231 protein-coding genes, 4 tRNA genes and 4 pseudogenes (1 of these 239 only partly in view) are annotated in these 223,332 nt (G+C 60.5%); 91 read left to right on the top strand and 148 right to left on the bottom strand.

The features are described from left to right. The 3 genes and pseudogenes from C6558_RS20945 to C6558_RS20955 all read right to left on the bottom strand — a co-directional run. Positions 1–252: pseudogene (locus tag C6558_RS20945) on the bottom strand (hypothetical protein); the annotation flags it as partial. Beyond that, positions 249–620 (bottom strand): DUF1064 domain-containing protein, encoded by a 372-nt coding sequence (locus tag C6558_RS20950; RefSeq protein ID WP_107027657.1) that lies wholly within the window; start codon positions 618–620, stop codon positions 249–251. The gene C6558_RS20950 and the pseudogene C6558_RS20945, both read right to left, overlap by 4 nt. A gap of 20 nt (positions 621–640) precedes the next feature. Further along, positions 641–793 (bottom strand): annotated as a pseudogene (locus C6558_RS20955) (site-specific DNA-methyltransferase); the annotation flags it as partial. Positions 794–861: 68 nt separating this feature from the next. Here C6558_RS20955 and C6558_RS20960 point away from each other — a divergent pair. Then, the gene (locus tag C6558_RS20960) at positions 862–1,116 is read left to right on the top strand and encodes a hypothetical protein (RefSeq protein ID WP_245449190.1); all 255 of its coding nucleotides are present in this window, start codon (positions 862–864) and stop codon (positions 1,114–1,116) included. 87 nt (positions 1,117–1,203) lie between these two features. Continuing rightward, positions 1,204–1,437, top strand: coding sequence for a DUF982 domain-containing protein (locus C6558_RS20965; RefSeq protein WP_107027658.1), 234 nt, complete (start codon positions 1,204–1,206; stop codon positions 1,435–1,437). Between the two features lie 38 nt (positions 1,438–1,475). Here C6558_RS20965 and C6558_RS20970 read toward each other — a convergent pair whose 3' ends face one another. From C6558_RS20970 to C6558_RS20980, 3 genes are read right to left on the bottom strand one after another with little or no spacing between them, the layout of a single operon-like run. Further along, entirely contained in the window at positions 1,476–1,820 is a 345-nt protein-coding gene (locus C6558_RS20970; RefSeq protein WP_107027659.1) for a hypothetical protein, read from the bottom strand. Further along, entirely contained in the window at positions 1,817–2,596 is a 780-nt protein-coding gene (locus tag C6558_RS20975) for a hypothetical protein (protein ID WP_107027660.1), read from the bottom strand. Before C6558_RS20975 ends, C6558_RS20970 begins: the two co-directional genes overlap by 4 nt. After that, a complete protein-coding gene (locus C6558_RS20980; RefSeq protein WP_107027661.1) occupies positions 2,593–2,781 on the bottom strand; it encodes a hypothetical protein in 189 nt (62 codons plus the stop codon). Before C6558_RS20980 ends, C6558_RS20975 begins: the two co-directional genes overlap by 4 nt. A 77-nt stretch (positions 2,782–2,858) precedes the next feature. Here C6558_RS20980 and C6558_RS20985 point away from each other — a divergent pair, with 77 nt between their 5' ends. Further along, positions 2,859–3,659 carry an HNH endonuclease gene (locus tag C6558_RS20985; RefSeq protein WP_107027662.1) on the top strand — a complete coding sequence of 267 codons (801 nt, stop codon included), beginning with the start codon at positions 2,859–2,861 and terminating at the stop codon, positions 3,657–3,659. A 15-nt stretch (positions 3,660–3,674) separates the two neighbouring features. Here C6558_RS20985 and C6558_RS20990 read toward each other — a convergent pair whose 3' ends face one another. The 4 genes from C6558_RS20990 to C6558_RS21010 all read right to left on the bottom strand — a co-directional run bounded on the left by C6558_RS20990 (position 3,675) and on the right by C6558_RS21010 (position 5,951). Beyond that, entirely contained in the window at positions 3,675–4,028 is a 354-nt protein-coding gene (locus tag C6558_RS20990) for a hypothetical protein (protein WP_245449191.1), read from the bottom strand. Positions 4,029–4,531: 503 nt separating this feature from the next. Next, complete coding sequence (locus C6558_RS21000; protein WP_107027664.1) at positions 4,532–4,882, bottom strand: hypothetical protein; 351 nt, start codon at positions 4,880–4,882, stop codon at positions 4,532–4,534. Further along, a complete protein-coding gene (locus C6558_RS21005) occupies positions 4,882–5,751 on the bottom strand; it encodes a DUF2312 domain-containing protein (RefSeq protein ID WP_107027665.1) in 870 nt (289 codons plus the stop codon). The genes C6558_RS21000 and C6558_RS21005 overlap by 1 nt, the downstream gene beginning before the upstream one ends. Further along, complete coding sequence (locus C6558_RS21010) at positions 5,748–5,951, bottom strand: Cro/CI family transcriptional regulator (protein WP_057204932.1); 204 nt, start codon at positions 5,949–5,951, stop codon at positions 5,748–5,750. The genes C6558_RS21005 and C6558_RS21010 overlap by 4 nt, the downstream gene beginning before the upstream one ends. A gap of 83 nt (positions 5,952–6,034) precedes the next feature. On the opposite strand from C6558_RS21010, the pseudogene C6558_RS40900 reads away from it, so the two are divergent. From C6558_RS40900 to C6558_RS21115, 22 genes and pseudogenes are all read left to right on the top strand, one after another. Next, positions 6,035–6,229: pseudogene (locus C6558_RS40900) on the top strand (helix-turn-helix domain-containing protein); the annotation flags it as partial. 39 nt (positions 6,230–6,268) lie between these two features. Next, positions 6,269–6,769 (top strand): S24 family peptidase, encoded by a 501-nt coding sequence (locus tag C6558_RS21015; protein WP_245449193.1) that lies wholly within the window; start codon positions 6,269–6,271, stop codon positions 6,767–6,769. A gap of 572 nt (positions 6,770–7,341) precedes the next feature. Continuing rightward, a complete protein-coding gene (locus tag C6558_RS21025) occupies positions 7,342–7,623 on the top strand; it encodes a hypothetical protein (protein WP_158268943.1) in 282 nt (93 codons plus the stop codon). Between the two features lie 17 nt (positions 7,624–7,640). Continuing rightward, positions 7,641–8,378, top strand: a complete 738-nt coding sequence (locus C6558_RS21030; protein ID WP_107027668.1) for an N-6 DNA methylase — start codon at positions 7,641–7,643, stop codon at positions 8,376–8,378. Positions 8,379–8,440: 62 nt separating this feature from the next. Beyond that, the gene (locus C6558_RS21035) at positions 8,441–8,692 is read left to right on the top strand and encodes a hypothetical protein (RefSeq protein WP_107027669.1); all 252 of its coding nucleotides are present in this window, start codon (positions 8,441–8,443) and stop codon (positions 8,690–8,692) included. Next, positions 8,692–8,928 carry a hypothetical protein gene (locus C6558_RS21040; protein WP_107027670.1) on the top strand — a complete coding sequence of 79 codons (237 nt, stop codon included), beginning with the start codon at positions 8,692–8,694 and terminating at the stop codon, positions 8,926–8,928. Before C6558_RS21035 ends, C6558_RS21040 begins: the two co-directional genes overlap by 1 nt. Position 8,929: 1 nt before the next feature. Continuing rightward, a complete protein-coding gene (locus C6558_RS21045; RefSeq protein WP_107027671.1) occupies positions 8,930–9,907 on the top strand; it encodes a hypothetical protein in 978 nt (325 codons plus the stop codon). Continuing rightward, positions 9,907–10,236 (top strand): hypothetical protein, encoded by a 330-nt coding sequence (locus C6558_RS21050; RefSeq protein ID WP_107027672.1) that lies wholly within the window; start codon positions 9,907–9,909, stop codon positions 10,234–10,236. Before C6558_RS21045 ends, C6558_RS21050 begins: the two co-directional genes overlap by 1 nt. A 9-nt stretch (positions 10,237–10,245) precedes the next feature. Continuing rightward, the gene (locus C6558_RS21055; protein WP_107027673.1) at positions 10,246–11,208 is read left to right on the top strand and encodes a recombinase RecT; all 963 of its coding nucleotides are present in this window, start codon (positions 10,246–10,248) and stop codon (positions 11,206–11,208) included. A 2-nt stretch (positions 11,209–11,210) separates the two neighbouring features. Beyond that, a complete protein-coding gene (locus tag C6558_RS21060) occupies positions 11,211–11,669 on the top strand; it encodes a hypothetical protein (RefSeq protein ID WP_107027674.1) in 459 nt (152 codons plus the stop codon). Then, a complete protein-coding gene (locus C6558_RS21065) occupies positions 11,666–12,022 on the top strand; it encodes a hypothetical protein (RefSeq protein ID WP_107027675.1) in 357 nt (118 codons plus the stop codon). Before C6558_RS21060 ends, C6558_RS21065 begins: the two co-directional genes overlap by 4 nt. Further along, on the top strand, positions 12,019–12,381 hold the full coding sequence (locus tag C6558_RS21070) for a hypothetical protein (protein ID WP_107027676.1): 363 nt from the start codon (positions 12,019–12,021) through the stop codon (positions 12,379–12,381). The genes C6558_RS21065 and C6558_RS21070 overlap by 4 nt, the downstream gene beginning before the upstream one ends. Next, complete coding sequence (locus C6558_RS21075; protein ID WP_107027677.1) at positions 12,378–12,680, top strand: hypothetical protein; 303 nt, start codon at positions 12,378–12,380, stop codon at positions 12,678–12,680. Before C6558_RS21070 ends, C6558_RS21075 begins: the two co-directional genes overlap by 4 nt. Then, complete coding sequence (locus C6558_RS21080; RefSeq protein ID WP_107027678.1) at positions 12,677–12,883, top strand: hypothetical protein; 207 nt, start codon at positions 12,677–12,679, stop codon at positions 12,881–12,883. Before C6558_RS21075 ends, C6558_RS21080 begins: the two co-directional genes overlap by 4 nt. Next, complete coding sequence (locus C6558_RS21085) at positions 12,880–13,236, top strand: hypothetical protein (RefSeq protein WP_107027679.1); 357 nt, start codon at positions 12,880–12,882, stop codon at positions 13,234–13,236. Before C6558_RS21080 ends, C6558_RS21085 begins: the two co-directional genes overlap by 4 nt. After that, positions 13,233–13,391: a hypothetical protein gene (locus C6558_RS40345; RefSeq protein WP_199197042.1), complete on the top strand. Its 159-nt coding sequence runs from the start codon at positions 13,233–13,235 to the stop codon at positions 13,389–13,391. Before C6558_RS21085 ends, C6558_RS40345 begins: the two co-directional genes overlap by 4 nt. Before the next feature lie 13 nt (positions 13,392–13,404). Further along, complete coding sequence (locus tag C6558_RS41665; RefSeq protein WP_371412281.1) at positions 13,405–14,082, top strand: HNH endonuclease; 678 nt, start codon at positions 13,405–13,407, stop codon at positions 14,080–14,082. Then, a complete protein-coding gene (locus C6558_RS21095; RefSeq protein WP_107027680.1) occupies positions 14,079–14,657 on the top strand; it encodes a hypothetical protein in 579 nt (192 codons plus the stop codon). Before C6558_RS41665 ends, C6558_RS21095 begins: the two co-directional genes overlap by 4 nt. After that, the gene (locus C6558_RS21100) at positions 14,654–15,193 is read left to right on the top strand and encodes a DUF1643 domain-containing protein (protein ID WP_107027681.1); all 540 of its coding nucleotides are present in this window, start codon (positions 14,654–14,656) and stop codon (positions 15,191–15,193) included. The genes C6558_RS21095 and C6558_RS21100 overlap by 4 nt, the downstream gene beginning before the upstream one ends. Next, positions 15,190–15,450, top strand: coding sequence for a hypothetical protein (locus C6558_RS21105; protein WP_107027682.1), 261 nt, complete (start codon positions 15,190–15,192; stop codon positions 15,448–15,450). Before C6558_RS21100 ends, C6558_RS21105 begins: the two co-directional genes overlap by 4 nt. Next, positions 15,447–15,770, top strand: a complete 324-nt coding sequence (locus C6558_RS41670; RefSeq protein WP_107027683.1) for a helix-turn-helix domain-containing protein — start codon at positions 15,447–15,449, stop codon at positions 15,768–15,770. Before C6558_RS21105 ends, C6558_RS41670 begins: the two co-directional genes overlap by 4 nt. Further along, positions 15,656–16,780, top strand: a complete 1,125-nt coding sequence (locus C6558_RS21115; RefSeq protein ID WP_107027684.1) for a site-specific integrase — start codon at positions 15,656–15,658, stop codon at positions 16,778–16,780. Before C6558_RS41670 ends, C6558_RS21115 begins: the two co-directional genes overlap by 115 nt. A gap of 366 nt (positions 16,781–17,146) precedes the next feature. Here the strand turns inward: C6558_RS21115 and C6558_RS21125 are convergent, their stop codons facing one another. The 4 genes from C6558_RS21125 to C6558_RS21140 all read right to left on the bottom strand — a co-directional run bounded on the left by C6558_RS21125 (position 17,147) and on the right by C6558_RS21140 (position 20,833). Then, positions 17,147–17,443: a hypothetical protein gene (locus C6558_RS21125; RefSeq protein WP_025426897.1), complete on the bottom strand. Its 297-nt coding sequence runs from the start codon at positions 17,441–17,443 to the stop codon at positions 17,147–17,149. 404 nt (positions 17,444–17,847) lie between these two features. Next, positions 17,848–19,056 (bottom strand): arsenite efflux MFS transporter ArsK, encoded by a 1,209-nt coding sequence (gene arsK, locus C6558_RS21130; RefSeq protein WP_057204995.1) that lies wholly within the window; start codon positions 19,054–19,056, stop codon positions 17,848–17,850. Positions 19,057–19,058: 2 nt separating this feature from the next. Then, positions 19,059–20,456, bottom strand: a complete 1,398-nt coding sequence (locus C6558_RS21135; RefSeq protein ID WP_025426895.1) for an FAD-dependent oxidoreductase — start codon at positions 20,454–20,456, stop codon at positions 19,059–19,061. A gap of 56 nt (positions 20,457–20,512) precedes the next feature. Continuing rightward, entirely contained in the window at positions 20,513–20,833 is a 321-nt protein-coding gene (locus C6558_RS21140) for a helix-turn-helix transcriptional regulator (RefSeq protein WP_025426894.1), read from the bottom strand. Between the two features lie 190 nt (positions 20,834–21,023). Between C6558_RS21140 and C6558_RS40905 the strand changes: the two genes are divergently transcribed. Then, entirely contained in the window at positions 21,024–21,248 is a 225-nt protein-coding gene (locus C6558_RS40905; RefSeq protein ID WP_239637575.1) for a GDCCVxC domain-containing (seleno)protein, read from the top strand. Positions 21,249–21,290: 42 nt separating this feature from the next. Here the strand turns inward: C6558_RS40905 and arsH are convergent, their stop codons facing one another. From arsH to C6558_RS21170, 5 genes are read right to left on the bottom strand one after another with little or no spacing between them, the layout of a single operon-like run. Next, the gene (gene arsH / locus C6558_RS21150) at positions 21,291–22,019 is read right to left on the bottom strand and encodes an arsenical resistance protein ArsH (protein ID WP_025426893.1); all 729 of its coding nucleotides are present in this window, start codon (positions 22,017–22,019) and stop codon (positions 21,291–21,293) included. After that, complete coding sequence (gene arsC / locus C6558_RS21155; RefSeq protein ID WP_225906175.1) at positions 21,994–22,422, bottom strand: arsenate reductase (glutaredoxin); 429 nt, start codon at positions 22,420–22,422, stop codon at positions 21,994–21,996. The genes arsH and arsC overlap by 26 nt, the downstream gene beginning before the upstream one ends. Next, a complete protein-coding gene (gene arsB, locus C6558_RS21160; protein WP_057205006.1) occupies positions 22,419–23,492 on the bottom strand; it encodes an ACR3 family arsenite efflux transporter in 1,074 nt (357 codons plus the stop codon). Before arsB ends, arsC begins: the two co-directional genes overlap by 4 nt. Continuing rightward, a complete protein-coding gene (locus tag C6558_RS21165) occupies positions 23,492–24,019 on the bottom strand; it encodes an arsenate reductase ArsC (protein WP_025426890.1) in 528 nt (175 codons plus the stop codon). Before C6558_RS21165 ends, arsB begins: the two co-directional genes overlap by 1 nt. Positions 24,020–24,068: 49 nt before the next feature. Next, complete coding sequence (locus C6558_RS21170) at positions 24,069–24,422, bottom strand: helix-turn-helix transcriptional regulator (RefSeq protein WP_025426889.1); 354 nt, start codon at positions 24,420–24,422, stop codon at positions 24,069–24,071. Positions 24,423–24,957: 535 nt separating this feature from the next. Between C6558_RS21170 and C6558_RS21175 the strand changes: the two genes are divergently transcribed. After that, entirely contained in the window at positions 24,958–25,584 is a 627-nt protein-coding gene (locus C6558_RS21175; RefSeq protein ID WP_084814392.1) for a DUF1062 domain-containing protein, read from the top strand. A gap of 106 nt (positions 25,585–25,690) precedes the next feature. On the opposite strand, the gene C6558_RS21180 is transcribed toward C6558_RS21175, so the two are convergent. The 3 genes from C6558_RS21180 to C6558_RS21190 all read right to left on the bottom strand — a co-directional run bounded on the left by C6558_RS21180 (position 25,691) and on the right by C6558_RS21190 (position 27,558). Beyond that, on the bottom strand, positions 25,691–26,338 hold the full coding sequence (locus tag C6558_RS21180) for an outer membrane protein (protein WP_025426887.1): 648 nt from the start codon (positions 26,336–26,338) through the stop codon (positions 25,691–25,693). Positions 26,339–26,497: 159 nt separating this feature from the next. Next, entirely contained in the window at positions 26,498–26,980 is a 483-nt protein-coding gene (locus tag C6558_RS21185) for a DUF192 domain-containing protein (RefSeq protein ID WP_025426886.1), read from the bottom strand. Beyond that, positions 26,980–27,558: a cold-shock protein gene (locus tag C6558_RS21190; RefSeq protein WP_025426885.1), complete on the bottom strand. Its 579-nt coding sequence runs from the start codon at positions 27,556–27,558 to the stop codon at positions 26,980–26,982. The genes C6558_RS21185 and C6558_RS21190 overlap by 1 nt, the downstream gene beginning before the upstream one ends. Before the next feature lie 197 nt (positions 27,559–27,755). Here C6558_RS21190 and C6558_RS21195 point away from each other — a divergent pair, with 197 nt between their 5' ends. From C6558_RS21195 to C6558_RS21215, 5 genes are all read left to right on the top strand, one after another. Further along, complete coding sequence (locus C6558_RS21195) at positions 27,756–28,196, top strand: VOC family protein (protein ID WP_025426884.1); 441 nt, start codon at positions 27,756–27,758, stop codon at positions 28,194–28,196. Positions 28,197–28,596: 400 nt separating this feature from the next. Next, the gene (locus C6558_RS21200; RefSeq protein WP_057205016.1) at positions 28,597–30,000 is read left to right on the top strand and encodes a YcbK family protein; all 1,404 of its coding nucleotides are present in this window, start codon (positions 28,597–28,599) and stop codon (positions 29,998–30,000) included. 136 nt (positions 30,001–30,136) lie between these two features. Further along, a tRNA-Glu gene (locus C6558_RS21205) sits at positions 30,137–30,211 on the top strand. 209 nt (positions 30,212–30,420) lie between these two features. Then, positions 30,421–30,495, top strand: a tRNA-Glu gene (locus C6558_RS21210). Positions 30,496–30,692: 197 nt separating this feature from the next. Then, positions 30,693–30,767 (top strand) — tRNA-Glu (locus C6558_RS21215). A 207-nt stretch (positions 30,768–30,974) separates the two neighbouring features. Here the strand turns inward: C6558_RS21215 and recJ are convergent. From recJ to C6558_RS21235, 4 genes are all read right to left on the bottom strand, one after another. Beyond that, positions 30,975–32,777, bottom strand: coding sequence for a single-stranded-DNA-specific exonuclease RecJ (gene recJ, locus C6558_RS21220; protein WP_057205021.1), 1,803 nt, complete (start codon positions 32,775–32,777; stop codon positions 30,975–30,977). A 126-nt stretch (positions 32,778–32,903) separates the two neighbouring features. Further along, on the bottom strand, positions 32,904–34,226 hold the full coding sequence (locus tag C6558_RS21225; RefSeq protein ID WP_025426881.1) for a homoserine dehydrogenase: 1,323 nt from the start codon (positions 34,224–34,226) through the stop codon (positions 32,904–32,906). 83 nt (positions 34,227–34,309) lie between these two features. Next, positions 34,310–35,527, bottom strand: a complete 1,218-nt coding sequence (locus C6558_RS21230; RefSeq protein ID WP_025426880.1) for an LL-diaminopimelate aminotransferase — start codon at positions 35,525–35,527, stop codon at positions 34,310–34,312. Positions 35,528–35,651: 124 nt separating this feature from the next. Then, a complete protein-coding gene (locus tag C6558_RS21235; RefSeq protein ID WP_025426879.1) occupies positions 35,652–35,960 on the bottom strand; it encodes a hypothetical protein in 309 nt (102 codons plus the stop codon). A 109-nt stretch (positions 35,961–36,069) separates the two neighbouring features. Here C6558_RS21235 and phaC point away from each other — a divergent pair, with 109 nt between their 5' ends. The 4 genes from phaC to radC all read left to right on the top strand — a co-directional run bounded on the left by phaC (position 36,070) and on the right by radC (position 40,518). Next, positions 36,070–37,911 (top strand): poly(3-hydroxyalkanoate) polymerase subunit PhaC, encoded by a 1,842-nt coding sequence (gene phaC / locus C6558_RS21240; protein WP_025426878.1) that lies wholly within the window; start codon positions 36,070–36,072, stop codon positions 37,909–37,911. 18 nt (positions 37,912–37,929) lie between these two features. Then, positions 37,930–38,661: a DNA/RNA nuclease SfsA gene (gene sfsA / locus C6558_RS21245; RefSeq protein WP_107027686.1), complete on the top strand. Its 732-nt coding sequence runs from the start codon at positions 37,930–37,932 to the stop codon at positions 38,659–38,661. Between the two features lie 229 nt (positions 38,662–38,890). Continuing rightward, on the top strand, positions 38,891–39,730 hold the full coding sequence (map, locus tag C6558_RS21250; RefSeq protein ID WP_057205024.1) for a type I methionyl aminopeptidase: 840 nt from the start codon (positions 38,891–38,893) through the stop codon (positions 39,728–39,730). Further along, positions 39,727–40,518 (top strand): DNA repair protein RadC, encoded by a 792-nt coding sequence (gene radC / locus C6558_RS21255; protein ID WP_025426875.1) that lies wholly within the window; start codon positions 39,727–39,729, stop codon positions 40,516–40,518. The genes map and radC overlap by 4 nt, the downstream gene beginning before the upstream one ends. 107 nt (positions 40,519–40,625) lie before the next feature. Here the strand turns inward: radC and C6558_RS21260 are convergent, their stop codons facing one another. Further along, positions 40,626–41,654: a CorA family divalent cation transporter gene (locus C6558_RS21260; protein WP_038576918.1), complete on the bottom strand. Its 1,029-nt coding sequence runs from the start codon at positions 41,652–41,654 to the stop codon at positions 40,626–40,628. A gap of 217 nt (positions 41,655–41,871) precedes the next feature. On the opposite strand from C6558_RS21260, the gene sthA reads away from it, so the two are divergent. Beyond that, entirely contained in the window at positions 41,872–43,278 is a 1,407-nt protein-coding gene (sthA, locus tag C6558_RS21265) for a Si-specific NAD(P)(+) transhydrogenase (protein ID WP_025426873.1), read from the top strand. Between the two features lie 186 nt (positions 43,279–43,464). Continuing rightward, positions 43,465–44,274, top strand: a complete 810-nt coding sequence (locus C6558_RS21270; protein WP_084814396.1) for an endonuclease/exonuclease/phosphatase family protein — start codon at positions 43,465–43,467, stop codon at positions 44,272–44,274. A 106-nt stretch (positions 44,275–44,380) separates the two neighbouring features. On the opposite strand, the gene tig is transcribed toward C6558_RS21270, so the two are convergent. The 4 genes from tig to C6558_RS21290 all read right to left on the bottom strand — a co-directional run bounded on the left by tig (position 44,381) and on the right by C6558_RS21290 (position 48,009). Further along, on the bottom strand, positions 44,381–45,859 hold the full coding sequence (gene tig, locus C6558_RS21275) for a trigger factor (protein WP_025426871.1): 1,479 nt from the start codon (positions 45,857–45,859) through the stop codon (positions 44,381–44,383). A gap of 179 nt (positions 45,860–46,038) precedes the next feature. Further along, a tRNA-Leu gene (locus C6558_RS21280) sits at positions 46,039–46,123 on the bottom strand. Positions 46,124–46,309: 186 nt separating this feature from the next. Then, positions 46,310–46,903 (bottom strand): GDYXXLXY domain-containing protein, encoded by a 594-nt coding sequence (locus tag C6558_RS21285; protein WP_025426870.1) that lies wholly within the window; start codon positions 46,901–46,903, stop codon positions 46,310–46,312. Then, positions 46,900–48,009, bottom strand: a complete 1,110-nt coding sequence (locus tag C6558_RS21290) for a DUF2157 domain-containing protein (RefSeq protein ID WP_057205027.1) — start codon at positions 48,007–48,009, stop codon at positions 46,900–46,902. Before C6558_RS21290 ends, C6558_RS21285 begins: the two co-directional genes overlap by 4 nt. Positions 48,010–48,949: 940 nt before the next feature. Between C6558_RS21290 and C6558_RS21295 the strand changes: the two genes are divergently transcribed. The 3 genes from C6558_RS21295 to trmFO all read left to right on the top strand — a co-directional run bounded on the left by C6558_RS21295 (position 48,950) and on the right by trmFO (position 51,207). Next, a complete protein-coding gene (locus tag C6558_RS21295; RefSeq protein WP_067698887.1) occupies positions 48,950–49,093 on the top strand; it encodes a DUF1127 domain-containing protein in 144 nt (47 codons plus the stop codon). A 442-nt stretch (positions 49,094–49,535) separates the two neighbouring features. Next, positions 49,536–49,679 carry a DUF1127 domain-containing protein gene (locus tag C6558_RS21300; RefSeq protein WP_065781539.1) on the top strand — a complete coding sequence of 48 codons (144 nt, stop codon included), beginning with the start codon at positions 49,536–49,538 and terminating at the stop codon, positions 49,677–49,679. A gap of 109 nt (positions 49,680–49,788) precedes the next feature. Continuing rightward, positions 49,789–51,207 carry a methylenetetrahydrofolate--tRNA-(uracil(54)-C(5))-methyltransferase (FADH(2)-oxidizing) TrmFO gene (gene trmFO / locus C6558_RS21305; protein ID WP_025426868.1) on the top strand — a complete coding sequence of 473 codons (1,419 nt, stop codon included), beginning with the start codon at positions 49,789–49,791 and terminating at the stop codon, positions 51,205–51,207. Between the two features lie 111 nt (positions 51,208–51,318). Here trmFO and C6558_RS21310 read toward each other — a convergent pair whose 3' ends face one another. The 5 genes from C6558_RS21310 to yajC form a co-directional block, all read right to left on the bottom strand. Continuing rightward, positions 51,319–51,786: a hypothetical protein gene (locus C6558_RS21310; protein WP_025426867.1), complete on the bottom strand. Its 468-nt coding sequence runs from the start codon at positions 51,784–51,786 to the stop codon at positions 51,319–51,321. A gap of 230 nt (positions 51,787–52,016) precedes the next feature. After that, the gene (locus tag C6558_RS21315) at positions 52,017–52,859 is read right to left on the bottom strand and encodes a phytoene/squalene synthase family protein (protein ID WP_025426866.1); all 843 of its coding nucleotides are present in this window, start codon (positions 52,857–52,859) and stop codon (positions 52,017–52,019) included. 22 nt (positions 52,860–52,881) lie between these two features. Then, complete coding sequence (locus tag C6558_RS21320; protein ID WP_025426865.1) at positions 52,882–53,268, bottom strand: Mth938-like domain-containing protein; 387 nt, start codon at positions 53,266–53,268, stop codon at positions 52,882–52,884. A 1-nt stretch (position 53,269) separates the two neighbouring features. Next, positions 53,270–55,840: a protein translocase subunit SecDF gene (gene secDF / locus C6558_RS21325; RefSeq protein WP_057214180.1), complete on the bottom strand. Its 2,571-nt coding sequence runs from the start codon at positions 55,838–55,840 to the stop codon at positions 53,270–53,272. Between the two features lie 50 nt (positions 55,841–55,890). Further along, positions 55,891–56,226, bottom strand: a complete 336-nt coding sequence (yajC, locus tag C6558_RS21330; RefSeq protein ID WP_025426863.1) for a preprotein translocase subunit YajC — start codon at positions 56,224–56,226, stop codon at positions 55,891–55,893. Between the two features lie 239 nt (positions 56,227–56,465). On the opposite strand from yajC, the gene C6558_RS21335 reads away from it, so the two are divergent. Further along, a complete protein-coding gene (locus tag C6558_RS21335; RefSeq protein ID WP_025426862.1) occupies positions 56,466–57,335 on the top strand; it encodes an ATP-binding protein in 870 nt (289 codons plus the stop codon). Positions 57,336–57,340: 5 nt separating this feature from the next. Here the strand turns inward: C6558_RS21335 and C6558_RS21340 are convergent, their stop codons facing one another. The 13 genes from C6558_RS21340 to C6558_RS21400 form a co-directional block, all read right to left on the bottom strand. After that, positions 57,341–58,888, bottom strand: coding sequence for a peptidoglycan DD-metalloendopeptidase family protein (locus C6558_RS21340; RefSeq protein ID WP_025426861.1), 1,548 nt, complete (start codon positions 58,886–58,888; stop codon positions 57,341–57,343). A gap of 151 nt (positions 58,889–59,039) precedes the next feature. Continuing rightward, positions 59,040–59,684 carry a hypothetical protein gene (locus C6558_RS21345; protein ID WP_025426860.1) on the bottom strand — a complete coding sequence of 215 codons (645 nt, stop codon included), beginning with the start codon at positions 59,682–59,684 and terminating at the stop codon, positions 59,040–59,042. Positions 59,685–60,158: 474 nt separating this feature from the next. Beyond that, positions 60,159–60,812, bottom strand: a complete 654-nt coding sequence (locus tag C6558_RS21350; protein ID WP_025426859.1) for a protein-L-isoaspartate(D-aspartate) O-methyltransferase — start codon at positions 60,810–60,812, stop codon at positions 60,159–60,161. Next, positions 60,809–61,579 carry a 5'/3'-nucleotidase SurE gene (gene surE, locus C6558_RS21355; protein WP_057205034.1) on the bottom strand — a complete coding sequence of 257 codons (771 nt, stop codon included), beginning with the start codon at positions 61,577–61,579 and terminating at the stop codon, positions 60,809–60,811. The genes C6558_RS21350 and surE overlap by 4 nt, the downstream gene beginning before the upstream one ends. A gap of 16 nt (positions 61,580–61,595) precedes the next feature. Further along, entirely contained in the window at positions 61,596–62,879 is a 1,284-nt protein-coding gene (gene serS / locus C6558_RS21360) for a serine--tRNA ligase (RefSeq protein WP_025426857.1), read from the bottom strand. Between the two features lie 47 nt (positions 62,880–62,926). Further along, the gene (tatC, locus tag C6558_RS21365; RefSeq protein ID WP_025426856.1) at positions 62,927–63,769 is read right to left on the bottom strand and encodes a twin-arginine translocase subunit TatC; all 843 of its coding nucleotides are present in this window, start codon (positions 63,767–63,769) and stop codon (positions 62,927–62,929) included. Further along, positions 63,766–64,425: a Sec-independent protein translocase protein TatB gene (tatB, locus tag C6558_RS21370; protein ID WP_025426855.1), complete on the bottom strand. Its 660-nt coding sequence runs from the start codon at positions 64,423–64,425 to the stop codon at positions 63,766–63,768. The genes tatC and tatB overlap by 4 nt, the downstream gene beginning before the upstream one ends. A 74-nt stretch (positions 64,426–64,499) precedes the next feature. After that, positions 64,500–64,706 (bottom strand): twin-arginine translocase TatA/TatE family subunit, encoded by a 207-nt coding sequence (locus tag C6558_RS21375; RefSeq protein WP_025426854.1) that lies wholly within the window; start codon positions 64,704–64,706, stop codon positions 64,500–64,502. A gap of 94 nt (positions 64,707–64,800) precedes the next feature. Beyond that, positions 64,801–65,913, bottom strand: a complete 1,113-nt coding sequence (locus tag C6558_RS21380) for an ABC transporter ATP-binding protein (protein ID WP_025426853.1) — start codon at positions 65,911–65,913, stop codon at positions 64,801–64,803. A gap of 88 nt (positions 65,914–66,001) precedes the next feature. Next, the gene (scpB, locus tag C6558_RS21385) at positions 66,002–66,730 is read right to left on the bottom strand and encodes an SMC-Scp complex subunit ScpB (RefSeq protein ID WP_025426852.1); all 729 of its coding nucleotides are present in this window, start codon (positions 66,728–66,730) and stop codon (positions 66,002–66,004) included. Continuing rightward, positions 66,723–67,541: a ScpA family protein gene (locus C6558_RS21390; RefSeq protein ID WP_051509162.1), complete on the bottom strand. Its 819-nt coding sequence runs from the start codon at positions 67,539–67,541 to the stop codon at positions 66,723–66,725. The genes scpB and C6558_RS21390 overlap by 8 nt, the downstream gene beginning before the upstream one ends. A gap of 84 nt (positions 67,542–67,625) precedes the next feature. After that, positions 67,626–68,642, bottom strand: a complete 1,017-nt coding sequence (gene nagZ, locus C6558_RS21395) for a beta-N-acetylhexosaminidase (RefSeq protein WP_107027687.1) — start codon at positions 68,640–68,642, stop codon at positions 67,626–67,628. Between the two features lie 141 nt (positions 68,643–68,783). Continuing rightward, positions 68,784–71,342, bottom strand: a complete 2,559-nt coding sequence (locus C6558_RS21400) for an SPOR domain-containing protein (RefSeq protein ID WP_245449192.1) — start codon at positions 71,340–71,342, stop codon at positions 68,784–68,786. 63 nt (positions 71,343–71,405) lie between these two features. Here C6558_RS21400 and C6558_RS40910 point away from each other — a divergent pair, with 63 nt between their 5' ends. After that, entirely contained in the window at positions 71,406–71,906 is a 501-nt protein-coding gene (locus tag C6558_RS40910) for a hypothetical protein (protein WP_245317818.1), read from the top strand. A 6-nt stretch (positions 71,907–71,912) separates the two neighbouring features. Here the strand turns inward: C6558_RS40910 and argS are convergent, their stop codons facing one another. Both argS and C6558_RS21410 read right to left on the bottom strand, forming a co-directional pair. Further along, entirely contained in the window at positions 71,913–73,673 is a 1,761-nt protein-coding gene (gene argS, locus C6558_RS21405) for an arginine--tRNA ligase (RefSeq protein WP_057205041.1), read from the bottom strand. Positions 73,674–73,768: 95 nt separating this feature from the next. Beyond that, the gene (locus C6558_RS21410) at positions 73,769–74,986 is read right to left on the bottom strand and encodes a deoxyguanosinetriphosphate triphosphohydrolase (protein WP_057205045.1); all 1,218 of its coding nucleotides are present in this window, start codon (positions 74,984–74,986) and stop codon (positions 73,769–73,771) included. Between the two features lie 213 nt (positions 74,987–75,199). On the opposite strand from C6558_RS21410, the gene erpA reads away from it, so the two are divergent. Then, entirely contained in the window at positions 75,200–75,532 is a 333-nt protein-coding gene (erpA, locus tag C6558_RS21415) for an iron-sulfur cluster insertion protein ErpA (RefSeq protein WP_025426846.1), read from the top strand. A gap of 34 nt (positions 75,533–75,566) precedes the next feature. On the opposite strand, the gene C6558_RS21420 is transcribed toward erpA, so the two are convergent. Continuing rightward, a complete protein-coding gene (locus C6558_RS21420; RefSeq protein ID WP_025426845.1) occupies positions 75,567–77,030 on the bottom strand; it encodes a phosphatidylserine/phosphatidylglycerophosphate/cardiolipin synthase family protein in 1,464 nt (487 codons plus the stop codon). Between the two features lie 205 nt (positions 77,031–77,235). On the opposite strand from C6558_RS21420, the gene xth reads away from it, so the two are divergent. Beyond that, positions 77,236–78,030, top strand: coding sequence for an exodeoxyribonuclease III (gene xth / locus C6558_RS21425; RefSeq protein ID WP_025426844.1), 795 nt, complete (start codon positions 77,236–77,238; stop codon positions 78,028–78,030). A 26-nt stretch (positions 78,031–78,056) separates the two neighbouring features. Here xth and exoR read toward each other — a convergent pair whose 3' ends face one another. The 9 genes from exoR to C6558_RS21470 all read right to left on the bottom strand — a co-directional run bounded on the left by exoR (position 78,057) and on the right by C6558_RS21470 (position 91,669). Then, the gene (exoR, locus tag C6558_RS21430) at positions 78,057–78,863 is read right to left on the bottom strand and encodes an exopolysaccharide production regulator ExoR (RefSeq protein ID WP_025426843.1); all 807 of its coding nucleotides are present in this window, start codon (positions 78,861–78,863) and stop codon (positions 78,057–78,059) included. Positions 78,864–79,320: 457 nt separating this feature from the next. After that, positions 79,321–80,601: an OmpP1/FadL family transporter gene (locus C6558_RS21435; RefSeq protein ID WP_025426842.1), complete on the bottom strand. Its 1,281-nt coding sequence runs from the start codon at positions 80,599–80,601 to the stop codon at positions 79,321–79,323. Between the two features lie 453 nt (positions 80,602–81,054). Further along, a complete protein-coding gene (locus C6558_RS21440) occupies positions 81,055–83,895 on the bottom strand; it encodes a valine--tRNA ligase (protein ID WP_057205048.1) in 2,841 nt (946 codons plus the stop codon). Between the two features lie 122 nt (positions 83,896–84,017). After that, the gene (locus tag C6558_RS21445; RefSeq protein ID WP_025426840.1) at positions 84,018–84,836 is read right to left on the bottom strand and encodes a PopZ family protein; all 819 of its coding nucleotides are present in this window, start codon (positions 84,834–84,836) and stop codon (positions 84,018–84,020) included. 184 nt (positions 84,837–85,020) lie between these two features. Continuing rightward, a complete protein-coding gene (tolC, locus tag C6558_RS21450; RefSeq protein WP_025426839.1) occupies positions 85,021–86,391 on the bottom strand; it encodes an outer membrane channel protein TolC in 1,371 nt (456 codons plus the stop codon). 287 nt (positions 86,392–86,678) lie between these two features. After that, positions 86,679–87,344: a protein-L-isoaspartate O-methyltransferase gene (locus tag C6558_RS21455; RefSeq protein ID WP_025426838.1), complete on the bottom strand. Its 666-nt coding sequence runs from the start codon at positions 87,342–87,344 to the stop codon at positions 86,679–86,681. A 234-nt stretch (positions 87,345–87,578) separates the two neighbouring features. Further along, the gene (gene exbD, locus C6558_RS21460) at positions 87,579–88,004 is read right to left on the bottom strand and encodes a TonB system transport protein ExbD (protein WP_025426837.1); all 426 of its coding nucleotides are present in this window, start codon (positions 88,002–88,004) and stop codon (positions 87,579–87,581) included. A 3-nt stretch (positions 88,005–88,007) separates the two neighbouring features. Then, entirely contained in the window at positions 88,008–89,057 is a 1,050-nt protein-coding gene (gene exbB, locus C6558_RS21465; RefSeq protein ID WP_057205051.1) for a tonB-system energizer ExbB, read from the bottom strand. A gap of 173 nt (positions 89,058–89,230) precedes the next feature. Then, a complete protein-coding gene (locus tag C6558_RS21470) occupies positions 89,231–91,669 on the bottom strand; it encodes a ComEC/Rec2 family competence protein (protein ID WP_084814399.1) in 2,439 nt (812 codons plus the stop codon). 317 nt (positions 91,670–91,986) lie between these two features. Between C6558_RS21470 and gltA the strand changes: the two genes are divergently transcribed. Then, positions 91,987–93,276 carry a citrate synthase gene (gene gltA, locus C6558_RS21475; protein ID WP_025426831.1) on the top strand — a complete coding sequence of 430 codons (1,290 nt, stop codon included), beginning with the start codon at positions 91,987–91,989 and terminating at the stop codon, positions 93,274–93,276. Positions 93,277–93,311: 35 nt separating this feature from the next. Here the strand turns inward: gltA and lpxB are convergent, their stop codons facing one another. From lpxB to C6558_RS21550, 14 genes are all read right to left on the bottom strand, one after another. Beyond that, a complete protein-coding gene (gene lpxB, locus C6558_RS21480) occupies positions 93,312–94,496 on the bottom strand; it encodes a lipid-A-disaccharide synthase (RefSeq protein ID WP_057205058.1) in 1,185 nt (394 codons plus the stop codon). Continuing rightward, complete coding sequence (locus tag C6558_RS21485; protein WP_025426829.1) at positions 94,493–95,380, bottom strand: LpxI family protein; 888 nt, start codon at positions 95,378–95,380, stop codon at positions 94,493–94,495. The genes lpxB and C6558_RS21485 overlap by 4 nt, the downstream gene beginning before the upstream one ends. 5 nt (positions 95,381–95,385) lie before the next feature. Further along, on the bottom strand, positions 95,386–96,195 hold the full coding sequence (gene lpxA / locus C6558_RS21490; RefSeq protein ID WP_025426828.1) for an acyl-ACP--UDP-N-acetylglucosamine O-acyltransferase: 810 nt from the start codon (positions 96,193–96,195) through the stop codon (positions 95,386–95,388). Positions 96,196–96,197: 2 nt separating this feature from the next. After that, the gene (fabZ, locus tag C6558_RS21495; protein WP_025426827.1) at positions 96,198–96,662 is read right to left on the bottom strand and encodes a 3-hydroxyacyl-ACP dehydratase FabZ; all 465 of its coding nucleotides are present in this window, start codon (positions 96,660–96,662) and stop codon (positions 96,198–96,200) included. Continuing rightward, positions 96,655–97,719 (bottom strand): UDP-3-O-(3-hydroxymyristoyl)glucosamine N-acyltransferase, encoded by a 1,065-nt coding sequence (gene lpxD / locus C6558_RS21500; protein ID WP_025426826.1) that lies wholly within the window; start codon positions 97,717–97,719, stop codon positions 96,655–96,657. The genes fabZ and lpxD overlap by 8 nt, the downstream gene beginning before the upstream one ends. Before the next feature lie 48 nt (positions 97,720–97,767). Continuing rightward, the gene (gene bamA / locus C6558_RS21505; RefSeq protein WP_025426825.1) at positions 97,768–100,101 is read right to left on the bottom strand and encodes an outer membrane protein assembly factor BamA; all 2,334 of its coding nucleotides are present in this window, start codon (positions 100,099–100,101) and stop codon (positions 97,768–97,770) included. Between the two features lie 250 nt (positions 100,102–100,351). Next, positions 100,352–101,485 carry an RIP metalloprotease RseP gene (rseP, locus tag C6558_RS21510; RefSeq protein ID WP_025426824.1) on the bottom strand — a complete coding sequence of 378 codons (1,134 nt, stop codon included), beginning with the start codon at positions 101,483–101,485 and terminating at the stop codon, positions 100,352–100,354. A gap of 27 nt (positions 101,486–101,512) precedes the next feature. After that, a complete protein-coding gene (locus C6558_RS21515) occupies positions 101,513–102,346 on the bottom strand; it encodes a phosphatidate cytidylyltransferase (protein ID WP_025426823.1) in 834 nt (277 codons plus the stop codon). Beyond that, entirely contained in the window at positions 102,347–103,090 is a 744-nt protein-coding gene (locus C6558_RS21520) for an isoprenyl transferase (RefSeq protein WP_025426822.1), read from the bottom strand. Between the two features lie 37 nt (positions 103,091–103,127). Further along, positions 103,128–103,688: a ribosome recycling factor gene (gene frr / locus C6558_RS21525; RefSeq protein ID WP_025426821.1), complete on the bottom strand. Its 561-nt coding sequence runs from the start codon at positions 103,686–103,688 to the stop codon at positions 103,128–103,130. 52 nt (positions 103,689–103,740) lie between these two features. Then, on the bottom strand, positions 103,741–104,463 hold the full coding sequence (gene pyrH / locus C6558_RS21530; RefSeq protein WP_025426820.1) for a UMP kinase: 723 nt from the start codon (positions 104,461–104,463) through the stop codon (positions 103,741–103,743). Positions 104,464–104,654: 191 nt separating this feature from the next. Next, positions 104,655–105,578, bottom strand: a complete 924-nt coding sequence (gene tsf, locus C6558_RS21535; RefSeq protein WP_025426819.1) for a translation elongation factor Ts — start codon at positions 105,576–105,578, stop codon at positions 104,655–104,657. Between the two features lie 256 nt (positions 105,579–105,834). Next, positions 105,835–106,602 (bottom strand): 30S ribosomal protein S2, encoded by a 768-nt coding sequence (gene rpsB, locus C6558_RS21540; RefSeq protein WP_038576045.1) that lies wholly within the window; start codon positions 106,600–106,602, stop codon positions 105,835–105,837. Positions 106,603–106,782: 180 nt separating this feature from the next. Beyond that, the gene (locus C6558_RS21550; RefSeq protein ID WP_025426817.1) at positions 106,783–107,610 is read right to left on the bottom strand and encodes a cell envelope integrity EipB family protein; all 828 of its coding nucleotides are present in this window, start codon (positions 107,608–107,610) and stop codon (positions 106,783–106,785) included. Between the two features lie 144 nt (positions 107,611–107,754). Between C6558_RS21550 and C6558_RS21555 the strand changes: the two genes are divergently transcribed. The 4 genes from C6558_RS21555 to C6558_RS21570 are packed head-to-tail and all read left to right on the top strand — an operon-like array spanning position 107,755 to position 110,616. After that, positions 107,755–108,222 carry a RidA family protein gene (locus C6558_RS21555; protein WP_025426816.1) on the top strand — a complete coding sequence of 156 codons (468 nt, stop codon included), beginning with the start codon at positions 107,755–107,757 and terminating at the stop codon, positions 108,220–108,222. Between the two features lie 13 nt (positions 108,223–108,235). Next, positions 108,236–108,961: a glycerophosphodiester phosphodiesterase gene (locus C6558_RS21560; RefSeq protein WP_057205061.1), complete on the top strand. Its 726-nt coding sequence runs from the start codon at positions 108,236–108,238 to the stop codon at positions 108,959–108,961. Positions 108,962–108,965: 4 nt separating this feature from the next. After that, positions 108,966–110,153, top strand: coding sequence for a GNAT family N-acetyltransferase (locus C6558_RS21565; RefSeq protein WP_057205064.1), 1,188 nt, complete (start codon positions 108,966–108,968; stop codon positions 110,151–110,153). A 43-nt stretch (positions 110,154–110,196) separates the two neighbouring features. After that, positions 110,197–110,616, top strand: a complete 420-nt coding sequence (locus C6558_RS21570) for an HIT family protein (protein WP_025426813.1) — start codon at positions 110,197–110,199, stop codon at positions 110,614–110,616. Between the two features lie 156 nt (positions 110,617–110,772). Here the strand turns inward: C6558_RS21570 and C6558_RS21575 are convergent, their stop codons facing one another. The 9 genes from C6558_RS21575 to C6558_RS21610 form a co-directional block, all read right to left on the bottom strand. Next, positions 110,773–111,117, bottom strand: coding sequence for an AzlD domain-containing protein (locus C6558_RS21575; RefSeq protein ID WP_038576042.1), 345 nt, complete (start codon positions 111,115–111,117; stop codon positions 110,773–110,775). Further along, positions 111,114–111,851 (bottom strand): AzlC family ABC transporter permease, encoded by a 738-nt coding sequence (locus C6558_RS21580; RefSeq protein ID WP_025426811.1) that lies wholly within the window; start codon positions 111,849–111,851, stop codon positions 111,114–111,116. Before C6558_RS21580 ends, C6558_RS21575 begins: the two co-directional genes overlap by 4 nt. Positions 111,852–111,934: 83 nt before the next feature. Next, positions 111,935–114,454 (bottom strand): ATP-dependent Clp protease ATP-binding subunit ClpA, encoded by a 2,520-nt coding sequence (gene clpA / locus C6558_RS21585; protein ID WP_025426810.1) that lies wholly within the window; start codon positions 114,452–114,454, stop codon positions 111,935–111,937. 9 nt (positions 114,455–114,463) lie between these two features. After that, entirely contained in the window at positions 114,464–114,817 is a 354-nt protein-coding gene (clpS, locus tag C6558_RS21590) for an ATP-dependent Clp protease adapter ClpS (RefSeq protein ID WP_025426809.1), read from the bottom strand. A 241-nt stretch (positions 114,818–115,058) separates the two neighbouring features. Then, positions 115,059–115,412 (bottom strand): phasin family protein, encoded by a 354-nt coding sequence (locus C6558_RS21595; RefSeq protein WP_025426808.1) that lies wholly within the window; start codon positions 115,410–115,412, stop codon positions 115,059–115,061. Beyond that, positions 115,396–115,614: a hypothetical protein gene (locus tag C6558_RS39700; RefSeq protein WP_128090394.1), complete on the bottom strand. Its 219-nt coding sequence runs from the start codon at positions 115,612–115,614 to the stop codon at positions 115,396–115,398. Before C6558_RS39700 ends, C6558_RS21595 begins: the two co-directional genes overlap by 17 nt. 32 nt (positions 115,615–115,646) lie before the next feature. Further along, entirely contained in the window at positions 115,647–115,850 is a 204-nt protein-coding gene (locus C6558_RS21600; RefSeq protein WP_003535016.1) for a DUF3126 family protein, read from the bottom strand. A 100-nt stretch (positions 115,851–115,950) separates the two neighbouring features. Further along, on the bottom strand, positions 115,951–116,778 hold the full coding sequence (gene cysE / locus C6558_RS21605; RefSeq protein ID WP_025426807.1) for a serine O-acetyltransferase: 828 nt from the start codon (positions 116,776–116,778) through the stop codon (positions 115,951–115,953). A gap of 100 nt (positions 116,779–116,878) precedes the next feature. Beyond that, positions 116,879–117,664, bottom strand: a complete 786-nt coding sequence (locus C6558_RS21610; RefSeq protein ID WP_084814400.1) for an alpha/beta fold hydrolase — start codon at positions 117,662–117,664, stop codon at positions 116,879–116,881. Positions 117,665–117,843: 179 nt separating this feature from the next. On the opposite strand from C6558_RS21610, the gene C6558_RS21615 reads away from it, so the two are divergent. Both C6558_RS21615 and C6558_RS21620 read left to right on the top strand, forming a co-directional pair. After that, the gene (locus tag C6558_RS21615; protein WP_025426805.1) at positions 117,844–118,089 is read left to right on the top strand and encodes a zinc-finger domain-containing protein; all 246 of its coding nucleotides are present in this window, start codon (positions 117,844–117,846) and stop codon (positions 118,087–118,089) included. An 11-nt stretch (positions 118,090–118,100) separates the two neighbouring features. Beyond that, a complete protein-coding gene (locus C6558_RS21620; protein ID WP_025426804.1) occupies positions 118,101–119,267 on the top strand; it encodes an FAD-dependent monooxygenase in 1,167 nt (388 codons plus the stop codon). A gap of 6 nt (positions 119,268–119,273) precedes the next feature. Here C6558_RS21620 and C6558_RS21625 read toward each other — a convergent pair whose 3' ends face one another. Continuing rightward, a complete protein-coding gene (locus C6558_RS21625) occupies positions 119,274–120,464 on the bottom strand; it encodes a cystathionine beta-lyase (RefSeq protein WP_025426803.1) in 1,191 nt (396 codons plus the stop codon). Positions 120,465–120,804: 340 nt separating this feature from the next. Between C6558_RS21625 and C6558_RS21630 the strand changes: the two genes are divergently transcribed. From C6558_RS21630 to C6558_RS21645, 4 genes are all read left to right on the top strand, one after another. Further along, positions 120,805–121,830 carry an amino acid ABC transporter substrate-binding protein gene (locus C6558_RS21630; RefSeq protein WP_025426802.1) on the top strand — a complete coding sequence of 342 codons (1,026 nt, stop codon included), beginning with the start codon at positions 120,805–120,807 and terminating at the stop codon, positions 121,828–121,830. A gap of 93 nt (positions 121,831–121,923) precedes the next feature. Then, positions 121,924–123,117 carry an amino acid ABC transporter permease gene (locus C6558_RS21635; protein WP_025426801.1) on the top strand — a complete coding sequence of 398 codons (1,194 nt, stop codon included), beginning with the start codon at positions 121,924–121,926 and terminating at the stop codon, positions 123,115–123,117. A gap of 4 nt (positions 123,118–123,121) precedes the next feature. Then, on the top strand, positions 123,122–124,279 hold the full coding sequence (locus C6558_RS21640; protein ID WP_025426800.1) for an amino acid ABC transporter permease: 1,158 nt from the start codon (positions 123,122–123,124) through the stop codon (positions 124,277–124,279). A 14-nt stretch (positions 124,280–124,293) separates the two neighbouring features. After that, positions 124,294–125,070: an amino acid ABC transporter ATP-binding protein gene (locus tag C6558_RS21645; RefSeq protein WP_025426799.1), complete on the top strand. Its 777-nt coding sequence runs from the start codon at positions 124,294–124,296 to the stop codon at positions 125,068–125,070. 77 nt (positions 125,071–125,147) lie between these two features. Here the strand turns inward: C6558_RS21645 and C6558_RS21650 are convergent, their stop codons facing one another. Genes C6558_RS21650 through C6558_RS21670 form a run of 5 tightly spaced genes read right to left on the bottom strand, consistent with a single transcriptional unit; the run spans position 125,148 to position 133,655 of the window. Next, positions 125,148–126,668, bottom strand: a complete 1,521-nt coding sequence (locus C6558_RS21650) for a caspase family protein (RefSeq protein WP_107027689.1) — start codon at positions 126,666–126,668, stop codon at positions 125,148–125,150. Continuing rightward, positions 126,665–128,218 carry a caspase family protein gene (locus C6558_RS21655; RefSeq protein WP_107027690.1) on the bottom strand — a complete coding sequence of 518 codons (1,554 nt, stop codon included), beginning with the start codon at positions 128,216–128,218 and terminating at the stop codon, positions 126,665–126,667. Before C6558_RS21655 ends, C6558_RS21650 begins: the two co-directional genes overlap by 4 nt. A 3-nt stretch (positions 128,219–128,221) precedes the next feature. Then, entirely contained in the window at positions 128,222–129,112 is an 891-nt protein-coding gene (locus C6558_RS21660; RefSeq protein ID WP_158071682.1) for an OmpA family protein, read from the bottom strand. A 22-nt stretch (positions 129,113–129,134) separates the two neighbouring features. Further along, positions 129,135–132,362: a c-type cytochrome gene (locus C6558_RS21665; RefSeq protein WP_107027691.1), complete on the bottom strand. Its 3,228-nt coding sequence runs from the start codon at positions 132,360–132,362 to the stop codon at positions 129,135–129,137. 39 nt (positions 132,363–132,401) lie between these two features. Continuing rightward, positions 132,402–133,655 carry a ferric reductase-like transmembrane domain-containing protein gene (locus C6558_RS21670; protein WP_025426794.1) on the bottom strand — a complete coding sequence of 418 codons (1,254 nt, stop codon included), beginning with the start codon at positions 133,653–133,655 and terminating at the stop codon, positions 132,402–132,404. Positions 133,656–133,916: 261 nt separating this feature from the next. Between C6558_RS21670 and C6558_RS21675 the strand changes: the two genes are divergently transcribed. Beyond that, the gene (locus C6558_RS21675; RefSeq protein ID WP_025426793.1) at positions 133,917–134,534 is read left to right on the top strand and encodes a GntR family transcriptional regulator; all 618 of its coding nucleotides are present in this window, start codon (positions 133,917–133,919) and stop codon (positions 134,532–134,534) included. 4 nt (positions 134,535–134,538) lie between these two features. Here the strand turns inward: C6558_RS21675 and C6558_RS21680 are convergent, their stop codons facing one another. The 6 genes from C6558_RS21680 to cysG all read right to left on the bottom strand — a co-directional run bounded on the left by C6558_RS21680 (position 134,539) and on the right by cysG (position 141,264). Beyond that, on the bottom strand, positions 134,539–136,041 hold the full coding sequence (locus tag C6558_RS21680) for an acetyl-CoA hydrolase/transferase family protein (RefSeq protein WP_025426792.1): 1,503 nt from the start codon (positions 136,039–136,041) through the stop codon (positions 134,539–134,541). A gap of 275 nt (positions 136,042–136,316) precedes the next feature. Then, positions 136,317–137,129: a ferredoxin--NADP reductase gene (locus C6558_RS21685; RefSeq protein ID WP_025426791.1), complete on the bottom strand. Its 813-nt coding sequence runs from the start codon at positions 137,127–137,129 to the stop codon at positions 136,317–136,319. Positions 137,130–137,276: 147 nt separating this feature from the next. After that, positions 137,277–137,777 carry a DUF934 domain-containing protein gene (locus tag C6558_RS21690; RefSeq protein ID WP_025426790.1) on the bottom strand — a complete coding sequence of 167 codons (501 nt, stop codon included), beginning with the start codon at positions 137,775–137,777 and terminating at the stop codon, positions 137,277–137,279. Positions 137,778–137,793: 16 nt separating this feature from the next. Next, positions 137,794–139,467: a nitrite/sulfite reductase gene (locus C6558_RS21695; protein ID WP_025426789.1), complete on the bottom strand. Its 1,674-nt coding sequence runs from the start codon at positions 139,465–139,467 to the stop codon at positions 137,794–137,796. Positions 139,468–139,481: 14 nt separating this feature from the next. Beyond that, complete coding sequence (locus C6558_RS21700) at positions 139,482–139,796, bottom strand: DUF2849 domain-containing protein (RefSeq protein WP_025426788.1); 315 nt, start codon at positions 139,794–139,796, stop codon at positions 139,482–139,484. Between the two features lie 10 nt (positions 139,797–139,806). After that, entirely contained in the window at positions 139,807–141,264 is a 1,458-nt protein-coding gene (gene cysG, locus C6558_RS21705) for a siroheme synthase CysG (protein ID WP_025426787.1), read from the bottom strand. Positions 141,265–141,495: 231 nt separating this feature from the next. On the opposite strand from cysG, the gene C6558_RS21710 reads away from it, so the two are divergent. Together C6558_RS21710 and mazG are read left to right on the top strand one after the other, a co-directional pair. After that, positions 141,496–142,083 carry a nucleoside deaminase gene (locus tag C6558_RS21710; protein WP_025426786.1) on the top strand — a complete coding sequence of 196 codons (588 nt, stop codon included), beginning with the start codon at positions 141,496–141,498 and terminating at the stop codon, positions 142,081–142,083. 4 nt (positions 142,084–142,087) lie between these two features. Further along, a complete protein-coding gene (gene mazG, locus C6558_RS21715) occupies positions 142,088–142,921 on the top strand; it encodes a nucleoside triphosphate pyrophosphohydrolase (protein WP_025426785.1) in 834 nt (277 codons plus the stop codon). 26 nt (positions 142,922–142,947) lie between these two features. On the opposite strand, the gene hflX is transcribed toward mazG, so the two are convergent. The 9 genes from hflX to dusB all read right to left on the bottom strand — a co-directional run bounded on the left by hflX (position 142,948) and on the right by dusB (position 154,480). Further along, entirely contained in the window at positions 142,948–144,273 is a 1,326-nt protein-coding gene (hflX, locus tag C6558_RS21720) for a GTPase HflX (protein ID WP_057205085.1), read from the bottom strand. Positions 144,274–144,351: 78 nt separating this feature from the next. Then, complete coding sequence (gene hfq, locus C6558_RS21725; RefSeq protein ID WP_003535434.1) at positions 144,352–144,594, bottom strand: RNA chaperone Hfq; 243 nt, start codon at positions 144,592–144,594, stop codon at positions 144,352–144,354. Between the two features lie 110 nt (positions 144,595–144,704). After that, complete coding sequence (locus C6558_RS21730; protein WP_025426783.1) at positions 144,705–145,568, bottom strand: D-amino-acid transaminase; 864 nt, start codon at positions 145,566–145,568, stop codon at positions 144,705–144,707. A 15-nt stretch (positions 145,569–145,583) separates the two neighbouring features. Further along, positions 145,584–146,960, bottom strand: coding sequence for a Trk system potassium transporter TrkA (gene trkA, locus C6558_RS21735; protein WP_025426782.1), 1,377 nt, complete (start codon positions 146,958–146,960; stop codon positions 145,584–145,586). 52 nt (positions 146,961–147,012) lie between these two features. Then, a complete protein-coding gene (gene ntrX, locus C6558_RS21740; protein ID WP_025426781.1) occupies positions 147,013–148,377 on the bottom strand; it encodes a two-component system response regulator NtrX in 1,365 nt (454 codons plus the stop codon). Continuing rightward, on the bottom strand, positions 148,367–150,637 hold the full coding sequence (locus C6558_RS21745) for a PAS domain-containing sensor histidine kinase (protein WP_025426780.1): 2,271 nt from the start codon (positions 150,635–150,637) through the stop codon (positions 148,367–148,369). Before C6558_RS21745 ends, ntrX begins: the two co-directional genes overlap by 11 nt. 212 nt (positions 150,638–150,849) lie before the next feature. After that, entirely contained in the window at positions 150,850–152,304 is a 1,455-nt protein-coding gene (gene ntrC, locus C6558_RS21750; protein WP_084814403.1) for a nitrogen regulation protein NR(I), read from the bottom strand. Next, on the bottom strand, positions 152,301–153,455 hold the full coding sequence (locus C6558_RS21755) for a nitrogen regulation protein NR(II) (protein WP_025426778.1): 1,155 nt from the start codon (positions 153,453–153,455) through the stop codon (positions 152,301–152,303). Before C6558_RS21755 ends, ntrC begins: the two co-directional genes overlap by 4 nt. Beyond that, on the bottom strand, positions 153,452–154,480 hold the full coding sequence (gene dusB / locus C6558_RS21760; protein WP_084814404.1) for a tRNA dihydrouridine synthase DusB: 1,029 nt from the start codon (positions 154,478–154,480) through the stop codon (positions 153,452–153,454). Before dusB ends, C6558_RS21755 begins: the two co-directional genes overlap by 4 nt. Positions 154,481–154,629: 149 nt before the next feature. Here dusB and C6558_RS21765 point away from each other — a divergent pair, with 149 nt between their 5' ends. Beyond that, positions 154,630–155,853 carry a bifunctional 2-C-methyl-D-erythritol 4-phosphate cytidylyltransferase/2-C-methyl-D-erythritol 2,4-cyclodiphosphate synthase gene (locus C6558_RS21765; RefSeq protein WP_107027692.1) on the top strand — a complete coding sequence of 408 codons (1,224 nt, stop codon included), beginning with the start codon at positions 154,630–154,632 and terminating at the stop codon, positions 155,851–155,853. Further along, positions 155,840–156,337: a CinA family protein gene (locus C6558_RS21770; RefSeq protein ID WP_107027693.1), complete on the top strand. Its 498-nt coding sequence runs from the start codon at positions 155,840–155,842 to the stop codon at positions 156,335–156,337. The genes C6558_RS21765 and C6558_RS21770 overlap by 14 nt, the downstream gene beginning before the upstream one ends. Here C6558_RS21770 and C6558_RS21775 read toward each other — a convergent pair. From C6558_RS21775 to C6558_RS21840, 14 genes are all read right to left on the bottom strand, one after another. After that, a complete protein-coding gene (locus C6558_RS21775) occupies positions 156,325–156,774 on the bottom strand; it encodes a type II toxin-antitoxin system RatA family toxin (protein ID WP_025426774.1) in 450 nt (149 codons plus the stop codon). The two genes, C6558_RS21770 and C6558_RS21775, sit on opposite strands and share 13 nt — an antisense overlap. 9 nt (positions 156,775–156,783) lie before the next feature. Beyond that, positions 156,784–157,374 carry an ATPase AAA gene (locus tag C6558_RS21780; protein WP_025426773.1) on the bottom strand — a complete coding sequence of 197 codons (591 nt, stop codon included), beginning with the start codon at positions 157,372–157,374 and terminating at the stop codon, positions 156,784–156,786. Between the two features lie 316 nt (positions 157,375–157,690). Beyond that, on the bottom strand, positions 157,691–158,662 hold the full coding sequence (gene lipA / locus C6558_RS21785) for a lipoyl synthase (protein ID WP_025426772.1): 972 nt from the start codon (positions 158,660–158,662) through the stop codon (positions 157,691–157,693). Between the two features lie 134 nt (positions 158,663–158,796). Continuing rightward, positions 158,797–159,048, bottom strand: coding sequence for a GlsB/YeaQ/YmgE family stress response membrane protein (locus C6558_RS21790; RefSeq protein WP_025426771.1), 252 nt, complete (start codon positions 159,046–159,048; stop codon positions 158,797–158,799). A gap of 78 nt (positions 159,049–159,126) precedes the next feature. Next, positions 159,127–160,572 carry a dihydrolipoyl dehydrogenase gene (lpdA, locus tag C6558_RS21795; protein WP_025426770.1) on the bottom strand — a complete coding sequence of 482 codons (1,446 nt, stop codon included), beginning with the start codon at positions 160,570–160,572 and terminating at the stop codon, positions 159,127–159,129. An 18-nt stretch (positions 160,573–160,590) separates the two neighbouring features. Next, on the bottom strand, positions 160,591–161,172 hold the full coding sequence (locus C6558_RS21800; RefSeq protein WP_025426769.1) for a GNAT family N-acetyltransferase: 582 nt from the start codon (positions 161,170–161,172) through the stop codon (positions 160,591–160,593). A 1-nt stretch (position 161,173) separates the two neighbouring features. Further along, positions 161,174–161,815, bottom strand: coding sequence for an SGNH/GDSL hydrolase family protein (locus C6558_RS21805; protein ID WP_025426768.1), 642 nt, complete (start codon positions 161,813–161,815; stop codon positions 161,174–161,176). A 67-nt stretch (positions 161,816–161,882) separates the two neighbouring features. Beyond that, entirely contained in the window at positions 161,883–163,223 is a 1,341-nt protein-coding gene (locus C6558_RS21810) for a pyruvate dehydrogenase complex dihydrolipoamide acetyltransferase (protein WP_025426767.1), read from the bottom strand. 15 nt (positions 163,224–163,238) lie between these two features. Next, positions 163,239–164,612: a pyruvate dehydrogenase complex E1 component subunit beta gene (locus C6558_RS21815; protein ID WP_025426766.1), complete on the bottom strand. Its 1,374-nt coding sequence runs from the start codon at positions 164,610–164,612 to the stop codon at positions 163,239–163,241. A gap of 17 nt (positions 164,613–164,629) precedes the next feature. After that, a complete protein-coding gene (gene pdhA, locus C6558_RS21820) occupies positions 164,630–165,676 on the bottom strand; it encodes a pyruvate dehydrogenase (acetyl-transferring) E1 component subunit alpha (RefSeq protein ID WP_025426765.1) in 1,047 nt (348 codons plus the stop codon). A gap of 136 nt (positions 165,677–165,812) precedes the next feature. Continuing rightward, positions 165,813–166,133 (bottom strand): septum formation initiator family protein, encoded by a 321-nt coding sequence (locus C6558_RS21825; protein WP_025426764.1) that lies wholly within the window; start codon positions 166,131–166,133, stop codon positions 165,813–165,815. A gap of 143 nt (positions 166,134–166,276) precedes the next feature. Then, positions 166,277–167,551 carry a phosphopyruvate hydratase gene (eno, locus tag C6558_RS21830; protein ID WP_025426763.1) on the bottom strand — a complete coding sequence of 425 codons (1,275 nt, stop codon included), beginning with the start codon at positions 167,549–167,551 and terminating at the stop codon, positions 166,277–166,279. Between the two features lie 129 nt (positions 167,552–167,680). Beyond that, positions 167,681–168,523, bottom strand: coding sequence for a 3-deoxy-8-phosphooctulonate synthase (gene kdsA, locus C6558_RS21835; RefSeq protein WP_025426762.1), 843 nt, complete (start codon positions 168,521–168,523; stop codon positions 167,681–167,683). Continuing rightward, complete coding sequence (locus C6558_RS21840; protein ID WP_025426761.1) at positions 168,523–169,413, bottom strand: VOC family protein; 891 nt, start codon at positions 169,411–169,413, stop codon at positions 168,523–168,525. Before C6558_RS21840 ends, kdsA begins: the two co-directional genes overlap by 1 nt. 990 nt (positions 169,414–170,403) lie before the next feature. Here C6558_RS21840 and C6558_RS21845 point away from each other — a divergent pair. The 5 genes from C6558_RS21845 to C6558_RS21865 all read left to right on the top strand — a co-directional run bounded on the left by C6558_RS21845 (position 170,404) and on the right by C6558_RS21865 (position 174,512). After that, positions 170,404–171,051 carry a lysophospholipid acyltransferase family protein gene (locus C6558_RS21845; RefSeq protein ID WP_207207487.1) on the top strand — a complete coding sequence of 216 codons (648 nt, stop codon included), beginning with the start codon at positions 170,404–170,406 and terminating at the stop codon, positions 171,049–171,051. Then, the gene (locus C6558_RS21850; protein ID WP_025426759.1) at positions 171,048–171,998 is read left to right on the top strand and encodes a phosphatidate cytidylyltransferase; all 951 of its coding nucleotides are present in this window, start codon (positions 171,048–171,050) and stop codon (positions 171,996–171,998) included. The genes C6558_RS21845 and C6558_RS21850 overlap by 4 nt, the downstream gene beginning before the upstream one ends. Continuing rightward, complete coding sequence (locus C6558_RS21855; RefSeq protein WP_025426758.1) at positions 171,995–172,381, top strand: hypothetical protein; 387 nt, start codon at positions 171,995–171,997, stop codon at positions 172,379–172,381. Before C6558_RS21850 ends, C6558_RS21855 begins: the two co-directional genes overlap by 4 nt. A 3-nt stretch (positions 172,382–172,384) precedes the next feature. Next, positions 172,385–173,038: a CDP-alcohol phosphatidyltransferase family protein gene (locus C6558_RS21860; protein WP_025426757.1), complete on the top strand. Its 654-nt coding sequence runs from the start codon at positions 172,385–172,387 to the stop codon at positions 173,036–173,038. A gap of 280 nt (positions 173,039–173,318) precedes the next feature. Continuing rightward, positions 173,319–174,512: a DUF418 domain-containing protein gene (locus tag C6558_RS21865; RefSeq protein WP_063963221.1), complete on the top strand. Its 1,194-nt coding sequence runs from the start codon at positions 173,319–173,321 to the stop codon at positions 174,510–174,512. A 141-nt stretch (positions 174,513–174,653) separates the two neighbouring features. Here the strand turns inward: C6558_RS21865 and C6558_RS21870 are convergent, their stop codons facing one another. From C6558_RS21870 to C6558_RS21890, 5 genes are all read right to left on the bottom strand, one after another. Next, complete coding sequence (locus tag C6558_RS21870) at positions 174,654–176,282, bottom strand: CTP synthase (protein WP_025426755.1); 1,629 nt, start codon at positions 176,280–176,282, stop codon at positions 174,654–174,656. A 149-nt stretch (positions 176,283–176,431) separates the two neighbouring features. Continuing rightward, positions 176,432–176,902 (bottom strand): preprotein translocase subunit SecG, encoded by a 471-nt coding sequence (secG, locus tag C6558_RS21875; protein WP_025426754.1) that lies wholly within the window; start codon positions 176,900–176,902, stop codon positions 176,432–176,434. A 134-nt stretch (positions 176,903–177,036) separates the two neighbouring features. After that, positions 177,037–177,807 carry a triose-phosphate isomerase gene (gene tpiA, locus C6558_RS21880; RefSeq protein ID WP_025426753.1) on the bottom strand — a complete coding sequence of 257 codons (771 nt, stop codon included), beginning with the start codon at positions 177,805–177,807 and terminating at the stop codon, positions 177,037–177,039. A gap of 225 nt (positions 177,808–178,032) precedes the next feature. After that, complete coding sequence (locus C6558_RS21885; RefSeq protein ID WP_025426752.1) at positions 178,033–178,515, bottom strand: GNAT family N-acetyltransferase; 483 nt, start codon at positions 178,513–178,515, stop codon at positions 178,033–178,035. 59 nt (positions 178,516–178,574) lie between these two features. Then, positions 178,575–179,066 (bottom strand): N-acetyltransferase, encoded by a 492-nt coding sequence (locus tag C6558_RS21890; RefSeq protein ID WP_057214222.1) that lies wholly within the window; start codon positions 179,064–179,066, stop codon positions 178,575–178,577. A gap of 155 nt (positions 179,067–179,221) precedes the next feature. On the opposite strand from C6558_RS21890, the gene C6558_RS21895 reads away from it, so the two are divergent. Further along, on the top strand, positions 179,222–179,833 hold the full coding sequence (locus C6558_RS21895; protein ID WP_025426750.1) for a TetR family transcriptional regulator C-terminal domain-containing protein: 612 nt from the start codon (positions 179,222–179,224) through the stop codon (positions 179,831–179,833). Between the two features lie 271 nt (positions 179,834–180,104). Here C6558_RS21895 and C6558_RS21900 read toward each other — a convergent pair whose 3' ends face one another. After that, the gene (locus C6558_RS21900; RefSeq protein ID WP_025426749.1) at positions 180,105–180,485 is read right to left on the bottom strand and encodes a hypothetical protein; all 381 of its coding nucleotides are present in this window, start codon (positions 180,483–180,485) and stop codon (positions 180,105–180,107) included. A 264-nt stretch (positions 180,486–180,749) separates the two neighbouring features. Here C6558_RS21900 and C6558_RS21905 point away from each other — a divergent pair, with 264 nt between their 5' ends. Continuing rightward, positions 180,750–181,364: a cytochrome b gene (locus C6558_RS21905; RefSeq protein ID WP_025426748.1), complete on the top strand. Its 615-nt coding sequence runs from the start codon at positions 180,750–180,752 to the stop codon at positions 181,362–181,364. A 3-nt stretch (positions 181,365–181,367) separates the two neighbouring features. Beyond that, entirely contained in the window at positions 181,368–181,970 is a 603-nt protein-coding gene (locus C6558_RS21910; protein ID WP_025426747.1) for a YceI family protein, read from the top strand. Positions 181,971–182,004: 34 nt separating this feature from the next. On the opposite strand, the gene C6558_RS21915 is transcribed toward C6558_RS21910, so the two are convergent. The 6 genes from C6558_RS21915 to C6558_RS21940 form a co-directional block, all read right to left on the bottom strand. Then, positions 182,005–183,459: an aspartate aminotransferase family protein gene (locus C6558_RS21915; RefSeq protein WP_371412282.1), complete on the bottom strand. Its 1,455-nt coding sequence runs from the start codon at positions 183,457–183,459 to the stop codon at positions 182,005–182,007. 11 nt (positions 183,460–183,470) lie between these two features. Next, positions 183,471–184,481: an NAD(P)-dependent oxidoreductase gene (locus tag C6558_RS21920; protein ID WP_025426745.1), complete on the bottom strand. Its 1,011-nt coding sequence runs from the start codon at positions 184,479–184,481 to the stop codon at positions 183,471–183,473. After that, positions 184,478–184,918: a transporter gene (locus tag C6558_RS21925; RefSeq protein WP_025426744.1), complete on the bottom strand. Its 441-nt coding sequence runs from the start codon at positions 184,916–184,918 to the stop codon at positions 184,478–184,480. The genes C6558_RS21920 and C6558_RS21925 overlap by 4 nt, the downstream gene beginning before the upstream one ends. A gap of 93 nt (positions 184,919–185,011) precedes the next feature. Continuing rightward, positions 185,012–186,334, bottom strand: a complete 1,323-nt coding sequence (locus C6558_RS21930) for an FAD-binding oxidoreductase (RefSeq protein WP_084814406.1) — start codon at positions 186,332–186,334, stop codon at positions 185,012–185,014. After that, complete coding sequence (locus tag C6558_RS21935) at positions 186,331–187,773, bottom strand: UbiA family prenyltransferase (protein ID WP_025426742.1); 1,443 nt, start codon at positions 187,771–187,773, stop codon at positions 186,331–186,333. The genes C6558_RS21930 and C6558_RS21935 overlap by 4 nt, the downstream gene beginning before the upstream one ends. 129 nt (positions 187,774–187,902) lie before the next feature. Continuing rightward, a complete protein-coding gene (locus tag C6558_RS21940; protein WP_051509160.1) occupies positions 187,903–188,835 on the bottom strand; it encodes an alpha/beta hydrolase in 933 nt (310 codons plus the stop codon). A gap of 210 nt (positions 188,836–189,045) precedes the next feature. Between C6558_RS21940 and parE the strand changes: the two genes are divergently transcribed. Further along, complete coding sequence (gene parE / locus C6558_RS21945) at positions 189,046–191,109, top strand: DNA topoisomerase IV subunit B (RefSeq protein WP_025426740.1); 2,064 nt, start codon at positions 189,046–189,048, stop codon at positions 191,107–191,109. A gap of 127 nt (positions 191,110–191,236) precedes the next feature. Here the strand turns inward: parE and C6558_RS21950 are convergent, their stop codons facing one another. Next, positions 191,237–191,719: a GNAT family N-acetyltransferase gene (locus C6558_RS21950; RefSeq protein WP_025426739.1), complete on the bottom strand. Its 483-nt coding sequence runs from the start codon at positions 191,717–191,719 to the stop codon at positions 191,237–191,239. A 227-nt stretch (positions 191,720–191,946) separates the two neighbouring features. On the opposite strand from C6558_RS21950, the gene C6558_RS21955 reads away from it, so the two are divergent. After that, positions 191,947–192,363: a hypothetical protein gene (locus C6558_RS21955; RefSeq protein ID WP_084814407.1), complete on the top strand. Its 417-nt coding sequence runs from the start codon at positions 191,947–191,949 to the stop codon at positions 192,361–192,363. An 86-nt stretch (positions 192,364–192,449) separates the two neighbouring features. Here the strand turns inward: C6558_RS21955 and C6558_RS21960 are convergent, their stop codons facing one another. Continuing rightward, complete coding sequence (locus C6558_RS21960) at positions 192,450–193,589, bottom strand: DUF2336 domain-containing protein (RefSeq protein ID WP_057205100.1); 1,140 nt, start codon at positions 193,587–193,589, stop codon at positions 192,450–192,452. A gap of 73 nt (positions 193,590–193,662) precedes the next feature. Between C6558_RS21960 and C6558_RS21965 the strand changes: the two genes are divergently transcribed. Continuing rightward, positions 193,663–194,367 carry an aldolase/citrate lyase family protein gene (locus C6558_RS21965; protein WP_025426736.1) on the top strand — a complete coding sequence of 235 codons (705 nt, stop codon included), beginning with the start codon at positions 193,663–193,665 and terminating at the stop codon, positions 194,365–194,367. Between the two features lie 23 nt (positions 194,368–194,390). Here the strand turns inward: C6558_RS21965 and C6558_RS21970 are convergent, their stop codons facing one another. Both C6558_RS21970 and C6558_RS21975 read right to left on the bottom strand, forming a co-directional pair. Next, positions 194,391–194,993 carry a flavin reductase family protein gene (locus tag C6558_RS21970; protein WP_025426735.1) on the bottom strand — a complete coding sequence of 201 codons (603 nt, stop codon included), beginning with the start codon at positions 194,991–194,993 and terminating at the stop codon, positions 194,391–194,393. Further along, positions 194,993–195,577: a nitroreductase gene (locus C6558_RS21975; protein ID WP_025426734.1), complete on the bottom strand. Its 585-nt coding sequence runs from the start codon at positions 195,575–195,577 to the stop codon at positions 194,993–194,995. The genes C6558_RS21970 and C6558_RS21975 overlap by 1 nt, the downstream gene beginning before the upstream one ends. Positions 195,578–195,676: 99 nt before the next feature. On the opposite strand from C6558_RS21975, the gene C6558_RS21980 reads away from it, so the two are divergent. After that, positions 195,677–196,681, top strand: coding sequence for a hypothetical protein (locus C6558_RS21980; protein ID WP_057205104.1), 1,005 nt, complete (start codon positions 195,677–195,679; stop codon positions 196,679–196,681). A 47-nt stretch (positions 196,682–196,728) separates the two neighbouring features. Here C6558_RS21980 and C6558_RS21985 read toward each other — a convergent pair whose 3' ends face one another. From C6558_RS21985 to C6558_RS22010, 6 genes are all read right to left on the bottom strand, one after another. Beyond that, complete coding sequence (locus tag C6558_RS21985) at positions 196,729–197,568, bottom strand: lysophospholipid acyltransferase family protein (protein WP_025426732.1); 840 nt, start codon at positions 197,566–197,568, stop codon at positions 196,729–196,731. A 183-nt stretch (positions 197,569–197,751) separates the two neighbouring features. Then, positions 197,752–199,734 carry a threonine--tRNA ligase gene (thrS, locus tag C6558_RS21990; RefSeq protein ID WP_025426731.1) on the bottom strand — a complete coding sequence of 661 codons (1,983 nt, stop codon included), beginning with the start codon at positions 199,732–199,734 and terminating at the stop codon, positions 197,752–197,754. A 216-nt stretch (positions 199,735–199,950) separates the two neighbouring features. Next, positions 199,951–200,505 (bottom strand): DUF1697 domain-containing protein, encoded by a 555-nt coding sequence (locus C6558_RS21995; RefSeq protein WP_057205107.1) that lies wholly within the window; start codon positions 200,503–200,505, stop codon positions 199,951–199,953. Positions 200,506–200,522: 17 nt separating this feature from the next. After that, a complete protein-coding gene (locus C6558_RS22000) occupies positions 200,523–200,951 on the bottom strand; it encodes a DUF2267 domain-containing protein (protein WP_025426729.1) in 429 nt (142 codons plus the stop codon). Next, positions 200,948–201,322 (bottom strand): membrane protein insertion efficiency factor YidD, encoded by a 375-nt coding sequence (gene yidD / locus C6558_RS22005; RefSeq protein WP_025426728.1) that lies wholly within the window; start codon positions 201,320–201,322, stop codon positions 200,948–200,950. Before yidD ends, C6558_RS22000 begins: the two co-directional genes overlap by 4 nt. 3 nt (positions 201,323–201,325) lie before the next feature. Next, complete coding sequence (locus C6558_RS22010; protein ID WP_025426727.1) at positions 201,326–201,772, bottom strand: iron-sulfur cluster assembly scaffold protein; 447 nt, start codon at positions 201,770–201,772, stop codon at positions 201,326–201,328. Between the two features lie 343 nt (positions 201,773–202,115). On the opposite strand from C6558_RS22010, the gene folE reads away from it, so the two are divergent. From folE to C6558_RS22025, 4 genes are all read left to right on the top strand, one after another. Beyond that, positions 202,116–202,733 carry a GTP cyclohydrolase I FolE gene (gene folE / locus C6558_RS22015; protein ID WP_025426726.1) on the top strand — a complete coding sequence of 206 codons (618 nt, stop codon included), beginning with the start codon at positions 202,116–202,118 and terminating at the stop codon, positions 202,731–202,733. 23 nt (positions 202,734–202,756) lie between these two features. Further along, a complete protein-coding gene (gene hisI, locus C6558_RS22020) occupies positions 202,757–203,209 on the top strand; it encodes a phosphoribosyl-AMP cyclohydrolase (protein ID WP_084814408.1) in 453 nt (150 codons plus the stop codon). A 134-nt stretch (positions 203,210–203,343) separates the two neighbouring features. Further along, the gene (locus tag C6558_RS39705; protein WP_146160899.1) at positions 203,344–203,568 is read left to right on the top strand and encodes a hypothetical protein; all 225 of its coding nucleotides are present in this window, start codon (positions 203,344–203,346) and stop codon (positions 203,566–203,568) included. Between the two features lie 46 nt (positions 203,569–203,614). Beyond that, the gene (locus C6558_RS22025; protein WP_025426724.1) at positions 203,615–204,580 is read left to right on the top strand and encodes a patatin-like phospholipase family protein; all 966 of its coding nucleotides are present in this window, start codon (positions 203,615–203,617) and stop codon (positions 204,578–204,580) included. A gap of 158 nt (positions 204,581–204,738) precedes the next feature. Here C6558_RS22025 and C6558_RS22030 read toward each other — a convergent pair whose 3' ends face one another. Both C6558_RS22030 and C6558_RS22035 read right to left on the bottom strand, forming a co-directional pair. Next, entirely contained in the window at positions 204,739–205,167 is a 429-nt protein-coding gene (locus tag C6558_RS22030; RefSeq protein ID WP_025426723.1) for a CBS domain-containing protein, read from the bottom strand. Positions 205,168–205,432: 265 nt separating this feature from the next. Next, entirely contained in the window at positions 205,433–206,164 is a 732-nt protein-coding gene (locus C6558_RS22035; protein ID WP_025426722.1) for a rhomboid family intramembrane serine protease, read from the bottom strand. A 344-nt stretch (positions 206,165–206,508) separates the two neighbouring features. Here C6558_RS22035 and C6558_RS22040 point away from each other — a divergent pair, with 344 nt between their 5' ends. From C6558_RS22040 to C6558_RS22065, 6 genes are all read left to right on the top strand, one after another. After that, positions 206,509–207,117 carry a PAS domain-containing protein gene (locus tag C6558_RS22040; RefSeq protein ID WP_051509159.1) on the top strand — a complete coding sequence of 203 codons (609 nt, stop codon included), beginning with the start codon at positions 206,509–206,511 and terminating at the stop codon, positions 207,115–207,117. Positions 207,118–207,223: 106 nt separating this feature from the next. Further along, entirely contained in the window at positions 207,224–207,832 is a 609-nt protein-coding gene (locus tag C6558_RS22045) for a PilZ domain-containing protein (protein WP_025426720.1), read from the top strand. 837 nt (positions 207,833–208,669) lie between these two features. Beyond that, positions 208,670–209,278, top strand: a complete 609-nt coding sequence (locus tag C6558_RS22050) for a transglutaminase-like cysteine peptidase (protein WP_025426719.1) — start codon at positions 208,670–208,672, stop codon at positions 209,276–209,278. Between the two features lie 325 nt (positions 209,279–209,603). Continuing rightward, entirely contained in the window at positions 209,604–210,338 is a 735-nt protein-coding gene (locus C6558_RS22055) for a hypothetical protein (RefSeq protein ID WP_107027695.1), read from the top strand. 184 nt (positions 210,339–210,522) lie between these two features. Continuing rightward, positions 210,523–212,040 carry a D-alanyl-D-alanine carboxypeptidase gene (locus C6558_RS22060; protein WP_057205111.1) on the top strand — a complete coding sequence of 506 codons (1,518 nt, stop codon included), beginning with the start codon at positions 210,523–210,525 and terminating at the stop codon, positions 212,038–212,040. A 75-nt stretch (positions 212,041–212,115) separates the two neighbouring features. Next, positions 212,116–212,385: a hypothetical protein gene (locus C6558_RS22065; protein ID WP_025426716.1), complete on the top strand. Its 270-nt coding sequence runs from the start codon at positions 212,116–212,118 to the stop codon at positions 212,383–212,385. A gap of 250 nt (positions 212,386–212,635) precedes the next feature. On the opposite strand, the gene C6558_RS22070 is transcribed toward C6558_RS22065, so the two are convergent. Both C6558_RS22070 and C6558_RS22075 read right to left on the bottom strand, forming a co-directional pair. Next, a complete protein-coding gene (locus tag C6558_RS22070) occupies positions 212,636–213,073 on the bottom strand; it encodes a DUF1489 family protein (protein WP_025426715.1) in 438 nt (145 codons plus the stop codon). 77 nt (positions 213,074–213,150) lie between these two features. Further along, positions 213,151–214,551: an L-serine ammonia-lyase gene (locus tag C6558_RS22075; RefSeq protein WP_084814460.1), complete on the bottom strand. Its 1,401-nt coding sequence runs from the start codon at positions 214,549–214,551 to the stop codon at positions 213,151–213,153. Positions 214,552–215,243: 692 nt separating this feature from the next. Here C6558_RS22075 and C6558_RS22080 point away from each other — a divergent pair. From C6558_RS22080 to C6558_RS22090, 3 genes are all read left to right on the top strand, one after another. Continuing rightward, positions 215,244–215,936, top strand: a complete 693-nt coding sequence (locus C6558_RS22080; RefSeq protein ID WP_025426713.1) for a DUF599 domain-containing protein — start codon at positions 215,244–215,246, stop codon at positions 215,934–215,936. 132 nt (positions 215,937–216,068) lie between these two features. Next, on the top strand, positions 216,069–217,076 hold the full coding sequence (locus tag C6558_RS22085; RefSeq protein WP_057205114.1) for a DUF1624 domain-containing protein: 1,008 nt from the start codon (positions 216,069–216,071) through the stop codon (positions 217,074–217,076). Positions 217,077–217,079: 3 nt separating this feature from the next. After that, positions 217,080–217,553 (top strand): isoprenylcysteine carboxylmethyltransferase family protein, encoded by a 474-nt coding sequence (locus C6558_RS22090; RefSeq protein ID WP_025426711.1) that lies wholly within the window; start codon positions 217,080–217,082, stop codon positions 217,551–217,553. 73 nt (positions 217,554–217,626) lie between these two features. Here the strand turns inward: C6558_RS22090 and C6558_RS22095 are convergent, their stop codons facing one another. Together C6558_RS22095 and mgtE are read right to left on the bottom strand one after the other, a co-directional pair. Next, positions 217,627–218,013, bottom strand: coding sequence for a MerR family DNA-binding transcriptional regulator (locus C6558_RS22095; protein ID WP_025426710.1), 387 nt, complete (start codon positions 218,011–218,013; stop codon positions 217,627–217,629). Positions 218,014–218,083: 70 nt separating this feature from the next. Further along, a complete protein-coding gene (gene mgtE, locus C6558_RS22100; protein WP_025426709.1) occupies positions 218,084–219,505 on the bottom strand; it encodes a magnesium transporter in 1,422 nt (473 codons plus the stop codon). A 288-nt stretch (positions 219,506–219,793) separates the two neighbouring features. Between mgtE and C6558_RS22105 the strand changes: the two are divergent. The 4 genes and pseudogenes from C6558_RS22105 to C6558_RS22120 form a co-directional block, all read left to right on the top strand. Further along, positions 219,794–220,276: pseudogene (locus tag C6558_RS22105) on the top strand (peptide deformylase); the annotation flags it as partial. 148 nt (positions 220,277–220,424) lie between these two features. Beyond that, the gene (locus C6558_RS22110; protein ID WP_025426707.1) at positions 220,425–220,685 is read left to right on the top strand and encodes a hypothetical protein; all 261 of its coding nucleotides are present in this window, start codon (positions 220,425–220,427) and stop codon (positions 220,683–220,685) included. A 160-nt stretch (positions 220,686–220,845) separates the two neighbouring features. Next, positions 220,846–221,208, top strand: a complete 363-nt coding sequence (locus C6558_RS22115; RefSeq protein ID WP_025426706.1) for a hypothetical protein — start codon at positions 220,846–220,848, stop codon at positions 221,206–221,208. 448 nt (positions 221,209–221,656) lie between these two features. Further along, positions 221,657–222,427, top strand: a complete 771-nt coding sequence (locus C6558_RS22120) for an adenylate/guanylate cyclase domain-containing protein (RefSeq protein WP_025426705.1) — start codon at positions 221,657–221,659, stop codon at positions 222,425–222,427. Between the two features lie 97 nt (positions 222,428–222,524). Here the strand turns inward: C6558_RS22120 and C6558_RS22125 are convergent, their stop codons facing one another. Beyond that, on the bottom strand, positions 222,525–222,731 hold the full coding sequence (locus C6558_RS22125) for a hypothetical protein (protein ID WP_025426704.1): 207 nt from the start codon (positions 222,729–222,731) through the stop codon (positions 222,525–222,527). A gap of 126 nt (positions 222,732–222,857) precedes the next feature. On the opposite strand from C6558_RS22125, the gene C6558_RS22130 reads away from it, so the two are divergent. Continuing rightward, on the top strand, positions 222,858–223,332 hold the 5' portion of the coding sequence (locus C6558_RS22130; protein ID WP_025426703.1) for a cation transporter. Its footprint extends 107 nt past the window's final position; only the first 475 of its 582 coding nucleotides appear in the window; it begins with the start codon at positions 222,858–222,860; its stop codon lies beyond the right edge, outside the window.

Here is a 223,332-nt window from a genome sequence, read left to right on the forward strand (position 1 = left end):
CCTTTCTTTATCAGGGGTGGGGGAGTTGACGGTTTCCACCGGACTTCCACCTGTTTCCACCTGACTTCCACCGGACAAAGCGGAATTCCGTTGATTGCGCTTCCGCTGGCGATCCCACTCGCGTCGCTTGTCAGCCACGCGGTCTACGGCAGGCACAGCTTCGCGCTCCATCTCCGCAACAGCAGCTACAATGGCGTCGTGGTCCATTCCTGCGGCAAGCATGTGCTTCAAGGCGGTCGCAATGACGCTCATTTCACCACCTCGACTTCCAAGCCGTGGCAGGCCTTCATGAGCTTCTGTTTGATACGGAATACCGGCGTGACAACGCCCTTCACATCGATGACGCGGTGGCGCTTCATGGCGACGTCCCAAAAGACGAAATCTGCCCTGTAGGTGCACACCAGCACGCCATTGATCGTCAGCGCATATGAGCGCTGCATTTCCACGTCTTCGACCTCGCCCGCCTTTTGACGAAGCTTCAGACAGGCATAGTATGCGGCCTCAGCCTTGCTATCGAAGCAAACGCCGTCGAGCAGTGTGCGTTGAGCATTGTATTTGTTCCCGCCCTTCGGCTTGGCGATGGCCGCCTGATACTGCTTCGCGGACATGTGCTCGGTCATGCCGCGTCCTTTCGCTCTGCGCCTTCGACGCCATAGTCGCGCAGGCCCCAGTAAGGCGGGCTCGTAACGACGCAATCGACCGAACCGGAAGGCATGGAGCGCATGACGTCGAGGCAGTCGCCGACGTGGATCGTGCAACGTCCGTCGAGGATGGAGCGGGTTTCGATGCTCATGCCTCGCCTCCCTGCTCGCGGAACAAAAACGGCGCGGTATCGGTTGGCCTCCTGAAGAGGAGTCCATCATGAGCAAGAAACCTACTGAACCGATCCCGATGCCCGGCCCGGCAGGCCTGACGCCGCCTGAGCCCGAGGTGGTTATGGTCCCAGGCCCCAGAGACCCGAAAAGGCCCGAGGAAGTTCCACCAGATGTCCCCCCCGATTCCCTGCCCGATCCCGATCGCCCGATTGAGGAGCCGGGACCTGATGATGTCCCGGAAGAGGCCCCCGACATTACGCCAGTGCCGGGCGAGGAAATTCCGGCGAAGATGGGCGATTGAGCTTGCCATGCTGCCACCCAGGATCGCCTCCTTGGAACAGATTTCCCTAATATACGTTTGTGGGAAACCTGCCCAACGGAGGACGCGATGATCACCATCTGGGATGTAAACGTTGAGTTGAAGATTGACGGTCGTTTTCACGTCATTAGGAGCGCCCGGGAGGCGGTCGCATTCCTGATGAAATCCTGGCCCGAGACGAAGAGCACCAGTTACGCAACAGCTCGGAAGGCCTGCCTGGCAGCAGCCGAGGGCATGGTTCCTAGCGCGGAAGCCAGGGCCGCGTTCGAAGCTGCGGCGAAGGAAGCCGGCATCCTGCGATAAAATTGATGCCGCCCTGCCAGAGGTGAGAAACTGAATCATCATGCCGCCGCCCTCGCTGCTACACGCATCGTCTGGTGTTCGCCGCCGTACGGCGGTTGAATGACCAAATCTGCGAAGGCTCGCACGGGCACGCTGACGACATCGCGAACGCGCACGGCAAGCTCCTGGACCATCTCCTCCATGCCGCGAATTTCTCTGCGACCACCGACGTATTCCGAGACGAACGCTGCGAGGTCCTCAACCGGGAAGACAATTGCATTCGGGATGTAGCAAACGGTCAGCTTCGAGCCCGGCAACGGGTTGCCAGAAACTGGGCAGCACTGCGGGATCGGAACGCTGTGGCTGACGAACGTCTTCTTATCGGGCTGGCATGTCCTGATCATGCGAAAAGCTCCATCTGCCAAGGCTCGCTATTCTGATTGGCGGCGGCATTGATCCGCTCCACAAAACGGGCCGCTTCACGCCAGTCGTTGGCGTCGCGCCCCTGCTTCCGAGCTGCGAAGCTCCAGGCCATGCTGTCTGCAGTCGCGAGCAAATCACGTACGCCCGGGTGCAGCAGAGACGTCTGCTTGACACCAAAGCCGTGCAGCAGCAGATCCGGGCGGATCGAATGAATGGCTTGAAGAACGGCGATGATCGACCGCGGGTCTCCCTGCCGTTTGCAAACACTCCCTACCCCAACCCACATCCCAGGCGTCAGGCGATTGCCATACATCCGGACGTGCCTGGCGTAGTCCTCAGGCGCGAAACCTTGGATGACAGGCACGATGTGAAAGGGGCAATCGCCGCCGAACAAACGGCTTAGCTCGGCAACCAAGGCGTCATAGCGTTCGATCGTGAGGCGTTGATGCGCCTCGATCGTCAGACCTGTCTTCGCCAGGATGAAAGGCTCGCACATGTAGTCTTGCGCAACCGCAGCTGCGATATCGACGACACCAGTGGTGTAAAGTCGGTGTAACTCAGCTGCATATGCTGCAACGCCATGGCGATAGGCGCCGTGAAGGAAGAGTTCGGTGAAAGCGCCACTGTCGACGAGGACATCGCCGCACGGGACGGGTTTCTTCCGGTTCCACAGCCGCTTGATACTGATGCAGGCCAGATCGAAGTGTTGCGCATCACCGGGCTGGTGAAGACCGACGTAGAACTTCACCGCGCTCATGCCGCCGTCCTCGCTTTGCAGATGCTGATGACAGCGTCGAGCATGACGATGTCCCGCATCTTGTTTTCGCTCTCAGTTTCAGGACGGGCGCGCTTGGAGTTCGGGCCGTGGTCATCCAGCCAGGTGAACTTCTGGCGCTTCTGCGCCTCGGCCCATTCGACGAGTTCCGCATAGGTGATTTTCATGCAGCTCCCCTCTTCGCATTAACGTGAGCGCAACCCGAAGATGCGACAACGCGATCAGCCGATCTGTGGGGGAAGCTATGTCTTGGGGTTTTGAGCGGGGCCGGATCTACAATCGTCGAGCCGATATACACGGCAGGTTCAACGGACAGCAGCGCGGCGGAATCGTCACGCCCGCAGCGCATCCAGTCGTCATCATCTTCACCGGTGAAGAGGGCGAGATCCACGGGTATAGCGACCGATGGCGCGATGACGGCGTCTTCGAGTATTTCGGCGAAGGCCAAATCGGTGACATGATCATGCAGAAGGGCAACCGCGCGATTGCGGAGCATGCCGTCCAGGGCAAGAGCATTCTGCTCTTTAAAATCCTGCCGAAAGGCGTGGAGTTTGAAGGTGAAATGATCTGTGAGGGCTATCAGACGCGCCGAGCACCAGATCGAGCTGGGAACATGCGTGATGCTTTCGTTTTCGAGCTCCGGCCGATCGACAATGTGACAACCGTCGTCGACAGCATTCCCACAACGACTGACAACTTGGAAGAGTTGCGCAAGCGCGCGTTCGCAGCAGCCATTGCCACTCCAGGCAAGTATTCGTCCACAGCCTCCGTTTTCGAACGTAGCCGTGACGTGCGCGACTATGTTGTTGCACGGGCAAAAGGAGATTGCGAAGGCTGCCAGCAGCCGGCGCCGTTCCTTCGCGGCAACGGCGTTCCATATCTGGAACCTCACCATATTCGACGGCTCTCGGACGGTGGACCAGATGACCCGCGGTTCGTGATTGCACTTTGCCCGAACTGCCACCGACGTGTTCACTCGGGCGCCGATGGCGCGGGGTACAACGCCAAGCTCCTGTCCACCATGAATGCGATTGAAGTGAGCTGAGACGGTCATAGCCCCTCATCCCTCAGTTCCGGCGCGATCCAAAACGCCAATCAACGCGCGAAACGCAGCAACCAGCGTCCGATTTTGATCCGTTTCCGATCTCGCCAGGAGAGCATCGGCACGGTCGATGAGTTCGGAGATTTCGCGTGCTTCTTCCCGGCCATATTCAATTCCTGCCTTGTCCTCGATTGCCCGCAGTTCATCGCCGTCGATCGACACGCGCGGGTCGGCGTACCAGACGTCTTTTGTTCGAGAGATCGACCAGCCCATCTCGCGAGCGGCCAAGGTGATCCGACGCTTCACGCTCCCGAGACTTGGCGGGGCGATGCGCTCTTTCAGAGCTGACTGGCAGAATTCAACTGTGCTCATTTTCGGATTTTTCCGACTGTTTTTCCGCATTTTTCCGAAGCCTCTTGTGGTTCTCTGTCCCTGTTGGAAGACAGGAGCGCCACATGGGCCGCACTTCAGAAACTGATGTTCGAGACGGAGGAGAAAGCCTTCCAGGGCTATTGCCCTCCGTCTCAGGCCCGCCCGACGGGCCAACCGTCATTCCTTTCCGCAAGACCGCCGCCGCAACTGTTGGTCTTGCTGCCGGTGACGATCCCTCGTCGTCACCGGCCATTCCCTTGGGTTCCGCTGTTCAGGCCGTTGTTTTGAAGCTGGCGAACAAGCGGATCCGGTTGAGAGTTGAGAGCCCCAGCCGGGAGGAGGAAGACTGGGGCTCTCGTTGATCGCGAGGGAGGAGGGAAACCGCGATCAATCCTTTGGCGTGAAGCCGTTCCTGCGAAATTCGAGTTCGGAAAAAAGAGCGACCCCGCCGAGAAGCAGCATTGCAAAGACGATGGTGCCGGCGAGCGCGGCGGCGATGAACATCAGGCCGCCCTCTTCACGATTGGAGTAAGGCCCTTGGCCGAACGGATTTCATCGACCTTCAACATGACCTTGCCCCAGGTGGTCCGAGGCGCCCTGCCCTTGGCGCCGACGCGCACCAGGGTGAAGTGGTTGCGCTGCTGGCAAAGGTTCCAGCCGTGATCAAACAGGAACTGCTTGATCGCCGCGTATTCAGCCGAAACACCCTGCTCGAACCGGCGAACGCCGTTCTTGGCAATGAAATCGGAAACCATGATCGAGACTTCGACCCGGCTTTGAGTGGTACGGTCGAGGCCGACGCCGCGTTCAATCGCGCGTTGGGCCAAACTGTCGTTGCCAAAGGAAATCTTCATCACTCTGCAGCCTCCAAAGCTTTGGTGCATGAATGGCAGTGATTGGGGCCGTAGCCGCCGCACGCCTGCGGGTTCCGGCAACGGGGCCGGAGCGGCGATGGTGGCTTGGCTGTGAATGGGCTGCCGGTGAGGTTCTGACCGGCATCGTCTTCCGACACGTCGCTTTGGTGCCTGCTTTCCCCTGCGACTGGGGAGCGTCCGTCGAGCACCTTCGGACCTTCTGCCGTTTCCGGCGAATTGGTTGCCCGTTCTGCCACCGGGCCAGTGGGTTCGAGATTGATGGGGCCCACCGGACCTGCGCGCTCTGCGCTGCTTTCTACATCGTCTCCTCCTGCGTTGGCGCCGGCAGCTTCCGCCTCAGCGCTGTGGGATTCGATTTCGCCCTGAGTGGCCGTAGCGATCTCGGTGTGCTTGGTGATGATGTCGAGGCCACCGTCGGAACGGCGTTCCTCGGCTTCTTCCCGCTCAATCATGATGTCGACGGCAGCGATCAGCGCCTTGCGTCCGTTCTCGGTCTGGACGCCGGCGGCGATCGTCTGCACGAGCTTGGCATCAACAGAGCCGAGGATTTCGCCGGTCGAAGGATCGAAATCCTCCTCATGCGTGTGCGTAGCAACTCGCATGCCAGATGCTCGCTGATAGGCACTGAGATATGTGTCGAACACAGCTTCCGCTTCGTCTGCCGCTTCAGGACCGGACTTTTCGATCTTGCGGAGGTACGCCACGAGCTTGCCCATGACGGTCTTGTCGTAGCCCATGCTTTTCGCTTCGCCGTAGACGTCGCGAATGTCCTTGCTCAGTTCGTCCTGCTCTTCCTTGAGGCGGAGAACACGATCGATGAAGCTCTTAAGCTGGCCGTCCGCGCTCATCGAACCGCCTCCGGCTGCCCGCCGAAAACGTCCGGCCGCTGCTCATGCCGGGAGATGCCAGTGATGCGCTCGATGTCGAGCACACGTTCCGCAGGGACACGGTTCCAGGAGTACAAGGCCGTGTGCTTGATGCCGAGTTCACGTGCGAGCGAAACTACGCCCCCCGCCTTCTCTGCTGCTCTTTCGACGATCTCAATCATGTAAGTGAAGGTAAGCTACACTTACTCTTTCTGTCAAGCGCTATGTAGGTGCTTTTTACGTAGGGGATAATTACAAACAGCGAATGGACACGATCGGCGAGAGAATCCGCGCTAGGCGCAAAGCGTTGAGCATCACCCAGCAAGGCCTGGCTGAGGCATTCGGCATAAGCCGAGTGTCCGTCACGCTATGGGAGAACAACTCCACCTCGCCAGAACGCGATAAGATCTCTCGACTTGCGGAAATCCTCGAGGCCGATCCGGAATGGCTTTTGACTGGGCAGGGAACTCCGCCTGAAGAGCCACCACAGGCTTACCGAATGAGAATGGTTCGGGAGAGGGTTCGTCCGGCAACGCCGAAGCCAAAGCCGAACGCGAGCTTTCCGCCTCGATGGCAAGCCTTTCCTGCGGACGTCAGAATTCCGCTTCGCGGCCATATAGCGGCCGGCGCCAACGGCCGGTTCATTCTGAATGGGCAGGACATCGCCCATGTCTTCTGCCCTCCCGGGCTGGAAGGCGTCGAAGGCGCTTATGCGGTGCAGATCGAAGGAACATCGGGTGAGCCGCGCTTCTACCACGGCGAAACCGCGTGGGTGAACCCGCACACGAAGGTGCGCCAGGGCGACGATGTAATCGTGCAGATCCTTGGCGATGACGACGATGACGAGGTTTCAAGCTATCTCAAGCGCTTTGTCTCGCGCTCGGGGGATGTCCTTCGCCTCTACCAGTACAATCCTGGCAAAGGCGAAAGCCACGAGCTGGAGTTCCCAGCCGACAAGGTATTCAGCGTTCACAAGGTCGTATTTCACGCCATGCTTTGAAGCAGCTCGGCGCCCCGCCATGAAGGCCTGATGGTCAAGTTGCGGAACGCTGTCGGCATCTTTGGGCACTCGCTGCAGCGGATCTTCCTGCAGAGCTGCATGTAATTATGCACGCCCAGATCGGCGGCCTTCTGAAGGTTCGTCAGGTGAAGCACACGCGAGTGCCCACAATCATCACAAGCCACATAAACGCTTTCGAGCTCGACGACCAAACGAAGGGCGTCGGGATGATCTACGGGAGCACTACGCGACATTCTTCTCTCCTGTGTTCCTATTTTGTTCTCACAAAAACAGCAGGAATGCAGCCCAGAGTCGAGTCGCTTTTCTGAAATAATTTGCTTGCCACAAGAGCTAGCGGCCGAGCGCGGCCCCGCCGCTAGATATCTGCTCGCCCCTCCCCGCCCCGTCAGAATCGAGCTGCGCATCAGAATTTCCGCTGCTTACTCCTTACCTTACGAGAAAAAGTAGGGCTTACCTACATTCGATATTGACGAGTAAGGTAAGTTGCGCTTACATTCCTTACATCAGCAAGACGCTGACGAGAGGACGAAGCGATGATCAGCAAATCGGCAGTGATGAAGGAAGCCTGGGTTCAGTACCGGCTTGCGCTCGCCGAGAACGCAAAGCGCTTCACCCCCTACGAGAATTGCACCTTTGGCGAATGCCTGCGTCTGACGTGGCAGGCAATGAAGCGCGCGGCGAAGCGTTCAGGCCCGGTTGTTCCGGCTGCGAACGTGGAGCGCGTGACCCGCCTTCGTCAGGAAATCGAGAACCTGAATTACCGGCCGTTCCGCATGCCGATCGCCGCAGAGCGCGCGGCTTTGGAAGCAGAGATCAACACGCTGTCGGCCTAATCACCGAAGGATTTACCATGCCGCAAATCAGCGAAGACGTATTGAAAGTGTTGGACGCAGCTACGCTTGAAGGCGCCAAGGTCTTCTTGACCGGCGCACTGGACCGAAAGCTCTACACCGAGACAAACAAGGTGCTCGAAGCGGCTGGCGGCAAATGGAACCGCAGCGCGAAGGCGCATGTGTTTGACGGCGACGCTGCAGACGCCTTGGAACCGATCATCCTGACCGGCGAATACAGCCGCACAAAGCAGGACTTTGGTCAGTTCGATACGCCCCATGTGCTCGCTGAAAACGTCGTCGATCTGGCTGACGTTCAAGCTGGCATGTCTGTGCTTGAACCCAGCGCCGGGGTTGGCCGGATCGCCGCGGCGGCGCGACAGGTTGGTTCATTCGTCACGTGCTGGGAGATCGACGAGAAGCGCGCCGAGAAGCTGGCTGACGTCGCCCACTCGCTGAATGTCGGCGACTTCCTCGCTGCCGAGCCTGTCAGCGCCTTTGACCGCGTCGTTATGAACCCTCCCTTCGCCAAGCAGGACGACATTCGGCACGTGCTCCACGCACTGCGGTTCCTTAAGCCCGGTGGCCGGCTGGTCGCGATCATGTCTGCCGGCGTGATGTTCCGCGAAAACAAGCTGAGTTCGGAATTCCGCGACCTCGTCGAGCAAAGCAGCGGCTCAATCGAGCGTTTGCCTGAGGGGGCATTCAAGGCCTCCGGCACCTCGGTCAACACCTGCATCGTCACCATCAACGCCTGATCCCCTTCGGCGTCGGCCTTCGGGCCGAGTTCGAAAGTGATCTTCCACCGAGGAAACGAACAATGCTCACCTCCTCCAACATGCGCACGATCATCGCCGCCATCGGCTGCGTCGAGCGTGAAGAAATCGAAGTTGCCGGCGAGATGTCCGACAAGCGCTGGCGGGACTTCCAGACTGACCCGCATCGCACGTTCATGAAGCTGAACGACGAGCAGCAGGCCGTTGTCACCGATATCGTGAACCGCCGGATTGCGATGGGTCACAACTCCGCTGCTCGCCGCGATTTCGCCAGTGTCGAAGGGGCGCGCCTCTAATGGAACGCGCGGTCTCCTACGCCTGCGAGCCTGCCAAGCGCTACTGCGAGTGCGGATCCTGCAAGCTTCCGCCGGCACGCAACATCGATCTGGACGCGATCGCCGAGTTCAACCGCGCGTCCTACGCCACCGCCTATTTCCTTCTCCTCCTGTGCGCCCTCCTCGCCTTCATGGCGATTGGGCTGGTGCGGACAGAGGAAGTCCACAAATCCATCATCGCTGACAGGAGCGTCTGAAATGACCGCAGAAACCAATCTTTGGAGCTGGTGGCAGAACGCCCTGGCGGGGAACCTTGGCCCGATGCATGAGGGCCAGCCGGAACAGGGCTATTACCGGACGCGCTTCAAGGGCGGACAGTGGGAGCCGGTTGCGATCTGGCTTGACGACGCCGGCGGCTGGCTTGCGATGCGCGGCGAGCGCATGGTCGATGCTGCGGACGCCTGGAATTTCTGCCGCACGCACTCGGTCAGCTATGAGGCCTACCAGAAGGCAATAGAGGGCGCGGGTTGGGATGACGAGCCGCCGGCACCTGCCATGGGCCACAACTTGCCCTCCGATCCGTTCGAAGCATTGAAGCTCGAATATCAGGCGGAGGCCGAGCAGGCGACCGCCTTCATGAAAACCCCGATCACGACGCAGGATCAGGCCGACAAAGCCGCTATCTGGGCCAAACGCCTGACCGCGATCAAAACCAAAGCCGAGAGCCTGCACAAGGTCGAAAAACAGCCGCACCTCGATGGTGGCCGTGCAGTCGACGACAAGTGGCGCGACCTTAAGAGCGATCCCGACACCCTTGCAAAGAAGCTCAAGGCCCACGTCACGCCGTTCCTGAAGGAGCAGGAGCGCCTTGAAAAAGAGCGCCTGCAGGGCGAACGCGAGGAAGCCGAACGGAAGCGCCGCGAAGCCGAAGAGTTGGCCGCAAAGGCAGACGCAAGCGACACCGACGCGCAAGTCGAGGCAGAGCGCCTGCAGCGCGAAGCCGACGAACAGGAACACGCGGCTCAGGCGACGAAAACGCAGGCAGGGCGCACCGGCGCACGCGTATCTCTGCGGACCTTCGTCTCCGCCCTCATCACCGACTACGACAAGGCTCTGAAGGCCTTGGGCAATCACCCTGAAATGAAAGCGCTTGTCGAGACGCTCGCCAACCGCGCGATCCGCGCCGGCGTCGAGCTCGATGGCGTTCAACGCTTCGAAGAACAAAGGGCCGCCTGATGACCGACCAAGCACCCCGCACGATTGTCGCCGTCAAGTTCGCTTGGGAGAAAGCCGACAAGACATACGACTATTTCGCAGATTTTCCCGTCGCGGTCGGCCAGCGCATCTATGTGCCGACAAAGCGAGGCGAGGCGAAGGTCGAGGTCGTCGAGATCAAGACCGCATCCGAAATGGCCTCGGTTGCTGCACTCCGCCCGGTCGAAGACCTGCGAACCGATGAAGAGAAGCAGGCCATACACCCCAATGGACAGCGCATGTTCTCGGAAGACCGCACGATGCTCGATGACAAGGGCAATCGATCGATTTTTGACGACGTCGACCAATAGGAGGAAATCATGAACGCTTACGTTCCAGCCCTCACCGGTGGCGGCCAGGTAATAGCTATCGTCCCCCAGACTTTCGAGGAGACGTTCCGCGTTGCGCGGGCCGTCGTCGCCTCTGGGCTCGCACCATCGGCGCTGATCGGCAAGCTCACCGGCGACGATGCTGCAAGCGCTGTCGCCGTCGCGATCATGTCTGGCGCTGAGCTGGGCTTAAAGCCGATGGTCAGCCTTCGGAGTTTCACGGTCATCAACGGGAAGCCGGCCCTCTACGGCGACGGGCTGATCAACGTCGTCCGCATGTCGGGCAAGGTTGCATACCTCCGCACCGGCTGTGACGAGGTCAACGGCAAGCTCATCGGCTACTGCGAAGCAAAGCGCCTCGACACTGGCGAAGAGAAGCGCGTCGAGTTTTCGCAGGACGACGCTATTCGCGCTCGCCTCTGGGATGATCGCGCCACGATCAAAAAGAAGGTCTGGGAGAACGGGCAGCCGGTCTGGAAAGACGGACAGCCGAACGACGCGCCCTGGTACCGTTTCCCGAAGCGCATGCTTGCATGGCGCGCCGCCGGCTACTGCCTGCGCGAGCTGTTCGGCGATGTGCTCGGCGGTATCCGCGACGAGTTCGAGGTGCGCGAGATCGACGAAGCCGAGACGATGCGCGACATCACGCCTGCTAAGCCAGCGCATCCGCCAAAGCCACCGGCACCTCCTGCCCCGCCAGCGCAAGCAGCCGCACCAATCGAGGCCGAACCAGCCGCCTCGAGGACCGAGCCTGAATTCGAACTCGGTGATTTCCTCGAGCAGATCGAGACCGGCCTCGCCGGCGCCAAGGACGAAACCGAGGTCGAGGAGATCTGGAACGACTTCGACGCGCCGGCAGTGCTTGAAACCAACGGCCACGCCGACATGATCGACACGGCCTTCGCTATTCGCGACCGGCGGCTCGCCCAGCTTGCACCGCTGAACGGTGGCTGACCATGGCGACGAACAACCGCATCGTCGAAACCGAGCAGGCCCGCGAAATGCTGCTTCGGTTCGTGAAGGAGAGGAAACTCCCCTTCACCGCCAGCGTCACCGACGGCAAGCACCGGACCAGCGACCAGAACCGGTTGCAGCGCCAGTGGGTGTTGGAGATCGCCGCTCAGCTGGGAGACCAGACACCGGAAGAGGTTCGCGGATACTGCAAGCTGCATTTCGGCGTGCCGATCCTTCGCAACGAGAACGACGTGTTCAAGGCCGAATATGACGCCGTGATCATGCCGCTCCCCTACGAGCACAAGCTCAAGCTGATGATGGTCCCGTTCGACTTCGGAGTTACCCGGATCATGACGACGCGCCAGAAGACGGCGTTCCTCGACACGATGCACCGGCACTATTCCGAACAGGGCCTCGTCCTAACCAATCCAGAAGATTTGAAGCGCCGGAGGGCAGCATGAACCCGAAACTCCTCCACATCCTTCAGCACTCCCTCGGCCTCGACGAGTTCGGGCGCGGCTCGATGTGCCGGAATCGGTTTGTTACCGGCGAGGGCAGCATCGACCACCCGCTATGCATGGAGCTCGTCAAGCTTGGGCATATGACGCGGATCGCGAACGTCGAGATGTTCGGCGGGAGCGATTGCTTCACTGTCACCGAGGCCGGAAAGATTGCTGCCGTAGCTAATAGTCCCGCCCCGCCGAAGGTCTCGCGCAGCAAGCAACGCTATCTCGACTACCTGGCGTTCGACAGTTCCATGACCTTCATCGAGTATTGCAAATGGCGCGACAGGCGCGATCGGAGCGCGGCATGAGCGGCCCCTTCCTCATCTGCGACCTACGCCCTGAATGGAACTGGCGCCCATACGTCACCTTCTGGCGTCCGAACAACGCCAACTATGCCTATCCGCTCGGGTGGTCCGGAGACTACGCGGAAGCCGAAGTCATGAAGGGCGGCAGCTATTACACTACCGTCGAGAGCGGAATCCTTATCCGCTTCCCGATCCTGCGCTCGCTCGTAGAGCCGATGGCGGCCGCGCCTGAGCCGGGACACATCGATGGTGATACCGGCCCGGTAGTCCGCAACAACTCACGAATGCGCGCGAAACTGAGAAAGCTTGCCTATGGGCCTGCTATCTCGGCGTTCGTCAATGAAAAGGCAGGTGCGGCATGACCGAGAAGCGCATCGCCCCACCCTTCGACGGCCAGCAGTTCACCAGTCACCAAGAATGGGTGAACAAAGCGCGTTCATGGCTCACGAGCCATCCGCAATACAACAACACCGAGCACAGCGAGACGAAGGGCTGGCGGGGGCCCCACTTCACCGCCATGTGCTTCGACAGCCTTGGCCGTCGCGTCAGGAACGGCGGTGATTTCCGTCGCGCCGAAGAAGACGGCGCCTTCCCGGTCTGGTGGATATGGCCTGACCAGATCTGCGAACTTGTTGCCCGCGATCAGGCGGTGCCAGCATGAAGAACCCGAACCCAATCAACCTTCAGACGTCAGAAGATGTGCGCAAGGCTGGATGGCAGGCCGAGAGCCGCGATGCTGACGGCCACCTGATGCGCGTACATGCGCCCTTCGAGACCGACACGGAAATAGTCTGGCTGGTTCGCGAAGCACTTGAGCATGGCGAGACCGTAACGATCTGGCCAGCGAAGGGCGGTGCGGCATGAACGCAAACGAATTCCGCGCCGAACTTTTGAAAATCATGCCTGGATACTCATGGACAGTCCACAAGACGCCGAAGGGCATGACCTACCTCAAGGCTACCGGCATACAGAGCAGTGGCTCTAATCGGCTTTCTACTCTTTCCGTCATCCGGAGAGAGCGAGATGGCCAGGTTTCCTATGAAGCCAAGTCCGCCGGCTACGGTCTCCGGGCTAAGTGGCTCCACACGACAACCGATGGGACGCTCGCTAGAGCCCTTCGTGGCCTTCAAGACCACTACGAGTACACCGCGAACACCTACCGGAGCCACGCCAGCGCCCTGAAAATCGGTCGGCAGGGGGAAGGCGGTACATCATGAACGCCGTGATCAACCTCCTGTCCCTCTGCATAGCAGGCGGCCTCATCACATCAGCCGTCCGAAAATTCCTCGAAGGGAAAGATGTCACATCAGCCGTCAGGCTCGGCATCGGTCTCTATGTCCTATTTCTTACCGCAACGGTCATCGTGCCATGAGGAGGGCCGCGTAATGCCGATCAGATCCGATCGCATGAAGCTCTATCCGGGCGGCGGGACCCACTCGAAGGAATGGAAGACCTTCCGCGCCTCCCTAATCGAACGCGCCCGCAACGCTTGCGAGGGCACGCCTCAGCACCCGGAATGCCGCGCCGCCAACGGCCAGCCTCACCCGGAGACCGGAAGCAAGGTCGTGCTGACGATCGCCCACATGGATCACGACGAGACGCACGCCGACCCTGAGCGATGCAGAGCGCTCTGCCAGCGCTGCCACCTGAAATGGGATGCGAAGCATCACGCGGCAAACGCCCGCATCACGCGATCGACATGGAGGATTTCATCGATGCGCAGCGTGCCTGAATGGATCGGCAAGACCGATGACGAGAAGGTCCCGCCGCGCGTCCGTCTTCGCCTGTTCGAGCAATACGGCGGCATCTGCCAGCTTTCGAAAAGGAAGATCATGGCCGGCGAAGCTTGGGACCTCGACCACATCAAGGCCATTTGGCGCGGCGGCCAGCATCGCGAGACGAACCTGTGGCCGGTCCTGAAACAGCCGCACCGCGAGAAATCAGCCGAGGAGCAGCACATCCAGTCCAAATGCGACCGGACGCGCAAAAAGCACCTGGGCATCTATCCGAAATCGAAAGCCAAGATCAAAAACCGCGGCTTCGCGAGAACGAGGGACGCATGACCCCTATCACCGACGAAATGAAGCTGGAAGCCACCCGAGCAATTCAGGATTGGCACCTATCGACCAGCGGATTCCCAATGAGCATCGACGAGGCGCTCCTCGTCGCGACCAATGTCCTTGAGGCAGCCCTCTCCTCCCGCTCCGCTGAAGCAGGCAACGCGATGGCGCAAGCCGCCGCCTCCGATGTAGAGACGACGGCCAGCTTGCACCCTGTTCCGAAGCAGGGGCTCCCTCTCTTGCACGAAGAGGGACGCACCGAGACTGTAGCCGGGACTGATCATCCAAACTTTCATGAAAGTGCCAAGTTATCGAAATCGTGCCATGAAAACACGAGGAAGAGCGCCGCTCCCCAGCCCAACCCGAGCGCAGTTGATGTGGAGGTCGAGCGACTGCGGAAAGCGCTGGAGCCGTTCTCAAAAGCGGCCGGCGAATTGTTCGTTCGAAATTGGAACGCCAGTCAGGTCGCCATGTCGTTCTCCACAGAGGATGACATCGTGAGCCTAACGGCTGGCGATTTCTTCGCCGCACGTGCCGCCCTCGCAGCGCAAGGCACAGCAGAGGGATCAGCAGAATGAGCGACCTCCTCATGACACGACGAGCGGTATTCTCAGAATGCGGCCTGTATCGCTATCTGCTTGAGCATGACTTCGGTGGCGCAGGCCCAGTGATCTCGCTCGGTATGGTCAACCCTTCGCTTGCAAATGGCGAGAAAAACGACCCCACAATGACCAAAGTTGACGGCTTTGCCACTCGCCTTGGCGCCAGCAAGATCAAGGTTTGGAACCCTTTCGCGCTGATCGCCAAGGACGTTCGCGACCTCCGCGACGCAATCGACCCGATAGGGCCAGAGAACGACACCCACATCGCGCAGGCGATCCATGACGCCGATATCCACATCGTCGCTTGGGGGCCGCTGTCGAAGCTTCCGAAGCAATTGCGTGGCCGGTGGCGGTCTGTGGTCGATGTTCTCTCGCAAGCCGGTGCAAAGCCTATGTGCTGGGGAACAGCTCTCGACGGACAACCACGTCACCCTCTGATGCTGGCCTACGCCACTCCTCTTGTTCCATGGAGCGTGCCGTCCGCCCTCGCAGCGCAAGGGGAGAATCCATGAGCTACAGCCTCCTCAACCGGTCAGCCACCAAAGCCCGTAAGACGCATGTATGCATTTGGTGCTGCTTCCCGATCCTGTCTGGCTCGCAGTATGTGCGGGAGACATCGACATACGATGGCCATTTTCAGAACTTCGCTTGGCACGAGGCCTGCCGTAAAGACGCCGACGACTGGTTTGGCAACGGAGAATCAGAGTTCACCCCCGGTGACAGCGAGATGCCGTTCTACGCCCTCTATAAGTTGGAGGCCCATCCATGAGCACGCTCGACCTATCCAACAGCCCACTCCTCCTCAGCAGCGAGCAGGCAGCCAAGGCCCTGAACGTCTCAACCAAGACCTTGCGCGAATTCGTGAAGGCTGGCGATATAGCCTTTGTTCCGAGGGGAAAAGGCACTACTAAGCCCCGCCTCGGATTTCACATGGACGATATCAACGACTTCATAAAGAGCCGGAGAAACCGCGCGTGTCCGTCTACAAGCATGCCAAAAGTCCGTTCTACCAATACGACTTCCAAATCAACGGTCGTCGCTTTCTCGGATCTACAAAGGCTCGGAATAAGCAAAAAGCCCAAGAGATAGAACGGCAACTGAAGGCGCAGGCCAAGAAGGACCTGGCGGACGAAGCGCGGACGGGCAACGTCCCCCTAACGATCGACCTTGCCGCCGGCCGGTACTACACCGAGGTCGGGCAGTACCACGCCTGCAGCGCCGACACCTATCGAGCGCTTGAACGTCTTGTAAGCTTCTTCGGGAAAGACAAGCGGCTTTCCGATATAACCGACGGCAATGTCACCGCGCTTACCACCTGGCGGCGGCAGCAACAGCGATGGGGCAAGAAGGAATACAAAGACAAGCGAGAGATGCCGACCGTATCGCCCGCCACCGTCAATCGCGACACAACCGCAGTCCTCAAGAAGCTATTCACGCGGGCTAAACTGACGTGGAAGTATCATTTCCCGTCCGAACCGAATTGGAAGACCCACTGGCTGAAAGAAGCCGATGAAAGGGTGCGTGAGCTTCATTTGGAGGAAGGCCATAAGCTGGACGAGGCAATCAGGGCCGACTACGAGCCATGGCTAGAGTTTGCCCGCATCACCGGTCTACGACGCCGAGAAACCCTGATCAGATGGCCCGAGGTGAACTGGTTTGCAAAGCGCATCACCAAGATGGGCAAAGGAAGCCGCAAGGTTACGACACCGATCACGCCTGAAGTTTGGGCCATCCTAGAGCCCCTAAAGGGCCACCACGATGAATGGGTTTTCACCTACGTCGCAAAACGCAACAGCAAGGGAAAGACCAAGGGCCAACGCTATCCGATCACGTATTCCGGATCGAAGTCCGAATGGCAGCGCACCCGCAAGCGTTCTGGGATCGAGGATTTCCGCTTTCACGACATTCGCCACGATGTCGCGACGAAAGTCCTGCGAGCGACTGGCAACCTTAAGCTAACGCAGAAGGTGCTGAACCACGCGAGCATGAAGACTACGGCTCGTTACGCACACGTACTGGACGAGGAAGTTGCGGACGCATTAGAGAAGGTCGCAAAATCCCGGAAAAAGTCCCGGACCAGCGGAACAGATGTCGCGTAACTCTCTGTAAAATAATCGCAAAATCGGAAAGCGCGTCCATTCCTTCTAAGCAGGTTGTCGCAGGTTCGAATCCTGCAGGGGTCGCCACCACTTTTCCATCTAGTTGATACTCTTGGTCTTACCTGAAATTGGGTGCGACCAAAGACTGTGCGCCAACTGTTCTCACCTCGCCGCATGCTGTCGGCATAGGGCTAAGCTGGCGCGCCGCCAGGCGAGACAATCGATGAGGCCGACACGGCCGTCCCAATTAGCTGGGCGTCGACTACAGCGCACACGTTATCGAGGCGACCCTACATCGCGTCGCACCGACTCTCGGCTGGCGCTGAGCCGCAGCTGCTCGTTTCCTCATGCTGAACGATCGGGCGCTCAGGGAACTGGTGGCGGGTGCGCGATCCCCTGGTAGTAATCACCTTCACCGGGCCCCATGAACTCATTCGTATAGCGTTCGCGTTCGTCACCCAACGTCCGGGCCGGCGGACGGTAGTAACCGTAAGCGCCGTACATCGGCATCGGCTCCACATACACATTGCCCGTCGGCATGGGATCAACATAGACGCCGCCGGGTGCAGGCTCGTAATAGTAGTTGTCGGCAAAAGCCGGTGCGGTGTTCCCGGCCAAGGTGACGACAAATGCGACGCATGACATTTTCGTAGAAATTCTCATGGCGCTGCTCCTATCTCCGGTCGGGATTCAGTCCCACCTGACGAGATACCAGGCAGCCTCTGCCTGCGGGCTTACGCTGCCTGGTAAGAATAACGCTTGATCGCTGCAACCGTTCCACCAGGCAGTCGGTTTCGACACGCAGTCGGTCGACTTGAAGCCTGGATCGGCGATCCTAGAGCGTTTCCGATTTATGCGGAACCGCACAAACGCTCTATCTCTTTGTTTTTACGCATATCCTGACGGAAAACCCGCTTCGCACTTTTCCTGGAAATGCTCTAGACGAAGCGGCCGAATAAAGGCGACCGACGCACGACCCAATTGCTCCCTGGACGACCTTAGGCTGACTGGGCATGAGGTCGTCCAGTATCAGCGGCAAACCGTGACGAAAGAACGAACGTGAAGCGTTAAGCCGGTCGGGGCAGTCCGGCAGGACCCTGCACGACTGCAACGATGGCTAAGAATGCCACCACCCCGGCTATGCCAATAGCCACAGTCATCCAGATGGACGGCACGACGCCGATCCCGGCCATCGACATGGACATGGCGAGCGGCGCAATCGCCGACATCATCTGTTTGGCCGACGTGGCCCAGCCGAGACGACTGCCGTATCCCTTTGGTCCGAACAGTTCGAGCGGCAATGTCCCGCCGACAATGCTTGTCAGACCGGAGCCTAATCCGAAGCAGATAGCGAACATTACCGCTCCGGCCACCCACGGTGTCGTCATCAGGAGGATCGTCAAACCGATTGGCAGGAGCCCGGTCGCGATAACAGCCAGCCATTTCTGCGACAGTTCACGGCCGAAGAGCAGGTTGATCAAGCGACTTGCGACCTGAGCCGGACCGAACAGCGAGGCTACCAGGAGACCTGCGGCACCAAACCCGAGCGCCTGTGTGAGCGGAACCATATGAACCAGGATCGCCGACAGCGCATAGCCTTCGATGGCAAAGCCAAGCAGCATGAGGGAGAATACAAGCGTTCCGTTCGCAAGTGGCCGGTGTTCGCCAACGGCCGCGACGGTACCCCTGGAAGCGAACACCGCAGTCGTCGTCAGCCGCGCCAGCGCCAAATGCACTGGAAGACAGACGAGGAGGTTCAACGCGGCAAAGAGCAGGTAGACTTCTCTCCAAGACAGAAAACCATGCAGCCAGGATGTCAGCGGCCAGAACAGCGAAGAGGCGAAACCAGCGATCAGTGTCAGGTGAACAATCGACTTCTGGGCTTTGTGTCCTCCAGTCTGAACGATAGCCGTGAAGGCAGTGGCATAGAGGACAGCGACAGAGACGATTTCGGTCAGCGCCAGTGCGACAGCGAAGGTGATTGGCCCGGTGGATACCGCCATCAAGACGAGTGTCGCGGAGGCTAACAGCGATCCTGCCGCCATCAATCGCCCCGCACCGATCCGGTCGGCAAGGTAGCCTGAGAGGGGTGCGGCAAGGCTGCCAACGAGCAGAGCCACCGAAAAGGCTCCGAAGACCCATTGCTGCGATTTGCCGATGTCTTCGGCGATTTCTGGCACCAGGATGCTGAAGGCATAATAGAGCGTGCCGTATCCGATAATTTGTGATGCGCCGAGGCCCGCCAGCGCCCATGTAGGAAGCTTCCGTCCTTCCATGATCACGCTCGCTCTTCTTCAACGACCGACGCCGAGCAACCACATCCGGACTTTCCCTCGGATTTGGCGGTCGCGTCGGCGACACAACAGGCATCCGTTTCTAAGGGCGCAGGTCCCCCACAGCATCCGGATGATGTGGCATTCACTGCGAGGTCGACAGAGCACACTCCTGTCTCGGGAAGGACAAGTTCGACCCGTCTGGCGGCGAGATGATCCCCTGCAAGCTCGGCGACCACGGAACGAACCTGTTCGTAGCCGGTCTTCATCAGGAATGTTGGAGCGCGGCCATAGGACTTCGAGCCGACGATGTAGAAATCCTTCTCCGGATGGGCCAATTCATCGACGCTGTGGGGCGGGACGGTACCGCAGGAATGAAGGTTCGGATCGATCAGTGGAGCCAGGGCTGGCGGGGCCTCCACGGCAGGATCGAGATCAATGCGGAGTTCTCGAAGAAACGATAGGTCAGGCCGGAAACCAGTCGTGACCACCACATGGTCGAGCGCCAGTGTGATAGGCTCTCCATTTGACACGGCTTCGACCACCACCCCTTCGCCTTCTGATTTCACACTTCTGGCAGCAAAGGACGTCAGCATTTTGAGGCGACCCTCGTCCATGGCCTTCTTCGCAGCCAACCCGAGGGCACCGCGCTCGGGTAGCTGGTCATTGAGACCGCCGCCAAGAAGGCGAGCTACACCATGGTGACGGAGCGCCCAGAAGATTTCAGTCGCAGGATCACTTTCCTGAAGTTCCAATAAGGCCAAGGCGACATTGATTGCGGAGTGACCACTTCCGACGACCAATGTTCGCTTGCCAACGAAGTCAGCCCGCCTGGTCCCGGCAACATCTGGAATGCCATAGGAGAGCCTGCCGGAGGCAATTTCACCAACAACAGGCAGCCCGTTGATCCCCATCGGGTTCGGTTGCGTCCATGTGCCGGATGCGTCGATAACGGCCTGTGCCTGGACGTCGTGCTCACCCGTTGCATCGTTGTAGCGGACCACGAAGGGCGCAGCCTCACGACCATTTGATGAGACCTTGTCAAACCCCGCACGCGTAATCGCCTTGACCGTAGCACTGAGTTTCAGGTTGTCAGCGATCTGAGGGATAGCAGATAGTGGAAGCAGATAGTTTTGAACGATCTCCCGACCCGTCGGCACACCATCTGCTCGTGGAGCGCTCCAGCCGTGGTCATCGAGCAATCGCCGCGCGGCATCGTCGATGTTGTATTTCCAGGGTGAGAACACGCGGACATGGCCCCAGTCAACAAGTGCTGAGCCGACGGAAGCCCCCCGTTCCAGGATAAGCGGTGTGATGCCTGCCTCGACCAGTCTCGCGGCAGCTGCGAGGCCAACAGGACCAGCACCAATCACTGCCACAGGAAGGTTACTATCTAAAGCCATCTGCATATCCTTTCGTATTTCTGGAAGTTTCGAAATTAGAGTGCGAAAAAAAGCCCTCAGGCTACGGTTTCGTCGGTCTGCTTTGAGCAAGCTGCGTCGGCGCAGCACTCATCGGCAAGGTAGCCAATCAGCGCGTTCATGTGCTTGTAGTTCGCGGTACAAATCAGTGTCGTCGCCTGACGATCCTGGATAACAAGGCCTGTATCGACGAGCCGCTTGAGGTGGTGTGAAAGGGTCGATGCCGGAATTTCCAGCTTCTCCTGCAGCTTCCCGACCGGCAGGCCATCTTCACCGGCACGCACAAGCGCACGGTAAATCTGAAGGCGGGTAACGTTGCCAATCGCTTCGAGCTGCGATGCTGCTTTTTCGATAATCATGGAAATAAGCTATGGCGAAAACCGCCTCCGGTCAAAGAGTATTTCGGCATTTGTGGAAATACGGTGCGCGTAGAAGTATACCGTCAATCTGGGTGCTCGTACCGCCCGCACCGGGCATGATGTTTTTAGTTGTTGGGCTCACGTGCCGTGCCAAGTAGAATCACCCTGTCTACTAAAGCAAGGAACGATGGTGCAGCTTCAATCGACCCTTACCTGTCCGCACTGCGGGCAAACGGCAACGGAAACGATGCCCGTCGACGCTTGCCAGTTTTTCTATGAATGTATCGGATGTGGCACGATGCTCCGGCCAAAAGCTGGTGACTGTTGTGTGTTCTGCTCCTACGGTGACGTACCTTGCCCGCCGGTCCAAGAAGACAGGCAAAATAGAACAGGATCGTGTTGCTCCGCCTCCTGATAGGTCTTCATCCCCTGGTGGAGCTTCGAACAAGGCGTTTGTTCAGATGGCCTTGAGCTGAACCCGCTTCTCCAGCTTCTCCGCATCCTCTTTCCGCTCACTGTAGCGGTCAGTGAGGTACGACGACGCATCTCGGGTAAGCCACGTAAACTTCACCAGCTCTTCGCAGACGTCGACGACGCGGTCGTAGTAGGACGACGGCCTCATCCGGCCATCGCCGTCAAACTCCTGGTAGGCCTTGGCAAATGAAGACTGGTTCGGGATCGTGATCATCCGCATCCAGCGACCGAGAATGCGCATCTGGTTGACCGCATTGAACGACTGGCTGCCGCCGGACACTTCCATGACCGCCAGCGTCTTGCCCTGAGTCGGTCGAACGGAGCCGAGGGAAAGCGGGATCCAGTCAATCTGGGCCTTCATGATGCCGGTCATCGCGCCATGTCGCTCCGGGCTGACCCAGACCTGGCCCTCGGACCACTCGGAAAGGTCGCGCAGTTCTTTCACCTTGGGATGGCTGATCGGCGCTTCATCGGGGAGTGGTAAGCCCTTGGGATCGAACACCTGTACCTCGCAGCCGAAGCGCTCCAGCAGGCGGCGAGCTTCGTGTGCCAGAAGACGGCTGTAGGAGATTTCCCGGAGTGAACCGTACAGGATCAGGATGCGCGGCTTGCGTGTCGAGAACGCGGGATGCAGCGCATCGAGATCGAGCATACACAAGTGTTCACTGGCGGCGGCAGGAAGTGTTTCAGACAATGCGCCGTCCCTTCTCATCGAGGACGCGCTCGCCATCCTCCTTCGTGAACGCACCCTTGTGAGTGTCTGGAAGGATATCGAGGACGAGTTCGGACGGACGGGAAAGACGGGTACCCATCGGCGTGATGACGAACGGACGGTTGATCAGGATCGGGTCCTTCAGCATGGCATCGAGCAACTGATCATCGGTCAGCTCCGGATTATCGAGGCCCAGTTCCGCATAGGGCGTGCCTTTCTCGCGGATCGCCTCACGGACCGTAAGCCCCGCATCGGTGATCGTCTGCGCGAGCCGGTCGCGTGTTGGAGGCGTGTTCACGTAGTCGATGACAGTCGGCTCGATACCCGCGTTGCGGATCATTTCCAGCGTGTTGCGCGACGTGCCGCAGGCCGGGTTGTGATAGATAGTGACGTCCATGATCATGCCCTTTCGGCAACGGCTTTTTCGACGATGGTGTTCTTGGCGACGGCAGTGCCTGCTTCGTACCAGCCCTTCGAGCGGTTCACGATCCAGACGACGGACAGCATCACCGGGACCTCGATGAGGACCCCAACGACGGTTGCCAGCGCAGCACCCGACTGGAAGCCGAACAGGCTGATGGCCGCCGCGACCGCGAGTTCGAAGAAGTTTGATGCCCCAATCAGTGCGGACGGTCCCGCAACGCAATGCTGTTCGCCAGTCATCCGGTTCAAAAGGTATGCCAGGCCGGAATTGAAGTAGACCTGAATCAGGATCGGAACTGCAAGCAGTGCGATAATCGTCGGCTGGGCGGTAATCTGTTCACCCTGGAAGCCGAACAGCAGGACCAAGGTTGCCAGAAGCGCCAAGAGCGACAGAGGCTGCAGCTTGGTGAGAAGCCCATCGAGAGCCCTCGTCGTGCCGTCGGCCATCAACATCTTGCGAAGGACCTGCGAGATCGCCACAGGGATCAGGATGTAGAGCGCGACCGAGATCGTCAGCGTGTCCCAAGGGACCGTGATTGCCGACAGTCCGAGGAGTAGGCCGACAATCGGCGCGAACGCGACAATCATGATGGCGTCGTTGAGTGCGACCTGGGAAAGCGTGAAATGCGGCTCACCCTTTGTCAGGTTCGACCAGACGAAGACCATGGCCGTGCACGGCGCTGCGGCGAGAATGATCAGGCCCGCGATATAGGAGTCGATCTGGTCTTCGGGCAGCCACGAACGAAACAGGTAGCCTACGAACAGCCAACCGAGCAGCGCCATTGAGAACGGCTTGACCGCCCAGTTGATGAACAGGGTGACGCCGATCCCGCGCCAGTAGCTGCCGACCTTAGACAATGATCCGAAGTCGATCCTCAGCAGCATGGGGATAACCATCAACCATATCAGGACGGCGACGGGGATGTTCACCTTGGCGATTTCCGCTGCCCCGACGACCAGGAAGACGCCTGGCATCAGATGACCAAGCGCGATGCCGACAACAATGCAGAGAAACACCCAGACGGTAAGGTAACGTTCAAACGTCGACATCAGCTTGCCTTTTCCTGAGGCTGCGTGGAGCCTTCCATCCTGCCGATCTGGCGCAGGTGCTGTTCGAGGGCGAGCTTGTCGATGGAGGAATGCGGCAGGCTGAGAAACGCCGATATGCGGTTCTTGACGAACCTTGCAGCTTGAGCGAAGGCCTTTTGCACCTCGACTTCTGTCCCTTCGACGACTGCCGGGTCTTCGACACCCCAATGTGCGGTCATGGGATGGCCAATCCACACAGGGCACGCTTCGCCTGCTGCGCTGTCGCAGACGGTGAAGATGAAGTCCATCTGCGGTGCGCCTGGCTCAGCGAAGACGTCCCAGCTTTTCGAGGAAAACCCCGTGGACGGATAACCGAGTGCGTCTAGCTCCCTGATGGCGTGAGGATTGACCTCGCCCTTTGGATTGCTGCCCGCGGAGTAGGCGCGGAAGCTGCCCTTGCCCTCGGCGTTGAGGATGGACTCGGCAAGAATAGAGCGAGCGGAATTGCCCGTGCACAAGAAGAGCACGTTATAAACACGTTCAGACATTGGAGCTGTCCCTAGTGGTGTTGGTCCGACTTTAGAAAAATAAAGCCAGTCATGCGCTCACTCCCACGGGTGGGCAGCACGGCATGAGTTCGGCAATCAAAGGGGTGCAAATCTCCGCATTGCCGCCACAGCAGTCCTTGATCAGGAACAGTGTCAGTTCGCGGAACACATCGAGCTTTGCACGGTAGATGATTGAACGGCTGTGGCGCTCACCGGAGATCAAGCCAGCCTGTGTCAGCGTTTTGAGATGCGCAGACATGGTGTTTTGCGGCACGTCGACGATCTTCGCCAACTCGCCAACGGGCAGCCCGTCAGGCTCATGTTTGACGAGCAGCCGGAACGTGTCCAGACGAGTGCTCTGTGCGAGTGCGCCCAGCGCAGTGATGGCTTCCAAGTTATCCATATATCCAACCTATTGGATATATGGATACGAGTCAACGCGTTCTTCGAACTTTGAGCGCCTAGTACCTCTTAACAAGAATTTCTATGCCGGCACGACAGCCCGGCCTTCCCGACTGGGTCATCCGGTGTCCGACGGCACATAGAAAAACTCAATCAGAGAAACTCGTCCTCACACGCCCACGACAAATCCAAAAACGCGACTATCACAAATACTACTACTTCCCGTAGCAACAATATTCGGCTAGGACGGTTGCGCAACAAATTGCGCTGCCTTTTCCTGGAGTTCCGCTTTGCCTTTGTAAACCCCGGTCTCGCTTGTTTCACCACGTACGCCCGATAGCGATCGTCGCTGTCGGATCGCAACTCAATGCGTTCGTCGAGGTGACGGTTCGAGACCGGAATGGCATTGCCGACCTGTCGCCGCACAATTGCTTGTGCGGATCGAACCATCACCAACAACGCTGCCAGACCGCGTCCCCTGAACGGGTGCTCAAACCGTCGTCTTGATGGACTTCCAATCGGAAGAACCAGACGACATGTCTCACACATACCTGTTCCAGTGGACCATCAAACCCAAAATCGCGCCGCGTCCCTGGCTCGCCTGCAACCGTTGCCGAGCAGCACGTCCATTCGAGCCGAGCGGCAAGACACGGCTCAATGCCAATGGTCGGCGGCTGGATGCCTGGCTGATCTATCGCTGCTGCAGTTGCGACAGCACCTGGAACCGCCCCATCTTCGAACGCCGCCACATCCGCGATATCGATCCGCACACGCTCAACGCGCTTCAGACCAATGACGAAGCCTGGATCGAGAAGGTCTCTTTCGATCTCGACGGGTTGCGCCGGGATGCGGGGCAGATCGAGGAGTTTTCCGAGGTTCATGTGCAAAAGACGATTCTGAACCCGGCCGCCGAATCATCCCCGCCTCTGGAGATCGTTCTTGACCTGGCGATGAAAACATCGCTGCGAACGGAGCGGTTGCTATCCATGGAACTCGGCCTATCACGCAAGCGTATCGCCATACTTGAAGAGGCAGGCCGCCTCTCCACAGCACCATCGGGCAAGAACGCTCTACGGCGACCGGTGAAGGATGAAATGCGCATCACCATCGATCTTGCCGGCGAAGCCGATCGTAATGCAATCCTCAGCCGCGCCGGGCCTTAGCCGAAGATTGGCTGGGGTCTCGGCCCCGATCAAAGCGTGAAGAGCACGATGACGACAGCAAAGAGGGCTCCGTGCCATCGGCGCCCTCTCCTCGCATTCACAATCTTTAGAACTTTACGCCGATGCCGACGGTGAATTGATGCTGGTCGAAATCGACGTTGTAGCCGCCGACATCCTTGTCGCCATAGTCGTTGTAGCGATATTCGGCCCGACCGAACAGGCTGTCGGTGAAGGCGTAGTCGACACCGGCACCGATCGTCCAGCCATTGAAGGTTTCCTTTTCCTTGGAAGCCCCAGGCACATCGACAAAGCCGCGCGTAATCGCCCAGCCGCTGGTCGCATAGACAAGTGCCTTGTCGTTGACGACGTAACCCAGACGGCCGCGGACGGAACCGGATACATCGGTTCCGGCTTCCGGAGAGGCGCCGAAGATATCGAAGGTCTTGTCGTTCCAGTTATAGCTGACATCGCCTTCGATACCGTAGACCCAATCGCCTTGTTGGTAGTTGAAGCCGGCGAAGGCACCGAGAAGGCCGCCATTGAAATCCTGTGAAGCGCTTCCGCCCGGCGTACTGAAATCGCCATTAAGCCAGCCGCCACCACCCTGTAGACCGACATAACCGCCGGTCCAGACAAAGGTAGGCGCTGCTTCCACGAGGGGCGCCGGCTCGAGGTTTTCGGTCAGATCGGCGGCCGATGCCGCGGGCGCGAAGGCGGCCGCAGCAATGATTGCAACAAGCACATGCCTGATCATCACAGATGCCTCCTGTTGGTCCGATAGAAAGACTACCAACTTATGTAGGGCGCGTCTGCCGAAAAGGCTCGCTGCAGTGCAAGAATAATGAATTGCGCTTTTAAATCAGCTGGTTGGAAAACGTTAACCGGGCCACGTCGGACACCGTGCCCTGCATCATCAGTTACCGACGATACGAGCGCCTTCCAGCCGATCACCCGGCTTGATGCCGAGCCGTTTGACGGTTCCGGCATTGAGTTCCAGCACATAGGCCACCGGCTCACGCGAATCGATGATCGCCTCGGAAAACGGCACGGCATCCTGATGGATCGTCCGCACAGTACCGCTCTTGTCGATGAACAGCATGTCGAGCGCCAGATAGGTGTTCTTCATCCACATCATCACCCGACGGGTATCACCGAAATCGAACAACATTCCGTGATCGGGTGCCATTGAGCGCCGAAACATCAGCCCCTGCTCCCGCTGATCGGCATCGATGGCAAGCTCGACCGTGAACTCATGGATCTTGTTGTCGGCCGTCACCAGCCGCATCCGGTCGCTGGTGAATTGCGCTTCCGCTAGCGCAAAGGCTGCAAACAGTAGCGCCGACAAAAAAAGCGCCGTGGCGGCGCTTCTTGCAGAAAAGGTTCGAGCCATCGACATCAGTGCGAACGGCTTGTCGGTGTTGGGCCATCGGGATGGATCTCGGCCGCCATCAAGCCCTTTTCACCGTCGCCGAAGCGCACGAGAACCACTTGGCCGGGGCGCAGTTCCGTCAGACCGAAACGGCGCAACGTTTCCATATGAACGAAGATATCCTCCGTGCCCTCGCCGCGCGTCAAGAAGCCGAAGCCCTTGGTCCGGTTGAACCACTTGACCAAGACACGTTCGAGGCCGCTCGTCGGCGTTACCTGCACGTGGGTTCTGATCGGCGGCAGTTGCGAGGGATGAATGGCCGTCGACTGATCCATCGACAGAATGCGGAAGGCCTGGTAGCCACGGTCGCGCTTCTGGATGAGAGCCACGACGCGGGCCCCTTCGAGCACCGTCTGATAGCCGTCGCGCCGCAGGCAGGTCACGTGCACCAGCACATCCTGCATGCCGTTATCAGGCACGATGAAGCCAAACCCCTTGGCGACATCGAACCATTTGATCACGCCGGTGATTTCGACGAGGTCGAGGGCGTCGCTGCCAAAGTCGTCATCATGCATGACGTCTTTTGAAGATGTCCTATCCGCCATTCTCTCCCAGCCCCTCGTTTACGCGCGACTACCGACTACGGTTAACTGATTCTTATTGACCAGAATAACATCGTCCCGCCGCTGGTGCGCAAGACCCTCGGCGTATTTTGGCCTGGATCCAATGTAGGGACGCAGCCTTGCCTCTGGCTTGCTGGCAGATAAGTATACGCCATCTTCTTCGAAACAGGGACATTGCAATGCGTTATCTGCACACGATGGTTCGCGTCAAAAATCTGGACGAGGCCTTGAACTTCTATTGCACGCTTTTCGGCCTCAGCGAAATCCGTCGCTACGAGAACGAGAAGGGCCGCTTCACGCTTGTCTTCCTGGCCGCCCCAGGCGATCTCGACCGGGCAAAGGGCGAACTCTCGCCGTGCCTCGAACTCACCTACAATTGGGACAGCGAAGATTATACAGGCGGTCGCAACTTCGGTCACCTGGCCTATGAGGTGGATGACATTTATGGCTTCTGCCAGCACCTGATGGACAACGGCGTAACCATTAACCGCCCGCCACGCGATGGGCACATGGCCTTTGTGCGCTCACCCGACGGTATTTCGATCGAGATCCTGCAGAAGGGCGAGAACCTGGCGGCGCAGGAGCCCTGGGCGTCCATGGCCAACACCGGCGCCTGGTAAGCCTCGCGCAATTCTGGCCGCCGATGATTGACGTCTGCAGCCGGGAGTTTCGGCTTGGCACAGTCGAGTCGCGGATCCGTTGAATTGACGAATGATCCGGGGCCCGGCATCGACACCGGGCCTTCGCATGCTTGGCGCATGTGGGCTCAAGGTTAGCGCCAGTTTACAAATCACGTATCGTTCAGTAACTTTCCGCGCGAAACGTTGATACGGGGTTCTATCCGCGATGTCTCGTGGCGACGCCCCTAACTGTATTTGGCCTAATCCTTCCCGCGGCGATCCGATTGGTCGCCGCGCGAAATTCGTGTTTGTTTGTTCTGGGCGATGTTTCGGAACTGAGACTTAATGCATGGAAAGGCGACGATCTCGCCGATCATGCACGGAGAGCGGGGATAGGACGTTGCAACATCGGGAAACAAGGGGAGCGCTGCTGGCAACTTTCAGCCGCGCAGCCGCGATATCCGTTTCGCTGTTCGCGTTGAGCGGCTGCGTGTCTGCCGTCGCTGATAGCGAAGCAGCAAATGCGTTGAAGGTAGAGGAAGCGCAAGACGCTCTGCAGGTCGCCGATTCGCCCCAGACCGGCGCGACCGTTCGCGACGCTCAAGTGTCGGCGGTTGGCAGCAACCCGCAGGCAGCCCAAGGCAATAGCGCTCTCGCGCCGGGTCAGGCCCCCGCGCAACAGGGTGGGCCGCTGACCATGCAGAGCACGGGCCTGCGTGCGGCCTCATCGAGCATCTATGGCCAGGCTCCGGCCGCGGCCGGTCAAGCGGCGATGGCGGGCGCACAGCCGCAGGCGACGGGCTCCGTCCCGGCCACAGGCGCTGCCCAGCCGAGCATGAACGCAACGACGAACAGCCTCTTCAGCGGCAGCCAAGGACAGGGGCAAATCCAGCCTCAGCCTCAGCCTCAGCCGCAACCCCAGCCGATCATCCAGCCGCAGCAAGGCGCATCGAATGAGACTTCCGGCGCCCCGTCCGATACAGCAGTGATGGCCTATGCCGCCCCGGAAGGCGCTACTCTTCCCGCCTCGGTACCGCTGCCCTTGAGCGCGCAAGCCGCCCTCGGCGGCAAGACATCGCGCGTGCTTCAGCCCGTACAAGCTGTTGAGCAGGCGCAGGCGGCAACAGACGTGGCGACCCAGGCCGCCACGGCCACGCCGAACGCCAAGGCCAGCGAAAGCGGCTCCAAGGAAGTACCGAAGACCTGGACGCTTGCGAGCCTGTTTGCGGGAAAACGCAAGGAGAAACAGCAGCAGGAAACGGCGCGCGCAGCGCAGCCGGCTGAGAAAAAAACCATCACCACCAGCAACGCCAGCCAGCCGCAGATGGCCTCGCTCGCCTATCAGGGCCTGCCCGGCGTCAAGATGAGCCCGCTGTTCAGCGTGGCGCATGAAGACCACGCGGCGGACGAAGAGGACGCACCGGTTCAGGTCGCCTCCCTTTCCGGCTTGGCCCGTCTGGCACCAAGCGGCCTTATCCTGCAGACCGAAAAGGTCGAGGCCGGCTGCTTCAAGCCGGAGCTGATGCAGATGCTCAAACAGGTTGAAACGCATTACGGCCGCCAAGTGATGGTGACTTCGGGCCTGCGCCCGATCAAGGTCAACCGCGCAAAGCAATCCCTCCATACGCGCTGCGAGGCGGCAGACATCCAGGTGAAGGGCGTCAGCAAGTGGGAGTTGGCAGATTTCCTGCGCAGCATTCCCGGGCGCGGTGGCGTTGGAACCTACTGCCACACGGAATCGGTTCATATCGACATCGGCGCCCAGCGCGATTGGAACTGGCGCTGCCGCCGCGGCAAGGGCTGAAGGCAAGCCCTTGTTTCCATGAGCTAATCCGCAGGATCCGTCCATCTTTTCCGGCTTTTGCATTTTTTACAGAAAAATGAAAATTGCCGCTTGCGGTAATCAAATCGCCTGACTATAAGACGCCCACACAGCAAGTGCGCCCTTCGTCTATCGGTTAGGACACCAGATTTTCATTCTGGGAAGAGGGGTTCGACTCCCCTAGGGCGTGCCACTGTGACCCTCCCCTTCAGATGATTTTGTTATTGGTGATCGGCAGTTTCTTGCCGAGAATTCAGCGTGCGCTCGAATATGCGATGCGCACATGCACGCCGAACGGGTGCAGATTTTTCCGTTTCTTTTTCACGGGAAAAGCACACGAATTTTCAGATTCACGCTTGCAGTCTGCAAAGGCGCTGCCTATAAGGCGCCCACACAGCAAGTGCGCCCTTCGTCTATCGGTTAGGACACCAGATTTTCATTCTGGGAAGAGGGGTTCGACTCCCCTAGGGCGTGCCACTGTGATCCCCTCCCCAGCACATTCGTTTCCGTTTTGGCGCCGATTGCATCGACCCATGCCCCTCGGCTTCAGGCATCTGCGCCATGTTCTTAGCCGTTGATTTTTCCTGCATTTTCCCCAGAAAAACCTCAAAAATCCTGACATTAGCGCTTGCAGCCGGCAAAAGCGCTGACTATAAGACGCCCACACAGCAAGTGCGCCCTTCGTCTATCGGTTAGGACACCAGATTTTCATTCTGGGAAGAGGGGTTCGACTCCCCTAGGGCGTGCCACTGTGACCTTCCCCTCGACATTGTTGATGTTCGGCCTGCACGTCTTCGCAGGACCAAAAATAGTCATGCTCCGTCCCGTGGCGCGGAGTACTTCTGCCCCGTCTCTGACGCAGGTTCACAGGAGATGACTGGACTCGATCCCGGCAGATAGTCATGCATTCCAAGCGGCACCGCAGAGCTTGACGGAATATAGATTCAGGCTGCCGGCTACATTGCCTTGGCAGCGTCGCTTACACGCAACTGCACGCGCCGCTGGCCTTGCCAAAGATCGGCCGAAACCGAACCCGCAACATGAATGGATGCGCCACGGCTGGCGAACAGGAAGTCGCCGAGCGGCGTCTCCACGGCCCGAAAGGCGATACCTTCGAGGCGGCTGCCGTCTTGCCCTTCGAGGGTCACCTTGATGTGGTTGGCTCCAACCTGGCGGCAGTCGCGCAGCCGATGCAGGGGGAAGGCGAAGACCGGCTGCGGATGGGCGGAGCCGTAGGGGCCGGCCTGCTCCAGCAGATCGATCAGTTCCAGCGTTGCGCCAGACGCGCCGAGCGCGCCGTCCACCTTCAGCGTCTGCACCGCAACGAGGTCCCGCACGGCTGCTTCAGCCTTCTCCTCAAAGAATTGGCGCAACCGGCCGAGCTTTGCCCGCTCGACCGTCAGGCCTGCGGCCATGGCGTGGCCGCCGCCTTTCACCAACAATCCGCCGTCGACGGCGGCACGAACCATCTTTCCCATGTCGAAACCAGCAATCGACCGACCCGATCCGGTGCCGCGACCATTCGGATCGAAGGCAATGGCAAAGGTCGGGCGACGGAATTTCTCTTTTATTCTCGCCGCGATCAGCCCGACGATACCGGGGTGCCAGTTCTCCCGCGCCGTCACAATGACGGAGGCGCCCTCGCCCGTGCCGTACTCAGCCAGAACCTCGGCCTCGGCCTCGGCCAACATCGCCGCTTCCATCGCCTGCCGCTCGCGGTTGAGCTCGTCGAGCCGTGCCGCAATCGTTTCAGCCGCAGCACTATCGTCCATCGTCAACAGGCGGCTGCCAAGCGCCGCGTCCCCGATGCGCCCGCCCGCATTGATGCGTGGCCCGACCAGAAAGCCGAGATGATATGGCGTCACGGGACCGCCGATCGCCGCCTTGCGCAACAGCGCGGCCAGCCCGACATTGCCCATATGCCGGGCTGCAATCAGCCCCTTGACCACATAGGCGCGATTGAGCCCCTTCAGCGGCACCACATCACAAACGGTTGCGAGTGCCACGAGATCGAGTTGCGCCAGTAGATCGAAAGTCCCAACGCGCGCATCACCAGCGGCGCGCAGCACCCGCACGGCATTGACGAGAACGAGATAGACGACGCCGGCAGCGCAAAGGTGCCCCTGGCCGGAGAGATCGTCCTCGCGGTTGGGATTGACCAGTGCATGGCATGGCGGCAACGTCGAGCCGACCTGGTGATGGTCGATGACGACGACGTCGATACCGCGTTGGGCCGCGACAGCGAGCGATTCATGGCTGGTCGAGCCACAGTCGACGGTGACGATGAGCCTGGCCCCGTTATCGATCAACTGTTCGATCGCCTGTGGGTTGGGGCCATAGCCTTCAAAGATGCGATCGGGGATGTAGATCTCGACCTCGAGCCCGAAATGTTCGAGGAAGCGCGCCATCAGCGCCGAGGATGCAGCGCCATCGACGTCGTAGTCGCCGAAGACCACTACCTTCTCGCGCCTGGATATTGCCAGCGACAGGCGCTCTGCCGCTTTGCGGCAGTCGGTCAAGGTGTCGGGGTCCGGCATCAGCGAGCGAAGCGTCGGGTCGAGGAAGGTCGCGGCATCGTCGAGCGAAACGCCACGGCCGGCCAGCACGCGTCCAATGAGATCGGAATAGCCATGAACCTGGCTGATCGCCAGCGCGCGGTTCTGCCCGGCCTGGTCGAGACGAGAGACCCAGCGCTGACCGCTGATCGATCGCTCGACGCCCAGAAAAGCTCGCTGTATCGGGTCTACCGGTTCTTCCATGCTGTCCACCTGCCTCAATCTCTTCGTTATTAGCGAACAATGCGCGCACGCAAAACCCGGCATGAAAAAGGCCCCACCGACGCCAATGGTCGATGGGGCCCGTTCTCAACAGCTTTGCACCTTGAGCTAGGCTGCCTTCGGCCGCTCGATGCGGATCACCTGCGGCTCGCCGACCAGATAGCCCTCGCTCTTGATCGCGACGATCGCATCGCGCACCGAATGCTCGGCGGTCGCGTGCGTCACCAAAATGATCGTCTGCGGCTCGTCCGATTCCTTCGGGTGCTTGGAATGCTGCATGATCGATTCCAGCGAAATGCCGTTTTCGGCCATGCGCGAAGCAATGCTCGCAAAGACGCCTGTGCGATCGACGACCTTCAGGCGGATGAAGTAGCCGCCTTCGTGGCTCTGGATCTGCGCGCGCTTGTAAGGCAGCAGCGCATTGGTCGGACGACCAAATGCGGGCACATGCTGGGCGCCAGGGCGGCTCTTGGCGATATCGGCGACGTCGCCGAGAACGGCCGACGCCGTCGCGTTGCCGCCGGCACCCGGACCGACCATCAGCAGCTCGCCGAGAATATCGGATTCGATCGCGACCGCATTGGTGACGCCATCGACCTGAGCGATCACCGAATCATAGGGAACCATCGTTGGATGTACGCGCTGCTCGATGCCGCTTTCGGTGCGCTGGGCGACCCCGAGAAGCTTGATCCGGTATCCGAGATCGGCCGCGGCATTGATATCGTCGATGGAGATATTGGTGATGCCTTCGAGATAGATGTCGTCGGCCGCAATCGCCGTGCCGAAGGCAAGGCTCGTCAGGATCGATAGCTTGTGGGCGGTATCGTTGCCTTCGATGTCGAAGGCCGGGTCGGCCTCAGCATAGCCGAGCCTCTGGGCTTCCTTCAGGCAGGCCTCGAAGGACAGACCCTCCTTCTCCATCTTCGTCAGGATGTAGTTGCAGGTGCCGTTCATGATCCCGTAGACGCGCGAGATCGTGTTGCCGGTCATGGATTCGCGCAGCGCCTTGATGACGGGAATGCCGCCAGCAACGGCAGCTTCGTAGTTGAGCAGCGCGCCGTTGTTCTCGGCAATGGCCGCAAGCTCGATGCCATGTGCTGCCAGCAACGCCTTGTTGGCGGTGACGACATGGATACCACGGCCGAGCGCCGTCTTGACCGCAGCATAGGCCGGGTCGCCGGAACCGCCCATCAATTCGATGAAGACATCGATATCGGCATTGGCAGCGAGCGAGACGGCATCGTCGAACCAGGTGGTCTTCGACAGATCGACTCCACGATCCCTGGAGCGGTCACGCGCCGTTACGGCTGTAATTTCGATTGCCCTGCCACATGTCGTTGCCAGCATCTCGTGACGATCCTGGAGGATTCGCACGAGCGAGGCACCGACGGTACCCAAGCCCGCAATGCCAATTTTGAGGGCATCTGCCATAGCCATTTCCTAACATGTGAGGGTCCCCGCCAGAACGGCGGGGCCGTTGCGGTAGGGGCGCGCGCCTGGCACGCCCCCGTCTTTTACCGATGCGCGTTGAGCGAGATGACGTTGTGCATCGTCTCGTCAGCCGTGGACAGGAACTTCTTGATATTGCGTGCCGCCTGACGAATGCGGTGCTCGTTTTCGACGAGCGCCAGACGCACATAGTCGTCACCCTGCTCGCCGAAGCCGATGCCCGGCGCTACGGCCACATCGGCCTTCTCTACAAGCAGCTTTGAGAATTCGAGCGATCCGAGATGACGGAACTTCTCCGGGATCTTGGCCCAGGCAAACATCGTGGCTGCCGGCGGCGGCACGTCGAAGCCGGCCTTGCCGAAGCTTTCGACCATCACGTCGCGACGGCGCTTGTAGATGTTGCGGACCTCGGCGATGTCGCTGCCGTCACCGTTAAGTGCCTGGGTGGCGGCAACCTGGATCGGCGTGAACGCACCATAGTCGAGATAAGACTTCACGCGCGTCAGCGCCGCGATCAACCGCTCGTTGCCGACGGCAAAGCCCATGCGCCAACCGGGCATGGAAAACGTCTTCGACATCGAGGTGAACTCGACCGCGATGTCGATCGCGCCCGGCACCTCGAGCACGGATGGTGGCGGCGCATCGTTGAAGTAGATTTCCGAATAGGCCAGATCCGACAAGACGATGATGTCGTGCTTCTTCGCGAATGCCACGACTTCCTTATAGAAATCGAGCGTCGCAACCTGCGCCGTCGGGTTCGACGGGTAATTGAGGATCAGCGCCAGCGGCTTCGGGATCGAATGGCGAACGGCGCGCTCCAGCGGCCCGAAGAATGTGTCGTCCGGCTCGACCGAGATCGAGCGGATGACGCCACCGGCCATCAGAAAGCCGAAGGCATGGATCGGATAGGTCGGATTAGGGCACAGGATCACGTCGCCCGGCGCGGTGATCGCCTGAGCCATGTTGGCAAAGCCTTCCTTGGAGCCAAGGGTGGCGACGACCTGCGTGTCCGGGTTCAGTTTGACGCCGAAGCGGCGGGCGTAATAGGCGGCCTGGGCACGACGCAGCCCGGGAATGCCCTTCGACGACGAATAACGATGCGTGCGCGGGTCCTGAACGGCCTCGCAGAGCTTGTCGACAATCGACTGCGGAGTGGGAAGATCCGGATTGCCCATGCCGAGGTCGATGATGTCAGCACCGGCCGCTCGCGCGCTTGCTTTCAAACGGTTGACCTGTTCGAAAACATAAGGCGGCAAACGCCGGACTTTGTGAAACTCTTCCATCTCCAAACCTCGTTTGGCGCACGTATCCGCCAGCGGTTGGCCGTCGCGAAAACATGCGCTTTGGTGAACGGCCGTCATTGCGGCCATTGAACGCTTTGCGTCCAAATCACCTGAAACGCAAGTGCTAATTCGTGATCTGTTTCAACGTGTCGGAGCCGTGGTCTTCGGCAAGCTTTCGCATTTCCTTCATGCGACGCTGATACTCCGCTTCGGAGATGGAGCCGGATTTGCGCGCGGCACCGAGCGCGGACAGCCGCGCCTGCATATCGGCGGCTTCCTGATTGGTCATCTGCTGCGTTGCCGCAGGCTTCTGACCGTAGACGGAGGGATAATTTTCGAAATCGGTCTTCTGGCTGTTGCAGCCCGCAAGCGTGCCGAGGAGAATGATCCCGGCAACCCAGGTGATGGAGCGCTGTTTTCCGACGGCGAGCATACTGGCAAAGACCTCTGTTTTCGTGGCGCGACGATGCGCTAGCCCTTGTAATCATTTTCGGGCAGAATGTAAAAATACAAAACAAACAAGATGCTGTGGAGGAAACCGGGTGACAGCAGACAGGAATGCCGAAGGCAAGGACGGCTTTGCTGGCTTCGACCCGAAGTCCGTTGAACCCTACATCGTCAAGGATCCCGAAGGCCTCGCGGTCAACCTTGCCCGCGCAATGGAGCAGCTCGGCAAGGCGGCCTCAGCCTGGCTTGCGCCGCGCGAAACCGGCGAAAAATCCGACGTCTTCTCCGAACCTGTCACCGACATGGTCAAAACCCTCTCCAGGGTTTCCGAGTATTGGCTTTCCGATCCACGCCGGACGCTCGAAGCCCAGACCCATCTGATGGGCAGTTTCTTCGAGATGTGGTCTCGAACCTTGCATCGCATGTCCGGTGATGTTGTCGCCACCGATCCCGTGAGCTTGCAGCGCACCGACAAGCGCTTCGCCGACGAGGACTGGGTAAAAAACCCGTTCTTCGATTTCGTCCGGCAGGCCTATTTCATCACGTCGGACTGGGCTGACAAGATGGTGCGCGACGCGGAAGGGCTGGACGACCACACCAAACACAAGGCTGCCTTTTACGTCAGGCAGATTTCGAGTGCGCTCTCTCCGACCAATTTCGTCACCACCAACCCTCAGCTCTACCGGGAAACGGTTGCGACGAGCGGCGCCAATCTCGTCAAGGGCATGCAAATGTTTGCCGAGGACGTGGTGGCCGGTCGCGGCGATCTCAGGATGCGCCAGACCGATACCAGCAAATTCGCGATCGGCGAAAACATCGCGATCACCCCCGGCAAGGTGGTCGCGCAGAGCGACGTCTGCCAGGTGATCCAGTACGAGGCCTCGACGGAAACGGTGCTCAAGCGTCCGCTGTTGATCTGCCCGCCCTGGATCAACAAGTTCTACGTGCTCGACCTCAACCCGCAGAAATCCTACATCAAGTGGGCGGTCGATCAGGGACACACGGTGTTCGTCATCTCCTGGGTCAATCCGGACGAGCGGCATGCGGCCAAGGATTGGGAAGCCTATGCCCGCGAAGGCATCGGCTTTGCGCTCGACACCGTCGAACAGGCGACCGGCGAACGGGACGTGAATGCCATCGGCTATTGCGTCGGTGGAACGCTATTGGCCGCAACACTGGCGCTCCATGCCGCAGAGGGCGACGAGCGCATCCGCTCGGCAACGCTGTTTACCACCCAGGTCGACTTCACTCACGCCGGTGATCTCAAGGTCTTCGTCGACGAAGACCAGATCAGCCAGATGGAAGCCAACATGCGGGTGGCCGGCTATCTCGACGGCTCGAAAATGGCGACCGCGTTCAACATGCTGCGCGCCTCCGAACTGATCTGGCCCTACTTCGTCAACAACTACCTCAAGGGGCAGGAGCCCCTGCCCTTCGACCTGCTCTACTGGAATTCCGATTCGACCCGGATGCCGGCGGCCAACCATTCGTTCTACCTGCGCAACTGCTACCTGGAAAACCGTCTGTCGAAGGGCGAGATGATGCTGGCCGGCAAGCAGGTATCGCTGGGTGACGTCAAGATCCCGATCTACAACCTGGCAACCAAGGAAGACCATATCGCTCCGCCGCGCTCCGTTTTCCTCGGCAGTTCCTCCTTCGGTGGCAAGGTCACATACGTGCTTTCCGGCTCGGGCCACATCGCCGGCGTCGTGAACCCACCGGACAAGGGCAAGTACCAGTTCTGGACCGGCGGTCCTCCCAAGGGAGAGTTCGACGATTGGGTCAAAACGGCCACGGAGACCCCCGGGTCCTGGTGGCCGCACTGGCATCAGTGGATCGAAAAGCTGGACAAGAAGCGCGTGCCCGCGCGCAAGCCCGGCGGCACGCTCAACACGCTGGAAGAGGCGCCCGGCTCCTATGTGCGCGCCCGCGCCTGACCAAAGTGTGAACAGATCTTGATTTTCGATCGGCCACTCGTGCCCGCCACGCTCGTGCAGCGCTACAAACGCTTTCTATTCGACGCTCTCCTCGCCGATGGTACGGCATTGACCGGCTCATGCCCCAACACCGGGTCGATGCGCGGACTGACGACGCCGGGTTCGCGCATCTGGATGTCGGAGCATGATAGCCCGACGCGCAAGTACCGGCAGATGCTCGAAATCGTCGAGGCGGATGGTACGCTGGTCGGCATCAACACCGGCCTGCCCAACCGTCTGGCGGAAGAGGCCATTCGGCTCGGACTTGTCGCCGACCTTCATCTCTACGAGAACCTCGCCCGCGAGCAGAAATACGGGCGCAATTCGCGAATCGACATTCTCTTGAGCGACAGCCTGCGCGGTCTTGCCTATGTCGAGGTGAAGAATGTGCATTTCAGTCGCAACCCTGGCGTGGCCGAGTTTCCCGACAGCCCGACTGCACGTGGCGCCAAGCACCTCGAAGAACTGGGAGACATGGTCGAAGCCGGCCATCGCGCGATCATGGTCTACCTAGTGCAGCGCAGCGATTGCGATCACCTGCAGATCTGCCGCGACTACGCCCCTGTATATGCCGCTGCCTTCGATCGTGCCATGACCAGAGGTGTCGAGGCCTATGCGGTGAAATGCCTGGTATCGCCCTCCGAGATAGCACCGATCGGCTTGATCGCAATCGATGAGGCAGGTGCCAGCGCTATTCGCAACTTCGCCTGAGTTACCGATTTGGCACGCACGGCATCGCCAACCCTTAGCAACCTGCAACATTCTACGGATAGGCGCAGGCATTGATCCGCGTTAGGCTTGCCGATCTGCTTAGCGGAAGATCGCGGCTGCGAAATACTGTGCGCTGCGCCCTATATCAGTCCCTCAAGGTGCACGGCAGTGGACGAGGCTGCCCCTGCTGGATTATGAAATTCGACAGGAAACAACTGAAAGTTCTGGAATGGTGACTTACATCGAGGCAGGGTCCGCGCCCTATAAGAACACCGGCGTCATCCGCCTCTACGGACCGGAGGGGTTCGAAGGTATGCGCAAGGCCTGTCAGGTGACGGCGCGTTGCCTCGACGAACTGGTGTCGCGCGTTCGGCCCGGGGTGACGACCGAGGAGATCGACCGCTTCGTCTTCGAGTTCGGCATGGACAACGGCGCGCTTCCGGCAACGCTGAACTACCGCGGCTATACCAAGTCGTCCTGCACCTCGATCAACCACGTTGTCTGCCACGGTATTCCGAACGACAAGCCGCTTCGCGACGGCGATATCGTCAATATCGACGTGACCTATGTGATCGATGGCTGGCACGGCGATTCCAGCCGCATGTATCCGGTCGGCGAGATCAAACGTGCCGCCGAGCGGCTTCTCGACGTGACGCATGAGTGCCTGATGCGCGGCATTGCCGCCGTGCGTCCTGGCGCCCGCACCGGCGCGATCGGCGAAGCCATCCAGGCCTATGCCGAAGCCGAACGGTGCTCGGTCGTACGCGACTTCTGCGGACACGGCGTCGGCCGGCTTTTCCACGACGCTCCCAACATCCTGCATTACGGCCGCGCCAACGAGGGGCCGGAACTGCGCGAAGGCATGATCTTCACCATCGAGCCGATGATCAATCTCGGTCGCCCGCACGTGAAGGTGCTTGCCGATGGCTGGACGGCGGTAACACGCGACCGTTCTCTCTCGGCGCAGTACGAGCATACGGTCGGCGTCACGGCTGATGGCTGCGAGATCTTCACGCTCTCGCCGGCCGGCCTCTTCAAGCCTGACATGGCCGCCATGGGCGCCGCATGAAGAAAAACTCCCGCTCATCCGCAGGCGATGCGACGCAGCCGGCGGACGAACGGTCGTTTTTTGCGGATCTGCAGCCGCAGGACGCGCATGTCTCAGACGCGGCAGCTCAGGCGGTCGAGGCGCACTATCTTGGCCACCGTGATCGGCTGCGAACACGGTATCGCGAGCACGGCGACGCCGCGCTTGCCGACTACGAACTCCTCGAAATGCTGCTGTTCCGGCTTATCCCGCGCAAGGATACCAAGCCGATTGCCAAGGCGCTGCTGACGCGCTTTGGCACGCTTGCCGGTGTATTCGGCGCACCGCTCCCGTTGCTGCAGGAGGTCAAGGGTGTTGGCGAATCGGTCGCGCTCGACCTGAAGCTCGTCTCGACGATCGGGCACCGAACGCTGAAGAGTGACCTGCGCAAGAAGCACATTCTCTCGTCCTGGTCGGCGGTGATCGAATATTGCCACGCGGCTATGGCCTATGAGACCAAGGAGCAATTCCGGATATTATTCCTCGACAAGCGTAATGCGTTGATTGCCGACGAGGTCCAGCAGACGGGCACGATCGACCACACGCCTGTCTATCCGCGCGAGGTCGTCAAGCGCGCACTCGAATTGTCGGCAACCGCGATCATCCTTGCGCATAATCACCCCTCAGGCGACCCCACGCCGTCGCGGGCGGATATCGACATGACCAAGCTGATCGTCGAGACAGCCAAGCCGCTCGGCATTGCGGTGCACGATCACATCATCATCGGCAAGGACGGCCATGTAAGCCTGAAGGGGCTGCGCCTCTTCTAGAGCGTTTCCGATTTGGACGGAATCGCACAAACGCTTTTTTACGCATTTCCTGATGGAAAACCGCTTCGCACTTTTCCTGGAAATGCTCTAGCCGCCGGGCTTTGCAATCAAAGCCATCGGGCGCGGCGGAAGAAGCGATACAGCGTCAGGCAGAGCCCGATGATCACGGCCAGCACCACGAAATAACCGTAGCGGAATTTAAGCTCCGGCATGTCGTCGAAGTTCATCCCGTAGATACCGGCAATTGCCGTCGGCACTGCAAGGATAGCTGCCCAGGAGGCAAGCTTGCGGGAGATCTCCGTCTGCTCGGATTGGCCGATCATCAAGCTGGCTTCAAAGGTGAAGGCCAGAACCTCGCGCAACGCATCGATATCTTCCTGCACGCGGCGGACATGGTCGGTCACATCGCGAAACAGCGGTTGCAGTGCCGCCTCCATGCCGGGCAGATCGATATGCTCGTGCCGCCGGCAGACATCGACCAGCGGCACGGCGGCATTGCGAAGCCTGAGCAGGTTGCGCCGGAGCAGATAGAGCCGTTCGATATCCGCCTTCTCCAGCCGTTGGCGAAGCAGACGATCCTCGAGCCGTTCGACTTCCTCGTGAATGGCCTCGATTACCGGCATGTAATTGTCGACGATGAAATCGAGGATCGAATACAGGATATAGTTCTCACCATGAGCAAGGGCAGCGGGTGACGCTTCGCATCGCTGCCGCACGGCCATATAGGAGGTCGAGGCGCCGTGGCGAACCGAGACGACGTAGCCGCGCCCGACGAAGAGATGCGTTTCGCCGAACGCGATTTCGACTCCGACCATATGAGCGGTGCGGGCAACGACGAAAATCGAATCGCCATAGATCTCAAGTTTAGGACGTTGATGCGCCTTGCAGGCGTCTTCGATCGCCAGGTCATGCAGATCGAACTCGCGCTGCACCTGGCGAAGCAACGCAGCATCCGGTTCATGGAGACCGATCCAGATGACGGCATTCGGGCGGTTTCGCCATTTGCTCGCATCTTCCACCTGAATGTCCTGGATGCGCACGCCGTTTTCGTAGACCGCAGCGGCGATCACGCCCTGCCTGTCCTCCCCATGCGGCGGTTCCGTGGTGCGCGAATAGTCCGAGCTTGGCTCGTTCATCAGGTCGAACGCCATAGAAGACCTCCCATGCCCGCATGAATTCCATGCACCGGTATGCTATTGGGTCATCGAGCATACGCGTATTTCGTCATATTCGCACCCAACAGGTTTCAAAGACGAAAACCACTTCATCAAACTGTGCGATTGACGATATAGACGCATGCGAGCGAGACTTTTCGCAGCGCACAACGATTCTTCCTTTTTTACGGAAATGCCCATGAACCAGTTCGATCTCATCGTCGTCGGAAGCGGACCCGCCGGCCGCCGTGGCGCCATCCAGGCCGCCAAGCTCGGCAAGAAGGTTCTCGTCATCGAACAGGGCAAACGCGTCGGCGGCGTTTCCGTGCACACGGGCACGATCCCGTCGAAGACCCTGCGCGAAACGGCGCTCAATCTCTCGGGTTGGCGCGAACGCGGCTTTTACGGCCGCTCTTACCGCGTCAAGGAGGAGATCAGCGCCGAGGATCTGCGCCAGCGACTGATCATCACCCTCAATCATGAGGTTGAGGTTCTCGAACACCAGTTTGCCCGCAACCGCGTGCAGCAGATGCGCGGCAAGGCAAGTTTCGTCGATCAGACCACGCTTGAAGTGGTCAAGGACGACGGCGAGACTTTGCTCGTTTCGGCGACCAGCATCATGCTTGCCGTCGGCACGAAGCCATTCCGTCCGGACTACATGCCCTTCGACGGCAAGACCGTGCTCGACAGCGACGAGCTGCTCGATATCTCGCAGTTGCCGCGCTCGCTCGTGGTGATCGGCGCCGGCGTCGTCGGCATCGAATATGCGACGATATTCAGTGCGCTAGACACGCAAGTGACGGTGATCGACCCGAAGACGACGATGCTCGACTTCATCGACAAGGAGATTGTCGAGGACTTCACCTATCAATTGCGCGACCGCAACATGAAACTCCATCTCGGGCAGAAGGCGGAAAAGGTCGAACGGCTCGACGATGGTAAGGTTCTGCTGACGCTCGACAACGGCCGCAGGATCGTGACCGACATGGTGCTCTTTGCCGCCGGCCGCATGGGCGCGACCGACACGCTCAATCTTCCGGCCGCCGGGCTCGAAGCCGACAGCCGCGGTCGGCTCAAGGTCAATCCCGAAACCTTCCAGACCTCAGTGCCCAACATCTACGCCGCCGGCGACGTGGTCGGCTTCCCGAGCCTTGCCTCGACTTCGATGGAACAGGGACGCATTGCTGCTCGCGTCGCAGTCGGCGCCATCGCCATGGAGCCGCAAAAATACTTCCCTTACGGCATCTATGCCGTTCCGGAAATCTCCACCTGCGGCCTTTCAGAAGAGGAGGTCAAGGAGCGCGGCATTGCCTATGAATGCGGCATTGCGCGCTTTCGCGAAACCTCGCGCGGCCACATCATGGGGCTCGACTCCGGTCTTTTGAAGATGATCTTTTCGCTAAAGACGCGCCGCCTGCTCGGCGTGCACATCCTCGGTGAAGGCGCGACCGAGCTGGTTCATATCGGCCAGGCCGTGCTGAACCTCAAGGGCACCGTCGAGTACTTTGTCGAGAACACGTTCAACTATCCGACGCTTGCCGAAGCCTACAAGATTGCCGGCCTCGACGCCTGGAACCGCATGGGCGAGATCAAGCCGACGGCTTAAAATGCCGCGAGGCCGGCCAGGTCGGCCCCGAACAAACCGCCGCGAATCAGATAGCCTCGCCGCCCTGACGTCGCCAAATCCGGCCACTTGAGAACGGCATCAAGTGATCGGCCTGGGCTTCGTTTTCACGCATACGGCCCGAATATGCTGCGCATCGTCGGGCCGTGTTTTGGCGAGCGATTGAGCATGGCACTACGCATCCTCTCCCAGAATGCCTGGGGCGGCAAGCTGCATGCGCCGCTGATACCGTATCTTGTCGAAGTCAACGCAGACATCCTGTGTCTGCAGGAGGTCGTGCGCTCTCCGGAGACGAGGTCAGAGTGGCTCCTTTACCGCGATCGCGATGTCGAGCTGCCGCAGCGCGCCAATCTCTTCGACGAGATCTGCGCAGCCCTGCCTGATCATGACGGGTATTTCTGCCCGACGTCGAGAGGCGAGCTTTCCGATGGCGATCGTATGGTCCATTCCGAATTCGGATTGGCGACATTCGTGCGCAAATCCTTTCCCGTCATCGGCCAGGCGCTCGATTTCGTCCATGGCGAGTTTTCGCCCGACGGTTGGGGCGAACATCCGCGCGCCCGAAATGCCCACTGCCTCCGCCTCTTCAACTATGAGCATGGCTTTTCCATAACCATCGCGCAGATGCACGGCCTGCGGACCACGAACGGCAAGGGCGACACGCCGGAGCGGCAGGCGCAGGCGGATGCGCTGGTACAACTTATCGGCCGCATTTGGCCCGGAAACGAAAGGCTCGTCGTCTGCGGCGATTTCAATGTCCTGCCTGAAAGCGCAACCTTTGCGGCGCTCGGCAGTCTCGGCCTGTCCGATCTCGTCACCGGTCGAGGTCACACGGATACACGCACATCGCACTACGGCAAATCAGGGCGTTACGCCGATTACATGCTGGCCACGCCGGATGTCGATGTCATCAGCTTCGACGTTGTCGAACAACCGGAAGTCTCGGATCACCGGGCGTTGCTGCTCGATCTTCGGTAAAGCAAAACGTCTCTGTGCACCCACCACGCACGACAAACATTTCCCCAACAGAAAAGGCCCCGCCGTAAACGGCAGGGCCTCAATTTGTAAGCAATCGAAGAAGTGATTACTCGGCGCTGTCGTCAGCAGCCTTTTTCTTGGCCGGAGCCTTCTTCTTCGGAGCAGCGGCTTCTTCGCCTTCAGCGGCGTCAGCCTTGGCAGCGGCCTTCTTCTTGGCCGGAGCCTTCTTGGCAGCCTTGCCTTCGGTTTCTTCGTCGTCAGCCGTCAGCTCTTCCTTGGAAACCGTCTTGTCGGTTACCGAGATCTCGGAGAGCAGGTGATCGACAACCTTCTCTTCGAACAGCGGAGCGCGCAGCGAAGCGGCGGCACCAGGCGTGTTCTTGAAGTAGTCGAGGATCTGCTTTTCCTGGCCCGGGAACTGGCGGAGCTGTTCGAACAGCGAACGCTGCAGTTCGTCGTCGCTGACCTGAACGCCGGCCTTTTCGCCGATTTCCGAGAGAACGAGGCCGAGGCGAACGCGACGCTCAGCGAGCTTGCGGTATTCGGCGCGTGCTTCTTCTTCGGTGGTTTCTTCGTCAGCGAAGGTCTTGCCGGCCTGCTGCAGATCGGTGTTGATCTGACGCCAGATGTTTTCGAATTCGGCTTCGACGAGGCGCTCCGGCGTATCGAACTGGTAGAGTTCGTCGAGCTGGTCGAGGATCTGACGCTTCACCTTCTGGCGGGTCAGCGAGCCGTACTGGCTCTCGATCTGGCCGCGAACGATTTCCTTCAGCTTGTCAGCCGATTCGAGGCCGAGCTTGGTGGCCAGTTCGTCGTTGATTTCGATGTCCTGGGCCGAAGCAACGTCCTTGACGGTGATGTCGAAGGTGGCTTCCTTGCCAGCGAGGTTCGCTGCCGGGTAATCGGCCGGGAACGTCACGGTGATGGTCTTCTCGTCGCCAGCCTTGACGCCGACGAGCTGCTCTTCGAAGCCCGGGATGAAGCGGTTGGAGCCGAGAACGAGTTCTGCGTCTTCGTCCTTGCCGCCGTCGAAGGCTTCGCCGTCAACCTTGCCGAGGTAGTCGATGGTGACGCGGTCGCCGTTGGCGGCCTTGCCCTTCTTCGATTCGTAGGTGCGAGCGCTTTCAGCGATACGCAGGATCTGCTCGTTGACTTCGTCTTCGGCGATCTCGACGACTTCGCGCGTCACCTTGATGCCGCTGACGTCCTTGAGTTCGATCGCCGGGATGATTTCGTAAGCGACGGTGAACTCGAGGTCAGCCTCAGCGTTGAGGATCTTGTCGGCTTCGGACTCGTCCTCGGTCATCGCGATTTCCGGCTGGGTCGCCGACTTCTCGCCACGGCCCGAAAGGATCTCGGTCGGCTTTTCGCGGACGATCTCGTTGACGAGATCTGCCATGATCGACTTGCCATAGACCTTCTTCAGATGCGCGAACGGCACCTTGCCCGGCCGGAAGCCGTTGATCTTCACACGGTCCTTCACTTCGGCCAGACGCTCGTTCATCCGAGCTTCCATGTCCTTGGCCGGGATAACGACCTTGAGTTCGCGCTTCAGCCCTTGAGCGAGCGTTTCGATAACCTGCATGTTCAAACCTTCATTTCACGTTGACTGTGCTCTTCCCCTTAGAAAGGTCTGGCGAGCACGTGAGCCGATCCATTTGCCGGGAGTGGCTTTACGCAGTTCCGTAACCGTTTTGCAAGCAAAATGGCACTCCAGCCCCCTTCATCATAGCAGAATCCGGACTTTTGGCGCGATGCTTGTCTTGGTGCGGGTAGAGAGACTTGAACTCCCACGCCTTGCGGCACCAGAACCTAAATCTGGCGTGTCTACCAATTTCACCATACCCGCGTTCAGACAATCGCACCGCCTGATCGTATTCCCGCAAGACCAACCAACGGAAATACCGCAGATAGAATGGGCATGCTGAGGTTCAGGGCTTTCCCGAGCGCGGCGTCTCTATATCACTCGTTTTCGCGGGATCAAAGGGAAAATGCGGTTACCCACGACAGATCGATCCGATCCCGCAGCAAGCGGTCAATAGAGCGTCTCTTCGTAGACAGGCGTGCCTTCGACGGCGATCTGCCTTATCTGTGCGCGCCCCGCATTATTGACGCGAACATTGACCGAAAGCGCCTCGGCATTGCGCGCTTGCTCCAGCACCCGGCCCTCGCCCTCCGGAACATAGAATCGCTCGATGCCATATGCGACGTTTATCGATGACGGGTTTTCACTCGACGAAGGGTAATAGGTGAACGGTTGCGATTGAAGCACGACACTGTCATCCGTCGGCGCAAGGGGCTTGAAGGACGCTTGCGCCGCACCCCAGAAGCCGTCCGGTTGTTTTGCCAGACGCACGAAAACCGTCGCTTCCGCCGGCGCCGTCGGCAATCCGTCCTTGAAAAGTGCCGGCGGCAGCCAGGAAATGTCATAGCTCAGGATGACGTAGTCGCCGCGCAGCAGATCCCTCGGATCAACCGGCACGGTCTTCAGCAGGACTTCCTTGCCGTTGCGCAGGATCGAAGCCCGGCTTTCGACCATGTAGCCAAGCGCTGCCGTCTGAAGGACGGCGGCAATCAGCGCGGCGATGAGCGGCGGCAACCAGCGACGCTTTGGCGAGAGACCAGTCATGGCGAAACCTCCTCGCGTCGCGTCCGCATCAGGCGCCCTTCGATCCGGATCACCAGCCAGGCGATCGCCGCCACCAGCAGGCCGGAAATCAGGAAGAAGCCCGAGGTTCCGAGCATTGAGCCCAGCGTCTCGAATGCGAGATAGAGAAGTTCACCAGCAAACGCCGCATAACCGAGGTAACGCACTGCCCCGTTCTGCGCGCCGGCAAGTGCGATCCCAAGCAGAGCGACGATGAGCACGGCCGCGCCGGCGGCCACTTCACTGGTCAAACCGTCAGCTTCAAACTGCAGCACCGAGAAACCGATGAGTGCCAAGGCGAAGGAATAGAATGCGGGCGCGGAGCCGGCTTCAAGCGCGATGGGGCGAAGCGGCGAGCCCGGCATGGCTGCCGCAAGGAAGGCGACAATGCCGCCGCCTGCCAGCGTGCCGGCAAAACCCAAGGACGAGTTCTCGATATAGAGCCAAATCAGCCATCCCGTGACGAGAAGATAGGCGAGGTGCCGCGCGCGACCTGCATCCGTCACACGCACCAGAATGACCACGAGGATGGCGAGCGCCGGGACGAGCCAGGTCTGCCATTCGACGATATCGCCAAGACCGCCCTCCGACAGCAACGTCAGGAAATAGGCCCAGGCCAGCCCGCCGCACACTGTTGTGACAGCCGCCGATCGAAAGGCGAGCGCCGTCACGCAAGCGCCGGCGATCCAGAGCAGGATCGCATCGGCTGCATCACCCGAGAGATGATACATCTGCCCGACCAGGGCAATGCCGGCACCAAACGACATCGCCGCCAGCACCAGAGCCGCCGCGGCCAGGCCGCCATTGCCTCGCCGGAGAAGCAACGCACCGGCAAGATGAAAGCCCCAGATCAAGGCGACAATACCGATCAGGCGGGCAAGACGCGGCAGTGCTTCCCAATTGGCCGCGACAAGCAGCAGGACGGAGGCCGACAGCAGCAGGGCGGCGAGCACCAGCAGAACACGCCCCGCCCGAAAGGTGGATTCGCGACCATCATACTCCGCAAGCATCTGTCGCGCGGAAGCCTCCGGCAGAAGCCCCATGCCAACCCAATGCTTGAAGTCCTTTTCCAGACGACCGCGATACATGCTGCCCCACCTCCTTCGGCGGCCCTGCCCTTGAAGACAAAAACCGAGGCGCTTACCTAATCACGCAATGGCGGAAAAACACAACCATTCGATCGCTCGGACCAGACGTTGGTCCGCCAGGATCTGACGGCTTGCGCAATGCGCATATCTTCCATGCGGATATTGCACTGCACAAATCGATTTAAACACCCTATATTCAAATCATCAGAAGCGAACGAAGGCAAACAGCCAAGCGGACGCTAGCGGCAATGGTCAACCGCCCCGGAGTGCCGGGAAAGACCCGGACGAAAGTTCGATGGAATTCGGAGCGGCGCACTCCTCCTCCCAGCGCCCCTCCGATACGATTGGCAACACTCCTCCTCCCAGTTGCCAATCACCTTCAATGACGCTCGCTGGACCTCCTCCCCCAGCGGGCGTTATTTCTTTTCAGCCCCCCCGTTTTTCATCCATCGCGACCAAGCGAAGCAATTGCACAATATTTGCGCAGATATCTGTCGACTTCACATCGAGGTATGCGCCGCATGCATAGGTGCCATGAGGCAACTGATCTACCCAAATTCGGCAGACTGAAGTACCTTCAACTCATCGATCGGGGCGGCGCACTCCTCCTCCCAGCGCCCCTCGATTTGGATTGGCAGCACTCCTCCTCCCAGTTGCCGATCAGAATAAAACGACGCTCGCTGGATCTCCTCCCCCAGCGGGCGTTGTTTGATTCAGCCATCCTCTTCTCTCTGCAGTCTCTTACGGTTCTGTCGGCATCCGGCAGCACATTGGTGGTATGGCGTCGACATCCCGGCCAGAATGAGACTTGCAATAGCTGCATGGGTGCGATGCAGCATTATCTCTGTAACTTCTGCTAAAATCGATTATATTTCGGGTCATCAGATGACGGCCAGCCGAGAGATAAGCGCTGGCACACGACCCTAGAAAGGATAGGATCATGAACCTCGCACGCTCTTTCAACAATTGGCGCAAGTATCGTCAGACCTGCAACGAACTCGGCCGCATGAGCGACCGGGAACTGAGCGACCTCGGCATCGGCCGCGGCGACATCCAGTACGTTGCACGTCAGGCCATCAAGTAATTCCAGGAGCGCTGCTTCGCGCAGCGCGCCGGACATTACCAACGCCCTCCGGTTCATTCCGGGGGGCGTTTTTCGTTGTCGAAATGCTGCCGCAAAATCACCTTCGCAATTGCGAAAGCGCGTCACCGATCGAGTTCTGCTTATAGCCAAGCAATCGTGCCTGGATTGAAGCTGGGAACCGCGGCGACACCGTCGGGCATCCGCGCAGAAAATAGCGCGATTACAAATCCTTAACGGGCCGCGCACGCACTTTAATCAATCTTTAAGTGATGGCGCGTTTTCGAGCGGGTGCAAATGTTGCCCAGCAATTTGGCGATGCACTGCACAAATGCATAGCAGCTGCATTTTCTTTGCACTCCACCTTCCAATTAGACAAGCGTATAAGAACCTCAACGACGCAGACAGATGGCTGTCGCGACAAACCGATCTTGAGGAAAAAGTCATGAACCCGATTCGTATCGCAAAAAGCTGGATTAACTACCGCCGCACCGTTAGCGAGCTCGGCAACCTGTCGAACCACGCTCTCAATGACATCGGCATCACCCGCTACGATATCCGCAACATCGCATCGCGTTCCTTCCGTTAATCGGAACGAACGACCAGACTTCCAAGACGGCGCCTTCAGGCGCCGTTTTCGTTTGTTCCCGGCGCAACGACGGTTGGAACGACAGGACGAGCATGGTAGGAAGCCGACCATGAGCAAAGACACCTCCTCCCACTCTCCCATTCATGTCATCGGCGGCGGCCTTGCCGGCTCCGAAGCGGCCTGGCAGATCGCCGAGGCCGGCGTTCCGGTCGTGCTGCACGAGATGCGCGGCGTCCGCGGCACCGATGCACATAAGACGGACGGCCTTGCCGAACTCGTCTGTTCCAACTCGTTCCGCTCCGATGATGCGACCAGCAATGCCGTCGGCGTACTCCACGCCGAAATGCGCCTTGCAGGCTCGCTGATCATGAAGGCGGCCGATGCCAACCAGGTTCCGGCCGGCGGCGCGCTTGCCGTCGACCGCGACGGCTTCTCCGACGCCGTCACCGCGGCGATCGACGGCCATCCGCTGATCACCGTGGTACGCGAAGAAATCCGCGGCCTGCCGCCGAAGGAATGGGACCTTGCAGTAATTGCAACCGGTCCGCTGACAGCGCCTGATCTCGCCGAATCGATCCGCCAGGAAACGGGCGCTGATGCGCTTGCCTTCTTCGACGCCATCGCGCCGATCGTCTATACCGAGACGATCGACATGGACATCTGCTGGTACCAATCACGCTATGACAAGGTCGGCCCCGGCGGTACGGGCAAGGACTATATCAACTGCCCGATGAACGAAGAGCAGTACAACGCCTTCATCGACGCACTCGTGGCCGGCGACAAGACCGGCTTCAAGGAGTGGGAAGGCACGCCTTACTTCGATGGCTGCCTGCCGATCGAGGTGATGGCGGAGCGCGGACGCGAGACGCTTCGCTACGGACCGATGAAACCGATGGGGCTCACCAACGCCCACAATCCGACGGTCAAGGCCTATGCCGTCGTCCAGCTTCGTCAGGACAATGCGCTCGGCACGCTCTACAACATGGTCGGTTTCCAGACGAAGCTGAAGTATGGCGCGCAGGCGGAAGTCTTCCGGATGATCCCCGGTCTCGAGAACGCCGAGTTCGCGCGCCTCGGCGGCCTGCACCGCAACACCTATATCAACTCGCCGACCCTGCTCGACGGCACACTAACTCTCAAGTCGCGGCCAGGCCTGCGCTTTGCCGGTCAGATCACTGGCTGCGAGGGTTATGTCGAGAGCGCAAGCATCGGCTTGCTGGCCGGCAGGTTCGCCGCGGCGGAACGCAAGGGTGAAACTTTGGCTGCACCGCCGGCAACGACGGCCTTCGGCGCGCTGCTCAACCACATCACCGGCGGTCACATCGTTTCCGACGACGAGCCGGGCAAACGTTCGTTCCAGCCAATGAACGTCAACTTCGGCCTGTTCCCGCCGCTGGAACCCGGCGCCATCATCAAGCCCGAAGGCGCCAAGCGCTTCCGCGGCAAGGAAAAGGCCGCAGCGAAGAAACAGGCCACGGCCGCCCGAGCGCTCGGCGACTGCGCCGCCTGGCTGAACGGATGCGCCTGAGAGCCAAACATTTCCTCGCAAACCGGATCCACTCCGGTTTGCGAGGGCTTTCCTTTTACAGAACTAAACTGATGTCATGAATGCCCGCAGCGTTTGCTAGCGGAGCGCCGGCTATTCGCTCGCCTGCGCCGAAGACGGCACATTTGCCTCGTCTGCCGTAAACTCGGACTTCGGGCTGAAACTGCCCAACAGCCACAACGATACCTCGGCCGCCTCGGCAGCGTTGTGAAATTCGAACGCGTTGTCGAGATAGGCGAAATCAGGGAAATGGACAATCAGACCGCGGCCGCTGTCCGAACTGTTGACCCGGACTTTTCCCGGCTGAATGACGTGGCAGACATAATGCGTGCCGTGCGACTGGATGAAACCAGCCTTGCCGTCATGCAGCCGCAGAAAAATTGCCTTGCGGTCCGCCGTCGAATGAAGTGCACGGATCGCTTCGTCCGGAAAGGCGCGCCCGAACTCGACCATTGCCGAGCCAGCATCCGGATCGTCCCAATCCCGCTCGGCCCGTGCGTTCATCCACATGTAGAAGGCGCCGGCGAGAATGGCGATGATGATGAAAAGCAGCCAGAGCATCAGACAGGCCCCCTAAGTCGGTAATGAGTCGATAGGGTGTGTTTATACGATGCGAGCCTTGCGCCAATTTGACCAGCCTCGTGCCGTGGCTAGCTGGCCTACAACATGCCGCGCAGGTCTCGGCACCAAAGCGCGCCGCCATCTTTCGCTAACGTTTGACTTCGCTTCAAGCTCTGGTTTTTGTGCAGGTCGTTATAGCAAAGCCATTGAACACATTTGCGCGGCCGGCTTCAAAACCGCTTGCGCCTGCTCGCCCACCACATCCACCACTGCCGCCGCCATTGCGCCGGCCTTATCGGATTGCGCAGCAACTCTGCGCCGACAGCATCCGCGCGATTGAAGATCGGCTCGGCGAGGGCCAGGGGAACGAAGGCGGCGAAATTGTCGGGTGAGATCGTGTCGAGCCGGGCGCGCGCCTTGGCCAGATGATCGCGGCCGAAACCGGCGAAGGCCCGGATCGCCCGCCCGATTGCTTGCCCGTCTTCTCCGGCGAGCAGCGCTTCGCGGTCAAGCCCGGTTGCTCGCAGAAGCTCGGCCGGCAGATAGACCTGGCCGCGGCGGGAATGTTGCGGCAGGAGCAGAAGCAGGCCTGCGACGGTCTGCGCGACGCCGGCATGACCGGCTGCCTCCGCAGACCTTGCGGCGTTCTGCGGATCGAGGACGAGCGACGACAGCTGAATGAGCGCCGAGGCGGTCTCGCCGGCGTAACCTTCGAACGCCGCCCTGTCCTCCATCGGATCATCGTAGAGGTCGAAGATCCGTGCATCGATCATGTTCTGAAATACAGCGATCGGAAGCCGATGCTTACGAATGCACGCGAGCAACGCCCGCGCGAGCGGATGCCCCTCGCCCGTCGCCGCTTCGTTCTCCAACAGCTCCCGCCACCATTGCATTCGGATTTCACCGGGGATGGGCTCGTGCACGAGTTCGCGAATGCGGGCGAGCTCGGCGTTGAAGGCATAGAGCGGAGCGAGTGACGGCTGGCTGGCCACCGGCGCCAGCAGACAGGCGAGGTAACGGTCGCGATCCGTGTCCCTGAGGTCGGTCAGGATCTGGGCATCAATGTCTTGCACGCAAGTCTTCCCCTGGCCGCGATCAGACGGCAATCAGCGCGACGGCGACCGCACGCGCTTCGGCCAGCATCACGTTGTAGGTTCTGACAGCTGCTCCCGTGCTCATCGGATCGGACGAGATGTTCAATGCACGCAGGGCCGTTTTCAGCTCGGCCGGCAGTTGCCGGATATCGAGGCCGGTGCCGACCAACAGCACCTCGATGTCACTCGCTTCGTCCAGCACGCGCTGGAACTTCTCGACCAACAACGGATCGCCTTCAACAACGTCCCACGCATAGACGCCCGATGGCAGCATCAGCACGGAGCCGCGGTGCGACATATCGGCAAAGCGGAAGCCGCCATTGCCATAGGCATCGATCGGGGCGCGCCCCGGAAAATGCGCTTCGCGGATCTCGATACCCTTGGGCATTTCAGACTGAACCCTTTGCCGTTTGCGCCGCTCCGGCGCCCGGGCCGGAGGAATTCTCCCCGCCCTGGAAATGGTCCGTCCGCTTGCGGAAGAGAATGAGGATCGGACCAGCGATATAGATCGAAGAGATCGTGCCGACGATGACGCCAAACAAGAGGGTAACGCTGAAAGAGCGGATAAGACCGCCACCGAAGAGGTAGAGCGCCGCCAGCGCCAGCACCGTCGTCAGCGCCGTCAGGATCGTGCGCGACAGCGTCTGGTTGATCGAGGCGTCGATCAACACCGACAGCGGCATCTTCTTGTAGCGGCCGAGGTTCTCCCGGATACGATCATAGATGACGACCGTATCGTTCAGGGAGTAACCGACGATGGTCAGAACGGCGGCGATGCTGCCGAGATTGAACTCGATGCCGGTTATCACCAGGAAGCCGATCGTCAGCAGCACGTCGTGCAGGGTTGCGATGATGGCGCCGAGCGCGAAACGCCATTCGAAGCGCAGCCACACGTAAAGCAGGATCGCAGCAAAGGAGACCGCAAGCCCAATAGTGCCGGCGCGCGTCAATTCGCCCGAGACAACCGGACCGACGACTTCGACGCGCTTGAACGCATATTCGTCGCTGAGCTCTGCCCGGATGACGCCGATCGCGGTCTGCTCGGCGTTGTCGCCGGCTTCCTGTGACGGCACGCGCACCAGGACATCGTTACCAGAACCCAGATGCTGTACCTGAACTTCGCCGAGGTTCAACTCATCGAGCCGCACGCGCAGATCGGCGATATCGACATTGCCGGCCTTGCTTTCGAGTTCGATGATCGAGCCACCCTTGAAGTCGACCCCCAGATTGAGACCGAGACTTGCGAGCAGCAGTACGGAAGCAACCGACAAGGCGGCCATGACGATGAAGACCGGGTTGCGGATCGCCATGAAGCGGATGTCGAGATCGCTGAAGCGTCCCGTACGAATACCCTTCGGCAGATGCTGCGCCTTCCAGCCGCGCAGCCAGGCCTTGGCGATCCTGCGGGTGATCGTGTAGGCGGTAAACAAGGTCGTGAAGCTGCCGATCGCAAGCGTGACGGCGAAGCCGCGCACGGGACCAGACCCAAGGTAGAAAAGGATCGCACCGGCAATCAGCATCGTTAGATTGGCATCGAAAAGGCTGCTGAACGCGCGCGCAAAGCCCTTGTTGACCGATTGGACCAGCGGTTGACCACCGCGCGCTTCCTCGCGGATGCGCTCATAGATCAAAACGTTGGAATCGACAGCCACGCCGATGGTCAGAATGATTGCGGCAATACCCGGCAATGTCAGCGTCGCACCGGTGAGTGAAAGTGCGGCGATGATCAAAATGAGATTCACGGCCAGAGCCGCGACGGCGAAGATGCCGAAGACGCCGTAGAAGAAAATCATCGAAACAGCGACTGCAACGGCAGCGATGAAGCCGGCCTTGAGGCCGTCACCGATCGCGTCATCGCCCACGCCCGGCCCGACGGTCCGCTCCTCGACGACAGTCAACGTCGCCGGTAGTGGCCCGGTTCTGACGAGGGCTGCGAGATCGGTGGCACCCTCCTCCGGCAGATCGGCGGTAATGATTGCCGTATCGCCCTTGACGGCAGCCGCAAGTGTCGGCGCAGCGACGACCTGGTCGTCGAGAATGATCGCGACTTTCTGGTCGGCGCCCTTTGCCTGAAGTGCGGCAACACGGCCGGTTGCCGCCGGTGTCAGCTTGATCGCGACCGACGCCTCGGCACTTGTCGCGTCGATATCCGGCTGCGCGGCGGTGAAGTCTTCGCCCGACAGCAGCCGGGTCTTCTCGACGAGATAGGGTATCGGCGGATCGTCGAAGGAATAAAGAACTTCGCTGCCGGCCGGCGGCTGCGCTTCAACAGCCTGCTCAACGGGCACGGCGACATTCAGCATCTGGAAGGAAACGCGGGCGCGCTGGCTAAGCAGGTCCTTCAGGCGCTGCGGATCCGCCAGACCCGGCACCTGGACGATAAGCCGATCATCACCCCGGCGCTGGATCAGGGGGTCTGCCACCCCGACTTCGGCAATCCGGCGCCGAACGACGTCCATGGTCTGTGCCAGAGCCTGCGACATCCTGTAGTCGATGCCTTCGTCGCTCAGGCGAAGGCGGATCAAGTCGTCTGCCTCGGCGCTGTCGAAGGCAAGTTCGGTAACTTCGTCGCTGACCAGACCACCAGTTTCCACCGGTGCCATGAGCGGAGCAAGCGCCGCACGCGCTGTCGGCAACTTGGCTCGGTCACGAACCCGCAGCGAGATCAACTGACCTTCGCCCGACAGGCCGAAATAGGCAATGTCGGCATCGCGCAGCGCTTTGCCGACATCATTTGTCACCGCTTCAAGCCGCTCGGCGAGAATGTCCTCGCGCGAGGCCTGCAGCATGAAATGCGAGCCACCCTGGAGGTCGAGCCCCAACGCCACCTGACGGTGCGGAAGCCACGAAGGCAGCGCATCCGCCTGTTCCTTCGTCAGGAAGTTCGGCATCGCGAGCGCGACACCCAAAAGCACTGCCAGCCAAACAAGAGCGCTCTTCAACGGCTTCAGATTGGACATGCCTCAAACGCTCCGTTTCCCGGACACATCCGGTTGTGGCTGGACTTCGATTATTCCTTTACGGGTTCGCCCTTGACGCGAACTTCCGATACGCCGCTGCGAACGACGCGAATCTTGATGCCTTCGGCAATTTCGACTTCCAGCTCGCTATCGTCGACCACCTTCGTCACCTTGCCGACGATGCCGCCGCCGGTCACGACCTGGTCACCGCGACGGATGTTCTTCAGCAGCTCGTCGCGGCGCTTCATCTGTGCACGCTGCGGGCGAATGATGAGGAAATACATAACAACAAAGATCAGCAGGAAGGGCAGAATGGACATAAGGATGTCCGCGCCGCCGGTCGACGGGGCGCCGGCTGTCTGCGCAAAAGCTTCGGTAATGAACATCGATCACTCCTTGAGTTCAAAATATGCGGCGGTTCCTCCGCGCCAAATCGGCCGGAATATAAGGGCGCGCAGCCGCAATGCAAAGCGACGGCACCCGTATCCGTTCCAGTGCCTCTGACATAATTTGGGCAAGAGGAGAACCCCCTCTCCCACCCAGTGCGGCCTTTTCCAGCGCAAACCTGCGTGCTACCCGGTTAAACCGAAGCCAAGTGACTGATTCAGCAAGCGGAGATGGACCGATGAGTGAAACAAAGATCGACGTTCTCATCAAGGAAATGCAGAAGCTTTCCGCGGCGATCGAACGCATCGCCGGCCCCGCTGCCGCTGCCAACGATTGGGACGCGGCAGAGTGCTTCGTCTGGGCGCCGGCAAGCCACCACTTGCAGCCGGTCAAAAGACCGAACCGGATCGAACTGTCGCTGATCACCGGCGTCGACCACGTGCGTGATATCCTGGTCGACAACACGTTGCGCTTTACCGAAGGTTATCCGGCAAACAACGTGCTTCTGTGGGGCGCGCGCGGCATGGGGAAATCCTCGCTGGTCAAATCGGTTCACGCACAGGTCGCACGCGATACGGGCATCGCCGTGAAGCTGGTGGAGGTTCACCGCGAGGATATCGCGACGCTACCGGCGCTGATGGAAATCCTGAAATCCGCGCCGGTGCCGGTGATCGTTTTCTGCGACGACCTTTCCTTCGACCATGACGACACGTCCTACAAGTCGCTCAAAGCCGTGCTCGACGGTGGCGTCGAGGGGCGTCCGACCAACGTATTGCTCTACGCCACGTCCAACCGGCGTCATCTTCTGCCGCGGCACATGATGGAAAACGAGCAATCGACCGCCATCAACCCATCGGAAGCAGTCGAAGAGAAAGTATCATTGTCGGATCGCTTCGGACTGTGGCTCGGCTTCCACAAATGCAGCCAGGAAGATTATCTGGCGATGATCGACGGCTATGCGGCTCACTACGGCCTTGCGGTGGACAAGGATATTCTGCACGCCGATGCGCTGGAATGGTCGACGACGCGGGGAGCAAGGTCCGGCCGCGTCGCCTGGCAGTTCATTCAGGATCTGGCCGGTCGCCTGCGCCACCGGCTGGAAGGCTAAGCCGCCTATTCCAGGAACGTGGCCGGGTTCACGGCGCTGGCGTTCTTGCGCACTTCGAAGTGGACTTGCGGCTGGCTTGCGCGGCCGGTCATACCGGATGCCGCGAGCGTCTGGCCGCGCTGCACCTTCTGGCCGCGCTGGACTTTCAGTTCGGAAGCATTGCCGTAGACGGTGACCGTGCCGTCGTCGTGACGGATGAGAACGGCGTTGCCCAGTTCCTTCAGGCTGCTGCCGGAGTAGATGACCACACCATTTTCAGCTGCCTTGATCGGCGTGCCCTCGGGCACGGAGATGTTGATGCCGTCGTTGCGGTTGCCATCGACATTGGCGCCGTAGCCGGCAACGACCGCGCCGCGTACCGGCCAGCGATACTTGCTGATACCCGTCGACTTCGGCGATTCCTCGTCAACGTCAGGGGTCTTGCTGGCGACTTCGGACACGCTCTGCTTGGCAACGGGAGGCTGGTACTCGGCGGGCTTGCTCTTGTCGAGCGCGGCGACCTGACCTTCGGCTTTCTTGGGCGGAACCGATGCCGTCTTCACCTGGTCGGTCGCTGCGCCCGGCACCTTCAACGTCTGGCCGACACGGATCGATTCTGCCGTCAGGCCGTTGGCCTGCTTGAGGGCGCCGACCGAAACACCCGTTGCCTTGGCGATACGATTGAGGGAATCACCCGGCTTGACGGTGTACGAGCCGTTGCCGCTGCCCTCGCCCGTCGAAGCGACCTTGCCTGCAGCAACATCCGTCTTGCCTGCACTCTTATCGCGGGACTGCGACTGACCGGGCAGGATTGCGACATCGCGCTGATCGGTCGGCAAGGGCGATGGCTGGCGCTTGCTGCCATCCAGATCGGTCATCGTGTTGGACGCGGCAGCCTTCGCGGCACTGCTCGCAACACCGAAGGTCGGGATCACCAGGCGCTGACCGGGCTCGACCTGTCCAGCGGTCTTCAATCCGTTGGCCTTCAGGATTTCCTTTTCAGGAACACCGAAACGCTTGGAGAGAATGGACACACTGTCGCCCTGGCGAACCATGATCGAGGGAGCATTCTGCGTCGTCCAGCCGCTCTTGCTCGCAGTATCGTTGACGGCAGCGGGCAATGCCTGACGCGTGGCCGTGGAGACCTGCTCGACCTGGCGTGCGGCTGGGAACGGTTGCGGATCAATACGCTGGCTGGAGGCCGCCGTCGGATCGGCGAGGGTCGAACGCTGCACGCTCATCGGCGTCGAGGCGGCGCGGGCGCTGGAGACCGGCGTCGACGCCGTATTGACCGGATCGTAGCCACCGTTCGCCGCGGGATAAGGCTGCCCGAGAGCCGAGTTGCGCGTATCGGCCGGAGAGACAACAGCCATCTGGCCGCTGTCGACATCGCCGCGCGGCACCGGCGTGGTATTTCTCTGAATTGAGCTGGTCGTCAGCGTGTCCGATCGCGAAAACAAGCCGTCGAAACGGCTGGCGTCGGAGCTGCACCCTGTGGCAACGCCTGCCAGCAAAACTGCTGCACACAGGCGGATCGTGGACTTTCCAACCTTGGGAGATACAAACTGACGCATGACGCTTACCCACTCCGAACGCAACTCGATGTGGGATGATTAAAGCGTATTAGAGTTACCGCACGGTTAAGGGCGACACCACCAAAGACCTAGTTTGACAGAATGCTAACCATAGACCGGTGCAAAGGCTCGCCTTAGCGGCGCTGCAAACTTAGATCAGTTCGGAATAGAGGCGTTCGATCTCGGAGACGGCACGCCGCTCGGTTGGCTCGCCCTCATAGCTAATGCTTGTCAGATCCCAGGCAAAAATCTGGCGTCCAGCCGGCGCTGCGGGAGCTTCCGACTGCGCAGTCTTGTCTTCCTCGAGAAGCACGCTCACCAGCGTCTGGAACGTCGTCTCTCCATCAAGGCCGCTTGCCTGATCGTATTCGAGCGAGCGTAGCCCGGCGACAGCCGCCTCACGCGTCCCGAAATAGCGCAGGCTATGCTGGTCCTCGGACCGCAGGCCATCATAGTACTCGATGAAGCCCTTGTAGTAGCCACTGTGATCACCGGTCTCCAGGAACTTTCCGAACGCCTGGTATTCCCGCAAGGCCAATTGCGGCGACAGGCGGTTGTTCCACTCGTCGCGCGTCAGGGCCGGTTGGCCGTCGGAGGATCTTCTGTTCTGACTGAGATAAAGCAGCGCATCGGCGGAAAGCGAAATCCGCGGCGTCGGATCGAAGAACGTGGCCTGCATCGCCTGAGCGGCATTTTCATCCTTACCGCCTGCGCCGGATTGCCCCGCCGCACGGCCGGCAAGGTTGCCCAGTCCATCGCCTGATGCCGCGGCCGTCAGCCTGTTCGCAATCTGCATGTGCCGTCTCCGTCAACCGCACGACCAGATCGCCTTTCCGAACCGCATAGAAATTCAGCGACTCGCAAGGCCAAACCTTTCGTGCAGCCGAAGGCGTATGGCGCGAAGCTTGCGCGAAACTGGAGAGATTAGGATTTTGTTAACCAATAGACGGTCGTCGGGGCGATCCGCCCGCCCTCATCACGTGGCCACGACGAGGATCTCTGCGTCGCACTTTTAAAAGAGCCGCCATGCCTACTGCATGTTTTCTTAAATCGCATTCGATTTAAGGATAAAAACATGCAGCAATTCAAAGTGCTACAGCGACCTTTGCGCGTCTAATAAGACGCGCGGCGCTGTAGTGTCCTGAGACGTCACGATCCGTGAGCACGGCTCTGACGAGCCGCGCCATGCTCCAATTCCCCCACATGAATGTGCATGGTTGGGCTCCAAGCCGTAGCGGGACAGCACAGATCACGCAAGTGGGTTGCTAACCTAGAGGTAAGACGCCAGTTGCGGAACGATCGGAAGGTAAGGCGCGTCGAACAGATCCTCACGATCGAAGCGGCTGCCGGTGCGGCTGACACGAACGATGCGACAATGCGTTTCGCTCATCATGATCGGAACGACCAGCGTTCCGCCGGACACGAGATGGTCGGAGAACATGCGCGGCAGGCTGTTGAACGCAGCGGTAATCAAGATGCGATCGAACGTGCCCTCGCCCGGTACTCCGGCACTGCCATCGGCATGGCGGACGATGACATTGCGCACACCCGACTTTTCCAGGCTTTTCTGCGCAGTGGAGACGAGTGTCTGGTAGCGGTCGATTGTCAGCACGCGCTCGGCGATGCGGCCCATCACTGCAGCGGTAAAGCCGCTGCCGGTTCCCACCTCGAGGATGCGCTGCCCGGACTTGAGGTTAAGGCAGTGCAACAGCCGGACGGCGAAGTCATAGCCTTCCATGAACGAGCCGCAGTCGAGTGGGATCGTCCGCTGCGAATGAGCGTCCGCCTGGAACTGCGGCGGCGCGAAATGGCCGCGCTGCGTCTGCTCGACCGCGTTCAGCAGGCCCTGGTTGCTGATGCCTTCGGCGCGCAGCCGCAAGACCATCGCCGCAAAGCCTTCCTGTTCCGAAACACGTCCGCTCAAGCGACGGTCCCTTCGCTCAAGGCCCGTGCCAGACGGTCCTGCACTGAATAGTCGGTCAGGTCGAGCTTGAGCGGCGTCACCGAGATCCGGTTTTCACGAAGCGCGTGGATATCGGTACCGGCGCGAAAATCACCGAAGCGCTCGCCAAAACGCAGCCAGAAGTAGGGAAAGCCGCGACCGTCGGCACGCTCGTCGATGGAAAGACCGAAGTCGAGCTTGCCTTGCGAAGTCACTTCGGTGCCGGCGACGGCATCGGCGGAGCACTTCGGGAAGTTGAGGTTGAGCAACGTACCATCAGGAAGATCAACTGCCAGCAGGCTGCGGATCAACGCAGGCGCGTGACGCTCGACCACGTCCCAGGCCACCGCCTCGCCGACGACGTGGCTGTAGGCCTGGCTCAACGCCATGGAGCGGATGCCCTGCAGCGTTCCCTCGATCGCACCGGCGACGGTGCCGGAATAGGTGACGTCGTCAGCCATGTTGGCGCCGATATTGACGCCCGATAGGACGAGATCCGGCTTGCTGTCCAGCACCTTGCGCACAGCCATGATCACGCAATCAGTCGGCGTGCCCCTGAGCGCAAAACGCTTCTCGGAGATCTGACGCAAGCGCAGCGGTTCCGACAACGTCAGCGAATGGGCAAGACCGCTCTGATCGGCCTCGGGCGCCACCACCCAGACATCCTCGGAAAGCGTCTTGGCTATCCGCTCGAGGACCGCAAGGCCTTCGGCGTGGATGCCATCGTCGTTTGTCAGCAGGATCCGCATTGCGATTTCTTTCCCGTCAGGCAGCTTTTTCGATACGTTTCTGGCCGCCCATATAGGGAAGCAATACATCCGGCACCGAAACCGAGCCGTCGGCGTTCAGGTAATTTTCGATAACGGCGATCAGGGCGCGGCCGACGGCGACGCCGGAACCGTTCAGCGAGTGAACGAACCTTGTGCCCTTGTCTTCCTTGTTGCGGTAACGCGCATTCATGCGCCGCGCCTGGAAATCGCCGCAGACCGAGCAGGACGAAATCTCGCGATATGTGTCCTGTCCCGGCAACCAGACCTCGAGATCGTAGGTCTTGCGGGCGCCAAAGCCCATGTCGCCGGTGCAAAGCGTCATCACGCGGTAGTGCAGACCCAGACGCTTCAGCACTTCTTCGGCGCAGGCAGTCATGCGCTCATGCTCGGCAACGGACGTCTCGGCATCGGTGATCGACACGAGTTCGACCTTGTTGAACTGGTGCTGGCGCAGCATGCCACGCGTGTCGCGGCCCGAAGAACCGGCCTCCGAACGAAAGGACGGGGTCAACGCGGTAAAGCGCAACGGCAGCTTTTCGCCATCGAGGATCTGCTCGCGCACGATGTTGGTCAATGGCACTTCCGCCGTCGGGATCAACCAGCGATCGTCGGTTGTGCGGAACAGGTCTTCGGCAAATTTCGGCAGTTGGCCGGTGCCGTACATCGCATCGTCACGCACCAATAGCGGCGGCTGTACTTCGGTATAGCCGTGCTCTTGGGTGTGCAGGTCGAGCATGAACTGGCCGAGCGCGCGTTCGAGCCGGGCGAGCTGGCCCTTCAGGATGGTGAAGCGGGATCCGGCAATGCGCGCGGCTCCCTCAAAATCCATCAGCCCGAGCGCCTCGCCGACTTCGAAATGCTCGCGCGGCTGGTGGTTCCAGGTGGGTTTGGCACCGATAACCCGTGTCACGACATTGCCCGCCTCGTCCGAACCAACAGGGACGTCGTCGAGCGGAATATTAGGAAGACGCGACAGGGCGTCGTTCAGTTCGGCTTCGACCTGGCGGCTCTCTTCCTCGAGCGCCGGCATTGAATTCTTCAGTTCGGCAACTTCGGCCTTGAGCTTTTCGGCGAGCTCATTGTTCTTCTGTGCCATGGCCGCGCCGATATCCTTCGACGCCGCGTTGCGGCGCGACTGCATGTCCTGCAGCGACTGAAGGATTGTGCGGCGACGTTCGTCGATGGCGATCAGCGACGCAGACGATGGTTCCGCGCCCCGCTTCGCCAGGGCGGCATCCAGCACATCGGCATTCTCACGGATCCATTTGATATCAAGCATTGTCGTTCCACGCGTTTTGCAGGTCACGGCGCGGAACCGTCGAATGCTCAGCCCTTTGCGGGGCCAACCTCTTCGGAAGTTTCTTCCTGCGACTGGGCAGCCTCACGCTTGAGCGCATCCGCTGCCCGCTGTCTCTCGACGAGTCGCGCCGTATAGATCGAAATTTCGTAGAGAAGGATGGCGGGCAGTGCAAGGCCGATCTGGGAGACTGGGTCCGGCGGTGTCAGGACGGCCGCGACAATGAAGGCAATCACGATCGCGTATTTGCGCTTCTCGGCAAGTCCCTGTGCGCTGACGAAGCCAACGCGGGCCAGAAGCGTGGTGACCACCGGCAGCTGGAACACGAGGCCGAAAGCAAAGACCAGCGACATGATCAGGCTCAGATATTCCGAGACCTTGGGCAGAAGCTGGATTGCAACATGCCCCTCGTCACCGCCCTGCTCCATCGCCAGGAAGAACCACATGACCATCGGCGTGAAGAAGAAATAGACGAGCGCGCCACCGAGCAGGAACAGGAGCGGCGAGGCAATCAGGAACGGCAGGAATGCCGCACGCTCGTTCTTGTAGAGGCCGGGGGCGACGAACTTGTAGATCTGCGACGCGATCACCGGAAAGGCGATCACGAGAGCGCCGAACATCGCCACCTTGATCTGGGTGAAAAAGAACTCCTGCGGAGCAGTGTAGATCAGCTCGACATTGCGTTGATCCATCCCGGCCCAACCGACCGCCCATTTGAACGGCAGCACCAGAAGGTTGAAGAGACCCTTGGCAAAGTAGAAGCAGACGAGAAAGGCGATGAAGAACGCGCCAACGGCCCACATCAGCCGCTTTCTGAGCTCGATCAGATGTTCGATCAGCGGCTGCGGCCGGTCCTCGATATCGCCGCTCATACGTCACCTTTCTTGCGCGTTGCCGCGCGTGTCTTTTGTGTTTTTTCTTTCGGCTGCTCTGCCTCGACCTTGGAAGGCCTCTTTGCAGCCGTCTTGGCGGGTGCAGATTTGGCGGTTGCCGCCTTCGCCGGTGAGGCCTTCTTGGGCGCGGGCGTAGCGTCTGCCTTGGCCTTCGTTACCCGTTTCGGCTTTGCCGCAGGCTCAGAAGCTTCGGCACGCTGCATTTGCCGGCTGGCAGAACCAATCGCCGCGGCCGCAATGCTGTTGGCTGGCTTTGCCTCGGCCGCGCCAACGGCAACCGGTTCCACGGAGGAAACTGGCGGCTCTGCAGCGGATACGGGCGCCTTGTCTGGTGATGCGGCCTTCTGGAGATCGGATTTGATCTCGTTGCCGATCTGGCGCAACGGGTTCATCGCGTCACGTAGCGCATTTGCCGGATTGAGGCTTTGCGCGTCGCTGATCGTTTTACGGACGTCTTCGAGATCCGCCTCACGCAACGCCTCATCGAATTGCTGGCGGAAATCCGACGCCATGCCGCGCAGCTTCGACGTCATGCGGCCAAAGGCGCGCAACATCGGCGGCAAATCCTTCGGTCCGACAACAACGATCAGTACGATGGCAATGACGACTAGCTCGGTCCAGCCGATATCAAGCATTCGATATGTCCTGCAAACCCGTGGTGCGGCCGGCCGGGAGGTAATCCCAGCCTGGCGCTATCGGTGCTCGATCGTTAGCGAACTTCGTCAGACTTGTGATCAACAGTCTTGCCGTCGAGCGGCTTGTCGGCGGAAGCGACGTCGTCGTCGTTCATGCCCTTCTTGAAACTCTTGATGCCCTTGGCAACGTCGCCCATCAGTTCCGGAATCTTGCCGCGACCGAACAACAACAGCACCACGACCAGAACGATCAGCCAGTGCCAGATACTAAAGGAACCCATGCGTTTACTCCCTCTGAGCCTTCCCCGATTTAGGCCCTATTCGCGTGTCAATTTTCAGGCGCGCCACCAGCACAGCCTCTTTTCGCCACAGACCCTAAGATGTCGGAACATCTTTTTCAAACAGCAATATATCCCGCTCGTTAACTGAAAGCATTACATCGCGCAATCCTTGCGGCAATTGGTCCGCGCGGATACGGGCGCGCACGGTTCCATCGCAGCCCGCCACAGCCAGTTCGAGCAGTTCGACAACGCCGATGAAACGGCGCGAGACGATCCGCGCCTGTATGTCGCCTTCGTCCTTGCCGACACGCAGCCCCGAAAGCCGCACGGCCACGGAAAGGCGCTGGCCATCGCGGTACTTGCTGGCATCCACGCCGCCGAGCGGCGTATCGACGCGACCGTTGCGCACCTGGGCGTCGAACACGTTGATTTCCGAAAAGAAACCGGCGGCAAACAGGTCCCGTGGCTCTCGATAAAGCTCGTCGGCGGTGCCGACCTGGACCAGGCGCCCATCCTTGAGCAGAGCGATCCGGTCGGCCATGCGCATCGCTTCCTCGGCATCATGCGTGACGACGATCGCGGTGGCACGCGTCTCTCTGAGGATGGCGAGCGTATCGGCGCGGATCGAATCCTTGAGCCGCGAGTCGAGCCCGGAGAACGGTTCGTCCATCAACAGCACAGCAGGCCGCGGCGCGAGCGCACGGGCGAGCGCCACACGCTGCTGCTCGCCACCCGAAAGCACATGGGGATAACGATCTCCGTAATGCGAAAGACCGACCCGTTCCAGGGCTGCGTCGGCCTGGATCAGCGCTTCTTTCTTCGGAAGCGCCGTCAGCCCAAAGCGAACATTGTCGCGGATCGTCATGTGCGGAAACAGCGCAAAGTCCTGGAACATCAGACCGACACCGCGCTTTTCCGGCGGCAAGAAGACCGACGGGCCAGAAATCTCCTGGCCGTTAAGCAGGAGGCGGCCGGCGCTTTGCATCTCGATGCCGGCGGCGATCCGCAGCAGCGTCGTCTTGCCGGAACCGGAGGGGCCGAGCAGGCAAAGGACCTCGCCGGCCTTGGCCGCCAGGCTGACGCCCTTGATAGTCTCCTTGGAATGGTAGTTGTGGTGGATATCCTCGAATGTCAGGCTCGCCGCGAAAGATACGCCCGCCGTCCGTCGCGTTGCCATGACGGGCCCGTCCTGCGTATCTGAAACCATGCTGCGTATTCCTTGACACCGGTGGCACCGCGGCGACCATGCCGGGTGCAGGCTCGATGGAGAAAGCCGATATCTCCAATCAGGTTTTTTAATCGGCCTCTTCGCCCTTCGGAGTCAAGAGCCCCAGTTCTTCCAGATCGAGCTGGGTGATCGGATCCTCGTTTTCCGCCAGGTCATCTTCGCCGACGGGCACGGGAATATGCAGGTTGGACGGAACGCGGCCGGAGAGAAGCCCCGCTCCCTTCAACTCCTCGATGCCAGGCAGGTCGCGCAGTTCCTCCAGGCCGAAGTGGTCGAGAAAATCGCGTGTCGTTCCGAAGGTGACCGGACGCCCGGGCGTGCGGCGGCGGCCACGGAAGCGGACCCAGCCCGCCTCCATCAGCACATCCAGCGTGCCCTTGGATGTCTGCACACCGCGAATGTCTTCAATTTCGGCGCGGGTAACCGGCTGGTGGTAGGCGATGATCGCCAGAACCTCTAGCGCGGCGCGCGACAACTTGCGAACCTCCTTCTCATCCGTCTGCACGACGAAGGACAGGTCGGCGGCCGTGCGGAACGCCCAGTGATCGGCCACCTGCACCAGATTGACGCCACGGCCTGCATAAAGCGCCTTCAATCGCGCCATGATGCGCGGGACATCGGCACCGCGCGGCAGGCGGGTGGCGATGTAAGCCTCGGAGATTGGCTGCGCGGAGGCAAACACCAGCGCTTCGGCAATTCGCTCGGTTTCCTGCTCCATGCGCGGATCGAACACAAGGCCGTCGTTCTCGCCGTCTTCGTCTGTCACGTCCGGGAGGTATTTCTGCGGCTCAGCCACGGGCTGCCTCCATATCGGCGAGCGTCGCCGCATCGATCGGGTTCGGCCCACGCCGCAGATATATCGGCGCGAACGCTTCTTCCTGGCGGATTTCCAGGCGCCCCTCACGTACCATTTCCAGCGAGGCGGCAAAGGAACTGGCGATGGCCGTCGCCCGCTCCTTCGGCGTCGTCATGTAACGCAACAGGAAGTGATCGAGCGCGGTCCAATCGTCCAGATGGCCGATCATGCGTGCCAGGATCAATCGCGCATCGGCGAGCGACCAGACGTGGCGCTTTTCGATCGTCACTTGCGTGATCGCTGTCCGTTGCCGCAAGCTCGCATACGCGGTCAGCAGATCGTAAAGCGAAGCGTCATAGTCCGACTTCCGCTCGGTGACGATATGCTCCGGCGCACCACGCACGAAAACATCGCGGCCGAGGCGGTTTCGGTTGATCAGCCGGGTGGCGGCCTCGCGCATGGCTTCGAGGCGCTTCAGCCGGAACGCCAGCGCCGATGCCATTTCCTCACCGGAGGGACCATCATCCTTCGCCTGCTGCGGGATCAGCAGCCGCGACTTGAGATAGGCAAGCCAAGCCGCCATGACGAGATAGTCGGCGGCCAGTTCGATGCGGATGCTGCGCGCCCGCTCGACAAAGGCGATGTATTGTTCGGCCAATGCCAGCACCGAGATGCGAGCAAGATCGACCCGCTGGCTGCGAGCAAGATGGAGGAGCAGATCGAGCGGGCCCTCGAAGCCGGCGATGTCGATGACCAGCGCCTCTTCGTGCAATCCGCGCTCCGCAGTCTCGTCCTGCCACAAGGGATCCATCGGCGCTTTCGCCCCGGACCTGCCTTGCTTTTCACCCGCGTTGCTCACGACAGCCTGATCCTTTCCCGCCGGCCGTACCCGTCCTCAAACCGTCGCGAACAGGCTGTTGAATTCGGCACGTAGTTCCTGCTCGTTCGCATTATCAGGCTTGCGGAAGGCGGCCTCTGCGGCCCTTGCCCTGCGCAATGTCTCTCCGGCCAGAACCGGGACGACATCCGCTACAGCCTTCATCTCGTCCATTATGCCATGACAATGCAAGACGAGATCAAGTCCGGCGTCGGTGATGTTGCGCGCGCGGGTGGACATGTCGCCGGCCAGCGCATTCATCGAAACGTCGTCGGACATCAACAACCCGTCGAAACCGATATGGCCGCGGATGATCTCACGCACAACCTTGGCCGAGGTCGTTGCCGGATTGTCCGGATCGATCGCCGTGAAGACCATGTGCGCCGACATCGCCATGACCTCGTCCTTCATGGCGATGAAGGGCAGGAAATCGCTCTTGGCAAGCTCGTCGAAGGTTTCGCTGACCACCGGCAGGCTGTGGTGGGAATCGACGAAAGTGCGGCCATGGCCGGGCATATGTTTCATTACCGGCAGCATGCCACCGGACTTAAGGCCTTCCGCCATCGCCCGACCGATCGCCGTGACACTCTGCGGATCGTGTCCATAGGCGCGATTGCCGATCACATCGTGACTGCCGGGAACCGGCACGTCGAGCACCGGCAGGCAATCGACGGTGATGCCGAACCGCATCAGATCGAACGCATGCAGCCGCCCCATCAACCAGGCCGCACGCAAACCGCCCTCGGCATCACGGCGGTAGATCTCGCCGATCGCCGCACCATTCGGATACTGCTGAACAAGCGGCGGCCGGATGCGCTGAACACGTCCGCCTTCCTGGTCGATCAGCACGGGTGCCGCGGGATTGCCGATACTGTCACGTAGCGCCGCGACCAGATCGGAAATCTGCTGTTCCTCGCCAATGTTGCGGCCAAAGAGGATGAAGCCCCAGGGCCGCTCGCCATCAAAGAAGCTGCGCTCTTCGCTCGAAAGAGAAAGACCCTTGCAGCCGGAGATAAATGCTTTTGATTCGCTCATGCCAAAAGCATAATGCGCGGCTTGCCCACAGCGAAGCGAGAATAGCTATCGGTGCGCGTCATGCACAGACTACTGTCACTGAAACGTGAAAGGGCGCGGCATCTCTGCCGCGCCCCTCTGGGGATAATATTGCTGCTGTGACTACTTGGTCACGAGGCAGCTGCCACCAGCGCCCTTGTAGCGCGAGCAAAGCGCATTGGCCTCTTCGCGCGAACCGGCCGGGATGCGGACACGATAGTAGGTGCCCTTACCCGCGATCTCCGCCTTGCGGATATCCACGCCGCGACCACCGATAACGCTTCCGAACTTGTTCGAAAGGCTGTTGTAGGACTTCTTCGCTTCGGCCTCGGAGGGCAGCGACGCCACCTGGATGAAGTAGGTGCCAGCCGGCACTGATGCCGTCGAAACCTGCTGGGTATCCGTTGCAGGGTTGGCGGCGGCCTGCGTTTCCGCCGGACGTGCGCTTGCGCTTTCAGGTACGGCGCCAGCCACGTTGCCAGCCTGCCCGGTCGGGCGGGTCTGAGGCAGCGGTGCCTCAACGCCAGCGGCGTTTACCGTGGCGTCGCTCGCGGCAGCAAGTGCGACCTGGTCGGCACCTGCAAGTGCCTTGCCGGCTGCGCGAAGTTCGGAACCGGCGCCCGTGGCTGTCGCCTGGCCCTCAGTGCCCGACGCCGCAACCTGACCCGAAGCCGTTGCCGGAACCGGCTGGGTGTTGCCAGCAACTTCCGTCGCCGGTTCAGCAACCGGCTCTTCGCGGGCGACGAGCGTGCCGTCCGGCTTGACGATCATCGTGCGTACTTTTCGCGGCGCGACTGCGGGAGCCTTGTCCTCTTCCTGATCAGCCGGCACGGCAGCACCGTCACCAGGCAGAAGGCGGGCAGACTCCTCGTCCGCATTCGGTGAAGCACCCAGAGCATCCGCTTCATCGCTGCCGTCATTCGGCAGGTTTTCCGGTGTCAGCGTCCGCTGGACGACGTCCATCGGTTCCTCGGTCGAGGAGACGAGTGCCTCCTGCCGAGGACCCGTGCCCTGAGCACCGGCAACGCGGTCATAGACGGCCTTGTCCTGGTTCGGCACGGTCTTCCCGCCCTTTTCCTCGGGCACGACCTTTACCGGGGACTTGTCGGCGAGAATGATCTTCGGACCCTCGCCGGACGAAACGGCATCGCTGCCACCCATCCAGGCGTAGACGCCTGCACCACCGAGAATGATGATGCCGGCGACGCTTGCAGCGAGCAGCATTGTGCGCTGCGAGCGGCGACCGGAGCCGTATTCGTTATAAACACCGGCGTCGGCCTGGCCGGACATAGGCTGAGCGCGCTCGGATTCGCGCGGCGTGTTCTGACGTTCGACCATCGAGCGACGGAAGTCTTCTTCCATTGCCTTCTCGAACTCGTCGAAATCATCCATCGGTGCTGCGCCGAGCGATGCGGCCGGCTTGGCTGCCGGCGCGGAGCGTGCAGGTTCACGAGCCTCGACGGGGCGAGCCTGCGTCTCCCTGACGGATGGTGCCGGCGTCCCGAAGAGCTGGGCCATTTCCGCGTCGATATCGAGATCGTAGTCGGCGGGATAAGCGACCGGCTTTTCTGTCTCGATGACCGGCAGTTGCGGTACATCCATATCGGCGATCGGTGCGACGCCGGTATCGGCTTCAGCGATCATCGACGGATCGAACGGCAGAACGCTTTCAACCGGCGGCTCTTCGATTTCTAAGGGCGCAGCTGCGACCGACGGTGCTACGAAGGGCTCTTCATGCTGTACCGGCTCCTGCTCGATAGCGGCGAAAACCGGCTGCTGCACTGCGGCGGCGATATCCTCAGAAGCGTCGAATTCCGGAAGCTCCATTTCCATCGCCACATCCGAGAGCTCCATTTCGAAGTTCTCGATGTCGAAGCTCGGCTCGTTCTCCGGCTCGGTAGCCGGAAGAGCGGGCTCGACGACAGCCTCTGGCGCAACCGCTGCGGCCACCGGTGCGGCGGCTACAGGTGCTGCGGCAGCAGGGATCGACGAGACGATCGGACCAGCAAAGGCGCGCTGCTGGCCGGCACCCGAGGGCGAAGCGACCGGGGTGGCGCGACTGAACGTCGGCGTGAAGGGATAGGGGCTCTTCTTGACAGGTGGCGCAGCCACGACAGCCGGCTCGGCCCGCGCATGAATCGCAGGATGAGTGTGAACTGCAGCGGCGACCAGGCCGGTCGCAGCCGGTACCGGAAACCGCTCGATATCGGCAAGAAGCTCATCGACGGCGTTATCTGTTGTCGGCTCTGCCGCAACCGCAGCGACCTGCTCGATCACTGCCGGTTCGTACGAGTAGGCATTGTCCGACGCATAGGCGTTGCTGCCCTCGGCAGCCGGAGCCGGTTCGAAAGCCGGCTCTACGGCAACCGGAGCGACCTGCTCGATCACTGTCGGTTCGTACGAATAGGCATTGTCCGACGCATAGGCGTTGCTGGCCTCGGCGGCCGGAGCCACTTCGAAGGCTGGCTCGACGGACAGCGAGGCCTGCTCTGTTGCCAGTTGATCGGCGAAATCGGAAACGTCGAACGAAATGTCCTCGACCGGCGCATGCCATTCTTCAGGTGCACCAACGTGCTGTTTGATCGGCGCAATCTCGGCCGTCGGAGAAAGATCGACGTCACCGAGCGAGAGCTCGAGTTCGCGTTCCAGATCGAAGGTCGGCTCGACCGCTTCCGAAACCACGTCGTATCCCGTTACGTCAGTGATCGAAGTGGACGTCGCCTCGGGAACCGCAACGAATTCGGCGTGGCCGCGGTCGACTTCTTCAAGAGCGGCCTCTGGCCATGTCTCTGCGAGTTCGACCGGCTGATACTCCGGTTTAATCGCCGGCGCATCTTCGATTGGCGCCGATTCGGCCACAGCAAACTCGGCTGGCGCAAATTCAAGCACCGGCTCGACCTGCTGAAGCTCTTCTGCGGGCGCAGCTACAGTTTCAACTGGATCGTTGTCCGGCTGAACATCTGCCGCGCGCGGCGCATCATAGGTATCGAACTCTCGAAGGAGCTCTTCCTCGAGATCGAACGTCGGATCTTGCCGGACGGCTTCCTGGTGGCGTTGCAATTCCTGCAACTGCTGGACAGCCGGCCGGGCATCGTAGCCGACGATCCGGGCGAGTTCGGCCAACGGATCATCGTCTGCCAATACATCGAATTCAGCCGGCCCGCTTCGTGCGAATTGTTTGTCTGCCATGCTCTCCACTCACAATTGCCTGCATTCACTTGCCAGTGCATTGTGGGAAAATGGTGACAATACTTATCGCATTTCTTCCGGTGCAGAGGTGCCTGTAATGGACAGGCCCGACTTCAGTACGGAAGCGACAGCATGCACCAGCCCGAGTCTGGCAGTACTTAATTCTCTATTTTTATCGTTAACAAAACGTAATTCCGGATTCTCTTTACCTTTGTTCCAGTGTCCATGGAAGGCAGCGGCAAGATCGTAAAGGTAAAACGCGATGCGATGCGGCTCTTGCGCCAGTGCCGCAGCCTCCACGACGCGCGGATATTCTGCGAGCTTGGCGACCAGCTGCAGCTCCGCCGGATCGACGATCAGGCCATTGATTGCGCCGGCAAAATCGACGGTGGACAGGTCGAGTTCGGGGAAAGCGTCCGCAGCCTGACGGAAGACAGACCGGCAACGCGCATGTGCGTACTGCACGTAGAAGACCGGGTTGTCCTTGGACTGCTCTGTCACCTTCGCAAAATCGAAATCCAACGGCTCGGAGTTCTTCCGGTAGATCATCATGAACCGGACCGGATCGCGTCCGACTTCATCAACGACGTCGCGCAACGTCACGAAGTCACCGGAACGCTTGGACATCTTGACCGGCTCACCCTCGCGATAGAGCTTGACCAACTGGCAAAGCAGTACAGTCAGCTTCGACGCACCGCCAGACACCGCGCGTGCCAGCGCCTCAAGCCGCTTGACGTAACCACCGTGGTCGGCGCCGAGCACATAGATCATTTCGTCGAAGCCGCGGTCAAACTTGTCCTTGAAGTAAGCAACGTCGGCAGCGAAGTAGGTATAACTGCCATCCGACTTGATCAAAGGCCGGTCGATATCGTCGCCGACCTCGGTCGAGCGGAACAGCGTTTGCTCCCGGTCTTCCCAGTCCTCCGGCAGCTGGCCCTTCGGCGGTGGCAGCGTGCCCTTGTAGACGTGGCCCTTGAAGGTCAGGTCGTTGATCGCGGTGCGGATCTTGGCAGCGCCATTGGCATGCAGGGTCCGCTCCGAGAAGAAGACATCATGGGTGACGTTCAGGGCGGCAAGATCCTCGCGGATCATGACCATCATCGCATCAATAGTGCGCTCCTTGACCAGCGGCATCCACTTGTCCTCGGGCATCAGCCGCAGGCTCGTGCCGAACTCGTCGGCCAGCGCCTCGCCGACGGGTACGAGATAATCGCCGGGATAGAGGCCCGACGGGATCTCGCCGATCTCCTCGCCAAGCGCCTGCCGGTAGCGAAGGAAGGCCGAACGCGCCAACACATCGATCTGCGAGCCGGCGTCGTTGATGTAATATTCCTTGGTCACCTCGTAGCCGGCAAAGGCTAGCAGGTTCGCAAGCGCGTCGCCGACGACGGCACCGCGGCAATGGCCGACATGCATTGGCCCGGTCGGATTGGCCGACACGTATTCGACGTTGACCTTGCGGCCGGCACCGGTCGTGCTGCGGCCGTAGTCCGCACCGGTGCGAACCATCGCGGTCAACAGCTTCTGCCAGTAGGAGACGGAAAGCCGCACGTTGATGAAGCCTGGACCGGCAACGGAAACATCGGTGACCTCAGGGTCCTGCTTGAGCTTCTCGACGATCAGATCGGCAAGCGCGCGCGGATTCATGCCCAGCGGTTTGGCAAGCACCATCGCGGCATTGGTCGCGACATCGCCATGGCTGGGGTCGCGCGGCGGCTCGACATTGATACGGGCGAAGTCAAGTTCGGATCGCTTTTCTCGAACGACATCAAGCGTTTCGAGAATATCCTTAATTCTTGATTCGAAGTCCGTGAAGAGATTCATCTGATCCGTCCGCTTTTCCCGACAGAATATGGTCGGTGCAAAACTCAAAAGGAGGCCCGGTTCGGTTGAACCAAAAGCCTCCGGGCGGGGCGTCCCTACCGCAAATCGGGCGTATGGTCAAACAAACGGCGGTGGACACTGATGGCGAAGGTATCCGTCATTCCGGCCAGATAGTCGCCGACATGACGCGCCCGCGCCGGCTCGGCCATACCAGGGATCTGGTCGATCCAATAATGTTCGCGCATCAGCAAAGGGTCGGCCATGAAGGCGCGATAGAGATCGCAAACGATCGACGCAGCTCCTTCGCGCACCCGCATCACCTCGGGATGGCGATAGATCCGCGTCATCAGCAGTCTCTTGATCTGTTTGTCGGTCTCGCCCATCTCGTCCGAGAATGTCGCTATGACCCTACCAGCCTGCCTGACATCCATGGCACTTTCGGGCCTGATATCCCGGAGGCGCGTCTGCGCGACCGCAATCACGTCCTCGACCATCGCCGTGATCTGGCGGCGCATAATCTCATGGGTGAAGCGGCTCGCTTCAAGGCCGGGATAACGATCGCTGACCTCGCGCATCAGGCGGGCGAGAAACGGCACGTCCTCCAGCATCTCGAAGGTCAGGTAGCCGGACCTCAGACCGTCATCGATATCATGGGTGTTGTAGGCGATATCATCGGCGATCGCCGCCACCTGTGCTTCGAGGCTCGCAAAGCTTGCAAGCTCAAGGTCGTGAATAGCGCAATAGTCCAGGATCGGCTGCGGCACCGGGCCGTGGGTGCCCTGCCCGTCAAGGCTCAGAAGCGGCCCATTGTGTTTTACCAGCCCCTCCAGGCTTTCCCAGGTGAGGTTCAGGCCGTCAAACTCGGCGTAGCGCCGCTCGAGTTTGGTGACGATACGCAACGATTGGGCGTTGTGATCGAAGCCGCCATAGGGCTTGAGCATCTCATGCAGCGCATCCTCGCCCGTATGCCCGAACGGCGTGTGGCCGAAATCATGGACGAGCGCCACGCCTTCGGCGAGGTCCTCGTCCAGCTTCAGCGCTCGCGCCAGCGCGCGTGCAATCTGCGCCACCTCGATCGTGTGGGTCAGGCGGGTGCGATAGTGGTCGCCGTCGGCGGCGATGAAGACCTGCGTCTTGTGTTTTAGCCGGCGAAAGGCGGTCGTATGCACGATGCGGTCGCGGTCACGTTGAAAATCGGACCGCGTCGGGCTTGTCGCTTCCGGGTAGAGCCTGCCGCGCGTCGCCCAGGGATTCGACGCGAATGGCGCATGTTCACCGTAACCGAAGCCGAGCGCATTTTTGTCGAACGTCATTTCACACCTGCGTGGTCGCCCCATTGACGGGACATTCAAGCCTTCATACCTATAGTGAAAGCTACGGGAAAGCGTCGACCAAACATCGACCGATTCCGGAAGTCAAAGCAACGGTTTGGCGCTCGACATTAAAAGACATGTCGAAACCGGCCAAGTGCCGAATATGCAATGAAAACGAATCTCTCCGGTTCTTGACCCCGGCAGGAGGCAAATATGACACAGGAAACAGTGACCCTTTCCGACGCGGCCGCCAAGCGGATCGCCACCATTCTGCATTCGGACGGCCATAAGAATGCCATGCGGGTTTCCGTCGAGGGCGGTGGCTGCTCGGGCTTCTCGTACAAATTTGATCTGGTCGACGATGCGAACGACGACGACCTCGTGCTTGAAAAGGACGATGCCAAGGTCCTGATCGACAGCTTGTCGCTCGTCTATATGGGTGGCTCGGAGATCGACTTCATCGACAACCTGCTCGGCCAGTCCTTTCAGATAAAGAATCCGAATGCTGTCGCAAGCTGCGGATGCGGAACGAGTTTTTCCATCTGACCCAAGCGGGCGCATTCCCGTGCGCCGCTCATTGCTACAGATATGGCGATCCCAGCCAGAGCAGGCGGTTTGCCAAGCGCGCAGCTAAAGGCTGGGCATTCAAATCCTTTAGCGTCACCTCTTCCGCAGACTCCGCGATTGCGGCGATGCGGCTGCTGACATCGCGTGCGAAGCCGTCATCGAGCACTTCGAGATCGAATTCGAAGTTGAGGCGTAGCGACCGCGGATCGAGGTTCGTCGAGCCGACATAGGCCCAAGTCTCATCAACGGCGAGCAGCTTGGAGTGATTGAAGGCACCCTTTGCGCGCCAGACGCGGCAATGCCCCTTCAACACCTGATCGAACTGCGCTGTCATGGCGCGGTCGACCAGCAGCAGATTGTTGACCGCGGGCACGACAATATCCACCTCTACGCCACGGCGGGCGGCCGTCACAAGCGCGCTGATCAACTCCCGGTCAGGAAGAAAATAGGGCGACATCAGTCGAATGTTCTTTCGCGCCACCGAGAACGCACCCATCAGCATCTTGTGATTGGTTTCATTCGTTTTGTCGGGCCCCGACGGTACAGCGCGCATCAGAATGCCGGGCGCCTTTGCCGCCGGCGAGGTCGGCTCGATTTTCCACGTGTCACTTGCCAGAAGTTCACCCGTCGAAAACTGCCAATCCTCGGCAGAAACCTGGAAGATGTCGGCAACGACAGGCCCGGTGATGCGGAAATGGGTGTCATAGGCCGCTTCGGGACCGGCGATTTCGGTGGTGAAGCCGGCGCGGATGTTCATGCCGCCGGCAAAGGCGACCTTGCCATCGACGACCAGGATCTTCCGGTGCGTGCGCAGATTGGCATAGGGCAATCTGAGCCCCATGATGATGTTGCCGTTGAAGACGGCCGTGGGCACGCTCGCAGCCTTGAGATAACCGACGATGCTCGGTACGGAGTAGCGTGCGCCCACCGCATCGATCAGCACCCGTACCTCGACCCCTCGCCCACGCGCCGCTATCAATGCATCGGCGAAGCGCAAGCCGAGCGCGTCTCGATCGAAGATGTAACTTTCAAGCAGGATGCTGCGGCGCGCGTGGGTGATCTCATGCAGCATGGCGGTATAGGCCGCATCCCCGCCCTCGAGCATGCTTATGCGGTTGCCTGTGGACATCGCATGCCGCGACACCCGGTCACCGAGGATTTTCATTGCCGAGAATCGTTGGCCGAAACGCGTGCCAATCTCGGCATCGGATACATCGAAGCGCCCGAACTGATCGGGGCCGCGGCCGCGCAGCAACGAGCGTTGCATGCCGATGGACGAGCGGCGGATGCGGTTAATGCCGGCAACACCATAGACGACCGCCCCAACAATCGGTGACAGCAGCACGACGCCGACCCAACCGGCTGCCGCCCGAACATCGTCCTTGGTCATGGCGGCATGGATGGCCGCCGGCACGCCCAAGACGAAAGACAGGAAAACGAGGAAATGCGGCCAATAGTTCTGGATGAGGTCGATCATGTGGGGGACTATAGCCTTCGGCGGGTGGGAATCAATTCAACGGCATGCCCGCATACGGCAAGTGCGTGAAAAGCGCTGCCCGTTATTGATGTACGGGGCCTTTCTCCGCGAAAAGACCGCAGGTATCGGATTTGTCAAACGAATCCCGAGTCGTTACAAGAAGCCGTCCGGAAGGATTCACTGACATGGAAGGGCGTTTCGAGCCATGAAGATTGCCACCTGGAACATCAATGGCGTCAAGGCGCGAATCGACGGCCTGCTGGCGTGGTTGAAAGAATCGAACCCGGACATCGTCTGCCTGCAGGAGATCAAGTCGGTCGATGAAAACTTCCCGCGCCTTGAGATCGAAGCGCTCGGCTATCACGTCGAAACGCACGGCCAGAAAGGCTTCAACGGCGTTGCGCTGCTTTCCAAGCTGAAACCTGACGAAGTCAACCGCGGTCTGCCGGGCGACGACGCGGACGAGCAGGCTCGATTTATCGAAGGCGTCTTCTCCGTCTCCGGCGGCGTCATCCGCGTCTGCTCGCTCTACCTGCCAAATGGCAACCCGGTCGATAGCGAGAAGTACCCTTACAAACTGCGCTGGATGGAGCGCCTTTCCGCCTACGCGCAACGTCGGCTGGAACTGGAAGAGCCGCTCATTCTTGCCGGCGACTACAATGTCATCCCCGAGGAACACGACTGCTGGGACGTCAAGGTCTGGCAGAACGATGCGCTGTTCCTGCCTGAGACACGCCAGGCTTTTCGCCAGTTGCGGAATCTCGGCCTGACTGACGCAGTGCGCTCGACCACGGATGACGTTCCGCTCTACTCATTCTGGGACTATCAGGCCGGATGCTGGCCGAAGAATTTCGGGATACGGATCGATCACCTGATGCTATCGCCGGAAGCGGCGGACAGGCTGGTCTCGACGTCGATCGAGAAGCACGTGCGGGCCTGGGAAAAACCATCCGACCACGTACCGGTCGCGGGCTATTTCGCGTTCGAACGTCCGCTTTGAAGCGGAGGTGACGCCAAGGGCAGCGCCTAGTCGTCGTCGCCCTGCGTGTGCATGTTCTGCGACAGGTTGATCGCCTTACGGCGATCATCTTCGGTTGCCAGAGAAAATGCCTGTTCCTGCATCGACTGCAGCCATGGCCGATCCTTCGGCGAACATTGATCGAGTGCCGCGGTCATGTAGGCGAGACCGCGGATGGTCTGACCTTCCTGGAAAATGACATTGCCGAAAACGCCCATGGCGCCGGCATGACCGTTCTTGCGTGCGCGGTTCAGCCACTTCTTGGCCTGCTGGACGTTGACGTTGCCGCCCTCGCCCGAAAGCAACATGCGCGCCAACTGGAACTGCGCCTCCGATACGCCGAAGGTCGATGCAGCCTGAAAGTAAAGCTGACGTGCCTGCGACATGTCGGACTTGATGGGGCTGTCCGGAATACCGCGACGATAGTAGCCGGCAAGCGAGATCAGCGCGTTGACAAAGTAGCCCGTATCCTCGGAGCCAGGTTCGACACCCTGCTGGGCAATCTCGCTGTAAATCTTGAAGGCTTCGAGGTCGTTTTCGGCGACGCCGTCGCCGTAGGCATACATATTGGCAAGCGCCCAGCGGGAGCCGGTATGCCCCTTTTCGGCGGCATAGCGGTAGGCTTCGACCGCTTCGTCCTTGCGGCCGTTCTTGTAGGCGGAGAAGCCGAATTTGAACAGGGCAAACGGACCGGATTCCTTGCTGACACCGGTGCCCGGATCAAAGGCACGTGCCGGACCAGCCGTAGCGCCGCCGACCACCAGCGACACGCCGAGCATCGCAACCTTCAGAGACTTCAGTTCACCCGCAAGCATCACAGTCTAATTCTTCCGTTCCAGCCGGCCACGCCGAACTCATCACCGCTGCAAACACAAACGCCTGAATGACTCTTTGCCATTCACTTGTTCACCGAAACCGCCGAAAACACCGGCTCACTCAGTCCAGAATGAAACTCCATTGTGTGTAGCCTTACCGAACCATTTCCGCGGAAGTGCGGCAGTTCGTTCAAGACGACACATGACGTCATTTCGTTACAAACATTGCGGGCCCGATCCTCAAGTCGCACGTTTGTCCTTAACATCGCTGCTCCCTGTTTGTGGCGGGAAATGGACATACTGACCTTGAGTCCGACCCTAGCAAACTCTAGCATTAAATGTGTTGCTGAATCGTCACATTGGCGTCGAGCGGAACAGTCACCAACAGATGTCGCTCAAGGCAAAAAGAAAGGCCCGGTGATGAAACCGGGCCTTGCGCGTCCTGATCAATGGAGGATCAGAATTTTACTTTGATCGCTGTCGAAATCGCACCGAAGAAGTCGTTGCCATAGTCGTAGGAAACATCGTCTCCGATGACCTGGCCGTCGAAGTTGACGGCGCCAGAACTGCCGCTCGTCAGGATACCGACAGCACCTGCAAGGCGGAACTCAACATTCTTCGTGGGCGAATAGGCAACACCGGTGCCCAGCGCCCAAGTGTCGGACTGTGTGCCATAGCCATGGCTCGTGCCACGATCCCACGTTAGGCTGACGGCACCGCTCCACTGTTCATTGAACTTGTGACCAACGCCGCCAGAGATCGTCCAGCCGTCGCGATAGAGCAGGTCGAGCGAGGTGCAAGGCTGCTCCAGGGTACCGCCGGAAGGCGGGCAGAACTTGAGAACCTGAAGCTGGCTCCAGTCCGTCCACTTGACCGAACCGAACGCGACCCAGCCAGGTGCAATACCGGATTGAACTTTGAGCTCGAGCGAGTCCGGCATGGAGGCGAACCCGGCCACATCGTAGAAGTTGACCGGCGCCGGTCCGCGCACATTGCGCAGATCGATCGTACCCGCCAGATTATCCAGATCAACGGCACTGTTATAGACCAAGCTTGCGCGTACCGCGTACTCCGGTATTTCGTAGCCGACGCCGGCGCGCCAACCCCAACCGTCACCTTGGAGATCCAGCCTGCCGATGCCGGATTGCAACCCGCCGAATGCCGGCGGCACACCCGTGAAATCCTGTACCAATCTCTCCTTGAAGCCGCCGACCTCTTGGTAAAAGACGCCGCCGATGACGCGGAACTGGCCCTGCCCCATGTCAAACTTGTATGAGCAAGTCGCGGCGTAGTTGTCGCTCTCGACCTTCGTCTCAATGTTGTTGTTGGCGCCGGCCCAATTTACGCCCGGATTTGTATGAGCTCCCCATGGCTGCGAATAGTCAGCCATGCAGTCGACGTCCTCTCCGAAGCGGGCCTTGATGCCCACACGCGGCACCCAATAGCTCTCCGTGTCTTCGACAGAATTGGGACGGGAGTTCAGATTGCCACCGCCAGTACCGGGTCCGGTTCCGTTGAATGGGAAGGCTGCAGACGTCGTATTCGTATCCCTGACGTTCTTCAGTTCGCGCTGCGGGTTGACATAGGTTGTCGTCGCTTCCGCTGCATAGTCCGACGGGTCGAACAGCAGGTCGATATTGTAACCGCCGCGTTCAAGACCGCCAGCGTGCGCCGCCGATGCAACCAGAATTCCGGCCGCCAACGCAAAGACGCCCCGCTTCAAATTCTCATGAGCCATTAAGCTCCTCCCCCTGCATTTCAATCTGCGACAATCCACCTCACGTCGCCTGTGCGAAAAGTATTCTCACGATCGTGTGAAATCGCAAATGCCGCTTTCCAGGGGTATTGTGCTCATGTGCGCCATAAAATTTACGTAAGATTCTCATCATCTGAACACAATCCAAACAATTTGAAATATTTTTGCGCAATACGGGTATTTATCGACTAATGTTAGGATATTTTACCAGCATAACCCGAAAGTGTTACTCAACAACAACAGCATTGGTTTTTGCAGGAAAAAACGCGAATTTGGGTTTGAAAGCGGGGCTCTAACTCCCAGGTCGGTGCGTCAGAAAGCCACTGTTTTGGCCGAACGAATCGGCTTGGCGACACCTCTAGCGATCTCGCCAGAAAATGCGAAATCCGCGACGTTTCCGCCGCGGATGACACAAGATCAGAGCTTGCAGTACCCTCAGCCGGCTTCTGCAACCCGCGCCAAGGCGATGCCGAGGGAGTCCTTCTGCAGATCCAGTTCAACGAGACGTTCACGCTCGGCTTCGACCAGCTCCGGCTTTGCATTGGCGACGAACTTCTCGTTGGCCAGCTTGCTGAGGATACGTTCCCGCTCGACTTCGACCTTGGAGATCGCTTTTTCCAGACGCGATTTTTCGGCCGAGAGATCGATCAGGTTGCCAAGCGGCAGGCAGAACGTTGCCTCCGCAACGACGATCTGCGCGCTGCCGCCCGGCGCCACCGCCACATGGTCGATATGCTCGACGCGCGCCAGGCGACCGATGGCCGAAGCATGCCGCTCTAGCCGCTCGCGCGTCAGTGCGTTGGCTGCGACCACGATGAGTGGTGCGGTCGCTGCCGGCGGGACGTTCATTTCCGAACGGACCGAACGGATGCCGGAAACCAGATCGATCAGCCAGTTGATCTCGTCAGCTGCGGCATCGTCGGCGTAGGAGGCAGACGGCCATTCCGCGTGGCAGAGCAGGCCCGCGCGCTCACGCCCCTCGCCCGCCGTCTGATCCCAGAGCTCTTCGGTCATGAAGGGCATGAAGGGGTGCAGCAGCTTGTAGATCTCATCGAGAACATAGGCGACACAAGCTTGGGATTCGCGTTTTGCCGCTTCATCCTCGCCGCTGAAGACCGGCTTCAGCAGTTCGAGGTACCAGTCGCAGAACTGGTTCCAGACGAACCGATAGAGACTGCCAGCGGCCTCGTTGAACCGGAAGCCTTCGAGCGCTTCGGTGACATCGCGGATCGTCCGTGAGAGCTCGGTCAGGATCCAGCGATTGATCGTCAGCGACGATGCCTCGGGGATGAAGCCGTCACTATTGGTGACGCCGTTCATCTGGGCAAAACGCGTGGCGTTCCAGAGCTTCGTTCCGAAATTGCGGTAGCCGGCAATGCGAGCGGTGTCGAGCTTCACGTCGCGCCCCTGGGCGGCCATGATCGCCAGGGTAAAGCGCAGCGCGTCGGCACCGTATTCGTCCATCAGTTCCAAGGGGTCGATGACGTTGCCCTTGGACTTCGACATCTTCTGCCCATTCTTGTCGCGAACGAGCGCGTGGACATAGACGGTGTGGAACGGCTCGACCGGCGTACCGTCCGCATCCTTCATGAAATGCAGACCCATCATCATCATGCGGGCGACCCAGAAGAAGATGATGTCGAAGCCGGTGACCAAAACATCGGTCTGATAGTATTTTTCGAGTTCCGGCGTTTCGTTCGGCCAGCCGAGCGTCGAGAACGGCCAGAGCGCCGACGAGAACCAGGTGTCCAGCACGTCTTCGTCACGGGTCAGGATCTCGCCCGGCTTGAAGTTTTCAAGCAGGTCTTCGACATAGGCCTTCATTGGACCTTCGTGCGCCAGATAGTGCTGGATCGCGGCGTGCAGCGCCTCTTCCTCGGTCTTCTCTACGAAGACCTGGCCGTCCGGGCCATACCAGGCCGGGATCTGGTGTCCCCACCAGAGTTGGCGCGAGACGCACCAGGGCTGGATGTTCTCCATCCATTCGTAATAGGTCTTCTCCCAGTTCTTCGGGACGAAGTTGGTACGACCTTCCTTGACCGATGCGATCGCGGGCTTCGCCAGCGTCTTCGCATCGACATACCATTGCTCGGTCAGGCGCGGCTCGATCGGCACCCCGCCACGGTCGCCGTGCGGGACCATGTGCTTGTGCGGCTCAATCTTGTCGAGCAGGCCGCCTTCCTCGAAGATCCGAACGATGATCTTGCGCGCTTCGAAACGGTCCTTGCCCTCAAGCTCATCCCAGGCGCCATGCAGGGCCGCGGGGTCGCTGAGGCCCTCGAGGAACTCCTCATTGTCCTTGATGGTGATCCGACCTTCGATGGTCAGGATGTTGATGGCTGCGAGGCCTGCACGTTTGCCGACGTCGAAATCGTTGAAATCGTGCGCGGGCGTAATCTTGACGGCGCCCGTTCCAGCGGTCGGATCGGCATAGTCGTCACCGACAACGGGGATACGGCGGCCGACAATCGGCAGAATGACGTGTTTGCCGATGAGCGGCTTGTAGCGCGCGTCTTCCGGATTGACGGCAATACCGCTGTCGCCAAGCATCGTTTCCGGCCGCGTGGTGGCAACGACCAGGTAGTCGCGAGTTTCCCATTCCGTCGCCTTGCCGTCTTCGTCGAAGGCGACCGGATGCTGATAGGTGACACCCGGCTCGAGTGGATAGCGCAGGTACCAGAGGTTTCCGTTGATTTCGTGCTGCTCGACCTCCAGGTCGGAAATCGCCGTCAGCAGCTTCGGGTCCCAATTGACCAGACGCTTGTCCTTATAGATCAAGCCTTCCTTGTAGAGCGAGACGAACACTTCGAGGACGGCCTCCGACAGACCATCGTCCATGGTGAAGCGCTCGCGCGACCAGTCGCAGGAAGCGCCAAGCCGCTTCAGCTGGTTGAAAATCAACCCGCCGGATTCGGCCTTCCACTCCCAGACCTTCTCGATGAAGGCTTCACGGCCCATCTGGCGGCGGTGCTGCTGTTGTTCCATCAGCTTGCGCTCGACGACCATCTGCGTGGCGATACCGGCATGGTCCATGCCCGGCTGCCACAGCACGTCCTTGCCGCGCATGCGCTCGAACCGTACCAGCACGTCCTGCAGCGTGTTGTTCAGCGCATGGCCCATGTGCAGCGAGCCCGTCACGTTCGGTGGCGGGATCACGATACAGAAGCTGTCGGCGCCGGGCTTTGCTCCCGCACCCGCACGAAACGCGTTTTCTTCGTCCCACTTCTTGGCGATACGTGGGTCGACGGATGCGGAATCGTAGGTCTTATCAAGCATTTTGAAGCCAATTTTGGAGATTGATGTCTATGTCTTGTAAACCGGAACGACCGGTGCAAGTCAACACGAACGCAAAAAGGCCGCGACTGTTCCGCGGCCTCTGTATCGGAAAGGTTCAGATCCTAGCGCCGGGGGCCGCGCGCGACGCGTTCGATCTCTTCACGCACCAGCCGTTCAACCAAGGTCGGTAGGTTGTCGTCCAGCCATTCCTGCAGCATCGGGCGCAGCATTTCTTCGGCAATTTCGTCGAACGACCGCCGCGTGCTGAGGTCGACCGCCTGGGCAAGATTGTCGAAGGACTGAGCGACCTGACGACCAACCTCGGGTGAAAGGATCGCAGGCGCGGCCTTTTCGGTCACGGGCTCTTCGGCAATAACAGCCACCGGTCCGGCCGAAACGGCTACGGGTGCCGGGTCTGCTACCTTCAGCGCTTCAACAGCTACCGCCCGATTGACGGGCTCTTGTACGGCGCTCACCGAGAGACGATCAACCGGCGCCGGCGGCGCGGACACTGCTGCCATACGTGACGTGATGACCGGACTATCCTGAACGCTGCGCGAAGGCACATCCTTGACCGGCTCTTTGGCGGTATAGCTCATGGTGTGGCGCTCGGAGGCCGCCCTTACTCGGGCTGCAACGTCCGCCAGCGAAAGCGGCGGCTGCGCGATGCTCGAATGCGGCTCCGAAGGAATGACGGCCACCTCGATCTCCGGCGAAGGTGTAGCGAGCTTGGACGCCTCGCCATGGTCCTCCCGCCTGCCGAAAGCGGCAGCCTCGATTTCGCTGTCGATCGTCAGTTCAATCTCATCCGAGCCGTCGTCCTCGTATTGGTCACGCGAGGAGAAATCGGTCTGCCCCGGCTCATTGCTCTCGATGATCTTGCGAATGGATGCGAGAATCTCATCCATCGAAGGTTCACGCGCGACATTGAGCTGTGCCATTTCTATCCCCGTTTGACGCGGCAGAGCATGTGTCCCGAAACGACGCATGTGCCGATAACAAACAAACCTTAAGTGAGTCCGCGGACGAAACATACGCCACGAATCAGACACTTGGATTGTTGCACAGATTTGTTTCGATCGGCAGAAGCAGAAACGCCCCGGTTTCCCGAGGCGTTTTCTTTGATCAGCGGCCGTCGACGGTTCGAAGTCCGAACCATTTGTCCTTGACGGCTTCGTAATGCTCTTCGGCGCGATATTCCGCGACCTGCAGGCCCTGGCTCTTGACGCTCAGTGTCGCGGTGGCAGCGAGCAGACCGTAGCTTGCGACGACGGCGTCGCGCTGGGCGATAGCCAGCTGTTCCTGCGCATTCAGAACGGTCTGCTGCGAATCGAGCACGTCGAGCGTAGTGCGCTGACCAACATTGCGCTCTTCGATGACGCCGGCAAGCGCCATGTTAGCCGCCGAGATCTGCGTCTTGTTGGCGCCGATGCGCGCAATTGCCGCCTCAAGTTGGGCGTGTGCGCTCACGACGTTCTGCTGAACGGCGGCGCGCTGCGAATCGACGAGGATGCGCTGCTGGCCCAAGGTCTCCTTCGCTTGGCGAATCTGACCGTATTCCGCGCCACCCTGGTAGATCGGCACCGTCAGGCGGGCAGTAACGCTCGACGCGTTGCTGTCAAGACCGTCGCCGGAGTTGCCGGTCACGCGTCCAACCTGCCCCTGAATGCTCACGCCGGGCAGCATGGTGCCTTCAGCAGACTTCACCTGGAAGCCGGCCGTATCGACGTTGTACTGGGCGGCGAGAATGGTCGGGTGCTGACGCAATCCCAGGGCAACAGCCTGATCGAGCGAACGCGGAAGCCCCTTGGTGGCCGGCCCCGGCTGCTTGATACCCGTCGGCGCAACGCCGACGATCTGCACGTAGACTGATTCGCTCTGCTTCAACTGCGCAATGGCGGTAATCAGAAGCGACTGCGCGTCGGCAAGCGATGCCTCGGAAAGGCTGACGTCCGTGCGGGTGCCTTCACCCACGTCAAGGCGAGCCTGGGATGCGTTCAGCTGTTCCCTGAGGAAGGCGAGGTTCTGCCGGCGAATAACAACGATCTGCTGGTCGCGCGCGATGTTGGCGTAGGACGTGGCTGCTGCGAGCAGAATCTGGATCTCGTTTGCGCGAAGCGATTCGCGGTTGGCGAAGACATTCGATTCAGCGGCGCGAACATTGTTCAGCGTCTGAAAGCCATCAAAAATCATCTGGGTTACGGTGATACCGATCTGCCCCTGATGAAAGTCCCGGCTTCCGGTAAGCTCGTTGTCGACGTTTGAAAGCGTTCCGTTTGCAAAAGCCGAAACCTGTGGACGAAACCCGGACTTCGCGATCGGCACCCCTTCGTCGGTCGCCCTAAGACCAGCGCGCGCGGCGTTCAGATCCGGGTTATTTTCATAGGCTTTGGCCATTGCGCCGAAGATCGTCTCCGCCAGCACGGCCTGCGGCGCAAGCAGTACACTCGTCGAGACGGCAGCCCAAAAGGCTGCTTTGCGGACAATCGACACCATACTTCCCTCTCCGATCGGGGCGGCAAAGCCAGCCCACTATTTCCTGCGGCACCATTCCGACGTCGAAACCGGGCCGCCCTAAATACGGCGATGAAGCGCTCACACCGCCCACCGGTGAGCAAATCACTACCTCAGCACTCTTTGAAACCCGGATTCGGCCTGATCACAACTGTACACCGATACTGCGCACGATCATTTCAAAAAGAAACAGGTGGTTCGTTGCCAATTGGCAACATTGCTATTTTAGCAGCACAATCAAATGTTGAGATACCTCAATAAGTGGCACCTCAAAAAACAAAAGTCTGCTCGCGGCGGAAGCCGGGAAGCGGCTTGACCGCAGTGTTGAAATCCGCCCTTTCGGACGTCTTCCCATGCTCATGGACATAAAGCTTAGCACGCGAAGCGTTACCGAAGCCTTCAACGGCAATAAGCCGGCCGCCGTCGCGCAACTGCTCGAACAAGGCCGGAGGAAGCACTTCTACCGAACCATGAACGAAAATGACATCATAGGGTGCCTCGCCGGCATATCCCTTGCCAAGATCGCCGGTGACCACGGCAACGTTGTCATAGCCCAGCCGTGCCAAGGTTTCCGTCGCAGTTGCGGCAAGCGCTTCATCGCTTTCGAGTGCGACGACCGAACCGGCGATCAACGAAAGCAGCGCCGAGGCGTAACCGGTGCCACAGCCGATCTCCAGCACCACGTCTGACTTCGAGATTTCGGCGAGTTGCAGCAGCTTGGCGAGCGGCGACGGCTCCATCAGGTACCGCGGGCTTGCGCCCTTAGCGCCGTCGAGTTCGATGTCGGCATCGATATAGGCGAGTTCCTTCATCCGCGAAGGCACGAATTCTTCGCGCGGTACGGAGAGGAAAGCGGACAGGATCGCATGGGACGTCACATCCGTCGTCCGGATCTGGTTGTCCACCATCTTGGTGCGCGCCGCTTCGAAATTCATCATACTGCCCTCGTGTCCGGATGGCACGGCACCGGTATCCCGGATGACCGCGCAGTCGTCTTCTGGCTGCCAAATATGGCGCCTTTATATAAGCTCATAAATCGCCCTCCCGCTGGTTTCAAGCGACAGCGACATCTTGCAGCGGAAAAAGGAACGAGAAACACCGAAGCGACGTTTGCACGGCCCGGCACGGGCGGCGGCGCTGGCTGCCGCCAGAACAGAGAGAGCCTGACGTCAGCGGCCAGGCGCCCCTTCGAGCCCAACGAGGGCAATCTTCGTATAACCGGCGTTCTGGATGAGGTTCATGACCGTCATCAGCTCGCCGTAGTCGACGGCCTTGTCCGCACGCAGCAGAACGCGCGTCTCGGTGTTACCCTCCGTCAGGCGCTGAAGCTCCACCGCAAATTCCTCACGGGCTGTTTCTTCGTTGCCAATCGCCAGACCGAGGTCGGCGTTGAGCGTGACGAAGACCGGCTTATCGTCGCGCGGCGTCGGCTTGGAGGCCGATTGCGGCAGATCGACCTTCATGTCCACGGTCGCAAGTGGTGCCGCGACCATGAAGATGATCAGCAAAACGAGCATGACATCGATGAATGGGGTGACGTTGATCTCGCTGTTCTCGTCGAGATCGCCGCCGCTGTCGGTAACCTTGCCGGCCATGTCTCACCCGATCCTTGCGATCGACGCGTCTGCCGGATGGGCAAAGCCATCCTGGCGACGCGGTTGCGCCTTGCGGACCAGGCGATGATCGAGATCGCGGCTGACAAGCCGTTCGACGGCGGCTGCCGCGTCGGCGAGGATCACCTTGTAGCCACCCACCGCGCGGGCAAAGTAGTTGTAGATGATAACGGCGGGGATAGCGGCAACGAGACCGATTGCGGTCGCCAGCAGCGCTTCGGCAATACCGGGAGCAACGATCGCCAGGTTGGTCGTCTGCGCTTTGCTGATGCCAATGAAGGAGTTCATGATCCCCCAGACGGTTCCGAACAGACCGACGAACGGGCCGACGGAGCCGATCGAGGCAAGGATGCCCGTTCCGCTCGTCATGCGCTTGCCGGCGCGAACCTCGATACGCGTCAGCAGCGATGCGACGCGTTCCTTGAGACCAGCTGCCGGTGCGTGATCGAGCACAGCCTCCGAACGCACCATCTCATCGATCGCAGCGGCAACCATTTCCGCGGCAGGGCCCGCCTTGCCGTTGAATGTGGACTTAAGCTCTGCCAACCCGTTTGCAGCGGAGAGCTGACGGACGGCGCGGCTGAGGCGCGCCTTTGCGGCGAAGAGTTCAAACGTCTTGGCCACGAAAATCGCCCAGGTGATGACCGAGGCGAGCGCCAGCCCGATCATCACTGCCTTCACCACCATGTCGGCGGCAAGGAACATGCCGATAGGCGAAAGGTCGTGTGGCAGGACTGGGTTGGCCGCCGCTTCTGCTGCGGGCGTCTCAATCGACACAGCCGGTGTTTGTGCGCCGGCTTCAGACCCGGTGGCCGGAAGACCGTCGACAGTCGGCTGCTCGCCACGGGCCGCTGCATTGGCATTGGCCCGTGCCGTTCCCGCAGGTCCCGCGTCTTGAGCCTGGCTGACCGCAGGAGCGGTCGTTTCGGTTGAGGTTGTCGCCTGTGCAAACACGACCGTCGAGGGAAGACCAGAAGCCAGCACCAATGTCGCTGCGGCCAACAAATTCAGCTTCGATCGTGTTCGATTGGGCATCTTGTTCCTCGCGTACTGGTCCGTTTCGCCATCACAAAAATCACAGGGCAGCCGGAATTTCGGCCACCTCAACGTGCATTGGCCGCTCTTTACGACAAACTATGAACGAAACACAAGGATTTGTGGAGTATAAAGATCAAGAATAATTTCATGCCTGCGTTTCAATCGAGATCTCAAAGGGCGGGAGAGTTATCGACGAAGCCGTCACTTCTCCAGTCATATGCGCGGTGCCGCTCCCAAGGGCGTTGCAGCGACGTGAACGACGTCTTGAAGCGCATTTTCGGAAGCTCATCGCCCGCAACCGGCTCGGCGAAAATCTCGATCGCACCTACCAATCGCTGCAGGCGTCCACTCAGGATCCGCGCCCGGCCGGATGAACAGGTCCGCTCGGTGCTTCCCGGCACGATCAGCAGATCGACCTGATTGCACAGCACCTCAAACAGGTAGGGGTTTTCGACGAGAGCAACGGTCCAGCCGGCATCGCTTCGAGCGATGCACCATTCTTTCTCGCGGCACGAAAAAGCATTCGGCGAAACTTGGCCGAGCGCGGAGTTGATATCGTGACGGATGGCGGCGGCTGTCGCGGCATCGATGGTCCTCGTTTGCGCCTTCGCGGGCCGTAGCTTCGCCTCGGGATAAAGACCATCAGCGACCGCCCCTTGCGCGGGCATCGGAGCGACGTGGGCGTCGACCGCCAATGCCCGCTGCCATTGAGAGAAAAGGAAGTCGGAGGGACGATCCCGGTTCGTCGCAATGGCGGCGTCGGTGACCAATCCGACGAGGCGCCCATCTTCCGATACCACGATCGCCGGCAATTGCACGGCTCCGAGCCCTGCCAGCCAAGTGCGCAACACACACAGAATAACGCCGCCGGCAGCGATAAGAACGAATGCCAGCGGCCCGACGCGGCCGGTCAGAAACTCGCCGTCGAGCGACGTGACGAAGCGGGCGATCACCAGCATACCGTCAAGGCCCCAAGCCATGACGGCGAGCGGGTACTGCTCGAGACCGAAAGGCGTCAACACCATGGCGAAGAGGCCGAACGGCATGATCACAATGCTGATCAGTGGCGCTGCGAGAATATTGGCGAGCAACCCATAGGCCGGCAGTCGCTGGAAATAGGCGGCAGAGTAAACCGCGGTTGCAAGTCCGCCGATCAATGAGGTCGCAACCACGCCGATAACGAAACCCGTGACGAGCCGCCTGCCCCACCAACGCCCGGCGACTGCCGGCTCTTCTGCTTCCGCACGCTCGCGCCAGCGCGCATAGCCAGCAACCAACGCCAGCGTGGCGGCGAACGACATCTGGAAGCCCGGCCCCGCAACGGCAGATGGCGTGATCACGATGATGACAATCGCAGCCAGCGCGATATTTCTCAGGCTGATCGACATGCGGTCGAAGAAGACCGCAACCAGCATGTTCGAAATCATGATCCAGGCGCGGACGGCGGATACGGCTCCACCGGAAATCAAGATGTAAAGGAAGACCATTGCCAGAGCGCCCGCAGCGGCAACCTTCTTGATCGCCACGCGCTGCGCCAACCCGGGAACCGCACTCAAGACGGTACGCGCTCCGATTAGAAACGTACCTGCCGCAAGCACCATGTTGAGACCGGAGATCGCCAAAACGTGCGCCAAGCCCGCCTGTCGCAGCATCTCGACGGTGTCGCGACCAATCGCCCTTTCTTCCGCCGTCACCAGGGCTGCAGCGAGCGCACCAGTGTCGCCACCGACTGCCGTGCGGATCCGCTCGCCGACCGTTTCGCGTAGCGCGGCCAGATACTCCGCCATCCGCATCCAAAACGAGCGGTCCGCCACCGTCGCAGCACCGTCGGCTATCGGGCTAAGTGGCGCACCATAGAAGTAACCGACGGCGCCGATCTGCCGGAAATAAGAATCGAATGCGAAGTCGTTGAGGCCTGGCAACGCAGGGCCGGAAGGCGGCGAAAGACGCGCCCTGCCCTCGATCGTTGCCCCGATCGCCAACGGCGCGTGCGGGCTGCGCGACAGCACCATGGCCTTCAACGGCGCACGGCGCAACGTCGGCTTCGTGGTTTGCTCGATGACAATTCCGTAGCGCCAGTGGTCCCGATCATTCTTCTCGCGCGAAAATACCTTGCCGCGCAGGTTCGTCGTTACCGGTCCATCGAGAACGATCGTGTCGATGCGCGATGCCTCGATCGCCGCAAGCATCATTCCCGCCGTGAACAGCCCCGCTGCGATCCTCGGCGCACGCAGGGCGCGCACACGGAGGTTGCACAGCAAGGCGGCTATTCCGAAAACGCAAAGCAGCAGTGCAAGTTTGATGAGTCCGAGGTCATAGGGCAGCGAGAGCCACGTCAGCACGCCGGCGGCTAACAGGACGGGGACAAGCACCAATCCGTGGCCGAAGGCCGATTCTTCTTCGACCGCTTCGCGCCAGTGTGCGGCAATCGCCTCTGGTCGGAGGCGTGCGTGCGCGAGCGCGGCGCAAGATTTGACAAGGGGAAAAACGAGGTTGCCGCGTGCATTCGCAGGCGTTGCAGACATGCTCCCGATCGAAACCGAAGCGGGTGGTGCCGGAGCGACACGATCTGCGTCCTGCATCAAAGACCGGACTTCGATCTCGCTCATCGTACGGTACCACTCCCCTAAGACGGTAGAGGTCGATCATGCAACCAACATCACCCAACCGCAACCTGAACGTCATCTGCCGAAAAAAGCGGCAAACCTATATGGAATGGTACCGCATCATTATCCTGACAGTTATTGATCCGGTTGGACATATTGCTCTAACGTGCGATTATTGCGTCGCCATATGCACATTTTCGCATCGCACAATTTGCCTTTCGTACAGCTTGGCAGCCGAAAATAAATCATATAGCAAATTCGCAACGTTCATTTTCGTGGCATGGTCTCTGTGCCACGTTGCCATAAGACGGAGGGTCCCCATGACAGAAAAAAGCGCGGTCGTAACATTCGATGGAAAGTCGGCGGAGCTACCAGTGCGATCGGGGTCCATCGGTCCTGATGTGGTCGATATCGGCTCGCTCTACAAGCAGACCAAGATGTTCACCTACGACCCGGGCTTTACGTCGACGGCGTCGTGCGAATCCAAGATCACCTATATCGACGGTGACGAAGGCGTGCTCCTGCACCGCGGCTACCCGATCGAACAGCTCGCAGAACATGGCGACTTCCTCGAAGTCTGCTATCTCCTGCTTTACGGCGAACTGCCGACGAAGGCGCAGAAGGCTGACTTCGACTACCGCGTCACACACCACACCATGGTGCATGAGCAGATGTCGCGCTTCTTCACCGGCTTCCGTCGCGATGCCCACCCGATGGCCGTCATGTGCGGTTGCGTCGGCGCCCTGTCGGCCTTCTATCACGACTCGACCGACATCACCGATCCGCACCAGCGCATGGTCGCTTCGCTGCGCATGATCGCCAAGATGCCGACGATCGCCGCGATGGCCTACAAGTACCATATCGGCCAGCCGTTCGTTTATCCGAAGAACGATCTAGACTACGCCTCGAACTTCCTGCGCATGTGCTTTGCCGTGCCTTGCGAGGAATATGTAGTGAACCCGGTGTTGTCGCGCGCCATGGATCGCATCTTCATCCTGCATGCCGACCACGAGCAGAATGCTTCGACCTCGACCGTGCGCCTTGCCGGTTCGTCAGGTGCCAATCCCTTTGCCTGCATCGCCGCTGGCATCGCCTGCCTCTGGGGCCCGGCCCACGGCGGCGCGAACGAAGCTGCGCTCAACATGCTGGCCGAAATCGGCACGGCTGACCGCATTCCGGAATACATCGCCAAGGCCAAGGACAAGAATGATCCGTTCCGCCTGATGGGCTTCGGCCACCGCGTCTACAAGAACTACGATCCGCGCGCCAAGATCATGCAGAAGACCACGCATGAAGTGCTTGCAGAACTCGGCCACAAGGACGATCCCCTCCTCGAAGTGGCGATGGAACTCGAACGTATCGCGCTCACCGACGAGTACTTCGTCGAGAAGAAGCTCTACCCGAACATCGACTTCTACTCCGGCATCACGCTGAAGGCGCTGGGCTTCCCCACCACCATGTTCACCGTGCTGTTCGCGCTTGCGCGCACCGTCGGCTGGATCGCCCAGTGGAACGAAATGATCGAAGATCCGGAACAGCGCATCGGCCGCCCGCGCCAGCTCTATGTCGGCGCTCCGCAGCGTGACTACGTGCCGGTCTCCAAGCGTTAACGCCAAACGGAAATCAGGAAATGAGAAAAGCCCGGTCAGAGATGACCGGGCTTTCGATTTTGCAGATAGGAGAGGACGATCTCGGCGCCCAATTCGCCCGGCGGTCTGCTTGTCGCCATGCGCTGCTGTACCAGCGCGTAGCCGTCGAGCATCGACGCGCGCTGGGCCGTCGGCCCGGACAGCCGCTCGACCCAGCGGGTCAAGGCGCCCGGACGAATGCTCTGGTTGAAATACTCCGGCACGATCGGGAAATCGGCGATGAGATTGGGAAGCGCCCCGCTCCAGATGCGGATGCGGTTGTGCAGCAACCGCACAAGCCAGTCGGCATCATAGGTAGAAACGACGGGAACGCCGGCTAGCGCAAGCTCTAGGATGACCGTTCCCGACGCGGCGATTGCCGCATCCGCCTTGTCGAAGGCAGCCCATTTCTCGGTGGCTCCCACCAATATTTCCGGCTGAACCGTCCAACCGGCCGTGATCTCGCGCACCAGTTTTTCCTGGCGCGGAACCGTCGGCAACAGCAAGCGGACGCCGGAATGCCGGCGAGCGAGTTCCTCGGTCATCTGCCTGAAGATCGGTAGCAGCCGCTTGATTTCGCTTGAACGCGATCCCGGCAGAAGCAGGCAGGTGGAAACCGCGCTACCATTGACGTCGTTCAGTCTTTCGCGTCGGCTGGCGCGGACGGCAAGCACATTGGCATCCGAGGCAAGCCGATGGCCGATATAGGTCGTCGGCGGCCCCTCAAGCTTGCGCATGGTCTCGGGCTCGAACGGCAGCACCGCCAGAACATGATCGACATAGCTGCGCATGCGCGGCGCGCGTTCCGGCTTCCAGGCCCATACGCTCGGGCAGACATAGTTGATGACAGGCAGATCCGGCAGCGCGTCGCGAACGCGACGCGCGACACGATGGGTGAAATCCGGACTATCGATGATCAGCAAGGCATCGGGGCGCGCAGCAATAATGGCATTCGCCGTCTGGCGGATGCGCAGAATCAACTTTGGCAGACGCGCGAGCACTTGCGAGAAGCCCATGATCGAAAGTTCGGAATAATCGAACAGCGATTCCAGGCCTTCGCCCTCAAGACCGTCGCCGCCAACGCCGACAAGCTCGACATCACGCCCGCATTGTGCACGCAGTGCCCGCACCAGATCTGCGCCAAGAAGATCGCCCGATACCTCGCCGGCAATGACCGCCAGCTTGTAGCCTTGTCCGCTCATGCTTTTCCCCGGTGACCGCTCCGCTCGACACCAATGACAAACAGCCCCGCGCGGTTGGCAGCTTCGATCACCTCCGCGCGCTCGAGCACCAGGGCGCGACCGGCCTCGACAGCAATTCCGGCAAGCCCGGCCGCGACAGCGCCAGCGACGGTCGATGGTCCGATCGATGGCAGATCCGCACGCAAGTCCTGCCCCGGCTTACAAAGCTTGACCAGAACGCCACGCCGACGCGCCGAGACGCGTCCTTCCGTCTTGAGTGTCGCCACCCGCTCGAGCATCGCATCGGTGCCCTCGGCGCCCTCCAGGGCAACCACGCGACCACCGACAGCGATGGCGCCCTGCCCCACGTCGAGTTCGCCAAGCGCGTTGGCGGCAGCGATGCCGGCCTCAACGTCGCGTCTGTCATCGTCCGATGGGGCGATAGCGCCAATCGGCCCTGGATCCGCCAGAAGGTTCGGAACCACCTCATGCACGCCGATCACGTGGGCGCCGCTTGCTTCGATGAGTTGCATCGCCATGCGCAAGACAGCGTCATCGCCGCCAGACACCAGCGTCTTCAAAACGCTCGGTATTCTGGCAAGCGTTTTCAGCGTCGGGCGAATGTCGCGCCATTCCGGTCTACGACGGACCCAGCCCGAAAGCACAACGCGGTCGATGCGTTGTTCTTTGAATGTGCGGCTGATGCCGGAGAAATCGCCGATGGCGAGCACGGAGTGATCGAAACCGACCCAATCGCTCTCTTCCGCTTCGCGCGAGAGCGCGATCACAAATGGATCTTCTCCACGGGCACGAACGGCCTCGGCCACATGATGCGGCAGCGCTCCGCCGCCGGCGATGATCGCGAGCCGGCCGCCAGTTGCTGCGCGGCTCGCCGTGGCCGACATCACGGTCAGGCCTTGCCGCGACTTGGTGAAGACAGTGCCCTGTCGCTTTCGGCTGCGATGAAATCGAGGATTTCGACAACAGGCGCACAGTCGGCATAATCAGCGCGAATGGCGGCGGCATTGGCGCGAACTGATTCTGGGCCCTCGAAGATCTGCTTGTAGGCGCGGCGAACCACGTGGATCGTTGCACGCTCAATGCCCGCCCGGGTCATGCCCACAACGTTCAGCCCGCTCAGGACACCGGGATTGCCGTTGAGCATGCCATAGGGAATGACGTCGTAGCTTACGGCGGAGAGGCCGCCGATGAACGCCTGACGACCGATGCGCGTGAATTGGTGCACGGCACAGCCGCCGCCAAGGATAGCGCGGTCCTCGATCGTCACATGGCCGGCCAACAACACGTTGTTCGACATGATGATGTTGCTGCCGAGGCGGCAATCATGCGCCACATGCGAATAGGCGAGGAACAGATTGTTATTGCCGACGATCGTCGCACCGCCATATTCGACGGTTCCCGCATTCATCGTGACACCTTCGCGGATCGTGCAGTTGTCGCCGATCTGCAAAATGGTGTCGACAGTGCTGTGATGCACGCTTTGCGAATCTCCGCCAATGACGGCATTCGGGAAAATCTTGGTGCCCTTGCCGACCGTCGTGCGGCCGGCGACAACGACGTGGCTCATCAGTTCCATGTCGTCTCCGAGAACGACTTTCGGCCCGATGTAGCAAAACGGGCCGATTTTGACGTTCTCACCGATGACCGCGCCATCTTCGATGATCGAGGACGGGTGGATCTTCGCTGTTGATGCAATCATGTTTAAGCGTCTTCCGTGCTGACTATCATCGCGCCGATATCAGCTTCCGCGACAAGTTGCCCGTCAACTTTTGCGTCACAATGAAACTTCCAGATATTGCCGCGCTGTTTCTGCTTCACGACATGAAACTCAACACGATCACCCGGAACAACCGGCTTGCGGAAGCGCGCATTGTCGATGGTCATGAAGTAGACGAGGTTGGTACCCGAAGCAGTCTTGCGCGCGCAGATCGCGCCCGCCGTCTGCGCCATGCCCTCGATCAGCAGGACGCCCGGCATGATCGGCTTCTCCGGAAAATGGCCGGTAAAGTGCGGCTCATTTGCCGAGACGTTCTTGATGCCGATCGCCGAATTGTCGCCGTCGATCTCGATGATCCGGTCGACGAGCAGGAAGGGATAACGATGCGGAAGAAGCTTCAGGATCTCCTGAATATCAGCCGTACCCAGAACCGTTGCCGCCTCACTCATTCGTGCCATCCTTCTTTTTCTGTCTGTCACTTGCGCGCAAGGCCATTTCGGCGACATCGCGCAGGAAATCGCGCATGGGGCGCGCTGGAATACCGCCATAGCGTTCGCCCGCAGGGACGTCGCTTGCAACGCCGCTCATGGCAGCGATCTGAACGCCGTCACCCACAGTGATGTGGCCGTTGACGCCGCTACCGCCGCCGATCATCACGCCGTCACCAATCCTGGTGCTGCCGGCGATGCCGACCTGACTGACGATGCCGCAATAACGGCCGATGCGGACGTTGTGGCCGATCTGTACAAGGTTGTCGATCTTCGTGCCTTCGCCGATGACGGTGTCGTCCATGGTGCCACGATCGATCGTCGTGTTCGCGCCGATCTCGACATGATCCTGAATGATCACACGTCCGACCTGAACGATCTTGATCATTCCACCCTTGGGGCCCGGCGCGTAGCCGAACCCATCCTGGCCGATCCGGGCACCTGGGTGAATGATGACACTGTTGCCGACAAGAGCGCAGAGAACGCTTGCGCCCGCCGCGATCGTGCAGTCTCGGCCAATGCGAACGCCCGGCCCTATGACGACACCTGCGGCAATTCTCGTTCCGCTACCAATTTCGGCGCCGGCCCCAACGACTGCCATCGGCTCGATCTCCACGCCCTCTTCAAGGCGTGCCGTCGGGTCAACGAAGGCGGCCGGCGACACACCGGCAAGGCTGGTATTGCGCGCCGGGCGCATGGCAGCCTCGTGCAAGAGTGTACCTGCCAGCGCGAAGGCCGTATGCGGCCGCGCAGTCAAGAGAACGGGAATGTGAGACGGTACGAGTGGGGCGATCGTCTTGTCGCAGATAATCGCGGAAGCCTGGCAGCTTTCCAGCTCAGCACGGTACTTGCGCGAAAGCATGTAACAGACGTCACCGGGCTTTGCCCGATTGACAGGTGCTACCGAGTGGATAGCGCGATCTGCCACCGCGCCATCCGTCAGATCCGCCCCAATTTGGTTCGCCAGGTCACCCAGACGAATCCCTTGATGGGGCGGAAAAAACCAATTCTGTTCCATGGACACTCCAGAACGATCTACTTTTGGCAGTTCTGGACTGCTTCTTTATCAGAACGACGAGGAAATACCGAACTTCAGATTCTGAACCCGGTCGAAATCTTCCTTCGCGATCGGCCAAGCGTAGTCGACACGCAGCGGACCGAACGGCGACGCCCAGATCAGGCCGAGACCGACCGATGCACGCAGCGAGGAGTCGTTACCCAGTACCGTTTCACTGGGCAGCGTAGCGACCTTATTGCTGTAGAGCGTACCTGCATCGGCGAAGATTGCGCCGCGGAAGCCGCTGTCACGCGGGATGCCAGGCAGCGGAAACGTTGCTTCGGCCGACGCCGTGAAATAGGTGGTGCCACCAAGCGCATCGCCTGTTGCCTGATCACGCGGGCCGACCCCGTTGCGCTCGAAGCCACGAATATCGTTGCTGCCCAGTTGGAACTGGTCAAAGACCTGAAGATCGCTACCGGTCTCGAAGATATGACCCGCACCGCCGGCAAGCGAAGCAATAATATCCGCCTCATCGTTCACCGTGTAATACCACTTGGCCTTACCGGTGATCTTGTAGAAATCAGAGTCGCCACCGAGGCCGGCGAACTCCTGCGTAAACGTCGCCAGAATGCCATCGTGCGGCAGTTGCGCATCATCGAGCGTGTTGTAAGTGATCGATTGCGATACCGACGAACGGACCCAGTTTCCGCCTTCAACCGCTCGGACGTAAGGCGAAGACAGATCTGCAATATTACCGCTATAGTCAAACGTCGTGAAGTTATACCGCAGCGTGGTCGACAGGTTCTCTGTGATCGGCGCCGCTATGCGCAGGCTGAAACCCTGGTCTTCATAGCTGTAGTCTTCGTCGTCGAAGTCGTTTTCGTTCTTGAAGACGTCGAAGCCGGCAGCCAGACGATAGCCAAGGAAATACGGCTCGGTGAACGAAACGTTGTAGGTCCGACTCTCTTCGCCGCGACCTGCCGCGACGCGAATGTACTGACCGCGACCCAGGAAGTTCTTTTCCTCGATCGAGGCTTCGACGAGGAAGCCGCCACCGCTGCCAGCGGAGTAGCCGGCACCGATACCGAACGAACCGGTCGACTGATCCTGTACGTCAACGATAACCACGACGCGGTCTGCCGCACTGCCAGGTGCCGTCGAGATATTGACGGTCGAGAAGTAACCGAGAGCCTCAAGGCGACGCTTGGCGCGCGCAACCATTTCCTGATTGAAGGCATCGCCTTCACCCATATCGAACTCGCGGCGAATGACGTAGTCGCGAGTTCGGGTGTTGCCGCGAATTTCGATACGCTCGACGTAGGCGCGCTCGCCCTGATCGACGAGATAGTCGACGGCAATCGTATGATTGCTGAGGTCGCGGTTACCGCGCGGCGTCACGCGGGCAAACGGGTAGCCAGCCGAAGCGACGCGCCTCGAGATCTCGCTCATCGTTTCCTGAATGTCCCTGGCCTTGTAGACCGAGCCTTCGCGGCTAAGCACGACGCCCTTCAGCGATTCGGCATCCACACCTTCAACCGTCGATTCGACAGTCACTGCACCAAAGTCGTAGCGCGGACCTTCTTCAACGGTGATCGTCACGGTGTATTCGTTGGTCGCCTCATTAAGAGAAGACTCGGACGAAACGACCTGGAAGTCGGCATAACCGCGGTTGTAGTAGAACTGACGCAGCAACTCTTCGTCAGCGCGCAGCTTGTCCGGGTTGTAGACGTCCTTGCGGGTCAGGAACGAGAAGATACCTGATTCCTTCGTCGCAATGATGGATTGCAGACGACCATCGCTATAGGCTTCGTTGCCGACAAAATTGATCTGCGCAATCTTGGTGCGCTCGCCTTCGTTGATGACGAAAGCAAGATTGACGCGACCTTCAGCGATCGGGACGACCTGGGTCGTCACAGTGACATCACTGCGACCGATCGCAGCATAGGCGTCCTTGATCGACTGGATATCCGTTTCGACCGTCGCCTGGCTGTAGGGTCCGAGCGGCTGCGTGCGGACGGCGAGCTGAAGCTTGTCGTCCTTGATCTTGCGGTTGCCGTTGAAGACGACCTGGTTGACCAGTTGGTTCTCGCTGACGGTGACGACAAGCGTGCCGCCAGCGACATTGATGCTGACATCGGAGAAATAGCCTGTCGCGTAAAGGCGCTTCACGGAAGCATCGATATCGGCGTTGCTGAAGCTCTTGCCAGGGACAATCGTGATGTTCGCACGAACCGTTTCAGCGCTGACGCGCGTGGCTCCGCGGACTTCAACACGACTAATGGTCGCGGCCTCTGCGACGGAAGCGCCTGCGAGCAATCCAACACCAGCGCCAGAAACCACCATACTCGTGGACAGCGCAAACGCCGACACCGCGTTCAAAAACCTTGAACCAGCTTTCATGTTCAAATCTTACCTTTTCCCAACGTCGCGCGGCAATTTCGTGCCGACTCCGGTCACGGTTGCCGTTTTACCCGCTTTTCCCATACAAGCAAGTCAGCTCGTTAATTTCTGTTTACTTCAATTCGAACCGTGGCTTAACGGCCACTACAGATTCGAGTTATCGTAAACAAATCCTTGCTGGACAAGCCATTGAAATCCAATCGTTCAGAGTATCGGTCGTCGTCCGCCTCAGATGCTCGCCGGCCGAACGCTAGCCGAAGAACATCGAAATGTCGTTCCAGGTCGCAAAAACCATGAGCATCAGCACCATGGCAAAGCCGATCCGATAAGCGACGTCCTGCGCAGCAGCTCCAACCGGCTTTCCGCGCAAGGCCTCAACCGCATAGAACATCAGGTGGCCGCCATCAAGCACCGGAACCGGCATGAGGTTAAGCAATCCTATGGAAACTGACAGGACGGCTGCAAGCTGCAGCACGGCAGCCACACCCAGTGTCGCCATTTGGCCCGAGGCCTGAGCGACACGGATCGGACCACCAAGCTGATCCGCCTTCATACGTCCCGTAACGAGGTTCGCCAGATAGTCGAACGTGCCGGTGACAATGTGCCAGCTCTGAAGCGCCCCCTGCCCTATGGCTTCGATCGGACCGTAAGTCACCAGTCGGAAATTGCCCGCATCCTGATCGGTGACGATACCGATGATTCCGACCTCCATCTTGTTGCCGAACTGGTCCGATATCTCGGTTCGCTCAGGCACCATCGGAAGATCCAGGAATGAACCGTCCCGCTGGATCCGGATCTTGATTTCCAGTTCAGGTCGCACGCTGACATAGCGGCGAACGTCGTCGAAGGTCGCGACCGGCGTTCCGTCGATGGCGATCAACCTATCGCGCGGAAGAATGCCTGCCTTGGCGGCAGCACTGTTCTCTTTCACCTGGGCAACGACCGGGTCCGCAACCGAACGCCCATAAACGGCGAAGAGAACGGCAAAAATGGCGATGGCAAGGATGAAGTTGGCGATCGGACCGGCCGCAACGGTCGCGGCACGCTTCCACAGCTTGGCGCCCAGGAAGGTTCGTGACCGTTCCTCAGGCGAGATCGCCTCCAGCCGCTTGTAATCGGGCGTACTGGCCGCATCCTCGTCGCCATAGAACTTGACGTAGCCGCCCAGCGGTATTGCACAGAACTTCCACCTCGTGCCGTGTTTATCGGTCCACCCGAGCAGTTCCGGCCCGAAGCCGACCGAAAAAGCCAGGATACGAATGCCCGACCACCGGCCGACGAGGTAGTGTCCCATTTCATGCACGAAGACCAAAAGGGTCAGCACCAACAGGAAGGGTACGATGTAGCCGGTCACGAATTGCAGGCCAACAAGCAGATATGTCATGAACTTTCCTTAAGCCTGCCACCAGCATCACAGGCCGAGCAAGACCGAACCAAAGGCGATCTGACGCCCATCGCTGAGGACATACTGTATCAGCACCAGGACCAGCGTAGCGATGCAGGCAAAGACCAATCCGTCGACCCGATCCATGACCCCGCCATGCCCAGGAATGAGATGGCTCGAATCCTTGACGCCGAATCGGCGCTTTATGAAGGATTCGAAGAGGTCTCCGATCTGGCTCGCGACGGAGAGAACCAGCGCCACAGCCGGGACACGCAGATCTTGCAGCGGAAAATATGCCATAAAAACGGCAATGCCGGCCACAACGCCGGAAATCGTCCCGCCAATGGCGCCCGACCAGGTCTTGCCGGGCGAAATGCGCGGCGCGAGCTTGGGGCCTCCGATCGCCCGACCGACGAAATAGGCAAGAATATCGGTTCCCCAAACGACGGCGAAGACGAACAAGGTCGCGATCAGGCCGGGTTGGTCAACCCCGCGCAGGGCCGCCAGCGAGATGCCGGTCAATCCTGCGTAGACGATGCCGCCGGGCAACCACCAGCTGCCTTTCTTGAGCGATACCCAAAGCACTGCGATAACGACAGCAATGAGCAAGGCCGGCAGACTGTAGCCGATATATCCGAGAAGAATGAGAGCGGCGATTATCGCCAGCGACAGCCAACCGAAGGCATTGCCTTGAAAATCGCGCTCCGGCAGCCCGGTAATCGTCGACCACTCGTAGTAAACGAGCAGTGCGATCAGGACCGAAAGAAGCTGGAAGGCCAAGCCGCCGAACCAGGTCGCACCGAGTGCGACCGCCGCGAGCACCACTCCCGAGGCGATGCGAAGCTTGAGTTCTGTTTGCATTTACGAACCAACCGCTAACGTCGGCTGCGCCAGACCGCCGAAGCGACGCTCGCGGCAGGCGAATTTCTCGAGCGCAGACAGAAACGTCTCACGCGTGAAGTCTGGCCAAAGCTCCGGAACGAACAGCAGTTCGGAATAGGCTCCCTGCCAAAGAAGAAAGTTTGAAAGCCGTTCTTCGCCGCTGGTGCGAATAATGAGATCCGGATCGGGAATGCCGGCCGTATCGAGCGAAGCGGCGATGCGCTCAGGCGTTATGTCCTCTGGCCGCAGACGGCCTTCGGCAACTTCAGTTGCCAGGCGGCGCATGGCGCGCGTCATCTCGTCACGCGCACCATAGTTGAAGGCGATCACCAGCGTAATGCCGGTATTCCCGCTCGTCGTCTCCTCAGCCTCGATCAGCAGGGGCAGGATGTCGCCGCGCAGGTTCGATCGCTCCCCGATGACGCGGATGCGAACGTTCTCGCGGTGCAGGTCGGCAAGGTCGCGACGAATGAAGGCCTTGAGCAAGCCCATCAGATCCGTCACTTCGGCCTGCGGCCTGTTCCAGTTTTCGGACGAGAAGGCAAACAGCGTGAGGTAACGGATCCCCGCTTCAGCCGCCGTCTTCACCGCGTCACGAACCGCTTCAACACCCTTGCGGTGTCCCATCGTGCGCGGCAGACCGCGCGCATTCGCCCAGCGCCCGTTGCCATCCATGATGATGGCAACGTGTTCCGGAACGGTGATCGGGATGAGATTTTGCATAAGGCGTCCGCGAAAGGAGACTCAGATCAAGAGCAGATCAGACCTGCATAATTTCCTTTTCCTTATCGACGAGCAAGCGGTCGATATCGGAAATCGTTTCATCGGTCATCTTTTGCACCCGCTCAGACTGAGCACGGCTAATATCCTGTCCGATGTCGCCATCCTTTTCGGCTTTTTTCAGGTCGTCCATACCATCGCGCCGAACATGGCGGACCGCGACCTTGGCCTTCTCGGCATAGTCGTGCGCCACCTTGACCAGCGACTTGCGGCGCTCCTCGTTGAGTTCAGGCAGCGGGATGCGCAGGTTCTGGCCGTCGATGATCGGGTTCAGGCCGAGGTTCGATTCGCGGATGCCACGGTCGACAGCGCCGACCATCTGCTTGTCCCATACCGAAACGGACAGCATGCGCGGTTCCGGCACGGTGATGTTTGCCACCTGATTGAGCGGAACACGCGAGCCGTAGGCTTCAACGGTTACCGGATCGAGAACATTCGCCGACGCGCGGCCGGTGCGCAGCGACGCGATATCGCTCTTGAATGCGGAGATAGCGCCGTCCATGCGACGCTTCAGTTCCTTCAGGTCTACACCTTCACTCATGGCTGGAAACTCCCGTTCTGTCTTTCATCGGCCGATAGCCGTCTTGCAGCTCTTAATTGTCGGTAACGATGGTGGCGCGGCCGCCACCCGTCAATATTTCAGCGAAGCCACCCTTCTCGTGGATCGAGAAGACGACGATCGGAATGGCGTTCTCGCGTGCGAGCGCCACCGCTGCCACGTCCATGACCGCGAGGCCCTTTTCCAGGACTGCGCTGTGGGTCAGGCGGTCGAAGCGTGTGGCCGTCGGATCCTTCTTCGGATCAGCGGAATAAATGCCGTCGACCTGCGTGCCCTTGAAGATCGCCTGTGCGCCCATTTCGGCGGCGCGCAAGGCAGCGGCAGAATCGGTCGTGAAGAACGGATTGCCCGTGCCGCCTGCAAAGATCACAACGCGTCCGAGCGACAGATGATAAAGCGTTGCGCGCTGCGAGAAGCTCTCGCAGATTTCCGGCATTGCGATTGCCGAGAGCACCACCGTGTCGATGTCGAGCTTGCGCAGAGACGTCGCCAGCGCCAGCGCGTTGATGACGGTCGCCAGCATGCCCATATGGTCGCCAGTTACCCGGTCGCCGCCCTTGGAGGCAACGGCCACGCCGCGGAAGATGTTGCCGCCGCCAACGACGACGCCCACTTCGACGCCCATGGCGCGTGCTTCGGCAATGTCGGCGGCAATGCGGTCGGCAACCGCCACATCGATACCGAAGCCCTGGCTTCCCATCAGGGCTTCACCGGAGGCTTTGAGTAGAACACGCTTGTAGATTGGCTCGGCCGACATCATCGCTCCTGAACAGATCGGTACGCGGGCGCACAAAACGGCGCGCTGCGTATAAGGACATATTGCGCTACCCGGTTTCAACCGCTGCGGAGCTTTTTCCGGCGGGTCCGGCGCATTGACGAAGCCGGATACACGAAGGGCACCGCGTTGTCACGCGATGCCCCAAGGTTTTCCAAACAAGGGTGAAGAAATCAGCCCTTGGCGACAGCCGCAACTTCGGCTGCGAAGTCCGATTCTTCCTTCTCGACGCCTTCGCCGAGCAGAAGGCGCGCCATGCCGGTCACTTCGATCGGTGCGCCAGCGAGCTTTTCAGCGTCCTTGACGGCCTGACCGACGGTGATTTCCGGGTTCATGACGAAGGCCTGCGACAGCAGGGCGACTTCTTCGAAGAACTTGCGCATACGGCCTTCGACCATCTTTTCGATGATGTTGTCCGGCTTGCCCGAAGCGCGCGACTGTTCGATGAACACGTTGCGCTCGCGCTCGGCGACAGCGGCGTCGACTTCGTCGGCGCGGATTGCCAGCGGGTTGGTGGCAGCAATGTGCATGGCGACCTGACGACCGACCGAGAACAGAACTTCCTTGTCGCCAACCGACTTCAGCGCAACGAGAACGCCGAGCTTGCCGATGCCGTCGCCGGCAGCGTTGTGGATGTAGGTGGCAACGACGCCATCTTCGACCTTGAGCAAGGCTGCGCGGCGAAGCGTCATGTTCTCGCCGATCGTGGCAATCGCGTCCTTGATCGTCTCGTCGACCGACTTGCCGGTTGCCGGGTAGTTGGCATTGGCAATGGCTTCGACAGAACCGTCGGTGCCGAGCGCGACGTTGGCAACGCCACGAACGAGTTCCTGGAAGGCTTCGTTGCGGGCAACGAAGTCGGTCTCCGAGTTGACTTCGACGACAACGGCCTTGACGCCGCCGCTGACAATACCGATGAGGCCTTCAGCAGCCGTGCGGCCCGACTTCTTGTCGGCCTTGGCGATGCCCTTGGCACGCAGCCAGTCGATCGCAGCTTCCATGTCGCCGTTGGTTTCGGCGAGCGCCTTCTTGCAATCCATCATGCCTGCGCCGGTCTTTTCGCGCAGTTCCTTCACCATTGCTGCAGTTACACTCATCTTTTTGCCTCTTTGTCTGTTTGGCTGGCGCGCTGCCCGCAAGTGGCGCGGCACCAGGAGGTGTGGCAGGGGAATGGCTTGCGTATGTGACACCGTGATGAACGCGCCCACCGCGATGATATCCGGGGCGCGGATCGCCGGCCCAAGCCGCTTCATCCCTCGCTGAAAAGAACAAGGCCGTTCAGACTTTTCATCACAAACGGCCTCGCCCCGACATTAGATTGGTGCGGCGGTTCATGCCCGCCGCGCCTTCCGATCAGGCTTCGGAGGCTTCGTCGAGCGCCGGCTCGATCATAGCTTCAGCCGATGCGCCGAGATCGCGGCCCGATGCGCCCTGCTGACGGGCAATGCCGTCGATGGCTGCACGAGCGATGAGATCGCAGTAAAGAGCGATCGCACGCGAGGCGTCGTCATTGCCCGGGATCGGGTAGTCGATCTGGTCCGGATCGCAGTTGGAGTCGATAACGGCAACAACCGGGATGCCAAGACGCTTGGCTTCGTCGATTGCAATCGATTCCTTGTTGGTGTCGATGATGAACATCAGGTCCGGCGTGCCGCCCATGTCGCGGATACCGCCGAGAGCGCGGTTGAGCTTTTCGCGTTCGCGCTCGAGGTTCAGGCGCTCCTTCTTCGTGAAGCCCGAAGCTTCCGAAGCGAGGATTTCGTCGAGCTTGCGCAGGCGCTGGATCGAGTTCGAAATCGTCTTCCAGTTGGTCATCATGCCGCCGAGCCAGCGAGCATTGACGTAGTACTGGGCCGAACGCTTGGCGGCGTCAGCAATGATTTCCGAAGCCTGGCGCTTGGTGCCGACGAACAGAACGCGGCCGCCGTTGGCGACGGTGTCGCTTACGATCTGCAGGGCGCGCGACAGCATCGGAACCGTCTGTGCGAGGTCGATGATGTGAACGTTGTTACGATCGCCGAAGATGTAGGGCTTCATCTTCGGGTTCCAGCGATGCGTCTGGTGGCCGAAGTGAACACCAGCTTCAAGCAGCTGGCGCATGCTAAAATCAGGCAATGCCATGCCTTTTCTCCTTTTCCGGTTGAACCTCCGCGAGACGTCGAGCTCATCTTTCGAAAAGCCCACCGGCGGAACGATCCGGATTTCTCCCGGAACATCCCATGCCTCACGTGTGGAATGGGCAGCCCCTTAGCGGCTACTGCCCGACAAATCAAGACTTGAAGTCTGTTTTTGTCATATCGACTACTTGCATTCCTCCGATTTGAAGACTTCGAGGTCGGCAAGCTTGCCGCTCAGCACGAAGTCGCCGTAATCCATCGTCAGGTCGCGGGTGATGCCGTTTTCGTAGAGTTTGAACGACATGCGGTAGATCGGCAGCGCGTCGCTGCTGTTGTCGTCGTTGAAATAGGAAATGGTGACCGGCCAATAATTCTCGGCGCCGAGCTTGCCGGCCTTGCCTGCATCCGGCTCATCGGGCGCCGGTTTACGCGACTTGCCGACGAAGGTCGAGGTGATCAGCGTCTTGTCGCCCGAATCGGAACCATCGAAGATCCGTGCCTCGAAAAAGCTCTCGCCCTTCTTGGCACGATCGATGACTTCGACCATGTGCTGGGTCGGAAACCGGCTTGCAGCCAGCTCGACCTCGCGCTTGTCCGGCGCGGTCAGCTCGACCTTGACGCCGGTCTTGTCGTCATGGGCCGTGCCGCGCACCTCCTTGTCGAGCTTTTCGTCGGTGAAGGAGCGGGTCAGAAAGCGGAAGTTGCCCGACTTCAGATCCTCATAGGTGGTCGTCTGCTGGTCGGTCATGCGCGTTTCTTCGCCGGTATTCACCTGCGTCACGAAACGGAAGCTGACCGTATACCCCTCGCAGGCCGATCCGTTGAACTCGTAGACCATGCGGCCGTACATGCCGGAGATACCCGAGCGGTCGGAAGCGTCTTTGAGTTCGAGATCGTAGACCGCCCGATGTGGCACGAGGACACTGGCGCTTGCCGTACCGACGCCCGAAACCGTCATCACCGCGAAGCAGGCGCTGCCTAAACTGGCGAGACCGAAGCCTTTACGAAACATCCGTTTCCTCCTGTTGGACTCGCCGGCAATGCTATAAACAAGCTTTCGGCAGAAGCGAGGCGTCACCACATTTAAATGCCGCATCCCGCTGCGATCCGGTCTGAATGCCGGATTTTAACACAAAAGACAACAACGGAGCTTTCCATGTCCGCAGAGATCGAAACGCGCCTCAAGGACCTCGGCGTCACCCTTCCCCAGGCTGCAGCCCCGGCGGCGAACTATGTGCCCTACGTCATCAGCGGCTCGATGCTCTACATCTCCGGACAGCTGCCAATGGAAGGCGGAAAGATCGCCGTTACCGGCCATGTGGGCAAGGACGTTGACGTCGCGGGCGCCCAGCGCGCCGCCGAACTCTGCGCGATCAACATTCTGGCACAAGCCAAATCCGCACTTGGCGGCGACCTCGGCCGCATCCGCCGGCTGGTCAAGATCAACGGCTTCGTTGCCTCGACACCAGAGTTCATCGAACAGCATCTCGTCCTCAACGGCGCATCCAACCTGCTTGCAAACGTCCTTGGCGACGCCGGCAAGCACGCGCGCGCTGCCGTCGGCATGGCCGCCCTGCCCTTCAATGCCGCCGTCGAGATCGACGCGGTCATCGAGATCGCGTGATCGGGTGCCGGGCATGACAGATATTTCCTGGCTGAAAGCTCAACCGATCGCCCATCGCGGCTATCACGACATGAACAAGCAAGTCTGGGAAAACACGCTTTCGGCGTTTTCCCGCGCTGTTGATGCCGGCTTTGCGATCGAATGCGACCTGCAATACACCGCCGACAGCGTGCCGGTCGTCTTCCACGACGACGACACCGAGCGGCTGTGCGGCATCAAGGGTGACGTGCGATCGAGGACGGCCGGCGAGCTCGGCCTGATGTCCATCGGCGGAACGAAGGACAGGGTGCCAACGCTGTCGCAAATGCTTCGGCTCGTCAAAGGGCGCGTGCCGCTCATCATCGAGCTCAAGGGACGCAAGGACGACGACGAGGGGTTTGCCGCCGCCGTCCTGGAAACGCTCGAAGGCTACAAAGGCCATGTCGCCCTCATGAGCTTCGACCATTGGTTGCTCAAGGATCTGAAAGCGCTCGATGCACCCTATCCGCTCGGGTTGACCGCCGAGGGGGCAAGGCCGGAGACCTTCTTCGTGCATGAAGAGGCCATGCAACTCGGCCTCGACTTCATCTCCTACCACTACGGCCATCTGCCGAACTCGTTCATCACCAAGGAACGTACGCTAGGCCGAACGATCATCACCTGGACCGTTCGCGACAGGCAGGCTGAAGAATATACCTACGCCAACGCCGATCAGATGACCTTCGAGGGTTTCGACCCGCGGGAGGCATTGATTTCCTGAGCTCATGTCCGACGCCGTCACCATCCGCATAGAGCAATCCTTCTCCGAGATACCGGCGGCGCGCTGGAACATGCTTTCCGGCGCGGCGAAGGGACGAGACGGGGCGGTCTACAACCCGTTCGTCTCGCACGCCTATCTCTCGGCGCTGGAGGAATCGGGCTCGGCCACGGCCAAAAGCGGCTGGCTCGGCCAACACCTGCTGATGGAGGGCGCTGACGGAGAGCTTCTTGGGGCGCTCGTCTGCTATCTGAAAAACCATAGCCAGGGCGAATATGTCTTCGACCACGGCTGGGCGGATGCGTTCGAGCGCGCCGGCGGTCGTTATTACCCCAAACTTCAAGGCTCCATTCCCTTCACGCCCGCAACCGGACCGAGGCTCCTGACGGTTTCGGGCCAAGACGGCTCGCCCGTACAGGACGGGCTTGCGGCAGGTCTGAAGGAGCTTGCACGGCGGCATGACGCCTCATCGGCGCATGTGACCTTCGTCCCGGATGCCGAGATGCCGGTATTCGAACGGGCAGGTTTCCTGCATCGAACCGACCAGCAGTTCCATTTCCTGAACGAAGGCTATGGCACGCACGGCGAATTCCTGGAAACGCTGGCATCCAGAAAGCGCAAGGCCCTGAAGAAGGAGCGTCGCGCCGCACTCGAAAACGGCATCACGATCGACTGGTTGACCGGCAGCGATCTGACGGAAGCAATCTGGGACCAGTTCTTCACGTTCTACATGGACACCGGCGACCGCAAATGGGGGCGCCCCTATCTCACCCGCGCCTTCTATTCGCTGATCGGCGAGCGCATGGCGGACGACATTGTGCTGGTGATGGCACGGCGCAACGGCCGCTATATCGCAGGCGCGATCAACTTCATCGGCGGCGACGCGCTCTATGGCCGCCACTGGGGCTGCATCGAGGAGCACCCCTTCCTGCATTTCGAAGTCTGCTATCACCAGGCCATCGATTTCGCCATCGCAAAGTGCCTCAAACGCGTGGAAGCCGGCGCGCAGGGCGAGCACAAGCTCGCCCGCGGCTACATGCCGGTCACGACGCATTCAGCGCACTACATCAGCCATCCCGGCCTCGCCCGGGCGGTCTCGGACTATCTCGTTCGCGAACGAAGGGATGTGGAAGAGACGGCTGAGTTTCTTGCCGAACACGGCCCTTTCCGCAAAGGTGAGCGCCAGGACGATTGAACCGCTCTCGGCGCTGGCCGGATCCAATCTACGAGGAAATACAATGAGCGTTTACGACACCAACAACATCTTCGCGAAGATCCTGCGGGGCGAGATCCCGTCGCACCGGGTCTACGAGGACGATGCGACGATCGCCTTCATGGATGTGATGCCGCAGGCTGAAGGCCACATACTGGTCGTCCCCAAAGCCGCTTCCCGCAATCTGCTGGATGCCGACGCTACGAGCCTGCCGGCACTGATCACCGCCGTTCAGAAAATCGCCGTCGCAGCCAAGGAAGCCTTCGACGCCGACGGCGTGACGATCATGCAGTTCAACGAGGCTCCTGCCGGCCAGTCCGTCTTCCACCTGCACTTCCACGTTATCCCGCGGCGCGACGGAATTCCGCTGAAGCCGCATTCCGGCACGATGGAAGATGGCGCGGTATTGGCCGCCAACGCCGAGAAAGTGCGCCAGGCACTTTAAATGCGAATCTGACGGTCGCACCAGCGGCCGTCACCGGCTGCGTATTGAGCCCCTAAAGTATGTCCCGCAAAAGTGTTCAGCGGTTTTGCGATAACGACATACGCAAAAACAAAAGCTTAAAGCGCATCAAGTGAATCTGAAAGATCGCGACGCACTTTAGAAGCCCAGCCACCATAGGCCTGCAGCCAACGTTGCGATCGTTGTTGCTATGCCGATTGCCGGTTTGCGGCCAAGCAGGAAGAATGCCGTTGCCCCTATCGCGACGGCTCCCAGACGCAGCCATAACGGCGATTGCTCAAGAACGCCTGTCGGATAGAGTATGAGCTTGGCAATGACGGCTGCGACGAGCGCAGTCGCCACCGCCCTCACCCAGTTCAATGCCTCGGAATCGTCGCGCAGCCGGTTTCCGGCGATAACACCCAGCCAGCGCCAGATGTCGGTCGCGAGCCAGCCGGCGATCGCGATGAAGGCGTAGGCCCACCAACCGTCCTGCCAGGTCATGCGCCGATCTCCCGGCGACGGCGCCAGAGCCCTTCCACCGCCCAGGCCAGCGTGCCGCCGCCAACGCCTGCGAGCAGGATGTCAAATTCAGGGGCGAGCCAATAGAACAGCGGACTGGCGATAAGACCGAAGAGCAGCGCGATGTAGACCACCGGATGACGTGCCGAATGCCAGATCGAAGCCAGGAAGTAGATCGGCGTCAGGAAGAACAGGCAGCCGGCGACAATCGGCGGAAAATCGGCGACAAAGTGATAGACGATGGCGACCAACACCATGTTGGCGACGACGAGCGTGATGCCAAAGCCGGCGAAGAAGGCAACGCGCTTCTCGCGTGGCACCGCCTGCACCTTTTCCATGGCAAAGACCCAGGCGGTGATCGCGACAAAGTGCGACAAGAACAGCAGTAGCCATGTCGGCGTTTTCGCTGTGCGCAGCTCCGGAATGAGTGCTGCAACCATCGGCATCAACCGGACAGACGAAAGCGACACAGCGAGGAAAGCAGCCGCGAGACTGGCACCGCTCATCATCGAACTGACGAGAATGACCTTGGCCGGCAGTGCCCACACCATGCCGGTCATGAAAACGACCTGCTCCGGCGGAATTCCAGCCTGAGCCGTCAGGGAACAGAAGCCGACGAAGGACAGCATCAGGATAAAGGCCGGAAGGCTGAACAGGCCACGCATCCCAGTCAGAAACCAGACGACCGACGACTGGTCGTTTTCATCACTCTTCATCAGTCATTCCGGGATTGTTTTCATTCAGAGAAACGCTGCCGGATGAGACCATCCGGCAGCGCCAAACATCATGCCCGATCGGGCTACTTCTTGCGTGGCACCTTCGGCACCGTCTTGCCCTTTCGTGGGCTCGCCTCGCCGGCAGCCTTACCGTCGTCGTCCGAAGACGACTTGGTTGCTACCTTCTTCGGCTTGGCCTTCGGTGCCGGTTCAGCGCCGACGGCTTCCTTTTCCTCGGCCTTCTTCGGTTTGGCGCTCTTCATCGCGGGGCGGGTCACTTCCGCCTTCGGCCTGATTGGCGCCGTTTCCGGAACGGCATCAAGCAGCAACCCCTTGGTTCCGTCGGCCTTCGTGCCGATCGTCACGCGCAGTACGCCGCCCTTCTTCAACTTGCCGAACAGAATCTCGTCGGCGAGCGGTTTCTTGATGTGCTCCTGGATGACGCGGGCGAGCGGCCGCGCACCCATCTTCTCGTCGTAGCCCTTCTCGGCAAGCCACGCGATGGCATCGGGCGCCAGATCGAACGTGACGTTGCGTTCGGCCAACTGGGTTTCCAGCTGCATGACGAACTTCTGCACGACCTGATGGATAACCGGCGTCGGCAGCGATGCGAACGGGATGACCGCATCGAGACGGTTGCGGAACTCGGGCGTGAACAGGCGGTTCAACGCTTCTTCGTCCTCGCCGGTGCGCTTGGACGACCCGAAGCCGATAGCGGCCCGTGCCATTTCCGAAGCGCCCGCATTGGTCGTCATGATCAGGATGACGTTACGGAAGTCGATCTTCTTGCCGTTGTGATCCGTGAGCGAGCCATGGTCCATGACCTGCAGCAGGATGTTGAACAGGTCTGGATGCGCCTTCTCGATTTCGTCAAGCAGCAGCACGCAATGCGGATGCTGGTCGACGCCATCGGTCAGAAGGCCGCCCTGGTCGAAGCCGACATAGCCGGGAGGTGCACCGAGCAGACGCGACACGGTGTGCCGCTCCATGTATTCCGACATATCGAAACGTAGGAGCTCGACGCCGAGCGACGTCGCAAGCTGCTTGGCGACTTCGGTCTTGCCGACGCCGGTCGGACCGGAGAAGACGTAGCAGCCGATCGGCTTGTTCGGTTCACGCAGGCCCGCGCGGGCGAGCTTGATCGACGAGGCAAGCGCCTCGATCGCCAGATCCTGGCCGTAGACGACGGAACGCAGTTCCTTCTCGAGGTTGGCCAGCACCGCCTCGTCGTCCTTGGAGACGGTCTTCGGCGGAATGCGGGCCATTGTCGCGACGGTGGCTTCGATCTCCCGCTCGGTGATCAGCTTGCGGCGCTTGCTGACCGGCAGCAACATCTGGGCTGCACCGGATTCGTCGATCACGTCGATCGCCTTGTCCGGCAGCTTGCGGTCGTTGATGTAGCGGGCCGAAAGCTCGACCGCCGCCTTGATCGCCTCGTTCGAGTATTTCAGATGATGATAATCCTCGAAGTAGGGCTTCAGGCCTTTCATGATCTCGATGGTATCGGCGATCGTCGGCTCGTTGACGTCGATCTTCTGGAAGCGGCGCACCAGCGCGCGGTCCTTTTCGAAGAACTGCCGGTATTCCTTGTAGGTGGTCGACCCGATGCAGCGGATCGCGCCCGACGAAAGCGCAGGCTTCAACAGGTTCGACGCATCCATAGCGCCGCCTGAGGTGGCGCCGGCACCGATGACCGTATGGATTTCATCGATGAACAGCACCGCACCCGGGTAGTCCTCGAGTTCCTTGACGACCTGCTTCAGGCGCTCTTCGAAATCGCCGCGATAGCGCGTTCCGGCCAGCAGCGTGCCCATGTCGAGCGAAAAGATCGTCGCGTCCTGGAGCGCCTCCGGCACCTTCTTTTCGATGATGCGCTTGGCAAGGCCCTCGGCGATCGCCGTCTTGCCGACGCCGGGGTCGCCGACATAGAGCGGGTTGTTCTTCGAACGGCGGCAGAGAACCTGGATCGTGCGGTTGACCTCGGCGTGGCGGCCGATCAGAGGATCGATCTTGCCGGACTTCGCCTTTTCGTTGAGATTGACGCAATAGGCCGTCAGGGCATCCTGCTGCTTTTTGGCGCTTGCCTCTTCGTTTTCGCGTGCAGGCTTCTGCTCGGATTCGTGTTCCTCAGCTCCGCGCACCGGACGTGCCTCGGAGCTTCCCGGCCGTTTGCCGATACCGTGCGAGATGAAGTTGACCGCGTCGTAGCGCGTCATCTCCTGCTCCTGCAGGAAATAGGCGGCATGGCTCTCGCGCTCGGCGAAGATGGCAACGAGAACGTTCGCCCCCGTCACTTCCTCGCGTCCGGACGATTGGACATGAATCACGGCGCGCTGGATGACGCGCTGGAAACCGGCGGTCGGCTTCGAATCCTCGTCATAGCCGGTGATCAGGTTCGACAATTCGTTGTCGACATAATCTGTCACGGTCTTGCGCAGCGTCTCGAGATTGACGTTGCACGCGCCCATCACGGCCGCTGCGTCGGCATCGTCGATCAATGCCAGAAGCAGATGCTCAAGCGTCGCATATTCGTGGTGGCGCTCGTTGGCAAAAGTCAGTGCCTGGTGCAGCGCCTTTTCGAGGCTGGGCGAAAATGTTGGCACGTTAGTTCCTCATTTCTTTTCCATGACGCATTGCAACGGATGCTGATGCTGGCGGGCGAAATCCATCACCTGCGTCACCTTCGTTTCGGCGACTTCGTACGTAAAGACGCCGCACTCCCCCACACCGTGATTGTGGACGTGGAGCATAATGCGAGTCGCCTCTTCCGGGTTCTTCTGAAAAAAACGTTCCAGAATGTGGATGACAAACTCCATTGGCGTGTAATCGTCATTCAAAAGCAGAACGCGATACAAACTCGGCTTCTTGGTCTTCGGCTTGGTGCGCGTGATGACGGAGGTGCTGCGATTGCTTCCGCCTCCTTCGTCGTCGCTTCCTTGCTGCATCCGGACCGGCATGGCGATCATTCGTGTCTTTTCCTTAGTACAAGCCGCGGATCCATCTGATGTGGCCGCAGCGTGCTTGCCCTTTATCTAATGGTTCGTTTCTAGATTTTAAGACCGAACCAACGCACTGCAATCATAATCGCACGGAGAGGCAGAAGATTGATCAACTTTCTTCGATCCACCGCGAAGTGCGCGAAACAGCAAAAAGGCCGGTCGCTGTATCGGCGACCGGCCTTCCAAATGACGGCAATGATCCGTTGCGTTACGCGGCAGCAGCAGCCTTGACCGCTGCGGTTGCCTTGGCAACCGGCGCTTCGTACGGCTTGTAGGCGTCCTTGGCGAGGTCGGCATACATCTCGCCGATCTTGGTTGCCTCGGCAAAGAAGCCTTCATAGCTCGACTTCAGGAAATTGGTCTGCAGTTCGAAGGCCGTCTCGACGCTCTTGACGCTGGAGAGCTTCTCCACATGGGCAACGCTGTCTTCGAAGGACTTCTTGGAAAAATCGGCAGCCTCGGTCGCAATGGCCTGAAGGCCCTTGGTCCAGGCGGAATAGCTTTTCACAGCCACGTCAATGGCTTCTTTGCTTTTCTTGTTTGCATCATCGAAGTTGAACATCGGGTGTCTCCTTAGTGACGGCCTGATCTGAAGGCTTTAGTTTATGTGCACTGCACAAAAAGTCAAGTCCAGCGTGCAGTGCAATAAAACACAATACTTGCAACAGCTTGATGAAAAAACGCAGCCGACGTTCAAAATTCTTCGACTTTACGCCCTGAAAAAACATGAAAGCATTGAAAAACCCGGCGCGATCGCTCGCCACCGGGTCATTTCCTGAAACCATCGATCAGCGACTTAGAGGTCGATGTCAAGGATCGCCATGGAGAAGTTGTAGGACAGTTCGCCATCTTCTTCGTCGCGGAAGACGACGCCGAGGAATTCGTCACCGAGATAGACTTCAGCCGACTCGTCCTTCTTCGGGCGAGCCTTGACGACCATCGACTGGTTGAACGTGCGCTTGAGGTAGGCTTCAAGCTTGCGGATTTCTTCGGGCTTCAAATGTCTTCTCCGTAGCCGTTTTTGATGTGCGGCGCTTCTCGCACGCTGCATTGGCGGGTGTAAACCCCTCGAAAGCAGCTACGCACCGGTTCCCGATGGTTCAAATTTCGAAGCTGCTCAGGATCTGGTCCATCTGGCGCGACGGTTCGGAACACCCGGCTTCGCCGACGACCTTGGCGGGAACGCCCGCAACCGTCGTTTTCGGCGGCACCGGTTTGAGGACGACCGAGCCGGCAGCAATGCGCGAGCAGTGGCCGATGTGGATATTGCCGAGGATCTTGGCGCCTGCACCGATCAGCACGCCGTCGGCGATCTTCGGATGACGGTCGCTGCCTTCCTTGCCGGTGCCGCCAAGCGTGACCCCATGCAGGATTGAAACGTTGTCGCCGATGACAGCGGTTTCGCCGACCACCAGCCCGGTGGCGTGATCGAGGAAGATACCGCGGCCGATCCGGGCAGCCGGATTGATGTCGGTCTGGTAGACGCTGGATGCCCTGCTCTGCAGATAGAACGCGAAATCCCGGCGCCCGCGCTTCAGGAGCCAATGGGCGAGACGGTGCGTCTGGATCGCGTGAAAGCCTTTGAAGTAAAGCACGGGCTCAAGGAAGCGGGTGCAGGCCGGGTCTCGATCGTAGACGGCCTGGATGTCGACGCGCAGGATCGCGCCCCATTCCGGCCAATCCTCCAGCATTTCGGCAAATGTCTGCCGCAGCAGGTTCGCCTGCAGATCGGGATGATCGAGGCGCTCGCAGATACGGTAGATGACGCTTTCTTCCAGCGAATGCTGGTTGACGACCGTCGAATAGAGGAACGCTGCCAGCATCGGATCCTGCTCGGCGGCAAGACGGGCCTCCTCGCGCAGGCTGCTCCAGATCGGGTCCATCAACTTGAGGGATTCCGTCTGACGAAGTTCGGTCGTCGCGACCATCGTCGCACTCCTTCTTAATCGGTCGATGCCTTCAATATAGGGGAAATCCGGCAGGACATAAATGGCCGGGCCACAGTTCGACCAGAGGTCGTAGACACACCTAAGCTCGCCCCACCTCTTCGAGAAATTCGAGTACCGCCTTCTTGAACACCCGATCACCGACCGCAAGCATATGGTCCCTGCCCGGAATATCAAGCGCACAGGCATTCGGCATCAGGTCTGCAAGTTCCTGCGGCGAGCCGGCGATATCGTCCGTTGTGCCGACGCCGATCAAGGTCGGAGCGTCGATGCGGCCCATATCCTCGGCGGTCAGAAGGTCACGCGACGTCGATATGCAGGCGGCCAGTGCCTGACGATCGCTCTTGGTCTGGTCGGCAAACGCGCGGAACATGCGGCCGCGTGCATGCGTCACCACATCGAGCGACGGCGCAACCAGCGCGTCGGCGATCGGGTCCCAATCGCCGACCCCGGTGACCATGCCCATACCGAGGCCACCGAACACCAGAGTGCGCACGCGGTCGGGATGGGCAAGCGCCAGGAATGCGGAGATGCGCGCGCCCATCGAATAGCCCATCACATGCGCCTCTGCGATGCCGAGATGCCCGAGCAGTGCGACCGCATCGCCGGCCATCTGCTGGGGATGGTAGAGGGCTGGATCGTATGGCTTGCTACTTTTGCCATGGCCACGGTTGTCGAACGCGATTACCCGGTAACCGGCATCGCCAAGCGTCTTCAGCCAGCCGGGAAAAACCCAGTTGACGTTGGCGCTCGAAGCAAAGCCGTGAACGAGCAGGATCGGCGCACCGGAAGGATCGCCCTCGTCGAAGAAGGCGATATCCAGCCCTTCATGCGTGAAGTGCGAAAATGGCGGCGGATTGAGATCCATCATTCTGGTCCTTGAGGCGGCATCGGTTTGGCGCAACCTAATTTGTCGTCCCGTAGAGGGGAACCCCGGCCCGGCAAAAACCACAGGTGCGGCGTGTTTGCCGCTACACTTTTGCAACAAAGCTCACTATGGTGCCGGCAAATTCGACCCTCAAAGACTTGCATACATCGGAGCATGACATGGCCGGCCACAGCATCCCCCATTTCCAGAATGACGGCGGACATCAGGCAATCGAGATCGGCGTCAAGGAATTCATGTGCACCGGCGCGTCCGTTCCCTACGACCACCCGCACATCTTCATCGACATGGGCGACGACAATGAAAAGGTCTGCTCCTACTGCTCGACGCTCTATCGCTACAATCCGAAGCTGAAGGCGACCGAAACCAACCCGCCGGGCTGTCTCTTCACCTTCCAGGCGACCTGATACCCGCGCGGATGTCAACCGCGGTCGCGATCGTCGGTGCCGGCATCGGCGGGCTCACGGCGGCCCTGTGCCTCGCGCATCGCGGCTTCGACGTCGACATTATCGAACAGGCGGCCGTTCTGACCGAAGTCGGCGCCGGGCTTCAGCTTTCCCCGAATGCATCGCGCATCCTCAGCGAACTCGGCTTGCTCGACGCGCTCGAATCCGTCTGGACCGAGCCGGATGCGATCACGCTCGTCGATGGAAAGTCGCTTCGCGCGCTTGCACGCGTTCCCTCGGGGCGTTTTGCCCGTGACCGCTGGAGCGCGCCCTACGGCGTGTTACACCGGGCAAGCCTTCAACGAATCCTGATTGCCGCCGTGACGGCCGAGCCGCGCTGCCGTCTCCACCTGGGACACCGCATCGAAGGCGATGCCGAACAGGCGATTGCCTCCACTACCGGGCGGACGCCGGCGCTGATCATCGGTGCCGATGGCATCTGGTCGCGCCTGCGCAATGCGATTGCGGGTGCTGGCACCGTCCAGTTTTCGGGCAATGTCGCCTGGCGCTTGACGGTCACGCGCGCTGCCGCCGACAACCTTCTGCAGCCGGATCGCGTTACCGCCTTTCTTGGCGCACGGGCGCATCTTGTCGCCTATCCCCTGCGAGAAATTGGCGGCTTCAACCTGGTTGCGATCATCGAAGGCAAGGAAACCGACGGCGTCTGGGTCGGCAAGGATTCCGAAGTCAGGCGTCGCGACTACCTTGACGCCTTCTCAACCTGGAACAACGGCCTGCAAACATTGCTGAAAAACGCCGACGCGCCGACCTATTGGCCACTTTGCACAGTGACTGACGGCGCTTGGCAGGATGGACGAAAGATCGTTCTGATCGGGGACGCTGCCCATGCGATGACGCCGTTTGCGGCGCAAGGCGCTGCCATGGCGATCGAAGATGCAGACGCACTTGCAGCCTGCCTCAGCAGCGCAAACGACATCAGCGAAGCGCTGAGGGCCTTCGAGGCCACACGCCGGCCACGCATCGCCCAAGTGCGCCGCCGCGCCGCTTTCAACCGCTTCGCCTACCACGCCCGCGGCCCGTTCCGGCTCGGGCGAGATATCGTCCTGTCGATGAAGGGTCCGGAAGCGCTCGCAGCCGATTTCGATTGGCTCTACGGCTACGGCGCTCCCGAACGCTAAAAACGGTCAGACTGCCCTTGCTGCGGCAAGTCCCGCCTCGATATCCCGGCGAATATCGGCAACATCCTCAAGACCGATCTGCAGGCGAAGGACCGGCCCCTCGGTCGGCGCCAACGCCACCTTTCGATCCGACAGGCCAACGTGAAGCGCCAGACTTTCGAAGCCGCCCCAGGAATATCCAAGGCCGAACAGCGACAGCGCATCGAGGAACGCGTGCGCCTTCGCCTTGAAGCGCTCGGGGCTTTCAGCTTTCAGCACGAAGGAAAAGATGCCGCTCGCCCCGGTAAAATCGCGCTTCCAGAGGTCGTGGCCGGGGAAGCTCGGAAGCGCCGGATGCAGAACGCGGGCAACCTCATCACGGCCTTCCAGCCACGTGGCGAGCGACAGCGCGCTTTCCTGGTGCCGCTCGAGGCGGATGCCCATGGTGCGCAGCCCGCGCAGGATCTGGTAGCTGTCATCCGGAGACACGCAGACGCCGAGCGTGACCATGGCTTCCGTCAGCGCCGGCCAATGGGCGGCGTTGGCGGAGACCGTGCCGAGCAGCACGTCGGAATGGCCTGAGGGATATTTGGTGGAAGCATGGATCGACACGTCGACGCCATGGTCGAGCGGTTTGAAATAGACCGGTGTCGCCCAGGTGTTGTCCATGGTGACAACGCAGCCGTGGCGGTGCGCGACGTCGGCTATCGCCCGGATATCCTGCATCTCGAACGTATTGGAGCCTGGCGCCTCCGTATGAACCAGGCGCGTGTTCGGGCGAACCAGGCTTTCGATCGCAGCGCCAATCATCGGGTCGTAATATTCGACGGTAACGCCGAGACGCTTCAGCATCGTGTCGCAGAAATGCCGGGTCGGGAAATAGACCGAATCGACGATGAGCGCATGGTCGCCGGACGAGAGATAGGCGAGGAACGGCACGGTGACGGCAGCAAGGCCCGAGGGAACGAGGATCGTGCCTGCAGCTCCCTCGAGCTCGTTGATCGCGTCACAGAGCGCATCCGTCGTCGGTGTGCCACGGGTGCCGTAGGTGTATTTCTGCTCGCGCGTCTCCATCGCCCTGGCGTTCGGGAACAGCACCGTGGACGCGTGAACGACCGGTGGATTGACGAAACCGAAATAGTCGGAAGGTTTGTTTCCGGTATGGGCCAGTCGGGTGTTGATACCCATCTTGCCATTCACATTGCCGCTGTCTGCCATTGAATATTCCGATGTTGAAAAACCGATCCGGAACTCTTCGAACGCCCTACAACCGCGGTCAAGTGGCAAAATCCGACAAAGGCGCTTTGCGACCGAAAGCAGCAGCCATTGACGAATTTTCGCCCAGCAATTGCCCGTTCTCTGCAAAACCTGCCTAAACTTCTGGCTTATTTCAGGTTTTTTACTCGCAAGTTCAGAAAATCGGCGACGTCTCTTGACCCTCATTGATTTTGAGCATGAGATAGATTGCACTCGCGCCATGAGGGTGGCGGAGGCTGCACGCGCAGGGAGACGCGCTGGTGCAGACGGGAACGAACGACAACAGAAAAAGGTTCTAAAAATGGCAAGAAGAATTCTGACAGCCCTCGTTGGCGCTGCTGTCATGGGGATTGGCGCACATGCGGCTTCGGCTGCGACACTCGATGACGTGAAGGCCAAGGGCTTTGTCCAATGCGGCGTGAATACCGGCCTCGCCGGCTTCGCTGCCCCGGACGCTTCGGGCAACTGGAGCGGATTCGACATTGATTATTGCAAGGCGATCGCTGCCGCGATCTTCGCGGATGGCTCCAAGGTAAAATACACACCCACTTCGGCCAAGGAACGTTTCCCGGCCCTGCAGTCCGGTGAAGTCGACGTGCTTGCCCGTAACACCACGTGGACGATCAACCGCGACACCGCTCTCGGCTTCAACTTCCGCCCGGTCAACTATTACGACGGCCAGGGCTTCATGGTCCGCAAGGGCCTGAACGTTAAGTCGGCCCTCGAACTCTCCGGCGCCGCCGTCTGCGTACAGACCGGCACCACCACCGAGCTCAACCTTGCCGACTATTTCAAGTCCAACAACCTGCAGTACAACCCGGTCGTCTTCGAAAAGCTCGACGAAGTGAACGCGGCCTATGACGCCGGTCGTTGCGACGTCTACACCACCGACCAGTCGGGCCTCTATTCGCTGCGCCTGACGCTTTCCAAGCCCGACGATCACATGATCCTGCCGGAAATCATCTCGAAGGAGCCGCTTGGTCCGGCCGTCCGCCAGGGTGACGACCAGTGGTTCGATATCGTCAGCTGGGTTCACTACGCGCTGATCCAGGCCGAAGAGTTCGGCGTCACGCAGGCAAACGTCGAAGAAATGAAGAAGTCCACCAACCCGGACGTTCAGCGCTTCCTCGGCGTCGAAGCTGACAGCAAGATCGGCACCGACCTCGGCCTCACCAACGAATGGGCCGTCAACGTCATCAAGGCAGTCGGCAACTACGGCGAAGTCTTCGACCGTAACATTGGCGCCGGCAGCCCGCTGAAGATCGAACGCGGCCTCAACGCGCTGTGGAGCAAGGGCGGAATTCAGTACGCTCCTCCGGTCCGTTAAGACGGCCCGACACGAAAGGGGGAAGCGGCACGCCGCTTCCCCATCCCAACGATAAAAACACCCAAAAGGGTGACAAGGGGAAAGAGGCATTGCATGGCGATTGGCGTCACAACTACGCCTGAGAAGAGCAAACCTTCGGGCTCGTTCATCAACGACCCGCAAGTGCGCGGGATATTTTACCAGGTCATAACCGTCGTTATCCTCGTTGCCGTCGTCTATTGGATAGCGGACAACACGATCGAAAACCTCAAGCGTGCGAACATCGCGTCCGGCTACGGCTTCCTCAAGGGGCGTGCCGGTTTCGACGTCGGACAGTCCTTGATCGCCTATACCAGCGATTCCACCTACGGGCGCGCGCTCGTCGTCGGTTTCGTCAATACGCTGCTGGTTGCCGTGACCGGCATCATCACCGCAACGATCATCGGCTTCATTGTCGGCATCGGGCGGCTCTCGCACAATTGGCTGATCGCGAAACTGTCACTCGCCTATGTCGAAGTGTTCCGCAACATCCCGCCGCTGCTGGTCATCTTCTTCTGGTACAGCGGCGTTCTGGCCGTGCTTCCGCAACCGCGGGAATCGGCAGCGCTGCCGCTCAACATCTTCCTCAACAACCGCGGCATTGCCTTTCCGAAGCCGGTCTTCGGCGACGGCTCGCAGTATGTCTTCTACGCGTTCGTGATCGCCGTCATCGCCAGCTTCTTCGTGGCCCGCTATGCGCGCATCAAGCAGGAAGCAACCGGACAGCGCCTCCCGGTTCTGTGGATAGTGCTAGGCCTCGTCGTCGGCCTCCCGCTCCTTGTCTTCCTTGCAACGGGTTCGCCGATCACCTTCGACGTGCCGGTCGCCGGCAAGTTCAACCTCACCGGCGGCTCGGTCATCGGACCGGAGTTCCTGTCGCTGTTCCTGGCGCTTTCCTTCTATACCGCAGCCTTTATCGCCGAAATCGTTCGGGCAGGTATCCGTGGCGTGTCAACGGGACAGACCGAGGCAGCCCACGCGCTGGGCGTCCGGCCCGGTCTCACGACCCGCCTCGTCGTCGTGCCGCAGGCGATGCGGATCATCATTCCGCCACTCACCAGCCAGTATCTCAACCTGACCAAGAACTCGTCGCTGGCGATCGCCATCGGCTACGCAGACTTGGTTGCCGTCGGCGGAACGATCCTCAACCAGACTGGTCAAGCGGTCGAGATCGTGTCGATCTGGATCATCGTCTACCTGTCGTTGAGCCTGTCGACGTCCTTGCTGATGAACTGGTTCAATGCCCGCATGGCCCTGGTGGAAAGGTAAGATCATGAACACGCACCAGGGAAATTTCGTCCGCACTTCGATGATCGAGGCTGCACCCGCTCCCATACTGACGGGCGGCCTTGCCTACTGGCTTCGCAAGAACCTCTTTGCGACGCCGAAGGATTCGATTCTTACGATCATAAGCCTGCTCGTGCTCGCCTGGCTCGTACCGCCGGCAGTGCAATGGCTCTTCATCGATGCCGCCTGGACGGGCGGCGGGCGTGGGGTCTGCGCCACCGTCGCACAGGGCGGCTCGCAGCCGGACGGCTGGAGCGGCGCGTGCTGGGCCTTCGTCAATGCCAAGTTCGACCAATTCCTCTTCGGGCGTTACCCGATCGAGGAGCGCTGGCGGCCGGCCCTCATCGGCATCCTGTTCATCCTGTTCCTGACGCCGATGCTGATCCCGAAGGTCCCCTACAAGAACATTAATGCGATCCTGCTTCTCGTCGTGCTACCGATCCTGTCGCTTATCCTTTTGCCAGGCGGTTGGTTTGGTCTGACCTTCGTCGAAACCCCACTGTGGGGCGGCCTGATGGTGACGCTGGTGCTGTCGTTCGTCGGCATCGCGGTATCGCTGCCCCTAGGCATCCTGCTTGCGCTTGGCCGAAAATCGACCATGCCGGTGATCAAGATGCTGTGCACGTTCTTCATCGAAGTTGTGCGCGGCATCCCGCTCATCACCGTTCTGTTCATGGCCAGTGTCATGCTGCCGCTGTTCCTGCCGCAGGGTGTGACCTTCGACAAGTTCCTGCGCGCGCTGATCGGCGTGTCGTTCTTCGCCTCCGCCTATATGGCCGAGGTGGTGCGCGGCGGTCTGCAGGCGATCGGCAAGGGGCAGTATGAGGGTGCCGATTCGCTCGGCCTCAGCTACTGGCAGAAGATGAACCTCATCGTGCTGCCGCAGGCGCTGAAGCTGGTGATCCCCGGCATCGTCAACACCTTCATCGGACTGTTCAAGGATACGTCGCTGGTTTCGATCATCGGCATGTTCGATCTGCTCGGCATCGTCCGGCTGAACTTCTCGGATGCCAACTGGGCCTCGGCGGTCACGCCGATCTCCGGGCTAATTTTCGCAGGCTTCATATTCTGGCTTTTCTGCTTTGGTATGTCGCGCTATTCAGGCTTCATGGAACGTGTGCTCGACACGGCCCATAAACGATAAAAGGGGGGAACCGCATGGCAAATACAGCCACTGCTTCCAAGATGACCGTATCCGCGACCGACGTTGCGGTCGAAATCAACGGAATGAACAAATGGTACGGGGACTTCCACGTTCTCCGTGACATCAACCTGAAGGTCATGAAGGGCGAGCGTATCGTCATCGCCGGCCCGTCGGGCTCCGGCAAATCGACGATGATCCGCTGCATCAACCGACTGGAAGAGCACCAGAAGGGCAAGATCGTCGTCGACGGCATCGAGCTCACCAACGACCTGAAGAAGATCGATGAAGTGCGCCGCGAAGTCGGCATGGTGTTCCAGCACTTCAACCTGTTCCCGCACCTGACTATCCTGGAAAACTGCACGCTTGCACCGATCTGGGTTCGCAAGATGCCGAAGAAGCAGGCCGAAGAAATCGCGATGCACTTCCTGAAGCGCGTCAAGATCCCAGAGCAGGCCCTCAAATATCCAGGCCAGCTTTCGGGCGGTCAGCAGCAGCGCGTGGCGATCGCCCGCTCGCTGTGCATGAAGCCAAAAATCCTGCTGTTTGATGAGCCCACTTCGGCGCTCGACCCGGAAATGGTCAAGGAAGTGCTCGATACGATGGTCGGCCTTGCTGAAGAAGGCATGACCATGCTGTGCGTGACCCACGAAATGGGCTTTGCCCGCCAGGTCGCCAACCGCGTGATCTTCATGGACCAGGGCCAGATCGTCGAACAGAACTCGCCTGCCGAGTTCTTCGACAATCCGCAGCATGAGCGCACCAAGCTCTTCCTCAGCCAGATCCTGCACTAGGCATCCGAGCTAGACTTCAAACAGAAAGCCCGCCTTTCCGGCGGGCTTTTTTGCTATCTGGCCGTCGTGAAATGCGGTCACTCGACGTGATAGCGCAGCATACCGACCGACCAGCGGATGCCGCGCTTATCCAGGTCCTCGGTCCAGGTCTTCTGCAACCGCGAGACTATTTCGCTCAAGGTCTCGCGCGCGCGGAGCTCGACCTTGAGTCCCCGTGCCTTCGGCGCGACCGCCGCCAGATCAACGGGATCGTTGACCACCAGGGCAACGAACGCACTCTCACCTTCGCCCGATGCTTCGAAGTCGAAGCCGTAATATTCGTCCGGCAGTGTCAAAGGCACGTTGGCGCTGAGTGGGGTAATCTTCTGCGCGAACTCGTTGGGAAAGATCTGGGTTGCTGCGCCCTCTGCATTGACGTCGAGCAGGATGAGGCTCCCGGCAATCTTGCTTGCGACCGTCAGCTTGAACACGTCACCGGCCTTCATCGACGTTGGCCTGTCGATGCCGAGGGTCACGTCACCAGCGTCGGCCTTGCCGACGATATCGCCGACCGCATCGATTGCATTCGCATCCTGATAGCTTACCTGGCCGGTACTGCTGCCGGTAACGGGCTGATACCGAGCCTTCGCATCCGCACGCGCCTGTACCGGCACTATGGCACTGGCACCGAGGTTCTGCGCCTTCGTCTCCAGTTGCGGGTCGAGGGTCTCGCATTTTTTCTGCGAGGCGCAGTAAGCGGCAGATTGCACCGTGACATATTCGAAAAGCTCGGCGTTGCTGGTCAGGCCATTGGCGTTCGCGTCCGCCGCCGCCCCCATCTGCCCGGCGACATAGGCCGCGGTGAAGACACCGTGACGGCTTTCGACGGGCAGCCGCACATCGTCCCAGGCCACCTGATAGGGCGCGCTTGCGCTCCAGGCAACGGTACCGCTTTCGTTGACGTGGGCCGGCTTGTCGACGACGCCGAGATCGATCCGCAGCCCGCGCGTCAGTGCCTGCTCCACCGGTTTCGCCACGGGGCGCGGTAGGAAACGCGCGCCGTCGATGCCTACGGACACATCGTTGGAGAGCGACCGCGAGATCGTGCCAGAGTGACAGGCGTCGATCACCAGGGTCACCGCCCTGCCCTTCAAGCGTTCGAGGATGGCATCGAGCTCGTCATCAGTGATGGCGCCATCCCAATCCTTGTTCTTGGCGACCAGATCGAATGGCGCCAGCGCCTCATCCATGCCGTCGTCCTCGTCGTCATCGAGATCCGTCACCTGAAGACCGTGACCCGAATAATAGAGATAGGCCCGGTCACCGGGCTGCGTGCCCGCGACCAGCCATTCTTCGATCGACGACAGGATGGCCGCGCCCGTCGCCTGCTCATCCTTCAGTACTCGGATCGCGGAACGATCGAAGCCGAGTGTGCCTGTCAGCAATCCTTCCATGGCAACGAGGTCGTTTTTCGGGCCGTGCAGGAACAGCTTCGGCGGCAGGTTCTGATAGTTTCCTATCCCGATGAGCAAGGCCCGGTCCGCAGCCAAGACAGGCGAACAGGTCCCCAGCGCCATGAGCGGCAGCAGGAAACGCCAGACACCGATGTCCGCGGTCATTGCCCGCGCTCCCGCGTGTAGAGCGGTTGGATAGCGACGGCACTGTCGGTGCCGTCCAGCCGCTCTTCCAGAAGGCGCAGAAACTCGGATGCCTCGACGCCTGGGCTGGATAAAGCAGCAACCACCGCATCGATCGGGGCGTTTGTCGAGACGACCACAAGATGATCGGCGCCAAAAGGTTTGACCACCTCCAGGTCCCTGAGCTTGAACACATGGCTGCCGGAGCCCGAGACCTGGGCATCGAGAAGCTGGACTTCCCCGGTATTAGCCAGATTGAACACCAGCATGTTCGCGTATCCGGACTGCGGAGCGTCGAAGTTCAGGCGGTCGCCTGATGAATAGATGTCCTTGACCGGCGTCAGCGAGACTTTGCCCGGGTTCTGCGCGGCAAGCACCTTCAGGAAATCAAGAAGGATGAATTTATCGACCACACCCTGCACCATGTCGGCAGCGACATGTTCGCCGGCAACGTCGCCGTTCGGCGTGTAGAATGTGCCGCTCGTGGCATCCCATCGATAGGGAACACCGCTGCCACCGACATTTTCAAGCGTCGGCGCTGTGCCGTTGACGCTGAGCGCCAGCGTTCCTGTCCAACCCATGTCTCGGGCGGGCTTCAGCTTTGACGACCGGCCTGTTGCTGCTGCACCATTGCCGTCTGCCAGCGCCGCACTTCTCGGCAGCGACAGGACGATCTCCCTGTCCGATCGCGGCACCTGTGGTGTGAAGTTCGGCACCTGCAGCGCCTCGGACTGGAGCTTGACGTTGGAGAAGACGTAATCCTCGAGTTCGACCCGCGAAATCAGCCCGTCGCCATCGCGATCGGCGGCCCCCTCAAGCGCGCGGGCGAAACTCCAACTGAGCGCGCCGCGCGGCTCGCCTTCAATCACCACCTCCGGTGTCAGCTGGCTCTCAAGCGATGCGGCAAGGATAGTCACCTGCGACAGGTCCGCATCCTTCACCGCCGCGCCGGAAACCGCCTCTTGCGACGGCGGCGGCAACTGCGCCCGCACCGTCGGTGCGAGCCGCGTCTTGCCGGAGATCGATCGGTTCATGCCGCCGGAATAACAGCTGTCGGAGACAAACAGCACCTGGACACCCTTGGCCTCAGCTTCCACGAACCAGGCATTGAGTTCATTGTCGACGATGATCTCCTTTGCCGTCTCCTCGGCCCGGCTACGATCGAATCCCGGCAACTCCAGAAACTCATCAAGCCCATCCGGCTCGCTGCCGGCGACAAGTTCCGGCATCTGGGCGCCGTGACCGGCATAAGTGAAGATGATCATGTCGCCTTTTGTCGCGGCACCGACAAGTTCCAGCCAGCCGGCGCGGATCGCGTCCTTCGTCGCCTTTTCGTTGATGAATTCGCGGATGGTGCCGACGTCCGCCGTCTTCAGTGCCTGGGCAACGTCGCGCGCATCCTTGACCGCGCCATCGAGGCTGACCTCATGCGGATAGACGTCGACGCCGACGACAAGCGCCGACGTGGCCGCCAGCGCCGGCAGACCCGCTAGACTAAAGAAAGCGCACGAAATCAGAGCCTTGCGCAGCACAGCCTATTTCTCCACATCAACTTCGACGCGGCGATCCAACTGATGTAGCATCGCTTCGTCGTAGGCACCCGGATCATCCGGTTTGAACGGCTCCTCCTCGCCCTTGCCAATCGTCGTCCAGGTGCCCTTGTAGCCAGCACCGACAAGATAGTTGGCAAGCGCCTCGGCCCTTGCCAACGACAGTTTCAGGTTCGCCTCAGCGCTGCCGATCGGATCAGTATGGCCGATCAAGGTAATTGCATCCGCCTTTGCCGATTTCAGGCACTCGAACAAATCCTTTGCCGACTGCAACCCTTCAGGCGTGAACTCGGCTGTTCCGAAGACATAGCGAACCGGCGTCGCCTTCTTTCTGATCGAGACACCGCGATAGGAGAACTTGCAGGCGCCGCGCATCGCAAGCTTCACCGGCTTGATTGCTGCAAGCCGCATCTCGGAGGCGAGCCGATCGAGGCGCAGAATGTAAGCCTTGTCCGGCGCCATCCACTCGGGCGTCAGTTCCTCGTTGGCCGCATCCTCAAGTGCCTGCTGGTAATAGGTTGCCGCACGTTCATAGTTCTTTCGCTCCCGGTCGATGTCGCCGAGCGCGTCGAGGATCTGCCAAGGCCCACCGACGTCGCTCAGCACAGCTTCAAGCTCACCCTCGAAAGTATCGAGCCTGGCACCGGCCCCGACTGCGTTGGCGATGCGATTGAACGTTGCTAGCGCCGCTACACGCCGGGTAAGCGCTGCCTCGGTACTCGAACATGCATTCGTGCGCTCCGGCGCGGCCGCTGCCCGCGCCCCGACCTCGTCGCCCCTGTTGAGAGCCTCCGAGGTTTTCACTAACGCGTCGCAGGCGCGCGCCGGGTAAGCGAGCGGCAAAAGCATTGCGGATGCGACGATCAACCCTTTCATCAATTCATCCATCGCGCATCCGCTATTCTCTAATCTCGAAAGTTACCATCTGCACGCTGCTGGCGCCGTTGTCGGCCTGCGCCTTCTTCGCGAGATTGACCGCCAATCCGCGCGTCGGCGGCAACTTCGATTGGACGACGAATGCGCGCGCTTTCTCCACCGTGAGCCTTTGATCGGCCAGACCGCCAACCCGGCAGAAGGCCAGCATGGTTTCGGCGGGCGCTGCCGTATCGAAGGTCAGCGTGCCGGTTCCCGGCTGCGGGATCAGCCTGCTTTCGCCGGGCTGCAGCGTCGTGTGGCCGATCATCTCATCTGGGATGATTTCGACATTGCCGTTTTCCTCGACATAGAGGATCTGCAGTTCGCAGGCCTGATTGACGCTGAGTTCGAACGACAGCTGGTCACCGACCTTGGCCGTCGTCGTCGGCACCTTCAAGGCAAGCTCAAGCTTGGTGCCGCCAGCCTTCTCCTGCTTGCGATAGTCAGGCGCGGCTGCGGCTACGGATTGCGGTTTTTCCTCCGACTGCTGCTCGGTGCCGGCAACGACGATCGTGCTGGTATCGAGCGGGCGCCGCTGGGCGAGCGGCTCCAGCAACAGGGCATATTGCTGTTCGACCTCGTTGCGCGGAACAGTCCCGCCAGCTTCGAGCGTCGTGACCCAATCAAGCCCGAGACGCAGGACATCCACTTCCGCTACTCGCTTGATCGCCTCAGAAAACTGCTGCGGCGTCATGTCGAACTCCGCCGCCAGAGCATCGAAGTCGAGCTCATCTTCATACTTGTCGGCAAAGTAGGTGACGATCTCGGCGTCGCCGGGTGCGTGCTTGCTCTGAAGCCCGCCATCCGGCGTCGGTTCGGTTACGTCGAGTTTTTGCAGAGCCTCGACGAAGCGTTCGCGGTCCTTGCGGTAGGCCTCGTCCAGCTCCTCCTGCTTCACGTACATGGCCAACAGCACGCCCTGCTGGTCCTTGCTGAACAGCGTCGACGTGGCGATATGCTCGCGCAACTGATCACGTTTCGACAGAATGCCATCGGCGTGGCAATCGAAGCAGGAGCGGGCATTGACGATCTCCACGCCCTTGCCGATCGGCCGGTCACGGAACGAAACGATGGTCGTCGGCCCGACATCGAGCTGTTTTCCTGCCGCGGTCGACAGATAATAACCCTGCATGCCGTTGGGCAGTGAAAAGATCATCTCGCCACCGTCGTGCTCGAACGGCACAAGGCCGGCATCGAGCGCACCCAACTCCTTGGGTCCATGCGGAAAACGCTTGAGCACCTGTTTGCCGACATCGCCGGCGAAATCGTAGGATTTCCAATAGTAGCCGCCAAACGGCATGTCGTGACGCTCGAGCATGCGATTGTGGTCCGATACGCCGGACGAACCGTCAGCAAAGCCGGCACGCAGAACGTTACGCCGCCTTATGTTGTCGTCGACATCGATCTTGAAGCGCGTTTCCAGCTCGCGAATATGCGTCGGCAGCTTCATCAGTCTGTTATAGACCTCCGGCCGGGCGCCATTGCTCATGAACCAGTCGATCCGCATGATCGGCAGTTGCGTATGCGTCTCGGTGGAAAGCGCCTGAAGCGACGCATCGCTCGTCGGATCAACGCCGTAGAAATAGCGCTTGATCAGGAAATCGTAATCAGCGTTATCCCACTGCAGCTCGCGCAGATCGACCCGGACGAGCAGACCATTGGTGCCGTCCACCTCCGCCGGCACCACCAGCTTCGGGCCATAGGACAAGGAATTCAGCAGCTTCTTGAAGCCACCGGCCAGCACGTCCATGCGCTTCATGAACGTGGCGTCGTCTTCGCAACCCATCATGCCGTTATACTGGTCACGGTAGGAGAAATAGCGCATGTGCTGACGATCAAGCGCACTGACCTTGGAAATGTCCTTGAGCGCCGCCTCGACGAACTGGTCATGGGACAGCATCGGGCGCGATCGGGCGGGTTTGGTGGCTGCCGTCTGCGGCAGGTTCTTTTCGCTGAGCGAATTGATCCAGTCCTCGAGCACCTTGACCTCTTCGTCCGTCGGGCGCTTGCCAAGCGGCATGCGGCCGCTGGTGACCGAGGTGAAGAGGCGCGATTTCGCGGCATTGCCCGGCGTGACGAAATTGGCATCGGCGGCGATCGATGTCAGCTCACCGGCGGGGTAGCTGCCTTGAGAGCTTTCACCCGGCCCATGGCAGTTGCGGCAATACTTGCCGATGAAGGCATCGGCCTGTTGGGCGACTTCGGCATTGTCGCCGGTCAGCGCCGTCGAGGCCGTGGTCTCCTTGCACACTGCCGTCACAGACTGCGCCACCGGCGCCGGTGCTTTCACCTCGCGATCGGACAGGAACGCGTAGATCGCGCGACGATCGTCGTCGCTGAGTATCGAAAGTCCCTTGGCGATCCGTCGCATGACCGGGTCGCTGATCGGTGCGCCCGAAAGCTTCTTGCCTTCGTCTATAAGGCCCGTGGTAAACACTTCCGGCGCAGTGAGCCCCGCCATCTTCGCCTTGCCGATATCCGGTGCGACCGCACCGGTCAGCCCCTTCTCGCCGTGAAAAGCTCTTTCCGGGTCGAGCCCATAAGTCGTCGTGCGCGGCGTGTGACAGTCGCCACAGCCACCGACATTTTCGACCAGGTAACGGCCACGCTCCATCTGCGACGCTTCGCGCGGCTGGTAGGCTTGAACTGTGAAATTGCTGCGTTTCCAGAGAGTTATGGTCGTTTGCCGACTAAAAGGAAAAGCGATCTCATGTTCCTTCGAGACGGCGTCTGATTGCGGCAAGGTCTCGACGTAAGCCTTGATATCGAGCACGTCCTCCGGCTTCATACCGCCATAGGATGTGTAGGGCATGACCGGGTAGAGATTGTTGCCGTCACGATCAAGCCCGACCATGACAGCGTTGAGGAACTGGGCGTTGCTCCAGCCACCGATGCCGTTGGCATGGGGCGAAATGTTCGGCGCGTAGAAAGTGCCGATCGCCGTGTTCATCTCCATGCCGCCGGACAGCAGTCCAGTTTCGTCGCCCGACCCGTGGCAGGCGCCACAACCAGCGGCGTTGAACATGTACTTGCCGTTCTCGACATTCGCCTTGTAGGTCGAGAAGGCGTCCTCGGCGAAAGCGTCGCGCACCGATGCGACGCCGGGACAGAGCATGGCGGCCAGCAGACCGGCGGCCAGAGCCAGTGCGTGCCTATTGCGGATGCCGGCACCTGACGAGACGTTCGCTCGCATTTCACGCAGACTGCGCATGGCCGTACTCCCTTAATCCAAAAATCTTCAATAAAACTGCTATCGAAACTGAAACTGTTCGAACTCTACGCGACGCGGCTTCTTTCCAAGCTCTTTCAACCCTTTGACGATCGCCTCCCGCAGCGGCGCAGGACCGCAGAACCAAAGATCGGCCTCGCCCGGATCGATGACGCTGCCCGCCGCCAGTTTGGCCGCGTCCAGCCGCCCGTCTGTGGCCGAATCGTGCAGCACGAAGCTGAAGTTGCCGAGCTTTTCCGCCTGCGCCTCGAAGGTTTCAAGGCCGATGGCTTCCTTTCGGTCGCGCACGCAATAGACCATGTGGATGTCCTGGTCCTCATCGCCCTTCAAATGGCTGGCCATGGCGAGAAACGGCGTGACCCCGATACCTCCGGCAAGCCAGATCTGCTTCTTCGCCCCGCGTCGGTGATTGAACTGGCCGTATCCGCCTTCGAGCTTCAACCGGTCGCCGACAGCAATCTGATCGCGCAACGCCTGCGTATAGTCGCCGAGCGGCTTGATGGCGAAGCGCACCGTGCCGTTGCCATCGATGTCGGCGATTGTGAAGGGGTGCGGCTCGCGCAGACCAGCCTTCAGGACACGCAGGAAACCGAACTGCCCCGGTTTGGCCCTCAGCGCGCGCCCCTTTGAACGCGCCGAAATGATCGTCGCACCATCGTGCTTTTCGACCTCGGAAACCTCGTAGCATCGCGTCCTCAGCCACGGCAGAAGCTGCGTATAGGCGTAGCTGAGGATCCCGAGTGCTGCGAACGCATTGAGATAGACCGCCAGCAGCGCCGTGCTGTCATAGGGGCGCTTGATGAACATCTGGTGGAACGCGACAAGCGCGAACAAGAGCCCGATGAACCGATGGGTATAACGCCACAGGTGATAGGGTATCTCGATTCTGGTCTTCGGGATGATCTTGACGATGCTGAGAACAAGCAGCGCCGTCAGCCCGTAGAAGCCATACTTGCCGGCGGAGGCAGCAAGCTGGTTCAAACCGCTGGTGAACGACAGCCCCTTGAAATCAGGCGTCAGGAAATAATGGACGAGAATGAGCATCAGCACGGAGATGCCGATCCGGCGATGAAGGTGATAGATGCGGTCGAGCCCGCCGAACAGCGGTTCGATGACGGGCGGACGTGCCGCCATGAACTGCGCAATCGCCATTCCGACGAAAGCCATCGAGGACGCCATCAGCGAGAACGTCGTCTGCGCGTTCGTATGGCTGACCGCCGGGACGGCAAGCAGCCCCGCAAACACAATCAGCGACCAGACCAGAAACGCACCCACCTTCAGCCCAAGCCCCTCAACGTCGATGTCCGACGTTCTTTTTAGAGAAGACTGACAAGCAGTTTCCTCTTCGTCAACACCATTCAAGGCTGGAACGGCCGAACGAGCACTTTTATTCAGGCCATTGAAATCTGAAGCTTTTACCGACTCATAATGATTACTTCGACCAGCATAATCCTTCCTGATTAGTGGTCATCAGTTCGTTTGCCATCGAAACGAAACTGTGCCACGTTCTGATATATCAGAAACTGTGGGATGCGTATGTCGGTTCACTCCCAGGCCCACCTCGCCTATCTCGCCCTCGAGCGACTGATCGTCACGCTCAAGCTTGTGCCCGGCATGCTGCTGACGGAAAAGCAGCTGATCGAGCTTGCCGGTCATGGCCGTACGCCCGTGCGTGAAGCCATTCAGAAACTCGCCTGGCAGGAACTGATGGAGGTTCGCCCGCGTGTCGGCCTGCAGATAACGACAATCGGGCCGGACGATCGAGCGCATGTGATGCAAACCCGTCAAAAGCTGGAACCGCTGGCGGCAAGCCTGGTGGCGGAGCATGCCGACGCGGATGCACGACGAGCCATGAAGGGATGCGCCGCAGAGATGAGCCGATGCGCGGATGCCGGCGATCTCGAAGGCTTCCTCGTGGCCGACAAGGTCTTCGATGAACTGATGGAGGAGGCCTGCCCCAATACGTTCCTGACGGCCGCCCTCGCCCCGCTGCAGACGCACGCTCGACGCATCTGGTTTGCCGACGCAACCGTTGAGCGAATGCGCGGATCGGTCGACCGCCACATCGAGGCGATCGACGCCATCGTGCTTGCCGACGCCGAGGGTGCCGCGGCGGCGATGTCAGCCTTGATGGACTACCTGGCTCGGGATTGAGGCATCAGGCGCCCGGCAACATGCTGCCCGTCTTCAGCCGACGTACATGCCAGTCGAAGGCTTCCTCGAGGATATGCGGCGTCTGCCCCGCACGCGCTGCAACAGCCCGCTTGAAGTAATCCCCCAGCAACTCGCGGTAAGCGGGATGGCAACAGTTGCGGATGATGATCGGCGCGCGCTCGCGCGGCGCCAGCCCGCGGAGATCCGCAAGCCCGTGCTCGGTGACCAGAATATCGACGTCATGCTCCGTGTGGTCCACATGGGAAACCATCGGCACCACGGACGAGATCGCCCCACCCTTGGCCACCGATTTGGCGACGAAGATCGACAGGAAGGCGTTGCGGGCAAAATCGCCGGAACCGCCGATGCCGTTCATCATGTCGGTGCCGCCGACATGGGTCGAATTGACGTTGCCGTAGATATCGAACTCGAGCGCGGTGTTGATGCCGATGACGCCCAGGCGCCGGATGATTTCCGGGTGGTTGCTGACCTCCTGCGGCCGCAGGATCACCCTGTCCTTGTAGGCGCGGATGTTGCGAAAGACGCGATCGGCCCAGGCGCTGCTCAGCGTCATCGATGCCGCCGAGGCGAAGCTGAGCTTGCCGGCCTCAAAGAGCTCGAAGGTGCTGTCCTGCAGCACTTCGCTGTACATGCGCAGATCATGAAAGGGGCTGTCGACGAGGCCGCTCAGAACCGAATTCGCAATAACGCCAATACCCGCCTGCAACGGGTTCAACGTCATGTCGAGCCTACCCTTGCGCACCTCGTCCTGAAGAAAGCCGATCAGGTGGCCCGCGATCGAATTGGTCTCGGCATCGGGCGGCGAAATGCGCGCGGCACTGTCCTGCTTTTCGGTGATGACGATCGCGGCAATCTTGTCCGGATCAACAGGGATATAGGGCGAGCCGACGCGAATGTCGCAGGCAACGACCGGGATCGGCGTGCGCGATGGGCGTTTCGCCGGGATGTAGATGTCGTGCAGCCCCTCAAGCTCCGGGCTGTGGCTGAGATTGAGCTCGACAATCACTTTCTTGGCGAGGATCGCAAAACTTGCGGAGTTGCCGACCGATGTCGAAGGAACGATGCCGCCATCCTCGGTGATCGCCACGGCCTCGACGACGGCATAGTCGATCGGGCTGATCTGGCCGGAGCGGAGTTGCTCGACGGTCTCAGACAGATGCTGGTCGATGAACATGACCTCGCCGCGGTTGATCGCCGCGCGAAGGGCCGGATCGGACTGGAAGGGAAGCCGGCGTGCGAGAACACCCGCTTCCGTCAGGATCTTGTCGATGTCGTGCCCAAGCGAGGCCCCGGTCATCAAGGTGATGCGAAACTTCTCCTGCGCCGCACGCTGCGCCATGGCCAACGGCACCGCCTTGGCGTCGCCTGCCTTGGTAAAGCCGCTCATGCCGATCGTCATGCCATCCTCGATGAGCGCCGCCGCCGCCTCCGGCGTGACGATCCGGTCATGCAACGATTTGCGGCGAATTCTGGTCTCAAGGCTCATGGGCCACTCCCTGCAAGATCCGCTGTCGCCGGCGATCTCCGGCGGGGACTCCTTCTTGGCCGTTCGTTCCGCATGGACGCGGTCGAGCGACATATGAAAATGCTGGGGAACGATAGTGTCTGCGAAAGGCTGCCGGTACGCTGATTGCTCAGATCGGGGCTGCCGGAAACGCATAGCTCATGCTCCGGTCGCGACTGTCGCACAGATGCGAAAAAGGGCGCACCCGATGATGCGCCCTCCAAATGCTGCGACGATGTTTCGTATCTTGTCGTCAGTTAGCCGACAAAGGCGCGCTCGATGACGAACTCGGCCGGCTTGTTGTTGGACCCCTCGGTCAGGCCTGCGGCCTCGAGGATTTCCTTGGTGTCCTTCAACATTGCCGTCGAGCCGCAGATCATTCCGCGATCGATGGCTGGGTCGAGCGGCGGCAGACCGAGATCGGCAAAGAATTTGCCGTTGACCATCAGGTCGGTCACACGGCCCTTGAAGGGATAGTCCTCGCGGGTCACCGTCGCATAATGGCGAAGCTTGTCGCCGACGATCTCGTTCAGGAATTCGTGATTGCGAATTTCCTCGACGAGGTCGAAACCGTATTTCAGCTCGGCCACATCGCGGCAGGTGTGCGTGAGGATGACTTCCTCAAACTTCTCGTAGGTCTCGGGGTCGCGGATCAGGCTGGCGAAAGGCGCAATGCCGGTGCCGGTCGAGAACATGTAGAGCCTGCGGCCGGGAACCAGCGCGTCGAGCACCAGCGTGCCGGTCGGCTTCTTGCGCATCAGCACCTTGTCGCCTGGCTTGATCGCCTGCAGGTGAGATGTCAGCGGGCCATCAGGAACCTTGATCGAGAAGAATTCGAGTTCCTCGTCCCAGGCCGGGCTTGCGATCGAGTAGGCGCGGTAGACGGGTTTGTCGCCGACCATCAAACCAATCATCGCAAACTCGCCGGAGCGGAAGCGGAACTCCGCAGGACGGGTCATGCGGAAGCGGAAGAGCCGATCCGTATAGTGGGTGACGCTCGTCACCGTTTCAACGAAGACACCGGCGGGTGCCTGGATCGCGAAATCTTCCGTTTTTGCCGGAGCATTCATCGTGGCTACAGTCCTGTAAATGATGACCCTGTCTATCAACAATACGCGGATATTCCAAGCCGCACTCAACGGGAAGGAATTCCCTTCTAAATATAGTCGCTTTCGCGCATTTCGGCGTGCTTCACACTGTCGCGGTCAGCACTGCCTTCAAGAAACGCGCCGCCAGCTATAGGACCTGGCGTCAGCAGAGGGTCTCGCGGTCGGCTGATAGTGGTTGGCGATACCGGGCAACCGGCCTTCCGTCAGACGCTTCAGGGCCGTGGCATTGGTTACCGCGAAACTGTCGACGCCGCAACGCAGCATCAACGGGATCTGATCGATCAGAACGTCGCCGACAGCCCTCACCTCACCGGCAAAACCAAGCCGCGCGCGCAGCAGCGACGCATGGCTGAAAGCCCGCCCGTCATTGAAGGCCGGGAACGCGACCGCGACCAGCGCAATACGATCGAGATAGGGTTGTAGCTTGGCAACGTCATCTGCAGGAGCGACGACTACGCCTAAACCCACCTCGTCCGTCTCAGCCACCTTGGCGAGAAACGTCTCGAAGCCGAGTATCGCCTTCTCGTTGGAACCCGCTTTGGTCTCGTCGTTTTCGATGATCCAGGGATCGTCGCTCACAAAGCCGGTTTCTTTCCAGATTTTTGTCATGTCCGTTCCTTGCGCCTCAAGCGGCTTCCTGTGCGCTGCCGCCGTAGAGCGCGTCCTTGAAGGGTTGCGGGCCGACGCGACGGTACGCTTCGAGGAACGTCTCCGACTTGTCATTGCGCAGCCCGAGATAGGTATCGACGATCGTTTCGATCGCGTCGGTCACCTTTTCCGGTTCGAAACCGCGACCGATGATCTCGCCGATCGACGTGTTCTCGTCGCCGGAGCCGCCGAGCGTGATCTGATAGAGTTCCGCCCCCTTCTTCTCTACGCCGAGCAGGCCGATATGGCCAACGTGGTGATGGCCGCAGGCATTGATGCAGCCGGAGATCTTGATCTTCAGTTCGCCGATCTCAGCCTGACGTTCAGGCGCGCCGAAGCGCGTCGAGATCTCCTGCGCCACCGGGATGGAGCGCGCATTTGCAAGCGCGCAGTAGTCGAGCCCGGGACAGGCAATGATATCGGTGATCAGTCCGGCATTGGCTGTCGCCAGGCCGGCAACGACGAGCGCCCGGTAGATCGGCTCCAGATCAGCCAGAGCCACATGCGGCAGGATCAGGTTCTGCTCGTGGCTGACACGGATCTCGTCGAAGGCATACTCCTCGGCGATGTCTGCAACAGCCTCCATCTGCGCGTCGGTCGCGTCCCCCGGAATGCCGCCGATCGGCTTCAGCGAGATCGTCACCATGCCGTAGTCCGGATGCTTGTGCGGCTGCACGTTCTGGTGAACCCAGCGTGAGAATTCCGGATCGGTCTTCTTCCAGCGCGCCAGACTTTCCCAGCCCTCGGCACGCGGCTCCAGCGCTGGCGGCGCGAAATAGGTGGAGATGGCCTGAATATCAGCTTCTGGAAGCTTCAGCTCCGTATCCTTCAGCGCCGCGAACTCGACCTCGACCTGACGGGAAAGCTCTTCGGCACCGGTTTCGTGGACGAGGATCTTGATGCGCGCCTTGTACTTGTTGTCGCGACGGCCATGCAGGTTGTACACGCGCATGATCGCCGTCGTGTAGGACAGCAGGTCCTCTTCCGGCAGGAAGTCCCGGATCTTCTTGGCAATCATCGGCGTGCGGCCCTGTCCGCCACCGACATAAACGGCAAAGCCGATGCGGCCGTCCTCATCCTTTTTCAGGTGCAGGCCGATGTCGTGCACCTGGATCGCGGCGCGGTCGCGCTCAGCACCTGTGACAGCAATCTTGAACTTGCGCGGCAGGAACGAGAATTCCGGGTGAACGCTCGACCATTGTCTGAGGATTTCGGCATAAGGCCTTGGATCAGCGACTTCATCGGCAGCAGCGCCGGCGAAATGATCGGCCGTCACATTGCGAATGCAATTGCCCGACGTCTGCAACGCGTGCATCTCGACGCTTGCCAGCTCATCCAGGATATCCGGCGTGTCGGAAAGGCGCGGCCAGTTGTACTGGATGTTCTGACGGGTGGTGAAGTGGCCATAGCCGCGGTCATACTTGCGGGCGATGTGGGCGAGCATACGCATCTGGCGGCTGGACAGCGTGCCATAGGGGATCGCAACGCGCAGCATGTAGGCGTGCAACTGCAGGTATACGCCATTCATCAGGCGCAGCGGCTTGAATGCGTCTTCGGCCAACTCGCCACTCAGGCGGCGCTCGACCTGATCGCGGAACTGGTCGACGCGCGAGGAGACGAAGGCATGATCGAATTCATCGTAACGGTACATGTTGTATCGGTTCCTCAGGCAGCAAAGTTCGGGCCGGCAAGGCCATTGTATCCGGCGGCATAGGGGATCGAAGGGCCTTCGGCCCGGATACGCTCGCGCATGCGCAAGGGCCGCAGGGTGCCGTTGACTTCCTCGACGTCGACGACATTGGCATCGACCACCTTGTTGTCGTCGAAGGCAACCTTGCCTGTCGCTTCCAGTGCGGTGACCGCCTCGGCATGGCGGGCGATGAAGGCCTGCTGGAGCGATTCGACCCAGTTGCCCGAGGCATCCAGCCAGACGGATATGCCATCCGAAAGCCGATTTGCCGTCAAAACCTTGTTCACCATGACGTTTCCCTTAGTTCAGAATCTGTTCGCTGCGCTCCGCAGCTTCGATCTTCGTTTGCTTGTTGGTGCGTTTGCCCGCCACCAGAGGCTCGGAACGCTCGAAATTCGCGCCGGCGACAGCGTCACCGATAATGACCATCACCGGGCCGGAAAGTTCCGTGCGGCCCTCTAGGTCCGGCAAGTCCTTCAGCGTGCCATGCATCAGCCGGCGATCGGCACGGCTGGCGTTCTCGATCACAGCCACGGTGGTTTCTGCGGGCAAGCCCGCCTGCATCAAGCGACCGGCAACCGACGCAGCGACAGTGCGGCCCATATAGACGGCGATCGTGGCGCCGGAGACGGCAAGCCGCGCCCAGTCGGGCAGCACTTCACCGGTCAGATCATGGCCGGTTGTAAAGACCAGTGACGACGCGACGCCGCGCAGGGTCAGCGGCAGTTCGAAATCGGCAGCAGCGGCAAAGGCGGAAGTGATGCCCGGCACGATCTCATAGGTAATGCCCGCATCGCGCAATGCTGCCATCTCTTCGCCAGCACGGCCGTAGACAAGCGGATCGCCGGATTTCAGGCGAACGACGCGCTTGCCCTCACCCGCGAGCTCCACCAGCAGCTGGTTGATCTCGTCCTGCGACTTCGTGTGGCAACCCTTGCGCTTGCCGACGGAGAGCCTTTCCGCATCGCGGCGACCCATATCGACGATCGCCTGCGGCACCAGCGCATCATAGACGATCGCATCGGCTTCCATCATCACGCGCTGCGCCCTGAGCGTCAGCAGGTCTTCGGCGCCCGGACCGGCGCCGACGAGCCAGACGTGGCCCGCGGTGGCATGCGCGGCATCAAGCAGGCGAGAAGCCTCGCGGCGCGCGGCGGCGACATCACCCAGCGCAACCTTGTCCGCAACCGGCCCCTGGAAGAAACGGCGCCAGTACAGGCGGCGCGCAACGCCGCGCGGCACCAGTCGATCGACGGCATCACGATAGCTGGCTGCGAGCGACGCAACGAGCCCCAGCGACGGCGACAGCAGCTGGTCGATCTGTGCCCGGATCATCTGGGCAAGCACCGGGCCGGCGCCTTCGGTGCCGATCGCAACGGCAACTGGTGCGCGATTGACGAGCGCCGGCGTGAAGAAATCGCAGTAGTCGGGCTGGTCGACGGCATTTGCCGGGATTTTCTGTTCGCGTGCAGCAATGACGATCTGGCGATCCTTGGCCGCATTGCCAGTCGCGGCAAACACAAGGATGACGCCTTCAAGCTGGTGCGGAGCGAAGGTATCGCGCACGGTTTCAATCACGCGCTCGCCGAGGTATGCCGCGAAGTCTGCCTCGGGCGCGTCCGCGTAGACGACGATCGAAGCTTCGGTGTTGAGCAGCAACCGCACCTTTGCAAAGGCCTCGTCGCCATTGCCGAACACCGCCACGCGCTTTTGCGCGACGCGAAAGAATGCGGGAAAGACGGAGAGCTGCTGCACCATGTTCTTGCAATCGGTTCCTACTACAGGCTCCGCTGAATATCCCGCATAGCCCACGGCAATTGAAGAAACAGAAATTTCAATGGCTTTCGGGTCACGTATTGTTTTGCTCGGCCATGCAGCATTTTGAGCAAATATCTCCGGAAGGGCCGGCCGGTGGCGCTGTCGGTGGCCATTGCGCCAAAGGGGCAACCTCCGTTAAATGCCGCAACACATCTGCCGGAGACTGAAGACATGACACAATCCGAACTGGCCGAACGGCTGCTCAACGTGATCGAGCAGGACATCCTGCCCCTGACGGAAAAGGGTGTCGCCGCAGGCAACAAGGTGTTCGGCGCCGCGATCCTGCGCAAAACAGACCTTTCTCTCGTTCTCGCCGAGACCAACAACGAGACCGAAAACCCGCTCTGGCACGGTGAAGTGCACACGCTCAAGCGCTTCTACGAGATGGCAGAAAAGCCTGACACGCGCGATCTGATCTTCCTTTCCACGCACGAGCCTTGCTCGATGTGCCTGTCGGCGATCACCTGGGCGGGCTTTGACAATTTCTACTATTTCTTCAGCCACGAAGATTCGCGCGACAGCTTCTCCATTCCGCACGACCTGAAGATCCTGAAGGAAGTGTTCCTGCTTGAACCCGGCGGCTACGCGCAGAACAACGCCTTCTGGACGTCGTCGTCGATCGCAGCGGTCGCAAAGGACGCCGACCAGTCAACGCGAGAGAAGCTTGCGGCCCAGGACGCGCGCATCCGCGAGCGCTATCAGCACCTGTCCGACAGCTACCAGTCGGGCAAAAACGACAACGCCATTCCGTTGAACTGATCCCATGGAACCATCACGCGACATCAAGGGCCTTCTCGACATCATGCAGGCGCTCAGGCAGCCGGAGACCGGCTGCCCCTGGGACGTCGTCCAGACGTTCGAAACGATCAAGCCCTATACGATCGAGGAAGCCTACGAAGTTGCCGACGCAATCGAGCGCGGCGACATGCATGACCTTTGCGACGAGCTGGGCGACCTGCTGCTGCAGGTGGTTTTTCACGCCCGCATGGCCGAAGAGGCCGGCGAATTCGCCTTCGGCGATGTCGTCGAGGCCGTTACGCGCAAGATGATCCGCCGCCACCCGCATGTTTTCGCCCGTTCGGACGCCGACACGCCGGAAACGGTCAAGACCCAGTGGGACAAGATCAAGCAGGCTGAAAAGGCCGAGCGCCAGGCGCGGCGCGCCACACGCGGCCTGCCATCCGACGGCGCTGCCAGTCATCTGGGCTCGATCCAGCGCAGCTTCCCGGCCCTTATCGAGGCGCTGAAGCTTCAGGAGCGCGCCGCCAAAGTCGGTTTCGACTGGTCGGAGCCGGAACCGATCCTCGACAAGATCGAGGAAGAGATCGGCGAGCTGCGCCAAGCGCTGCGGGAAAAGGACCGTGCGAAGGTAGCCGATGAACTCGGCGACCTGATCTTTGCGGTGGTGAATATCGGCCGGCATGTCGGCGCCGACCCTGAAATGGCGCTGCGCGGCACCAACACCAAGTTCCGCCGCCGTTTTGCCCATATCGAGCATGAGCTTGAAGCTCACGGAGAAACGCTCGAGGCGGCAACGCTGGAACGGATGGAAGAACTCTGGCAAGCGGCCAAGGCGATCGAACGGCAATTGGCCTGAGGCGATAGCGCCTCAGGCAGAAGATCTTACCAGTCTTCGGCGACCGGCTTCGGCCCGTTGCCGAGACGCCGCTCCAGGTCCACAGCCTCGTTTTCGGTCAGGCGCAGATCGAGGCTGACCGTGCCGTCCTCGAGATCTTCGCGACCATCGACGATCGCGTGTTCGTAGACCCAGGGCAGAAGCTGCAACTGATCGACGCCGAGAACGACGGTGCACTCTGTCAAGACGCCGGACAGACGACGACCGATCTCGGCAAGCAGCACGTCGACGCCCTCGCCTGTAATCGCCGAGACCGCCACGGTGTTATCAGTGCTTGCAGCCTTGTTCGTCAGGGCTTCGCGCGCTTCCGGCTCAAGCCGGTCGATCTTGTTCCAGACTTCGACAAGCCTCGCTGCCGCTTCCTTCTCGTCGATACCGAGATCAGCAAGGATGCGCAGAACGTCACTTGCCTGCGCCTGATTGTCCGGATCGGAAAGATCGCGCACATGCAGGATCAGGTCGGCTTCGAGCACCTCTTCGAGCGTCGCACGGAAGGCGGCGACAAGATGCGTCGGCAGGTCGGAGATGAAGCCGACTGTGTCGGACAGGATCACCATGCGGCCATGCGGCAGTTTCAACCGCCGCAGCGTCGGGTCGAGCGTTGCAAACAGCATGTCCTCGGCCAGCACGCCGGCTCCGGTCATTCTGTTGAACAGCGTCGATTTGCCGGCGTTGGTGTAGCCGACAAGCGCCACGATCGGGTGCGGAACCTTCTTGCGCTTGGAGCGATGCAATTGCCGGGTGCGGCGAACCTGCTCCAGCTCGCGCTCGAGCTTGACGATGCGGTCCTGCAGCAGGCGCCGGTCGGCCTCGATCTGAGTTTCGCCGGGGCCGCCCATGAAGCCGCCACCACCGCGCTGACGCTCAAGGTGGGTCCAGCTGCGCACGAGCCGGCCCTTCTGATAATTGAGATGCGCCAGATCGACCTGCAGCGTGCCTTCCTTGGTGGAAGCGCGTCGCCCGAAGATTTCAAGGATCAGGCCCGTCCGGTCGATGACCTTGGCGTTCCATTCCTTTTCCAGGTTGCGCTGCTGCACGGGCGTCAGCGGATGGTCAACGATGACGAGGCCGGCATCCTGTTCGACGAGGATGTGGCCAATCTCTTCGATCTTGCCGGTGCCCAACAGCGTCCCCGGCTTTGGCTGAGCCACTGAAACGATGGCGCCATGAACGACGTTCAGGTCGATCGCCCGAGCCAGGCCAGTCGCCTCCTCCAGCCGACTTTCGTCGGTGCGGGTGCTGGTTGCAGAGAGAGTTTCAGCCGCCTGCCTGCCGGTCTTTTTCAGAACCGGCACGATCACGACCGCGCGCATGTCGTCGCGGAGCGTTTCAAGCTCCGGAATGATCGACGACGACTTTGAATCCCGTTTGGTAATGTGCCTAACGTCCCGTCAGGATGCGGCTTCTTCGTTCTCGAACATCTGCAGCGGCTGGCCCGGCATGATGGTCGAGATCGCGTGCTTGTAGACGAGCTGCGAATGACCATCGCGGCGCAACAACACACAGAAATTGTCAAAAGACGTGACGACGCCCGTCAATTTGACGCCATTGATAAGAAAAATTGTCAGAGAAATCTTCTGTTTGCGGACCGTATTGAGAAAAAGATCCTGCAAGTTCTGAGAACGTTCCGCCATCGCGCCGATTCTTTCTTATTTGCCGACGTCTCGCGCCGGTGCATTTTGTCTATTTTTTCAATCAGAGGCGTCACAAGTACGCTTCCCCCGACACCTCTGTCAGTTTGGTATCAAATCAATGTCTTTTCCGCAACGCCGAAAAAGGCTTCACGAATATTCTGTGCTATGCTTCCCGGATGACCGTTGCCGATCGGTTTGCCGTCGATGGAAACGACCGGAAAACAGATGCTCGTGGCGGCAGTGATGAAGACTTCGCGGGCTGCGAGCATGTCGTCGACGGTGAATGCTCTTTCCTCGATCCTGATGCCAAGAGGTGCTGCGACGTCCATCAGGGTCGTGCGGGTGATGCCTCTCAGGATACCGTGATCGGCCGGGCGCGTGCGCAGCACGCCGTCGCGATCGACGATCCAGACGTTGGTGGCGGCGCCCTCTTTCACCGTACCATCGGGGTCGACGAAGATCGCCTCGTGGGCGCCCTCCTCCTTGGCCCTCTGGCGGGCAAGCACGTTCGGCAACAAGCCGACCGACTTGATGTCGACGCGATCCCAGCGGTTCTCCGGAACCGTGATCGCGGAGATGCCTTCGGCATTTTTCCTGGCGATCACTGCGGCATCGGTGCGTTTCGCCGTCACCACGATGGTCGGCACAGTACCCTTTGCCGGAAACACGTGATCGCGGCGCGCGGTACCACGCGTCACCTGCATGTAGAACAGGCCGTTTCGCACCCGGTTGCGGCGCAGCACCTCGCGGATAACGTGGATCAGCGCGGCTCGGCTCATCGGCCAATCGATGCGAAGTTCGCTTAAGGATCTGCTGAGGCGGTCGAGATGCCGGGTCAGATCGACGATGAAGCCATGACGGATCTCGCAGACTTCGTAGACCCCGTCGGCGAACTGGTAGCCGCGGTCTTCGATGTGGATGGCAGCATCGGCGTGCGGCACGTAGGCGCCGTTGACATAGGCAATTCTCGGCATGGCTTTTGTTTGACCTCAGAAGAACTGGATGCTGACGCGGAAAAGCTGCTCGACATGGCGCACCGAATCGGCAGACGCAAAGAGCACCACGCGGTCCTTGGCCTTGATCTTGGTGTCACCGTGCGGGCGAATGAATGTCTGGTCCCGGTAGAGGGCGCCGATGCGGATGCCGTCGGGCAGATCCAGCTCGCGTAGCGCCTTGCCGACCAGCGGCGACGTCTCCAGCGCTTCTGCTTCGATCACTTCCGCCATCCCCTTCTGGACGGCATAGACCGAGCGGATGCGCCCCTTGCGCACATGCTGGAGAACGCGCGAGATCGTGACCGCACGCGGGTTGATATAGGCATCAACGCCGGCGGTTCCCGCGAAGTCCTGGTAGGACGGCTCGTTGATCAGGACGAGTGTCGATTTGGCACCGAGGCGTTTTGCCATCATGCTGCCGAGGATATTGATCTGGTCGTTGTTGGTCAGCGCCACGACCAGGTCTGCGTCCTGCACGTCGGCCTGCATCAGGATGCGCTGATCCATCGCCGAACCGTTGAGGACGACCGTGTTGCTGAGCTTGTCAGCCATCATCACGGCTCGGTCGCGGTCGCTTTCGATCAGCTTGACGCGGGTTCTCGGCTGGTTTTCCTCGATCGCCTTGGCGACGAAATAGCCGATATTGCCGCCGCCGAGGATGACGATACGACGCGCTTCCTGTTCTTCGTGGCCGAACAGAGACAGTGTCCGGCGCGCATGATCCCGGTCGCAGACAACATAGGCAAGGTCGCCGGTCTGCAATTGATCCGTCGAATGCGGCACGATCAGCTTGCCGTTGCGGAAGATGCCGGTCACGGTTGCCTGCAGATCGGGAAACAGCTCGCTCAGCTGCTGCAGCGGCGTGTCGACGACCGGGCAGTCTTCCATGCACTCGATCGCCACCATGGCAATACGGTCGTCGGCAAAGCGCACAACATCCGTAGCGCCGGGGAACGAAATGCGCCGAAGCACCAATCGCCCGACTTCGACCTCGGGCGAAATGGTCACATCGATCGGGACGTTCTCGCGGGAGAACAGGTTGGCGTATTCCGGCGCCAGATAATTCTGCGCTCTGATACGGGCGACCTTGGTCGGCACGCTGAAGATCGCATGCGCCACTTCGCAGGCGACGATGTTGACTTCGTCGAACAGCGTGACCGCAATCAGCATGTCGGCCTGGTCGGCACCGGCTTTTGCCAGCACATCCGGATGGGCGCCGTGTCCAACATAGCCGCGCACATCGAGGCTTTCGGTAATGTTGGCAATCAACGCCGCCGAGGTGTCGATCACCGAGACGTCATTGTCTTCCTGAGCAAGCCGTTCGGCGATGCCGTAGCCGACCTGCCCCGCACCACAAATGATCACCTTCATGTCGTTGTTTCACCCAGGAACAGGCGGCCACCAGCCGGAAGAAGTTTACCGCTCAAACGCCCAGCGACTTTAGCTTGCGATGAAGCGCCGACCGCTCCATTCCAACGAATTCGGCGGTGCGGGAAATATTGCCGCCGAATCGGTTGATCTGAGCGATCAGATAATCGCGCTCGAACATTTCGCGAGCCTCGCGCAGCGGCAGCGTCATGATGTGCTGGTCGCCCTGCGCGGAGATCTTCGGCAAGGTATCGCCAACCTCGGTCGGCAGCATGTCGGCCGAGATCGGCGTGTCAGGACCGTCGCTGCGGGCAAGGATCATCAGGCGCTCGATATTGTTGCGCAGCTGGCGAATGTTGCCCGGCCAGTCGTGGGCCTGCAGCACGGCAAGCGCATCGTCGCCGATCTTGCGCGGGCGAATGCCCGCCTGCTCGCTGACCTGGCGCATGAACATATCGACGAGAAACGGAATGTCCTCACGGCGCTCGGCCAGCGCCGGCACCCGCACGGGGATGACCGCGAGCCGGTGGAAGAGATCTTCGCGGAAAAGACCTTCGGAGATCATATTTTCGAGGTTGTAGGCTGTCGAGGAGATGATGCGGACATCGACCTTGACGCGCTTGGTGCCGCCGACCCGTTCGAACTGCTGATCGACGAGAACACGCAGGATCTTGTTTTGCGTTTCACGCGGCATTTCGCCGACCTCGTCGAGATAGAGGATGCCGCCATGTGCCTCTTCGAGCGCACCCGTTCTGCGCGGCTGCCCCGGCGTTCCCTCGGTTCCGAAAAGCGCGATCTCCATCCTGTCGGGTGTGATCGCCGCAGCGTTCAACGCCACGAACGGCCCGGTCGAGCGTGTCGACTTGCGGTGGATCATGCGCGCCACCAGCTCCTTGCCGGAGCCGGACGGTCCCTGGATCATGATGCGGCTGTTGGTCGGCGCGACCTTTTCGACGGTCTGCCGGAGTTGCGAAACGGCAACGGAGGTACCGATCAGCTCGACCGGGTCGCCCGACTTCTTCTTCAGCTCCGAGACTTCGCGCTTCAGCTTGGAGTTCTCGAGCGCGCGCTCGGCGATCAGGATCAGACGGTCGGCCTTGAACGGCTTCTCGATGAAATCATAGGCGCCGCGCTTGATGGCGTTGACGGCCGTCTCGATGTTGCCGTGACCCGAGATCATGACAACAGGCAAATCGGGATGGCGTCCCTTGATCTCGTCGAGCAAAGCGAGGCCGTCGAGGCGGCTGCCCTGCATCCAGATATCGAGAAAGACGAGCCGCGGCACGCGGTCGCTGATCGCTGCGAGCGCACTGTCGCTGTCGAAAGCCGTTCGGGTCTCGTGCCCCTCGTCGGACAAGATGCCGGATACGATCTCGCGAATGTCTTCCTCATCGTCCACAACCAGAATGTCAGCGGCCATCGCTCGTACCCTTACCCTTCAAAGTGTCTTCGCCCCCGGCTTCTCCGGCGGGCGGCAGGATCACGCGGATCATTGCTCCGACGCCGCCATCGAAATCGGCCGGTGCGTCGTGCAATTCCAGTTGTCCGCCATGGTCCTCAATGATCTTCTTGACGATGGCGAGGCCAAGGCCCGTGCCCTTCTCGCGCATCGTCATATACGGTTCTAAAATTCTATGCCGGTTCTCGGTCGGCAGGCCTTTGCCATTGTCGATGACATCGACGACAAACCGGCCGCTGGTTCCGTCCCGTTGGCTCCGTACGTGCACTTTCGGCTCGCCACGGACAGCGTCCGTCGGCACCGCTTCGATCGACTCCACGGCATTCTTGACGATATTGCCGAAAGCCTGGCCGAGCATGCGGCCATCGAACATGCCCTCAAGCGGCTCGTTGCCAAAATCGCGAATGAAGCTGATGTGGTTGTTGCCCATTTCGCGCAGGAAGACCGCGTCCTTCAGGATGGCGCGCAGATCCACCTTCTCCTTCGTCGGCTTCGGCATGCGGGCAAAGGCAGAAAACTCGTCGACCATTCGGCCGATATCCTCGACCTGCCTGACAATCGTGTCGGTGCATTGATCGAAGACGACCCTGTCTTCCTGGTCGATCTGCTTGCCGTAGCGACGCTTCAGACGTTCGGCAGAAAGCTGGATCGGCGTCAGCGGGTTCTTGATTTCATGTGCGATGCGGCGCGCGACATCGGCCCAGGCGGTCGAGCGCTGTGCGATTACGAGATCTGTGATGTCGTCGATGGTGATGACGTAGGATTCGTTTGCCTCGCCGCCCTCTTCACGCGTCACCTGGACGTTCAGCGTGCGCTCGGTTCCGCCGCGCATGATGTTGATCTGCTTGCGGAAGTTGTTGCGGTACCGGCTTTCAGCTTCGACCAGCACTTCCTCGATCTCAGGCGCAACCGCGCGCAGATCGGCACCGAGCAGATCCGGCGCTGTCTTTTTCAGAAACTCTTCTGAAGAAGAGTTGGCAATGGTGATCTGCCGATCGCGGCCGACGCCGATGACAGCTGCCGTCACGCCTGAAAGCACGGCCTCGATGAACCGCCGCCGATGATCGACCTCATCCTTGGCCTCCAGAATCTGCTCCTGCTGGGTGCGGATTTCGGAGACCATCTTGTTGAACGTGCGCGAAAGATTGCCGACGTCGCCGTCGACGGCACGCACCGGCACCACGACGTCGAGATTGCCCGAGGCAACGCTGTCGGCGGCGCCGATCAGTTGCCGGATCGGCCGAACGATACGGTCGGCAACCGCGATTGCCGTCCAGATCGCCGCCAGCAGCACGATCAGCGCAAAGCCGATGTAGAGAACGCCGAAGGCGATCTGCGTGAAGGCGCGGCCCGCCTCTAGGGTCTTATATTCGGCGGTGTTTTCTTCCATCAGCCGCAGCGAACGCATCACTTCCGGATCGACGTTACGAACGGTGTAGAGATAGGTGCCGGGAATGTCGTCAAGCGGGATCACCGCCCCCACCAGGTTGGTAATCCCTGGTGGTATCAATGTCGGCTGGCCGGAAACCGAGCTTTTCAGCGCGTCCGGCGGGATGGCCGGCAAGGGCTTCTCCGTCGAGATATTGGCCTGGAGAATGGCGCTACCATCGGCACGGACGAGGAAGGCGCCAAGCATGCCGCGGCCCCTCGCCTGGCGCGTCACCAGCTCGGTAAAGCCGGTTCGGTCGAGGCTGTAGAGTTGCCGATTGCGCTCCAGATCGTTCGCCATCGACACGGTCTGGCCCTGCAGATAGCTGGCATTTTCCAGCACATAGGCTTGGGCGACGCTGATCGACGAGCGAACGATCGCTTGCGTCCGCAGCGAGAACCAGCGGTCAAGGCCGACATCCAGCGTTATGCTGGCGAAGATCGCGACCAGAATGGCAGGCGTGATGGCGACGATCGAAAACAGCGCGACGATGCGCACGTGAAGCCGTGCGGCAGCGCGGCCCTTGCGACGCGCGCGAAGCAATCTGAGGATCTCGCGAACGATGAGGTAGATCAGGCCGATCACGAACAGGCCGTTGATCGCCGCGCAGGCGATGAAGACGTTGCGCTCCAGTCTGATCGGCGTCAGCCCAAGCAAAACGAGCAGCGACAGGGTTGCGCAGACCAGGGCACCGATCGCCAGCATGAGGCCCGGCAGGGCAAAGGACGCGCGGCGGTCCTGCGCCGCGACTCCGTCATCTGTCCCCAGCGGCAAGGCCATTGCGTCCACCATATAAAGACATTCCCCCAACCGACGCCCGTGGGCACCGGCAATTCTCACTCACATTCCGGGTCAAGGTATTGACCGGACCGTCAATCGGGGCTGTTGCGCATGAGCCACAGCTCCAACGGCCAGGCAAAGCAGCGCAACACCGCTCGACTCGGCGGTCATAACACGTTCAAGCAACGTATTGTGGCGAAAATGCAACGGTGGCTGTGACCAAGTCAAGCCGTGCGTGAACTGCGATAGACTGACACGCCGAGTTCGCGGATCTTCTTGCGCAGCGTGTTGCGGTTGAGCCCGAGCAGATCGGCCGCCTTGATCTGGTTTCCGCGCGTCGCCGTCAAAGCCGCAAGAATCAGCGGATACTCCATCTCGGCAAGCACACGCTCGTAAAGACCGCTCGGTGGAAGCGCGTCACCGAAGCCGGCGAAATATTGCCGCATGTTCTCCTCGACCGCCTGCGAGATCGAAAGGGAACCGCTGCGCGCCTGTGTTTTTCCAATCGGACTGTCGGGGACCTCCGAGCGCAACTCGTTTTCGATGATTTCCCGCGTGATGACGTCCTGCGGGTAAAGCGCAGTCAGTCGGCGCACGAGGTTTTCGAGCTCGCGCACGTTGCCCGGCCACGGATGCGCCTTCATCAGTTCGAGCGCTTCCTGATCGAAACGCTTGACGTCCAGACCTTCCTTCTCGGCCTGCTGCACGAAGTGGCGCACAAGATCGGGAATGTCTTCCGCGCGGTCGCGCAGCGGCGGCAGGCGCAGCGGCACCACATTCAACCGATAGTACAGGTCCTCGCGGAAGAGACCTTGGTTGATCGACTGCTTCAGGTCCTTGTTGGTTGCCGCGACGATGCGCACATCGGAGCGGATCGGCGTGCGACCGCCAACCGTCGTGTACTCGCCCTGTTGCAGCACACGCAGCAACCGCGTCTGTGCGTCCATCGGCATGTCACCGATTTCGTCGAGGAACAGCGTGCCGCCTTCGGCCTGCTCGAAACGACCGGTCGAACGCGTCTGGGCGCCGGTGAAGGCGCCCTTTTCGTGACCGAACAATTCCGATTCGATCAGATCGCGCGGGATTGCCGCCATATTGATCGCAACGAAGGGGCCGTTGCGGCGCTTGCCGTAGTCATGCAGTGCGCGTGCCACCAGTTCCTTGCCCGTGCCGGATTCGCCGGTGATCATCAGCGTCAGATCGGTCTGCATCAGGCGGGCGAGAACCCGGTAGATTTCCTGCATCGCTGCCGAGCGACCGACGAGCGGCATGCCATCCTGCGAATCGTCGTCGACCTTGGACGGGCGGCGCTTCGGTTCGGCCAGCGCCCGACCGATGATGCCGATCAGCTCGGTCAGGTCAAAGGGCTTCGGCAGATAATCATAGGCGCCTTTTTCGGAGGCCTTGATCGCCGTCATGAACGTGTTCTGCGCGCTCATGACAAGAACCGGCAGATCGGGACGCGCCTTCTTGATGCGCGGCAGCAGATCGAATGCATTCTCGTCGGGCATGACAACGTCGGTGACGACAAGATCACCATCGCCGGCGGAAATCCAGCGCCAGAGCGTGGCCGCATTCGACGTGATCCGGACATCGTAGCCGGCGCGGCTCAGCGCCTGATTGAGCACGGTGCGAATGGCTGCGTCGTCATCCGCGACGAGGATGGTGGCACCCGTCATGCAATGTTTCCTTTTGTCATAGGCAGTTCGTCTTCGTCCGCCGCCTGCCCCTTGGAGGCCGGCATCAGGACGCGGAAAGTCGTGCGGTTCTGCTGGCTGTCGCATTCGACGATGCCGCCATGGCCGCCGATGATTTTGGCGACGAGCGCCAGTCCGAGGCCCGAACCATTGGTCTTGGTCGTAATGAACGGATCGAACAGATGCGGCAGCAAGTCAGAAGGAACGCCGGGACCATTGTCATGCACGCAGAATTCGAGCGGCAGCGAGATTTTTTCTCGGGTGCCCGCGACCGAAAGCCGGATACCGGGCCTGTAGGCGGTCGTCAGCATGATCTCGCCTTCGTGGCGATCACCGATCGCTTCCGCTGCGTTCTTGACGAGATTGAGAAACACCTGCACGAGCTGGTCGCGGTTGGCAAAGACCGACGGAAGCGATGGATCGTAATTCTCCGTCACCTTGATCCGGCGCGCAAAGCCCGCCTTGGCGATCGCCTTCACATGATCGAGCACCGAGTGAATGTTGAGCGGCACGCGATCGACGGGTCTCTCGTCGGAAAACACTTCCATCCGATCGACCAGCGAGACGATCCGGTCGGTCTCGTCGCAGATCAACCGCGTCAGCGCCCGATCCTCGTCGTTGACGGAAGTCTCAAGCAATTGCGCGGCCCCTCGAATGCCGGAAAGCGGGTTCTTGATCTCGTGCGCCAACATCGAGGCAAGGCCGGTGACCGACCGCGCCGCCGTCCGATGTGTCAGCTGGCGATCGATCTTGTCGGCCATCGACCGCTCCTGGAAGACGACCACGACGGAGCCGGGCTCCGAAATGACTGGCGCCACATAGAGATCAACCAGCTTGTCGGCGCCCAGCCGCGGCGAACTGAGATCGACGCGATACTCGTTGACCGGGGCCCTGCGCTCGCGCACCTGCTCGATCAACGTCAGAAGTGGGCTGCCAAACGGAATGAAGGCGCTGATATCGTGCCGGGCCAGATGATTGGCGCTGGCACCGAAAAAGGACTCCGCTTCCCAGTTGGCGAAGGCGACGAGACCGTTCTCATCGACAAGGATCACCGGATTTTGAATGGCATTCAGCACCGCCATCGACAGCCCGTTGGCAGCAGCCAAGGCTTCCGGATTGGGTTTTTCGGTCATGCGGCGATCCCTTCGCCAGAGAAGGTCGCAAGCGAACTTTGAATTGCATCGGATGCGCGCGCGGCGACTGATCTGGCATCGGTCGATGTCAGGATCGCCCCCTTCTCTGCCCCGGCAAGATCAGGTGCGAAACGGTCGAGATACCAGCCGACATGCTTGCGTGCATGCCTCAGGCCCGTGTCGGCACCGTAAAATTCGAGCATCATCTCATAGTGCTCCACGAAAATGTCGGCGATCTCAGCCTGGTCGGGATGGCTTGACGCGCCAGCGAGAACGCCGACATGCCAAGGACGGCCCTGCGAAGACCGCCCGGCCATGACGGCGTCGGCGCCGGAGCGCCTGAGGATCTCTTCGGCATCCGCCACCGTATCGACGTCGCCATTGGCAACCAGCGGCACGGAAATGACCTCGCGCACGGCGCGGATCGCATCCCAATCGGCCCTGCCGGTGTAGAACTGCATCCGGGTGCGGCCGTGCACGGTAATCGCCTGGACACCGGCCTCCTGCGCCCTTCTTGCAATCAGCGGCGCATTGATCGAGTTTTCGTCCCAGCCAAGCCGCATCTTCAGCGTGACCGGTACATCCACGGCGTTGACCGTTGCCTCGACCAGGGACAGAGCATGGTCAGGATCGCGCATCAGCGCCGAGCCGGAATAGCCACCCGTCACCTTCTTTGCCGGGCAGCCCATGTTGATATCGATGACGTCGGCGCCATTAGCGGCAGCGATTTTTGCCGCCTCGGCCATCCAATGGGCCTCACGTCCGGCAAGCTGAACAATATGCGGCTTGATGCCGGAGTTCTTCAGCCTGGCCCAGGATTCCAACGCGTTGCCGACCAGTTCGCGGCTCGCCACCATTTCCGTCACGACGAACCCTGCGCCGAAGCGCCAGGCAAAGGTGCGGAATGGCAGGTCCGTGACGCCAGACATCGGGGCGAGCGCCACCCGGTTGCGGATTTCGATATTCCCGATCCGAAGCGGTGTTGACAGAGCCGGAGCTGGCAAATGCATATCTTTCAGGCACATGTTGTTCTTGCACTATTTTTAGACATTGTTCTTTGGCTTGCCAAGCGATTTCGATGCGTCGGGCAAATTTCCCTGCTCGGCTGGCAAAGCACGGACCTTCGCGGTACATCACGGCGAAGATTGGCGAAATCCGGGACCACATACAGAAGATGCAGCCTGAAGAACAGCTTTCCTGCGGCGTCGTGATTGTTGCAGCAGGGCGCGGCGAGCGCGCGGGACAGTCGGCCGAAGGGCCGAAGCAGTACCGCACCATCGGCGACAAGCCCGTTATCGCCCATACGCTTGACACTTTCGCGACATGGCCGGGGACCGGCCCGATCGTGGTTGTCATCCACCCCGATGACGAGGATCTGCTGGCAGCGGCACGCAGGCGATCGCTGGCGCGCGAGTTGATCGTGGTCCACGGCGGCGCAACGCGACAGCAATCGGTTCTCGCAGGCCTTGAAGCCGTAGCGGCAACCGGCTCACGCAACGTGATGATTCACGACGCCGTGCGCCCCTTTGCCGACCACGCCCTGCTGTCGCGCTGTGCCGATGCGCTGACAAGGGGAGCGCGTGCCGTGCTGCCGGCGCTTGCCGTTTCCGATACGCTCAAGCGCGCCGATGCCGCCGGCATGGTGACCGAAACCGTTCCGCGCAATCACCTTCATGCGGCACAGACACCGCAGACCTTCGACCTCAAGACCATCCTCGACGCCCACCGAGCCGCAGCGACAAGCGGCCGCACAGATTTCACCGACGACGCGTCAATCGCCGAATGGGCGGGGATCCCTGTTACCCTCGTCGAAGGCACGGTCGACAACGTCAAGCTCACACTGAAAAGGGACATCGCCATGGCCGACGAAAAACTCAAGCGACATCTGATTCCGGACGTTCGCACCGGCAATGGCTATGACGTACACCAGCTGGTCGAAGGTGATGGCGTTACGCTTTGTGGCGTCCTTATTCCGCACACCAAGAAGCTCTCCGGCCATTCCGATGCCGACGTTGCCTTGCACGCGCTCACAGATGCGCTGCTTGCTACCTGCGGTGCCGGTGATATCGGCGATCACTTCCCGCCGTCCGACCCGCAGTGGAAGGGTGCCGCATCGCGCATCTTCCTCGAACATGCGGCAAACATTGTGCGTCAGCGCGGCGGCACGATCACCAATGCCGATATTTCGCTGATTGCCGAGGCCCCGAAAGTCGGGCCGCATCGCCAGGCGATGCGGGAGAACCTTGCCGACATGCTCGGCATCGATCTTGACCGCTGCTCGGTCAAGGCGACGACGAACGAGCGGCTCGGTTTCATCGGCCGCGACGAGGGTATCGCCGCAATCGCGACCGCAACCGTTGTCTACACCGGAGGGGGAGCCCATGATGTGGCCGAATGACATTCAGGCGACGGCCGGCAAAATCATTGCCGATTTCACCGCGCGCGGTCTCAAGGTGGCAACCGCCGAATCCTGCACGGGAGGCCTGATTGCCGGGGCACTGACGGAAATTTCCGGATCATCCGCCGTCGTCGACCGCGGTTTCGTCACCTACTCCAACGACGCCAAGATCCAGATGCTCGGTGTCGATCCGGCAACGCTCGCAGCGCACGGCGCAGTTTCAAGGCAGACCGCCATCGAAATGGCGCGCGGCGCGGTTGCGCGCTCCGCGGCAGACTTTGCCGTTGCCGTGACCGGCATTGCCGGCCCGGGCGGCGGATCGATGGAAAAGCCTGTTGGCCTGGTCCATCTGTCAGCAACCGGCCGCAACGGCGCAGCCCTCCACCGCGAGATGCGCTACGGCGATATCGGCCGCGACGCCGTGCGGTTGGCAACCATCCGAACGGCGCTCGAGATGCTGACCGAGGTCGCTCAGACGGCGTAGATCTTGTCGGCGCGCTTCTCGAAGGCGTCGGAGAACATGCGGAAGGCACGGTCGAACATCGAGCCCATCAAGGCGCCGAGAATGCGGCTCTTGAACTCATAGTCGATGTAGAAATGCACGATCGACTGCCCCTCACCCGCTGGCTCGAAGCGCCAGCGATTGTCGAGATATTTGAACGGACCGTCGATATATTTGACCTCGATCTGGCGCTCGGCCTTGTTGAGCAGCACCTGCGTCGTAAAGGTCTCGCGGATCGCCTTGTAGCCGACGGTCATGTCAGCCAGCAGCAGGATTTTGCCATCCCTTTCCTTGCGTGAGCGCACGGTCAGCGCCTCACAGAGCGGCAGGAATTCCGGATAGTGTTCGACATCAGCGACGAGATCGAACATCTGGTCGGCCGTGTGCTTGACGACATGGTTTGTTTCAAAGTGCGGCATAGAAGGGAGTTAAGCGGGCACGCCGAGAAGATCAAGGAGCCTCTGCATCTGGCGCCGCGATTTCAACTGCAGAACCGGCACATGCGGGCCGTGCTGGGCAAGGCCTGCGACGATACGCGGCGAGAATTTGTCCTCGAAGGTCCAGATGAATTCGAGGAACTGCCAATCGACCTTCTCGATGCAGCCCGGCGCCATTTCCGGGCGGGCGCGGCCGAGATATTTCAGCCAGCGGGTGACGACGCCCCAGACACAGAGAAGCCGCGGCATCCGCACCCAGACCACGATATCGCTTCTCGGCACGCGGACATCGAAGGTCGAAGGATTGGTGCCATCCATGATCCAGCGATCGTCGGCGATCCTCTCGACGATGCGTCGGCGCTGTTCGGCCCGATCGCGTTGGACCCAGCCAGGCAACCACAGAATATCGCGATCAATGGAGATGTAGGTAAGGTCGAAATGCCGAGCCAGCTTCTGCGAAAGCGTCGACTTGCCACCACCGGAGCATCCGACCACGAGGATACGCCTGGCATTGCGGATATGACCGGCAGCAACGGCATCGTCGACGTCGTTCACGTTCCCAGGCGCTACTGGCTGATCCATCGACAAACTCCGCCAAACAATCCCGGTCTAGGGTCGGTTGGAAAATGATCGTTGTCACGATCGAAACCTGACGATCGATCAGATGATCGGCACCCGGCATAGGCTCTTCAAAAGAAAAGCGGCGTCTTGGTTCGACAAATATCGAACCATCAGCATTCCAATCAAGGAAGAGAGAACAGCCGATACGCGATCGGCCAAAAATTCGCAAGTTTCGCGCGCAATCGGGAAATTATGCACATCGCCCGAGATGAGTAACCGTCAAACGAAAACTCCGGCACTGGGGCCGGAGTTCCTGTTGTTTCGAAGTGCCTCGGTTCTACCCGGCAGCAGCCGCCAACTTCTTTTCGCGCGCTGCCCGCAGGCGGGCGAAGTCGTCGCCGGCATGGTGCGACGAGCGGGTCAGCGGGCTCGAGGCGACCATGAGGAAGCCCTTGGTATAGGCGACCGTCTCGTAGGACTTGAATTCCTCCGGGGTGACGAACTTCTCGACCTTGTGGTGCTTGCGGGTCGGCTGCAGGTATTGGCCGATGGTCATGAAATCGACGTCGGCGGTGCGCAGGTCGTCCATCAGCTGCAGCACTTCGTTGCGCTCTTCGCCGAGGCCGACCATGATGCCGGACTTGGTGAACATCGTTGGATCGAGCTCCTTGACGCGCTGAAGCAAGCGGATGGAGTGGAAGTATCGGGCGCCCGGACGGACGGTGAGATAGTTGCCCGGTACGGTTTCCATGTTGTGGTTGAACACATCAGGCTTGGCGGCGACGACGCGCTCCAGTGCGCCAGGCTTCTTCAGGAAGTCGGGCGTCAGGATTTCGATGGTGGTCTGCGGCGAAGCGGCGCGGATCGCCCAGATCACCTTCTCGAAATGTTCGGCGCCACCGTCGGCCAGGTCGTCGCGGTCGACGGAGGTAATGACGACGTGGGAGAGGCCCATCTGCTTGACGGCCTTGGCGACGTTCTCGGGTTCGGCCATGTCGAGCGCATTCGGCTTGCCGGTCGAGACATTGCAGAAAGCGCAGGCGCGGGTACAGATCTCGCCCATGATCATGAAGGTGGCGTGCTTCTTGTCCCAGCACTCGCCGATGTTGGGGCAGCCGGCTTCTTCACAGACCGTGACGAGATTGTGCGAACGCACCAGCTCGCGCGTCTCCTGATAGCCCTTGGAGGTCGGCGCCTTGACGCGGATCCATTCCGGCTTGCGCAGCATTTCGGTATCGGGCTTGTGGGCCTTTTCCGGATGGCGGACGCGTTGCGCCCCTTCAGAGACGGCATCGAATACCGTTACCATACTGTCTTCCTCGTCGCGGCGGCTGCGGCTTGGTGCCGGCAGACCCTTTTTCGATCTATATAGATGGCTCGACGAGAAATGTCAGGCCACCTTTTTCTGGATAGCCCGATCGCTGACGCAGGAAGCGTCGCAGGCTATCGTTTGACAGCGCGGCCGACGGCAATCAGCAGGCAGGCGCCGATAAAGCCGAAGACCAGATAGGCAAGCCAGCCGGAAAAAGCCATGCCGAAGGCTGCCAGAATGATATTCGACACCACCGCGCCGATGATGCCGAGCGCTATGTTCATGAACAGCCCGACATCGCTGTTCATGAACTTCTCCGCAAGCCATCCGGCAAAACCGCCGATGATGATCGCAGCCAGGATGCCGACGCCGTTTACAGCCATGGTGATCTCCGTGCATTGAGGACAAGGTCGCGTCATCAATGCGGGATCGCGCCAAAAGTTCCGGCGACGGCCGGTCCATCAGGCGTTCAGCGCACGCCCATAGGCATCGAGCACGCTTTCCTTCATCGTCTCCGAAATCGTCGGATGCGGGAAGATCGTGTGCATCAGGTCTTCTTCTGTCGTCTCCAGGTTCATCGCGACGACGAAACCCTGGATGAGTTCGGTCACCTCGGCGCCGACCATGTGCGCGCCCAGCAACTCGCCGGTCTTCTTGTCAAAGATGGTCTTGACCATGCCCTGATCTTCGCCAAGGGCAATCGCCTTGCCGTTGGCGACGAAGGGAAAGCGACCGACGCGGATATCGCGGCCCTCGGCCTTTGCCTTGGCTTCGGTGAGACCGACCGAGGCGACCTGCGGGTGGCAATAGGTGCAGCCCGGGATCTTCAGCTTGTCCATCGGGTGGACATTCGGCAAGCCTGCGATCTTCTCCACGCAGATGACGGCCTCGTGCTCGGCCTTGTGGGCGAGCATCGGCGGGCCGGCAACGTCGCCGATCGCGTAGACGCCGGGAACATTGGTCCTGCCGTAGCCATCGATGACGATGCAGCTGCGGTCGGTCTTGATACCAAGCGTTTCGAGACCAAGGTTCTCGATATTGCCCTGAACGCCGACGGCGGAGATCATCCGGTCGGCGGTGATCTTTTCGACCTTGCCGTCCTTCATCTCGACATGGGCGGTGACCGAGTTCGCGCCCTTATCGACCTTCGTCACCTTGGCCTCAAGGTGGATCTTCATGCCCTGCTTTTCGAACTGCTTCTTGGCGATGGCGGAGATCTCGGCGTCTTCGACCGGCATCACGGTCGGCATGACCTCGACCACGGTCACGTCGACACCCATGGTGCGGTAGAACGAAGCGAATTCGATGCCGATCGCGCCCGAGCCCATGACAAGCAGCGACTTCGGCATTTCCTCCGGCTTCATCGCCTCGAAATAGGTCCAGACCAGCTTACCATCGGGCTCGATGCCCGGCAGGGCCCGCGGGCGGGCGCCGGTGGCGATGATGATGTGCTTGGCAGTATAGGTGCCCTCGCCCTTGGTGTTCTTCGGCAGCGGCGCCTGCGGCTGAACGATCGCCTTCGTCGTCTTGCCGACGACGATCTCGCCGGGCTTGGTCAGCTTGGCCTCGCCCCAGATGACGTCAACCTTGTTCTTCTTCATGAGGAAGCCGACGCCGCCGTTCATGCGCTCGGCAATGCCGCGCGAGCGGGCAACGATCGCCTTCAGATCGGGCGTCACCGCACCTTCGATCTTGATGCCGTAGCTGCCCGGATGCTGGGCATAGTGCAGCACTTCGGCCGAGCGAAGCAGCGCCTTGGTCGGAATGCAGCCCCAGTTGGAGCAGATGCCAGCCAAATGCTCGCGCTCGACGACCGCAGTCTTGAGGCCCAACTGCGCCGCACGAATAGCGGCGATATAGCCTCCCGGACCCGAACCGATGACGATGACGTCGTAATTCTCAGCCATGTGTTTCCTGCCTTTGTCTCAAGCGACCTTGCGGGTGAAGAGCACCCAGTCGTGTTTTCTGCTACCTTCGAAGAGCGGCACGGCCTCGGTCCGAGCCGCCTCCTCGAAGCCGTTTGCCCTGTAGAGTGCCTGCGCCCTGTCATTGTGGCTTTCGGTGATCAGGCTCACCGGCGCCGAGCCGGCGCGTGCAATTTCATGTGCAAGCAGTCTGCGTCCGATGCCGCGGCCGCGCCGATGGCGGTAAACGCCGAGGCTATCGATGAACCAGTGGCCGACCACAGGCCGCTGCAGCGCCAGCAGGGGTTCGAGCACAGCATGCTTCGCTTCGATTTCCGCCACCGAAGCGTCGATACCGTAGCCGATCGATACCCCCGCGATTTCATCATCGAGGTCGGCAACGACCGCATCCCGCCAGTTTCCAGGGCCGACATCCTCGCGCAGCTTGTTGCGCCCGCGCTCGAAAGCCGTATCGGTCGCCCCGCCAAGAACCGCGCCAGACCAGAGCCAGGCGGCAAAGCCTTGCGAGGCGATGTCGACGAGAACGGCGAGTTCTGCCGCCTCGTTTCGTTCCGCCGGTCTGATGGTGACGTCGTCCGTCATCTCAGACACCGAGCATCATCCGGACGACCGGCTCGAGGCCCCGGCCGATCGCGTGGGTGTTTTCAGCGTCCAGATGCACGCCATCGAGCGGCGTTGTCCTTGCAACCGATCCCGCATCGAAGAACCCGCAATCGAGTTCGTCTGCAAGGTCGCGGTAGAGCGGCGCCAGCATCGCCGACTGCTCGATGCCGTCGGCGAACATCGCCGCGAACGCACTGTTTGCCGTCTCGCAAAGCTGCGGCGGCGAAACGATCAGGATTTCGGGGCCTTCCGCCGTTTCGACCGGCCAATCGTGACGACGCACGAGATTGACCAGGCGCTCGATACCCTTGACCGCGCCGAAAGCCGTGCCGTGAATGATCGGCTTCATATCGTTGGAGCCGAGCAGAATGACCATCAGATCGAGCGGCGCATGACTGTGAAGGACGGTAGGCAGCATCCGCGCGCCGTTGCGGTCGCAATCGGCGAGGTGATCGTCATAGGCGGTCGTGCGTCCATTCAACCCTTCGGCAACAACATGAACGTCCGGCCCGAGCGCCTTCTGCAGCACGTTCGGCCAACGGTCTGCGAGTGCATGACGGCCCGGGCCGGACGCGTCATAGCCCCATGTCAGACTGTCACCGTAGCAGAGAAGTGTTTTCATCGTCCGGGCCCGCCTTCGGCGTTGCGATCAAGGAACGGACCGGCCCGAGGGCCGGTCCTTGTCCACATCAGACCAGCATGCCCATCGGGTTTTCGATGTAGCGCTTGAAGGCTCCGAGCAGTTCGGCGCCGAGCGCGCCATCGACGCAACGATGGTCGGTCGAAAGCGTGACCGTCATCACAGTGGCGATGACCATCTGCTTGTTCTTGACGACGACGCGTTCCTCGCCCGCACCGACCGCAAGGATCGTGGCGTGCGGCGGGTTGACGACGGCGGCGAAGTCCTTGACGCCCATCATGCCCATGTTGGAGACCGCCGTCGTGCCGCCCTGATATTCCTCGGGCTTCAGCTTGCGGTCCTTGGCGCGCTTGCCGAGGTCCTTCATCTCGTTGGAGATGGCAGACAGGCTCTTCAGCTCCGCCTGGCGAACGATCGGCGTGATCAGGCCGCCCGGGATGGACACGGCGACGCCGACGTCGGCATGCTTGTGCTTGACCATGTTGCTGTCGGTCCAGGACACGTTGGCATCCGGAACGTCACGCAGAGCCAGCGCCAGCGCCTTGATCACCATGTCGTTGACCGAGAGCTTGTAGACCGGCTTGCCGTCCTTTTCCGGAGCGGCAGCATTGAGCTGGGCCCTGAGCGCCAGAAGCGTATCCAGTTCGCAATCGAGCGAGACGTAGAAGTGCGGGATCGTCTGCTTGGATTCGACGAGCCGCTTGGCGATCGTCTTGCGCATGCCGTCATGTGGCACGAGCTCGTAGGAGCCGGGCTCGAACAGTTTGAGTACGGCGTCTTCCGACATGCCCTTGGCAAGCGGCGCGGCAGCGGGAGCTGCAGCACCTGCTGCTGGTGCAGCGGCCGGCTTCGCGCCGCCACCGGCAACAGCAGTCTCGACGTCCTTCTTGATCACGCGGCCATGCGGGCCGGAGCCGGCGATCGCCGAGAGATCGATGCCGGCATCCTTGGCAAGACGACGCGCTAGCGGCGACGAGAACACGCGACTGCCGGATTCCGTCTTGGCCGCCTGCGGCGCTGCCGCCACCGGCTGAGTTGCAGCGGGCGCCGGAGCGCTGGCCGCTGCCGGCGCGGGCGCTTCCTTCGTTTCGGCCGCGACCGGTGCCGCTGCACCGTTGCCGCCCTTGGCGGCCGCGGCGACATCTTCGCCGTCGGCTGCAAGGACCGCAATCAGCGCATTGACCTTGACGCCTTCGGTGCCGGCGGGAACGACGATCTTGGCAACGGTGCCTTCATCGACGGCCTCGACTTCCATCGTCGCCTTGTCCGTCTCGATCTCGGCGATCACGTCGCCGGACTTGACCTTATCGCCTTCCTTGACCAGCCACTTGGCCAGATTGCCTTCTTCCATCGTCGGAGAGAGGGCAGGCATTGTGATGTTGATAGGCATCGAAGGGCCCTCCCCTTATTTGTAGCAAACGGCTTTCACCGCATCGACGACCTCTGCGACGTTCGGAAGCGCGAGCTTCTCGAGGTTCGCGGCGTAAGGCATCGGCACATCCTTGCCGGCGATCGTCAGGATCGGGGCATCGAGATAGTCGAAGGCCTGCTGCATGACGCGGGTCGCAATCTCGGTACCGACGGAAGACTGCGGATAGCCTTCTTCGACTGTCACCAGACGACCGGTCTTCCTGACGGATTCGATCACCGTCGGCAGATCCATCGGACGGATGGTGCGAAGGTCGATCAGCTCGACGTCGATGCCCTGCGCTTCCAGTTCGGCGACCGCCTTGATCGCATAGGTCATGCCGATACCGAAGGAAACGATGGTTGCGTCCTTGCCGACCTTGTGGATACGGGCCTTGCCGATCGGCAGCACGAAATCGTCGAGCTTCGGCACTTCGAAGGACTGACCGTAGAGGATTTCGTTTTCGAGGAAGATGACCGGGTTCGGATCGCGGATGGCCGCCTTCAGCAGGCCCTTCGCATCAGCTGCCGTATAGGGCATGACAACCTTGAGACCTGGAATGTGGCTGTACCAGGCGGCATAGCACTGCGAGTGCTGCGCCGCTACGCGGGCCGCAGCACCGCTCGGGCCACGGAACACGATCGGCGCGCCCATCTGGCCGCCGGACATGTAGAGCGTCTTGGCGGCGGAGTTGATGATCTGGTCAATCGCCTGCATGGCGAAGTTGAAGGTCATGAACTCGACGATCGGGCGCAGGCCGGTCATGGCAGCGCCAACGCCGACGCCGGCAAAGCCGTGTTCGGTGATCGGCGTGTCGATGACACGACGGGCGCCGAATTCCTGAAGCAGGCCTTGCGTGATCTTGTAGGCGCCCTGGTATTCGGCGACTTCTTCGCCCATGACGAAGACGTCGTCGCTGGCGCGCATTTCCTCGGCCATGGCGTCGCGCAGAGCTTCACGCACGGTCATCGTCACCATTTCGGTGCCGGCCGGGATTGCCGGATCGGCGGCAACTTCGACCTTCGGCTGGGCCGCAACCGGTGCCGGCGCCGAAGCTGCGGGTGCTTCGCTGGCGGTGGCAGCCTTGGGCGCATCCACCTTCGGTGCGGCGATATCGCCAGCGCCTTCGCCATCCTGCAGCAGGACTGCGATCGGCGTATTGACCTTGACGCCTTCGGTGCCGGCGGCGATCAGCAGCTTGCCGATCGTGCCTTCATCGACGGCTTCCACTTCCATGGTGGCCTTGTCAGTCTCGATCTCGGCGATGACGTCGCCGGAGGAGACCTTGTCGCCTTCGTTCTTCAGCCATTTCGAGAGCGTGCCTTCCTCCATCGTCGGGGAAAGGGCGGGCATGAGAATTTCTACTGGCATATTTGAGCCTCCCCGGATCAAAGCAGGATATCGGTGTAGAGCTCGGATACATCCGGCTCCGGATCAGCCTGGGCAAAATCGGCGCTGTCGGCGACGATGTCGCGGACGTCCTTGTCGATCTGCTTCAGCTCGTCCTCGCTCGCCCATCCCTTTTCGGTCAGACGTGCCTTCACCTGTTCGATCGGATCGTGTTCCGACCGCATCTTCTGCACTTCATCCTTCGAGCGGTACTTCGCCGGGTCGGACATGGAGTGGCCGCGGTAGCGATAGGTCTGCATTTCGAGAATGATCGGGCCCTTGCCCGAACGGCAATACTCGACAGCCTCGTCGCCCGCCGCCTTGACCGCACGAACATCCATGGCATCGACCTGGAAGCCCGGGATGCCGAAGGAGACACCGCGCTTCGAAAAATCGGTCTGCGCCGATGCGCGGGTGACCGACGTGCCCATGGCGTAGCGGTTGTTCTCGATCACGTAGATCACCGGAAGCTTCCACAGCTGCGCCATGTTGAAGCTTTCATAGACCTGGCCCTGGTTGGCCGCGCCATCCCCAAAATAGGCGACGCTGACATTGTCGTTGCCGCGATAGCGGTTGGCAAAGGCAAGGCCGGTGCCGAGCGACACCTGGGCACCGACGATGCCGTGACCGCCGTAAAAATGCTTTTCCTTGGAGAACATGTGCATCGAGCCGCCCTTCCCCTTGGAAAGACCGCTGCGACGACCCGTGAGTTCGGCCATGACGCCGCGGGCGCTCATGCCGCAGGCCAGCATGTGGCCGTGGTCACGGTAGGCGGTGATGACCTGGTCACCGTCTTTCAGCGCCATCTGCATGCCGACGACGACAGCTTCCTGGCCGATGTAGAGATGACAGAAGCCGCCGATGAAACCCATGCCATAGAGCTGGCCGGCCTTTTCCTCGAAACGCCGGATCAGCAGCATTTCGCGGTAGGCTTTCAGTTCGTCTTCTTTGGTGAATTCGGCGATATTACCGCCGCTCAGGTCCTTCTTGGCCGGCTTTGCTGCGGTCTTACGGCTGGAGACGGACGCGTTTTTTCGCGGAGCCATTCATTCCTCCCAATGGTTAGCCTTTGAGGGTTACCATAGGGAAAGAAAAGCGCCACAGCAATGCCATATTTGCATGGCTCGCATTCCGCGCAAGTTATTGAATTTAAATATGAAATGCCAATTAACCGAATTTCGGTTAATTCGTCATGCGGTGGAAAATGACAATTTCATCGCTGCGCGACATATTGAGCGCGAGGCGAGCCTTCTCATCCAGCATGTCACGCTCCAGCGAACCGTCGCTCATCAGCTGAACCTCCTTTTCGAGGGTCGTTCGCCGCTTTGTGAGCTCGTCCAGCCGTGCCTGCCGCTCAACGATCTGGCGATCGAATTGCTCCGTCGCCTTCAAGCCGTAGCCGCCGTGAATGGAATGATAGCCGAAATAAGACAGAAAGGCGACCGCGATCAGCGGCAGCACCAGTCGGCCCAGTTTCCGTTTCTTATGATGCCTTGTCCACATCCCGTTCACACCCTGATACGCAATACAGGGTGAGACTAACCGGCATTGATTAACCGACCGTTGACCATGAATGGCCGGATAAAGCAAAACCCGCCCACGGCAACCGTGAGCGGGTCAATTTTTTCAGCGATCGATCGAGGCTATCAGCCACGCAGGATCGAGCGGCCGGCGTAGTTGGCCTGCAGGCCGAGCTGCTCTTCGATGCGGATCAGCTGGTTGTACTTTGCGAGCCGGTCGGACCGGGCCAGCGAGCCGGTCTTGATCTGGCCGCAGTTGGTGGCAACGGCGAGGTCGGCGATCGTCGCGTCCTCGGTCTCGCCCGAACGGTGGGACATGACGGCGGTGTAGCGTGCCTTGTGTGCCGTTTCGACAGCGTCAAGTGTTTCCGACAGCGAGCCGATCTGGTTGACCTTAACGAGGATCGAGTTGGCAACACCCATCTTGATGCCATCGCGCAGGCGGGCGGAGTTGGTGACGAACAGGTCGTCGCCGACGAGCTGGCACTTGTTGCCGATGAGGTCAGTCACAGCCTTCCAGCCGTCCCAATCGTCTTCCGCCATACCATCTTCGATCGAGAAGATCGGGTACTTGGCAGCAAGTTCCGCCAGGTATTCGGCCATTGCACCCGGCTCAAGCGTGCGGCCTTCGCCTTCGAGGACGTACTTGCCGTCCTTGAAGAATTCGGTCGCGGCGCAATCGAGTGCGATGAACATGTCTTCGCCCGGCTTGTAGCCAGCCTTCTCGATCGACTTCATGATGAAGTCGAGTGCTGCCGGAGCGGACGCCAGACCCGGCGCGAAGCCGCCTTCGTCGCCGACATTGGTGTTGTGGCCGTCGGCGGAAAGCTGCTTCTTCAGCGTGTGGAACACTTCCGAACCCATGCGGACCGCGTCACGCATCGTATCGGCACCGACCGGAACGATCATGAACTCCTGGAAGTCGATCGGGTTGTCGGCATGAGCACCACCGTTGATGATGTTCATCATCGGAACCGGAAGCACGTGGGCGTTCGGGCCGCCGACGTAACGGTAGAGCGGCAGGCCGGAAGCTTCGGCGGCAGCCTTGGCGACGGCCAGCGACACGCCGAGGATGGCATTGGCACCGAGGCGCGACTTGTTGGCCGTGCCGTCAAGCTCGATCATCGTCTTGTCGATCTGGATTTGGTTTTCCGCATCGAGGCCACCGATCGCCTCGAAGATCTCGCCGTTGACGGCGTCGACGGCGCGCTCGACGCCCTTGCCGAGGTAACGCGTTCCACCATCGCGCAGTTCGACCGCTTCATGCGCACCGGTCGAGGCACCCGACGGCACGGCCGCGCGGCCGAAGCTTCCGTCTTCCAGATAGACGTCGACCTCGACGGTCGGGTTGCCGCGGCTGTCCAGAATTTCTCGGCCGATGATGTCGATGATTGCTGTCATGATCTCTTCCCTGCTTGAGGACGGTGGTGGGTCGGGCCTGTCATAAGCGAAGGCCCGGGATTTTCAATGGCGCGCAAGATGTAAAAACAACCGCGCCACCGGGGTTCATGAAAATTTCACGAGCCTGTCTCAGCCCTTTGCGACGGCGTCGAAGGCCAGCAGCTTTTCGAGCAGCCGCGGCATGTCCTTCAGATGCACCATGTTGGGGCCATCGGAAGGAGCGTTGTCCGGTTCCTCGTGGGTTTCGACGAACAGGCCGGCGATGCCGACAGCGACGGCTGCACGCGACAGCGTTTCAACGAACTCGCGTTGACCGCCGGTCGAACCGCCCTGCCCGCCCGGCTGCTGCACCGAGTGGGTGGCGTCAAAGACGACGGGCGCGCCGAGCGAGGCCATGATCGGCAGCGAGCGCATATCGGAAACCAGCGTGTTGTAGCCGAAGGACGCGCCACGCTCGCACAGAAGAATGTTGGGATTGCCGCTTTCGGTGAATTTGGCGAGCACGTTCTTCATGTCCCAAGGCGCCAGGAACTGGCCCTTCTTGACGTTGATGGTGCGGCCAGTCTTGGCAGCTGCCACCAGAAGGTCGGTCTGGCGCGACAGGAAGGCCGGGATCTGCAGGATGTCGACGGTCTCGGCGACGACGGCGCACTGCTCCTCGGTGTGCACATCGGTCAGGACCGGGAAACCGAACTCCTTCTTGAGATCGGCAAAGATTTCCATCGCCGTGTCGAGGCCGATGCCGCGCTTGCCAGAAAGCGATGTACGGTTGGCCTTGTCGAAGGACGATTTGTAGACCAGGCCGATATCCAGCGACTTGCATAGTTCGGCAAGCTTTCCCGCCATCATGAAGGCGTGCTCGCGGCTTTCCATCTGGCAGGGGCCGGCGATCAGCGACAGGCGCTCCCTCTGCGAGAAGGCGACCTGCTTGGCACCTTCACCGACGACTACTCTGGCATTCGTTTCCATCATCAAGCTCCAAACGCGAAGATCACCCCTTGCCCCGGCATTTCGGGGACAATGAGGCGTCCGCCCATTTCTGAAAATTCGATATCGTTGCGCGCGAAGAGCGCACGCGTCACTTCGAGGTCCGCGACGCGGAAGATCACGGCCCGGCCGCGCAAGCCGCGCTCGGCGCTGCGGACCGAACGGCCGAAGAAAGCCTCCATGCCGGCGGCGCTCAGCACAGAGATCTTGGCGTTCGTCGTCTCGATATCCATGCCGAAGGAGTGAGCCGCGACTTCGCGCTCATCGACCGCCTCTTGCAGCAGGTACTGGAAATCGGTCGGGTTCGTCTCCGAAAGCACGACCTCGGAAATGCCGAGCACGCTGTTGTCGTGCCGCTCGAGCGCGCCACGATCGATTGGAAGCGCGCGCACCCGCTGACAGCTGAACAGGAAGAAATCCGGCGAGCGCAGGTCGGCGGCAAAGGCCAGCCGGAAGGAGCCAAGCCCTTCCCGGCCATCCGGCAGCCGCATGGGCCGCGAGAACTCCAACATCTCGCCGCCCGAGATGCCACGGGCGCGAAACCGCATATGATCCGTCGCAGCGTCTTCAGTGCCGAGCACGATCGCTGACAGACCTTCCGGCCCCTGACGGAATCGGAAAGCCTGGTCGCGGGCGACGAAGGCGTTGCCGTCCAGGGCTGCCATTTCGCATTCTTCGCGCGAAGCGACGGCAAGCGGCTCAAGATAAGTGTTGTCGGAGAAGAAGACGCAGGCGTTTTCGGTGCCGAAGGGATGGCGAGCATCCTCGGCCACCGTGAAACCGAGATCATTGAGGCGACGCCGTGCCTGTTCAAGTGCGTCCACCGGTAGCACGAGATGATCGAGCGGGCGGGTGGTGCGCTTGGAGAGGCTCATGGCGGTTTCCCTGATGGTTTGCCGCTGTTTGCAACTTTTGTCCGGCGATTGCAAGCCGACTGGCGGCCATGGCACCGATTGCCCGTCTGGACCCAAACATCTGCAGAGAACAGAATCCATCCGCGCCGGGCACCGCCCGCCGCAGATTTATGGTTGCCACCAGGTGCCGAACTGCCCGAGCGTCAATAGTATCCCGGCGCCGCGGTGGCGTTGCCCGTATTCGAAGCCCCGAGACCGGGGGCGAATGTTTGCGGCTGCGCGTAGGTCGTATTGCTCGAGGACGTCGTGGCACAGCCCGAAAGCCCTAGCAGGGCGATCGTCAAAGGCACGAACAACAAAGTTATGAAGCGCATAGGTACTGACCCTTTCTTTAGCTGAAGAACAGAAAAGGCTGAAACCGGTGTTTTGGGGAGTACGTAACAGTAACACGACGTAACACGGCGACACGAGGGACTGGGAACCGCAGCGTCGCGTCGGCCGCTGCGGTTGTTCTCGTTACACCTGCGTTCAGCGCCCGAACAACGAGGTCGGGCCATTCGCGTCAAACACTAAGATCGCGTTTGATGGCGCAGGTCGCGATAAAGGTCGGCACAAACCTGTCGATCAGGAAACTGGCGCATTGAACGACGCTCCTCTTACAACACTCGAAAATTGGCGGCTGCGCTGCAAGCGGTCAACGTTCAGTAGAAGCCGCCTTTCGGTAAAAGACTGCGGTGTGACGTCGCATCGTTTTCAGCGTGTCAGCTAAAAACGTGCAGAGATCGAAGAATTTGCGGCGCCCACACGTCATCATCCCAGGAGCGACTTCGGCCGCTTGTGAAGCGGACGCAATCGCGTAAAGTCGGCCGATGCAGCCTGAGGTTACGATGGGCCTGCGCGTTTTTAGGGGCAACATTTGATCATTTCATTGCACGGCGGGGGACACATCCGGATACGCGGAGCAAGGCAACCTTCGATACCTGGATGCCTTCAACATGGAGTTGAGGCGGCATGATTCGCGATTTGATTGCCAAGCTCGCTTCGGTCGCCATCATGATGTTTGCCCGCGCACTGACAGCTGCCCGGGCACTCTGGCACGAAACCGGCCTGCCGCCGAGACAGAGCATCTATTTCGCCAACCACTCCAGCCATGGCGATTTCATCCTGATCTGGGCCGTGCTGCCGCCTTGGCTGCGCGACCGCGCCCGCCCGGTTGCCAGCGCCGAATACTGGCTGAAGTCGAAGCTGACATCGTTCATCGGCCGCGACGTCTTCAATGCGGTGCTGATCGAACGCGACCCCGCCGCGCGCACAAGCGACCCGGTCGAACAGATGGCGACGGCTCTGGACGAAGGTGCCTCGCTGATCGTGTTTCCCGAAGGCACGCGCAACCAGACCGAGGCCAAGCTGCTGCCATTCAAGAGCGGGCTCTATCACCTCGCACGCAAGCGGCCGGACGTGGCGCTTGTCCCTGTCTGGATCAACAATCTCAACCGCGTGATGCCGAAGGGCGAGTTCGTTCCGATCCCGCTGATCTGCACGATCAACTTCGGCGAGCCGTTGAAGGTTGGACCAGACGAGAGCAAGGAAGACTTCATCGCCAGGGCGCAAGCAGCACTGCTTTCCCTCGCCCCGGCACAGACGGATAACGACGCATGAGTACCACGACTTCCGATATGGTCACCCTGCTGCTCGGCGTCGGCGGCATCCTGCTGTTCGCCTCTTCGGTCGGTTACGTACTGCAGCGCAGGCTTTCGCCCGACGGCTCCAATGGAGCGATCGAGAACCTCAACGCCCGCATCAAGGCCTGGTGGGCAATGGTGTTCCTCATTGCCATCGCCTTCATCGCCGGACGTGTCGGGGTGCTGCTGCTTTTCGCCTTCTGCTCATTTGCGGCGCTACGTGAATTCATCACGCTGATCAATACGCGCCGCGCCGACCATTGGGCGATCGCTGCTGCCTTTTTCCTGGCCTTACCGATCAACTATTATCTGCTCTGGGCCGAAGAATACGGCATCTACGCGATCTTCATTCCTGTCTATGCCTTCCTGCTGATGCCGATCATTGCTGTCCTGCGGGGCGATACGCAAAACTTCCTGCTGCGGATTTCCGAAGTCCAATGGGCGTTGATGATCTGCGTGTTTTGCGCCTCGCACGTACCGGCCTTGCTGACGCTGCAGATACCCGGCTACGGGGGGCGCAACGTGTTGTTGATCGCCTTCCTGGTGATCGTCGTGCAATCGAGCGATGTGCTGCAATATGTCTGGGGCAAGCTCTTCGGGCGCACCAAGATCGCGCCGAAGCTCTCGCCGTCGAAGACAGTGGAGGGGTTCGTCGGCGGCGTTGCCAGCGCGACGCTGCTCGGCGCCTCGCTCTGGTGGATCACGCCGTTTACCCCGATCCAGGCCGGGGTGATGTCGTTCATCATCACGATGATGGGCTTCTTCGGCGGGCTGGTGATGTCGGCGATCAAGCGGGATCGCGGCGTCAAGGACTGGGGCCACCTGATCGAAGGCCATGGCGGCTTGATCGACCGGCTGGATTCGGTCGTATTCTCGGCACCGATCTTCTTTCATCTGACGCGATACTGGTGGTCGTTGACATGAGCGGCCACCTGCGCGCTTTTGCCCGCAGCAGCATCGTCCACGTGCTTTTTGCTTTCATAGCAATGGGCGGATGGGCGCTGTTTGCCAACAGGCACCACCCAATGCCGCGACCACTCGTAGCCGGCCTGGTGCAGGGCGCCCTTTCAGCCGCGCTGACACTGTGCCTGAAATCGGCCATCGACGCGCTGTCTCTTCGTTTCCGCGGCACTTCGCAGCTTTGGATGCCGCCGCTCCTCGCCTGCCTTGCTTCGACAAGCATCCTCGTCGCCGTGCACGCGGCAACCGGAACACCGGAAATTCTCAAAACCATTGCCGTGCCGCTGCTGGTATCGGGCAGTTATGCAGTGCTCTACAACTATTCGATCAGCCGCGGGGGAGCTTGACCAATGACAGAAACCGGCGACCGCAGGCCGTTGGCCAGCCGAAACACCCGCTGGGCGCAGGCAATCGCCCGACGCCTCGCCGCGATGTCGATCACGCCCAACCAGATATCGCAGGCAAGCATGGCGGCCGCGGCTCTGGCAGGCGTTGCTTTCTGGCTGACCAGCGAGACCCAGGACGGACTTCGCGCCCTGCTTTTCATCGCGGCGGCCCTGTTCTGCCAGATGCGTCTGCTCTGCAATCTATTTGACGGTATGGTTGCCGTCGAGGGCGGCAAGGGTGAACCGGACGGTCCGTTCTGGAATGAATTTCCCGATCGGGTCGCCGACCTCTTCATTTTCGCCGGCGCCGGCTATGGCGTCGGCCTGCCTGCGCTCGGCTTTGCCGCAGGCGCCTTCGCCGTGCTCACCGCCTATGTCCGCGAACTCGGCCGTGCCAATGGCGCACCGAGCGACTTTTCCGGCCCGTTGGCAAAACAGCACCGCATGGCGGTGATCACGTTGGCGGCCGTCGTTTCGGCTTTTGAAGGGTTGTGGCTCGGCGATGGCGAAGTACTGCTCGTCGCCCTTGTTGTCGTCTCGGTCGGGGCAGCCGTTACGGCATTGCGCCGCGCGCGACGCCAGACCGCCTGGCTGAAGGCCAAAGCCGCAGCAAACTAGCCTCCGCGGACCGCACCCCCCAACCTCAATCCGTTGAACGCCGTCGCCTGCATCGGCTCGGCGAACCCCTTGACGTCCTCGAAACTTATTATTAGATAGATTACTCTATTTATTATAACGCCACTGAGCCGCCCTTGAACGTTTTGCGCCACCCACTGCCGACCCCCCGGTTGGCGGAGCTACGTCGACCGTTCGCCCAACCATGCCCGTTCGGCGATAGGCGTTTTGAATCAGATGGATCCGGCCGGCCGCCACATCGCCTGCCGTTACGGAGATGACCATGACCACCCAAGACCGCATAGACGGGGTCGATGCGCTGCGCGGCTTCGCGCTGCTCGGCATTCTGCTCGTCAACATCATGGCCTTCGCTTCGGCATTTTACGGCCTCGAATTGCCTGACCCATCGTTCGATACCGGCCTAGACCGCGCGGTGCACTTCGCTGTCGCACTGTTCTTCGAAATGAAGTTCTACCTGCTCTTTTCCTTTCTCTTCGGCTACAGCTTCACCTTGCAGATGCGCTCCGCCGAAAAGGCAGGCGACGCCTTCGTGCCGCGACTCTTGCGGCGGCAGGCGGGGCTCTGGCTGATTGGCCTGACGCATGCGGTGCTTTTGTTTCATGGCGACATCCTGACGACCTACGCCGTCCTTGGCATCGCCCTGATGATGTTGCGCACGCGAAGCGATGCCAGCCTCTGGCGTCTCGCTCGCCTGCTGGTGATCAGTACGGCGCTTGCCTGGTTCGCCCTTGGCGTCGCCGCCGTCCTGGAGCCTCCAGTCCTTGAGCGGTACGCCATCATCGCCGCGGCTGCAGCGACGGAAGCGGCCTTTCGGGGCGATTGGCAATCCATCATCGGCCAGCACCTGACGGAACTGTCATCGGTCTGGGTCATCCTCGGCCTGTTGCAGGCGCCATCGGCGCTGGCCATGTTTCTTGTCGGCCTGATTGCCGGACGTCGGCAGATCCTGTCTCGGCCGCAGGAGAACCGCGCCCTGTTCCGTTGGCTTGTTCGCCTCGGCCTTTTCGTCGGCCTGCCTGGCGCCGTCATCTATGCCTATACCAGCGTCCAAATGGCCGATTCGCCTCAGGCGATCACCGGACTTGCCGTCGGGCTGTTGACCGCGCCGTTTCTGACGGGAGCCTATGTCGGCGCGATGATGCTGTTCCTCGATAGTGCCGCTGGACGGTGGCTGCGCAACCTGTTGGCGCCGGCCGGCCGGACCGCGCTTTCCAACTACCTGCTACAGTCGCTCATCTGCGCGCTTATCTTTCATGGCTACGGTTTCGGCTTGATCGGCCATATCTCGCCGCTCGAAACCGTATCGATGGCCCTTGTCGTCTACGCCGCCCAGCTTGTTCTTAGCCGCTGGTGGCTGCAACGCTTCGCCTATGGACCGCTGGAATGGCTGCTGCGCCTCATCACCATTTGGCGCGTGCCGCAATGGCGCAACCTTGCAAGCGCCGATCGGCGGTAGACCATTCTTTTCGGCGAGATCGAGATCGCACCCGGCGACCCTGCTCGCCGGGCGCTTCGGTGTCGATGCGGCATATGAAGCCAAAACGAAAACGGCCGGTCACGTAGGACCGGCCGCAATTTTCAGAACCGTGCTGACGGATCAAACGAAGCGCGACTGTTCCAGCGCCGCTTCGACGAAGCTCGCAAACAGCGGGTGCGGATCAAGGGGGCGCGATTTCAGCTCCGGGTGATACTGCACGCCGATGAACCACGGATGGTCAGGGTACTCGACGGTCTCAGGCAGAATGCCATCAGGCGACATGCCCGAGAAGACCAGGCCGCAGGATTCAAGCTGCGGCTTGTAATCGACGTTGACCTCGTAGCGGTGGCGATGACGCTCCGAAATATCGGCCGTGCCGTAGATGTCGGCAATCTTCGTGCCGGTCTTCAGCGACGCACGATAGGCGCCAAGGCGCATGGTTCCGCCGAGATCGCCGGAAGCCGAGCGCTTCTGAAGTTCGTTGCCCTTAACCCATTCGGTCATGAGGCCGACGACCGGCTCCTTGGTCGGGCCGAACTCGGTCGAGGATGCCTTGTCGATGCCGGCAAGGTTGCGCGCCGCTTCGACGACTGCCATCTGCATGCCGAAGCAGATGCCGAAATACGGCACCTTGCGTTCGCGGGCGAAACGCGCCGCGTTGATCTTGCCCTCGGAGCCACGCTCGCCGAAGCCGCCGGGAACCAGGATGCCGTGTACCTTTTCGAGATACGGCGCCGGATCTTCCTTTTCGAAGACCTCCGACTCGATCCACTCGAGCTTGACCTTGACCCGGTTGGCGATGCCGCCGTGATAGAGCGCTTCGGTCAGCGACTTGTAGGCGTCCTTGAGGCCGGTGTACTTGCCGACGATCGCAATGGTGACTTCGCCTTCCGGCGTACGGATGCGATCGGCAACTTCTTCCCACGCTTCCATGCGCGGCTTCGGTGCCGGCTCGATGCCGAAGGCGGCAAGCACTTCGTTGTCGAGGCCTTCCTTGTGGTAGGCGATCGGCACGTCGTAGATCGAAGCGACATCGAGCGCCTGGATAACCGCCGACTGGCGGACGTTGCAGAACAGCGAAAGCTTGCGACGTTCGGCCTCGGGAATTTCGCGATCGGCACGGACGAGCAGGATGTCGGGATGAATGCCGAGCGCCTGCAGTTCCTTGACCGAATGCTGGGTCGGCTTGGTCTTCAGTTCACCAGCCGCCGGAATGTAGGGCATCAGCGTCAGGTGGACATAAACGGCGGTGCCGCGCGGCAGATCGTTGCCGAGCTGGCGGATCGCCTCCATGAACGGCATCGCTTCGATGTCGCCGACGGTGCCGCCGATCTCGCACAGCACGAAATCATAGTCATCGTTGCCTTCGGTAACGAAGTTCTTGATCTCGTTAGTAACGTGCGGGATCACCTGAACGGTTGCGCCGAGATAGTCGCCGCGACGTTCCTTGTCGATGATGTTCTTGTAGATCCGGCCGGTGGTGATGTTGTCGGTCTTCGTCGCCGAACGCCCCGTGAAGCGTTCATAGTGGCCGAGATCCAGATCGGTCTCGGCGCCGTCGTCGGTGACGAACACCTCGCCGTGCTGGGTCGGGCTCATGGTGCCCGGATCAACGTTGAGGTAGGGGTCGAGCTTGCGCAGTCTCACCCGGTAGCCACGCGCCTGCAGCAACGCTCCAAGAGCAGCCGCAGCTATGCCTTTTCCGAGGGAGGAAACCACGCCGCCAGTGATGAATACATATCGCGCCATGGGAGTCACCGGTTACCTTTTAACAAACGATTCCGCCACCGAAAAATTCGCCTATCCGAATTTTTCCGTCTTCGAAGGGAATCAGATTTCACACAAAATAAAACCGGCGGATGGTGCCATCCGCCGGTGGGTTCATTTAAATTGCGACCTTATTGGCCGCTGGGAACTTGCGATCCCGTGTTGCCGTTGGCGCCGCCTGCAGGCGTTTGCGTTGTCGTGGCACCGCTAGCCGGAGCCTCGCCTGTGGTCGCCGGAGCCGGTGCTGTTGCACCGTTGCCGGTCGCAGGCTGCTGGGTCGCGCCGCCGGCCGGAGCCTGAGTGTTGCCACCGCCAAGCGAATCGAGGACGCCGCCGCCCGAGCTGGTGCCCGGAATACGGTCGAGGATGTCGGTCGCCTGCGGCTGGTAACGGGCGAGGATACCCATCGCCAGGGCCAGAACGAAGAACAGTGCCGCGAGGATCGCCGTCGTGCGGGTCAGCGCATTGGCAGTGCCGCGTGCGGACATGAAGCCCGAGCCACCGCCGATGCCGAGGCCACCACCTTCGGAGCGCTGAATGAGAACGACGCCGATCAGGGCAACGACGACCATGAGATAGATGACGAGTAGTACGGTCTGCATCAGCTTCCAGTCCTGCCCTTTGGGCAAACGAATCAAATCTTGCGCGGACTCGGGGCTTCCCGGGCGCAATTTTCGCGCTTCTTTATACCAAGCCGTCCGCTATTCCAACCCCCTGCCCGGCCTGTGCCGGACAATCAGGCCGTCAAATCTTCATAAGCCCGGTAGATGGCGAGGAAGTCTTCGGCTTTCAAGCTCGCACCACCGATCAGCGCGCCATCGACGTTGGCAACGCCCATCAATTCGCGGGCATTGGACGGCTTGACCGAACCGCCGTAGAGAATGCGCATCTTGCCGCCGGCACCACCGAACCGCGACACCAGTTCCTGGCGCATGAAGGCATGCGCCTCTTCGACGTCGGCAGTCGTCGGCGTCAGACCCGTACCGATCGCCCAGACCGGCTCATAGGCAATGACAGTGTTTTCCGCCGTGGCGCTGTCGGGCAGGCTTTCGGCAAGCTGACGCTTGAGCACGTCGAGCGTCTTGCCCACCTGTCGCTCGTCACCGGTTTCGCCAATGCAGACGATGGCGACCAGTTCGGCGGCGTGGGCGGCGTCCGTCTTGGCGCGCACCAACCCGTCATGCTCGGCATGGTCGGTGCGTCGCTCGGAATGGCCGACGATCACATGGGTGCCGAAGCAATCGGCGATCATTTCGGCAGAAACTTCGCCGGTATGTGCGCCGGACTGCTTCTGATGGCAATCCTGGGCGCCGATCATCAGCGGGCTATCGTCGCAAAGCGCGGTCGCAACATAGAGTAACGTCGCGGGCGGGCAGATCAGCGTCTCGACCTTGCTCGACAGATCGCCCTTGACCCCTTCGGCCATCGCCTTGATCTGATCGAACGATGCGCGCGTTCCGTTCATCTTCCAGTTTCCGGCGACGAGCGGGCGGATGTCAGGCGTCATGAAATTTCCTCCGGGTCAGGTCATTTTCTCGGCAAGCGGCCTAGCAAATGCAGCCGGCAAAGGAAAGCATCCGTCGCTGAATATTCCGGCAGGACCAAAACGATCGGCCCGGCCGGTGGTCTCTCGCATTGCAGCGCCGCGCGTTAAGTATGACGCGCAAAGGATGCTGTAACGCTTTCAACCTGCTGAATAATATCGTCCTTGGATCGATTCCGAATTAAGGATCTATATGCGGGCGACGGTGCGAGCCATGTGGATCACCGCAAAAGGCAATCCTTCATCATCCCTCTCCTGTCGGCCCGTGACGACAAAGCCGCGACGGTGATAGAATTCGACCGCGCTCGCGTTGTCGGCGTAGACGCTGACGTCGAGATGACCGAGCCGCGTCGCGGCGTGTTCGATCAGTCCGCGGCCGATGCCGGCGCCATGGACTTCGGGATCGACGAACAACCCGCCGACAAAATTGTCGATCAGCCCGATGAAGCCCGCCGGATGCCCACCGACCTCTGCGACCCAATTGTCGGCCATCGGCAGGTACGTGTCGCGGACGATCTGCAGCTGGGTGACCAGCCGCTCTTCGCCGAGAAAGGGATGCCCGATGCGCGAGGCGGACAGCCAGATGGCCACCAGCCGGTCACGATCTTCCGCGCGGTAAGGCCGGATCACCGTTTCTGAGAGCCGATTGGCCTCGTGTTGGTCGTTTTGCATGTCTCTCTCATAAGATATTCTGAGCGGCAACCCGCCGAGCGCCGCCAGTGATGCCTCTTTCAGGCCGCAAACTTGAGCACGGCCTCCGGCTCTTCGCCGTAGCTATCGCCTGTCAGAACAAAGCCCAACCCCTTGTAGAAACCTTCTGGGCTCGCCTCACCCAGTCCGCAGCTGGTGTAGAGCTCGCGGATGCCACGCGCCTTGAGGTCGCGCACGACGAGTTCGATCGCCTTCTTGCCGATGCCCTTGCCCTGAAATGGACGGGCTATCATGAAGCGCCAGAGGTAGACGCCCGGGCAATCGATGCCGTCGTCCCAATCCGATCCCTGGTGCAGCATGATGAAACCGACGAGCGTCTCCTCGGCGTAGATCGCGCGGAACCAGGCATTCTCGGAGAAATGCGCTTCCGCAATCGAGGTGCCGTTGTCGGCGACCATATTGCGCTGTCCTTCGCTCAGCGTTTCGCTGAGCTCGCAGACCTCGCAAACGGTAAGCGCGGAGATACGGCGGAAGGTAATTTCTGCATCAGACGGCAATGCATGTTCGCTCATAAGCGACTCCTGAAAATCAAATGGATGAAAACGAGGACCAAGCCAAAAAGGCCGGCCGCGGTTTTAGATCGTCCGCCAACGATTTGAGCCAACGCTCAAATTGGACATATGATCAAATCTGCGCTATGTCAATCGCATACAACCGGAGACTGAATATGGTGTACATGACCCGCCTCGCCCGGCGCGAGGCGATCATTGCGGCGGCCATCGCCGTCATGCTGAAGGACGGCTTCGACGGGATGACGACACGTCGGGTTGCAGCCGAAATGGGAGCGGCCAACGGCATCATCCACCATCACTTCAAAACGGCAAGCGACCTCAAGTGTGCGGCCTTCCTGCATTACGAGGCTGCGGCCCGTGCCGAGTTCGTGGAGATGCGCCCTGCACTCAGTGCGACGGCAGCGCTCAAGCTCTTCGTCAGTGACCACACGGACGATACACGGGAAAGCGGTATGCGGTTCTGGGCGGAGGCATGGCGGGCAGCCCAGGCCGACCCAGAATTGGCCGGCGCTTACGCCCGGGCCGTTTCCGGCTGGCATCGTCTGCTTTGCGGCATCATTGCGGACGGTGTCGCGGCGGATGAATTCCGTGCAGGCGTGCTCGCAGAAACGATCTCCTGGCGGATCCTCGGTCTCGGAATTGGCCTTTCCAGCATGGCAGTGCTGCCTATGCCGCTGCTATCGCCGACAACCGTGCGCCGCCTGATGATGCAGGCCGTCGCGGACGATCTCGGCATCTCGTTTCAGGAGATAACCGGGGCATCCTGACCTATACCAAACCTGCGCTGATATTGACCTATTGCGTGGGACCGTGTGCGGTCATCCGGCGAGGAGCGGACCTGAGAGCGATGCCTTGGCATCGGTCGAGGATTGCGACGCTGCCAGTGGGCGACAGACGGCCCGCCCGAAGGGCCGGGCACTTTTGCCCCTTGATGGCGTTGACAATCCTCACCGGACCACGCGGTCCGGCTGCGGTTATCTCCTTGCCGGAAACCAAAATCGCTCCGGCGCAATCGGTCAATATCAGCGCAGGTTGGTATTACGCCTTTGCCGCAAGTGCCTTGCGGATATCAGCCACGTGCTGTCGGTCGAACAGGTCGAACACCTCGTCCCCCGTCAGCCGTTGGACGTCCTGGATATGGGGATAGGCATGCTCAGCCTCACCGAGCGCCAGATAGGAGCGGGCGATGGTCATCGACCCGAGCGGCTGGCGCAGTGAAAGCGTCCATTCGCGAACGAGTTTCGAAACAGCGATGCTCTCGCGGTGAAGCCTGACATCGTGGAGCGCGGCACCGTAACCGCCTTTGACCCAATAATAGAGGTCTTCCCCCTCGAAGTTCGCGTCCGCCAGTTGCGCCGCATTGCTCGAGCGATTCTGCGAACCGATGCTCCGCCCCCAGCGCGATGCCGGCGTTGGCATGTTTCAACACCACGTTTTCAAGTGGGATCATCTCGGTCGTCGCGCTATTCTGCGTCATGTCTCATGTTCCGCAATACGTTGGATCTGCAACCATCAGACCAGCCCGTCGACTGCCCTGCGCGGAGCAGATGAGATATCTTTCGACTGTATCAACAGGATCGGCCTGCGAATTTACGGTATCGTCGGAGAATAAAAGATGGGGCCAACGGGTCTTATCCGGGTGACGAAGGCGAATATTTCGTCCGAATGCCGCAGGAGCGTGCCATGCTGCAAAACAGCAAGTCTACATTCGGCTGGGTGACGATCATCCTCCATTGGCTGATCGCCATGTCGATCCTTGGCCTACTGGCACTCGGCTTTGTCATGCGCAGGCTATCCCTGGATCCAGCCCTGCAGTTCTCGCTCTACCAATGGCACAAATCCTTCGGCTTCACCGTGCTTGCCCTCGCCGCGCTACGCGCCGTCTGGCATGTGCTCGATAGGCAACCACAGGCGCCTTCAGGCCTTTCCGTGCTCGAACGACGCGCGGCCCGGACCACGCATGCAATCCTGATCGGCCTGACCATAGCCGTGCCCCTTGCCGGTTGGGCGGTTGCGTCGACCTCGACGCTGAACATTCCAAGCTTCTATTTCGACTGGTTCGTCATCTCGCATCTGCCGATGGCGAAATCGGAAGCAGCCGAGAGCTTCTGGACGTCGACCCACGCAATCCTCGCCTACGCGACGCTGGCTCTTGTCGCGCTCCACGCGATGGCCGCGCTCTACCATCACATGGTGCGCCGCGACGAAGTTCTGGTTCGCATGCTGCCGACGCGACTGCTGCGGCGCGGCGAGGTCGAAAAGACCAAGGGCAGTCAGGTCATTGCCAAGAGGAAGTGAACCATGATCAAGCAGCAATCGAAGGCAACGCCAACAGCATTGGCACTTGGCGTCGTGCTTGCCACGACGTTCGGACCAAGCGCCACAAGTGCCAGTGCGCCGCAACTCTCGGACGCTGCCGGCAGCTACGGCATCACCGGTGCGTCACGTGTGCATTTCTCCGTTGCGCAAGTCGGTGGCGGCGGCATCATCGGCGACTTCGGCAAGTTCTCCGGCAATTTCCGTATCGATGGCAATAACATCGCCCGTTCGTCGGTCGAGTTCACCCTCTACCCGGAAAGTGTCGAGACGGGAGAAAGCCGCGTCGAAGATTTCCTGAAGTCGAGTGCGGTCTTCGACAGCGCGACCTATCGCACCGTCACCTTCCGCTCGACCAGCGTCAAGCAGACCGGCCCGGACACGGCCGCCGTCGAAGGCACGTTGACGGCGCGCGGCAAAGCGCGGAAGGAACGGTTCTCCGTCAAGCTGATGGACTGGAACAGCCGGTCGATCTCCTTCATAATCCGCGGCAGCATCTTTCGCTCACCCTACGGCATGGACGTCGGCACGCCGATCTATTCCAATGTCGTCGAATTCGACATGAACATAAAAGGGCAGAAGCACTAAGCTCCTGCCCTTCGAGGTATTTTTGGGTTTCCGCTCAGCCGCCGATCTGGCTACCGAGGAAATCCTTGACGATATGCACGATGCCGCGGCCAAGAAGCTCATCCAGTGCCGCGATGAACTGGTCGACGTGCGCGCGCTCGCAGATCAGCGGCGGCTCGAGCCGGATGACATTGCGATTGTATTCGGTAAAGGCAACCAGCACGTCGTAGTCGCGCAGAAGCAACGCACCGATGAAGCCAGAGAGCGAGCCCTTCAGCTTGTCATCCAACACGGAAACGACCGGACGCAGAACCATCGGCAACGTCTGGCTGAAATCCTGGAACTCCAGGCCAACCATCAGTCCCTTGCCGCGTACGTCCTTGATGATCTTCGGATATTTTTCCTTCAGCGCCTGCAGGCGTTCAAGCAGATAGTCGCCGCTGTCAGCGGCGCGATCGATCAGATGATCGTCGTAGAGCACATTGATGCCCTCGATCGCGGTGACGCAGGCTTCGCCCATGCCACCGAAGGTCGCCATGGCGTGGATCATCGCCGTCTTCGATGTGCCATAAGCCTTCATGTAGACGTCGCGGCGGGCGATCATTGCGCCAACCGCCGCCTTGCCGGCACCGAGCGACTTGGCGAGCGCGGTGACGTCAGGAATGACGCCATAATGCTCGAAAGCATAGAAGCGACCCGAACGGCCATAACCGCACTGCACTTCATCAGCGACCCACAGGACGCCATAGCGATCGCAGAGCGCACGCAGCTGCTGCCAGTACTCGGCCGGCGCCTGGATGATGCCACCGCCGCCCAGGATCGTCTCGAGCACGATCACGCCGATTTCGGGATCGGACTTGAAGGCGTTCTCGACGGCTTGGATATCGGCGAAGGGAACGCGGACCGTGTTGTCGGCAACCCTAAACTCGGCGCGGTAAAGCTGGCCGTCGGTAATGGCAAGCACGCCCTTGGTTTTCCCATGGAAGGAATTTTCCGCGTAGACGACCTTCGGACGCTTCGGGCCGGCGGCGCGCTCGGCGAGCTTGACGGCTGCCTCCATCGCCTCGGAACCGGAGGAACCGAGGAAGACCATGTCGAGATCAGCAGGCGAGCAGGCGGCAATGTTCTTGGCGAGCGCCGATGCATATTGCGACATGAAGGCGATCGCAATTTCGTGGCGCTTCTCGTCCTGGAACTTCTGGCGTGCTTCGAGAATACGCGGATGGTTGTGGCCGAAGGCCAGCGAACCGAAGCCGCCGAAGAAGTCGAGAATCTTCCGACCGTTCTGATCGGTGTAGTACATGCCCTCGGCGCTTTCGATCTTCACCTTGTGAAAGCCGAGCAGCTTCATGAAGTGAAGCTGACCAGGGTTGAGATGGTCCTTGAAGGCGGTCGTGATGTCCCCGATCGACATGGCTTTCGCCTGCTCGACCGTGATCAGATTTGGCCTTGCGACCCCGCCTTCGATCGACGGCGCCGAGACGCCTGTGCGGTTCGGTCTATCCAGCATTGTCATTCCCCTCACTCGGCCGGTACGGCTGCGGCGTTTTGCATGGCAGCGCCGGATTTCTTGGCCCGATACTCGTCATAGGCGGCAATCAGCATGTCGCCATCGTTGAACTCCGGCCGCCAGCCGAGCTGATGCTTCAGCTTGCCCGTTTCACGGACGCAAAGTTCGTCGGCAATCAGGTACTGCTCCGGATCCATGATCGGCTTGTTGATCAGATCGAACAGCGCCAGTGTCTGCTTCACTGCGAAGCCAGGCGTCGGCAGCAGGAAGGACTTTGAATCGGCGTGCTTGATCAGGTTGCCGAGAAGCTCACGCACCGAAGGAGGACTATCCGAGCCGAGGTTGTAGGCCTCGTTGGGCACGCCACCCTTCCAGGCGAGCCGCGCCGCTTCGGCGCAGTCGAACACCGAGATGAACTGGTACGGTACCCTGCCCGAACCGATCATCGGCACCGGCAGGTTCATGTCGATCAGCTTGAACAGTTTTTCGAGGATACCGAGGCGGCCGGGTCCGATGATCAGGCGTGGGCGGAAGATCGAGATGTTCATGCCCTGCTTGCGCCATTGAGCGGCAAGTTGCTCCGTTGCCCACTTCGATTTTCCGTATTCGCCGAGCGGCTTTGCCGGATGGTCCTCGGTCTGCGGCGACTGCACCGTGTGGCCGTAGATCATGTCCGTGGTGAACTGAACGAGACGCGACGCATTGGCTGCGCCCATGGCCTTCATGATGTTCTCGGCACCGTAGTAGTTGACCGGCCAGAAGAAATCCCAGCGCTTCGAACGGATCTGCAACGGTGACAGCATCTTGGCCGCCATGTTGTAGACCATGTCGTCAGGGCCGATACCGACCTTCAGCACATCGCTCATCTGCGTCACATCGCAATGGACGAAGCGGGCACGGTTGTAGTGCGGCAGATCGGACTTGACGATATCGGCGACCACGACCTCCTCGCCATCCTGAACGAGGCGCTGCGCCAGATGCCGGCCGACGAAACCGTCGCCACCAAAGATAATATGCTTCATGACTTGCTCCCGAAATCTGCTGTTCTTGCACCAGCCGTATCGATCGACTTTTCGTCGCCATGGGATGACATGCCCGACTGGGCGATCAGAACCGTTCCAACGCAGATGAGCGCGATGCCGGCGATGCGCCAGGCATTGAGGTCCTCGCGGAAGACGAAGTAGGCGAAGATCGCAACCGCCACATAGGCCAGGCTCAGGAACGGATAGGCGAAGGAAAGCTCTACCTTCGACAGCACATAGAGATGCGATGCCATCGAGATGACAAAGGTCGCGAGACCCGCGAAGACCCATGGATTGAAAACGATCTGGAACAGGCGAACAATCGCCGTCTCTGCCGTCATCGAGATCGGCCCGAGTGACATCATGCCCTGTTTCAGCATCAACTGTGCCGCCGCATTGGTCAGCACAGTGAAGAGAATGAATGGAATATATTTCATAGTTTTACCCCCAGTCCCGGGGAAGTACCTACACGCGAGAGACGCATATTCAGTGAAGTTCGCGTGTTTAATTTAATAAAATTGTCGGCATTCTCACTTTGGCAAAGCCAGCGCCGTGCGGCGCCAGAAGTTCGACGTCAGCGCTGGATCGCGCAAAGCCTCAAGCTCCCTCCAGGAAGTGAAAGATTTTTCAAAGACTTGCGGGCTCATACGCGCATCCTTGTAAGGATTGATCGCGCCCCCGGCTTCGACAACGATTGCATCCAGCCTGTCCAGCAGCTTAACCGTCCGTTCACCTTGATTGGCGAAGTCGAGCGTCAAAGTAAAACCAGGCCGCGGAAACGATAGGAGCCCGCGGGAGGCGACGTCCCCGAAGCGCTTCAAGACGGTCAGGAACGATGCGTGTCCGGCACGGCGCGCGGTCTCCATCAGCGTCGCGGTGATCTCCCGCGCATTCTCGGCGGGATAGACGCTCTGGTGCTGATACAGACCTTTGGGGCCGTACAGCCTGTTCCACGCGCCGATGGCGTCGAGCGGATAGAAATAGGAAGTCCACGGCACCGTCGACACGGCCTCGCCCGGTTTCTGCTTGCGGAAATAGTATTCGTTGAAGGCCTTGAGCGTCGCTGAATTGAGCAGGTTGAACGGTGGCGAAAACGGCACCGAGAGCTTCATGCCTTTCGGCATATCGGGAAGCTCGCAAGAGCCATCGGCATGGTCGCCGGCCAGCAGAACCCCACGGCCCATACGCCGTCCCGTTGCAAGCTGGTCGATCCAGGCGACTGAGTATTCGTGTTCTTCGTCGACGCGATCGACGAGACCAAAGTATTCGTCGAGATTATCGAAGCGGATCGCGTGCTGCTGCACATGCGGCGACGGCACCTTGGTGAGGCGAAGACTGACGGTCAGGATCAAGCCGGTGAGCCCCATTCCGCCGATCGTGGCGGAAAACAGCTCCTGGTTCTCCGCCGGAGTGCAGGCCAGGTGCTCGCCATTGGAACGCAGGAGCGTAAAGCCAGTCACATGATTGCCGAAGGTACCGCGGGCATGGTGGTTCTTGCCGTGGACATCGTTGGCAAGCGCGCCGCCAACGGTGACAAAAGCCGTACCTGGTGTCACGGGAAGAAAGAAGCGGTGCGGAATGGCGCGGGCCAAAACGTCGCCAAGGGTAACGCCGGCTTCGCAGGTCATCATCCCTGTGCCCGGATCGAAGGCGATTATGCGCGCGTGTCGACGGTTGTCGATCAGCATGCCGCGATCGTTATGGCAGCTGTCGCCGTAGCTGCGGCCGTTGCCGAACGGCAGGAAGGCATCGGGCTCGATATTGCCGATGCGATCTTCGTAGTCGTCGGGTGAAATGCCCTGTCGTGGCCGACGGTCGAGCCGGCCCCAACTTTCGTAGTCTTGTGCGTTCATTGCGGCCCGACGGCTCCGAAAAGAATAAGTAACGCCCCGATCAGCATGGTCAGCTGGCTGCGCCAATCGCGCATGATGAAGACCACCGGATCCTCGTGCAGCATGCCACGGCGCGCCAGCATCCAGATCCGAAGGAGCATATAAAGCACCAGCGGGCAAAGCGGCCACAATGCCCACGGCGTCGTGTACATTTCCTGCAGTTCCTTGCTGTGCACGTAAAGCGCAAGCACCAGAGCGGAAGTGAAGGCTGAGGCCACGCCTGCCTGCCCGACCATCTCGAAATCGACCGCGAGATAGCCGCGCCCGGGAACGGCACCGCCGTCCTTGTTGTCGAATTCATGCAGTTCGACGTAGCGCTTCACCAGAGCCAGGCTGAGGAAAAAGAAGATCGCGAACGACACCAGCCAGAAGGAAAGTTCCGTTCCGGTCGCCGCCGCACCGGCAACGATACGGGTCGTGTAGAGGCCGGCAAGCGTGAACACGTCGACGAGAAGCTTGCGCTTGAGCACAAAGGTGTAGGCCGTCGTAGCACAGGCATAAAACGCCAGCACGCCAGCAAACTTCCACGGAAGGAGAAAGGTCAGCGAAACCGAGGCCAGGGTCAGGCAGACGACCAGCACCAATGCCGTCGGCACCGACATCTGGCCGCTGGCAAGCGGCCGGTTGCGCTTCTTCGCGTGGCGCCGGTCGTTCGCCAGATCGGAGAGGTCGTTGATGACGTAGACGGCGGAGGCCAGGAAGCTGAACGCAAAGAATGCGATGGCAACACTCACCAGCGCATCCAGATGCAGCACCTCATGATTGAGGATCATCGGCACGCCGATCAGCACGTTCTTCGCCCACTGATGGACGCGGATCGACTTCAGCGGCGCAAGCATGCTCACTTTGCCGGTGTCGAGTTTCTCGGCATCGTGACTACGACGCCATTTCTCAGCCGCCGCATCGGGTGCCACGACGATTGCCCGGCGCGACGCCTCGAAGACCGCGATGTCGTCGCGGCTGTTGCCCATATAGTCGAAGCCACCTTCGCCGAACCGTTCCACCAACGCATCACGCTTTCGGCTGCTGGTCAGATTGAGTGCCTCCGACGAATGCATGATCGAAGAAAAGAGCCCGATATGCGCTTCGACCTCTCGCGCGACGGAAGGTGCAGCACCGGTAACCAGCACGATGTCGCGTCCTTGGGCCTTTTCGGCGGCCAATCGAGCAAGGACGGCCTGGCGATACGGCCAGTCCGCCGCCATTCGTCCGGAGCGCAAGGCAACCTCATGTTTCAGACGCGCCTTGCCCTGCGATAGCCACATGAGCATCGGGAAGAGCATCAGCGGATTGCGCAAAACGATGATCGCAGCACCTTCCCACAGTGTGTCGGCAGCCAGTAAGGTGCCATCCAAGTCGACACACAACGGAATTTGCCGTGTTTCGATATGCGCATTCATGAAATCTACCCCAGCAATATCTGCCGGGGATAATCGCGCCGATCACTTTCAAAGGTGGAAATAAGCAGCGCGCCTACACCCGGAAATTGCCGTTCTGGTTAACAAATGCCGAGCCGCGAGCGATGTCCGTCAGCGGCTGCCGATCCAGTTCAAGGCGTCGCGCCAATCGGTCATACGGACCGGCGTTCCATGCGATCCGGTCTCAAAGAGCACGAAGCGGGCCGGATAGCCCTGCCCTTTCAACGCGCTGTACAGCGCCTTCTGGCTCGCTGCCGGATAGACACTATCTCGGCTGCCATGGCTGAAGAACATCGGCAATTTCGCCTTGTAGGCGGCGCTCTTGGTAAAATCAGGATCGGCAGCGCCGCCCATGATCATCATGCCGCCAAGCGCTGCCACAGCGCCCGCGTCACGAGACACACCCCAGCAAATGAAACTGCCCATGGAGGCACAGGCCAGCACGACAGGTCTCCCGCCGGAGCGCTCGGCGGCAAGTTTGACCAGGCCTGCAACGTCCGCGGCCCCGGCCGCATCGAAGGACCGCACGCTCGGCGCGTAATAAACGCCCCCATTGGCGACAGCGAGGTTCTTCAGGCGATTGAAGTTGCCGCCGAAGGAGAAATCATTGGCGCCGAGGCGCCGGTCTCCCCCGCGTCCATGGATGAAAATCACGGTGAATGCTGCGCCGCGCTCCCGACCGACGCGCGTCACGTCGAGCGAGCGCCCGCCAACATCGAGCGTCTCGTTGACCTGCTCGCCTTTGACACCCAACGAGACGAAGGCGCGTTTGACGCGCCGCTCCGGAATTTCGTCGCGTTCATTGATATCGCGCAGTTCCTGATAGTCGACGACGCGGTAGTCACCGCCCTCGCTCTCCTCCAGCACCTTGCCGTATGAAAACAGATCGTCCTTGTAGGGCTTAAGCACCTGCGCCTCGGCGCAAACGATCGAGCTTGCAAAAAGGCCGACGGACAGAAAAATGGCGGCAAGCCGGCGAAAGCAAAAATCAGCTGTGGACACGGACAACGAAGGGCTCCCTGGTTCGCGGCAAAGCCTTGCCATCGGCCCGACAGCAAAGCAACAGTTGGTAACAAACGCCGACGCAGAGGCTTTATTTTGCAGGCATCCGGCGCGGCCATTCTCCTTTTGTTCGCACAATCGGCAAGAGTCTGGCAGAATTCGGGTGATTCGAATGACTGGGGATGGCGACAAGACCGAGGTCTTGCTATGGCCTTCAGCACCTCCGCACGACAGGAATGATCTAGACGCCCCATGGACGACAACAGCGACCTCTTCTCCGCAATACCCGAACAACCGAAGCCCGTCGTGGCAGACGCCGCGCCTGTTGCGCGAACGGCGCCGGCTCCGCGTGAAGAACCGCGCCCTGCTCCCAAAGGCAGCGACAGCGGCGACTATGATGCTTCGGCGATCGAGGTGCTGGAGGGGCTGGAGCCTGTCCGTCGGCGTCCGGGCATGTATATCGGCGGCACCGATGAAAAGGCGTTGCACCATCTCTTCGCCGAAGTCATCGACAACTCGATGGACGAAGCGGTGGCGGGGCACGCCAACTTCATCGAAGTCCATCTCGACGCCGACGGCTATCTGTCGGTAACCGACAACGGCCGCGGCATTCCGGTCGAAAACCATCCCAAATTCCCGGGCAAATCGACGCTCGAAGTCGTCATGACGGTTCTGCATGCCGGCGGCAAGTTCGACGGCAAGGCCTATGAAACTTCCGGCGGTCTGCACGGCGTCGGCGTCTCCGTCGTCAACGCGCTGTCGGACGATCTCGAAGTCGAGGTTGCCAGAAATCGCAAGCTCTATCGCCAGCGCTTTTCGCGCGGCGTGCCGCAGGGTGGCCTGGAGGAGCTAGGTGACGTCCACAACCGACGCGGAACGCGGGTTCGGTTTCATCCCGATCCGCAGATTTTCGGACCGCATGCCCGCTTCGAGCCGGCGCGCCTGTTCCGCATGGCACGCTCGAAGGCCTATCTCTTCGGCGGCGTCGAAATCCGCTGGTCGTGTGATCCGTCGCTGCTGCCGGAAGGCTCCGAGATACCGGACCGGGCGGTGTTCCACTTCCCCGGCGGCCTGAAGGACTATCTTGCCGCAACGCTCGGAAAGGAGTTCACGGTTACCCGCGAGATCTTTGCCGGCAAGTCCGAGAAGTCGAACGGCCACGGATCGCTCGAATGGGCCGTCACCTGGTATGGTGGCGACCAGCAAGTCCATTCCTATTGCAACACCATTCCGACGCCTGAAGGCGGGACGCACGAGGCAGGTTTCCGCATCGCGCTCACAAAGGGTCTGAAGAATTACGCCGAGCTGACGCAGAACAAGCGCGCCGCCATTATCACCACCGATGACGTGATGATTTCAGCCGCTGGCATGCTCTCGGTCTTCATTCGCGAGCCGGAATTCGTCGGCCAGACGAAGGACAAGCTGGCAACCGTCGAAGCACAGCGCATCGTCGAAAACGCCCTGCGCGATCCTTTCGATCATTATCTTGCCGACAACCCGGCCGAGGCGGCAAAACTGCTTGAATGGGTGATCGAGCGCGCCGACGAGCGCGTCCGCCGCCGCAAGGAAAAGGAAGTCAACCGCAAGACCGCGGTGCGCAAGCTGCGCCTGCCCGGCAAGCTTGCCGACTGCTCGCAGAACACAGCCGAAGGTGCGGAACTTTTCATCGTCGAAGGGGATTCGGCTGGCGGCTCGGCCAAGCAGGCGCGTAACCGCGCGAACCAGGCCATCCTGCCGCTCCGCGGCAAGATCCTCAACGTCGCCAGCGCCGGTCGGGAAAAGCAGGGCGCCAACCAGCAGATCGGCGACCTGATCCAGGCGCTCGGCTGCGGTACTCGCAGCAAATACCGGGAAGAGGACCTGCGCTACGAACGCATCGTCGTCATGACCGACGCCGACGTCGACGGCGCGCACATCGCCTCGCTGCTGATCACCTTCTTCTACCAGGAGATGCCGGAGCTCATCCGCGGCGGCCACCTCTATCTCGCCGTACCCCCGCTCTACCGCCTGAGCCAGGGCTCGAAGACGCTCTATGCCCGCGACGACGCCCATCGCGAAGAGCTGATGCGCACCGAATTCAACGGCCGCGGCAAGGTCGAAGTCGGCCGGTTCAAAGGTCTCGGCGAGATGCTGCCGGCGCAGCTCAAGGAAACGACAATGGATCCGAAGTTCCGCACGCTGCTCAAGGTCCAAATCGACGACGTCGATTTCGAAGGCACGCGCGAAGCCGTCGACAGCCTGATGGGCACCAAGGCCGACGCACGCTTCCGGTTCATCCAGGAACGCGCCGTGTTCGCGGATAATCTCGATATCTGATCGACCGAGACGTCGCGGTGCCTATGTGTTTACAAGCAGATAGGCACCGTGGGTGAAGCCGATAATGGCACGCCCGAAACGACGGGCGTTGCCCATTTGCGAGGCGCCTTCAAAGACGCCGCTCCGACTATCGATCGAGATCTGCAGGTGTGCGCAGCGCCTTCTCCATGAACAGGCTCAGCGGATCCGGCTGGTAGTTGCCGAAAGGCGGGCGCTCGACATATCCGGCGCTCCTGTAGAGCCCGATTGCTTCCGGCTGGTGAATACCGGTTTCAAGCCGGATGATATCAAGACCGCAGTTCTCGCCGTGCCGCTCGACTGTCTGCAACAAACGCTTTCCGACCTTCAGTCCCCGCGCCTGCGGGTCGACGAACATGCGGTTGATCTCCGCCGAACCATCGCCGGCTTCGACCAGCGCGCAGCAACCGACGACAACTCCATCAAAACGCGCGACGAAGAAGGATACGCTTGGCTTCTCCAGCGTCGGCACATCGACAAGGTGGTTGCTTTCCGCAGGATAGAGCAATGCGGCATAGGCGTCCGACATTTCCAGAAGGCGCAGGATTTCCGGCTGGCGTGGTAACTCTTCGGCGATCGTGACGTCAGGCAATTTTTATCCTCGGCAATGGCTTGGTTCGTTTGCGGTTCTGAAGCGAAACTAACGGCCTGTAGGTCGGCACCCAATACGTCAAATTGCGCAAGGACCAGACCTGCCCATCAATCCGAATGACGCGGCGAAACAAATTGTTTCTGCGCGTTCAGGCCATTGCCCTAATTCCGGAAGAATCACACAGGCAGAAGTCGTGCAACCGGCGCCCAGATGGATACAGCCAGACCATGAAAGCCACCCTGATCGTTATGACCATCCTTGGCTGTGACCACGACGTCAGCCAGTGCCAATATATCTCGACGGTCGACGGGACATGGCCCTCGATCGCCCAATGCGATACGGATTCGCAGAAACATTTGCCGCGCTTTTCCAATGCCAACTATCCCGTGGTCGTCGCCGTCTGCGAGAGTTCCGGCCCCGGCTTCGCCACCAATGATCCGCAGCCGGAGGTCGTCGCTCCGCTTCCGCAGCCCGAGACGCCGGCGCCGCAGGCAGCAGAGGTGCAACCGACCCTGCCAAAGCGCGCCCTTGCGTTTCTCTCCGGCGCCGTTCCCGACCGTGAGAAGCTGAAGACCCTGGTCAGCAAGCCGGTTCACTACATCGAGGACGGTTATTCCTGGGTGGCGCGGCGGTTCACCGACTGACGCAATCAGGCGGGGTCATTCATCAGGCTTTCGGCGCTCGTGGTTTGGCGGCCAGCACGGCTGGCTGACCTTTCGGCGAATTGACGTCAGGCGGCCTGGCGCGCGGCCAATTGGGCATAGTCGCGGGCAGACTGCCGTTGCTCGGCAAAGGCCAGACGCTCGAGAATTTCCGCCATTGCATTGCAGGCCGGCGAAGGCGCCCTTTGACCGTGCAAGCTTGCGAGCAGCGCGGCACAGACCGAGGCGCGACAATCGTCCGTGCCGGTCGTGCCGTCCTTGCGCCAGAGCAGGACCGCCTCAGCGAACGCTTCGCTGACGTCACGCCCAAGGCCGGCGCTCTCGAACAGGGCGCGAATGGAATGGATGCGGCCGCTCGAGAGGATCGAGCGAACGCGCTTTTCCGTGACGCCAGAGAGATCGACGATGGCTGCCGAGAAAAACTCCGCCCGACCGGTGACAAGTGCATGCAACAGGAACGCCGGCGTCAGGCGACCGGTCCCGCGCAGATGAGCGACGAGGTCAGGCAATTCATCCACAGCCAAAGCGCCGGCCATGCCGACCGCTGCGACGTCGCAGGCCTCGCGCGTGATCCGCTCTACCCGCGTCTTTCCGATCGCCATCTGAACCAGACCGAAGGCGGCGAGAGCTGCCCCCACCTCTTCGACGAGCGCGTGCCGGGCATCGCTTGGCAAGTCGGCGCGGTCCAGCAGCAGATCGCGGATGGCAGCGGAATAGCCGAGACGCTCAGCGATCCGCTTCAACGACCGGCGCGGCAGCTGGGCACCGCCATTTTCAAGCAGGATCAGCATTTCTTCTTCGCCGCCGATTTCAGCGATAGCGGCTGAGACGGAACGTGACACGAATGCGCGGGCCGCAATCAGCGCCCGTGTCTCGACCGAGCCCCGGGCTGCAAGATCGACAAGGTCCTCGTCGGTCAGAACAGGCGAGCGGGAAATGACGATGTAGGCGATTTCCGGCTGGTCTTCGGCAAGCCCGAGAATGATGGCACGAGGAATATCGGAGGATGGCGCGAGCACTTCGGCCAGAGCCGAACGTACCTTCGGAGAGGGATCGTCGAGCAGAAAGGTCATTGCCATTTCGGCAGCCTGACGATCAATACCGTTCATCTGCGCGTCGACATAGGCGCGACCGAGGGCCCGGGCAGCGCGGGCACGATCGCCCGTTCTCGCCGTCTCCACCCAGCGAAGAAATGCTTGTATGATCACCGACGCCCCACTAGACACCCAAAGCCACCTGATGTTGGAAGCCTAGCCGGCAAAGGTTTAAGATTGGTTCACCATGTCCGTTAACCGCTTCAAAACCATGAAACCACTGCTGTTTCAGAGCGCCGGCGCGCCGCTACCGACGTCCGTCGATCTCAACGCTTTCGATGGCATTATTGTCGATCTCGGTTTTGGTGACGATGCACTAGCTCAGCTGGTGGCAGTCGCGCGCGGTGCCTGCCGTGTCTTCGCACGGATCGCTCCAATCAACCGCCTGGCAGCGGAGGACATGGCCTCGCTTCTTCGCAACGACATTAGCGGCGTCCTGCTTTCCGGATGCCGGAGCCGCGCAGATGTGCAGAGGCTCGATGTCATGCTGCGCGTCGCGGAGGCGAACGTAGGCAATCGCCTGCAGCAGGTCGCTATCCTTGCCGAATATGGCTCGGTCCCCGAAAGCGTACTTTCGCCCTACTCCCTTGGCGAAAGCTCGCCGCGTCTCGAAGGAATTATTTTCGATGCCTCTGCGCTGGCGGCGGCTATCGGCTGCAGACCATCGAAGGAGCCGCAGGATGAGGTTCTGGTCGCACCAATCGCCGCCGGGCGCGCCGCTGCTGCTCTTCGCGCCCATGAAGCGGGTCTTGGCTGTTACGAAATGCTGCCGCAAACGGCAGTGACTGAAAAGGCCGTCCGGCGCGCCTTCGCTGCCAGCCGCGCCAATGGCTTTTCTTCCGTGGTCTGCCGCTCGCCGGAGCAAGCGGCATGGCTGGATACAGGCGGCTGACGCTTCCTCCGACTACCCACGCCTCAGCGCGTGGGACGCACCATCTGGAAGACGTCGCCGCCGTCGCAGTAATCCATGTAGCCGAGGCGGGCGAGCGGGCGGACCGTCGCCATGTCGAAACGACCGTCGCGGATCGCCTCGTCGCGAATGTGGATGCCGACCACCTGGCCGATGACGACGTAATTGTCCGAGGGCTCGCCATCGAGCCCCTTTGGCTGGAACATCTCGGTCATCCGGCACTCCAGCGCCGCATAGGCCTCGCCCACGAACGGCGCCTTGACCAACGTCCCGTCAACCGGCGTCAACCCGGCTATCGTAAACTCGCTCTCGCCATGGGGAGCTGCAATCGAGGTCTTGTTGACCGCCTCGCTCAGATTCCGGCTGGCGAAGCTGGCGGTGAATTCGCCGGTGGCCTCGATGTTGCGCACCGAATCCTTGTAGCCGCTCGACGAAAACATCACGAGTTTCGGCCGGTCGCTGATCGCATTGAAAAAGGAATAGGGCGCGATATTCAGCGAGCCGTCCGTGGCGCGCGTGCCGATCCAGCCGATCGGCCGCGGCGAGACGATGGCCTTGAACGGATCATGCGGCAGGCCATGCCTGTTTGCGGCCGTGTCGTAGAACATCAGGCGTCTTCTCCGACCCAGGTGACGATCTCGGCCAGTTCCGGGCGTGGACGCTCCGTTGGCGGGACCGTAGCGGTGCCGATGTGGATAAAGCCGGCGATCTTCTCGCCCGGCTCAACGCCGAGCAACGGATAGGCAGCTTCGTCGAAGGCGTACCATTCGGTCAGCCAATTGGAGGCATAGCCGAGCGCATTGGCCGCCATAAGCAGGTTGAGGCAAACGGCACCGGCCGACATCTGCTGCTCCCATTCCGGGATCTTGAAATGCGGGGCTGCCTTGCTGACGACCGCAACGACGACCGGAGCCCGCGTCATCCGCGTCTCCTCGACCTTGATCATCTCGTCAGACAGATCGGGCTTCTTGGCGAGTGCCATTGTCTTCAGTTCGGCGCTGATGCGCGCCCGCTCTTCGCCGCGGTAAACGATGAACCGCCACGGAGCGAGCTTGCCGTGATCCGGCACACGCGAGGCGAGCTTCAGCATTTCCTCGACTTCAGCTCTACCGGGTCCTGGTTCACCCATCTGAAAAGCGGGAATGGACCGGCGGGACGCGAGATAGTCAACGAGCTTTATTTCGGTTTTCATATTGGGTGAATTCCACTATTTTGCCGCCGACCGGCAGCCACGAAAATGCCATACCGGCGTCTCAAGTGGAGTCACCCAGTCAGGAAGTCAACTGCTCTCATGCGCACCTGCCCTCGTATTTTCATCAGAACCGGTTTGGCGGTCGCACTCGCAAGCATCACCGCCGGCAGCGTCCTGGCGCAGGACGCCACGGAGGCCTTCGAGAGCTTTCCCTCCATTTCCACCACCGGCAAGACGCAGAAGCTGACCGGCTTCAGTCCGCTGACCAGCGACCCGACACAGGGCGGCACACTGAAGGACGTGAAACTCGAGGCGCTTCTGACCGGCAAGGGTCAGCCCGTCGAGGCCGGCCTGACCTGGCGCGTGTTCAGCCCGATCCCCGGAAGCGACGGCAAGCTGCCGCTGCTGGCGACGTCCGAAGGCGGATCGACGGCCTTCAGCCTGGTGCCGGGCGAGTATTTCGTCAACGTCGCATTTGGCCGTGCGGCCGCGACGCGCAAGATCCGCATCCCGGAAGACGGCGTGCTCGACAAGCAGGTACTGGTCCTTGATGCTGGCGGCATGACGTTGAATGCGGTCTCAGGCAGCGATGTGCGCATCCCGCCGGGCGAACTCAGCTTCTCCATCTATTCGTCCGAAACGCAGAGCGATGGCGAACGGGCCTTGATTGCCGCCGACGTGAAGCCCAGCACCGTCCTTCGCCTCGGCGCCGGCACCTATCATGTCAGCTCCAACTACGGCACGACAAATGCGGTGATCACGGCCGACATCCAGGTGGAAGCCGGCAAGCTGACCGAAGCGACGATCCAGCACAAGGCTGCGAAGCTGACGCTGAAGCTGGTCTCCGAGCCGGGCGGCGAAGCCATCGCCGACACCGGCTGGTCGATCCTGACTTCGGCCGGCGACATCGTCGACCAGGAGGAAGGGGCGTTCCCGACGCTGGTTCTTCTCGAGGGCAACTATACGGCTGTCGCAAGAAACAAGAACAAGATCTACCAGCGCGATTTCACGGTGAAGGCCGGCGTCAACACCGATATCGAAGTGCTGCTGACCAATGGCGGCGCGGCCGCAAGCCCGGAAGCAGCCGCGGAAGCACAGGATTGATCTGACGCCGCCAGGCTGACCGTGCGGCAGGCACGCCTGACGCTACGTCAGCCGGCACGCTTGAGGAAACGGCGACGCGGCGGTGCCATCGAAAAGACCGCCTCGTAGATGCGACCGAGCAGATCCTTGCGGTCAGCATGCAAGCAAAGCTCTTCCCAGGTGAGGATATGCCCGATGCGGGCCGCGATCGTCGTGCCCGACAGCCTTCGGAATTCGCGGATCAGGAGAGAGATCCTGAGCGTCAGCGAGACCTTGCTGGCGAGATGGAAGATGCGGCCGTTCTGCCCCTCGAAATAGATCGGTATGACGTTCGCGCGCGCGGCCTGTATCAACTTGGCCGGAAAGATCTTCCACGGCAGATCCTCGGCCCTGCCCCAGCCCGAGCGCGCCGTTGCTACGCCGCCGGCCGGGAAGATCACGATCGTCACGCCGTCCTTCAGCAATCGCACCGCTTCGTGGCGCGTCGCCATGTTCAGCGCCAAGGCCTCCTTCGTCTCCTCGAAGGACACCGGCAGCGAATAGGGCGCCATCTCCGGCACCTTCAACAGCTCGTTGTTGATCAGCACCCGAAACGGCCTGCCGAGTTGCTCGGCAAGCGCCAGAACGGCAATGCCATCGCCGATGCCGAAGGGATGATTGGCAACGATAACCAGGGGGGTGTCCGGCAGGTGCCGAGGCGGCCATTCGCCCTGAAGCCGCAGGCGGACATCGATCAGCTTCAGCATCTCGCCGAAGATCCGGTCGCTCTTGCCGACGACGTCGGATTGCCAACGCGCGTAAAGCTTGACGTATCGGTTGCGACCCGCCAGGCCCTCCATGGAGCGGATGAACCAGCGCTTCAGGCGCCGGTCATTTTCATTTGCGTAAGACAGCTCTTTGAACTGCACGGAAGTCTCCGATGGATGGCCTCCTGCATGCTTCCTTAAATCGTACCCGGTTTAAGGATAGGAACATGCAGCAACTCGAAGTACGACGGCGACCTTTGCGCGTCTGATAAGACGCGCGGCGCTGTAGCATCCGGATATTCCGCTAATATGACAGTTTGCTGACAGAGCGAAGGTCCCGGGGTGTTAACCCCGGGCTTTCTTTTCAGCCTTGCGCTTGAGATCAGGCGCCGTGGCCTCAGCCGAGAGCGAAGCGATCGCCTCGTCGAGCGACATCGCCGTCTGGGCCTGCGAGCCGAGACGCCGGATGTTGACCGAACGCTCTTCCGCCTCGCGCTTGCCGCAAACGACGATGACCGGAACCTTGGTCACCGAATGCTCACGGACCTTGTAGTTGATCTTCTCGTTGCGGAAGTCGGTCTCGACCGTAAGTCCGGCATCACGCAGAAGCTCCGCGACCTCGCGACCATAGTCGTCTGCCTCGGAAGTAATTGTCGCGACGACGACCTGCAGCGGCGAGATCCACAGCGGCATGTGGCCGGCGAAGTTTTCGATCAGAATACCGAGGAAGCGTTCCATCGAACCGCAGATCGCCCGGTGGATCATCACCGGCTGACGCTTCTCGGAATCCTTGTCGATATAGAAGGCGCCAAAGCGCTCCGGCAGGTTGAAGTCGACCTGTGTCGTGCCGCACTGCCATTCGCGGCCGATCGCGTCCTTCAGTGTATATTCGAACTTCGGACCGTAGAAGGCGCCCTCGCCCGGCAGGATGCCGGTCCTGATGCGGCCTTCGGACTGCGCCTCGATCGTCTTCAGCACGTCGGTCATGACGCTTTCGGCGCGATCCCAGAGCTCGTCGGAACCGACGCGCTTATCCGGACGGGTCGACAGCTTGACGACGACTTCCTTGAAGCCGAAGTCCTCGTAGACCGAAAGGATCAGATCGTTGATGCGCAGGCACTCGGCCGCCATCTGCTCGTCGGTGCAGAAGACGTGGGCATCATCCTGGGTGAACCCGCGCACGCGCATCAGCCCGTGCAGCGCACCGGATGGCTCGTAACGATGGACGTTGCCGAATTCGGCCAACCGCACCGGCAGTTCGCGGTATGACTTCAGGCCATGCTTGAAGATCTGGATATGACCCGGGCAGTTCATCGGCTTCAGCGCGAAGACCCGCTCGTCATCGGTGTCGTCGCCGGCGACCGTCACCTTGAACATGTTGTCGCGGTACCAACCCCAGTGACCGGACGTTTCCCACAGCGACTTGTCGAGCACCTGCGGCGCGTTGACTTCCTGATAGGTGTTGGCGAGCCGGCGGCGCATATAGGCCGTCAGCGTCTGGAACAGACGCCAACCCTTGCCGTGCCAGAAGACGACGCCCGGACCCTCTTCCTGGAAATGGAAGAGATCCATCTCGCGTCCGAGGCGGCGATGGTCGCGCTTTTCCGCTTCGGCCAGGATATGCAGGTACTGGTCAAGCTCTTCCTGGGTATGCCAGGCCGTGCCGTAGATGCGGGTCAGCATCGGGTTGTTGCTGTCGCCGCGCCAATAGGCTCCGGCAACCTTCATCAGCTTGAATGCCGTACCGATCTGGCCGGTCGAGGCCATGTGCGGGCCGCGGCAAAGGTCGAACCAGTCGCCCTGATAGTAGATCTTGAGATCCTGGCCCTCCGGGATCGCATCGACCAGCTCTACCTTGTAGGCCTCGCCCTTGTCGGCGAAGACCTGGCGTGCCTTTTCGCGCGGCCAGACTTCCCTGGTGAACGGCTTGTTGCGAGCGATGATCTCCTTCATGCGCTTCTCGATGACCGGCAGGTCGTCGGGCGTGAAGGGCTCGTTCTTGGCAAAGTCGTAGTAGAAGCCGTTGTCGATCACCGGTCCGATGGTCACCTGCGTGCCCGGCCACAGCTCCTGCACGGCTTCCGCCATCACGTGCGCCGCATCGTGGCGGATCAGCTCAAGCGAACGCTTGTCGTCGCGGGTGACGATTTCGATGCGGCCATCGGCGATGGTATCGGACAAGTCGCGCAGCTCGCCATCGAGCGCGATGGCGACGGCCTTCTTGGCCAGCGACTTCGAAATCGACTCGGCGACATCGCGCCCGGTCGTGCCCGGGGCGTATTCGCGGACGGAGCCATCAGGAAATGTAAGGGAAACGGGATTCGACATCATGATCTCCTATCCAGTCCCGCCAACGAATGCGGGTGGTATGGTGTGGTATGACTGACCGGCTTCCGCCGGCTATTTGACGCAGGCCTGATAGAGGTTTTTCGAAACGGAGTAAAGGCAAGGACAGCCTACAGCGCCGCGCGTCTTATCAGACGCGCAAAGGTCGCTGTAGCACTTTGAATGGCTGCATGTTTTTATCCTTAAATCGAATAGGATTTAAGGAAACATGCAGGATGCACGAAGCATCGCGGCGAGGCCCTTAACCGTGTTCCAGTTGCGGAACGTGCCGATGCCGAGACGTTTTTTGGTCAAGGCGCCGAGCAGTTTCGATTCGCTTGCCTGGCCGGTGAAATGAACCCAAAGGTCGCCATCGACGACCGCCAGACGCTCGCCGGCAGTGCAATAGCGTTCGAAATCCGAAGGCACGGCGCCGGAAAGCGGCTCGCGCATCACGCGAACATGGACGCGGGTGCCGTCCTCCTCGCCTTCAACGCGAAACGGATTGGCTGCGGCAAGCCTCAGCCAATCGGAACCAGGACGAACGATGATGTCGACCTGCCGGCCGAACGTCTCGGCGAATGCCGTCTCGAGCGCCGCCTCCAGCTCTCCGACGGCAACCCTGTCCGTTTCGAACAACAGGTTGCCCGTGGCGGCGAGTGTGCGCGGTGACCGGTGACCGAGCCGCTCGGCCATGGCTTTCAGATCACCCATCACAACGCGCCGCCCTTCGCTGAGCACGATACTATAGAGCAGCGCGACGTAGCTGTTCACGCAGGGAACTCCTTGGCTCATGCACGCCAGTAGTCGGCGGCACCGGCCGGCAAATGGGCCAATACGCGATCGAGCTTCGCTTCGTCGACGTTCTTCCGCAAGGCTGCCGCCACATCGGCAATTGCCGTATCCGGCGAAATATTGTGGTCTCCACGCAGCGCTTGCACTTCGAGCGTCATAGCCGTCCTTCCCGAAAACGGGCTCGTGGGTTCTTCGAGATCCCACTCGGCGATAAAGATCGCTCTTAGAACCGGCGGCAGCACGTCGGCAAACAGGATCGCATCCTCGACATCCAGGCGACGACGAAAGGTCTGCAGCACGGCCTGAACCATCGTATAGGCCTGGTTCGTCGTCTGGAGCCCTGAGATATCGCGGGCATCGGTGATGAAGCGGTCGAAATCGACCGAAGCCTGCCGATATTCCATCGGGATCGTCATCGCGTTCATCCGCCCTTTGGCCGCGGCTGCCAGTAGCGCCACGGCGCATACCAATGATGCCTGCCCTTCAGGCGCTCCGGCACCGGGTCGAACCCATGGGTTCCGCCCGGGCCACAACGCGCGACGCGAAAAAGCGTCATCCAACCACCGGCCCACAGGCCGTGGCGTGCGACTGCCTCATAGCCATATTCCGAACAGGTCGGCAGATGCCGGCAGGCATTGCCGATGAAACTGGAAAGGGTCAACTGATAGGCACGGATGAAGGCCATGCCAAGCAGGCGCCCCGGCGTCCTGCGGAAAGGACCGGACCAGTTGCGCCCGCCGCCCGCAGACTCAGAGCCAGCCATGGGCGGATGTTCGCAATGCGGATCCCGGCACATGGCTCAGACGGCCGTCGCCAGACGCCTGGCCTCGATCTGGCCGATCGCATCGACGACAGCATCGAAAGTGAGCATGGTCGAGGCGTGCCGGGCCTTGTAGTCCTTCACCGGCTTCAGGAACCGCATGTCCTCGAAACGGCCAGAGGGACCTTCCCCGTCGGCCTTCAGCATCGCCAGCATCTCGTCGCGGGCCTTTCGGATTTCGCTCGCCTGCGCGCCGACGACATGACGAGCCATGATCGACGACGATGCCTGCCCGAGCGCGCAAGCCTTGACGTCATGGGCAAAATCCGTGACCACGTCGCCGTCCATCTTCAGCCAGATCCGGACCTTCGAGCCGCAAAGCTTCGAATGCGCAACCGCTTCGGCATCGGCATTTTCCAGAACCCCGATACGCGGGATATTGCCGGCGAAGTCGAGAATACGATTGTTGTAAATGTCATCCATCATTTGACGCGATCCGGCTGATTTTTCGCGGTTTTGGGTGATCGGCGCATGATTTTCTCCTATAGGCAGGAAAAAAGCACGACGCAGTCCCCTCGGCCTCTTTCATCTCTGTGGCACCATACTATATGCTATGTCGTGTTGGGGCGACAGTTCCGCAAGAGGATCAAAATGTCGCCTGTTGTTTGGGAAACCGTGCCGGACGGTCCATTGCACTGCTAAGCAAGGACCAGAAAGCCCCGGAGCCCGCCGACGGAACCCAAGCCTGCAGGGTTAGGCGAATGGCCAGTGGCGAGTTGTCCGAAAGATAAAACGTCAAGCAATCCCCGTATTGCGCAAAGAGGCCATTATGGATGCCATAGTGAAGAATTTCCCCGTGCTCGACAATGCGAGCGACCGGCCGACGCAAAAAGAGGCCGAGGACGCCGTGCGCGTTCTGCTGCGCTGGGCAGGTGATGATCCGAGTCGCGAGGGCCTGTTGGATACGCCGGCACGCGTAGCCAAGTCCTACCGCGAGCTTTTCAGTGGTTACGATCTCGCAGCCGAAGACGTGCTCGGCCGGACCTTCGAAGAGGTTGCCGGCTACGACGACATGGTGCTGGTCAAGGACATTCCGTTCTATTCCCATTGCGAACACCACATGGTGCCAATCATCGGAAGGGCGCACGTCGCCTATCTGCCGAATGGAAGGGTTCTTGGGCTTTCGAAGATCGCCCGCGTGGTCGATATCTATGGTCGCCGGCTGCAGACGCAGGAATCGATGACGGCCCAGATCGCCAAGGCGATCGACGAGTCGCTGGCGCCCCGCGGGGTCGCGGTGATGATCGAGGCTGAACATATGTGCATGGCGATGCGCGGCGTTCAGAAGCAAGGCTCGACAACGCTGACCACCACATTTACGGGTACTTTCCAGACCGAACCGGCCGAACAGGCCCGTTTCATGACGATGCTGCGGGGCTTCAAGTAAGGCTCCTACCAACGGAGCCTTTCATGACGCTCACATTCGAGACCCCCTCCTCCAACAATGCCGAACTGGAAAACGGTCCGGCCTTCACGCCCCGCTTCGATGAAAAGGGGCTGATCACCGCCGTCGTCACCGACGCACGCGACGGCGAGTTGCTGATGGTCGCGCACATGAACGCCGAAGCGCTGGCGCTGACGATCGAGACCGGCGTCGCCCACTATTACAGCCGCTCCCGAAAGAGCCTCTGGAAGAAGGGCGAGAGCTCCGGCAATCTTCAGACGGTGAAAGAGATTCGCACCGATTGCGACCAGGACGCCATCTGGCTCAAGGTGTCGGTCGCCGGACACGACGCAACCTGCCACACCGGCCGCCGCTCCTGCTTCTTTCGAACGGTCGGCACCGATGGCGGCCGTGCTACCGTTACGATCACCGACGACATCAGGCATTTCGACCCGACCGAGGTTTATGACAAAAATTAAGCATTGCGCATCTTTTTGGGGCGGGTGCATACTGCGTTGATATTTTGGTAACCCAGCGGGCGCCTAATCCTTCGGCAAGGATGCAGTTTCCCTGGGAACGGCCGCAAGCCGGGTAACATTGCAAACTGTAGTGAATGTTTATCGGCCCCGCCGCACGCGGCGACAGGATCGATGGTAATCTGAATAACGGTGCCAGTCTTTCAGCGATGAATAAGGACAAGGCCGGCACCAGCGCCGGCTTGGCAGGTTTTCCTCCAGACAAGTGCGCTCAAAATTATTGCGTCGTTCCAGGATCGAATCTGGTCTTCGGAAGTTTGAGTCAATGCATGGAGCGCCACGACGCCCTTCGCGCATTCTGAAGGACGTGTTGCGCTGCCACGTGTTCGGCGGTGTTGGAGGTGCCGGATGTTGAACTGGACTTTTACGCGTAGCAGCCAGATTGCCGACCTGACCGACCCGGACGGGTCATCACTCTCGACAACACCATCTGAACCCGCCGTGCCGCCCAGACCGCCCAAGATCGCAATCGCGCTCGGCGGCGGCGCCGCTCGCGGCTGGGCCCATATCGGCGTGCTCAGAGCGCTCGACGAAGAAGGCATCGAGGTCGGCATGATCGCCGGTACCTCCATCGGCGCTCTTGTCGGTGGCTGTTATCTCGCCGGCAAGCTCGATGAACTGGAAGCATTTGCCCGGTCACTGACTGTACGACGCATTGCCGGCCTGCTCGATTTCGCCATCGGCGGCGGCGGCCTCTTCGGTGGGCTGCGCTTGACCAAGCGCATGCAGGAGCATCTCAAGGGCCTAAGCATCGAGAGCCTCGACCGACCGTTCATTGCGGTTGCAACCGAGGTGCATAGCGGCCACGAAGTCTGGCTGGAAAAGGGCTCTCTGATCACCGCCATCCGCGCGTCCTATGCCCTTCCCGGCATCTTCGAGCCGATCAATGCCAACGGCCGGACATTAATGGACGGCGCACTGGTCAACCCCGTACCGGTTTCGGTATGCCGTGCGCATGAACAGCAGCTCGTCGTTGCCGTGAACCTTAACTACGATCTCTATGGCCGCTCTGCCGTGGTCAAACACAGCGCCGGCACAGAGACCCTGGATATGCCGGCCATCAACGAGCCGACGCACCACTCGGCGCGCATGGGCATGACCAGCGTCATGGTTCAGGCCTTCAACATCATTCAGGATCGCATCTCGCGTGCGCGCCTTGCCGGCGATCCTCCGGATCTGGCCCTCCATCCGAAGCTCAACGACATCGGGCTCTCGGAATTCCACCGCGCCGGAGAGGCGATTGATCGCGGCTATCAGGAAGCGAAAGCCAAGCTCGCCGAAATCCGCCGGATGCAGGAAGTCCTGGTTCGCTGACAACGGGCGCAATGCCAGGTTTCCGCGTTGCTCCAAGGGATTGCTGTACCGGTCGCACATTTAGCGATGGCGGAAAGTGCCAGCGCGCGTTCAGCACGACTGTTCGAGATTGCGCCGCAGACGGACAACAAAAGGGCGGCGGAAACCGCCCCTTTCAATTATCCAGCTATATAGGCCTTGATGTGCTCGGCCTCTTGCTCCATCGCGCGAATGTGATGCTTGATCACGTCACCGATCGAAATAATGCCGGCCAGGTGCCCATTCGTTTCAACTGGCAGATGACGGGCTCGCAGCTTGCTCATCATTTCCATCAGCGTATCGACGGACATTTCCTCGGTGCAGCAATAGACGTTCTGCCACATCACGGCCGAGACCGGCTTCTCCAGACAGGCAGCGCCATGTTTGGCAATGGCGGCGACGATATCGCGCTCGGTCAGGATGCCGGTGATCTGATCATCCGCATCGATGATGATCACTGCGCCGATATGATTGTCACGCAGAAGGACTGCGGCCTGTTGAACCGTCATGCGAGGACCGACGGTCACGACGTTCCGGCCCTTTTCATTGAGTATCGCTTTTACTGACATGCACACTTCTCCCCGTTGCGACGACGCCGGGTCGGCGGGGAAGGTTCCAGCCTGTCGTGTGCGGCACAGTCGGGCAACGGAACCTATACCCACTCCGGTACCTGCAAGGCTGACGCGTCGCTCCTCAGAAACGCGCTATACCTTTGAGCACCCGGCCTTCACGGGCCGCACCGTCCATGGACAATATCGGCCGTTTCAAATGGTGCGCCAGCGTTCCCGGGAAATCAAGCGTTCTGACAATGATCGCAACAGGATCGGTGCGTTCTCAATCGCGTGGGTCGAACAACGCGAACAGGAGGAAGCCAAAGAGGAAACCGCCGATATGCGCTTCCCACGCCACGCTGTCGGCTCCGCCAGGCGTGAACATGCCGAACCCGACGAGGAAATTCGTCAGGAACCAGATGCCGCTGAAAACGACGACTGAGCGATTGGAGAGCGCCTCGCTGAAGGAAAGCCTGCGATTGAGGTGGGCGAACTGCCGACTGATGCGGCCGCTTGGCGAAAACACGAATCGCGCCGCGCCACCCATGAAGCCCGAAACGACCCCCGAGGCGCCGACCACGACGATCATCTCGCCCCAGTGAAATACTGTGTGAAGTGCTACGGCAGCGGCGGCCGAAAGAGCCCAGAAGAGAGCCAGCCGCGCCATGCCGATGCGCCGGGCCACCGGTGCCCCAAAGGCAACCATCCAGAAGATATTGAAGATCAGGTGCTCCCAGCTTCCGTGCAGGAACGAATACGTCACCGGGCTCCAGAGCCACGCAAGGCTCTGCTCGGCAAGCGGATGATCATAGCGCGCTGGAAGGAAGGCGAAGTTCAGGATGATATCCTGGTCGAGACTGCTCGAGAAGACATAGGTGCGAAGCGCATGAATAGCGACGAGGAACAACAGGATGCACGTCAGCCCCGCCGGCAGGTTGAATGCGGGCTCGTGCGTGCGCTGGACGGCGCCTTCCCGCTCCGCCTCCGGTGGCGTCGCTGCCTGATCTCGTTCCATGGCTGCTGCTCTCTTCCGTCCGCATGTCCGTTTCAATCCGACCCAGTCGGCCGGGCAATTGCGCATCGCCGGACAGCGCGCCCAGCCATAAGCAAACAAAAAAAGACCGTCCAGTAAAAACTGAACGGTCGGTGAGCTCCCAATACCCAGAGCTCAAAATCTGTGCCGAAGGCAATCCTTCGTGAAGTGATGTTCATTCAGGTGCCAGCCCGCTGCGGCCGAAGCAATCGAAACCGTTTGTTAACCTTAATTTCCAGGTGGCACGGAATTCGCTCTGTCATCAGGACAACCGGTATGAGCGGTCGAATTTGTGCCGGATCGGCACACAGATCGCGCGAAATGGAATGAACGACATCATGCGCAGCAAGACATCAACGCAGTTGTTCCAGTATTGGAACCTCATTCGTGGCGACCGTGAACTACCGCGTCGCGACGAAATCGAACCGTCGGCCATCCGGACACTCCTGCCTGAGCTCTTCATCCTCGAGAGGGACAGTTTCGCCAGTATAAAATTCCGCCTGGCTGGAACGCATGTCTGCGCCCTCTTCGGCCAGGAACTGCGCGGCCAGCAGTTCGGTACACTCTGGTTCGGGACCCAGGCTGGCAGAACGCTTCAAGTCAGCACGCAGGTGATGGCACGACACGTGCCCGTCATGCTGTCGGCGATTGCACTGACGGAAGACAGGAGAGAATTGGAGATCGAGGCTCTGCTCCTTCCCCTCGCCTCCAACGAAGGTCACAGTGACCGCATTCTCGGTTCTCTCTCACCATTGTCGCGCCCGTACTGGTTGCACGCCGCACCGGTCAGCGGTCTCGATGTTAGGGGCCTCAGAGTGCTCGATCCGGATCGGACGGCGGCGCTCCTAAGGGAACCGGCCATGGACGAGGCATTTTCTCCCGGAATCCGGCAGGTGCAACACTTGCGCGTCTTCGAGGGCGGCCGCGACGCCTGACAAACGCCTGTGCCAAGATCCGCGCAGCCACCAACCGCAGGGCGAACATTCTATTAACCGGACCGCACTATGCTTTGCCTGCCAAGATACGTCATGCAGAGTGATCATGTTCTCGTTCCAGCAAGCTCAAAATACCGGTCCGAAGCCGCACCAGGAAGGCGCATTTCAGCGCGTCTCGGTGAACCTTACCGGGCGACTGATGCTTGCCAACCACGACGAATTCGACTGCACCGCCGTCGACATGTCACCGGGTGACGTGCTTCTGTTATCGCCAGCCCGCCCACGTGCCGGCGAACGCATCATTGCCTACATCGATCACGTCGGCCGGCTCGAAGGCACCGTGTCTCGGCTCGCCGAAAACGCCTTCGTCATCCAGCTCAACGCCACGGAGCGCAAGCGCGAGAAGCTTGCGGCGCAATTGACGTGGATTGCCAACAAGCACGAACTCGGCCTTCCCGAAGATCGTCGCCACGATCGTCTTGCTCCGCGCAAGACGCTGACCGAGCTGACGCTCGATACCGGTGCCAAGTATCCCTGCCGCATCATCGACCTTTCGATGTCCGGCGCCGCGGTGGACATTGAAAACCGCCCCCCGATCGGCACGCAAATCAAGCTCGGCAACATGAAGGGCAAGATTGTCCGTCATTTCCAGGAAGGCGTTGCCATCGAATTCTCGGGCGTCCAGTCCCGCGAAGCCCTGACGGAATTCCTCTAAACCGCGTCGCGGCCTCTACGGCGCCGCGCGTCAACGCGCAAAGGACGCTGCAGCACTTTAAATCTGCTGCATGATTCTCTCCTTGAATCGATTCCGATTTAAGGATTTAAGCAGTCGTATCCGCGGACTGCGCCTCAAACTCTTGTGATGCGCATGACGTTATCGCAAAATCGCTGCGTTCGTTTGCGCGATAGCGCTTTGGGCGATTTCGGCCGCCGCCTCAACGGCATTGCCAGCCCTCAATCGTGACGCTTCGTCCTCGGCGGCATCCGTATGCGGCCGAGCATAATCGGCAACGCCGACGCGGTAGACCGCCCTGGATCGAGGCTATTCCGGCCCAACACTCTCGACGATCGAACCGATGTTTCCGCGCGTCCGTTCCGACCGCGGCGCCTTGTTGCTCCATTTCAGCACAGCCCGTGGCTCCCTTTGCCGATTTTCGGCACAACTTTTTTCAAATAATTTTTCTCCGTATTTTCGCTCGTCGCGTTGATTTCACGTTGAAATCAAGCATTGCGGCCAAACGCAAAGTGGCGAAATTGCCCCTCCCCGACACATCCAGCTGCCGCCATGCACCCGGGCATTGGCACGCTATCCGTCGATATGCGCTCACAAAACCCCACTCTTGCAACCATTTAGATGCTTAACAGATTCCACTTGCGTGCTCGACGGCCGTTCAAGATCGATAAAATTTGAATCAAATTCGACTAAAATATATCTCAAAATCTGTTCTTATTTTATTCTGATACGATTTTCATTTGTACTTTGTTTTACCTCGCATATTCGCCAGCGATAAAAATGTCCGTGCCATTGTCGAACCATAACGGGGAGACAATCATGCTCAAGACAATCACCAAGATGATCGCTGTCGCCGCACTTTTGACCGGCGGCCTGGTCGAAGGCGCAATGGCCCTTCCGGCGAACATGACCGTGACCGGTGCGACCAACCCGCCGATCGGCCACTATGAGTTCTGCAAGATCAATCCGGGCGAATGCCGCTCGAACGGCGCCGATCGCGGCCCGATGGTCCTGACGCGCGAAAGCTGGCAGAAAATTCTCGAGGTCAACTACGACGTCAACCAGGCGGTCACGCCGATGACCGACATGGAAATCCACGGCGTCGAGGAAAAGTGGTCCTACCCGGACAGCGTCGGCGACTGCGAAGACTACGTTTTGCTGAAGCGCCGCAAACTCATCGAAAGCGGCTTCGCCGGCTCTGACCTTTTGATCACTGTCGTCCTTCAGCCGAATGGCGATGGCCACGCGGTCCTGACCGTGCGCACCGATCGCGGCGACTTCATCCTCGACAACATGCGCAACAAAGTGCTGCTGTGGTCGGATACCGAATACACATACCTCAAGCGGCAGTCGACCGAACATGCTGGCCGCTGGGTCAAGCTGCAGGATGGCCGCACGGTCGCAGTCGGCAGCGTCCGCACCCAGTAACCCTCACAGAATGACCGCGGCGTGGTTGGGTGATTTCCCGCGCCGCGATCAGTTATCCGGGCTTCGGTCAGTCCCATCCCCGTTTCAGACCAGGCCCTGGCCGGTTCCGCTGTCCCTCGGAGCCGGCTTTCTTGTTCTCGGCCACCCCAGCGCGCCGAGATCAGGCGCGCACAAGCGGAAGACGCGCCTATTTAATCGAAAATTAACCACCTTCGACCAGCGTCAGGCAAGCCACCCCTGCCAGAGTCCAACTTGCGCTGCCGACCGACCAGCGGCAGCTGAACCGCCACATATCGCGCGGCTACCGCGACGGGACGCCCCATCGATGAGCACCTCTTCCAACGGGAACTCGGAGCCGGAACTCAGCCCGCTCCTTTCGAGGCGCTTCGTCTACAAGATCACCGCGGTCGTTGTCCTGCTTGCCGCGATCACCGCCGCACTTTCCCTGTCGGGGCGTTGGTTCGGGGAAAACCTCGCACTGGCCGGCCACACGTCAAGCCTCGTGCCCTACGATATCTTCATCGGTCAGGATCACCTACGCCTGCCCGCCAACGTCATTCGCTTTGAAAACCAGCGGGCGACGTCGATCGCCGAACGGGTCGACGTTTACGTGACATGGCCAGCGCTCGAGGGGTACAGCGACGACAACCGCAACCTCTTCAATGACGTCAGCCGTCCGGAGGCCCTGATCTTCCTGCAGATCGCGCAGAGCACGATGTCGCGCGACATGTCCGGTCGGCTCGACCCCATCTACACCCAGGTCTTCGAGGGCGCCACAGGCCCTGGCCCCAATGGGTTGACGCGGCACGGCGTCAAGGCGACGTCGAGCTATGCCGGCGAGGCCTTCTTCACAGCTGCGCGTGGAAAGGAGCCACCCTACGTCGTGCGCTGTCTGGAGCCTCGCGCGAACGAGGCCTCCACGAGTGCGGACTGCCAGCGCGATATTCATGCCGGCAAGGATCTCGTCGTCCTTTACCGCTTCTCCCGCAATCTGCTGCCGCAATGGCGCAAAATCGACAATGCTGTGGGTGGCTTCGTGAAAAGCCATCTCGTGCCCTGATTTTGTCCAAGTGGTGTGATGCTGGCTTGTGCGCCGCACCATTGCGCTACACCGGTATCACCTCTGTACAAATGCGTCCGATTCCGGAAACCAATCATTCATCATAAACCGATTGGTAACGCTATGCCGATACTGTCTCAGGAACGGTCGTTCCCGGAGGCGGCGTCCGGACAACACCCATGACATGAGAATGAAGAGCAGCGTAGTGTCCCAATCAGGTTTTCTTGATCTCGCGAAACGCCCGTTCGGCGCCTTTTCAAAGATGGTAGGACGGATCGTCCTTGCGGGCGCCGTCGCATCGGTTGCCTTCGCAGCACCCGCTTTGGCCAACCCGAAGTATTCGGGCATCGTCGTCGACGCGAAAACCGGCAAGGTTCTCTACGGCGAAGATGCCGACGAGTTGCGCTACCCCGCTTCGCTGACCAAGATGATGACGCTTTATCTGGCGTTCGAGGCGCTCGAAGCCGGTCGGATCAGCAAGTCAACGCCTGTTCCCTTCTCCAAGAACGCTTCCGCCGAACCGCCTTCGAAGCTCGGCGTGCGCGCGGGGCAATCGATCACGGTCGAGCAGGCGATCCTGTCGCTCGTCACCCGTTCCGCCAATGACGCCTCGACGGCGCTTGGCGAACTGCTGGGTGGCTCGGAGCAGCGTTTTGCCCGCATGATGACCAACAAGGCGCGTGCGCTCGGCATGACCCGCACCACCTATCGCAACGCCAACGGCCTGCCGAATACCGAACAGCGCACCACGGCCCGCGATCAGGCACGCCTCGGCCTCGCGCTTCGCCAGCATTTTCCACAGTATTACGATTACTTCTCCACGCGCAGCTTCCGCTTCGGCAAGCAGACGATCGGCAACCACAATCGCCTGCTTGGCAATGTGCGTGGCGTCGATGGCATCAAGACAGGCTACACCCGTGCCTCAGGCTTCAACCTGGTGACCTCTGCTCAACTCGAGGGTCGCAGCATCGTCGCCGTCGTCATGGGCGGCACCTCTGGCGCCAGCCGTGACGCCCAGATGCGTCGCCTGGTGGCAAAGTACATGCCGGCGGCATCGCGCCGCGGCGGTGGCAACCTGATCGCTGAAACCGCACCGACGCCGGTTGCGCCTGTCGCCGAAGAGCCTATCGCTGTCGCGCAGGTCGCGGAAACGCCGGTCTCCAGCCCGGTCGCAGCTGCCGCTGGCCTCGACCTGCCGAACACCGGACCGGTTCCGTCCGTGCGCTACAGTGGCGAAAATACCAACAGCGTGCAGATGGCCTATGCCGGCACCAAGCGCGCATCGGACAACCCGGTCCTGTCGCCGAAGATCGTCCCCAATACGCTTGACGCCCAGAGCATCAAGCTGTCGCGTCAGCCGGTTGCCGCAGGCATGGTCGACGGTCAGATCACCAACTCCGTTCCCAAGCGCGAGCCGGTCGCAGCCGAAGCCGAGCCGCAGGCTGTACCGCAGCCCCAGGGTTGGGTCATCCAGATCGGTGCGACGCCGGACAAGGAACAGGCCATGACCCTGCTCGGCAACGCCAAGGACAAGGGTGGCAAGGCGCTCAGCAAGGCAACGCCCTTTACGGTCGCCTTCAGCAATGGCGGTGCTCAGCTCTACCGCGCTCGTTTTGGCGGGTTCGACGACCAGAATGCAGCGGTAAACGCATGCAAGACGTTGAAGAAGAAAGGCATTTCCTGCTGGGCTGCCCAGCAGTAGACGGCATTTAGTTTCGGTGGCCGATCTGTTAGTCCGACCACCCTCCTCGGTTTTGTAAAGCGTACGAGGTTAGTTATGGCAATGAACGAGAATGTTCCGGGTGTCACTCCCTTGCCCGGGCGACGGGCGAAACCGTCGCGCATCAATCTGCATCCGCTGCATGAGGCAGCGATGCGCATTGCCGATCTCGGTCTGAACCGCCCGAAGGCGAAGACCAAGGATCTGGTAGGCATGCTCTTGACCCATGGTGCACGCGCCTGGCGCTCGACACAGCCACGCGCCGGCATCCATCTTCACGTGACGGCACCCGGTCGTCGCCACCCGCTGAAGATGCGCATCCTTTGAATAGACTGAGATTGAAAGGCGGCTTCGGCCGCCTTTTTCGTCTGGCCACAGCGCCGCGCGTCTTATTAGACGCGCAAAGGTCGCTGCAGCGCTTTGAATTGCTGCATGTTTTTATCCTTAAATCGAATAGGATTTAAGGAAACATGCAGTTGAGCGCTCCGTCCTAAACGGAGCCATTGAAGCGTTCTATTTCTTTGGTTCTTCGCGTTTCCTGGCGGAAAACCGCTTCGCACTCTTCCTGGAAAGGCTCTTAGAGCAGACCGAGTTCGGCAAGCTCGCGCCGGAGCTCGAGAGGCATTTCGGCCCCATCGCCCGAAAGCGACGCCAGATCTCGAGGCGCTTCGTTAGCCTTGAGATAGCGCCAGCCCTGGAAGGCCCGACGCGGCTGCAGCTCCGTTTCAACGACTTCGGGTCCGAGCAGCAGATTGCAGCGACCGATCCCCTCACCGTCCGTAAAGGTTTCGATACCGATCAGCGGTTGGCGCGCCTGAACCTGACCCTTGATGACCCAATAGAGCGAGCCGCCTTCCAGCAGCTCGTCCATGCGTTTCGGCACCATTCGGGTGGTGTGGTATGAATGCGGTTCAAGGCCGGCGGCAATCGCAGCCAGGGCCTTGCGCGAAACCCATTCGCGCAGATCATCGATCGATTCCGCTCCGACGCAGAGCTTTATGAGATGCAGAGACATGGCTGTTTTTGAACACCCGTCCGGCCGTCACGGTCAAGCGAATTGCGCAGCGTCATCCACAATCGTTCGTGCGCCGCTCAACATTCGACGACATTGACCGCCAGGCCGCCGGTGGACGTTTCCTTGTATTTCTCGTTCATGTCGACGCCGGTCTGGCGCATGGTTTCGATGCAGGCATCGAGCGGCACGAAATGCTGACCATCGCCCTTGAGCGCCAGCGACGCTGCAGTAACGGCCTTGACGGCGCCGAGTGCGTTTCGTTCGATGCAAGGCACCTGTACCAGGCCGGCGACCGGATCGCAGGTCATGCCGAGATGATGTTCGAGCGCGATCTCGGCGGCGTTTTCGATCTGCTCCGGAGAACCGCCCATGACAGCAGCAAGGCCCGCTGCCGCCATGGCCGAGGCCGAACCGACCTCGCCCTGACAGCCGACTTCGGCGCCTGAAATGGAGGCGTTGTGTTTGATGATACCGCCGATGGCAGCTGCCGTCAGCAGATAGTCGCGAACGCCGTCCTGATCGGCATCGTCGTGGAAATGCATGTAATAGCGGATGGTCGCCGGAACGACGCCGGCGGCACCGTTCGTCGGCGACGTCACAACGCGGCCGCCGGCGGCGTTTTCTTCGTTCACCGCCATGGCGTAGACGCTCAACCAGTCGTTGGCGAGCAGCGGGTTGATCTTGTTGGAGCGCCACTCTTCCTGCAGCTTGTCGTGAATGGAGCGGGCGCGCCGGCGCACCTTGAGACCACCGGGCATGATGCCGTCCTGGCTAAGGCCGCGGTCGATGCAGCTGCTCATTGCGCCCCAGATGCGGTCGAGCCCCTCATTCAGTTCCTGCGGCGACATGGTGGTTTCTTCGTTTGCCCGCTTCATCTGCGCGATGGTCATGCCGGAGCGGGCGGCCATGTCGAGCATTTCCTGGGCAGTGCTGAAGGGGAACGGGACCTTGACGCCAGCAGGCTTGTTCTTGGAAGCGCGCATCGCTTCGAGTTCCGTATCGGTCACGACGAAACCGCCACCGATCGAATAGTAGATGCGCTTGAGCAGAAGGCGGCCGTCCTTGTCGAAGGCCGAAAAGGACATGCCGTTGGCGTGGCCTGGCAAGGGCACCTTCTTGTCGAAGATCAGATCGGTCTTCGGCTGAAATTCGTAAGATGGATGGCCCGGCGGCGTTATGCGCCCGGTGCGCTCGACGTCGTCGATCAGTGCATCCATGCGGTCGGGGTCGACGCGATCGGGACGCTCGCCGGCAAGCCCGAGCACAACCGCCCTGCCCGAACCATGGCCGATGCCGGTGTGGGCAAGCGAGCCGTGCAGGCTGACCTTGATGGCGGCGACGGAGGCATGCGACGGACGCGGCCATTCGTCGGACAGGATGAGTTCGAGAAAGCGATTGGCGGCCGACATCGGGCCCATCGTATGCGAACTCGAAGGACCAATGCCGATCTTGAAGACGTCGAAGACGGAAAGAAACATGAATTGCCTGCCCGGAGCCTGAACATATGCCGCCGGCCCATCGCCGGATGCGGTCATATGCATGATTGCACAGTCGATACAAACTCGATCCCTCCTCAGGACCGAAGCAATACCGTCACCCTTAGATATAGGATCAAACTCTAAGCCATCCTATCCCTGTCGATCAGGCGATCAACCGACATAAGTTCCCGTTGGTGCGACATTGCGCCGACGATTCGGTCCGCAGCCGCCCGAACCCGCGATACGACTGCCCGGAATCAAAACAGCGCGGCTTCCGGGAAGCCGCGCTGTCAATCAGAGGACTTTTGGGTATCAAAGGCCGCCGAAAAGATAAGCAAGAACAAGAACGCCAGCGAAACCGGCTACGGCGCGAGCAGTCACGCCCCAGCAAGACTTCTGTATTGTATTGTCCATGATGTCTCCGAAAAACTCTCAACGGCTGCGGGCCACACATCAAGGGCCCGTGCATGGCGCAATCCATACTGAAGAAAGTGTAAAGACGCAACGGTGAAATATGGCGAAAAGGTGACAGGGGCGCATCCGCACTCCGGTCAACACAGCAAACGTTGGGGTTCGCGCATTTTTGCGGGAAGAAATTCCGCCGCAATTTCATCACACTAGTTGATGCAGCGCCGATTCTCCACAGGCGCGCCCACCTTGCAATTTCCAAAAGCCATGCCAAAAACACGTGTATGACCTTCGAAGATTACATAGCACTTACCGTGTTCATCCTGCTGTGGGCCGGCTTCAGCTGGGCAACAGACGGTACCCGTGGCTTCAAACGCATCAGTCTCACGCGGCTGATGAACGAGCATCGTGGCCGGTGGATTCGCAATTCGCTCAACCGAGACCTGAAAATGATCGACACCCAGATCATCGCCGGGCTGCAGGCGGGCACCGCCTTCTTCGCTTCGACAACAATCTTTGCGCTCGGCGGCTGCTTCGCTCTCTTGGGCGCGACCGAGCAGGTGCAGATGATCTTCGCCGACATGCCCTATGTCTTCCACGGGGGCCGAACGGCCTTCGAGCTGAAGGTCGCCGGGCTCACCTGCCTCTTCGGCTATTCCTTCTTCAAGTTCGGCTGGTCCTATCGCCTGTTCAACTACTGCTCGATCCTCATGGGCGGCATACCGATGACGGCGGACATGATACGCGACCGGCACGCCGCCGAGATCGCGGCCGAACGCGCGGTGCGCATGAACGTGCTCGCCGCAAAGCACTTCAATGCCGGTCTCAGGGCGATCTTCCTGTCGATCGGCTATCTCGGCTGGTTCATCAGCCCCTACGCCTTCGTCGGCCTGACAATCTTCGTCATTTTCGTTCTGACCCGCCGGCAGTTCTTCTCGGAGGCGCGCGCGGCCCTGTTGGAAGACGCCGCCCGCTAACTGCTCGCGCCACGCGTCTCGGATATCTCAGGACGGGAATCCAGCCGTATATTCCATTTCCAAGCAATCAAAGCCGGTCTGGCGCAAGCCTGACCTGCCAATCTCATTGGCGCCAACAGGATGGCGAACACCATGTCCGATAGCAACATGACCTCAACCGCTGAACCGCAACCAACGACGAGCGCCCATCGCCGGCTCGTCTTTATCGATGTGCTGCGCGGCCTGGCACTGGTGGCCATGGCGCTTTACCATTTCGTCTGGGATCTGGAATTCTTTGGCTATGTCGCGGCTGGGACCGCCGGTACCGGCGGGTGGAAGATTTTTGCGCGCCTGATCGCCAGCAGCTTCCTGTTTCTGGCGGGCTACAGCCTCGTGCTCGGGCAACGGCCGAGGATACGTTTCGATGCCTTCATGCGTCGTTTTGCCAAGATTGCCGGCGCGGCCGCGGTTATCAGCATTGCGACCTGGTTCGCCTTCCCCAACACCTTCATATTTTTCGGGATCCTCCATTCGATTGCCGCGGCGAGCCTCGTCGGCCTTCTCTTCCTGCCGCTTCCGGCAATCGTTTCGTTCGTGGCTGCAGCCGCCGCCTTTGCCGCTCCGCTCTATCTCCGCTCTGCGATCTTCGACGCACCCTATCTCTGGTGGGTCGGCCTTTCCGAAACGATTCCGCGCTCGAACGACTACGTGCCGCTGCTGCCGTGGCTCGCACCGTTCCTCCTCGGTCTCGGCACCGCAAAGCTTGTGCATGCACGCCTGATGGCATGGCTTGCCAAGCGCCCGGTGAACGACGGAAAGAGACGGCTGTGGACGAAAGCGCTGATCTTCGGGGGGCGTCACAGTCTGGCCATATACCTCCTCCACCAGCCGCTGCTCATCGGATTGGTCTATCTCTTCTCACTGGTCTCGCCGCCGACACTGCCGGATCCCAAGCAGGCCTACCGCACCAACTGCGTCGAGGCCTGCGGCCGTGGCAATCCGGCCGTGCCTTGTGACGCCTTTTGCGGATGTACGCTCGACCGTCTGGTGGAACAGAACCTGTTCGACGACCTGAACAGGGGAAAGATCAACGTGAACACGGATGAACGCATTGCGCGAATCGCCGGCCAGTGCACAATGGACGTGCAATCAGGGGACTAGGACATGAATGCCTATCGTGCCAAGCCGCTGAGTTTCCCATGGCCGGCCCTGCTCTACGGGACCGCCACCCTCGCAGCCTTGCTGCTTGCACGATATTCGCCCATCCCGGTGGTTCATGGCCACGGCTGGGTGCCTTGGATTTCGGGCGCCATCCTTGTCGCGACAGCAATCTGGCTCGATCTCTGGGCCGTCAAGACGCTGCTGGATCGCCACACCGCCGTACTTCCGCAGCGGTGCGCCACGTGCCTTGTCACCTACGGACCGTTCCGCTTCACGCGCAATCCGATCTATCTCGGCTACACGCTGATGATGATCGGCTTTGGCCTGATCACACTCAATCCTTGGTTCTTCATCATGGCGATTGCGGCGGTGATGTTGACCACGATCTTCGCCATTCGCAACGAGGAGCGGCATCTGCTTTCGCGCTTCGGCTTCGAGTTCGAGCGCTACTGCCGGCATACGAGCCGCTGGATCTGATCGGCTGCTTATAGACAATAAAAAAGGCGGCCAAAGCCACCTTTTTAATCTTCATGCGCTGAATGGTACCCAATCAGGTGCCGACGCCGATCTCGGCGAGACGCGTCAGACATGCCTCCTCGACATTGTCTAGTTCGGTGAGCGTGTCCTCGATATCCTTGCGCTTCTGCCGGAGCTCTTCGCGCTTCGCCTCGACGCGGCTCATCAACAACTGCAGCTGACCAAGTTCGCCGGGCGGGTCCTTATAGACCTGAATGATCTCGCGGATCTCGGCGATCGTGAAACCGATGCGCCGACCCCGGAGAATCTCCTGTATCAACCGGCGATCCGCGGGGCGGAACATGCGGGTCCGTCCGCGACGCTCCGGATGAATGAGGCCCTCGTCCTCATAGAACCTCAGCGTTCGGGTCGAAATGCCGAATTCCCGCGTCAATTCGGTAATGCTATAGTACTTATTCACGCTGCCATTCCATGATTTCTTGACCATCACTATCGTTGACCTTGACGTAAAAGTCAAACAACCGGCAACGTCACGTGACGTGAAACCACCAGGTGGCGATACCGAGAAAACTGGAGAAGCCGGTGATATCGGTAATAGCCGTCACGAAGACGGCGGAGGAGACCGCCGGATCGGCGCCAAAGCGTTCCAAAAGGAGCGGAACCATGATGCCGGCAAGGGCCGCGGCCATCATGTTGATGAGCATCGCCGTGGCGATAATGCCGCCGATATTCGGATCCTGGAACCAGAGGCCGGCCAGAAGGCCGATCAGCGTGCCGAAGATCATGCCGTTCAAGAGACCCACCCCCGCTTCGCGCCGGATGATTCGTGGCGCGTTGTGAATGTCGAGGCCGCGGGTCGCAAGCGCGCGCACCGTCACGGTCATCGTCTGCGAGCCGGCATTGCCACCCATGCCCGCGACGATCGGCATGAGGATGGCAAGCGCCACGATCTGCTGGATCGTCGCATCGAAAAGGCCGATGACAGAGGCGGAGATACAGGCCGTCATCGAATTGATGAACAGCCACGGGACGCGTGAGCGGGAAGCGTCGGCGACCGAGTCCGACAACTCCTCATCACCGACGCCGCTCAGACGCAGCAAGTCTTCCTCCGCCTCCTCCTGGATGACGTCGACGACATCGTCGATGGTCAAAACCCCGACGAGCCGGCCGTTGTCGTCCACCACAGCAGCCGAAAGAAGGTCGTATTGCTCGAAGAGCTGCGCCGCCTCTTCCTGATCCATCTCCGCTGGAATGGCATGGCTGGTATCGCGCATGATGGCGTCGACCTTGATCGAGCGCTTGGAGCGCAGAACCTTGTCTAGATCAACGGCACCCAGGAGCTTGAAGGTCGGATCGATGACGAAGATCTGCGTGAAACTTTCCGGAAGGTCCGCGTCCTCGCGCATATAGTCGATCGTCTGGCCGATGGTCCAGAACGGTGGCACCGCGACGAACTCCGTCTGCATGCGCCGGCCGGCTGTGCTCTCGGGATAATCAAGCGAACGACGCAAGCGAACGCGCTCGGTAAAGGGCAGCTTCGCCAGGATCTCGTCCTGGTCCTCTTGATCGAGATCCTCGAGAATGTAGACGGCATCATCCGAATCCATCTCGCCAAGCGCCTCGGCGATCTGCTCGTTGGGCAGATGCTCGACGATGTCGAGGCGAATGGCCTCGTCGACTTCGGTCAGCGACGAAAGATCGAAGTCCTTGCCAAGCAGCGAGACGAGCGCCAGGCGCTGTTCCGGCTGGATCGCCTCGAGCAGGTCGCCCATTTCGGACGAGTGCAGGCCGGCGACGTGTTGGCGGAGATAGATCGTGTCGCGGTCGGCAATCGCCGCGCCGACATGCATCAGGAAGTCGGAGCGCACCGAACCGTCTTCGGCATAGATGTCCGCCCCATCATAGGCGGGGATTTCTTCGGAATCGCGGTCGTCGTCGCCGGTATTGCTCATGAGCGCGCCCTCGAAACGATTGCCAACTTTCCAGCCCGCCAAGCGCGGTTCTGGAAAGGGTACATCACTGCCGGTTTTGCCGCCCAGATCTTCCTCTCAGAATTGGGCCTTACAGCCCTGCTAGCGCAAAGCCTTGCCGAGGTCCACATCGCAGACGCGGACGTCGCCACTGCGGCAACAGATTTATTCAAGCTGTTGCAAAGACATGGGAAACGCTCGTGCGCACGCGCAGTCGACATCGACGGGGCGATCGGATAGCACTATGCGGCCGCAGCCGAGGAGCTTCAGATGGCGATCCACCCCATCCTTCGTTTTCCAGATTCGTTGCTGAGCCGGGAAGCAAAGACCGTCGAAGAGTTCGACGCCGCCTTGCGTGCGCTTGCGGACGACCTCCTCGACACGATGCGCGCGGCACCGGGAATCGGTATCACCGCGCCGCACATAGGCATCCTGCAGCGATTGACAGTGATCGAACTCGACCGCGAAAGTGGTGTGCGTATCTTCGTCAATCCCGAGATCGTCTCGCACTCGACCAACATGGTCAAACATGCCGAAGGCAGCGTTTCGATGCCGGGAATTTCCGAAGACGTCGAGCGCCCCGGGATGGTGCGCGTTCGGTACCAGACACTCGACGGTACGCCTGTCGAGGAAGACGCTGACGGCCTGATGGCGGTCTGTCTCCAGCACGAGATCGACCAGCTCGACGGCATTTTCTGGATCCAGCGCCTGTCGCGACTGAAGCGGGAGCGCGCCGTCAAGAAGTTCGAGAAACCACAAGCGAGTTGGCGCGAAACTGACCTGGCGAGCGCCGTCCACCGAGGAGATCGAGCAGACTGCAGTATATCAATCGAACCCGAGCTTTTCGTCCCAGGACCAAATGTCTAGTGTCAAACACAGGTTTTCAATCAAGGATCAGCCTATGAGACCGACGCATGTCGCAATCCTCGCCCTTCTCGCTCTGGCGGGATGCAACACCGCCCCCCCCAACCTCGAGCCGTTACCGGGCAGCCTCACCTACGGCGAGACAGGTCCAATGCGAAAGACGCAGGCGGCGCCGGGTACGATGATTCAGAACCGCTTCTTGCACCAGGGCACCATGGTCTACGAAACCTACGAAGTTCAACCCGATCACAGCTACAAGCTCGTGCGTCGCAGTGTCGCCGACACCTGGTCGAACTGAACATCACGTTTCATGCTGAAATGACATATGAAGCCGGGCCGCCAATTCGTTGGCGTTCCGGCTTCTCTTATCCCTGGCCAATGACCGGGCGATTTGCCTCAAGACGGAACATTGTTGTTCTATGCCCGTTGTTTACGATGACAACAACGGAGGTCATCCGATGAGCAAATATCTGGATGAGCGAGGCGATCCTATCTCAGCAACACATGATCCCGACCGGGAGGACTTTACGGCGCGCGAAAGCCGTCAGGGTCCGCTGGGTGTGCGTGTTCTGGCAATCCTCGGTGCTGGCCTGTTTCTGGCGCTGCTTGTGTGGGGAGGCACCGAAATCTGGAGCGAAAACAGCGATAGCGAACGGACCACGGCAGTCGACCAGATCCAACCGCAACCATCACCGGAGCACACCGGCAGCATCGACAACAAGCAGGGCCGGATACCGGCACCGACGAATACCGCGCCGACCGCAGGTTCAAGCACCGGCGACGAAACACAACAAGTTTCGCCCGACGGCACGGTTAAATGACAGCAGCTGCCGGTTCGGGCTTTCGCCGAGTAACGAAGGTGCCGCAAAGAGCGCCTATCCTCGAAAGAGAAGCTCGAAGACCGGTTGAAGCGCGATAGGCGAAAGCTTGGGGAAGCTGGACAATGAACAATCCAGCTTTCGAGGAGCGGAGCGCGCGCCAAGCATCTCCGCCGGTCACCCCTTGCGCGGATCGCAAAGCGCAAGCGTAACCGCGACTTCCGTTATTCCCCCCTCGCAATTCCCTCCCTCGCACTTTTCGGGTTACCAGCGAAGTCGGATGTTCTGGCGGGCGGCAGTCGGCTGACACTGCAGGGTGAGACGCGCAGCAGAATACGCCGCGCCTTTATTGTCGCCCGATCCAAACCACGAGTTGCCAAAAGCAACTGAATATTAGAAGTTTATTAACGCGCGACCAAAAGGTTTCTGCGGCCTGACGAGATTGCAGGGCATGACGACTGCCTCTTCCCCCGAGCCTGCCCATCACAGCAACGCCAACATATGCCGGGGCTGCTGGGATCAGATGCGCGTACCTATCCCGATCCGCGGCCCGCTTGCCCTTCCCTTCCGCGCATTCGGCATCACCCGAAGCAAGATGAATCCAAACATCTGCACGATCTGCGAACGCTCCTTCCGTTACGTCAAGAAGCAACGCCACATAACCACCCGCGCTACCATCCTGTTTGCAGATATGCGGGGGTTCACGCATCTGTCGGAGCGGATCGAAGCGCTTGAGCTGAGCGAAATTGTCAGCCTTTTCCAGGATCGCTGCGCGCAGGCGGTTTGGGCGCATGACGGCATCGTCAACAAGCAGATGGGCGACGGCCTGATGGCGATCTTCAACTTCCCGATCGAGATAAAGGATCATGCTCGTGCTGCGATCAAGGCGGCGATGGATATACAGCGACATCACGCAGCCCTGGACGGCTCGAACCTGGTCCTCGAAGGCACCCTTGGTCATACGCTCGGCGTTGGTGTCGGCATCCATACCGGCGATGTCGAGATTGGCGAATTCTCAAGCTTCCGCAGCGATTTCACCGCAATCGGCGGCACCGTCAATCAGGCTGCAAGGCTCGAATCCCAGGCCGGTGCCGGCGAGATCCTGGTATCAGCGGAGACGGCCGCCCAAGCGCCGGACTTCATCGATGGCTCCGAGACCCGTCTGCTTTCGCTGAAGGGCATCGAGCACCCGGTGCAGGCGAACGTACTCAAGACAAGGTGACTATAGACGGTCGGCTAAGCCGTTTCTCACTGTTGGCGCAACCAGCCAATTTTCTGCCGAATCGCTGCCGCAAGCTCCGGCGGCCGCTCGCCGTCGATCAAGCCTTCCACATCTTCACCCAAATGCGCCTTGCCTGTCGAAGGGAGCGCTCCATCTGACCTTCCGCACCGGTACCGATCTCGCGTTGCGCCAGACGCACCAGCAAGCGGTTCGCGATCAGCCGGACGACGGTGATCAGAGCACCTCCGTCTAAGGCGACCGGTGCGCAGCCGGCATTGCTGGCTGCGTTGGCAGAGGCTTCCATGAGCAGTGCATATCTCGAAACCTAACGCTCAGGATAGCAATCTATTGCTGGCAAGTGCGTCAAAATTGTCGATGGTGTATTTCGGTAGCTCTGAAGGAAACCCTTAGTGGATGAAGGAAACCCTTAGTGGATAACAATTTACGCCGCGTCGTGCTCATCGTCGCCTTATTGAACCTAGGCTACTTCGGGGTTGAATTCTTCGTTGCGCTTGCCATCGGCTCCGTTTCCCTCTTGGCCGATAGTGTCGACTTTCTCGAAGACACGTCCGTGAACATCCTGATCTTCTTTGCGCTCACCTGGACAGCGCGGAGCCGTGCACGTGTCGGTATGGCGATGGCATTCATTCTTCTGGTCCCCGCGCTGGCCTTCTTATGGACGGCTTGGGCGAAGTTCATGGATCCAATCCCGCCTGAGCCCTTTGCACTATCCCTGACTGGCTTTGGCGCTCTCCTGATCAACCTGTTCTGTGCATACCTTCTCGCCGCGTACCGCCATGGAAGCGGCAGCCTCACGCGGGCGGCATTCCTGTCTGCCCGCAATGACGCCTTTGCCAATGTCGCCATCATCGGCGCGGGCCTGGCGACGGCTTACCTGTGGCAGT

The organism is Ensifer sp. NM-2 (assembly GCF_003024455.1).
GTDB classification, from domain to species: Bacteria; Pseudomonadota; Alphaproteobacteria; order Rhizobiales; family Rhizobiaceae; genus Ensifer; species Ensifer canadensis.

What these genes read in the sequence shown, in the direction of transcription:
- sthA (WP_025426873.1), top strand. Translation starts at nt 41,872, where the DNA reads ATGAACCAGTTCGATCTCATCGTCGTCGGAAGCGGACCCGCCGGCCGC.
- C6558_RS21665 (WP_107027691.1), bottom strand. Translation starts at nt 132,362, where the DNA reads ATGCGCAGTCTGCGTGAAATGCGAGCGAACGTCTCGTCAGGTGCCGGC.
- C6558_RS21560 (WP_057205061.1), top strand. Translation starts at nt 108,236, where the DNA reads ATGACAGATATTTCCTGGCTGAAAGCTCAACCGATCGCCCATCGCGGC.
- C6558_RS21635 (WP_025426801.1), top strand. Translation starts at nt 121,924, where the DNA reads ATGGCGATTGGCGTCACAACTACGCCTGAGAAGAGCAAACCTTCGGGC.
- trmFO (WP_025426868.1), top strand. Translation starts at nt 49,789, where the DNA reads ATGAGCAAAGACACCTCCTCCCACTCTCCCATTCATGTCATCGGCGGC.
- cysE (WP_025426807.1), bottom strand. Translation starts at nt 116,778, where the DNA reads ATGGTCGCGACGACCGAACTTCGTCAGACGGAATCCCTCAAGTTGATG.
- C6558_RS21625 (WP_025426803.1), bottom strand. Translation starts at nt 120,464, where the DNA reads ATGGCAGACAGCGGCAATGTGAATGGCAAGATGGGTATCAACACCCGA.
- yidD (WP_025426728.1), bottom strand. Translation starts at nt 201,322, where the DNA reads ATGTGCCGGGATCCGCATTGCGAACATCCGCCCATGGCTGGCTCTGAG.
- C6558_RS21780 (WP_025426773.1), bottom strand. Translation starts at nt 157,374, where the DNA reads ATGGATCAGCCAGTAGCGCCTGGGAACGTGAACGACGTCGACGATGCC.
- tpiA (WP_025426753.1), bottom strand. Translation starts at nt 177,807, where the DNA reads ATGACGCCTGACATCCGCCCGCTCGTCGCCGGAAACTGGAAGATGAAC.
- hfq (WP_003535434.1), bottom strand. Translation starts at nt 144,594, where the DNA reads ATGGCGGAACGTTCTCAGAACTTGCAGGATCTTTTTCTCAATACGGTC.
- C6558_RS21290 (WP_057205027.1), bottom strand. Translation starts at nt 48,009, where the DNA reads ATGTATCGCGGTCGTCTGGAAAAGGACTTCAAGCATTGGGTTGGCATG.
- rseP (WP_025426824.1), bottom strand. Translation starts at nt 101,485, where the DNA reads ATGACATATCTGCTTGTTGGCCTGCAATTCGTGACCGGCTACATCGTA.
- C6558_RS21470 (WP_084814399.1), bottom strand. Translation starts at nt 91,669, where the DNA reads ATGAGCGAGATCGAAGTCCGGTCTTTGATGCAGGACGCAGATCGTGTC.
- C6558_RS21630 (WP_025426802.1), top strand. Translation starts at nt 120,805, where the DNA reads ATGGCAAGAAGAATTCTGACAGCCCTCGTTGGCGCTGCTGTCATGGGG.
- C6558_RS22010 (WP_025426727.1), bottom strand. Translation starts at nt 201,772, where the DNA reads ATGATGGATGACATTTACAACAATCGTATTCTCGACTTCGCCGGCAAT.
- secG (WP_025426754.1), bottom strand. Translation starts at nt 176,902, where the DNA reads ATGCAGACCGTACTACTCGTCATCTATCTCATGGTCGTCGTTGCCCTG.
- serS (WP_025426857.1), bottom strand. Translation starts at nt 62,879, where the DNA reads ATGCTTGATATCAAATGGATCCGTGAGAATGCCGATGTGCTGGATGCC.
- C6558_RS21335 (WP_025426862.1), top strand. Translation starts at nt 56,466, where the DNA reads ATGAGTGAAACAAAGATCGACGTTCTCATCAAGGAAATGCAGAAGCTT.
- C6558_RS21435 (WP_025426842.1), bottom strand. Translation starts at nt 80,601, where the DNA reads ATGGCTCATGAGAATTTGAAGCGGGGCGTCTTTGCGTTGGCGGCCGGA.
- C6558_RS22075 (WP_084814460.1), bottom strand. Translation starts at nt 214,551, where the DNA reads ATGTTTCTTTCCGTCTTCGACGTCTTCAAGATCGGCATTGGTCCTTCG.
- C6558_RS21805 (WP_025426768.1), bottom strand. Translation starts at nt 161,815, where the DNA reads ATGAAAACACTTCTCTGCTACGGTGACAGTCTGACATGGGGCTATGAC.
- lipA (WP_025426772.1), bottom strand. Translation starts at nt 158,662, where the DNA reads ATGGTAACGGTATTCGATGCCGTCTCTGAAGGGGCGCAACGCGTCCGC.
- ntrC (WP_084814403.1), bottom strand. Translation starts at nt 152,304, where the DNA reads ATGACGGGTGCCACCATCCTCGTCGCGGATGACGACGCAGCCATTCGC.
- C6558_RS21010 (WP_057204932.1), bottom strand. Translation starts at nt 5,951, where the DNA reads ATGATTGAGATCGTCGAAAGAGCAGCAGAGAAGGCGGGGGGCGTAGTT.
- C6558_RS21770 (WP_107027693.1), top strand. Translation starts at nt 155,840, where the DNA reads ATGTGGCCGAATGACATTCAGGCGACGGCCGGCAAAATCATTGCCGAT.
- C6558_RS21165 (WP_025426890.1), bottom strand. Translation starts at nt 24,019, where the DNA reads ATGTCTGAACGTGTTTATAACGTGCTCTTCTTGTGCACGGGCAATTCC.
- C6558_RS21930 (WP_084814406.1), bottom strand. Translation starts at nt 186,334, where the DNA reads ATGAACGCACAAGACTACGAAAGTTGGGGCCGGCTCGACCGTCGGCCA.
- C6558_RS21065 (WP_107027675.1), top strand. Translation starts at nt 11,666, where the DNA reads ATGAACCCGAAACTCCTCCACATCCTTCAGCACTCCCTCGGCCTCGAC.
- C6558_RS21170 (WP_025426889.1), bottom strand. Translation starts at nt 24,422, where the DNA reads ATGGATAACTTGGAAGCCATCACTGCGCTGGGCGCACTCGCACAGAGC.
- C6558_RS21965 (WP_025426736.1), top strand. Translation starts at nt 193,663, where the DNA reads ATGTCCGTTAACCGCTTCAAAACCATGAAACCACTGCTGTTTCAGAGC.
- C6558_RS21310 (WP_025426867.1), bottom strand. Translation starts at nt 51,786, where the DNA reads ATGCTCTGGCTGCTTTTCATCATCATCGCCATTCTCGCCGGCGCCTTC.
- C6558_RS20990 (WP_245449191.1), bottom strand. Translation starts at nt 4,028, where the DNA reads ATGAGCACAGTTGAATTCTGCCAGTCAGCTCTGAAAGAGCGCATCGCC.
- C6558_RS21935 (WP_025426742.1), bottom strand. Translation starts at nt 187,773, where the DNA reads ATGAATGCGCATATCGAAACACGGCAAATTCCGTTGTGTGTCGACTTG.
- C6558_RS21800 (WP_025426769.1), bottom strand. Translation starts at nt 161,172, where the DNA reads ATGACGGACGACGTCACCATCAGACCGGCGGAACGAAACGAGGCGGCA.
- tolC (WP_025426839.1), bottom strand. Translation starts at nt 86,391, where the DNA reads ATGGTGTCGATTGTCCGCAAAGCAGCCTTTTGGGCTGCCGTCTCGACG.
- arsB (WP_057205006.1), bottom strand. Translation starts at nt 23,492, where the DNA reads ATGTCGACGTTTGAACGTTACCTTACCGTCTGGGTGTTTCTCTGCATT.
- C6558_RS21610 (WP_084814400.1), bottom strand. Translation starts at nt 117,664, where the DNA reads ATGGATCTCAATCCGCCGCCATTTTCGCACTTCACGCATGAAGGGCTG.
- C6558_RS21420 (WP_025426845.1), bottom strand. Translation starts at nt 77,030, where the DNA reads ATGATCGACCTCATCCAGAACTATTGGCCGCATTTCCTCGTTTTCCTG.
- C6558_RS21660 (WP_158071682.1), bottom strand. Translation starts at nt 129,112, where the DNA reads ATGAAAGGGTTGATCGTCGCATCCGCAATGCTTTTGCCGCTCGCTTAC.
- pdhA (WP_025426765.1), bottom strand. Translation starts at nt 165,676, where the DNA reads ATGGCTCCGCGAAAAAACGCGTCCGTCTCCAGCCGTAAGACCGCAGCA.
- tsf (WP_025426819.1), bottom strand. Translation starts at nt 105,578, where the DNA reads ATGAGTGTAACTGCAGCAATGGTGAAGGAACTGCGCGAAAAGACCGGC.
- kdsA (WP_025426762.1), bottom strand. Translation starts at nt 168,523, where the DNA reads ATGATGGAAACGAATGCCAGAGTAGTCGTCGGTGAAGGTGCCAAGCAG.
- C6558_RS22070 (WP_025426715.1), bottom strand. Translation starts at nt 213,073, where the DNA reads ATGTCTCTGCATCTCATAAAGCTCTGCGTCGGAGCGGAATCGATCGAT.
- erpA (WP_025426846.1), top strand. Translation starts at nt 75,200, where the DNA reads ATGACACAGGAAACAGTGACCCTTTCCGACGCGGCCGCCAAGCGGATC.
- C6558_RS21810 (WP_025426767.1), bottom strand. Translation starts at nt 163,223, where the DNA reads ATGCCTATCAACATCACAATGCCTGCCCTCTCTCCGACGATGGAAGAA.
- C6558_RS21100 (WP_107027681.1), top strand. Translation starts at nt 14,654, where the DNA reads ATGAGCGACCTCCTCATGACACGACGAGCGGTATTCTCAGAATGCGGC.
- recJ (WP_057205021.1), bottom strand. Translation starts at nt 32,777, where the DNA reads ATGGAAGAACCGGTAGACCCGATACAGCGAGCTTTTCTGGGCGTCGAG.
- C6558_RS21640 (WP_025426800.1), top strand. Translation starts at nt 123,122, where the DNA reads ATGAACACGCACCAGGGAAATTTCGTCCGCACTTCGATGATCGAGGCT.
- lpxA (WP_025426828.1), bottom strand. Translation starts at nt 96,195, where the DNA reads ATGATTGCATCAACAGCGAAGATCCACCCGTCCTCGATCATCGAAGAT.
- C6558_RS21375 (WP_025426854.1), bottom strand. Translation starts at nt 64,706, where the DNA reads ATGGGTTCCTTTAGTATCTGGCACTGGCTGATCGTTCTGGTCGTGGTG.
- argS (WP_057205041.1), bottom strand. Translation starts at nt 73,673, where the DNA reads ATGAATCTCTTCACGGACTTCGAATCAAGAATTAAGGATATTCTCGAA.
- C6558_RS41665 (WP_371412281.1), top strand. Translation starts at nt 13,405, where the DNA reads ATGCCGATCAGATCCGATCGCATGAAGCTCTATCCGGGCGGCGGGACC.
- C6558_RS21815 (WP_025426766.1), bottom strand. Translation starts at nt 164,612, where the DNA reads ATGCCAGTAGAAATTCTCATGCCCGCCCTTTCCCCGACGATGGAGGAA.
- C6558_RS21035 (WP_107027669.1), top strand. Translation starts at nt 8,441, where the DNA reads ATGCTCACCTCCTCCAACATGCGCACGATCATCGCCGCCATCGGCTGC.
- C6558_RS22045 (WP_025426720.1), top strand. Translation starts at nt 207,224, where the DNA reads ATGTTCTCGTTCCAGCAAGCTCAAAATACCGGTCCGAAGCCGCACCAG.
- C6558_RS21855 (WP_025426758.1), top strand. Translation starts at nt 171,995, where the DNA reads ATGAGCGGCCACCTGCGCGCTTTTGCCCGCAGCAGCATCGTCCACGTG.
- eno (WP_025426763.1), bottom strand. Translation starts at nt 167,551, where the DNA reads ATGACAGCAATCATCGACATCATCGGCCGAGAAATTCTGGACAGCCGC.
- C6558_RS21695 (WP_025426789.1), bottom strand. Translation starts at nt 139,467, where the DNA reads ATGTACCGTTACGATGAATTCGATCATGCCTTCGTCTCCTCGCGCGTC.
- arsC (WP_225906175.1), bottom strand. Translation starts at nt 22,422, where the DNA reads ATGATCATGGACGTCACTATCTATCACAACCCGGCCTGCGGCACGTCG.
- C6558_RS21040 (WP_107027670.1), top strand. Translation starts at nt 8,692, where the DNA reads ATGGAACGCGCGGTCTCCTACGCCTGCGAGCCTGCCAAGCGCTACTGC.
- C6558_RS21075 (WP_107027677.1), top strand. Translation starts at nt 12,378, where the DNA reads ATGACCGAGAAGCGCATCGCCCCACCCTTCGACGGCCAGCAGTTCACC.
- C6558_RS21620 (WP_025426804.1), top strand. Translation starts at nt 118,101, where the DNA reads ATGTCAACCGCGGTCGCGATCGTCGGTGCCGGCATCGGCGGGCTCACG.
- C6558_RS21190 (WP_025426885.1), bottom strand. Translation starts at nt 27,558, where the DNA reads ATGGCGGATAGGACATCTTCAAAAGACGTCATGCATGATGACGACTTT.
- C6558_RS21180 (WP_025426887.1), bottom strand. Translation starts at nt 26,338, where the DNA reads ATGATCAGGCATGTGCTTGTTGCAATCATTGCTGCGGCCGCCTTCGCG.
- xth (WP_025426844.1), top strand. Translation starts at nt 77,236, where the DNA reads ATGAAGATTGCCACCTGGAACATCAATGGCGTCAAGGCGCGAATCGAC.
- clpS (WP_025426809.1), bottom strand. Translation starts at nt 114,817, where the DNA reads ATGATCGCCATGCCGGTCCGGATGCAGCAAGGAAGCGACGACGAAGGA.
- C6558_RS21095 (WP_107027680.1), top strand. Translation starts at nt 14,079, where the DNA reads ATGACCCCTATCACCGACGAAATGAAGCTGGAAGCCACCCGAGCAATT.
- C6558_RS21650 (WP_107027689.1), bottom strand. Translation starts at nt 126,668, where the DNA reads ATGACCGCGGACATCGGTGTCTGGCGTTTCCTGCTGCCGCTCATGGCG.
- radC (WP_025426875.1), top strand. Translation starts at nt 39,727, where the DNA reads ATGAAGAAAAACTCCCGCTCATCCGCAGGCGATGCGACGCAGCCGGCG.
- C6558_RS21920 (WP_025426745.1), bottom strand. Translation starts at nt 184,481, where the DNA reads ATGAAGCATATTATCTTTGGTGGCGACGGTTTCGTCGGCCGGCATCTG.
- C6558_RS21185 (WP_025426886.1), bottom strand. Translation starts at nt 26,980, where the DNA reads ATGTCGATGGCTCGAACCTTTTCTGCAAGAAGCGCCGCCACGGCGCTT.
- C6558_RS21890 (WP_057214222.1), bottom strand. Translation starts at nt 179,066, where the DNA reads ATGAGCGAACATGCATTGCCGTCTGATGCAGAAATTACCTTCCGCCGT.
- C6558_RS21380 (WP_025426853.1), bottom strand. Translation starts at nt 65,913, where the DNA reads ATGGTTTCAGATACGCAGGACGGGCCCGTCATGGCAACGCGACGGACG.
- C6558_RS22050 (WP_025426719.1), top strand. Translation starts at nt 208,670, where the DNA reads ATGCTCAAGACAATCACCAAGATGATCGCTGTCGCCGCACTTTTGACC.
- tatB (WP_025426855.1), bottom strand. Translation starts at nt 64,425, where the DNA reads ATGCTTGATATCGGCTGGACCGAGCTAGTCGTCATTGCCATCGTACTG.
- C6558_RS22000 (WP_025426729.1), bottom strand. Translation starts at nt 200,951, where the DNA reads ATGAACGCGATGACGATCCCGATGGAATATCGGCAGGCTTCGGTCGAT.
- C6558_RS22115 (WP_025426706.1), top strand. Translation starts at nt 220,846, where the DNA reads ATGAGCAAATATCTGGATGAGCGAGGCGATCCTATCTCAGCAACACAT.
- C6558_RS41670 (WP_107027683.1), top strand. Translation starts at nt 15,447, where the DNA reads ATGAGCACGCTCGACCTATCCAACAGCCCACTCCTCCTCAGCAGCGAG.
- C6558_RS21235 (WP_025426879.1), bottom strand. Translation starts at nt 35,960, where the DNA reads ATGCTCGCCGTCGGAAAACAGCGCTCCATCACCTGGGTTGCCGGGATC.
- hflX (WP_057205085.1), bottom strand. Translation starts at nt 144,273, where the DNA reads ATGCGCGCGGTCGTGATCGTGCCGGTTCTGAAAAAGACCGGCAGGCAG.
- C6558_RS21550 (WP_025426817.1), bottom strand. Translation starts at nt 107,610, where the DNA reads ATGTTTCGTAAAGGCTTCGGTCTCGCCAGTTTAGGCAGCGCCTGCTTC.
- exbD (WP_025426837.1), bottom strand. Translation starts at nt 88,004, where the DNA reads ATGGCCGGCAAGGTTACCGACAGCGGCGGCGATCTCGACGAGAACAGC.
- lpdA (WP_025426770.1), bottom strand. Translation starts at nt 160,572, where the DNA reads ATGGCTGAGAATTACGACGTCATCGTCATCGGTTCGGGTCCGGGAGGC.
- C6558_RS21070 (WP_107027676.1), top strand. Translation starts at nt 12,019, where the DNA reads ATGAGCGGCCCCTTCCTCATCTGCGACCTACGCCCTGAATGGAACTGG.
- gltA (WP_025426831.1), top strand. Translation starts at nt 91,987, where the DNA reads ATGACAGAAAAAAGCGCGGTCGTAACATTCGATGGAAAGTCGGCGGAG.
- hisI (WP_084814408.1), top strand. Translation starts at nt 202,757, where the DNA reads ATGACGCTCACATTCGAGACCCCCTCCTCCAACAATGCCGAACTGGAA.
- mazG (WP_025426785.1), top strand. Translation starts at nt 142,088, where the DNA reads ATGGAACCATCACGCGACATCAAGGGCCTTCTCGACATCATGCAGGCG.
- C6558_RS21080 (WP_107027678.1), top strand. Translation starts at nt 12,677, where the DNA reads ATGAAGAACCCGAACCCAATCAACCTTCAGACGTCAGAAGATGTGCGC.
- pyrH (WP_025426820.1), bottom strand. Translation starts at nt 104,463, where the DNA reads ATGTCGGCCGAGCCAATCTACAAGCGTGTTCTACTCAAAGCCTCCGGT.
- thrS (WP_025426731.1), bottom strand. Translation starts at nt 199,734, where the DNA reads ATGTCGAATCCCGTTTCCCTTACATTTCCTGATGGCTCCGTCCGCGAA.
- C6558_RS21260 (WP_038576918.1), bottom strand. Translation starts at nt 41,654, where the DNA reads ATGAACGAGCCAAGCTCGGACTATTCGCGCACCACGGAACCGCCGCAT.
- C6558_RS21615 (WP_025426805.1), top strand. Translation starts at nt 117,844, where the DNA reads ATGGCCGGCCACAGCATCCCCCATTTCCAGAATGACGGCGGACATCAG.
- surE (WP_057205034.1), bottom strand. Translation starts at nt 61,579, where the DNA reads ATGCGGATCCTGCTGACAAACGACGATGGCATCCACGCCGAAGGCCTT.
- C6558_RS21825 (WP_025426764.1), bottom strand. Translation starts at nt 166,133, where the DNA reads ATGTGGACAAGGCATCATAAGAAACGGAAACTGGGCCGACTGGTGCTG.
- C6558_RS21885 (WP_025426752.1), bottom strand. Translation starts at nt 178,515, where the DNA reads ATGCAAAACGACCAACACGAGGCCAATCGGCTCTCAGAAACGGTGATC.
- nagZ (WP_107027687.1), bottom strand. Translation starts at nt 68,642, where the DNA reads ATGAGCGAATCAAAAGCATTTATCTCCGGCTGCAAGGGTCTTTCTCTT.
- C6558_RS21030 (WP_107027668.1), top strand. Translation starts at nt 7,641, where the DNA reads ATGCCGCAAATCAGCGAAGACGTATTGAAAGTGTTGGACGCAGCTACG.
- C6558_RS20980 (WP_107027661.1), bottom strand. Translation starts at nt 2,781, where the DNA reads ATGAAAATCACCTATGCGGAACTCGTCGAATGGGCCGAGGCGCAGAAG.
- C6558_RS20950 (WP_107027657.1), bottom strand. Translation starts at nt 620, where the DNA reads ATGACCGAGCACATGTCCGCGAAGCAGTATCAGGCGGCCATCGCCAAG.
- C6558_RS21485 (WP_025426829.1), bottom strand. Translation starts at nt 95,380, where the DNA reads ATGTCGGCCACGGCGAGCCGCGCAGCAACTGGCGGCCGGCTCGCGATC.
- fabZ (WP_025426827.1), bottom strand. Translation starts at nt 96,662, where the DNA reads ATGAGTGAGGCGGCAACGGTTCTGGGTACGGCTGATATTCAGGAGATC.
- bamA (WP_025426825.1), bottom strand. Translation starts at nt 100,101, where the DNA reads ATGAAAGCTGGTTCAAGGTTTTTGAACGCGGTGTCGGCGTTTGCGCTG.
- C6558_RS21005 (WP_107027665.1), bottom strand. Translation starts at nt 5,751, where the DNA reads ATGAGCGCGGACGGCCAGCTTAAGAGCTTCATCGATCGTGTTCTCCGC.
- C6558_RS21910 (WP_025426747.1), top strand. Translation starts at nt 181,368, where the DNA reads ATGATCAAGCAGCAATCGAAGGCAACGCCAACAGCATTGGCACTTGGC.
- map (WP_057205024.1), top strand. Translation starts at nt 38,891, where the DNA reads ATGGTGACTTACATCGAGGCAGGGTCCGCGCCCTATAAGAACACCGGC.
- C6558_RS21390 (WP_051509162.1), bottom strand. Translation starts at nt 67,541, where the DNA reads ATGGATCCCTTGTGGCAGGACGAGACTGCGGAGCGCGGATTGCACGAA.
- rpsB (WP_038576045.1), bottom strand. Translation starts at nt 106,602, where the DNA reads ATGGCATTGCCTGATTTTAGCATGCGCCAGCTGCTTGAAGCTGGTGTT.
- tatC (WP_025426856.1), bottom strand. Translation starts at nt 63,769, where the DNA reads ATGAGCGGCGATATCGAGGACCGGCCGCAGCCGCTGATCGAACATCTG.
- C6558_RS21340 (WP_025426861.1), bottom strand. Translation starts at nt 58,888, where the DNA reads ATGCGTCAGTTTGTATCTCCCAAGGTTGGAAAGTCCACGATCCGCCTG.
- C6558_RS21085 (WP_107027679.1), top strand. Translation starts at nt 12,880, where the DNA reads ATGAACGCAAACGAATTCCGCGCCGAACTTTTGAAAATCATGCCTGGA.
- C6558_RS22090 (WP_025426711.1), top strand. Translation starts at nt 217,080, where the DNA reads ATGAATGCCTATCGTGCCAAGCCGCTGAGTTTCCCATGGCCGGCCCTG.
- C6558_RS21700 (WP_025426788.1), bottom strand. Translation starts at nt 139,796, where the DNA reads ATGGTGAACAAGGTTTTGACGGCAAATCGGCTTTCGGATGGCATATCC.
- C6558_RS21900 (WP_025426749.1), bottom strand. Translation starts at nt 180,485, where the DNA reads ATGCCAACGCCGGCATCGCGCTGGGGGCGGAGCATCGGTTCGCAGAAT.
- exoR (WP_025426843.1), bottom strand. Translation starts at nt 78,863, where the DNA reads ATGCTTGCGGGTGAACTGAAGTCTCTGAAGGTTGCGATGCTCGGCGTG.
- C6558_RS21295 (WP_067698887.1), top strand. Translation starts at nt 48,950, where the DNA reads ATGAACCTCGCACGCTCTTTCAACAATTGGCGCAAGTATCGTCAGACC.
- C6558_RS22085 (WP_057205114.1), top strand. Translation starts at nt 216,069, where the DNA reads ATGTCCGATAGCAACATGACCTCAACCGCTGAACCGCAACCAACGACG.
- C6558_RS21845 (WP_207207487.1), top strand. Translation starts at nt 170,404, where the DNA reads ATGATTCGCGATTTGATTGCCAAGCTCGCTTCGGTCGCCATCATGATG.
- C6558_RS22065 (WP_025426716.1), top strand. Translation starts at nt 212,116, where the DNA reads ATGGCAATGAACGAGAATGTTCCGGGTGTCACTCCCTTGCCCGGGCGA.
- C6558_RS21645 (WP_025426799.1), top strand. Translation starts at nt 124,294, where the DNA reads ATGGCAAATACAGCCACTGCTTCCAAGATGACCGTATCCGCGACCGAC.
- C6558_RS22060 (WP_057205111.1), top strand. Translation starts at nt 210,523, where the DNA reads ATGAGAATGAAGAGCAGCGTAGTGTCCCAATCAGGTTTTCTTGATCTC.
- C6558_RS21140 (WP_025426894.1), bottom strand. Translation starts at nt 20,833, where the DNA reads ATGATTATCGAAAAAGCAGCATCGCAGCTCGAAGCGATTGGCAACGTT.
- ntrX (WP_025426781.1), bottom strand. Translation starts at nt 148,377, where the DNA reads ATGGCCGCTGACATTCTGGTTGTGGACGATGAGGAAGACATTCGCGAG.
- parE (WP_025426740.1), top strand. Translation starts at nt 189,046, where the DNA reads ATGGACGACAACAGCGACCTCTTCTCCGCAATACCCGAACAACCGAAG.
- C6558_RS21595 (WP_025426808.1), bottom strand. Translation starts at nt 115,412, where the DNA reads ATGTTCAACTTCGATGATGCAAACAAGAAAAGCAAAGAAGCCATTGAC.
- trkA (WP_025426782.1), bottom strand. Translation starts at nt 146,960, where the DNA reads ATGAAGGTGATCATTTGTGGTGCGGGGCAGGTCGGCTACGGCATCGCC.
- C6558_RS21135 (WP_025426895.1), bottom strand. Translation starts at nt 20,456, where the DNA reads ATGGCTTTAGATAGTAACCTTCCTGTGGCAGTGATTGGTGCTGGTCCT.
- C6558_RS21440 (WP_057205048.1), bottom strand. Translation starts at nt 83,895, where the DNA reads ATGCTTGATAAGACCTACGATTCCGCATCCGTCGACCCACGTATCGCC.
- C6558_RS20965 (WP_107027658.1), top strand. Translation starts at nt 1,204, where the DNA reads ATGATCACCATCTGGGATGTAAACGTTGAGTTGAAGATTGACGGTCGT.
- C6558_RS21565 (WP_057205064.1), top strand. Translation starts at nt 108,966, where the DNA reads ATGTCCGACGCCGTCACCATCCGCATAGAGCAATCCTTCTCCGAGATA.
- mgtE (WP_025426709.1), bottom strand. Translation starts at nt 219,505, where the DNA reads ATGAGCAATACCGGCGACGACGACCGCGATTCCGAAGAAATCCCCGCC.
- C6558_RS21175 (WP_084814392.1), top strand. Translation starts at nt 24,958, where the DNA reads ATGTCTCACACATACCTGTTCCAGTGGACCATCAAACCCAAAATCGCG.
- C6558_RS21000 (WP_107027664.1), bottom strand. Translation starts at nt 4,882, where the DNA reads ATGAAGATTTCCTTTGGCAACGACAGTTTGGCCCAACGCGCGATTGAA.
- C6558_RS21790 (WP_025426771.1), bottom strand. Translation starts at nt 159,048, where the DNA reads ATGGCTGTAAACGGCGTCGGCATCCTGGCTGCGATCATCATCGGCGGT.
- C6558_RS21730 (WP_025426783.1), bottom strand. Translation starts at nt 145,568, where the DNA reads ATGCCGAGAATTGCCTATGTCAACGGCGCCTACGTGCCGCACGCCGAT.
- C6558_RS22125 (WP_025426704.1), bottom strand. Translation starts at nt 222,731, where the DNA reads ATGGAAGCCTCTGCCAACGCAGCCAGCAATGCCGGCTGCGCACCGGTC.
- C6558_RS21915 (WP_371412282.1), bottom strand. Translation starts at nt 183,459, where the DNA reads ATGCTGGATAGACCGAACCGCACAGGCGTCTCGGCGCCGTCGATCGAA.
- C6558_RS21680 (WP_025426792.1), bottom strand. Translation starts at nt 136,041, where the DNA reads ATGAGCCTTGAGACCAGAATTCGCCGCAAATCGTTGCATGACCGGATC.
- C6558_RS21045 (WP_107027671.1), top strand. Translation starts at nt 8,930, where the DNA reads ATGACCGCAGAAACCAATCTTTGGAGCTGGTGGCAGAACGCCCTGGCG.
- C6558_RS21925 (WP_025426744.1), bottom strand. Translation starts at nt 184,918, where the DNA reads ATGAAATATATTCCATTCATTCTCTTCACTGTGCTGACCAATGCGGCG.
- C6558_RS40345 (WP_199197042.1), top strand. Translation starts at nt 13,233, where the DNA reads ATGAACGCCGTGATCAACCTCCTGTCCCTCTGCATAGCAGGCGGCCTC.
- C6558_RS21285 (WP_025426870.1), bottom strand. Translation starts at nt 46,903, where the DNA reads ATGACTGGTCTCTCGCCAAAGCGTCGCTGGTTGCCGCCGCTCATCGCC.
- C6558_RS21905 (WP_025426748.1), top strand. Translation starts at nt 180,750, where the DNA reads ATGCTGCAAAACAGCAAGTCTACATTCGGCTGGGTGACGATCATCCTC.
- C6558_RS21270 (WP_084814396.1), top strand. Translation starts at nt 43,465, where the DNA reads ATGGCACTACGCATCCTCTCCCAGAATGCCTGGGGCGGCAAGCTGCAT.
- C6558_RS20960 (WP_245449190.1), top strand. Translation starts at nt 862, where the DNA reads ATGAGCAAGAAACCTACTGAACCGATCCCGATGCCCGGCCCGGCAGGC.
- C6558_RS22110 (WP_025426707.1), top strand. Translation starts at nt 220,425, where the DNA reads ATGAGACCGACGCATGTCGCAATCCTCGCCCTTCTCGCTCTGGCGGGA.
- folE (WP_025426726.1), top strand. Translation starts at nt 202,116, where the DNA reads ATGGATGCCATAGTGAAGAATTTCCCCGTGCTCGACAATGCGAGCGAC.
- C6558_RS21850 (WP_025426759.1), top strand. Translation starts at nt 171,048, where the DNA reads ATGAGTACCACGACTTCCGATATGGTCACCCTGCTGCTCGGCGTCGGC.
- C6558_RS22040 (WP_051509159.1), top strand. Translation starts at nt 206,509, where the DNA reads ATGAACGACATCATGCGCAGCAAGACATCAACGCAGTTGTTCCAGTAT.
- C6558_RS21015 (WP_245449193.1), top strand. Translation starts at nt 6,269, where the DNA reads ATGAGAATGGTTCGGGAGAGGGTTCGTCCGGCAACGCCGAAGCCAAAG.
- secDF (WP_057214180.1), bottom strand. Translation starts at nt 55,840, where the DNA reads ATGTCCAATCTGAAGCCGTTGAAGAGCGCTCTTGTTTGGCTGGCAGTG.
- C6558_RS21955 (WP_084814407.1), top strand. Translation starts at nt 191,947, where the DNA reads ATGAAAGCCACCCTGATCGTTATGACCATCCTTGGCTGTGACCACGAC.
- C6558_RS21865 (WP_063963221.1), top strand. Translation starts at nt 173,319, where the DNA reads ATGACCACCCAAGACCGCATAGACGGGGTCGATGCGCTGCGCGGCTTC.
- C6558_RS21300 (WP_065781539.1), top strand. Translation starts at nt 49,536, where the DNA reads ATGAACCCGATTCGTATCGCAAAAAGCTGGATTAACTACCGCCGCACC.
- C6558_RS21765 (WP_107027692.1), top strand. Translation starts at nt 154,630, where the DNA reads ATGCAGCCTGAAGAACAGCTTTCCTGCGGCGTCGTGATTGTTGCAGCA.
- yajC (WP_025426863.1), bottom strand. Translation starts at nt 56,226, where the DNA reads ATGTTCATTACCGAAGCTTTTGCGCAGACAGCCGGCGCCCCGTCGACC.
- C6558_RS21775 (WP_025426774.1), bottom strand. Translation starts at nt 156,774, where the DNA reads ATGCCGCACTTTGAAACAAACCATGTCGTCAAGCACACGGCCGACCAG.
- C6558_RS21055 (WP_107027673.1), top strand. Translation starts at nt 10,246, where the DNA reads ATGAACGCTTACGTTCCAGCCCTCACCGGTGGCGGCCAGGTAATAGCT.
- C6558_RS21225 (WP_025426881.1), bottom strand. Translation starts at nt 34,226, where the DNA reads ATGGCAGATGCCCTCAAAATTGGCATTGCGGGCTTGGGTACCGTCGGT.
- C6558_RS22055 (WP_107027695.1), top strand. Translation starts at nt 209,604, where the DNA reads ATGAGCACCTCTTCCAACGGGAACTCGGAGCCGGAACTCAGCCCGCTC.
- frr (WP_025426821.1), bottom strand. Translation starts at nt 103,688, where the DNA reads ATGAGTGAAGGTGTAGACCTGAAGGAACTGAAGCGTCGCATGGACGGC.
- C6558_RS21745 (WP_025426780.1), bottom strand. Translation starts at nt 150,637, where the DNA reads ATGGTGGACGCAATGGCCTTGCCGCTGGGGACAGATGACGGAGTCGCG.
- C6558_RS21555 (WP_025426816.1), top strand. Translation starts at nt 107,755, where the DNA reads ATGTCCGCAGAGATCGAAACGCGCCTCAAGGACCTCGGCGTCACCCTT.
- cysG (WP_025426787.1), bottom strand. Translation starts at nt 141,264, where the DNA reads ATGGTGCAGCAGCTCTCCGTCTTTCCCGCATTCTTTCGCGTCGCGCAA.
- C6558_RS21755 (WP_025426778.1), bottom strand. Translation starts at nt 153,455, where the DNA reads ATGACCGAAAAACCCAATCCGGAAGCCTTGGCTGCTGCCAACGGGCTG.
- C6558_RS21940 (WP_051509160.1), bottom strand. Translation starts at nt 188,835, where the DNA reads ATGGCAAGGCTTTGCCGCGAACCAGGGAGCCCTTCGTTGTCCGTGTCC.
- C6558_RS21570 (WP_025426813.1), top strand. Translation starts at nt 110,197, where the DNA reads ATGAGCGTTTACGACACCAACAACATCTTCGCGAAGATCCTGCGGGGC.
- C6558_RS22030 (WP_025426723.1), bottom strand. Translation starts at nt 205,167, where the DNA reads ATGTCAGTAAAAGCGATACTCAATGAAAAGGGCCGGAACGTCGTGACC.
- dusB (WP_084814404.1), bottom strand. Translation starts at nt 154,480, where the DNA reads ATGTGCCTGAAAGATATGCATTTGCCAGCTCCGGCTCTGTCAACACCG.
- C6558_RS21970 (WP_025426735.1), bottom strand. Translation starts at nt 194,993, where the DNA reads ATGTTCTACGACACGGCCGCAAACAGGCATGGCCTGCCGCATGATCCG.
- C6558_RS21675 (WP_025426793.1), top strand. Translation starts at nt 133,917, where the DNA reads ATGTCGGTTCACTCCCAGGCCCACCTCGCCTATCTCGCCCTCGAGCGA.
- exbB (WP_057205051.1), bottom strand. Translation starts at nt 89,057, where the DNA reads ATGCCCAATCGAACACGATCGAAGCTGAATTTGTTGGCCGCAGCGACA.
- tig (WP_025426871.1), bottom strand. Translation starts at nt 45,859, where the DNA reads ATGCAGGTTATCGAAACGCTCGCTCAAGGGCTGAAGCGCGAACTCAAG.
- C6558_RS22025 (WP_025426724.1), top strand. Translation starts at nt 203,615, where the DNA reads ATGTTGAACTGGACTTTTACGCGTAGCAGCCAGATTGCCGACCTGACC.
- C6558_RS22120 (WP_025426705.1), top strand. Translation starts at nt 221,657, where the DNA reads ATGACGACTGCCTCTTCCCCCGAGCCTGCCCATCACAGCAACGCCAAC.
- C6558_RS21685 (WP_025426791.1), bottom strand. Translation starts at nt 137,129, where the DNA reads ATGAATGCTCCGGCAAAAACGGAAGATTTCGCGATCCAGGCACCCGCC.
- C6558_RS21345 (WP_025426860.1), bottom strand. Translation starts at nt 59,684, where the DNA reads ATGCAGATTGCGAACAGGCTGACGGCCGCGGCATCAGGCGATGGACTG.
- C6558_RS21410 (WP_057205045.1), bottom strand. Translation starts at nt 74,986, where the DNA reads ATGACGTTCGACAAAAATGCGCTCGGCTTCGGTTACGGTGAACATGCG.
- C6558_RS21515 (WP_025426823.1), bottom strand. Translation starts at nt 102,346, where the DNA reads ATGCAAACAGAACTCAAGCTTCGCATCGCCTCGGGAGTGGTGCTCGCG.
- C6558_RS21895 (WP_025426750.1), top strand. Translation starts at nt 179,222, where the DNA reads ATGGTGTACATGACCCGCCTCGCCCGGCGCGAGGCGATCATTGCGGCG.
- C6558_RS21860 (WP_025426757.1), top strand. Translation starts at nt 172,385, where the DNA reads ATGACAGAAACCGGCGACCGCAGGCCGTTGGCCAGCCGAAACACCCGC.
- C6558_RS21195 (WP_025426884.1), top strand. Translation starts at nt 27,756, where the DNA reads ATGCGTTATCTGCACACGATGGTTCGCGTCAAAAATCTGGACGAGGCC.
- C6558_RS21060 (WP_107027674.1), top strand. Translation starts at nt 11,211, where the DNA reads ATGGCGACGAACAACCGCATCGTCGAAACCGAGCAGGCCCGCGAAATG.
- C6558_RS20975 (WP_107027660.1), bottom strand. Translation starts at nt 2,596, where the DNA reads ATGAGCGCGGTGAAGTTCTACGTCGGTCTTCACCAGCCCGGTGATGCG.
- C6558_RS20985 (WP_107027662.1), top strand. Translation starts at nt 2,859, where the DNA reads ATGTCTTGGGGTTTTGAGCGGGGCCGGATCTACAATCGTCGAGCCGAT.
- C6558_RS21320 (WP_025426865.1), bottom strand. Translation starts at nt 53,268, where the DNA reads ATGCCCAAGGGTATCGAGATCCGCGAAGCGCATTTTCCGGGGCGCGCC.
- C6558_RS21710 (WP_025426786.1), top strand. Translation starts at nt 141,496, where the DNA reads ATGACACAATCCGAACTGGCCGAACGGCTGCTCAACGTGATCGAGCAG.
- C6558_RS21230 (WP_025426880.1), bottom strand. Translation starts at nt 35,527, where the DNA reads ATGGAAGAGTTTCACAAAGTCCGGCGTTTGCCGCCTTATGTTTTCGAA.
- C6558_RS21870 (WP_025426755.1), bottom strand. Translation starts at nt 176,282, where the DNA reads ATGGCGCGATATGTATTCATCACTGGCGGCGTGGTTTCCTCCCTCGGA.
- lpxB (WP_057205058.1), bottom strand. Translation starts at nt 94,496, where the DNA reads ATGAGCGGACAAGGCTACAAGCTGGCGGTCATTGCCGGCGAGGTATCG.
- lpxD (WP_025426826.1), bottom strand. Translation starts at nt 97,719, where the DNA reads ATGGAACAGAATTGGTTTTTTCCGCCCCATCAAGGGATTCGTCTGGGT.
- C6558_RS21050 (WP_107027672.1), top strand. Translation starts at nt 9,907, where the DNA reads ATGACCGACCAAGCACCCCGCACGATTGTCGCCGTCAAGTTCGCTTGG.
- C6558_RS21455 (WP_025426838.1), bottom strand. Translation starts at nt 87,344, where the DNA reads ATGAATTTCGAAGCGGCGCGCACCAAGATGGTGGACAACCAGATCCGG.
- C6558_RS21105 (WP_107027682.1), top strand. Translation starts at nt 15,190, where the DNA reads ATGAGCTACAGCCTCCTCAACCGGTCAGCCACCAAAGCCCGTAAGACG.
- C6558_RS22080 (WP_025426713.1), top strand. Translation starts at nt 215,244, where the DNA reads ATGACCTTCGAAGATTACATAGCACTTACCGTGTTCATCCTGCTGTGG.
- C6558_RS21125 (WP_025426897.1), bottom strand. Translation starts at nt 17,443, where the DNA reads ATGAGAATTTCTACGAAAATGTCATGCGTCGCATTTGTCGTCACCTTG.
- C6558_RS21520 (WP_025426822.1), bottom strand. Translation starts at nt 103,090, where the DNA reads ATGCAAAATCTCATCCCGATCACCGTTCCGGAACACGTTGCCATCATC.
- C6558_RS39705 (WP_146160899.1), top strand. Translation starts at nt 203,344, where the DNA reads ATGTTTATCGGCCCCGCCGCACGCGGCGACAGGATCGATGGTAATCTG.
- C6558_RS21690 (WP_025426790.1), bottom strand. Translation starts at nt 137,777, where the DNA reads ATGACAAAAATCTGGAAAGAAACCGGCTTTGTGAGCGACGATCCCTGG.
- C6558_RS20970 (WP_107027659.1), bottom strand. Translation starts at nt 1,820, where the DNA reads ATGATCAGGACATGCCAGCCCGATAAGAAGACGTTCGTCAGCCACAGC.
- C6558_RS21980 (WP_057205104.1), top strand. Translation starts at nt 195,677, where the DNA reads ATGCGCACCTGCCCTCGTATTTTCATCAGAACCGGTTTGGCGGTCGCA.
- C6558_RS21575 (WP_038576042.1), bottom strand. Translation starts at nt 111,117, where the DNA reads ATGACCTGGCAGGACGGTTGGTGGGCCTACGCCTTCATCGCGATCGCC.
- C6558_RS21580 (WP_025426811.1), bottom strand. Translation starts at nt 111,851, where the DNA reads ATGAAGAGTGATGAAAACGACCAGTCGTCGGTCGTCTGGTTTCTGACT.
- C6558_RS21840 (WP_025426761.1), bottom strand. Translation starts at nt 169,413, where the DNA reads ATGAGCCTCTCCAAGCGCACCACCCGCCCGCTCGATCATCTCGTGCTA.
- C6558_RS21975 (WP_025426734.1), bottom strand. Translation starts at nt 195,577, where the DNA reads ATGAAAACCGAAATAAAGCTCGTTGACTATCTCGCGTCCCGCCGGTCC.
- C6558_RS22035 (WP_025426722.1), bottom strand. Translation starts at nt 206,164, where the DNA reads ATGGAACGAGATCAGGCAGCGACGCCACCGGAGGCGGAGCGGGAAGGC.
- C6558_RS21445 (WP_025426840.1), bottom strand. Translation starts at nt 84,836, where the DNA reads ATGGCACAGCTCAATGTCGCGCGTGAACCTTCGATGGATGAGATTCTC.
- arsK (WP_057204995.1), bottom strand. Translation starts at nt 19,056, where the DNA reads ATGGAAGGACGGAAGCTTCCTACATGGGCGCTGGCGGGCCTCGGCGCA.
- arsH (WP_025426893.1), bottom strand. Translation starts at nt 22,019, where the DNA reads ATGAGAAGGGACGGCGCATTGTCTGAAACACTTCCTGCCGCCGCCAGT.